Annotated in this window: 171 protein-coding genes, 9 tRNA genes, 1 rRNA gene, 4 pseudogenes and 1 riboswitch (1 of these 186 running past the window's edge); of the genes and pseudogenes, 145 read left to right on the top strand and 40 right to left on the bottom strand. The window is 47.0% G+C overall.

Annotation, left to right across the window (positions count from 1 at the left end; translation table 11 throughout):
• The 18 genes from rrf to yajC all read left to right on the top strand — a co-directional run.
• Positions 1-92 (top strand): 5S ribosomal RNA (gene rrf / locus BMY78_RS24725); the annotation flags it as partial.
• Between the two features lie 84 nt (positions 93-176).
• A tRNA-Asn gene (locus tag BMY78_RS24720) sits at positions 177-252 on the top strand.
• A 4-nt stretch (positions 253-256) separates the two neighbouring features.
• Positions 257-328: transfer RNA gene (locus BMY78_RS24715), tRNA-Glu, on the top strand.
• A gap of 8 nt (positions 329-336) precedes the next feature.
• Positions 337-412, top strand: a tRNA-Val gene (locus BMY78_RS24710).
• A 20-nt stretch (positions 413-432) separates the two neighbouring features.
• A tRNA-Met gene (locus tag BMY78_RS24705) sits at positions 433-506 on the top strand.
• A gap of 27 nt (positions 507-533) precedes the next feature.
• A tRNA-Asp gene (locus tag BMY78_RS24700) sits at positions 534-611 on the top strand.
• 21 nt (positions 612-632) lie between these two features.
• Positions 633-707 (top strand) — tRNA-Gly (locus BMY78_RS24695).
• 9 nt (positions 708-716) lie between these two features.
• Positions 717-793 (top strand) — tRNA-Arg (locus BMY78_RS24690).
• Positions 794-807: 14 nt separating this feature from the next.
• A tRNA-Leu gene (locus BMY78_RS24685) sits at positions 808-886 on the top strand.
• Between the two features lie 7 nt (positions 887-893).
• Positions 894-967 (top strand) — tRNA-Pro (locus tag BMY78_RS24680).
• Between the two features lie 219 nt (positions 968-1186).
• Positions 1187-1879, top strand: a complete 693-nt coding sequence (locus BMY78_RS24675) for a BofC C-terminal domain-containing protein (protein ID WP_090903982.1) — start codon at positions 1187-1189, stop codon at positions 1877-1879.
• A gap of 291 nt (positions 1880-2170) precedes the next feature.
• A complete protein-coding gene (gene ruvC / locus BMY78_RS24670) occupies positions 2171-2674 on the top strand; it encodes a crossover junction endodeoxyribonuclease RuvC (RefSeq protein ID WP_053779097.1) in 504 nt (167 codons plus the stop codon).
• Positions 2671-3285 (top strand): Holliday junction branch migration protein RuvA, encoded by a 615-nt coding sequence (gene ruvA, locus BMY78_RS24665; protein WP_090903981.1) that lies wholly within the window; start codon positions 2671-2673, stop codon positions 3283-3285. Before ruvC ends, ruvA begins: the two co-directional genes overlap by 4 nt.
• 55 nt (positions 3286-3340) lie before the next feature.
• The gene (gene ruvB / locus BMY78_RS24660) at positions 3341-4351 is read left to right on the top strand and encodes a Holliday junction branch migration DNA helicase RuvB (protein WP_053779099.1); all 1011 of its coding nucleotides are present in this window, start codon (positions 3341-3343) and stop codon (positions 4349-4351) included.
• 70 nt (positions 4352-4421) lie between these two features.
• Positions 4422-6509, top strand: a complete 2088-nt coding sequence (locus tag BMY78_RS24655) for a SpoIID/LytB domain-containing protein (RefSeq protein ID WP_177185863.1) — start codon at positions 4422-4424, stop codon at positions 6507-6509.
• Between the two features lie 7 nt (positions 6510-6516).
• Positions 6517-7545, top strand: coding sequence for a tRNA preQ1(34) S-adenosylmethionine ribosyltransferase-isomerase QueA (gene queA / locus BMY78_RS24650; RefSeq protein WP_090903980.1), 1029 nt, complete (start codon positions 6517-6519; stop codon positions 7543-7545).
• 45 nt (positions 7546-7590) lie between these two features.
• Complete coding sequence (gene tgt / locus BMY78_RS24645; protein ID WP_062325081.1) at positions 7591-8727, top strand: tRNA guanosine(34) transglycosylase Tgt; 1137 nt, start codon at positions 7591-7593, stop codon at positions 8725-8727.
• A 66-nt stretch (positions 8728-8793) separates the two neighbouring features.
• On the top strand, positions 8794-9105 hold the full coding sequence (yajC, locus tag BMY78_RS24640) for a preprotein translocase subunit YajC (protein WP_090903979.1): 312 nt from the start codon (positions 8794-8796) through the stop codon (positions 9103-9105).
• A gap of 135 nt (positions 9106-9240) precedes the next feature.
• Here yajC and BMY78_RS24635 read toward each other — a convergent pair whose 3' ends face one another.
• Positions 9241-9633, bottom strand: a complete 393-nt coding sequence (locus BMY78_RS24635; protein ID WP_076287744.1) for a TIGR04086 family membrane protein — start codon at positions 9631-9633, stop codon at positions 9241-9243.
• Between the two features lie 228 nt (positions 9634-9861).
• On the opposite strand from BMY78_RS24635, the gene BMY78_RS24630 reads away from it, so the two are divergent.
• A complete protein-coding gene (locus tag BMY78_RS24630; RefSeq protein ID WP_090904029.1) occupies positions 9862-10578 on the top strand; it encodes a YetF domain-containing protein in 717 nt (238 codons plus the stop codon).
• A 3-nt stretch (positions 10579-10581) separates the two neighbouring features.
• Here the strand turns inward: BMY78_RS24630 and spoVB are convergent, their stop codons facing one another.
• Entirely contained in the window at positions 10582-12183 is a 1602-nt protein-coding gene (gene spoVB, locus BMY78_RS24625; RefSeq protein WP_090903978.1) for a stage V sporulation protein B, read from the bottom strand.
• A 223-nt stretch (positions 12184-12406) separates the two neighbouring features.
• Here spoVB and BMY78_RS24620 point away from each other — a divergent pair, with 223 nt between their 5' ends.
• From BMY78_RS24620 to BMY78_RS24595, 6 genes are all read left to right on the top strand, one after another.
• Positions 12407-12646 carry a post-transcriptional regulator gene (locus tag BMY78_RS24620; protein ID WP_175383441.1) on the top strand — a complete coding sequence of 80 codons (240 nt, stop codon included), beginning with the start codon at positions 12407-12409 and terminating at the stop codon, positions 12644-12646.
• 90 nt (positions 12647-12736) lie between these two features.
• Positions 12737-13987 carry a protein translocase subunit SecD gene (gene secD, locus BMY78_RS24615; protein WP_090903977.1) on the top strand — a complete coding sequence of 417 codons (1251 nt, stop codon included), beginning with the start codon at positions 12737-12739 and terminating at the stop codon, positions 13985-13987.
• Positions 13977-14885, top strand: a complete 909-nt coding sequence (gene secF, locus BMY78_RS24610) for a protein translocase subunit SecF (protein WP_090903976.1) — start codon at positions 13977-13979, stop codon at positions 14883-14885. The genes secD and secF overlap by 11 nt, the downstream gene beginning before the upstream one ends.
• A 74-nt stretch (positions 14886-14959) precedes the next feature.
• Positions 14960-15925: a cation diffusion facilitator family transporter gene (locus tag BMY78_RS24605; protein WP_090903975.1), complete on the top strand. Its 966-nt coding sequence runs from the start codon at positions 14960-14962 to the stop codon at positions 15923-15925.
• 39 nt (positions 15926-15964) lie between these two features.
• On the top strand, positions 15965-18373 hold the full coding sequence (gene recJ / locus BMY78_RS24600) for a single-stranded-DNA-specific exonuclease RecJ (protein ID WP_090903974.1): 2409 nt from the start codon (positions 15965-15967) through the stop codon (positions 18371-18373).
• 37 nt (positions 18374-18410) lie between these two features.
• Positions 18411-18923 carry an adenine phosphoribosyltransferase gene (locus BMY78_RS24595; RefSeq protein WP_024633046.1) on the top strand — a complete coding sequence of 171 codons (513 nt, stop codon included), beginning with the start codon at positions 18411-18413 and terminating at the stop codon, positions 18921-18923.
• Between the two features lie 194 nt (positions 18924-19117).
• Here the strand turns inward: BMY78_RS24595 and uraA are convergent, their stop codons facing one another.
• The gene (gene uraA, locus BMY78_RS24590) at positions 19118-20434 is read right to left on the bottom strand and encodes a uracil permease (protein WP_090903973.1); all 1317 of its coding nucleotides are present in this window, start codon (positions 20432-20434) and stop codon (positions 19118-19120) included.
• Positions 20435-20809: 375 nt separating this feature from the next.
• Between uraA and BMY78_RS24585 the strand changes: the two genes are divergently transcribed.
• The 12 genes from BMY78_RS24585 to BMY78_RS24535 all read left to right on the top strand — a co-directional run bounded on the left by BMY78_RS24585 (position 20810) and on the right by BMY78_RS24535 (position 37409).
• Entirely contained in the window at positions 20810-22987 is a 2178-nt protein-coding gene (locus tag BMY78_RS24585; RefSeq protein ID WP_024633048.1) for a RelA/SpoT family protein, read from the top strand.
• A 12-nt stretch (positions 22988-22999) separates the two neighbouring features.
• Positions 23000-23461: a D-aminoacyl-tRNA deacylase gene (gene dtd / locus BMY78_RS24580; protein WP_090903972.1), complete on the top strand. Its 462-nt coding sequence runs from the start codon at positions 23000-23002 to the stop codon at positions 23459-23461.
• 77 nt (positions 23462-23538) lie between these two features.
• Positions 23539-23706, top strand: a complete 168-nt coding sequence (locus BMY78_RS32965; RefSeq protein WP_177185862.1) for a hypothetical protein — start codon at positions 23539-23541, stop codon at positions 23704-23706.
• 284 nt (positions 23707-23990) lie between these two features.
• Positions 23991-24497 carry a type 1 glutamine amidotransferase domain-containing protein gene (locus BMY78_RS24575; RefSeq protein WP_053779112.1) on the top strand — a complete coding sequence of 169 codons (507 nt, stop codon included), beginning with the start codon at positions 23991-23993 and terminating at the stop codon, positions 24495-24497.
• 114 nt (positions 24498-24611) lie between these two features.
• On the top strand, positions 24612-25058 hold the full coding sequence (locus BMY78_RS24570) for a hypothetical protein (RefSeq protein ID WP_090903971.1): 447 nt from the start codon (positions 24612-24614) through the stop codon (positions 25056-25058).
• 616 nt (positions 25059-25674) lie between these two features.
• Positions 25675-26943 (top strand): SEC-C metal-binding domain-containing protein, encoded by a 1269-nt coding sequence (locus BMY78_RS24565; RefSeq protein ID WP_090903970.1) that lies wholly within the window; start codon positions 25675-25677, stop codon positions 26941-26943.
• Positions 26944-27540: 597 nt separating this feature from the next.
• Complete coding sequence (gene hisS, locus BMY78_RS24560) at positions 27541-28794, top strand: histidine--tRNA ligase (RefSeq protein ID WP_090903969.1); 1254 nt, start codon at positions 27541-27543, stop codon at positions 28792-28794.
• A 202-nt stretch (positions 28795-28996) separates the two neighbouring features.
• Positions 28997-30775 (top strand): aspartate--tRNA ligase, encoded by a 1779-nt coding sequence (gene aspS, locus BMY78_RS24555; RefSeq protein WP_063567716.1) that lies wholly within the window; start codon positions 28997-28999, stop codon positions 30773-30775.
• A gap of 18 nt (positions 30776-30793) precedes the next feature.
• The gene (locus BMY78_RS24550) at positions 30794-31552 is read left to right on the top strand and encodes a tRNA threonylcarbamoyladenosine dehydratase (protein WP_076287755.1); all 759 of its coding nucleotides are present in this window, start codon (positions 30794-30796) and stop codon (positions 31550-31552) included.
• 333 nt (positions 31553-31885) lie between these two features.
• Positions 31886-33184 (top strand): NCS2 family permease, encoded by a 1299-nt coding sequence (locus tag BMY78_RS24545; protein WP_090903968.1) that lies wholly within the window; start codon positions 31886-31888, stop codon positions 33182-33184.
• 70 nt (positions 33185-33254) lie between these two features.
• Positions 33255-35048: an ABC transporter ATP-binding protein gene (locus BMY78_RS24540; protein WP_090903967.1), complete on the top strand. Its 1794-nt coding sequence runs from the start codon at positions 33255-33257 to the stop codon at positions 35046-35048.
• Positions 35049-35222: 174 nt separating this feature from the next.
• Entirely contained in the window at positions 35223-37409 is a 2187-nt protein-coding gene (locus BMY78_RS24535) for a HelD family protein (RefSeq protein WP_090903966.1), read from the top strand.
• Between the two features lie 133 nt (positions 37410-37542).
• On the opposite strand, the gene BMY78_RS24530 is transcribed toward BMY78_RS24535, so the two are convergent.
• Complete coding sequence (locus tag BMY78_RS24530; RefSeq protein WP_090903965.1) at positions 37543-38445, bottom strand: DMT family transporter; 903 nt, start codon at positions 38443-38445, stop codon at positions 37543-37545.
• Positions 38446-38473: 28 nt separating this feature from the next.
• Positions 38474-39214: pseudogene (locus tag BMY78_RS24525) on the bottom strand (SDR family NAD(P)-dependent oxidoreductase).
• Positions 39215-39377: 163 nt separating this feature from the next.
• Between BMY78_RS24525 and BMY78_RS24520 the strand changes: the two are divergent.
• The 3 genes from BMY78_RS24520 to BMY78_RS33525 are packed head-to-tail and all read left to right on the top strand — an operon-like array spanning position 39378 to position 41793.
• Complete coding sequence (locus BMY78_RS24520; protein WP_090903964.1) at positions 39378-40256, top strand: LysR family transcriptional regulator; 879 nt, start codon at positions 39378-39380, stop codon at positions 40254-40256.
• 53 nt (positions 40257-40309) lie between these two features.
• Positions 40310-41617: a replication-associated recombination protein A gene (locus BMY78_RS24515; RefSeq protein WP_090903963.1), complete on the top strand. Its 1308-nt coding sequence runs from the start codon at positions 40310-40312 to the stop codon at positions 41615-41617.
• A 41-nt stretch (positions 41618-41658) separates the two neighbouring features.
• A complete protein-coding gene (locus BMY78_RS33525) occupies positions 41659-41793 on the top strand; it encodes a hypothetical protein (protein WP_256222378.1) in 135 nt (44 codons plus the stop codon).
• Between the two features lie 537 nt (positions 41794-42330).
• On the opposite strand, the pseudogene BMY78_RS33520 reads toward BMY78_RS33525, so the two are convergent.
• Together BMY78_RS33520 and BMY78_RS33515 are read right to left on the bottom strand one after the other, a co-directional pair.
• Positions 42331-43092: pseudogene (locus BMY78_RS33520) on the bottom strand (hypothetical protein); the annotation flags it as partial.
• Positions 43093-43161: 69 nt separating this feature from the next.
• A pseudogene (locus tag BMY78_RS33515) lies at positions 43162-43266 on the bottom strand (hypothetical protein); the annotation flags it as partial.
• Positions 43267-43478: 212 nt separating this feature from the next.
• Between BMY78_RS33515 and BMY78_RS24500 the strand changes: the two are divergent.
• On the top strand, positions 43479-43892 hold the full coding sequence (locus BMY78_RS24500; RefSeq protein WP_090904028.1) for a C40 family peptidase: 414 nt from the start codon (positions 43479-43481) through the stop codon (positions 43890-43892).
• On the opposite strand, the gene BMY78_RS24495 is transcribed toward BMY78_RS24500, so the two are convergent.
• The gene (locus tag BMY78_RS24495; RefSeq protein ID WP_256222376.1) at positions 43816-44058 is read right to left on the bottom strand and encodes a helix-turn-helix domain-containing protein; all 243 of its coding nucleotides are present in this window, start codon (positions 44056-44058) and stop codon (positions 43816-43818) included. The two genes, BMY78_RS24500 and BMY78_RS24495, sit on opposite strands and share 77 nt — an antisense overlap.
• A 214-nt stretch (positions 44059-44272) precedes the next feature.
• Between BMY78_RS24495 and crcB (BMY78_RS24490) the strand changes: the two genes are divergently transcribed.
• Both crcB (BMY78_RS24490) and crcB (BMY78_RS24485) read left to right on the top strand, forming a co-directional pair.
• Positions 44273-44674 carry a fluoride efflux transporter CrcB gene (gene crcB, locus BMY78_RS24490; RefSeq protein WP_090903960.1) on the top strand — a complete coding sequence of 134 codons (402 nt, stop codon included), beginning with the start codon at positions 44273-44275 and terminating at the stop codon, positions 44672-44674.
• Entirely contained in the window at positions 44671-45030 is a 360-nt protein-coding gene (gene crcB / locus BMY78_RS24485; RefSeq protein WP_090903959.1) for a fluoride efflux transporter CrcB, read from the top strand. The genes crcB (BMY78_RS24490) and crcB (BMY78_RS24485) overlap by 4 nt, the downstream gene beginning before the upstream one ends.
• Before the next feature lie 144 nt (positions 45031-45174).
• Here crcB (BMY78_RS24485) and mnmA read toward each other — a convergent pair whose 3' ends face one another.
• Positions 45175-46296 carry a tRNA 2-thiouridine(34) synthase MnmA gene (gene mnmA / locus BMY78_RS24480; RefSeq protein WP_076287764.1) on the bottom strand — a complete coding sequence of 374 codons (1122 nt, stop codon included), beginning with the start codon at positions 46294-46296 and terminating at the stop codon, positions 45175-45177.
• 322 nt (positions 46297-46618) lie between these two features.
• Between mnmA and cymR the strand changes: the two genes are divergently transcribed.
• On the top strand, positions 46619-47038 hold the full coding sequence (cymR, locus tag BMY78_RS24475) for a cysteine metabolism transcriptional regulator CymR (RefSeq protein ID WP_076287765.1): 420 nt from the start codon (positions 46619-46621) through the stop codon (positions 47036-47038).
• Between the two features lie 196 nt (positions 47039-47234).
• On the opposite strand, the gene BMY78_RS24470 is transcribed toward cymR, so the two are convergent.
• Positions 47235-47714: a hypothetical protein gene (locus tag BMY78_RS24470; RefSeq protein ID WP_090903958.1), complete on the bottom strand. Its 480-nt coding sequence runs from the start codon at positions 47712-47714 to the stop codon at positions 47235-47237.
• A 127-nt stretch (positions 47715-47841) separates the two neighbouring features.
• Here BMY78_RS24470 and BMY78_RS24465 point away from each other — a divergent pair, with 127 nt between their 5' ends.
• From BMY78_RS24465 to BMY78_RS24400, 14 genes are all read left to right on the top strand, one after another.
• On the top strand, positions 47842-48993 hold the full coding sequence (locus BMY78_RS24465; RefSeq protein ID WP_090903957.1) for a cysteine desulfurase family protein: 1152 nt from the start codon (positions 47842-47844) through the stop codon (positions 48991-48993).
• 164 nt (positions 48994-49157) lie between these two features.
• Positions 49158-49679, top strand: a complete 522-nt coding sequence (locus BMY78_RS24460) for a PRC-barrel domain-containing protein (RefSeq protein ID WP_024633069.1) — start codon at positions 49158-49160, stop codon at positions 49677-49679.
• A 10-nt stretch (positions 49680-49689) separates the two neighbouring features.
• On the top strand, positions 49690-49899 hold the full coding sequence (locus BMY78_RS24455; RefSeq protein ID WP_024633070.1) for a hypothetical protein: 210 nt from the start codon (positions 49690-49692) through the stop codon (positions 49897-49899).
• 251 nt (positions 49900-50150) lie between these two features.
• Positions 50151-51218, top strand: coding sequence for an AI-2E family transporter (locus BMY78_RS24450; RefSeq protein WP_090903956.1), 1068 nt, complete (start codon positions 50151-50153; stop codon positions 51216-51218).
• A gap of 428 nt (positions 51219-51646) precedes the next feature.
• Positions 51647-54277 (top strand): alanine--tRNA ligase, encoded by a 2631-nt coding sequence (gene alaS / locus BMY78_RS24445; protein ID WP_090903955.1) that lies wholly within the window; start codon positions 51647-51649, stop codon positions 54275-54277.
• A 277-nt stretch (positions 54278-54554) separates the two neighbouring features.
• Positions 54555-54815, top strand: a complete 261-nt coding sequence (locus BMY78_RS24440; RefSeq protein ID WP_024633073.1) for an IreB family regulatory phosphoprotein — start codon at positions 54555-54557, stop codon at positions 54813-54815.
• A 125-nt stretch (positions 54816-54940) separates the two neighbouring features.
• On the top strand, positions 54941-55357 hold the full coding sequence (gene ruvX / locus BMY78_RS24435; protein WP_076287768.1) for a Holliday junction resolvase RuvX: 417 nt from the start codon (positions 54941-54943) through the stop codon (positions 55355-55357).
• A gap of 12 nt (positions 55358-55369) precedes the next feature.
• Complete coding sequence (locus BMY78_RS24430; RefSeq protein WP_024633075.1) at positions 55370-55669, top strand: DUF1292 domain-containing protein; 300 nt, start codon at positions 55370-55372, stop codon at positions 55667-55669.
• Positions 55670-55984: a DUF1292 domain-containing protein gene (locus BMY78_RS24425; protein WP_024633076.1), complete on the top strand. Its 315-nt coding sequence runs from the start codon at positions 55670-55672 to the stop codon at positions 55982-55984.
• A 79-nt stretch (positions 55985-56063) separates the two neighbouring features.
• Positions 56064-57104 (top strand): endolytic transglycosylase MltG, encoded by a 1041-nt coding sequence (gene mltG / locus BMY78_RS24420; RefSeq protein ID WP_256222370.1) that lies wholly within the window; start codon positions 56064-56066, stop codon positions 57102-57104.
• 15 nt (positions 57105-57119) lie between these two features.
• Positions 57120-58049: a peptidase U32 family protein gene (locus BMY78_RS24415; RefSeq protein WP_090903954.1), complete on the top strand. Its 930-nt coding sequence runs from the start codon at positions 57120-57122 to the stop codon at positions 58047-58049.
• 17 nt (positions 58050-58066) lie between these two features.
• Positions 58067-59395, top strand: coding sequence for a peptidase U32 family protein (locus BMY78_RS24410; RefSeq protein ID WP_090903953.1), 1329 nt, complete (start codon positions 58067-58069; stop codon positions 59393-59395).
• A 235-nt stretch (positions 59396-59630) separates the two neighbouring features.
• Positions 59631-61913, top strand: a complete 2283-nt coding sequence (locus tag BMY78_RS24405; protein WP_090903952.1) for a methyl-accepting chemotaxis protein — start codon at positions 59631-59633, stop codon at positions 61911-61913.
• A 123-nt stretch (positions 61914-62036) separates the two neighbouring features.
• Positions 62037-63839, top strand: coding sequence for a peptidoglycan D,D-transpeptidase FtsI family protein (locus BMY78_RS24400; RefSeq protein ID WP_256222369.1), 1803 nt, complete (start codon positions 62037-62039; stop codon positions 63837-63839).
• Here the strand turns inward: BMY78_RS24400 and BMY78_RS24395 are convergent.
• The gene (locus BMY78_RS24395) at positions 63818-65014 is read right to left on the bottom strand and encodes an AI-2E family transporter (RefSeq protein ID WP_090903951.1); all 1197 of its coding nucleotides are present in this window, start codon (positions 65012-65014) and stop codon (positions 63818-63820) included. The two genes, BMY78_RS24400 and BMY78_RS24395, sit on opposite strands and share 22 nt — an antisense overlap.
• A gap of 186 nt (positions 65015-65200) precedes the next feature.
• On the opposite strand from BMY78_RS24395, the gene BMY78_RS24390 reads away from it, so the two are divergent.
• Positions 65201-66601: a polysaccharide deacetylase family protein gene (locus tag BMY78_RS24390; RefSeq protein ID WP_090903950.1), complete on the top strand. Its 1401-nt coding sequence runs from the start codon at positions 65201-65203 to the stop codon at positions 66599-66601.
• A gap of 108 nt (positions 66602-66709) precedes the next feature.
• Here BMY78_RS24390 and ilvD read toward each other — a convergent pair whose 3' ends face one another.
• The 3 genes and pseudogenes from ilvD to BMY78_RS24375 form a co-directional block, all read right to left on the bottom strand.
• Positions 66710-68395, bottom strand: a complete 1686-nt coding sequence (ilvD, locus tag BMY78_RS24385; protein ID WP_090903949.1) for a dihydroxy-acid dehydratase — start codon at positions 68393-68395, stop codon at positions 66710-66712.
• Positions 68396-68710: 315 nt separating this feature from the next.
• Positions 68711-68959 (bottom strand): annotated as a pseudogene (locus tag BMY78_RS24380) (KGG domain-containing protein); the annotation flags it as partial.
• Between the two features lie 112 nt (positions 68960-69071).
• On the bottom strand, positions 69072-70124 hold the full coding sequence (locus BMY78_RS24375) for an acyltransferase family protein (RefSeq protein WP_090903948.1): 1053 nt from the start codon (positions 70122-70124) through the stop codon (positions 69072-69074).
• 221 nt (positions 70125-70345) lie between these two features.
• On the opposite strand from BMY78_RS24375, the gene BMY78_RS24370 reads away from it, so the two are divergent.
• The 6 genes from BMY78_RS24370 (at position 70346) to mgrA (ending at position 75622) form a co-directional block, all read left to right on the top strand.
• Positions 70346-71311 carry a sugar kinase gene (locus BMY78_RS24370; protein ID WP_090903947.1) on the top strand — a complete coding sequence of 322 codons (966 nt, stop codon included), beginning with the start codon at positions 70346-70348 and terminating at the stop codon, positions 71309-71311.
• An 85-nt stretch (positions 71312-71396) separates the two neighbouring features.
• Positions 71397-72062 carry a bifunctional 2-keto-4-hydroxyglutarate aldolase/2-keto-3-deoxy-6-phosphogluconate aldolase gene (locus BMY78_RS24365; RefSeq protein ID WP_024633088.1) on the top strand — a complete coding sequence of 222 codons (666 nt, stop codon included), beginning with the start codon at positions 71397-71399 and terminating at the stop codon, positions 72060-72062.
• 90 nt (positions 72063-72152) lie between these two features.
• Positions 72153-72917, top strand: coding sequence for an alpha/beta fold hydrolase (locus tag BMY78_RS24360; RefSeq protein WP_090903946.1), 765 nt, complete (start codon positions 72153-72155; stop codon positions 72915-72917).
• A gap of 61 nt (positions 72918-72978) precedes the next feature.
• Positions 72979-73764 (top strand): HAD family hydrolase, encoded by a 786-nt coding sequence (locus BMY78_RS24355; RefSeq protein ID WP_090903945.1) that lies wholly within the window; start codon positions 72979-72981, stop codon positions 73762-73764.
• Between the two features lie 21 nt (positions 73765-73785).
• Complete coding sequence (locus BMY78_RS24350) at positions 73786-74526, top strand: NAD-dependent protein deacylase (RefSeq protein WP_090903944.1); 741 nt, start codon at positions 73786-73788, stop codon at positions 74524-74526.
• Positions 74527-74614: 88 nt separating this feature from the next.
• Complete coding sequence (gene mgrA, locus BMY78_RS24345; RefSeq protein WP_090903943.1) at positions 74615-75622, top strand: L-glyceraldehyde 3-phosphate reductase; 1008 nt, start codon at positions 74615-74617, stop codon at positions 75620-75622.
• Between the two features lie 103 nt (positions 75623-75725).
• On the opposite strand, the gene BMY78_RS24340 is transcribed toward mgrA, so the two are convergent.
• A complete protein-coding gene (locus BMY78_RS24340) occupies positions 75726-76697 on the bottom strand; it encodes an AraC family transcriptional regulator (RefSeq protein ID WP_090903942.1) in 972 nt (323 codons plus the stop codon).
• 156 nt (positions 76698-76853) lie between these two features.
• Between BMY78_RS24340 and BMY78_RS24335 the strand changes: the two genes are divergently transcribed.
• From BMY78_RS24335 to ptsP, 11 genes are all read left to right on the top strand, one after another.
• Complete coding sequence (locus tag BMY78_RS24335) at positions 76854-78035, top strand: galactokinase (protein WP_090903941.1); 1182 nt, start codon at positions 76854-76856, stop codon at positions 78033-78035.
• A gap of 1 nt (position 78036) precedes the next feature.
• Entirely contained in the window at positions 78037-79026 is a 990-nt protein-coding gene (gene galE / locus BMY78_RS24330; protein WP_090903940.1) for a UDP-glucose 4-epimerase GalE, read from the top strand.
• Positions 79027-79041: 15 nt separating this feature from the next.
• Positions 79042-80640, top strand: a complete 1599-nt coding sequence (locus BMY78_RS24325; protein ID WP_090903939.1) for a UDP-glucose--hexose-1-phosphate uridylyltransferase — start codon at positions 79042-79044, stop codon at positions 80638-80640.
• Between the two features lie 131 nt (positions 80641-80771).
• A complete protein-coding gene (locus BMY78_RS24320) occupies positions 80772-81359 on the top strand; it encodes an MSMEG_1061 family FMN-dependent PPOX-type flavoprotein (protein WP_090903938.1) in 588 nt (195 codons plus the stop codon).
• A gap of 92 nt (positions 81360-81451) precedes the next feature.
• Positions 81452-82615, top strand: coding sequence for an iron-containing alcohol dehydrogenase (locus BMY78_RS24315; protein ID WP_090903937.1), 1164 nt, complete (start codon positions 81452-81454; stop codon positions 82613-82615).
• Positions 82616-82876: 261 nt separating this feature from the next.
• Positions 82877-83413: an NfeD family membrane protein gene (locus tag BMY78_RS24310; RefSeq protein ID WP_090903936.1), complete on the top strand. Its 537-nt coding sequence runs from the start codon at positions 82877-82879 to the stop codon at positions 83411-83413.
• A gap of 58 nt (positions 83414-83471) precedes the next feature.
• Positions 83472-85025 (top strand): flotillin family protein, encoded by a 1554-nt coding sequence (locus tag BMY78_RS24305; RefSeq protein ID WP_090903935.1) that lies wholly within the window; start codon positions 83472-83474, stop codon positions 85023-85025.
• 166 nt (positions 85026-85191) lie between these two features.
• Positions 85192-86046, top strand: coding sequence for a glucose PTS transporter transcription antiterminator GlcT (glcT, locus tag BMY78_RS24300; RefSeq protein WP_090903934.1), 855 nt, complete (start codon positions 85192-85194; stop codon positions 86044-86046).
• Positions 86047-86334: 288 nt separating this feature from the next.
• Entirely contained in the window at positions 86335-88386 is a 2052-nt protein-coding gene (gene ptsG, locus BMY78_RS24295) for a glucose-specific PTS transporter subunit IIBC (RefSeq protein WP_090903933.1), read from the top strand.
• A gap of 78 nt (positions 88387-88464) precedes the next feature.
• Positions 88465-88740 (top strand): HPr family phosphocarrier protein, encoded by a 276-nt coding sequence (locus BMY78_RS24290; RefSeq protein WP_036617010.1) that lies wholly within the window; start codon positions 88465-88467, stop codon positions 88738-88740.
• Positions 88733-90445: a phosphoenolpyruvate--protein phosphotransferase gene (gene ptsP, locus BMY78_RS24285; protein WP_090903932.1), complete on the top strand. Its 1713-nt coding sequence runs from the start codon at positions 88733-88735 to the stop codon at positions 90443-90445. The genes BMY78_RS24290 and ptsP overlap by 8 nt, the downstream gene beginning before the upstream one ends.
• Before the next feature lie 259 nt (positions 90446-90704).
• On the opposite strand, the gene gcvPB is transcribed toward ptsP, so the two are convergent.
• The 3 genes from gcvPB to gcvT form a co-directional block, all read right to left on the bottom strand.
• The gene (gene gcvPB, locus BMY78_RS24280) at positions 90705-92192 is read right to left on the bottom strand and encodes an aminomethyl-transferring glycine dehydrogenase subunit GcvPB (protein WP_090904024.1); all 1488 of its coding nucleotides are present in this window, start codon (positions 92190-92192) and stop codon (positions 90705-90707) included.
• Positions 92193-92284: 92 nt separating this feature from the next.
• On the bottom strand, positions 92285-93640 hold the full coding sequence (gcvPA, locus tag BMY78_RS24275) for an aminomethyl-transferring glycine dehydrogenase subunit GcvPA (protein ID WP_090903931.1): 1356 nt from the start codon (positions 93638-93640) through the stop codon (positions 92285-92287).
• Positions 93637-94773: a glycine cleavage system aminomethyltransferase GcvT gene (gcvT, locus tag BMY78_RS24270; protein WP_090903930.1), complete on the bottom strand. Its 1137-nt coding sequence runs from the start codon at positions 94771-94773 to the stop codon at positions 93637-93639. Before gcvT ends, gcvPA begins: the two co-directional genes overlap by 4 nt.
• Before the next feature lie 301 nt (positions 94774-95074).
• Positions 95075-95197, bottom strand: a riboswitch (glycine riboswitch).
• 347 nt (positions 95198-95544) lie between these two features.
• On the opposite strand from gcvT, the gene gcvH reads away from it, so the two are divergent.
• The 5 genes from gcvH to BMY78_RS24245 all read left to right on the top strand — a co-directional run bounded on the left by gcvH (position 95545) and on the right by BMY78_RS24245 (position 101653).
• The gene (gene gcvH, locus BMY78_RS24265; RefSeq protein WP_062324957.1) at positions 95545-95934 is read left to right on the top strand and encodes a glycine cleavage system protein GcvH; all 390 of its coding nucleotides are present in this window, start codon (positions 95545-95547) and stop codon (positions 95932-95934) included.
• A 568-nt stretch (positions 95935-96502) separates the two neighbouring features.
• Positions 96503-97969 carry a PTS mannitol transporter subunit IIBC gene (locus BMY78_RS24260; RefSeq protein ID WP_090903929.1) on the top strand — a complete coding sequence of 489 codons (1467 nt, stop codon included), beginning with the start codon at positions 96503-96505 and terminating at the stop codon, positions 97967-97969.
• The gene (locus BMY78_RS24255; RefSeq protein WP_090903928.1) at positions 97969-100074 is read left to right on the top strand and encodes a BglG family transcription antiterminator; all 2106 of its coding nucleotides are present in this window, start codon (positions 97969-97971) and stop codon (positions 100072-100074) included. The genes BMY78_RS24260 and BMY78_RS24255 overlap by 1 nt, the downstream gene beginning before the upstream one ends.
• On the top strand, positions 100071-100505 hold the full coding sequence (locus BMY78_RS24250; RefSeq protein ID WP_024633110.1) for a PTS mannitol transporter subunit IIA: 435 nt from the start codon (positions 100071-100073) through the stop codon (positions 100503-100505). Before BMY78_RS24255 ends, BMY78_RS24250 begins: the two co-directional genes overlap by 4 nt.
• The gene (locus BMY78_RS24245; RefSeq protein WP_090903927.1) at positions 100502-101653 is read left to right on the top strand and encodes a mannitol-1-phosphate 5-dehydrogenase; all 1152 of its coding nucleotides are present in this window, start codon (positions 100502-100504) and stop codon (positions 101651-101653) included. Before BMY78_RS24250 ends, BMY78_RS24245 begins: the two co-directional genes overlap by 4 nt.
• A gap of 52 nt (positions 101654-101705) precedes the next feature.
• Here the strand turns inward: BMY78_RS24245 and BMY78_RS24240 are convergent, their stop codons facing one another.
• Complete coding sequence (locus tag BMY78_RS24240; protein ID WP_090903926.1) at positions 101706-101954, bottom strand: cysteine-rich CWC family protein; 249 nt, start codon at positions 101952-101954, stop codon at positions 101706-101708.
• Between the two features lie 92 nt (positions 101955-102046).
• Positions 102047-104059: an endonuclease MutS2 gene (locus BMY78_RS24235; RefSeq protein ID WP_090903925.1), complete on the bottom strand. Its 2013-nt coding sequence runs from the start codon at positions 104057-104059 to the stop codon at positions 102047-102049.
• Positions 104060-104633: 574 nt separating this feature from the next.
• On the opposite strand from BMY78_RS24235, the gene BMY78_RS24230 reads away from it, so the two are divergent.
• The 12 genes from BMY78_RS24230 (at position 104634) to BMY78_RS24175 (ending at position 122386) form a co-directional block, all read left to right on the top strand.
• On the top strand, positions 104634-106970 hold the full coding sequence (locus tag BMY78_RS24230; protein ID WP_177185861.1) for a helix-turn-helix domain-containing protein: 2337 nt from the start codon (positions 104634-104636) through the stop codon (positions 106968-106970).
• A 283-nt stretch (positions 106971-107253) separates the two neighbouring features.
• On the top strand, positions 107254-108207 hold the full coding sequence (locus BMY78_RS24225) for an ABC transporter permease (protein ID WP_063566889.1): 954 nt from the start codon (positions 107254-107256) through the stop codon (positions 108205-108207).
• Between the two features lie 45 nt (positions 108208-108252).
• A complete protein-coding gene (locus tag BMY78_RS24220; protein ID WP_090903923.1) occupies positions 108253-109125 on the top strand; it encodes a carbohydrate ABC transporter permease in 873 nt (290 codons plus the stop codon).
• 64 nt (positions 109126-109189) lie between these two features.
• Entirely contained in the window at positions 109190-110689 is a 1500-nt protein-coding gene (locus tag BMY78_RS24215; RefSeq protein WP_090903922.1) for an extracellular solute-binding protein, read from the top strand.
• Between the two features lie 23 nt (positions 110690-110712).
• Positions 110713-111825: a glycoside hydrolase family 88/105 protein gene (locus BMY78_RS24210; protein WP_090903921.1), complete on the top strand. Its 1113-nt coding sequence runs from the start codon at positions 110713-110715 to the stop codon at positions 111823-111825.
• Positions 111826-112044: 219 nt separating this feature from the next.
• Positions 112045-113556, top strand: coding sequence for an extracellular solute-binding protein (locus BMY78_RS24205; protein ID WP_090903920.1), 1512 nt, complete (start codon positions 112045-112047; stop codon positions 113554-113556).
• Between the two features lie 164 nt (positions 113557-113720).
• Positions 113721-115772: a type I pullulanase gene (gene pulA, locus BMY78_RS24200; RefSeq protein WP_090903919.1), complete on the top strand. Its 2052-nt coding sequence runs from the start codon at positions 113721-113723 to the stop codon at positions 115770-115772.
• A 359-nt stretch (positions 115773-116131) separates the two neighbouring features.
• A complete protein-coding gene (gene pulA, locus BMY78_RS24195) occupies positions 116132-119011 on the top strand; it encodes a type I pullulanase (RefSeq protein WP_090903918.1) in 2880 nt (959 codons plus the stop codon).
• Between the two features lie 271 nt (positions 119012-119282).
• Positions 119283-119915 (top strand): 50S ribosomal protein L25, encoded by a 633-nt coding sequence (locus BMY78_RS24190; protein WP_090903917.1) that lies wholly within the window; start codon positions 119283-119285, stop codon positions 119913-119915.
• 308 nt (positions 119916-120223) lie between these two features.
• A complete protein-coding gene (locus BMY78_RS24185) occupies positions 120224-120742 on the top strand; it encodes a hypothetical protein (protein ID WP_090903916.1) in 519 nt (172 codons plus the stop codon).
• A gap of 271 nt (positions 120743-121013) precedes the next feature.
• Positions 121014-121979 carry a helix-turn-helix transcriptional regulator gene (locus BMY78_RS24180; RefSeq protein ID WP_090903915.1) on the top strand — a complete coding sequence of 322 codons (966 nt, stop codon included), beginning with the start codon at positions 121014-121016 and terminating at the stop codon, positions 121977-121979.
• A gap of 44 nt (positions 121980-122023) precedes the next feature.
• Positions 122024-122386, top strand: a complete 363-nt coding sequence (locus BMY78_RS24175) for an HIRAN domain-containing protein (RefSeq protein ID WP_090903914.1) — start codon at positions 122024-122026, stop codon at positions 122384-122386.
• 23 nt (positions 122387-122409) lie between these two features.
• Here the strand turns inward: BMY78_RS24175 and BMY78_RS24170 are convergent, their stop codons facing one another.
• Positions 122410-123510, bottom strand: coding sequence for a glycosyltransferase family 4 protein (locus BMY78_RS24170; RefSeq protein WP_090903913.1), 1101 nt, complete (start codon positions 123508-123510; stop codon positions 122410-122412).
• 174 nt (positions 123511-123684) lie between these two features.
• On the opposite strand from BMY78_RS24170, the gene BMY78_RS24165 reads away from it, so the two are divergent.
• The 6 genes from BMY78_RS24165 (at position 123685) to msrA (ending at position 129937) form a co-directional block, all read left to right on the top strand.
• Positions 123685-123999, top strand: coding sequence for a DUF3817 domain-containing protein (locus tag BMY78_RS24165; protein WP_064635903.1), 315 nt, complete (start codon positions 123685-123687; stop codon positions 123997-123999).
• Between the two features lie 279 nt (positions 124000-124278).
• Positions 124279-125097 (top strand): TerC family protein, encoded by an 819-nt coding sequence (locus BMY78_RS24160; protein ID WP_090903911.1) that lies wholly within the window; start codon positions 124279-124281, stop codon positions 125095-125097.
• 605 nt (positions 125098-125702) lie between these two features.
• On the top strand, positions 125703-127166 hold the full coding sequence (locus BMY78_RS24150) for an RtcB family protein (RefSeq protein WP_177185860.1): 1464 nt from the start codon (positions 125703-125705) through the stop codon (positions 127164-127166).
• On the top strand, positions 127166-128470 hold the full coding sequence (locus BMY78_RS24145) for an AAA family ATPase (protein ID WP_090903909.1): 1305 nt from the start codon (positions 127166-127168) through the stop codon (positions 128468-128470). The genes BMY78_RS24150 and BMY78_RS24145 overlap by 1 nt, the downstream gene beginning before the upstream one ends.
• 525 nt (positions 128471-128995) lie before the next feature.
• Entirely contained in the window at positions 128996-129253 is a 258-nt protein-coding gene (locus BMY78_RS24140; protein WP_017686880.1) for a GlsB/YeaQ/YmgE family stress response membrane protein, read from the top strand.
• A 165-nt stretch (positions 129254-129418) separates the two neighbouring features.
• The gene (gene msrA / locus BMY78_RS24135; RefSeq protein ID WP_090903908.1) at positions 129419-129937 is read left to right on the top strand and encodes a peptide-methionine (S)-S-oxide reductase MsrA; all 519 of its coding nucleotides are present in this window, start codon (positions 129419-129421) and stop codon (positions 129935-129937) included.
• Between the two features lie 128 nt (positions 129938-130065).
• On the opposite strand, the gene BMY78_RS24130 is transcribed toward msrA, so the two are convergent.
• Together BMY78_RS24130 and BMY78_RS24125 are read right to left on the bottom strand one after the other, a co-directional pair.
• Complete coding sequence (locus BMY78_RS24130; protein ID WP_177185859.1) at positions 130066-130932, bottom strand: putative RNA methyltransferase; 867 nt, start codon at positions 130930-130932, stop codon at positions 130066-130068.
• Between the two features lie 298 nt (positions 130933-131230).
• Positions 131231-132505 carry a hypothetical protein gene (locus BMY78_RS24125; RefSeq protein WP_090903906.1) on the bottom strand — a complete coding sequence of 425 codons (1275 nt, stop codon included), beginning with the start codon at positions 132503-132505 and terminating at the stop codon, positions 131231-131233.
• 256 nt (positions 132506-132761) lie between these two features.
• On the opposite strand from BMY78_RS24125, the gene BMY78_RS24120 reads away from it, so the two are divergent.
• The 3 genes from BMY78_RS24120 to BMY78_RS24110 all read left to right on the top strand — a co-directional run bounded on the left by BMY78_RS24120 (position 132762) and on the right by BMY78_RS24110 (position 135043).
• Entirely contained in the window at positions 132762-133358 is a 597-nt protein-coding gene (locus BMY78_RS24120) for a restriction endonuclease (protein ID WP_090903905.1), read from the top strand.
• Between the two features lie 70 nt (positions 133359-133428).
• Positions 133429-133653, top strand: coding sequence for a hypothetical protein (locus BMY78_RS24115; protein WP_090903904.1), 225 nt, complete (start codon positions 133429-133431; stop codon positions 133651-133653).
• Between the two features lie 139 nt (positions 133654-133792).
• Positions 133793-135043 carry a DNA glycosylase AlkZ-like family protein gene (locus tag BMY78_RS24110; protein WP_090903903.1) on the top strand — a complete coding sequence of 417 codons (1251 nt, stop codon included), beginning with the start codon at positions 133793-133795 and terminating at the stop codon, positions 135041-135043.
• A gap of 105 nt (positions 135044-135148) precedes the next feature.
• Here BMY78_RS24110 and fabV read toward each other — a convergent pair whose 3' ends face one another.
• Positions 135149-136339: an enoyl-ACP reductase FabV gene (fabV, locus tag BMY78_RS24105; RefSeq protein ID WP_090903902.1), complete on the bottom strand. Its 1191-nt coding sequence runs from the start codon at positions 136337-136339 to the stop codon at positions 135149-135151.
• 198 nt (positions 136340-136537) lie between these two features.
• Here fabV and BMY78_RS24100 point away from each other — a divergent pair, with 198 nt between their 5' ends.
• From BMY78_RS24100 to BMY78_RS24090, 3 genes are all read left to right on the top strand, one after another.
• On the top strand, positions 136538-137818 hold the full coding sequence (locus BMY78_RS24100; protein WP_090903901.1) for a transcriptional regulator: 1281 nt from the start codon (positions 136538-136540) through the stop codon (positions 137816-137818).
• Between the two features lie 277 nt (positions 137819-138095).
• Positions 138096-138512: a hypothetical protein gene (locus tag BMY78_RS24095; protein ID WP_090903900.1), complete on the top strand. Its 417-nt coding sequence runs from the start codon at positions 138096-138098 to the stop codon at positions 138510-138512.
• 86 nt (positions 138513-138598) lie between these two features.
• Positions 138599-139393: a hypothetical protein gene (locus BMY78_RS24090; protein ID WP_090903899.1), complete on the top strand. Its 795-nt coding sequence runs from the start codon at positions 138599-138601 to the stop codon at positions 139391-139393.
• 102 nt (positions 139394-139495) lie between these two features.
• On the opposite strand, the gene BMY78_RS24085 is transcribed toward BMY78_RS24090, so the two are convergent.
• Positions 139496-140311: a class I SAM-dependent methyltransferase gene (locus tag BMY78_RS24085; RefSeq protein WP_090903898.1), complete on the bottom strand. Its 816-nt coding sequence runs from the start codon at positions 140309-140311 to the stop codon at positions 139496-139498.
• Positions 140312-140383: 72 nt separating this feature from the next.
• A complete protein-coding gene (locus tag BMY78_RS24080; RefSeq protein ID WP_256222359.1) occupies positions 140384-141325 on the bottom strand; it encodes a helix-turn-helix transcriptional regulator in 942 nt (313 codons plus the stop codon).
• A gap of 71 nt (positions 141326-141396) precedes the next feature.
• On the opposite strand from BMY78_RS24080, the gene BMY78_RS24075 reads away from it, so the two are divergent.
• Positions 141397-142848, top strand: coding sequence for a glycoside hydrolase family 1 protein (locus BMY78_RS24075; protein WP_371129192.1), 1452 nt, complete (start codon positions 141397-141399; stop codon positions 142846-142848).
• Between the two features lie 197 nt (positions 142849-143045).
• Here BMY78_RS24075 and BMY78_RS24070 read toward each other — a convergent pair whose 3' ends face one another.
• A complete protein-coding gene (locus BMY78_RS24070; RefSeq protein ID WP_090903896.1) occupies positions 143046-143714 on the bottom strand; it encodes a phosphatase PAP2 family protein in 669 nt (222 codons plus the stop codon).
• Between the two features lie 122 nt (positions 143715-143836).
• On the opposite strand from BMY78_RS24070, the gene BMY78_RS24065 reads away from it, so the two are divergent.
• Positions 143837-144412 (top strand): undecaprenyl-diphosphatase, encoded by a 576-nt coding sequence (locus BMY78_RS24065; RefSeq protein WP_090903895.1) that lies wholly within the window; start codon positions 143837-143839, stop codon positions 144410-144412.
• A gap of 121 nt (positions 144413-144533) precedes the next feature.
• Here the strand turns inward: BMY78_RS24065 and BMY78_RS24060 are convergent, their stop codons facing one another.
• Positions 144534-145943, bottom strand: a complete 1410-nt coding sequence (locus tag BMY78_RS24060; protein WP_256222357.1) for a HAMP domain-containing sensor histidine kinase — start codon at positions 145941-145943, stop codon at positions 144534-144536.
• A complete protein-coding gene (locus BMY78_RS24055; protein WP_090903893.1) occupies positions 145940-146611 on the bottom strand; it encodes a response regulator transcription factor in 672 nt (223 codons plus the stop codon). Before BMY78_RS24055 ends, BMY78_RS24060 begins: the two co-directional genes overlap by 4 nt.
• Positions 146612-146793: 182 nt before the next feature.
• On the opposite strand from BMY78_RS24055, the gene BMY78_RS24050 reads away from it, so the two are divergent.
• Both BMY78_RS24050 and BMY78_RS24045 read left to right on the top strand, forming a co-directional pair.
• On the top strand, positions 146794-147615 hold the full coding sequence (locus BMY78_RS24050) for a hypothetical protein (protein WP_090903892.1): 822 nt from the start codon (positions 146794-146796) through the stop codon (positions 147613-147615).
• Between the two features lie 131 nt (positions 147616-147746).
• Positions 147747-148313 (top strand): hypothetical protein, encoded by a 567-nt coding sequence (locus BMY78_RS24045; RefSeq protein WP_177185858.1) that lies wholly within the window; start codon positions 147747-147749, stop codon positions 148311-148313.
• Between the two features lie 136 nt (positions 148314-148449).
• On the opposite strand, the gene BMY78_RS24040 is transcribed toward BMY78_RS24045, so the two are convergent.
• Complete coding sequence (locus BMY78_RS24040; RefSeq protein ID WP_090903890.1) at positions 148450-149226, bottom strand: AraC family transcriptional regulator; 777 nt, start codon at positions 149224-149226, stop codon at positions 148450-148452.
• Between the two features lie 21 nt (positions 149227-149247).
• On the bottom strand, positions 149248-149829 hold the full coding sequence (locus BMY78_RS24035; RefSeq protein ID WP_090903889.1) for a LysE family translocator: 582 nt from the start codon (positions 149827-149829) through the stop codon (positions 149248-149250).
• Positions 149830-150025: 196 nt separating this feature from the next.
• Between BMY78_RS24035 and BMY78_RS24030 the strand changes: the two genes are divergently transcribed.
• From BMY78_RS24030 to mmsB, 6 genes are all read left to right on the top strand, one after another.
• On the top strand, positions 150026-151033 hold the full coding sequence (locus BMY78_RS24030; protein WP_090903888.1) for a substrate-binding domain-containing protein: 1008 nt from the start codon (positions 150026-150028) through the stop codon (positions 151031-151033).
• An 85-nt stretch (positions 151034-151118) separates the two neighbouring features.
• Positions 151119-153038, top strand: a complete 1920-nt coding sequence (locus BMY78_RS24025) for a cache domain-containing sensor histidine kinase (protein WP_256222392.1) — start codon at positions 151119-151121, stop codon at positions 153036-153038.
• A gap of 1 nt (position 153039) precedes the next feature.
• Positions 153040-154305 carry a response regulator transcription factor gene (locus tag BMY78_RS24020; RefSeq protein ID WP_256222391.1) on the top strand — a complete coding sequence of 422 codons (1266 nt, stop codon included), beginning with the start codon at positions 153040-153042 and terminating at the stop codon, positions 154303-154305.
• A 315-nt stretch (positions 154306-154620) separates the two neighbouring features.
• Complete coding sequence (gene chvE, locus BMY78_RS24015; protein WP_090903886.1) at positions 154621-155706, top strand: multiple monosaccharide ABC transporter substrate-binding protein; 1086 nt, start codon at positions 154621-154623, stop codon at positions 155704-155706.
• 21 nt (positions 155707-155727) lie between these two features.
• Entirely contained in the window at positions 155728-157278 is a 1551-nt protein-coding gene (gene mmsA, locus BMY78_RS24010; protein ID WP_090903885.1) for a multiple monosaccharide ABC transporter ATP-binding protein, read from the top strand.
• Positions 157262-158425 carry a multiple monosaccharide ABC transporter permease gene (mmsB, locus tag BMY78_RS24005; protein WP_090903884.1) on the top strand — a complete coding sequence of 388 codons (1164 nt, stop codon included), beginning with the start codon at positions 157262-157264 and terminating at the stop codon, positions 158423-158425. Before mmsA ends, mmsB begins: the two co-directional genes overlap by 17 nt.
• Before the next feature lie 145 nt (positions 158426-158570).
• Here the strand turns inward: mmsB and mgtE are convergent, their stop codons facing one another.
• Positions 158571-159938: a magnesium transporter gene (gene mgtE, locus BMY78_RS24000; RefSeq protein WP_090903883.1), complete on the bottom strand. Its 1368-nt coding sequence runs from the start codon at positions 159936-159938 to the stop codon at positions 158571-158573.
• 367 nt (positions 159939-160305) lie between these two features.
• Here mgtE and BMY78_RS23995 point away from each other — a divergent pair, with 367 nt between their 5' ends.
• The 11 genes from BMY78_RS23995 (at position 160306) to BMY78_RS23945 (ending at position 167724) form a co-directional block, all read left to right on the top strand.
• The gene (locus BMY78_RS23995) at positions 160306-161010 is read left to right on the top strand and encodes a DNA alkylation repair protein (RefSeq protein WP_090903882.1); all 705 of its coding nucleotides are present in this window, start codon (positions 160306-160308) and stop codon (positions 161008-161010) included.
• A 63-nt stretch (positions 161011-161073) separates the two neighbouring features.
• Positions 161074-161628, top strand: a complete 555-nt coding sequence (locus tag BMY78_RS23990) for a methylated-DNA--[protein]-cysteine S-methyltransferase (RefSeq protein WP_090903881.1) — start codon at positions 161074-161076, stop codon at positions 161626-161628.
• A 580-nt stretch (positions 161629-162208) separates the two neighbouring features.
• The gene (locus BMY78_RS23985; protein ID WP_143067079.1) at positions 162209-162910 is read left to right on the top strand and encodes a DUF1361 domain-containing protein; all 702 of its coding nucleotides are present in this window, start codon (positions 162209-162211) and stop codon (positions 162908-162910) included.
• Between the two features lie 123 nt (positions 162911-163033).
• Positions 163034-164257 carry an amidohydrolase family protein gene (locus BMY78_RS23980; RefSeq protein ID WP_090903879.1) on the top strand — a complete coding sequence of 408 codons (1224 nt, stop codon included), beginning with the start codon at positions 163034-163036 and terminating at the stop codon, positions 164255-164257.
• Between the two features lie 113 nt (positions 164258-164370).
• The gene (locus BMY78_RS23975; RefSeq protein ID WP_090903878.1) at positions 164371-164775 is read left to right on the top strand and encodes a GNAT family N-acetyltransferase; all 405 of its coding nucleotides are present in this window, start codon (positions 164371-164373) and stop codon (positions 164773-164775) included.
• 29 nt (positions 164776-164804) lie between these two features.
• Positions 164805-165260, top strand: coding sequence for a GNAT family N-acetyltransferase (locus BMY78_RS23970; protein WP_090903877.1), 456 nt, complete (start codon positions 164805-164807; stop codon positions 165258-165260).
• A gap of 13 nt (positions 165261-165273) precedes the next feature.
• The gene (locus BMY78_RS23965) at positions 165274-165702 is read left to right on the top strand and encodes a GNAT family N-acetyltransferase (protein WP_177185857.1); all 429 of its coding nucleotides are present in this window, start codon (positions 165274-165276) and stop codon (positions 165700-165702) included.
• A gap of 65 nt (positions 165703-165767) precedes the next feature.
• Positions 165768-166178 carry a DUF6157 family protein gene (locus BMY78_RS23960; protein ID WP_090903875.1) on the top strand — a complete coding sequence of 137 codons (411 nt, stop codon included), beginning with the start codon at positions 165768-165770 and terminating at the stop codon, positions 166176-166178.
• A gap of 64 nt (positions 166179-166242) precedes the next feature.
• The gene (locus BMY78_RS23955) at positions 166243-166734 is read left to right on the top strand and encodes a GNAT family N-acetyltransferase (RefSeq protein ID WP_090903874.1); all 492 of its coding nucleotides are present in this window, start codon (positions 166243-166245) and stop codon (positions 166732-166734) included.
• A gap of 27 nt (positions 166735-166761) precedes the next feature.
• Positions 166762-167235 (top strand): NUDIX hydrolase, encoded by a 474-nt coding sequence (locus BMY78_RS23950; RefSeq protein WP_090903873.1) that lies wholly within the window; start codon positions 166762-166764, stop codon positions 167233-167235.
• Between the two features lie 27 nt (positions 167236-167262).
• Positions 167263-167724: a DUF6896 domain-containing protein gene (locus BMY78_RS23945; protein ID WP_090903872.1), complete on the top strand. Its 462-nt coding sequence runs from the start codon at positions 167263-167265 to the stop codon at positions 167722-167724.
• 82 nt (positions 167725-167806) lie between these two features.
• Here BMY78_RS23945 and BMY78_RS23940 read toward each other — a convergent pair whose 3' ends face one another.
• Positions 167807-168709, bottom strand: a complete 903-nt coding sequence (locus BMY78_RS23940; protein ID WP_090903871.1) for an ArsR/SmtB family transcription factor — start codon at positions 168707-168709, stop codon at positions 167807-167809.
• A 177-nt stretch (positions 168710-168886) separates the two neighbouring features.
• Between BMY78_RS23940 and BMY78_RS23935 the strand changes: the two genes are divergently transcribed.
• The 10 genes from BMY78_RS23935 to BMY78_RS23885 all read left to right on the top strand — a co-directional run bounded on the left by BMY78_RS23935 (position 168887) and on the right by BMY78_RS23885 (position 176768).
• Positions 168887-170377, top strand: coding sequence for a glycoside hydrolase family 43 protein (locus tag BMY78_RS23935; protein WP_090903870.1), 1491 nt, complete (start codon positions 168887-168889; stop codon positions 170375-170377).
• A 183-nt stretch (positions 170378-170560) separates the two neighbouring features.
• Positions 170561-171130, top strand: coding sequence for a hypothetical protein (locus tag BMY78_RS23930; protein ID WP_143067078.1), 570 nt, complete (start codon positions 170561-170563; stop codon positions 171128-171130).
• A 112-nt stretch (positions 171131-171242) separates the two neighbouring features.
• On the top strand, positions 171243-171788 hold the full coding sequence (locus BMY78_RS23925) for a GrpB family protein (RefSeq protein ID WP_090903868.1): 546 nt from the start codon (positions 171243-171245) through the stop codon (positions 171786-171788).
• A 41-nt stretch (positions 171789-171829) separates the two neighbouring features.
• Entirely contained in the window at positions 171830-172252 is a 423-nt protein-coding gene (locus BMY78_RS23920) for a hypothetical protein (RefSeq protein ID WP_090903867.1), read from the top strand.
• Positions 172253-172297: 45 nt separating this feature from the next.
• A complete protein-coding gene (locus BMY78_RS23915) occupies positions 172298-172825 on the top strand; it encodes a cysteine hydrolase family protein (RefSeq protein ID WP_090903866.1) in 528 nt (175 codons plus the stop codon).
• A gap of 373 nt (positions 172826-173198) precedes the next feature.
• Complete coding sequence (locus BMY78_RS23905; RefSeq protein ID WP_090903864.1) at positions 173199-173750, top strand: GNAT family N-acetyltransferase; 552 nt, start codon at positions 173199-173201, stop codon at positions 173748-173750.
• 204 nt (positions 173751-173954) lie between these two features.
• Positions 173955-174437, top strand: coding sequence for a DinB family protein (locus tag BMY78_RS23900; protein ID WP_090903863.1), 483 nt, complete (start codon positions 173955-173957; stop codon positions 174435-174437).
• A gap of 57 nt (positions 174438-174494) precedes the next feature.
• Complete coding sequence (locus tag BMY78_RS23895; protein ID WP_256222353.1) at positions 174495-175358, top strand: aminoglycoside phosphotransferase family protein; 864 nt, start codon at positions 174495-174497, stop codon at positions 175356-175358.
• A 47-nt stretch (positions 175359-175405) separates the two neighbouring features.
• Complete coding sequence (locus BMY78_RS23890) at positions 175406-175759, top strand: hypothetical protein (protein ID WP_090903862.1); 354 nt, start codon at positions 175406-175408, stop codon at positions 175757-175759.
• Between the two features lie 460 nt (positions 175760-176219).
• A complete protein-coding gene (locus tag BMY78_RS23885; protein WP_090903861.1) occupies positions 176220-176768 on the top strand; it encodes a hypothetical protein in 549 nt (182 codons plus the stop codon).
• A gap of 78 nt (positions 176769-176846) precedes the next feature.
• Here the strand turns inward: BMY78_RS23885 and sdaAA are convergent, their stop codons facing one another.
• The 4 genes from sdaAA to BMY78_RS23865 all read right to left on the bottom strand — a co-directional run bounded on the left by sdaAA (position 176847) and on the right by BMY78_RS23865 (position 181246).
• Positions 176847-177722, bottom strand: a complete 876-nt coding sequence (sdaAA, locus tag BMY78_RS23880; protein ID WP_090903860.1) for an L-serine ammonia-lyase, iron-sulfur-dependent, subunit alpha — start codon at positions 177720-177722, stop codon at positions 176847-176849.
• A gap of 66 nt (positions 177723-177788) precedes the next feature.
• Positions 177789-178457, bottom strand: coding sequence for an L-serine ammonia-lyase, iron-sulfur-dependent subunit beta (gene sdaAB / locus BMY78_RS23875; protein WP_090903859.1), 669 nt, complete (start codon positions 178455-178457; stop codon positions 177789-177791).
• Between the two features lie 4 nt (positions 178458-178461).
• On the bottom strand, positions 178462-179904 hold the full coding sequence (locus tag BMY78_RS23870; protein WP_090903858.1) for a M20 family metallopeptidase: 1443 nt from the start codon (positions 179902-179904) through the stop codon (positions 178462-178464).
• 94 nt (positions 179905-179998) lie between these two features.
• The gene (locus BMY78_RS23865) at positions 179999-181246 is read right to left on the bottom strand and encodes an MFS transporter (RefSeq protein ID WP_256222352.1); all 1248 of its coding nucleotides are present in this window, start codon (positions 181244-181246) and stop codon (positions 179999-180001) included.
• A gap of 143 nt (positions 181247-181389) precedes the next feature.
• Here BMY78_RS23865 and BMY78_RS23860 point away from each other — a divergent pair, with 143 nt between their 5' ends.
• Positions 181390-183459, top strand: coding sequence for a helix-turn-helix domain-containing protein (locus tag BMY78_RS23860; RefSeq protein ID WP_090903857.1), 2070 nt, complete (start codon positions 181390-181392; stop codon positions 183457-183459).
• 13 nt (positions 183460-183472) lie between these two features.
• Here BMY78_RS23860 and BMY78_RS23855 read toward each other — a convergent pair whose 3' ends face one another.
• Both BMY78_RS23855 and BMY78_RS23850 read right to left on the bottom strand, forming a co-directional pair.
• A complete protein-coding gene (locus BMY78_RS23855; RefSeq protein WP_177185855.1) occupies positions 183473-184540 on the bottom strand; it encodes an ABC transporter substrate-binding protein in 1068 nt (355 codons plus the stop codon).
• An 88-nt stretch (positions 184541-184628) separates the two neighbouring features.
• Positions 184629-186197 carry a helix-turn-helix domain-containing protein gene (locus tag BMY78_RS23850; protein ID WP_177185854.1) on the bottom strand — a complete coding sequence of 523 codons (1569 nt, stop codon included), beginning with the start codon at positions 186195-186197 and terminating at the stop codon, positions 184629-184631.
• Between the two features lie 411 nt (positions 186198-186608).
• Between BMY78_RS23850 and BMY78_RS23845 the strand changes: the two genes are divergently transcribed.
• Positions 186609-187733, top strand: coding sequence for an MFS transporter (locus BMY78_RS23845; RefSeq protein WP_090904018.1), 1125 nt, complete (start codon positions 186609-186611; stop codon positions 187731-187733).
• A gap of 12 nt (positions 187734-187745) precedes the next feature.
• Here BMY78_RS23845 and BMY78_RS23840 read toward each other — a convergent pair whose 3' ends face one another.
• Complete coding sequence (locus BMY78_RS23840) at positions 187746-188186, bottom strand: Lrp/AsnC family transcriptional regulator (protein ID WP_090903854.1); 441 nt, start codon at positions 188184-188186, stop codon at positions 187746-187748.
• A 170-nt stretch (positions 188187-188356) separates the two neighbouring features.
• On the opposite strand from BMY78_RS23840, the gene BMY78_RS23835 reads away from it, so the two are divergent.
• The 7 genes from BMY78_RS23835 to BMY78_RS23805 all read left to right on the top strand — a co-directional run.
• Positions 188357-189532, top strand: coding sequence for a serine hydrolase domain-containing protein (locus BMY78_RS23835; RefSeq protein WP_090903853.1), 1176 nt, complete (start codon positions 188357-188359; stop codon positions 189530-189532).
• 90 nt (positions 189533-189622) lie between these two features.
• Positions 189623-189799, top strand: coding sequence for a hypothetical protein (locus BMY78_RS32955; RefSeq protein WP_177185853.1), 177 nt, complete (start codon positions 189623-189625; stop codon positions 189797-189799).
• Between the two features lie 264 nt (positions 189800-190063).
• Positions 190064-190882, top strand: coding sequence for a purine-nucleoside phosphorylase (locus BMY78_RS23830; protein WP_079697326.1), 819 nt, complete (start codon positions 190064-190066; stop codon positions 190880-190882).
• A 285-nt stretch (positions 190883-191167) separates the two neighbouring features.
• On the top strand, positions 191168-191707 hold the full coding sequence (locus BMY78_RS23820; RefSeq protein WP_090903851.1) for an SMI1/KNR4 family protein: 540 nt from the start codon (positions 191168-191170) through the stop codon (positions 191705-191707).
• Positions 191708-191752: 45 nt separating this feature from the next.
• The gene (locus BMY78_RS23815) at positions 191753-192193 is read left to right on the top strand and encodes a GNAT family N-acetyltransferase (RefSeq protein ID WP_090903850.1); all 441 of its coding nucleotides are present in this window, start codon (positions 191753-191755) and stop codon (positions 192191-192193) included.
• A 141-nt stretch (positions 192194-192334) separates the two neighbouring features.
• Positions 192335-193582, top strand: a complete 1248-nt coding sequence (locus BMY78_RS23810) for an MFS transporter (RefSeq protein ID WP_256222351.1) — start codon at positions 192335-192337, stop codon at positions 193580-193582.
• 82 nt (positions 193583-193664) lie between these two features.
• Positions 193665-194192, top strand: the beginning of a protein-coding gene (locus tag BMY78_RS23805) for an LLM class flavin-dependent oxidoreductase (RefSeq protein WP_090903849.1). 795 nt of this gene lie beyond the right edge of the window; 528 of the gene's 1323 nt are visible here — the first part of the coding sequence; its start codon is at positions 193665-193667; the stop codon falls past the right edge of the window.

Raw genomic sequence — 194192 nt, 5'->3', positions numbered from 1 at the left:
CACACGTACCCATCCCGAACACGACCGTTAAGCCCTCTAGCGCCGATGGTACTTGGACCGCAGGGTCCTGGGAGAGTAGGACGCCGCCAAGCGAACTCTTTCATCTTACATAGAAAACAGGCTCTGCATGTTAGCGTTGTATGATGAATTGCATTTGCACTGCAGATGCTTAGTATTCCCTGATAGCTCAGTTGGTAGAGCACTCGACTGTTAATCGAGTTGTCACAGGTTCGAGCCCTGTTCGGGGAGCCATTAAGGCCCGTTGGTCAAGGGGTTAAGACACCTCCCTTTCACGGAGGTAACAGGGGTTCGAATCCCCTACGGGTCATATATTATGGAGGCTTAGCTCAGCTGGGAGAGCATCTGCCTTACAAGCAGAGGGTCGGGGGTTCGATCCCCTCAGCCTCCACCATATAGTTTTCTGAATAACGACGCGGGGTGGAGCAGCCCGGTAGCTCGTCGGGCTCATAACCCGAAGGCCGCAGGTTCAAATCCTGCCCCCGCAATTAATCTTTCTTTGAAGAAAGTGATCTGGAACCGTGGTGTAGTTGGCCTAACATGCCTGCCTGTCACGCAGGAGATCGCGGGTTCGAATCCCGTCGGTTCCGCCATTTTTATCTTAATTACCGCTTGCGGACGTGGCTCAGCGGTAGAGCATCGCCTTGCCAAGGCGAGGGTCGCGGGTTCGATTCCCGTCGTCCGCTCCAATATTATTTGCGCCCTTAGCTCAGCTGGATAGAGCGTTTGACTACGAATCAAAAGGCCGGGAGTTCGAATCTCTCAGGGCGCGCCATTATAACTTCATACGCCGGCGTGGCGGAATGGCAGACGCGCTCGACTCAAAATCGAGTGGGAAACCGTGGAGGTTCGAGTCCTCTCGCCGGTATAGATAACGGGATGTAGCTCAGCTTGGTAGAGCACCTGGTTTGGGACCAGGGGGTCGCATGTTCAAATCGTGTCATCCCGATCTCAAAAAATACGGACTATCTATTCATAGATAGTCCGTATTTTTATTTTGTTTAAAAGTAATTGTATTCTAAGCATCACAACCTCTTAATAAGGAATAATAATAGCTTCATCTTATTAGTGCTCAGACTCAGCGCATTGTGGTTGCTTTAGGTTAATTTTGCATAAACCCCAGTCCTTTCGGTCACAATAGGTTTAAAAAGTGATAGAAGGGGTTCATGTGAACACGTTTAACTTCAAAAAACAATTCAAGAGACGCTGGCGTCGGTGGAAACGAACAGTGTGGATGACTGCATCATTGATTGCCGTAGCCATACTGGCTTACAGTGGTTTGCCGATTTCTTCTGCGATCGAGCGTTTATTAACAACCAATTTTAGTGAGGCTGTATCTGTAATGGGACCTGCTACGAGTGAGCAAAGGTCTGAGCAAGAAATTCAGACTTTGATGGAACAACTCAATTCTGATCCGGACCATTTAACGAGTGTTGTATTGGAGACGCAATATATTTGTGGGGTAGAAACGGAACAATTGGGTAAGATGGCGATTCCTCAATTGAAGATGCTGCTCGTACAACATCCGGATTGGGATGCTCAGGTTGAATCGGCAGAAGTGTTACGCATTAAGCAACATGTGGATGATCTTTCTCCATTATGTAAAGAGCAGGCATATATTAGCATAGATGCTGTGGGTAATCTCAATCTTTACGAAGGACGGCCTACAGAAGAGAAAGTCATTCGTACTTTTTTTCAAATGGACGTAGGCACGTTGGAGACATCATTGCCTGAAGGTGTGTTGGAGCAGTTGCAGCAGGGTATCCGTATCCAGGACAAGGATGAGTACGACAGCGTAATCTCTACGTTCAGCGATTATGCAGTGGATGAGGCCAATAAAGAAATCCGTAATGGCGGATAACAGACAGGCTGATCTGCATTAAATGTATTCTTAACATCGCGTAGAAGAGAAGTGCCTTGTCGAAGGACATTCAGAGTCTATACAACATACGAAGTGAACCGAAGGACATCGAAAGATGTCCTTTTTGTCGTTCCATGACAGATACAACGGAATATGGGAGATAACGACTTAGGTTATTCACGAATTGAGGCGAGTATATGGAAGGACAAAGTTTTTCCTGCCGTAGGGTCTATCTTTTGTTATAATGAAATGAACGATACATATGTTCGCTTTTGTAAGGGAGAGATGGATTTGCGTTTTTTGGGAATTGACCCGGGGATTGCGATTGTCGGTTTTGGTTTTGTGGATAAAATCGGCAGTAAGGTGACACCTGTACAATACGGCTGTATTCAGACAGAAGCTCATACCCCTGAAGAGGAACGGCTGCTTCATGTTTATGAGGGCATGGTACAGCTGATTGATAAATATAAACCGGACGCGGTAGCGCTGGAGAAACTTTTTTTCAATCGTAACGTCACAACAGCGATGTCTGTAAGTCAGGCTAGAGGTGTCATGGTACTGGCTGCTGCCCAGAAGGGACTGCCTATTGCCGAATATACGCCGATGCAGATTAAGCAGGCGATTGTGGGATACGGAAAAGCAGAGAAGCGGCAAGTGCAGGAGATGGTCAAAATGTTTTTGCGTTTACAGGTGATTCCGAAGCCGGATGACGTAGCTGATGCTTTGGCTGTAGCAGTGTGTCATGCACACTCATATACATTAAATTCCAAGTTGAATGAGGTATTGCGAAAATGATTGATTTCCTAAGAGGACAGTTCGTACATCTGGAGAATGAATATATTGTGCTTGATGTTCATGGCGTTGGTTATCGTGTATTCTGTCCGAATCCTTTTGCATTTGCGAAGCAAGAAGGCCAAATTATGGTGTATACCCATCACCATGTACGTGAAGATGCGATGTTGCTGTTTGGCTTTGCTACTCGTGAGGAACAGAAGTTATTTCGCAAGCTGATCGAGGTATCAGGTATTGGACCTAAAGTTGCTCTGGGTATACTCGCTGGCGGTACGCCGGACCATGTCGTGACTGCAATTTATCAAGAGAATCTGACGTTCCTGACCAAACTGCCGGGGATTGGCAAGAAAACAGCGCAGCGCATGATACTGGACCTTAAGGACAAATTGGATGGTTTCGGTGCTGCCACGTATGCAACAGGTTTGTTTGCCCCTCCTTCGGAAGAAGCAGGAAGCGGCTCTGCCTGGGATGAGGCTCGTGAAGGGCTTAAAGCGCTGGGGTATACCGACAGTGAACTGGATAAAGTCTGGCTCAAACTGAAGAAAGATGTTACTTCGGCCGATTCTGTTGATGTGTTGATGAAACGGGCACTGCAAATGCTGTTTACGGGATAATTAATTTTGCCTCTATAATAGAGCAGTAAGCCGCATAAAAAAGGTAGGGATGAACATGGATGACCGGATTATTTCCGCGAACCTGATGATGGAGGATCAAGCTGTCGAGCTCAGTCTTCGTCCCCGGTATTTGAATGAATATATCGGGCAGAACCAGGTCAAGGAGAATTTGAAAATATACATTGAAGCGGCCAAGATGCGCAATGAGGCGCTAGATCATGTGTTGTTATATGGCCCGCCTGGACTTGGTAAAACAACACTTGCCAATATCATTGCCAATGAATTGGGTGTTAACTTGCGCACAACATCGGGACCCGCGATTGAACGCCCAGGTGATCTGGCTGCGTTGCTCACAAACCTGCAAGAAGGGGATGTCCTGTTTATTGACGAGATTCATCGCCTTCATCGTACGGTAGAAGAAGTGATGTATCCCGCCATGGAAGACTTTGCGCTGGATATCATGATTGGAAAAGGGCCAAGTGCCCGCTCCGTACGTCTTGATCTGCCATCTTTTACGCTGATTGGTGCTACAACCCGTGCAGGCTTGCTGTCTGCGCCTCTCAGAGACCGGTTTGGTGTTATCAGTCGGCTGGAGTTCTACACGGTGGATGAGCTGGCCTACATCGTCTCACGGGCCTCAGAGATTCTAGGAGTGGAGATTGTTGGTAATGCCGCAGAAGAGATAGCATTGCGCTCCCGTGGGACACCGAGGATTGCCAACCGTCTGTTGAAAAGAGTGCGTGACTTTGCCCAGGTACGGGGGGATGGTATCATCACACAGGCTCTGGCGGAAGAAGCGCTGCAACGTCTTCAGATTGATCCGCGCGGTCTGGACGAAATCGATCACAAGATGCTCAAATCAATGATTAACAGTTTCCGGGGAGGCCCGGTGGGTCTGGATACGATTGCCGCTACGATTGGTGAGGAGAGTCAGACCATTGAGGATGTCTACGAGCCTTATTTATTGCAGATTGGTATGCTTCAACGTACACCGAGGGGCAGAATTGTAACAGACCTGGCCTATCATCATCTGGGTTTGCCAGTTCCACCGAGAGACGCCAAATAATTTGTGATCATATATCAATGAGATTCATCTTAATATACAACTTGGGACAAACAGAGAGAGGAGACTGATCGTGGGGAAAGTAATACAAACAAAGAAGTGGAGTCGGCGTTTGAAGGTATTGGCCGCAGCTCTGTTGACGGTAGGATGCCTGCAAGTGCCGGTTTATGCCGCTGAAAGTGATGGGCAGATGATCCGGGTAGCCATGTTTGCGAACCTGGGAAGTACGTATAAATCGACTACCCCTCTGATTACGCTTGAGTCGAGTGGAAAATGGAATATCGGTTCGGAAAGCGGGGCAAGTATAACTCTTCCAGCAGGACAAATCCGTTTCAGTGCGGATGGATTCCGCGTCAAAGTGTTGGAAACAGGGGATTTCAAAACGGCAGCCGCCGCCGCAAAATTGTTGCAGGCCACTAGTGATAAGCCGTTGTTGTTTACAACTTCTCTGAATGGTAAAGCGACCTATCAACTATACACCGGAAACTATGCAACAGAGGCGTTGGCTGGACAAGCGGTTGCACGTGTACAAAAAGTGGCTGCAGCCCAGTTGGGTGGACAACAACCAGTGGTGACGGGCAGCAAGCGTTTATCTACAGGAGTCTACAGTTCGCTCCAAGAGGCAGAAGCGGTACAAGCATCTCTTTCATCGGCAGGAGTTAGTTCTTATACCGTTCTTCAACTGGATGGAGGGAGTCAAGGGTATACCGTATGGGTGGGTGAAGCCTCATCAGATGCTGATCTGTCTGCATTCAAAAAGAGTGTGGAAGCCAGTGTTCCAGGAGTAAACCTGTCTCCGGTAAACAGTAATAGTGCTGCGCTTATTATCCGGCAGGATGCCGGGTTAAGCACTGATGCACTTAAAACAGCCCCGCATTACACCATTGCCGGCAGTGAAGCCAAAGCCTTTGTACAAGGAGACGGCAGTGGAATCAAAGTCGTGGAACGTTCCGGGCGGACATATCGCGGTGACATGGAAATTAGCATTGTAAGCGGCGATTTGGCTTTGGTTAATGTAGTTCCACTGGAGCAATATTTATACTCTGTTGTCGGTGCAGAAGTGTATTCATCCTGGCCAGCAGAAGCGCTGAAAGTACAGGCTGTCGCTGCACGCTCTTATGCGCTTCAACAGGGAGACCGTTTCAAAATTGCCAATGTCGTGGATACCACCCTTAGTCAGGCATACAACGGAATGGGTTCAGAGAATGATAAAGTCTCCAGCGCGGTTGATGCCACCTCTGGAGAAGTTATCAAGAGCGGTGGTAAAATCGTAGAAGCTGTATTCTCATCCAATGCGGGGGGACAGACTGCACATCCATCCGAAGTATGGAACGGAGGCGGGGATGTGTTCAGTAATGTGGATAGCCATGGAGATACATCGGCTCAAGCTGGATTGCAAACCTGGTATCATGTGCTGTTGAGTACAGGAGTCAGCGGCTATCTCCGCGAGGATAATGTAAAAGAATTAACAACCAAAACGGATGCGGGTTTAGCCAAAGTAACGGTTACTGCCCAAAATACCAATGTGCGTCCCGTTCCGTTAATTCAATCCAATGTTGATCCGGTAGCGAAAATGAATCCAGGCAACGAAGCTGTTGTCCTGGCCAAAGTGCCGCAGTCCAATGATTATGCCTGGGTAAGAGGACCATTCACGTCAGCCCAGTTGGTTAAAACCCTACAGGGTAAAACGACTTCTGCTGTTCCATCCTCAATCTCAACGCTCGAAGTGACCAAGCGCGGGCCATCAGGAAGAGCACTTGAAGTTACAGCCAACGGCCAGCCCATGACGGTAAAATATGCAGATACATACCGCTCTGCTCTAGGTGGATTACCAAGTACTTTATTTGATATTGCAGGGACCGGAAGTTATACTGTATTAGGCGCTGACGGCAAAACAGCAAGCAAAACCGGCTCACAGGGGGCTGCTGTTCTATCTGCCTCGGGCACAGGGACTTCATCCAGTAATGCTCTTGTGGTTATGAGTGGTGATGGTCAAGCCCGAGCTGTAACTCAGAGCCAAAGCTTCATGTTCATCGGTCAGGGTAACGGGCACGGATTGGGTTTATCCCAATGGGGTGCCAAAGGCATGGCAGATGAAGGGTATGATTACCAGACAATATTGAAACACTATTATCAAAATGCGACTATTGTTAAGGAATGATTTGAATATGAATGTGAACTTATATGATTTTGAATTGCCGGAGCAATTGATTGCACAGACGCCACTGCTTGACCGCACGGCATCCCGGTTGCTTACCTTAAACAAGGAGAGCGGTGAAGTTAACCATCACACGTTCCCTGATATTATCGACTTTCTTCAGCCTGGGGATACACTGGTATTGAATGATACACGTGTTCTTCCAGCCCGTTTGTTTGGAACCAAAGAGGACACTGGAGCAAAGGCGGAAGTGCTCCTGCTCAAAAACGTGGAGGGCGATCGCTGGGAAGCTCTGGTCAAACCAGGCAAGAAGCTGAAAGCAGGGTCAGTTATCGTTTTTAGTGACGAGCTCAGGGCCGTCATTGACGAGGAAGGCGAAATGGGTGCGCGTTTGCTTACATTCTCCTATGATGGAATCTTTCAGGAGATTCTGGATCGTTTGGGTGAAATGCCTTTGCCTCCGTATATTAGAGAAACACTGGATGACCGGGAAAGGTATCAAACGGTGTATGCAAAACACGAAGGATCGGCCGCTGCACCGACAGCAGGATTACATTTTACAGAAGAACTGTTGAATCGGATTCGGGATAAAGGGGTTAATGTTGCTTTCATCACGCTTCACGTGGGACTTGGAACATTTCGGCCGATGTCGGTTGACAATGTTGAAGAACATGTCATGCATGAGGAATACTACTCCTTGTCTCAAGAGACGGCGGATCTAATTAATGAAACGAAAAAACGTGGCAACCGTATATTTGCAGTAGGAACGACGAGTTGTCGAACACTTGAAACGGTAGGCAGCAAGTTTGAAGACGGGCAGTTGCAAGAGAGCAGCGGCTGGACCAAGATCTTTATCTATCCGGGATATACGTTCAAAGTGATCGACGGGATGCTTACGAATTTCCATCTCCCCAAATCCACATTGGTCATGCTGGTCAGTGCGCTTGCGGGAAGAGAACAAATCATGCATGCGTATGAGGAAGCGATTAAAGAACGATACCGTTTCTTCAGCTTTGGCGATGCCATGTTGATTTATTAAGATATGAAGGTATTACGATTAATTTTTAGAGGATGATTAAAACCAATGGCAGCAATTACGTACGAACATATCAAAACCTGTAAACAATCCGGAGCCCGTTTGGGACGTGTACATACACCTCACGGTATTATTGAGACACCAACCTTCATGCCTGTAGGAACACAGGCCACAGTGAAGACGATGAGTCCCGAAGAGCTGAAAGAGATGGATGCACAGATTATTCTGAGCAATACGTATCATCTGTTCCTTAGACCCGGGCATGAAATTATTCGTCAGGCAGGCGGCCTGCACAAATTCATGAACTGGGATCGTCCGATTTTGACGGATAGCGGAGGCTTCCAGGTGTTTTCTCTTAGTGAGATGCGCAAAATTACGGAGGAAGGCGTTAACTTCCGCTCCCATCTAAATGGAGATAAAAAATTCCTTTCCCCTGAAGTGGCAATGGAAATCCAGAATGCACTGGGCTCCGATATTATGATGGCATTTGATGAATGCCCGCCGTATCCGGCTGAATATGAATATGTGAAAAAATCACTTGAAAGAACGAGCCGCTGGGCAGAACGTTGTCTGGAAAGTCATGCTCGTCCAAATGATCAAGGACTGTTTGCCATCGTACAGGGAGGCATGCATGAAGATCTTCGTCGCCAGAGCGCGGCAGATTTGACTTCCATGGATTTCCCGGGTTATGCTATTGGTGGACTGAGTGTTGGAGAACCGAAACATTTGATGTATGGGGTATTGGATTACACGGTTCCTTTGTTGCCATCCAATAAACCACGCTATTTAATGGGTGTAGGTTCACCCGATGCATTGATTGAGGGATCGATTCGCGGAGTGGACATGTTCGATTGTGTTCTGCCTACCCGAATTGCCCGTAACGGAACAACGATGACCAGCCAAGGACGTCTGGTAGTTCGTAATGCCAAGTTTGCAACCGATTTTGGGCCACTAGACCCTGAATGTGATTGCTACACTTGTCGTAACTATTCAAGAGCCTATTTGCGTCATTTAATCAAAGCGGATGAAACGTTTGGCTTACGTTTGACGACCATCCACAATCTTCATTTCTTGCAGAATTTGATGCGCAATGTGCGTAAAGCCATAATGGAAGATCGTTTGCTTGATTTCCGGGATGAATTTTTCGATCAATATGGTCTTCATGACAATGACAAAGGTTTCTGATCAGGTTTTTGCGGAACCGAGGTAACAAGCATTATCTGTATGTATAGTCGATAAGGGGGAGTTTAAATGTTCCAAGCATTACCAGCTGCATCCGCTAATGCGGGTGGAGGAATTGTATCTTTGATTGTACCTTTGGTACTCATGGTTGCAATTTTTTACTTCTTGATGATTCGTCCACAGAACAAAAAACAAAAGCAACGTAATTCTATGCTAAGTCAATTGAAAAAAGGCGATAAAATTGTTACAATCGGTGGTCTTCACGGAACAATTGCTGAAATCACGGATGATGTAGTTGTATTGCGTGTAAACGATGTTACTAAACTGACATTCGATCGTAATGCGATTAGCAGTGCAGTTGCTCGTGAAACGGCTGAATAAATTATAAAAATTCAAAAAGCCTGTAAGGCTATGAGTACGTTTGCAGCGTATTCTTCATTATCAGAGAACTGGATCTCCCTGGAGACCCGGTTCTCTTTTTCTTTTTTGCTCAAATAACCGTTACTCCCCAATCTTCTATGATCTTCGTGTATTGACTCCAAATATACCGCCTAGTGCAGAAATCAGGAATGCACTTGCAAGCTGCAGACTGTCTTTCCAATTGAATGAGGCATCGAGTGCCAGAAATCCGATGAGCAATACGATTAATCCGTAAACGATTCCGGTAATACCTCCGTGGTACCAGCCTCGCTCACCTGACCTCTTGCCAGATACAAATCCACCAACCAGCAAAGACAAGCCATGGACAACGTACGTATACAGGGAAAGATCCTGTTCCCGCATTCCGGTCATCCAGAGAAAGAAGGATAGAATCAGTGCGCCTAACATCATCCATACAAAAGCATGACAGAGGCCCGAAAGAACCGGGTTAGACATTCGAAATGAAACCATTCGGCGAATCAACTGCATGAAGCAACCCCCTTGTACAAGTTTGAAATTAATACAGTGTATGGTCAAGCCTTCGGACTTATGAACTGAATTTTCCATTAAATGAACAGTTTATATTTGCATGAGCATGTAAGCTTCAGGTCAAAATAGGGATTACGCTTCAGGTACCTGTATAAAATTCAGATCCGAAGGAGGAACCCTGTTGTGAATTTCTCAGATGTCGGAGCACATATTTTTCGAACCATACTCATGTATTTTATTGTTTATGCTTCTATCCGGATTATGGGCAAACGTGAGATTGGGAAGCTGTCCATGTTTGATCTGGTCGTATCCATCATGCTTGCAGAAATTGCGGCATTTGTCATTGAAGATATCAATAAGCCGTTATTCCATGGTATTGTACCGATGCTAACGGTCCTGGTCGTGCAGATTGCCATAGCTTTTCTCAGTCTCAAGAGCCGGAAGCTGCGGCTGATGATTGATGGCAAGCCGACCGTGTTAATTTCCAAAGGTAAATTGCATCGAGATGAGATGCGCAAGCAGCGTTATAATCTCGACGATTTGCTACAGCAACTTCGTGAACAGAATATAGACAGCATTGGTGAAGTTGACTTCGCCATATTGGAGACTACAGGCAAGCTGACTGTTTTTCCAAAAGTTCAGAGTTCTTCAGGCGGTAACAGCGGTTCATCAGGTTCTGGTTCGACAGGATTTAATTCCAAACAAAATAGACGGAAAAATAAAATAGATGGATTTGAAAACATCAAATATGAAGGCCTACCATTGCCATTGATCATGGATGGCAAAGTTCAGGATCAGAACCTTGAACTGATTCAGAAAACCAGATTTTGGCTTAAAAATCAGATTCAGCAGAAAGGGATTATGGACTTCAAAGATGTGTTTATCTGTTCCATTGATCATAACGAGAAAGTTTATGTAAGTTCCAAAGATAATAAAGATAACTGACGTCTAAGAACGGCGTTTAAACCAGGAACCAATAATGGGGGCACGGGAAAGATCGTGAAAATCGATCATTTTGGTCCAGCCCATAACCATGAAATAAACAATTAGACCAACAAGGGGAGCAAGAAGCATTCTGATCCAAAACGGAAGCAAAGATGCGGTCTGCTCATAAATGACCAGAGTAGCGGCGCCCATGATGACCATACCCGTACCTGTTTTGACCCAATCCATCAGCTTGAAACGGAACTGCAAAAGGTTGCGCACACTTCTTGCATGTAGAAGGGTAACGACCGTTGAATTCACACATATGGCAATCACCGCACCAAATATGCCGTATTCCGGTCGGGAGGCGAGTACCAAAATCAATGTAATTTTGATGACAGCACCAATAAATGTATTGAGCAGTGCTTTTCCCGGACGATCAAGTGCTTGAAGAGCAGCTTGAAGAGGAGCTTGAATGTAGATAAACAAAGCAAAAGGAGCCATAAGCTTAAGCATGCTTCCAATCGATGCATCATTATACAGGACAAGACACATCGGTTCGGCAAGCACATACATAAATACAGAAAATGGGGCTCCTGTTACGAGTGCTAACCGCAAAGCCTGATGCATCCGTTTATGTATGAGCGCACGATCACCTTGAGCCGAGGCCTCAGACAATGAAGGGACAAGGGACGTTGCTAATGAGGACGTTAATGCTCCGGGCAGAAGAAGTAGCGGGATAATCATGCCTTGTAGTGCTCCATACTGGGCCGTGGCGAGCCCTTTGGAGATGCCTGCAATTGCCAGGCTCTGTGCGGTTACAATGGTCTCAGCAAGATAGGATAGGGAGCCAACTAATCGTCCGGCAGTTACGGGTACGGAAATCGCAAGTAAACGACGAAGGAGTCCAGGCTCTGATCCGGTTGAGTTTTTTAAAACAGCAGGTTTGGTTTCGATTGAAGATTCGAGTATGGGCTGATGTTGATCGATATATTTCTTCTGTCTAGCATAGTTCCACAGTAATACAAGCATGCCGACGAATTCACCGACAAGCGCCCCCAGCATGGCCCCTGCTGCAGCTTGTGCAATTCCTCGGGGCAAGAGGAGCCAGGAAAACCAGATTACACATATAATACGAATGACCGTTTCTACGATTGATGAAACAGCCGTAGGCATCATGTTTTGCTTTCCCTGGAAATAACCTCTGTAGACTGCAGATACGGCGATAATGGCAATCATAGGGCTCATGCTGACAAACGTGTGATAGACCCTCTCATCGGTCAGAACATAACGGGTGACCCATGGAGCGAAGATTATGCACAGAAACATAAACACAACGCCAAGGGTCAATGTGAAGCTCAGGCTGATTTGCAGAATCCGTTGGGGTGAGTAACGGTTGGCACCTGTATCCGCCTCGGCTACGAGTTTGGCTACAGCCAATGGAATACCGCCAGTGATTAAGGTGACGAGTACGATGAAAAAGGGATAGCTCAGTTGGTAGATGCCAACACCTTCTGCACCGATAACCCGTGGCAGCGCAATGCGCGGGATGAACCCGAGAATCCGATTAATGATGCCTGCGGCGAGCAGGATCATGGCTCCCTGGATAAATGTCTGTTTCTTCAAGACTACCCCTCTTTCCCGGTTGGAGTACAGATATTCATAAACGGGACAATGCCGTCGTTCTTCATCCTATGCCAGTCCAATATCTTCTCATGACAACTTGGACACGATTAACAAAAAGATCCATCAACAGCAAGAAGGAATATGATCGGGTAAAGTCGAATGATGTAATATTGATGCCGCATAAAGGCTTGGATGTATGAAGGGAGGCTCCCCGTTGGAAGAAATGAATGATGTGGAGTTGGAACAGTCTATAGAGATGCTCTGCCGTAGCAAAGCAGAGGAACTAAGGCTTGTCGGTTACGAATATGTCACCAGCAAAGATGTCTGGAATTGCATCAGTCATAAATATGAAAAGCAGGGCATTCCACCGCTTCACCAACTGGTGAACGACATATTGTCACTGAAAGCAACAAGCTTTATGAACTTTATGACCGTGTCTGCATACCGGGGGTCCTCTTTCTAGCGAAAGGGATCTTTTTTGTTGGAAATTGACTGCTTTTTACGGCATCGCTATAATAGGAATATTGAGAACGAAAGGGGATCTAGGAACGGCATGAAAAGAATCGTCAGTTTCATTTTGGTCGTGCTTGTGACCGCAGGAGTAATGTTGGGCACAAGTCCAGGGCTGCTCAAAAATATACGCTTGGGCCTCGATTTAAAAGGAGGCTACGAGATCTTATATGAAGCAGAGCCGCTGGAACAAGGACAACAAGTCACCAAAGCATCTTTGGTGCAAACAGCAAAAAGTCTGGAGAGCCGTGCCAATGCGCTCGGAACAAGCGAGCCGGAAGTAACAACTGAAGGAACGAACCGGATCCGTTTGAAGCTGGCCGGGGTTACCGACGAGGCTGAAGTCAGAGCCAAAATGAAAGAACCTGCTGTCATGACCTTCCGCAGTAAAGCTGAGAATGACAAAGAAGGCGAATATACCAAAATCGAGCTTCGGGGAAATGAGTTCGTGGAGAATGGTGCCAAAGTGGTATTTAACCAGTTGAACGCACCGATGATCGATATCCAGGTTAAAGACAAAGCGAAGTTTGCTGAAATCACCAAACGTTTGATTGGACAACCTTTGGCTATCTATCTGGATGATCAACTGTTATCCGCTCCAACCGTGCAGCAGCAGCTGAGTGACGGCTCTGCGCAAATCACGGGTAACTACTCACGTGAGGAAGCCAATCAGCTTCGCGATACCATTAATTTGGGTGCGTTGCCGCTGAAACTGACAGAGAAGTACTCTCAAAGTGTTGGTGCAACGCTTGGTAAACTATCTCTGGACCAGACGATTAAAGCGGGATTAATTGGTTCCGTAATTATTCTGGTGTTCATGATTGGCCTGTACCGTATTCCGGGGATTATTGCGAGCTTTGCCCTGATTACACATACGTGGCTTGTACTTGCAATCTTCTATATGGGAGAATTCGTACTTACCCTTCCGGGGATCGCGGCATTTATCCTGGGTATAGGGATGGCCGTGGATGCCAACATCATCACGTATGAGCGGATCAAGGAAGAAATGCGCAGTGGTAAGTCGATATTGTCTTCGGTAAGAGCTGGTGGTAAAAGTTCATTCCGTACGATTATTGACTCTAACATCACAACCATCATTGCTGCCGCCGTTATGTTCTTCATGGGTACAGGTGCGGTTAAAGGTTTCGCACTGGTACTGATTTTTGATATCGTGACCAGCATTATTACGAATATTTTCTTCTCCCGCTTCCTGTTGACCCTGCTTGTGCGGGCTAACGTATTGAAGAAGCCTAAGTACTTCGGAGTGAAGGAGAGTGAAATTCGTGCGCTTTAATTGGAATTTTGATTATGTTAAAGGCAGTAAAATTGCCTATGCCTTTTCCATCATTTTGACGATTGCAGGTATCATCAGCATTTTGGCTCTGGGATTGAATTATGCGGTTGATTTCCGTTCAGGTTCAAATGTGGATATTACGGTGTCTAAAGCAATCACAACAGAACAAATTAAGCCCATCGTTAGTGACCTTGGTGTTGACACAAAAGATGTTCATATTACACCTGGTGCTGATCGGGTTAACGTTCGTTTCTCGAACGTACTGGATGAAAATCAGGAAAGCAAGTTTAAGCAAGAGTTCACCAAGCTGGATTCAACCGCTTCTTATGAAGTCAATACGGTGGACCCGGAGATGGCTAAAGAACTTGAACGCAATGCCATATACGCGGTTCTCATCGCTAGTATCGGGATTATGATCTATGTAGCGATCCGATTTGAATGGCGGTTTGGCTTGGCTGCTGTCATTGCGCTCTTCCATGATGCATTTGTAGTGATTAGTGTGTTCTCGATTTTCCGACTGGAAGTGAATTTGACCTTCATTACGGCGGTACTGACCATTGTCGGATTCTCGATCAATGATACCATCGTTATCTTCGACCGGATTCGTGAGAATATGCGTTTTGCTAAAAAGACTACCAAAGCCGATTTGCGTGAAGTAGTCAACCGCAGTTTGGCACAAACGATGACACGTTCCCTGAATACAACATTCACCGTGTTTGTCGCTTCGCTCTGCTTGTTTATTTTTGGTGGAGAATCCATTCGCATGTTCTCACTTGCTATGGTCATCGGAACATTGTTCGGTGCATATTCTTCGATCTACATCGCCGCTCCATTGTGGCTGGCGCTCAAAGGTAAACAAACAGAGAAACCTAAAGCAGCTGTCAAAGCATCCAACTAAACATTGTATTGTCAAGCCGCGTCTGCCAGGCGCGGTTTTGCAACTTTAGGTACAGTATTAAGGGGGGCATCGCCATGACCAGAGAACGTTTCCCTTCTGTTCACGCTGCCACGTGGAGCGGGATCGCCGGGAATTTGACACTTGCAGTAATTAAGGCTGGGTTCGGTTATATGGCAAACAGCAAATCGTTGCTTGCAGACGGCCTGCACTCTGCTTCAGAAGCTGCTTCTTCATTGTCCGGCCTCTTTCCCTCGAAGTCTGTACAAACAAAAACAAAGGCTCGTAGGGAGCAGTCAAAGGAACATTCACGTATCGCTAGACCTGGAATTTCGGTATTATTATCTGTGCTCATCCTTATGGGAGGTTTGCAGATTGCCATCTCCGCTTTGGGTAGTTTGTCTGGAGAGGAACCAGAATCGTTAGAAAAGTATACCCATGCACTTGTAGTAGCTTTTGCAGCACTGGCTGTGAAGGAAGCGATCTTTCAATATCAATACCGGTATTTTCGTAAACGAAATCAATCGCAGGCTCTGGCTTATGCACAGCAACATCGTCGGGCACTCTACTGTTCACTTATCGTTTTGGTCGGCATTGTAGGTTCCATGACAGGAGAAACGATGGGGTGGAGTATTCTTCGATATATGGACCCCGCAGCTGCATTGATAGCTTCCTGTTTTGTGCTGCACAAAGGGTACAGAATGATTGTGGATACCGTATATGGTTCACTTGTTCAGGAATTGGAACAGGAAGAAGCAATTGACTTCAAAGAAACGGTACAGCGTGTATATGGCATTATTACGATCGAACATCTGGTAGCACGTGAACAGGAACATGATGTTACGATTGAACTGGTCATAAGTGTAAACCCTAGAATTTCTGTGCTCGAGGCACAGGAGATTGCGAATCGGGCGAAGACACTTCTCTTAACTCGTTTCAGTCATGTGAAAGAAGTACAGATCCAGGCTGTACCTTATGATCCTGGGTATCCTTATAAATCCAATCATGAACTGCCAGATCCTGAAGCGACATTAATTCAGTAATGAAGCTTGGTCCAGTAGATCAGGAAAGGAGCGTTATCATTGCTTTATTCGCAATACCGGTGGAACACACCGAATATCGATCTGGAGGCGGCTGCGGGACTCTCGCAGGCGCTTTCCGTTTCATCACTTGTTGGACGTTTGCTGGTTAGTCGGGGGGTTCATAATGAAACAGAGGCAGAACAATTTCTGCATCCTGATCTGAATCAGATGCATGATCCTTATCTGCTTCTAGGTATGAAAGAAGCTGTGCCCCGAATCCAGCAGGCCATTGAGCGTGAAGAACATATTTTAATATATGGGGACTACGACGCGGACGGCGTATCCAGTACATCCCTGATGATCCATCTGATGCGTTATCTCGGGGCTTCCTACGATATCTATATTCCTCATCGTTCCAATGAAGGCTACGGATTACACAATCATGCCTTGGATTGGGCTCATCAACAAGGAGTCACGCTGGTGATTACGGTAGATACCGGAATCAGTGCGGTAGAGCAGATTGCTTATGCTGCAACACTGGGAATGGAAGTCATTGTGACGGATCACCATGAGCCACCTGAAGTTTTGCCTGAGGCCTATACGCTCATCAATCCTAAGCTTCCGGACTGTCCATACCCTTTTAAAGGGTTAGCTGGTGCGGGTGTAGCGTTGAAGCTGGCCCAGGCATTGATCGGAGAAGTGCCTGGAGAATGGATGGAAATTGCCGCTATTGGTACGGTTGCCGATTTGATGCCTTTGGAAGGCGAGAACCGGGTTATCGTCAGTTATGGTGTTGAGTCCATGCGTGGTACACGTCTGCCCGGTGTAAGTGCTCTACTTGAAATTAGTGGTGTGGATCAAAGTCAGGTCACTTCAATCAATATTGCCTTTGCCATGGCTCCCCGTATTAATGCAAGCGGACGTCTGGATCATGCCGGCAGAGCCGTATCGCTGCTTACAACCGAGGATCTGGATGAGGCACATACTCTGGCAGGTCAACTGGATTTGCTGAATCGTGAAAGGCAACAGGTTGTTGAGGGTATACTTCTGGAAGCGACAGCCCAATTGGAGCAGAAAATCCAGCTTAATTCCGGAGCAGTGCCGGACGTCATCGTTTTAGCGGGAGAAGGCTGGAATGTTGGAGTTGTAGGTATCGTGGCTTCCAAGTTACTTGAACGGTATTATCGGCCAACGCTTATCCTGGGCATTGACCCGGAGAGCGGCGCTTGTAAAGGCTCAGCACGCTCCATAGAGGGGCTGGACATCTATGAGGCATTAACGGCTTGCAAACACACGATGGACCATTATGGTGGTCACCCGGCTGCAGCAGGCATGAGCCTGCATCGTGATCAGCTAAAAGAGCTGGAAGCCGGATTGAATGAGTTTGCGGCATCCGTGCTGACGGAGGAGGACTTTGTTCCCCATCGTCTTGCGGATGATGAGTGTAGAATCAGTGATGTGCCCCTGCAGGTCATTCAAGAGATCGACAGACTCCAGCCATTTGGCATGAGCAATCCTTCTCCTCGTTTTGTGCTGCGCAATGTGACTGTAAAAGAAACACGGACGATGGGACGTGAAAAACGTCATCTGAAATTGGTGTTGGAGCAGGATGGCCAGCAACTGGAAACGGTCGCTTTTGGCAAAGGAGCATTGGCGGAGTTTCTTCCTCCAGGCTCTATCATTGATGTTATGGGCGAGTTGTCTGTTAATGAGTGGAACGGGATGAGGAAACCACAATTGATGCTGCAGGACATTCAGGTCCCACATGCGCAAGTGTTTGATTTGCGAGGCAGTACGGAGCCTCTGAACGCGATGAAGCAGTTCCTGAGTTCGCTTGAAATACATTTACGATACAAGTCAGGCTCTATTGGTGCCATCGTTCGGAAAGAAACGAATGTTTCCGAGGGAAATTCATTGTATGAACCGTGCCTTTGGGTATATGATAGAAAGGTCGGGTTATTTCCGTGTAATGCTGCTGCGCAGCATTATGGGCAGGAACAGGTCCGGACGTTATTTGTGTTTGATACGCCGGAAACCCCGGAACAACTTGATGCAATGCTGGCTTTATTCAGCGGAGCCGAGAATATCATCCTTCTGCACGGATCAGGCAACCGCCGAGATCGCCTTCAGATGCCCTCCAGAGAACTCTTCAAGCGTATTTATATGCTGGTGTCCAAATGGAGAGCTGAACCCGTGGAGGAACAAGAGATCACTCCTGTGCTCAGTCGTCAGTGTGGCTGCTCGCCGCGCATGATTACCATGATGTTGGATGTTTTTGAGGAGTTATCGTTCATTACCCGAGAAGATGGAAAGATTGTGTTTGTGGATAACCCACCCAAGCGTGAGCTAACCGCTTCGCGTCATTATCAGGCGTTGGAGAGCATGGCCGAGACAGAGCAGGTGATGCTGGATGCATCGACCCCTCAACTGACACAATGGATGATATCCCGGATGAAGGGCGTATCTTAGATAGAAGTTGTGCTATTTATTTTAGGAGGAGATTATTTTGGATTTTAAAGATTATATTCGTGTCATTCCTGACTTTCCACAACCGGGAATCAGCTTCAAAGACATTACGACATTGTTGAAGGATGGAGAAATGTACCGCAAGGCGATCAATGAGCTGAAAGTAATGGTTTCAGATCTCAAAATTGACGTTATTGCCGGACCTGAAGCACGTGGATTCGTTGTGGGCGCTCCTCTGGCGTACGCTCTGGGTGTCGGTTTTGCTCCGATCCGTAAAAGCGGAAAATTGCCTGGAGAGACGATCGAAGTCGGTTATGATCTTGAATATGGCAAGGATACGCTTGCTATGCATACAGATGCGATCGAAAAAGGACAAAATGTTCTGATTGCGGATGATCTGCTGGCGACAGGCGGAACTATTGCTACCTCCATTAACCTGATTGAACAATTGGGTGGCAAGATTGTAGGTGCAGCATTCCTGATTGAGCTGTCTGATTTGAATGGACGTGCAAAATTGCCGGGAATTGATGTATTTACATTGATGAACTACTAGAATTCCGGCATTTATTGCTGTTAAATCACGTGAACTGGATCTCCCGTTTCCCGGGAAATAATATACAGCATTAACTATTTGCAAAAAAAGCCTGTCCCTCAACCCGTTAAGGTTGGAGAGCAGGCTTTTTGCATTGTACGATGTATAAGATGAAGAATGAATAAACATTGTTCGTTCGAAATAGTCGCAAAAAATCAATCCGGAGTTTTCTCCGTTAAAGGCTGTTTCTCCGTTTGATCATTCGACCAACCCAGTACTTCAAATAACTTAAACAACAAGCTCAGCAGAATTCCGACGATGGTTGCCAGAGCCATTCCCTTGAGATGAATACCATAAAACGTGATCTCCGTACCACTGAGTCCGATGACGAGTACAAGGGTCGTTAGCAGCAAGTTGGTCGGTTTGGCAAAATCCACTTTCTGTTCGACCAGAATACGCAAACCGGATGCCGCAATTACTCCGAACAGAAGCAAAGATACACCACCCATAACCGGAACGGGAATGTTAGCTATAAGTGCCGAGAACGTACCTGAGAACGAAAGCATGATCGCGATAACGGCAGCGCCGCCAATAACATACGTCGAGTAAACCCGGGTCAGAGCCATGACACCAATATTCTCACCATAAGTTGTATTCGGTGTGGAACCTACAAAACCGGAAAGAATGGTTGAAACGCCGTTCCCAAGCAGGGAGCGATGTAGACCTGGGTCCTTGGACAGATCTTTGCCCACAATGCTGCTCGTTACAAGCAGATGTCCGATGTGCTCAACAATGACAACAAGTGCGACAGGCAAAATGGTGAAGATGACAGACCAGTCAAATGTCGGTGTTGTTACGGTAGGCAGCGAGATAAAGTCAGCGTTCGCTATATTCTCGGTTTTTACCTCACCCATAAAGTATCCAAGCACGTAACCGGATACAATCCCGATCAGAATATGAATGATCTTGGGGAACCCACGGAAGGTTACTGCACCAATAACAGTGATACCAAGTGTAACCATGGATAAAATAATTGGTTTGGCCTGAGGAACCCAGTTGGGGTTCTCAGCAGGGGTCGAATTGATTAGACCAGCCATTCCGGCTGCTACTGGTACAAGCTCGAGACCGATTAGGGCAACAATAGCACCCATAACCGCTGGCGGGAAAACAACGTTAATCCAGCCTGTCCCCGCATACTTGATGATAAGAGCTACAATACAGAAAACAGCTCCCGTTACGATGAACGCTCCAAGTGCCATGGAGTATCCGTTATCAGGGTGTGCGAGTAACACCGAAGAAACAGGTGCGATAAAAGCAAAGCTTGACCCAAGATAGGCCGGAATCTTTCCTTTACACATAAGTATGTACAACAATGTTCCAATACCGTTCATAAGCAGGATCATACTTGGATCGACACCGAACAGGTTTGGCACAAGTACCGTGCTGCCAAACATGGCGAACAAATGCTGGAGACTCAGCAGCGAGCCTGAGCCAAGCGGCATTTTTTGATTAACCTGAATTTCACGTTGCAATGAATGTTCATCTCCTTTTTCCGAAACACAAATCTTCAATATAGTACAGAGTTTCTCTTCATTTAGCAATAACATTTTTCCTTTAAGCATGACGAATCCATTTTTATTTCGCGAATTGATACTTCTATTTCGGCAAATAACGGTAATAATACATAATAAATGAGGATGAATTCCACCTACTGTTGAATATCGGGCAACATCTTTGAGGAAAGACACATTACGTATAAAAAAATTGGATATGTGCTCTTATTCGTCAGTAGTTGACGGGAAACGGGCGAAGCGTCATAATTATAGGAAATTACTTTTACGGGGAACCTGTGTTGATATCATGTCACGGGTTCCATTTTGTATAGAAAGGACACGGAACAGATCAGAATGGGCATAGAGCAATTACTCGAGAAGGCCGGGGCATATATCAAAGAACCCGATCTGGTGCGCATACGTGAAGCTTACGAATTTGCTGATCAGGCCCACCATGGACAGACGCGAAAATCGGGAGAACCGTATATTCTGCATCCGCTTGCGGTTGCCGATATTGTTGTAAACATGCAGATGGACACCATCTCCATAATTGCAGCGCTTCTTCATGATGTAGTAGAAGATACTACGGTTTCACTTGAAGAAATCCGCAATCATTTCGGCAATACGTGTGCCATGCTTGTTGACGGCTTGACGAAGCTGGAACGTATTCAGTTCCGCTCCAAGGAAGAACAGCAGAACGAGAACTACCGCAAAATGTTCATCGCCATGGCGCAGGACATCCGTGTCATCGTGATCAAATTGGCTGACCGTCTGCATAATATGCGGACACTCAAGTTTCAGTCGGAAGAAAGCCAACGCCGGATTTCATACGAAACGTTGGAGATTTTCTGTCCGATTGCAAACCGTTTGGGTATCTCTGCAATCAAATGGGAAATGGAGGACATCGCCCTCCGTTATTTGAATCCGCAGCAATATTACCGAATTGCAAACTTGATGCACAAAAAGCGTGCAGAACGTGAGCAATATATTGATACGGTTATGGACGGTATTACCAGCAAGCTGGATGAGATGGGAATTCAGGCAGATCTGTCAGGACGTCCTAAGCACATCTACAGCGTGTTCAAAAAAATGACAACGAAAAACAAACAGTTTAACGAGATTTATGATCTGCTTGCGATTCGTATTATTGTGGATAACATCAAGGATTGTTATGCTACCCTCGGCATTATACACACGTTATGGAAACCGATGCCTGGACGTTTCAAGGACTATATCGCGATGCCGAAGGCGAACATGTATCAATCGCTGCATACCACGGTCGTAGGTCCGAATGGTGAACCGACCGAAGTCCAAATCCGGACGTGGGATATGCACCGCACTGCTGAATTCGGGATTGCTGCCCACTGGGCCTACAAGGAAGGCGCTGCGAACGGAAATAATTTTGAAGATAAAATTACGTTCTTCCGCGAGATCCTTGAACTTCAAAATGAAGCGCAGGATGCGTCTGAGTTTGTAGAATCGCTTAAAATGGATTTCTTCTCGGATCTGGTGTTTGTATTTACGCCAAAAGGTGAAGTTATCGAATTGCCGACTGGATCTGTTCCATTGGATTTTGCATATAGAATCCATACAGAGGTGGGTAATCGGACGATTGGTGCCAAAGTGAATGGTCGTATCGTTCCGCTCGATTATCATCTCAAGACGGGCGATATCATCGAAATTTTGACGTCCAAACATTCTTACGGACCGAGCCAGGACTGGCTTAAAATTGCTAAATCCTCTCACGCAAGAGCGAAGATCAAGCAATGGTTCAAGAAGGAACGGCGCGAAGAAAACGTTGAAAAAGGACGCGACAGTTGTGAACGTGAGCTCAAGCGTATGGGACTTGATCCATCTGCCTGGATGACGGACGACAAGTTGCAGGAAGCAGCCAAAAAGTATGCCTTCAATGATATTGAGGATATGCTCGCAGCTGTTGGATTCGGGGGCATTACGGCTGCACAGATCGTGACCAAAGCAACGGAGAAACTTCGCAAGGAGCAGGAAGAATCCAGCTTGCTTGAACTGAACTCCGAGATGCGTGAGCTGAAGCCAGCACCTGAACGCAAAAACCGCCCAACCAATGGCATTCGTGTCAAAGGTATAGACAATTTGCTTGTTCGTTTTGCACGCTGCTGTAACCCTGTACCAGGGGATGCTATTATCGGGTATGTTACACGTGGACGCGGGGTTTCGGTGCATCGCAGTGACTGTCCGAATATTCCGTCCAGTACGGATGGGGAAGAAGCAGCTCGCGTCATTGAAGTCGAGTGGGAAGAGAATATTGAAGCCAACTACAGCGTGGATATTGAGATTACGGGCCATGATCGCAATGGCTTGCTCAATGAAGTGCTTCAGGCTGTTTCGGAAAGTAAAACCAATATATCTGCCGTCACCGGACGTACAGATAAAAATAAATTAGCATTGGTGCACGTCACAATTCTGATTCGCAATACGGAGCATCTGCATTCGGTTGTGGAACGGATCAAACGGGTGAAAGATGTCTATTCTGTGCATCGGATTATGCAGTAAGGAGCCTGTAAGATGAGGGTGCTTGTACAACGCTGTAAAGAGGCTCAGGTGACCGTTGGAGACGAGCTGACTGGGAGAATTGAATCCGGTTTGATGTTGCTCGTGGGAATTACACATGAGGACACGGAGAAGGATGCCATCTATTTGGCAGACAAAATCGCTGGACTTCGAATCTTTGAGGATGAGCAGGAAAAGATGAATCTCAGTTTGATGGATGTGGGCGGGGCTGTATTATCTGTCTCACAATTTACATTGTACGGAGATTGTCGTAAAGGAAAACGCCCAAGCTTTGCAGCTGCAGCCAGACCTGAAGCGGCAGAATTGTTGTACGAAACGTTTAATCAGCTGTTACGTGATAAAGGGATTCTGGTGGAAACCGGACGTTTCGGAGCGATGATGGATGTGACTTTCACGAATTGGGGACCGGTGACTTTAATGCTCGAAAGCCCTATTCGTCAAGAAACGCATGCATAATTGGTTGGGGAATAGGCCATAATGAGGGATAATTCGGCTCATTAACATAAGATGATCAAAGGAGTATCCCACCCATTATGCGCCAATCCGTCAAGGAAACACGTTCCCGACTAGAACCTCTGCTTCTGCCTGGAAACCTGTATGAGTCCCTGAAGCTTGCCCGCGCTGCTGCCGAGTGTGCAACAACGATTTGGGCCCTTCAGGATTTGGACAAAAGGGAGCAGAGCCGTCTTCCGCGTGACTGAGTGCTGACCATTTGGAATGAATGAAAAGTCTTGATTCGATCATCGAATCAAGACTTTTTTGTTATGGAGCTTATCTGGTGCTGAATCGGATCGTCTGATCAAAGTCAAAATAATACAGACTCGTCATGTTATAAACGGCTCTGGTTAGGGTAATAACAGAACGAGGCACGATGGCGTGCCAGGTTCAGTATTTATTACGGGCAATGAACAAGAAATGTACACCAACAATTTCTGCGAATACCCGATTTCAAGAAATTTCGAACACGGAAAGGAGAACATACGTTATGAGTAAAGTTGCTTTTTTATTGGCGAATGATTTTGAAGATTCGGAAATGCAGGTTCCATATGATGAGGTGAAAAAAGCCGGACACGACGTGGAAATTATCGGCTTGAAAGCAGGAGAGACGCTGAAAGGTAAAGGTGGTAAAGCCTCCTATACTTCGGACAAAGCGATCGCTGAGGTTTCGGCTTCAGATTACGACGCAGTTGTCATTCCAGGTGGATCTTCTCCTGAAAATTTGCGTACAGACGCACATATCCTGAAATTCGTAACGGAGATCAATAGTGCGAAGAAACCAATCGCTGCGATCTGTCACGGCCCGCAAATTCTGGCAAGTGCGAATTTGTTGAAAGGCCGTACGATTACATCCTATCCACCGCTCAAGGATGATATGGTGAACGCAGGGGCAGAATTCAAGGATCATGAAGCTGTAGTAGATGGAAATTATATTACATCCCGTACGCCTGCCGATGAACCGGCATTTGTCCGCGAGTTGTTAAAAGTCATTTAATGACTTGGGACGGGCCGTACGTGTTAATGAGATTAGGTTGAAGTTCGAAAGTCGAAGCTCAAAGCTTCTAAGTTTTCATTACCAAGCATTTATTCCGATAAAGGAGGGTTTGACATGACAAAACATATTCAGGCGTATTTTCGGACCGAGGACGAGGCGGAGGGAGCAAGAACCTCACTTCAGACGTTCCGTACAGAGCATTTGGAAGTAGGACAACTGGACAGTGCGGTTGGCAGAGACAAACGGATTATGGTGCCTCTGGTGCCTTATAACACAGCAGGTGGCGTAGGAACCAATGGAGCCATGGGTGTGGGTGCTGCCCCTGGGGTTCCTGCCAGTGAAAATGTAATCCCGGTCGTCAGCAATGTGGATCGCGATACCGAGCGAGGTTCACGAGATAATGTCAATGAGGATGGCGATCTACTGGATGCTGCGGATGTGTCCTCGGCTGACTATGACGATCTGCGTTATGTTTTGTCTGCCAAAGTAAGGGATGAGGATTATGAGGAAATCGTTCATAAACTTCGTTCCAACCAAGCTTATGTGGAAGAATTGAATTAATATGTAGAATCAAGCCCTTGCAGTGCCTGACTTTCATGTCAGGAACGTCTGCAGGGGCTTTTGTGATGTAGAAAATAATAAATTATAAAGCGCTATCATTTTTGTAATATTACTGTAATATTAGTTACATAAGCCTTTAACATAGCCCGTTTATAATAACACACATGACCCCCTTTTTTTATATATCCTTTGAGCCTGCACACCGTGTGCAGGTTTTTTTTTTTGAGATGAGAATGTATATCTTTTGGGCGAAACTTACCCCGTATTTAAATTTTTGCTAGAATAGAGAAATGGACTTGAATATTTTAAAGCGAATTGTTTTCATAGTTGGGCTACATTGGACGGTAAATCAAGCTTCCAGTGATTGGACTCAGGCGAATCCAATCCTATGATAAAGAGTGTGAGGAATTCATAGCCAGAGTGATCGTCATATTCCAGATGAACATATACTCGCTGAACGACCCCGCCCTTATATAAGAGCGGGGCAACCGTTTCTGCTTGATGCTGGAAATTGTAAATTATATAGAATGCCTTGTAGGAGAAATGACACCTATAATGCTAAAGCAACAGTGTTCTCATGCAAATGGCTAGTGACAGATTTAAGGGGGAATTAGTTTTGAGTAAGGTTGGAAGAAATGATTTATGCCCGTGCGGAAGCGGGAAAAAATATAAGAAATGCTGTCTGGGCAAGGAGCCTTCTGCGGTAGAATCCATACTGGGGCTGATATCAACGGGGCAGCATGCCCAGGAAGCCTCGATTCAGCCTGAGAGCAAACTGACCTTGACCAAACTGAAAAAGATGGTGGAGCGCGAACTGAAATGGGAGCATCAGGCTCACGAACAGCTGGCCCTGCAGCTTATTGAGAACATGAGGGACCATTACGAGCGGGAGCTGATATTGGAAGCTCTGGTGCTATGGAATGGCTATTCTCGTCAGACCCGCCCTACTGTGAAGAAGACAGGCTCGTTCTGTGCCGCCATCGAGTATTTGCTGTCTGAGGAATACGGCTTCAATGTTTCGAAGGCTGAGCTGTCAGGTAAATATGAGGTAACGACATCAACGATTTCCCGAAAAGTTAAGGAGATGTTCGAGTACATCGAAGAATACGGCATGGGTGGCGAAACGGACGAGCTGATGATTCTGAACAGCCCAGGTACATCGAAGGACAAAGCGCAGGCTCTGCTACATAAGGCGATGGAAGCCAGTTCTTCCAAACGCAGAATACAGCTGGCGAAAATGGCACTGGAGATGTATTCTGACAGCTCTGATGCATATCGTATTCTGGCTGAGGAGTCGGACAATGAGCTTGATGCACGATCTTACCTCAAGGCCGGAATCGCTGCTGGCAAACGCGAACTGGGCGAACTGTTTTTTGAGAAGAACAAAGGGGACTTCTGGGGGCTTCATGAGACTCGTCCATATATCCGGATATGCAAAAGCTACGCCGAATCCTGCTGGTTTGGTGGAGATACCAAAGAAGCGGCACAAATCCTGGAGCATATTTTGGAGCTTAATACGGAAGACAATACCGGAGCGCGTTACCTGCTCGCTGCTGTGTATTTGTACAGCAACCAATTGGAGCAGGCAGAGCAACTGATGGAGAAGTATGGGAAAGGTGACGCCACAGCCGCCTTTGCCTATGACAAGATCATTCTGGAGTATAAGAGGAACGGAATCACCTCCCAGCTCAAAAGGCTGTACCGTGTGGCCCAGGGTGTGAACAAACATGTGCCTGATTATCTGCTGGGTTTGAAGCGGCTGCCACATAACCTCCCTGATTTTGTCGGAATGGGCAATTCCGACGAAGCGGTTGAATATGTCATTATACACTCCCGTCTATGGGCGAATGTGCCGGATCTGCTGAAGTGGATGCTGAAACAATAGAGAGATAAGAAAGCAATAGAAGTTGGAATTCATTGATGAATCCAGCTTCTATTAGCTTTGATTTCTATGGACTCCGCCTCCCGTACGGCGTGTGAATTTTTTTTTCTAATGCTATCTTTTTGTGTTAACCCTTGACTTTAGCACTGCGGTTCATTACAATCAGAAAATAAATTAACTTTAAACGTTATATAATAACATGTAATCATATAACTTGATGATTTGATGACGGGACCAAGTACTCCGTGCCCACATGAACAGAGAGGAATCCCCTGGCTGTAAGGATTCTCTTGATGAGCGGACGAATGACTTCCCCGAGAACAGACAGCGAACACATTAGATTTACATCTGATGGTCATTAGCTGGCCTGCGCAGGGCGTGCGTTATACGTAGAGCGGAATGATCTGTTTGATCGGATTGCCTGGAGCAATCTTAGATCATCACCTGAACGGCGAAAGTGTCAGGGATTCCGGAATGTGGGTGGTACCACGGGTGAATGTGTAAACACAATCCCTCGTCCCTTTGTTTGCTGTGTATACAGCGACAGGGCGAGGGATTTTTTTGTTATACAGAGAAAAATAGATGCTGGAGGGATGAAAGATGGCTTTTCAAAAACCGACTGGAACGCAGGACTTGCTGCCTGGTGTTGTGGAAAAGTGGCAGTTCGTAGAGGAAAAAGCGCGTGATCTGTGCCGCCGTTTTAATTACCGCGAGATTCGCACACCGATCTTCGAACAGACTTCTTTATTTGTACGAGGCGTTGGGGAAACAACCGATATTGTTGAAAAAGAAATGTACACCTTCAATGATAAAGGGGACCGCAGCATGACCCTTCGTCCGGAGGGTACAGCGGGTGTTGTCCGCGCTTATGTGGAAAATAAAATCTATGGCGAACCAGATGTGAGCAAGCTCTATTACATCGGTCCGATGTTCCGGTACGAACGTCCGCAAGCAGGTCGCCAGCGGCAGTTCCACCAGTTCGGCGTAGAAGCTATCGGAGCCCTTGATCCAGCCATCGATGCTGAAGTCATTGCACTTGGGTATCAGCTGTGCGTAGAACTGGGACTGAAAGATGTCAAAGTCGAGATCAACTCGGTAGGTAACCCAACCAGCCGTGCAGAATATCGCGAAAAATTGCTTGGATTCCTAAGACCGATGAAGGACAGCCTGTGCAAGGACTGCCAATCCCGGATGGAACGTAATCCGCTGCGTGTGCTCGACTGCAAAGTCGATCAGGACAAATTCGTAGGGGCACCGTCCATACTGGATAGTCTGGATGAAGAATCATTGAACCACTTTGCCAAGCTGAAAGAGTATCTGGATGATTTTGGCGTAGATTACGCGGTGAACAATCGTCTGGTACGCGGCTTGGATTACTACACATTGACTGCTTTTGAACTGAAAGCCCAAGGTATTGGCGCAATTGATACAGTCGGCGGTGGCGGCAGATACAACGGCCTCGTTGGAGATATCGGTGGACCGGATCAGCCTGGTATTGGTTTCGGTATCGGTCTGGAGCGTATTCAACTGATTCTGGAGCACCAAAATATTGAGGTTACTACACTGGCTCCATTGGATGTGTACTTTGTTGCTTTGGGAGATGCTGCTGATCGTGAAGTGAACCGACTGTTGTTCAAACTCCGTCAATCCGGCCTGTCCGGTGAACGCGATTATCTCGGTCGCAAGATGAAAGCCCAGATGAAATCTGCTGACCGATTCAAAGCCCGTTACACTGCCATTCTGGGTGATGATGAACTGGAGCGCGGGGAAATTGCCCTGAAGTCCATGGATACAGGTGAACAACAAACCGTGAAGCTCGATGATCTGGTGTCAGCTGTACGCGGAAGTAAATAAGCACGAGTCTGAAACTGTAAAATAGCAACAATGGATCCGGCAAGATTACTGAGGTTCACCAATGTTTCCGATTAATCGGAAGTTGACGAGTCAGAGGTAACATGCCTTTTCGAAATAAAATCGTCTTCACGCAACCGCACTGTTGAAAAGCGGGCTCTGCCCGCCCATACAGAACGGAAATTCACATAAGAGGAGTTTGGTTATGAAAAGAAGTCATCATTGCGGCGCATTAACACCCGCACACATCGGTGAGACCGTAACATTGAACGGCTGGGTACAGACCCGCCGTGACCTGGGGGGCGTACTGTTTATCGATCTGCGTGACCGCAGCGGAATTGTACAAGTTGTTTTCAACCCGGCTTACTCTGGCGAAGCATTGCAAATCGCTGACAGAGTGCGGAGCGAGTATGTTATCGCGGTAACAGGTAAAGTCGTTAAACGTGACGAAGAGACTGTAAACAAAAACCTGCCTACAGGCGAAATCGAAGTGCAAATTACCGAGATTGAAGTACTGAACGCGGCCAAAACTCCTCCATTCTTCATCGAAGATGGTGTGGAAGTCGACGAGTCGCTTCGCTTGAAATATCGTTACCTGGACCTGCGTCGTCCGGAAATGTTTGAAACCTTGAAATTGCGTTCCAAAGCATCCAAAGTGTTCCGTGATTATCTGGATGGAGAAGAATTCGTTGAAGTAGAAACACCAATCCTGACCAAGAGCTCCCCGGAAGGTGCGCGTGATTATCTCGTACCAAGCCGTGTGCATGAAGGTGAATTCTTCGCCCTGCCGCAATCCCCGCAAATTTACAAACAATTGCTGATGGTCGGCGGACTTGAGCGTTACTATCAGATCGCTCGTTGTTTCCGTGATGAAGATTTGCGTGCGGACCGTCAACCGGAATTCACCCAAGTCGACATCGAGACTTCCTTCCTGCAACAGGATGACCTGCTGCCAATGATGGAAGAACTGATGGCCAAATTGCTGCGTGAAACGAAAGGCATTGAGCTGGAACTGCCTTTCCAACGGATTACGTATGCAGATGCAATGGGTAAATACGGTTCAGACAAACCGGATCTGCGTTTTGGCATGGAACTGGTTGAAATGAACGATATCGTAGCAAACAGTGGTGTGAAAGTATTTGCTTCTGTCATCGAAAAAGGTGGAGAAGTGAAAGTGCTGAACGCCAAAGGCTGTGGTACATGGAGCCGTAAAGAAATCGATGACCTCGGACCATTTGCTGCACGTTACGGTGCAAAAGGATTGGCGTGGATTCAAGTAAAAGATGGCGAGTTCAAAGGGCCAATCGTGAAGTTCTTTACGCCGGAAGAGATCGAAGCAGTCAAAGAACGTACTGGCGCTGAAGAAGGCGACTTGTTGCTCTTCTCTGCTGACACCAAAAAAGTGGTTGCAGATGTACTGGGCGCATTGCGTCTGAAAATCGGTCGTCAACTGGGCTTGATCGATGACAGCAAATTCAAATTTGCATGGGTTGTGGACTTCCCATTGCTCGGGTACGATGAAGATGCGAAACGTTATGTCGCAGAACACCATCCGTTCACACGTCCTAAAGATGAAGATGTACATCTTTTTGATACAGATCCGGGTGCCATTCGCGCTCAAGCCTATGACCTTGTTCTGAATGGTTATGAAGTAGGCGGCGGTTCGATGCGTATTTACAAACGTGATGTTCAGGAAAAAATGTTCGCTGCTCTGGGACTCTCTCCAGAAGTAGCCAACGAGAAATTCGGATATCTGCTCGAAGCGTTCGAATACGGAACGCCACCACACGGCGGAATCGCCTTTGGTCTCGACCGTCTAGTAATGCTGCTGGCAGGCCGCACGAATCTGCGTGAAACGATTGCCTTCCCGAAAACGGCAAGTGCAACGGATCTGCTCATGAATGCACCTTCTGAAGTGGATAACTCCCAATTGGAACAACTTCACATCCGCGTAGCCCGTAAACCGGTGGCGGAAAAGAAATAAAGGAGGCATCGATTCTCAATGCTCCATCAATTTTCAAGAACAGAACTGGCAATCGGACCTGAAGGTCTGAACGCTTTGAAAAATAGTACAGTAGCTGTGCTCGGCATCGGCGGCGTGGGCGGTATTGCAGTGGAAGCTCTCGCCCGTAGTGGTGTTGGGCGTATCATTCTGATTGATAAAGACGTGGTGGACATCACCAACATCAATCGTCAGATTCATGCTTTGACTACGACCGTTGGTCAGAAAAAAGCAGATCTGATGGTAGAGCGGGTGAAGCTCATCAATCCGGAGTGCGACGCGATTGCACTGAATATGTTTTACACGGAAGAAACGTATGAGGAATTGTTCAAATATGAGCTGGATTATGTGCTGGATGCTTCCGACACGATCATTTACAAAATCCATCTCATTAAGGAATGTTTGAAACGGAAGATTCCGGTCATTTCCAGCATGGGTGCGGCAAACAAAATGGACCCTACGAAATTCCAGGTTGCGGATATTTCGAAAACGACCATGGACCCGATTGCCCGAGTTGTCCGCACAAAACTGCGGAAAGAAGGCATCAAAAAAGGTGTGAAAGTGGTCTTCTCCACCGAAGAACCATTGAAACCTCGCGCAGATGTGACGCAAAAAATCGTTCCTGAGAATGCGCCGGAAATTCGCAAGGCGAAACAGCCACCAGCGAGTAACGCCTTTGTTCCTCCGGTAGCCGGACTGATCATGGTCAGTGTGGCCGTCAAGGAACTGATCGAAATTGCAGAGAACAAGCAGCAGTAATCTGCTGTGAATGGAAAAGCGTAGGTACCGACTAGGTACCTGCGCTTTTTTGCATGCGCGAAACCTTAACAAATGTCAGGGTTACGTGATGTACTTCAATCCCAAAACCGTGTATGATATGTGGTGCTGCGCGAAATGATGGTAAATACATAGAGAAATCGCAGCTATATAAGATTTACACAAGAACGAAGAGGACAGAAAAAACCTGGAGAAGCGAAGCGTGCGCCTAAAAGCTTTCTGAAAGAAAGCTACATCGGAAGGTTGTTCTGTCCGCGCAGTGGTAGAGTGTAAATACATTTGTTCGGCTTACATAGAGAGAGGGGAACGGAACGAATGAAACAAGGATGGATGACCAGACGTCTTGGCCTGGAGCCGGGGGACCAGTGGAAGAAAGAAATTGTGGCGGGGGCCATTTCTTATTTTGCCGTGGTCTATATCATAATGGTCAATGCAACAATTCTGGCCGATGCCGGAATGCCGCTGCAGGCGGCTATGGTGGGTACACTGCTGACGTCCATTGCAGGGTGTTTGCTGATGGCATTTGGCGGTAAGTCGCCGATTATCGTTGTACCTGGCATGGGCATCAATGCATTTTTCACGTATACACTCGTACATTCGATGAAATTGAGCTGGCAGGAAGCCTTGGCGGTTGTATCCGTCACCGGTGTGCTGTTTGCGGTCGTAGCCTTTACATCGTTATATAAAATAATTAGTGAGGCCATTCCGAAAAACCTGCAGCATGGCATTACGGTGGGGATTGGTTTGTTTCTGACGTTTATCGGTTTGCAAAAAAGCGGAATCGTCATCGCACACCAGACCACGTTTGTAGCGATCGGACATTTTAATGATCCTGGAGTGATCACTGCCTGTGTTACTCTTGTGATCGCCTTGATTTTATTTATACGCAATGTACAAGGCGGGCTCCTGATTAGTATTCTGGCGGGAACAGGACTAGCTTATGTGCTTGGTGCGGTAAAACCGGGTGATCCGGTGTCTGCCACAGCAGCATTGCATCAATACGGCGGTTTGTTTGCCCAGCTGTCCTTCGCAAATCTGGTGGATCTATCGTTCTGGATTGCTGTATTTTTGTTGTTGCTGATCGTTGTATTTGAAAACATCGGCCTGATCACAGCCCAAACCCATCTGATTGGTCGCCCCCAAAGATTTAAGGGCAGTTTGCGGGCGCTGTCGATCTCGAATATTTTTGCCGGAATTTTTGGCAGCAGTCCTACTGTAGCTGCGGCCGAGACAACAGCGGGCATAGCAGCAGGTGGACGTACAGGCTTGACTCCACTAGTTACCGCAGTGCTGTTTGGTGCAACGTTCTTCTTTATTCCACTATTGGGTTATATTCCGGACAGTGCTATTGCACCGATTTTGATCATTATTGGCGGCTTGATGGTACAAAGTGTGAAGGACATGGATTTCAGTGATTTCACGGAAGCTTTTCCGGCTTTTCTGATCATGGTCATGATTCCATTTACGTACAGCATCGTGGACGGGATGGCATTTGGATTCATTGCGTATCCGGTGGCGAAGCTGGCGGCGGGCCAGGGCAAACAGGTGCCTAAAGTCATGTATGGCATTGCCATCCTGTTTTTGGCCAATTTTGTGCTGCATGGGATATTGTAAAAGACAGGAAACGTAGTGTAAGTTCATACGTATGATCTCTGGTGAACAAGGGGAGAACGGGGGAACGGTAATGGAAGAGCAACAACAGGCAGGTCAAGCTGAATCGAAAATAGGAAAAAAAGGATTCAAGGATTTTGTGAAGCTGATTGCTGCGACAAATCCACCAAAGCTAATTCTGATCATTGCGTTGATCCTGACACTTATTCAGACGACAGCCGGACTGATTGTGCCATTGATGACCAAAGGCCTGATTGATGGGCTTACAATGTCTGCGCTGAACAAGTCCGTTATTTTCCTGCTGCTGGGGGCATTTGTTATTCAGGCCATCGCTTCAGGCATCAGCATCTATATGTTGAACTATACAGGTCAACGGGTGGTTGCGACATTGCGAACGAAGCTGTGGAACAAGGTATTATCCCTACCGATGCCATATTTCGACCGGAATCGTACAGGGGATACGATGAGTCGAATTACGAATGATACAAGTCAGATTATGACGCTAATTGCGGATTATCTCGTCTCTTTTGTGTCCAATATCGTTGCGGTTGTGGGCGGGGTAGCGTTGCTTTTCTATCTGGATTGGGTTATGTCACTCATCATTTTGAGCCTAGTGCCGCTAACGCTGCTGATCCTGCTGCCTGTTGGTCGTAAAATGTACAAAATCTCCAAAAAGCAGCAGGACGAAATGGCAGGTCTTACTTCGGTGCTCAGCCAAGTCATTGGCGAGATTCGTTTGGTGAAAGCTTATGGAACGGAGAAACAGGAGGCGGAAGCAGGCGATTCCCGTATTGGGAAGATGTTTGCTTTTGGATTACAGGAAGCTCGGATTTTGGCGTTGATCGGTCCACTCTTTACGTTTGTCATGACGGCTGTGCTGGTTGTTATACTGGGTGTTGGCGGCATGCGGGTAGCTTCTGGATTGCTGTCTCCGGGTGAACTGGTTGCCTTCATTCTGTTGTTGTTCCAGGTGATTATGCCGATGGGACAATTTACGACACTGTATTCACGTCTGCAAAAGGTTGTCGGTGCGACAGAACGCATTCAGGCTATTCTGGCACATGAAGAAGAACCGCGCCATAGCACAGCAATTGCTCCCAAGGGCAATGAGACGATTACATTTAACAATCTCCATTTCTCATATGTAACAGGGGAAGAGGTACTGCATGGAATTAATCTGACCGTTCCTGCCCGTAAAGTGACCGCCATTGTGGGGCCAAGCGGCAGCGGGAAATCAACGCTGTTCTCCCTCTTGGAGCAGTTCTATCTTCCAGAGTCGGGCAGTATATCATATGGTGGACAAGCCATAACCGATTATTCATTAGCCTCTTGGCGAAGCAAGATTGGATATGTATCACAGGAGAGCCCTCTGATGGCGGGCACAATTAAGGAAAACATGACATACGGGCTGGGCCGTGAGGCGAGTATGGATGAAATTAGACAGGCGGCAGAAATGGCGTATTCCTCCGCTTTTATTGATAAACTGCCTCAGGGCTACGACACGGAAGTGGGAGAACGCGGGATCAAGCTCTCCGGTGGTCAACGCCAACGGATTGCCATTGCTCGTGCCCTGCTGCGCAGCCCGGATATTCTGTTGCTGGATGAAGCGACGTCCAGTCTGGACAGCACCTCCGAACATGAAGTGCAGCAAGCCCTGTCCAATCTGATGGAAGGACGAACAACGGTTGTTATTGCACACCGATTGTCCACCGTCGTCGACTCTGATCAGATTGTTGTTCTGGAACAGGGACATGTGACGGGAACGGGAACACATGCGGAGCTAATTAGCAACCACCCGGTATACCGTGAACTGGCACAGAAACAGTTTGTGGCACAGGATGGAAAGCCGGATTCGGAACCGGAATGATGTAAAAGGAAAACCGTTGTTCATCTGTTCTTTGCGAACAGGAACAGCGGTTTCTTTCATTTGGCTATCCAGGTTACTGTAGCTTTTTGTACATCAATATGATATAGTGGGTATCCTTTTGTGTCGTCAGTGTTGACTATGCAGAAAAACATATTCTTAGGAGGTAACTGAAACATGTCAGACAGCTTTCAAAGTGCCTATCAAGAAGAAGAGTACAGGTTAGAGCGAACGATGAAGGAAGTGGACAGTCAGCTGGAACGGCTGCGGAATATTCCGGTGTATACCGGCCACGACTTCACAGAGCAAGTGCTGGAGGCCGGACGTGAAGAGCGCCGCACCGCCTTGTCCAAGAGCGCGCAGCAACCCTATTTCGGACGCTTGGATTTCGAAGAACAGGGCAGTGGTGCACGGAAACCGCTGTATATTGGCAAAATCGGCGTAGACCGCGAAGAGGTGGGAGAGCATCCGCTCGTCATCGATTGGCGTGCTCCTGTCGCAAGCCTGTTTTACTCATTTACCGGAGGGGAAGCCTCCGCAACGTATGAAGCCCCGGAAGGACTCATTGAGGGCCTGGTTTATCTGAAACGAAACGTTGTCATTCGGCAGCGTATATTGGAACGTGTGGCAGATACGTACAATCGGGACAGTGACCAGCCAGCCGTATCGGATGAATTCCTCGTGTATCGATTGGGTGAGAACAAAGACAACAAACTCCGTGATATCGTATCTACCATTCAGGCGGAGCAGGATCAGATCATTCGTGCGGCGAGAAACACCGCATTGATCATTCAGGGTGTGGCCGGTTCGGGTAAAACAACCGTCGCGCTGCATCGCCTCGCCTTTTTACTCTATCAGTATAAGGAGCAGGTATCTGCGGAGAAAATGGTTATTTTCGCACCCAACCATATGTTCCTGGATTACATATCGGATGTACTCCCGGAGCTCGGTGTAGGGGATATTCAGCAGCGTACATTCCCGGATTGGGCGATGAACCTGCTGGGGCTGGACCTACCTTTGGCAGACACGTCGGAGACATTGTACACCTGGTTTGAAACGCCGGATGCACGTCCTGAACTTAATGATGATGTACCAGGGCGCTACAAAGGCTCGATCCGCTTCATGGAACTGATCCGGGAGTGGTTATCCGGAATGGAAGAAGAATCCGTACCTGATATGGACTTTAGTCCATGGGATGGTGCAGTGCTCAGCAAAGCGGAGATTGAGAACTGGTTTGGGGAAGAGTACAAACATTATCCGCTGGCAAAACGCAAAGAGCGGGTGATGGCGCGTATTCACCGCTGGATTGAGATGGAACTCAAGAAACCTTGCCCGGAAGCCGTTCGCAAAGAGCGTAAAAAGAAAGCGGCAACCCGTGAGAAGGCTTACGCCAAAAAATGGCCTCAATATGAACCACTTACGCTGTACAAACAGCTGTTCAAGGTTGTTAAAGGCGGTTCGGTTCCTGCCTCGCTCAGTGGGTTAATTCCCAAATTGGTGATGAAACAAACGGCAGCAGATCTGAAGCAGGATATCATCCGTGAAGAGGATTTGCCTGCATTGGTGTACGTTCATACCTTGGTTCACGATATTGAAGGCTCCGAGCGCTTCGATCACGTCGTCATTGATGAAGCGCAGGACTTTTCTCCTTTTCATGTGGCGTTATTGGATCAGTTTGTCAAAGGGCATTCCTTCACCATACTCGGGGATCTGTCCCAAGGTATTCATGAGTACCGTGGTGTTCATACGTGGGAAGAGATGAGTTCGCTGTTTCCTGAGGAACAGAATGCATACTTTGCATTGACGCGAAGTTATCGCTCAACGATGGAAATTATCGATTATGCCAATACGATTCTGGAGCGGGGTGTCAAGAGCGGCATTACGGCGATTCCTGTATTCCGGAGTGGTGATCCTGTACGGACGTTAGCTTACGGTGGTAAAGGCCGCACAGCAAGCCTCGAACAGGCCCTGAAGCTGTTAACAGTCAAAGATTATCGCACAGTCTCCATTCTGACCCGTACACTGCATGAAGCAAAGGAGCTTCACCGTGAACTTCAGGCAGCAGGCTGGGATCTGAACTTGATTGACGGCGGCAAAAAACAGTACACAGGCGGTCACTCCGTTTTACCTGTCTATTTGTCGAAAGGGTTGGAGTTTGATGCAGTGATCGTAGCGGACGCGGATGAGAAACACTATTTGCCCAATGCGGGTGATGCGAAGCTGTTATACGTTGGCTGTACAAGGGCGCTGCACGAACTGTGGTTATTCCACGACGGCCCATTGCCAGACTATGCTGCTGCAACCCACAATCCGGAAGGCGAGTCTGTTGCCATTCAGGGTTGGCCTGACAGCGAGGCAGAGTGAATCCTTGTTGTTGAACATAGCATTAATATAGAAAGGGCATGGCGCTGTTAAAACGCCATGCTCTTTCTGCGTTCTCATATGAGTTTTATTTTCGAGTGGCTCACCTCAAGTTTCGCTGTTGTTCTTCTACTGGTCAACTTGCAGGTGTGTGTTGGGGCGACCCCGGTTTATCCAAAACTGACTTATGACTGGCGGGATGGCGGTTAACCAGGAAAATGCCCAGACAGATCATTACCCCGCCTGCACCCACAATCCAGCCGACATGCTCTTCCAACAAGACGAAGCTCGACAGTAGTCCAAACAGCGGCGCCAGAAAAAGAAAGGAACTGGTTTTGGCCGGATCGGTGTTCTGCAGCAAATAAAACCAGAGGGTGAATTGAATGATGGAACAGAAAGTGGTCAGCCATACCAGGACAACGATGGATGTTGTATTTACGATAAAATGAGGCTGCTCTGTAAACACACTTAGTAGAAGCAGTACTGCCCCTCCAGCGAGCATTTGGTAAGCGGTAAGTACAAATGTATCATGAGCAGCTCCCCAACGTTTAATGAGCAACGTAGATACAGCAAAAGAGACAGCGCCGCCGAAGCCAATCCACGTTCCAGGACTCATACTCAGATGGAATCCAAAGGTTAACGCCACTCCGACCAATCCGAGCACCACACCGGTCCACTGGCTAAAACGATAGGACACTCCATATAGAGCAGCACTCAGGATGATGACAAGCAACGGATTCGTAAAGGTGATAATAGCAGACTCTCCCGAACTGATCCAGTTCATGCTGTAGTAGGCACAGCCCATCACTCCTGCCGACTGGAACAGACCGATTACGGCGACTTGCATCCACTGTTTCCACCCCACAGGCATGGGACGTTTTCTAATGATCCACGCTAGTAATGCTCCTGCCAATATATAGCGAAGTCCCATTAACAAAAAGGGAGGAGCATACATCATGCCGATTTTGCCTACGGGAAACGAGGTTCCCATGATAAGAGTTGTAACAAGGATCAGGAGTGTATATTTTAAAGGCTTCATCAGAATTCCTCCTTTTCGCTTCCCATGCTCATAACATCTGACCGCTATCTACTGTAATCAGTTGCCCGGTCATGGATGGTTGCTCCAACGCGGCGCATATCATATGTGCAATGTCTTCGCTTGCCGCTATTCGCTGCAACAATAATTCACCACCTAGACGATGCATCTGTTATTCCTTTCCTGCCCACCAACGGGTCGCGACTGCACCCGGAATGATGGCGTTAACCCGAATATCAGGGGATAAAGCATGTGCCAAAGACTTCGTCAAACCGTGTACTGCTGCTTTGGATACTGCGTAAGGAAGGGAGGACCCGGATCCTGTGCTGCCAGCTATGCTGCCGAGGTTAACGATTGCGCCTTGACCTGCCTGCTGCATTCCTTTCGCTACAGCTCGTGCGCAGTAAAACATGCCTTTAACATTGACATCATATAGTTCATTCCATATGTCATCCGTTACGGCTTCCAGATCCTTCATTGGGATATGATGCGTAATGCTGGCGTTGTTTACGAGTGCTGTCACAGGGCCAACTTGATCAGTGATAGAGGCTATCATTTGACGAACCTCGACATCGGAAGCAACATTGGCCTGAACTGCAAAAGCATGACCTCCCGCATTCAAAATTTGTTGTACAGTCTCTTCGGCCTCATCCTGGGAACGGGAGTAATTGACGGCAACGGTTGCTCTACGACTAGCGAGCAGTATACTGGTAGCTCGGCCTATACCCGTACCGCCTCCGGTTACCAAAGCTACAGTGTTGGTCCAGTTCATCATCGTGAACACTCCTTAATTGAACTCAGCGAACAGGGAGTTGCTGTGTTCTGATCTACCCCGATTGTAGCTCGAAGCAGCTATACTGTATAATGATTGTTAATAGATTGGATATCATTTTAAATGATGCCTGGATGGATATAGCATAGTTGGGAGGTTTACAATGGAGAGCGGGGATTTAAGGATATTTCAATGTGTCGCACAAGAAGGGAATCTGACCCGAGCTGCGGAGCGCCTTGGTTACGTGCAGTCCAATGTGACAGCAAGGATACGACATCTGGAATCCGAAGTAGGGACACTGTTGTTTATCCGTCATAATCGGGGGATGACATTATCTCCAGCAGGGGAGATGCTGCTGACGTATGCGGATAAAATTGTAGGCCTGCTCGATGAGGCGGGTAAGGCGTTGAGTTCTACAAATGAACCTTCTGGACCACTGCGCATAGGCTCCACGCAAACTGCCGCAGCGGTACGTTTACCTGAGCTTTTTGCGAAATATTATAAACAGCATCCGGCTGTCTCCTTATCTTTGACTACAGGTAACTCCCAAGTGCTTATGGATCAGGTTATTGGGTATGAATTGGAAGGGGCATTTATCGGTTGTTCATGTGACCACCCCGACATTGCTGCTACTCCTGTATTCGACGAAGAACTATTCGTTGTCTCCTCCGGTATGGGACCGGAAGACGAGGAACTCACCAGTAAACCGATTCTGGTCTACAGCATGGGATGTTCGTATCGTCAGATTTTGGAGGAATGGTTATCGGTTAGCGGTGTAACCCGTCCGGTCATTATGGAATTTGGAACTCTTGAAGCGATTATTAGCGGGGTCACATCCGGCATGGGCATTTCATTGTTACCCGAGATCGTCATTCGGAACCAGATTGAAAATGGATTACTGCGAAAGCACACACTCCCGGTAGGCATGAATCGGATGATGACTCATTTTATTACGCGCAAGGATGCCTTTGTCAGCAGTGCGCTTGGCGCATTTATGGGTATGCTGCCGCGGGAGTATGATATGATAGAGAATAGCGATTAATCAGAAATTTATCAGGAACAAGTAAAGGCAATCCGTTAAGGAAGTGATGAGCAATGGATTTATTTTCGTTTCAGCAGGATTCAGTACCTCAAGCAAGACTGCTCGCTGACCGTCTGCGGCCAGAGCGGCTTGATGAATATATTGGGCAAGAGCATATTATTGGACCTGGAAAATTGCTTCGGCGCGCGATTGAAGCGGATCAGATCTCGTCCATCTTGCTTTACGGTCCTCCGGGATGTGGCAAGACGACACTGGCACATATTATTTCCCAGCATACCCAAGGACAGTTCGTTCGTCTGAATGCGGTGGATGCTTCCGTCAAAGATGTACGTGAAGTCATCGAGCAGGCGCAAACGAACAAGCAGTTGTATGGAACAAAAACCATTTTGTTCCTCGATGAAGTACACCGTTTTAATAGTTCACGTCAGGATGCACTGCTGCCCGCAGTAGAGAAGGGCACGATCATTTTTATTGGCGCAACGACAGAGAATCCCTTTCATTATGTGAATGGGGCCTTGATGAGCCGTTCGACGCTGTTTCAGCTGGAGTCTTTGAACAAAGAACATTCTCTGATTGCGATGCGCCGAGCGCTGGCGGATGCGGATAAAGGTTTGGGATTCATGGACCTGCAGGCAGATGATGAGGCATTGGAGCATATTGCAACGATGGCAAATGGCGATATTCGGCGTGCGCTGAACGCCTTGGAACTTGGTGCACTGACTACACCGCCAGAGAAGGATGGTTCGATTCACATTACGCTCGATGTAGCGGAAGAATCTATACGTCGTCCGATTGTGAAGGCAGATGAATCGACACAATATGATGTATTGTCAGCATTTCATAAAAGCATTCGGGGTTCCAGTGATGCGGCATTGTTCTGGTTTTTGTATGCGGTAGAGAAGCTGGGCATGGACCCGATGACGTTTATACGTCGTCTAATTGCAGCGAGCAGTGAAGATATTGGACTTGCGAATCCGCAAGCGATGACCCAGGCCATTGGGGCATTGGATGCTTATCGCAATAATGGCTGGCCTGAAGCCAAGCTGAACATTGCCCAAGCGATCCTGTTTGCTGTTGAAAGTCCGAAGTCCAATGCGGTGTACACTGCGATCTCAAAAGCGATGAATGCCATTGATGAGGTGAAATCGGCCGAGGTCCCTCTTCATCTGCGGGATACCCATTATTCCGGTGCAGTGAAGCTCGGACATGAAGGCTACCAATACCCGCATAATTATCCGGGCCATTATGTGAAACAGGAATATTTACCGAAACAGCTCTCACGCCGCATTTTCTATGAAGCAACGGAACAAGGCAATGAATCCAAGATTCGTCTAAACCAGCAGCGGCGCAGAGAACTGTAAGATCGATACCCGGTCCTAAATCAAACACGGCATATACAGCTTTGGACAGGGCTTGGGGAGACGTCCGCAAGGGGATCACCGGCGATGTGCCTGATCATCTTAAAGATGCCCATTACGTTTCCATAACCCTTTTTCAAAACGCATTTTTTAATATTTTAGCAAATGAAGTATGTTAATTTATCGATGTTGTGAAGGGATATTCTTAACTGAATTTAGTTTAATAAAAGTTCCATATTAAAAGGAATCGCGGTTGGCGATTCCTAAGATTATTATTTATTTGCTGCGTTTATGGTACTAAGTGAATTGTTAAGTGCTGTTTTACACTTGTTTACATCAGGATTTGATGAACGAACTGCTGCTAATACAACATCTATTGTTCCATCAATTTTCGTCCATGTAGTGCTATCCATTTTTCGAAGCTTAGGTTCTTGTGTATCCCATTGATGTTCCAAATTATCAGCGCCTTTTTTTGCTGTAGCAAAGTCGTTTTTATTTATAGCGTTTAGCATATCATTTTCATTATTAACAAAATCGTTTAATTCACCTCCTAACGAAGCTTGCTCAGCAGCACCTTGTGATGCAATATAATTACTGCGCCAGTTATAACCACCTATACCAACAACTAAGAAAATTACGAGTACAACAATCGTTTGTGTTAGCACATGTTTCTTATTTGCATTACTTTGATTTGTTCCCGCTTTATCACTTTTAGCATTTGTATCAATTTTTGAAACGGCAAGGAAAACGATGATCGCTAAAATAGCGATAAGAAAAATGACACTCGTAACGGTTGTCCCGAGTCCTAATCCGCCATTTACTTTTGGTTGAGATAGGTAATCTCCAAGTGACGCTCCAAGCGGACGAGTTAAAATATATGCAATCCAGAAAGCTAATACCCCGTCAAGTTTCAAAAATTTATAAGCTAAGAACACAAGAGCAATAATAATAACAACGCCTATTCCTGTGTTAAGATAACCAAAACCAAGTTGTTCTGAATATAAGTCGCCGACTGCAGTTCCAAGTGCAAAGGTGAAAAGGATCGTAAGCCAGTAGAAAACTTCTCTTTTTTTAGTGAAAATCGAGTGGATCGATAGTGTTTTTTCACTAAGATACCAAAATAGAAAAGTCAGTCCTAGTAGCACCGAGAAAACAGTTGTACTAACCTCAAGTGGTATGCTTATATTATCTGTCAAATTATCCGTTACCAGTGTTCCAAATACACTTATAAGAACAACGGTTACCCAGTAAATGGCTGGAACATACTTGTTTGCTTTAAGTTGAAAAAACAATGCAATAAAGAATGCAACTCCCATAGTAATGGTAGTAAGAGTTAAACCAAGTCCAATGTTGAAATTGATGAAGTCAGCAAATGTTTCACCAACAGTAGTACATAAAATTTTGATGATCCAAAAGAAAATTGTCACTTGGGGCACTTTGTTAAGTAAAATTATCATTTTATTTTGGTTTTCTTGCATATATAATTTCCTTTCTTTAAAGTGGTTTCCCACAACTTTGTTATATTTCATTCTCTCTAAATAAAATATTCATCCAGATCCAAGTTTAAGGAAGTCTTCGTTGTTTCTCCCACATTGGTTCAGCAGGTCCGCTGCCGTATCCCCAACGGTCGTTGCCAAGATTTTAATGGTCCAAAAAAATGGTGACTTGCAGGACTTTGTTTAACATCCATCTTCCCGGGCTCATGAGCGGCTGGATCAAGCCCTCCTAATTATACGTATACTGTTCCATTTGCCCATCCTCCTTTACCGTCATAGAAACCACCGGCATCAACTGCTCATACTGTCCATGTTGATTCGGTTTTGTTCATGAGTGTAACAGCTAAAAATGAGAATTTTCTGTGAAAATGACCCAGATCGGCTTGTGTCTCTCCATTGCTTTTTCCAGAAGCATGATGCTGCCGACCCATCCGGTTCACGCGGCTTCCGTACCCGGCAGCTCCGTGGCGGATCGGGTCATCTCGACAGGGAAACAATTTTTAGGCGTTCGCTACCAGTTTGGTGCACCTTCCGGAAGAACGGACGAATTCGATTGTTCCTCATTCACGCAGTATGTCTTCAAGCAAAACGGCTTCGATCTGCCCCGCTCATCAAGACAGAAATCGCAGGTAGGTACGCTGGTGTCCAATGATCAGTTGCAGAAGGGAGACTTGGTTTTCTCCGATACGAATCACGACGGCGTCATCAATCATGTCGTATGGCTTCGGACCATTTACCAAGTGAGATCGAAGCTTTACGACGCTCCTCATAAGCGCTTTTAGCCTGCTCTGCATGATAGGGTTTCGATGAAGTAGCAGGATCCAATTCACGACAAATCGTCGAAGGATGCCTTCCTAATTCTTTTGCGATGGCTCTTGAAATTTGACATTGTCGACGGAGGATTTCTAGCTTGCTGCGCTCAATTATGCTAAGATGTGTGTAGCTCATGGTGGATTCTCCTTGTGTGAATGTGGTGTAGGAACCTCATTCTACACGATCCGGCTATGGGCCCTTTTTTATTTATTTCCAGTAGGTGTCGCACTTCATATTACAATCCGCATTTTCTATGAAGCAACGGAACAAGGCAATGAATCCAAGATTCGTCTAAACCAGCAGCGGCACAGAGTGCTTTAAGATCGATAACCCGGGAGATGCTTGAACAATGAAAGAAATATTCTATATTGGAATCGGCGGAATTTTGGGTACATTATGCCGATATGGGATACAGTTATGGATGCCAGCAGCCAATGAAGGCTTTCCTTGGGCAGTGCTGCTGATCAACGCCATCGGGAGCCTGTTTTTGGGTTGGTTTTTCACCATAGCTGTTCCAGGTAAAATAACGCCTCAACTTCGTCTTGCGATTGGAACGGGGTTTACCGGGGCCTTCACCACCTTCTCCACCTTTACTCTCGATGTGGTCCGTTTATCTGAAGGAGGAATGTGGGGGAAGGCTGTTATATACCTCGTTGTGAGTATACTCGCAGGGTTATTACTGTGTGTATTGGGGATTAAGGTTGGTCAGCGAATGCTGGGTAAACCGACGCAGGACGGTGTTGCACCTTGATCATCTGGATTGGTCTTGCAGGAATGCTGGGTGCGGTGCTTCGCTACAGTTTGGGTCGATGCATATCCGGTTCACTCGGAACGGCCTTCCCATGGGGGACATGGGTCATTAATATCAGTGGTTCTCTGTTACTTGGACTGCTCTATGGCTGGCATCAGTCAGCTTCAATCCCGGACGCAGTCTGGGTGATAGTGGGTACTGGATTTTGCGGAGCGTATACCACATTCTCTACGTTTGGATATGAAACCCTTGGTCTGCTTGGGCAGGAACGTTACTCAAGAGCAGTTATATACGTCACCAGTTCGGTACTGCTGGGGGTTGCGGCCTCTTTTGCAGGAGTGTGGCTGGCTGCATAAGTGAAGATAATTATTTTTTTTGCAGGAAAAAGAAGGAAAAAAGCCATCCGTCATGGTATACATGAAAGATGGCTTTTGTTATAGGAATACAGGGTATTGTGCAAAATCCATATGGGGATGGATTCATTTCTGTCATTGAATCTATTACAGCGCCGGTACAGGCACTTTTTGAACCTGATCAATCGTGCCCCCGCCGAGACACACATCTCCATCATAAAACACAACGGCTTGACCAGGCGTGATCGCTTTTTGCTGTTGGTCAAACTGTACATCCACGCTGCCATCTTCCTGCCATGTCAAGGTTACACCCTGATCCGGCTGACGATAGCGGAATTTGGCGGTACAACGGAATGGTACGTTAGGCATGTGTGCTGCACCTGCGATCCAGTTTACACCTGTTGCAGTCAGACCGGTTGAATACAGGCTTGCATGTGCATCGCCTTGAACGACAAGCAGTTGATTTTTCTCCAGATCCTTGTCTGCCACGAACCAGGGTTCACCATTACCGGAACCGCCAATGCCGAGACCCTGACGCTGTCCAAGCGTATAGTACATCAGACCATCATGACGGCCCTTCACTTCTCCGGTTGCAATATCAACCATGTCTCCGCCTTTGGCAGGGAGATAGTTGCTCAGGAACTCTTTGAAGTTGCGCTCGCCGATGAAGCACACACCTGTGCTATCTTTTTTCTTCGCGGTGTACAGGCCAGCCGCTTCTGCAATCTTGCGCACTTCCGGTTTAGGCAGATGACCAATCGGGAACATGGCTTTGGACAGCTGGTTCTGATTCAGTGCATTGAGGAAGTATGTTTGGTCTTTGTTACTGTCCACACCGCGCAGCAGTTTGAACGTTCCATCTTCTTCAATGAGGCGAGCATAGTGGCCTGTAGCCACATAGTCAGCGCCGAGATCCAGTGCTTTGTTCAGGAATTCGCCGAATTTGATCTCACGATTACACATGACATCCGGATTCGGAGTTCGACCCGACTTATATTCATCAAGGAAATAGGAAAATACTTTATCAAAGTATTCTTTCTCGAAGTTGACAGTGTAGTAAGGAATGCCGATCTGTTCGCAAACCCGGCGTACGTCCTCTGAATCTTCTTCAGCGGTACAGTGGCCGAACTCGTCCGTGTCATCCCAGTTTTTCATGAAAATGCCGATGACATCGTAACCCTGCTCCTTTAGCAGCAGTGCGGTGACGGAAGAATCGACACCCCCGGACATGCCAACGACGACCCGTGTATTTTCAATTGTTTTGGACATCGTTATCACCATTTCTCTATATAAATGTGTTTCGTTTCTATTCTAGCATAACCGGACTCAAGTTACGATACACCCGGCCAATTTTGGATAGTGTCCACCACAGGCGCACATTTTGGAATTTCGTCAATCTTTCTTTTCCATAAAGCATGCAGATATGTTAACATTAGCTGAGGGTTATGATCGGAATACGGAGGATTAGCAGGACTAGGCCTGTATTTTTCATATCCCGCTGTGGCGGATCCTGGAAAGATGGTCTTGGACCACATCCTGTTATTTTATGTTTCACAACTTGTTTTTTCGAAAATGGAAAGAGGTGACTCCTTTGAAAATATCGACAAAGGGCCGTTATGGGCTCACAATCATGATGGAGCTGGCAGCCAGAACAGGCGAAGGCCCGACATCTTTGAAAAGTATTGCCGAGCGCAACCAGCTCTCGGAGCATTATCTGGAGCAATTGATCGCTCCCCTGCGTAATGCAGGACTGGTCAAAAGTATCCGTGGCGCCTACGGCGGTTACATTCTGGCAGGCGATCCTGCTACCGTAACGGCAGGGGATGTGATTCGTGTACTGGAAGGTCCAATCTCCCCAGTAGATTTCACGGAGGAAGATGATCCGGCGAAGCGCGACTTGTGGTTGCGCATCCGTGATAGCATTGCAGAAGTACTGGATTCAACAACGCTGAAGGATCTGATTACATTCCAGGATCAGGAACAAAAAGACAGCTATATGTTCTATATCTAACATAGTTGATGATGAACATCTCAGATGACACACTAAAGCCCCCATATTGGGGGCTTTAGCCGTGCAACAAGCTACATTGTGATTCTTCTAATTCTAGAATAGCCTGTGATGAACAGGATTTATGTAATCATGTGCTGAAGAAGAAACCGTTTTGGAGGTTTCCCTTCCGGAATAATGTAGTCAGAAATTCGAGAATCTAGCGACGCTTGAGTGCTTCTATATCTGCTTCCATACGCAATTGACGACGGTTCAAAATATCAATGCTGTGCTGATGGGTGTTCAATTCGGCATTTACTTTACGTTCAAACGTGATCTGTGAAGCTTCAAGACGTTTGGTAACTTCCAGTGTCTCCAGAACGGTCTGCTGGAGCAGAGGAATGGTTTTGGTTTGTTCCTCGATGGCGTCAAGTCTGCCATCTATGGTATCCAGCCTGCGATCCATGGTACCAAGCCTGCTATCCATGGTATCCAGCCTGCCATCCATGGTATCCAGCCTGCCATCCATGGTATCCAGCCTGCCATCCATGGTATCCAGCCTGCCATCCATGGTATCAAGTCTGCCATCCACGGTATCAAGCCTGTCTTCAATCTTTTCAAGCCGTCCATCGATGTTGTCAAAACGCTTGTCCATTTGTTGAAGCTGATTCAGAATTTGACTGAGAACCTGGTCACTCATGCCGATCTCTCCTTTTTGAATGGATATTAAACATTATACACGAAGATGCGACACAATAGCATTGGTTTAAATTTTCAATTACACAACATGAAAAGATGGAAGTCCAACATATAACGGGGTGAAATCAATGAAAAGAATATATTTGGATCACGCCGCATCGACACCTATGCACCCACAAGTCGCGGAAGCGATGATGAAAGTGATGACAGGGCAATACGGCAATGCATCAAGTATTCATGCCTTTGGGCGTGAAGCCAAACGTACCGTCAGTGGAGCAAGGGATGTCATTGCGGCGTCTTTGGATTGCTTCCCAGATGAACTCGTCTTTACCGGAGGCGGCACGGAAAGTGACAATCTGGCGATATTTGGCGCAGTTTCAGCGAGAAAAGAACGGGGACGGCACATCATTACAACATCTGTTGAACATCATGCGGTACTGCATACTTGTCAGGAACTGGAGCGGCAAGGCTATGACGTGACCTATTTGCCTGTAGATGAATACGGAAGAATACGTCTGGAAGAGCTGAAAGATGCTATCCGGCCAGATACAGTGCTGATCACCATGATGTACGCTAATAATGAAGTTGGCACGATTCAGCCCATCCGCGAAATTGGTGAGTTGGCTCGTCAACATGATATTTTGTTCCATACCGATGCAGTTCAGGCTCTTGGCACTCAGGAAATTTCCTGCAAGGAACTGCCTGTGGATATGATCAGCTTCTCTGCTCATAAAATTAATGGTCCTCAAGGCGTGGGTGCACTCTACGTACGGCGCGGAATTGTGTTGGAAGCGAGATCTCATGGTGGCCTTCAGGAACGGCAAAGACGTGCAGGTACCGAGAATATTGCGGGGATCACTGGCTTTGCGGAGGCGTTGAAAATATCAGGAGAACAGGCGGAGGCGCGCCGTGAACATGACCTGGCATTGCGATCATTACTTCTGGAACAACTGGAGCAGCATGTAGGGTCGGAGCATTTTCACGTCAACGGACATCCGGAATTTACGTTGCCTAATATCTTGAACATCAGCTTTCCGGAAGTATCCACAGAGACGATGCTCATGAATCTGGATATGGAAGGCATCGCAGTTGCGAGTGGTTCGGCCTGTACTTCCGGTTCCCTCGAAGTATCCCATGTGCTCAAAGCGATGAAGCTGTCCGAGACATTTTTGGATTCCGCGATTCGTTTTAGCTGGGGGTTGGGTAATACTACGGAAGAAATCATGATAACCGCCGAAAAAATTGGAACCATTCTGGGGCGACTGCGTAATAGAGCCTAAGGGGCTCTTTGCACATGGAACAGAAGGAGGGAAGAAGTTCCATTTCATCGGTTGGATAGAAGCGGTTTTGATGGTCGGCGTCTGATTGCCACTCATCAACTTTGGGCATACCTAGCAATAGCGCCGCGACTATTTAATGATAAGAAGATGAGGGGGACCCTGCGATGAAGCTTCAGGAAATGATCGGACTTGCCGTTTTTGACGTTGAGGATGGGAAGCAGGTCGGTAAAATCCAGGATTTCATTGTGAATGACGATTGGAAAATTGAAGGCATTGAACTTGAAAACAAAGGCCTGTTTACCAGTCATGTCAAAATCGTGCAGTGGCAAGATATCGTTGCCTACGGCGAAGATGCCGTCATGATCCGTAATCAACAGGCTGTCCGCAAAACGGGAGCCGACGACATAAAACACACGTACCTCCTCGGCCAGTCTAAATTGAAGGAGATGTCCGTGCTCACCGAAGAAGGTTTGCTGCTTGGACGTGTCTCTGATGTTTATTTTGACCAGGAGTTGGGAAATACAATAATAGGGATTGAAATTACGGACGGTTTTGTGTCCGATTTGATTGAGGGCCGCAAATGGCTGCCATGTACAAGCGATATGTCTATTGGGGAAAGTGCCATTATGGTGCCGCCGCTGAGTGAACAGCGCTTGGAAAATGCCATTCATTCTGTTAATGGATAGGTGAATGAATATGAAATGTCCAAACTGTAGTTCCAAAGATATTGGGAAAATTGGTTCCCACCAGTTTTATTGCTGGGGATGCTTTATCGAATTAACAGTGAACGGTGAGAAAATGTCTGTATACCAAGTGGAAGAAGACGGCACGCTCAGTTCCCTCGATGATCTGTTCTTCGGGGAAGAGCTGCCGCAAGACTTCCCTCATCTTCATGCTTCTTCTTAATAAGCAGCATAACTTCTTCTATATGCGGTTTCATGACAAAGACTGTCATTGAATGCTGTCATAAAATGATGACAGTTGTATATAGCTGCGGTTACATAGTGGTTCAAGGGAACTTGTATGAATATATGCTAACCCGGATCACAAGATGCGTCTCCTTCATCATGAAGGGGGCGCTTTTTTTGTACGTTAATAAATATTCCCTTCCTTACATATACTGACTTTCAGAGCCAGTCCAAAAGGGAGAGATGCAAGTGGAGCAATTAACCAAAAACAAGCTGTTCCGTTATGCCATCTGGCTGCTACTCGGATTGATTATTCTGTACTTTATCTGGCTGCTGCGGCCATTGCTGCTTCATATATATGGATTTTTGAAAACAGTGCTGGCACCATTTATCGTGGCCCTCATCATATCCTATGTGCTCAATCCGATTGTAAGCATGCTGGGAGGGCGCAAAGTCCCTCGAACCATTGCCGTGCTGTTAATCTATGCTTTTTTCCTCACCTGCATCGCAGTCATCCTGATGAATGTCATTCCGGTGTTGATTGAACAGTTGGAGGAACTCAACGAGCATATGCCTGAGCTGTCGATGCGTGCCCAGAGTCTGATGAACAATATGGATCACAAATTAATGCCGCCAAGTGTGCGCACAGGTATGAACAGCTGGTTTTTCCAGATGGAGGATCGGCTGACCCAAGGCATCACGAAGCTGATGGATAATATCGGGACAACCATTAATGTATTGTTCAACGTGTTTATCGTGCCATTTCTCATTTTCTATATGTTAAAAGATTTTGAGGTATTCGAGCGTACGATTGTGGCGTACCTGCCCCGCTCACGGCGTAAGGCCATTGTTTCGGTGATGAAAGAGATAGATACGGCCTTGGGAAACTATATTCGCGGACAATTTATCGTCTGTGTGATTGTGGGCATCTTTGCGTATATCGGTTACATCGTCATTGATATGCCTTATGCACTGCTGCTCGCCAGCATTGTCGCTGTATTTAACATCGTGCCTTATCTTGGCCCGTTTCTGGGAGCAGCTCCTGCGGTGGTGATGGCTTCTACGGTATCGTTCAAAATGGTGCTCATCGTTGTCATTGTGAACACACTGTGCCAGGTCCTGGAGAGCAACGTCATCTCCCCTCAGGTGGTAGGGCGGACGCTGCATTTGCATCCGTTGTCGATTATCTTCGCGCTCCTAGTGGGAGGCGAACTGGCGGGCATAGTAGGTCTTATTCTTGCGGTGCCGGTTTTTGCTGTTCTGAAAGTCATTGTGCAGCACTTTTTTGCCTATTACATCAAACGAAGAACGGACTGATCACAGCAACAGTCTGATCCAAAAGGGTGCGTTGACACCATATAGGCATATCGATATAATGGAGGGGTATGTTTAGAACAAGAAATCGATGATGAAATGAAGTACGCCGAGGGTTCCTTTCCTCAGAGAATAGACTTCTTCGGATCAGATGTAATCTGAGCCCGATGGCTGGAAGAGTCTTGAAAGTTGAAGCGGCGGAAAGCTGATTTCGGAGTGCAGGACAACCCTGCCGGGAGCGACCGTTATTTCGCATCAACGAGGAGATTGTTTGTTTATCTGCGGATGAACAGCAATAACCAGGGTGGTACCGCGATAACATCGTCCCTGATTATTCAGGGGCGTTTTTTGTGTTTCTTTTTACAAAAACAATGTTGACCAACCGGAGCGAATACGCAACGGACTATTATAATTTAATGGGGGCATCCAGTATGAAAGCCAGTGAAATCCGGTCCAAGTGGATAGAGTTTTTTGCAAGTAAAGGTCACAAAATCGAGCCAAGCGCATCGCTTGTACCTCATAATGATCCATCCCTTCTTTGGATCAATGCAGGTATGGCGCCGTTGAAACCGTATTTTGACGGTCGGGAGAAACCGGAGAACCCGCGTCTCGCCAACTCCCAAAAATGTATTCGTACAAATGATATTGAAAATGTCGGTAAAACGCGTCGTCACCATACGTTCTTCGAAATGCTCGGCAACTTCTCTATTGGAGATTACTTCAAGGAAGAGACCGTAACATGGGCGTGGGAATTCTTGACCAGCAAAGAGTGGATCGGATTCGATCCGGAGCGCCTGTCCGTTACGGTATATCCGGAAGATGAGGAAGCATTCAAACTGTGGAACGAAAAAGTGGGACTACCTGCTGAGCGTATCATTAAATTGGATGAAAACTTCTGGGATATCGGCGAAGGCCCGTGTGGACCTTGTACCGAGATCTTCTATGACCGCGGCGAAGCTTATGGAAACGACATGAGTGATCCTGAAATGTATCCAGGTGGGGAAAACGAACGTTATCTGGAAGTATGGAATCTGGTATTCTCCCAGTTCAACCATAACAAGGACGGTAGCTACACACCGCTTCCTAATAAAAATATTGATACAGGTGCAGGTTTGGAGCGTTTTGCTTCCATTCTGCAAAATGTGGATTCCAACTTCGACACAGACCTGTTTCAACCAATGATTCAGAGAACAGCCGCTCTTGCGGGTGTGAAATATAACGACAGCGTAGAGATTGACGTTGCACTGAAAGTCATTGCCGATCATATCCGTACCGTTGCTTTTGCTGTAGGTGATGGCGTTCTGCCAAGCAATGAAGGACGCGGATATGTCATTCGCCGTTTGCTCCGTCGTGCCGTACGTTACGGAAAAGTACTGGGACTTGACCGTCCATTCCTGTATGAACTGACAACGACTGTTGGTGAAGTGATGGGGATGTACTACCCGGAAGTCGTGGACAAACAGGAGTTTATCGCCAAAGTGATCAAAACCGAGGAAGAACGTTTCCACGAAACACTCACAGATGGTCTGGCTATTCTTGCGGATATCAGCGGCACAGCCAAGTCCGAAGGACGTACGGTTATTAGCGGGCCTGAAGCGTTCAAACTGTATGATACGTACGGTTTCCCGTTTGACCTGACAGAAGATTATGCAGCAGAGCATGGTCTGACGGTAGATCGCGAAGGTTTTGATGCTTCCATGCAGAAGCAGCGTGAGCTAGGACGTGCAGGGCGTCAAGAGAACGAGAGCATGAAAGTTCAAGGTGGACCACTTGCTGATCTGGAGGTTAAAAGCGAGTTTGTTGGTTATAATGACCTGTTGACGGAAGCAAAAGTGGTAGCCATCGTTGCTGGTGACGCATTGGTAGACTCCGTAAGCGAAGGACAGACATGCCAGGTCATCCTTGACAAGACTCCGTTCTATGCAGAAAGTGGCGGACAAGTGAGTGATCAGGGCTTGCTGCGCGGAGCCAGTGTAACGGCGAAAGTGCAGGGCCTGTTCAAAGCTCCGCTGGGACAGCATGTACATCTGGTGACGGTAGAGTCCGGTGAACTGCGTGTAGGTGATGTGATTAAAGCTGAAGTGGATGCATCCAAACGTGGCGATATTATCAAAAACCATACCGCAACCCATTTGCTGCACAAAGCGCTCAAAGATGTGCTCGGAACGCATGTCAATCAGGCAGGATCACTCGTAGAGCCTCAACGTCTGCGCTTTGACTTCTCGCACTTCGGCAGCATTACGCCGGAAGAATTAACGGAGATCGAGCGTCAGGTGAACGAACAGATCTGGAATCGTCTGAACGTAAACATTGAACTGAAAGCTATTGATGAAGCCAAAGAAATGGGCGCAATGGCACTGTTCGGTGAAAAATACGGGGATATCGTACGTGTAGTACAAGTCGGAGACTATAGTTTGGAACTTTGTGGCGGCTGTCACGTAAACAATACATCAGAGATCGGTATCTTCAAGCTGGTGAGCGAGAGCGGAATCGGCTCCGGCGTACGTCGGATCGAAGCTGTGACTGGCCGTGGCGCGTATCTTTATGTGGAAAGCCAGTTGGAACTGCTCAAGCAATCAGCAGCACTGCTCAAAGCAAATGTGGCTGATGTACCTAAACGGATTGAAGGTCTGAACCTGCAACTGAAAGAAGCGGCCAGAGAGACTGAATCCTTACAAAGTAAGCTGAGTGCCATGGAAGCTGGTCAATTGACTGATCAAGTAGTACAAGCAGGAAATACACAATTGCTGGCAGCGCGCGTAGATGCTCCGAACATGGATGCACTGCGTACAGTGGCAGATGAGTTGAAAGTAAAATTGCCTAACGCGGTACTCGTATTGGGTGCTCCAGCGGACGGCAAAGTGAATTTCGTTGTAGCTGTACCTGCTGAACAAGTAAAACAAGGGCTGCATGCAGGTAAAATCGTCAAGGAAGTTGCGGCAGTATGCGGCGGCGGAGGTGGCGGACGTCCTGATATGGCGCAAGCCGGAGGCAAGGACGCAAGCAAGCTGGATGAAGCGTTGAAACTGGCGGTTTCATTGGTTAGCGGGCATACTGCATAAATCGAACGAGTGGCTTTCAAACGCCAAAATATAGTTCGAAATGGTTCTGTTCGTTTATATGGAGGTTGGATCGGGAGGCTTCTTCCCGTCCAACTTTTGTACCCGAGAGCGAGTGGAACTGAATGATGCAATATGCTGAAGCCAGTAAAGGACAAGCAAAAAACACAATTGGCTTATCCTTTGTTTACTTGTGGCAGTCAGAATATGTTATTATATAAGCAGAAATCAATTCGGCAGGACATGGTCCCCATGTTCATGCAGGAGCGAGGTGTCATCAATGGACTCCATGGATAAGACGGTTAAATTTAATGTGAAAGCCGACGAGCAGGAAGCATCCTCCAAAGAGATTCTTCTCACGGTATATGATGCACTGGTGGATAAGGAGTATAATCCTATTAACCAGATTGTCGGGTATCTGATTTCTGGAGACCCCGCATACATCCCTCGTCACAACAATGCACGCAGTCTGGTCCGTAAAAAAGAGCGCGATGAGCTGATTGAAGAGCTTGTTCGTTCTTATCTGGCCAATCACCGGTAATGTACATCGCTTCCGCTGTGATGCAGCTATGCAGGCAGCGGGAAATGAACCGACAGAAGACAGCCTGAAGCTTGAGAAGGCGAATATGGTTCGACCTGAGCAGGCTTGAGGATGGGAGAGCATGGATGAAAATATTAGGTTTGGATTATGGGGACCGAAGAATCGGAGTTGCCGCTAGTGACGCCTTCGGTTGGACTGCCCAGGGATTGGAAGTACTTGAACGCCGCCGGGATGAAGGTGAGTTCGCTCGGATTGCGGAGCTTGTGCGTGAGCATGAGATCGGCGAGATTGTTGTCGGACTTCCCAAAAACATGAACGGCACCGTAGGGCCGCGTGGTGAAATATGCATCGCTTTTGCCGAACGCCTGCGGGGCGAACTGAATTTACCTGTTCACCTTTGGGATGAACGACTGACAACCATGGCAGCAGAACGAACGTTGCTTGAAGCGGATGTCAGTCGCAAAAAACGCAAGCAGGTTGTGGACAAAATGGCCGCAAGCTTGATTTTGCAAAATTATTTGGATGCCAATAGTAAAAGGTGAGGGGGATCAACAATGGCTGAAGATCAACTGGGTATGGAAGAAGAATCGGAGATTATTTACATTGCGGATGACGAGGGTAATGAAGAGGAATTCGAAGTCATCATGAAATTCGAAGTGGACGGTTCGGAGGCCAAGTACATGATGGTTGCTCCGGTTGAACCCGAAGATGGAGAGACGGATGTCTATGCATTCCGTTATGAAGAAGAGGGCGACGATATTAAACTTTTCGTCATCCAAGATGATGCCGAATGGGATATCGTCGAGGAGACGTTTAATACATTTCTTGCAGAAGATGAAGAGGAAGCGAACTAAATGACAGAATACAGCCGCGAAGACTTGAAATGGACAGATTCGCTGCGTCTGGCTTTTGGTGCTCACGTTGAGCTGGAAGAAGAGAACGGTAAATCGCATCCGTATGACCTGCTGGCTGAGTTTGAAGTGAAGGGCCAGCAGTATGCGGTGCTCCGCAGTTCATTACGTCCTTATGACGAAGTTGAACTTTTGCGGGTTTTACCGGGAAGTGAAGGCCAGATCATGCCGGAATTAGTTACGATTGACGATGATGATGAGTGGGAGAACATCTCAGAATTGTATGATGAGTGTACACTCCCCATTGACGAAGATTGATGAATCAGCTTCAAATTGAAGAAACCGGAAGGGCGGAGAAGTCCGCTCTTTTTGGTTGTGTAAAGGAGTTGTGTCTTTTTTGAAAGGAAAAGCGATACTAATCTTTCTGCTTATCATCGTGGTGGTTGCCGGAGGCGCAGGCGTATATGTCTGGAACATGATGCGTCCGGTACAAGCATCCACAGAACCGATCGTTTTCGAGATCAAGAGCGGGTCAGGGACTTCCAAAATTGCGGACCAGTTGGAGCAGGAAGGTCTGATTCGGAGTGGTTTAGCTTTTAAGGGATACCTGAAATGGAAGAAACAGGGATCGAATTTTATGGCAGGTACATATTCCTTAAATCCAGGTGTGTCATACGATGAGATTATTACTAAGCTGAGTAACGGTGAAGTTGTGCCTGAATCCATGGTCAAGTTTACGATTCCTGAGGGATATACAGTATTACAAATGGCAGACAAACTATCTGCTGAAGGAATTGTAGATCGTGAGGAATTTATCAAGCTTGCGAATGATCCATCTGCTTTTGATATCGACATTATCAAGGACATTCCAGTGGATGAAGAACTGCGATATGTGCTGGAGGGGTACCTGTTCCCGGAGACGTATGAGCTCAAAGAGGGAAGTTCTACTCAAGAGGTCATGCAGCGAATGCTTGAGGAATTCCAGACCAAGGTTGATTCTATCCCTGATTTGGCGTCCAAACTCAAGGAGAGAAACCTGTCTTTGCATGAAGTATTAACGATCGCATCGCTTGTCGAGAGAGAAGTCGTGGTAGATCAGGAACGGGCGCTTGTTGCAGGTGTGATCTATAATCGGATCAAGCAGAATATGAAACTGGAGATCGACGCGACAGTACAGTATTTATTGGATAAGCCGAAGGCCAGATTGCTTTTCAAGGATCTGAAGGTACAGAGCCCCTATAATACGTATCTGAACAAAGGGCTGCCACCAGGACCGATTGCTAGTCCAAGTCTGGCATCCATTGAGGCAGCGTTGGAACCGGAAGCTTCGGATTACCTGTTCTATGTGACCAAGAAGGACGGTACTTTTGGACATCTGTTTGCCAAAACGTATAAGGAACATCAGCAAAATATAGCCAAAAGTAAGGCTGCGCAATAAGCGGAGGGGATGTATATGAGTACGAAACATGAACTGCTCGTTACGGCGGCAAATGTGAAAGAAGCAGAGGTGCTGCTCCGAGCAGGAGCAGATGCTTTGTTAATTGGGGATGATCGCTTCGGCATGCGTCTTCCCGGAAGCTTCAGTTTAGATGAAACAGCAGAGGTCGCTGCCATTGCAGCGAAACATCAGGCTCGTGTATACGTGTCCATGAACAATCTGATGTCCAACGAGCTGCTAAAGGAATTACCTGAATATGTTCAAGCATTGGGTAAAATCGGTGTGCATGGGGTGGAGTTCAACGACCCATCTGTGCTCGCCGCTATTAAGGAGTTTGCTCCCCATATCCAGCTGCACTGGAACGCTGAGATGACATCGACCAACTATGCAACAGCCAACTACTGGGGAACCAAAGGCGCGAGTCGAGTTGTGCTTGCTCGGGAGCTGAATATGGACGAGCTGACAGAGATGGTTCCATTTCTGAAGGTGGAAGCTCAGGTGCAGGTACATGGCATGACGAACATTTATCATTCCAAACGGAGTCTGGTGCAAAGTTATATGTCCCATCAGGGGCGCCCAGTAGAAGGGCATTTGGGTAAAGAGCGTGGTTTATTTCTGATTGAGGCCGAACGGCGGGATGAGAAATTCCCGATCTATGAAGATGTGAACGGAACTCACATCATGAGCTCGGAGGATATCTGTATTCTTGAGGATCTTCATCTGTTGATGGAGGCTGGTGTACACAGCTTCAAAATCGAAGGCATATTAAAACCGCTTGCGTATAACGAAGCTGTTGTACGTGCATACCGTATAGCTCTGGACAGTTATGCAGCTGATGCCGATGCTTATGCATTTTGTGAAGAATGGCTGGACGAGGTTCGTCAATTGCAGGACCCTGAGCGGGAATTGTCGTTTGGATTTTTCTATAAAGAACAGGTGTATTAATAGACGAGGTGAACAACATGGAAACAGTGGCGGTACAGCGGAAGTTCTCGGGTAAACGTAACCGTCTGGACAAACCGGAGCTACTTGCTCCGGCGGGCAATCTGGAAAAGCTTAAATTTGCTATCCATTATGGTGCAGATGCTGTGTATATCGGTGGACAGGCATACGGATTGCGTTCCAACGCGGATAACTTTAGCTTTGAGGAAATGCGTGAAGGTGTGGAATTTGCCAAAAAATATGGAGCCAAGGTTTTCGTGGCAACCAATATTTATGCGCATAATGAGGATATCGAAGGCATTCAAGCATATTTGCAAAACTTGTATGATGCAGGAATTGCAGCGATTATCGTAGCAGATCCCGCAATTATTGAAGTGGCTCAGCGTGCCGTACCGGGGCTGGAAGTGCATTTGAGCACACAACAATCCACTCTGAACTGGCAAGCTGTGAAGTTCTGGAAGGATGAAGGGCTCCCACGCGTCGTTCTCGGACGTGAGACCAGCTTTGAAGAAATTGAAGAAATCAAGGCCAATGTGGATATCGAGATCGAAGCTTTTATTCATGGAGCGATGTGCTCGTCATATTCCGGACGTTGTGTGTTGTCCAACCATTTTACGGATCGGGACTCCAACCGGGGTGGCTGCTGCCAATCCTGCCGCTGGAAGTATGATCTGTTTGAAGATGCCCGCGAAGATACCGTGTGGGTCAGCGAAGAAGAAATGCAAATGCAGGCACCTGCACCATTCAAATTGGGAGAGAACCAGCTGCCCCTATTCCAGGAACAGGACAATTCTTTTTCCATGGGTTCGAAGGATCTGTGCATGATTGGGCATATTCCTGAGCTGATTGATGTCGGTGTGGATAGTTTCAAAATCGAGGGACGCATGAAGTCCATTCACTATGTGGCTACCGTGGTTAACGTATATCGTCAAGCCATCGATTCTTATATGGCTGACCCGGAGAACTATGTATTGAAGCCTGAGTGGGTAGAGGAAATGAACAAGGCAGCGAATCGTCCACTGAATACCGGATTTTTCTATGATACACCGGATCATGAGGATCACATCTATGAACCGGAAGAAAAAGCGGTACCTTTCGACTTTGCCGGATTGGTTATGGACTATGATGCGACTACAGGAATGGCGACCATTCAACAGCGCAATCATTTCAAGCCAGGACAGGAAATCGAATTTTTCGGTCCGGGCGGCCACTTTTTCAAACAGGTAGTTGGGGAATTGCAGGATGAAGACGGCAACGTGATCGATGCAGCCCGTCACCCGTTACAGCGTGTAAAAATGAAGGTGAATCAACCTGTTTCCTACTTTGATATGATGAGAAAAAAGAAATAGGTTCAAATGCCTAGTTTTCAACAAAATAATGCTATGATTTAACAATATAGTGTTATAAAATTTACAAATTCGACCTCCGTATATCGGTATATGGGGGTCTTTTTTTTATAGAAAAATAGGAAAAAAGTTGTAATAAATTTCGAAAAAATGAGAGGGGAAAGGAGAAAGCTGTCGAATACTACATATTTATAGGGGAGAGAAAGAAAAATCCAACAAGTAAATTACTGGCAGGTGAATGGGATTGGTTCAAAAGAAGCAGAATGACAGTGGGGAAGAATTGACAAAACCCGAGAAGGTTAAGCCCGAGAAGGTTCAGAAAGTGAAGAAAGAAAAAGGTGTTAAGAGTAAGACAGGGGATACTCCAGGCCAAAAGCCCTTTAAATTGGACGGGAGTAAGCTGAAGTCGGGATGGAACAAAACGAAAACCCAATTGAAAAAGCAGGACTGGAAAAATATTGGGGGAACAACGTTTACACAGATTAAGAAGGCTAATCCCGTTAAATCGGTAGGCGTTAAGCTGTTTTTGATCTTTTTTGCGGGCATCATGATCTTTGTCGTTAGTTTGGGTCTATTATCCTATGCGAAAGCCAAGGATACGATTGAGAAGAATGCATCCCGATCAAATCAGGAAACGATTGAACAAACCAAGCAAAAAATGGACATTATTCTGGAGCGGTTTGTAGATACATCCACTCAAATTTTCTTCGATCCGGAAATGCAGTCCTTGCTTCAGAAAATGTCTGATAAGAATTTGTCGGCATATGATACGTTTGTGAATTCAAGCTCCATCAACAAACAATTGTCGAATATTGCTTTTACGAATAAATCTATGGAAGCGATTTATCTTGTGCCGACAGACGAAACAAAATCGATAATGGGTACAGGAAGCAACAGCTCTGCCATGGGCGACATCCGTAAAGAAGGTTGGTATGATGAATTGGTTCAGGCGGGTGGATATCGCTGGCTGCCAACAGAAGCCAAAGAGGATGGCAGCACACCCACGTTCCGCATTGCCCGTTCGATGAAAAACCTGCAAGGGACTACCCAGTCCTATGTGTTAATCATTGAATTGAAATTGGAGGTTCTGGAGCAGCAATTGAAATCTCTTGACTTGGGTGAAGGCTCAGTTCTTCAACTCATTGCTCCGGACAACAAGGTTGTAGCTTCAACGATTGCTGATCGTACAGGGAAAGATACGGATTTGACTTTTGTTAAAGAGTTGAAAGAAAAATCCGGCAGCACGAATACGGAGTATACGGTGGATGGAAATTCAACCAATATGCTGGCTTCATATAGCACCATGGATTCATCCGATTGGAAACTGATCGGGATGGTTCCAACATCTATTCTGGTGAAAGATGCTAAGGGTATTCTGACGTTGACCCTGTGGATGGCATTGGTTGATGCGGCTATTGCGATTCTGATCGGTATTTGGATGGTTCGTATGATTGCCCGTCCAATGGGTAAATTGAAAGATCTGATGCAAGAAGGGGCAAAAGGGAACCTCAAGGTGCGTACACCTTATAGCTCCCAGGATGAAATTGGTCAATTATCGGCTGCATTCAATCTGATGATGGAGCAAATTACGAAACTCGTGGAGCAAACCAACCGTTCTGCACAGGAAGTATTGGATACGGCTTCTGAGCTGAGCAGTGCGTCCAAGAAAACAGCAGTCTCTGCTTCCGAGATTGCCGTAGCCACTGAAGAAATTGCAGGTGGAGCAAGTAGTCTGGCAACAGAAGCAGAGCGTGGAAATGAATTGACCGACAATATCTCCCGTCAGATGGAGAGTGTGGTTGCCGCGAATGAACAAATGGGTGATTCAGCCCGTCATGTAGAGAAATCTAGTCAGACAGGTACACAGCATCTGAATCAGTTGATGACCAAAACGCAGAAGACAGAAGAAATGATCGGTGCGTTGGTAAACAAGGTGGATTCCTTGAAAGACAGTACGTCCTCTGTTCTGAAGGTGCTTGACGTCATGCAAAATATTACCAAGCAAACGAACATTCTTTCCTTGAATGCAACCATTGAAGCCGCTCGTGCCGGTACAGCTGGACGTGGATTCATGGTGGTCGCGAATGAGGTTCGCCAGTTGGCTGAACAATCCAGACAGTCCATTGATATGGTCGGCGACATTACCGACAAGATTATGACCGAAATGAATGAGACAGTGGATCAATTGTCTGCAGCGTATCCGTTATTCAAGGAACAGATGGATGCCGTAAAAGATACTAATGTAATATTTGCTTCAGTGCAGCAACAAATGGGTGCGTTTGTTGAGAGTCTGAGCATGGTCACTGGCTCAATCGGAGATTTGAATCAATCTCAAGGAACGTTGTCCGAAGCGATGAGTAATGTCAGCGCAGTAGCTGAACAATCATCTGCAACATCCCAGGAAGTTGCCTCCTTGAGCAGTGAACAACAAAATATCAGCAACCAACTGGTGAATTTGTCAGCAAAACTGGAGAATGTATCAACAGAATTGAAAGATACATTGTCTCGCTTTACAGTCTAATTCGAACCTGTTTGCTTCATTTGAGAAGCCTGTCCCTAATAAGGGACAGGTTTTCTTGTTGTTACCGGATAATTCCATTCCGAATGAAGAATACTATGCCAAAACGCTGAACGGGGTGGTCTGATGCAAGTACAACTGAAGCGGCGCATTTATATTGCATGTATTCTTTTTACGGGTTTATTTTCTTTGCTGATGATTCGTTTGGCTTGGGTTCAAGTCGTTCAAATCAATCGCACGATGCCAGGATTTCAACGTACCGTTCGTGAGATGTCCGTATTGCAGCGAGAGCGTGGAGTGGTATTGGATACGGGACGAGGACAGTTTATCGATTACAAAGGGCGGCCCCTAACAGGTAAGCTGGAATGGGGGTTGGTCCTTTTTCCGCATCCAGATCAAACAAGTCATTCATACCCATCCACAAAATCGGAAGTTAAGGAATTGGCGGCTCTCTTACATACTGATGTGAATTCGTTACAAAAGGAATGGAATCAAGGGAACGCACCCCACTTCTGGACTGCAGGTGCCAACCAGCCGAACCCATTGACTGAGTCTCAGGTTGCCCGACTACGTGAATTGAAGACAGACGGAGCGAGTGTGTATCCTCTTATGACACGTTATGGACAAGCCGCTACAGGCATGCAATGGTTGGGTTATCTTGCTGAACAGCCTGAATTCCCGAACGCACAGTCGCGTCATAAAAATGAGGTGAAGCAGCCTTTTGCCATGAAATCTGGAGCAGCTGGGCTGGAAAGAACAATGGAACCTTTATTGATGGGCATTGGACCTACCCTGTTAACACGCATGGTTACAGGTTCAGGAGAGGTTATTCCGGATATCCAGCCACGCGTGATTGCACCCGCGAATACACACTATCCATTGCGTGCGGAGACGACGATAAATATCGATTTGCAGCAAGGGATAGAGCAGATGGTGAGGAAGTCCGGTATGAAGGAAGGGGCTATCGTTGTGCTGGATGCGGCGAATGCAGACGTACGTGCGATGGTTTCGGCTCCGTTCTATAATCCCCAGCATGTGGACCCCAAACAAACGGCTTGGGCAAATCGTGCCGTGCAGGGGGCTGTGCCTGGTTCCATATTCAAAATCGTTACAGCCGCCGCCGCGTTGGAATATCACGCTGTATCCAAAGGGGAGACTTTCCATTGTGGTGGCGAATGGGGAAAATATGGTCTGTCCTGCTGGAAGGAGCATGGGCATGGGACATTGAATCTGGAGCAAGGGTTTGCCGAGTCCTGCAATATTGTATTTGCTGAAACTGCCCGTCGGCTCAGTATAGAGCAGATGGAACGTACGGCGGATGCTTTGGGATTGGCACGTGCAATTGGGTGGGAGGGAAAGCAGGTTGCAGGTATGCCGGTACTGCAGCATTTTGATCATGAGGATGCAGGAAGAGTGAGACTGCCATCTGTCTCGCCACAGGATGAAGGAGCAAAGGTACAGACGGCTATCGGTCAACGGGACGTTCTGGTGACCCCGTTACAAGCGGCCAATCTGATCGTCACGCTCTTGCATGATGGCAAGGTAAGTGCTCCACGCCTCGTTCAACGTATCCGATATGCCGATGGCGATACGATGCTGGATATGCCGATGCATGATTCACCATCTTCAGCAGGACGAATCTCCCCAGCTACGGCGCATCAGCTGTTATCCTGGATGAAGAAGGTTGTTAGGGACGGAACGGGAAAATCCCTGCAACATGCACGGTGGCAAGTGGCAGGGAAATCAGGTACAGCACAGGTACAGCAGCACGGAGAGAAGCGTAACCATCAATGGTTCATTGGGTACGGACCTACGGACCAACCCAAATATGCCGTAGCTGTCCTTGTCCAAAACGTTGCTCCAAGCAGCCGTCACCAAGCAACGGCGATGTTCAGAAAAGTGATGGACTATTTGGCCGAATCCTCATGATTCCCATGAGGAGCAGGTTCTTGCACCGAAGGCTCAGCATTCATACCAGGTGCGGCTCCACCCGGTGTGTCCATCACGAATGGTGAAGATTCAAATTCATCCTTCGGCAAGTGAATCCATTGCTGGAGATATCCTTGTTGCAGCAGTTCTTTGAGCAGAATTAGCAGCACCGGAGACAATACCACACCAGCCAGGCCAAAGACGGAGAGCGAGATCAGCATAAAAGAAAGCATCAAGTAAGCGGAAGAGACCCCGATTGAATTACCCGATATTTTCGGCTCCAGCAGTTGGCGTGTCAGCATGGTTACAGCAAGGACTACAATTAAGCCAATCGCAAGGCTGCTATTGCCCACTATGAACAGATACACAATCCACGGAATGAATATAACTGGAACTCCCAGCAAAGGCACAAGGTCAAAAACGGTGCAGATGGCTGCGATAGTGAAGGCATTAGCAGTTCCAAGAATCAACAAGCCTGCATAAATCAATACAAAAGTGATCAGCATCATAATCATCTGGGCCTTCAAATACGAACGGATCGTCTTGAACACATGATTACGCATAAATTCAAGAGCCAGCTTCAACGTTTTTGGTGTTTTGGCCCGGGCAAATTTCCGCCAGGATTCAATCTCGATACTGAGAAAGAATGCGAGAATAATGGCAATGCCAAAATTGGTAATAAAGGAAGAAAACGAACTGAGAAAACCGATGACGATTTGTGCACCGCTGGTCACCCATTTGGACAGGAATCCGGTCAGTGTAGCAAAATAGTCATTAACCTTCTCGGTTATTCCGTCAGGTAAAGCATCCGACTTGTCCTGAATGAAATAAACCAGATTGGTGAATTCACGCTGAATCATCTCAATATAATAAGGAAAATTATCCTGCAAATTAGAAATTTGGGATACGATAATTAATCCCAATCCAAAAAAGGCAGCGACAATAACCCCAAGAAACAATAACACCGAAATGGCGGCGCCCAGGGTTTTGGGCAACCCTTTGCGATGTAGAAATCTTGCCAGAGGTTCGATCATCCAATACACTATAAATGAAAGAAAAACTGGCGCAGCCAATTGATATAATCGGCTGAATCCGTACATGATAAAGTACACGGTTAAAACGAGCAGCGCAATGTCAAAGACGGTGCGCCCGTATTTTTTGTAAAGCGGCAGCATGGGCAGGGCTCCTTTGTACGTCATTAAGGTAAAAATTAGGATGCATTAATTGTACACGATAGCTATCTTTTTGGGAAAAGAGGATTTAAGAAAAGGCTGAATTATGATAAAATTAAAGGCGGTTTATTTTAGTTAGTGCTATATTATGGCACGGTAATTCAGCATGAGAAGCGGGGAGTTTGTAGCATGACAAATTTACTTCAGAGCATATTACTGTGGTTATTGTACATTTCATCGTTTTACGCCTTTATTCCGAGTTTAGTTAGCAGACTTTTCGGTTTTCGTGTGTTCAGGCGCGGGAGAAGTGAGACGGAGTTTTCTTTAACTTTTGATGATGGGCCGGACCCGAAATACACACCCAGATTGCTTGATTTACTGCGTCAGTATGAAGCAAAGGCAACGTTTTTTGTAGTCGGGGAGCATGCAGCCCGTCATCCTGAGCTCATCCAGCGCATACATGAGGAAGGTCACCTTCTCGGAATTCATAATTATATTCATAAAACCAATTGGTTGATGCGGCCTCGTACGGTTCGAGATCAGATTCAACGAACAGGTCAGATTATTCAGGAGGTTACGGGGGTAAGAACTTGTTATTATCGTCCACCATGGGGCATTATGAATCTGTTTGATTTTTTCAGTAAAAAAGATCGCCGGATTATCCTGTGGTCGTCCATGTTTGAGGACTGGAGAAGCAGTGTGGGCGTTGAAAAATTGACGGAACGAATGTTGAAGGAGCTAAGGGGCGGAGAGGTCATGTTGCTGCATGATCGAGGGACTACCCTCGGCGCTGATGCACACGCGCCGGAGCAGATGCTCCAGGCGCTCGAAGTCGTATTGCAGGAAGCAAACAGGCAGCAGTTGCACAGTGTACGCATCGATACGTTGATGGGAGGCGTTACGGTGAGCGAATCTAAAACTACAAGTCAACCACAAACACATTTATCACCCTGGAAACGGATGGTTGTTGCGTTATGGCTAGGTTGGGAGAAGTTGTTTCATTGGGTATACCATTTGCATACAGCGTCACCGGAGGACCCATTGCTGCATTACCGCTCCCGCGTATATCATGGAGCATTGGTCGAAATGGATGATGGTCATGTGATTCGTAACGGGGATCCAGTTATTGAACTTCATTTTGATAATAAAAAGCTTTTCGATCTAGGTATGACTTCACGCTCAAGTATGCATCTGGCCATTCGCATGATTCGGGCCATGGAACAGCAACTTCCTGATTTGGCTCGGCAGGTCGCCCTTCAACCTGAACTCCGTTCGGCTAAGGCTCTATACGGTGTGAGCATGATTAACCGGGGACCGGAGAAATTCGGGTTTACGGTTCGGGAACTGGCTCCTGGTCCGTTCAGTTCTGCATCCAAAGTGTATTTGAAACTTCTGCTAAGCGTCATTCATCCGGCAGGAACGAAACGTCTGAAGCAACGATCCGAACAATTGGTTCCAAAAATGATTGCTATGCCGCTTGACGTGCTGTTGGATCGATATGGTCAGCACGCACTGGTAGCAGCGACGGCGGAACATTCCTCTGAGCATTTGTTGGTTTCCGAACAGGATCTTGTACCTGAACGAAACTAATCACGAAATGAATAAAGAAAAGGGTTGCCCTCCGCCGCATTTGGCAGAAGAGCAACCCTTTATTTATGTTTCCGATAAAAGAAATTCATCGGATATCTTGTACATGAATTAGATACTCAGTACGCCACCGTTGCTTGCATTCGTTACAAGTTTGGAATAACGAGCGAGGTAACCGGTTTTTACTTTCGGTTCAAAGCCTTTCCAACCTGCGCGACGACGTTCGAATTCTTCGTCACTGATATGCAATTCGATGATGCGGTTGTTCAGATCAAGTTCAATGATGTCTCCTTCTTCAACAAAAGCGATTGGACCGCCTTCAGCGGCTTCCGGAGAGATATGTCCGATACTGATTCCGCGGGATGCGCCAGAGAAGCGTCCGTCGGTGATCAGACCTACTTTGGCACCAAGGCCCATACCTACGATCTGGGAAGTAGGAGCGAGCATTTCAGGCATACCTGGTCCGCCTTTTGGTCCTTCATAACGGATAACAACAACATGTCCTTCTTTTACTTTGCCGTTCGCAATACCTTCGAGCGCTTGTTCCTGGGAATCGAAGCAAATAGCAGGACCTTTGTGATATCCACCAACCGAAGCGTCAACAGCACCAACCTTGATGATGGCGCCTTGTGGTGCAAGGTTACCAAACAATACAGCCAAGCCGCCTTTTTCGGAATGCGGGTTATCCAGGTGGTGGATGACATTTGTATCTTGGATTTCCTGACCTTCAACGTTCTCACGGATCGTTTTACCTGTTACCGTGATACAGTCGCCATGAATTGCACCTGGTTTCTTGAGCAATTCGTTCAGAACAGCACTTACGCCACCTGCATTGTGCACGTCTTCGATGTGAAGATCGGAAGCAGGTGCCAATTTTGCCAAGTGAGGAACGCGGTTAGCAACTTCATTGATTCGCTCGATTGGATACTCGATGCCTGCTTCATGAGCCAGTGCCAGTGTATGAAGTACCGTATTCGTGGAACCACCCATAGCCATATCCAGTGCAAAAGCGTTGTCGATGGCTTCTACAGTAACGATATCGCGTGGTTTCAGATCCATTTTGATGAGTTCCATCAGTTGTTTAGCGGATTGTTTAACAAACTCACGACGCTCAGGAGCAACAGCCAGGATGGTTCCGTTACCTGGCATAGCCAGTCCCATCGCTTCAGCCAGACAGTTCATGGAGTTCGCAGTGAACATACCGGAGCATGATCCACATGTTGGACAGCCGAACTGTTCAAGTTCAAGCAAGCTCTTGTCATCGATTTTACCAGCTTGATAAGCACCTACGCCTTCAAATACGGAAGTCAGGGACAGAGCTTTACCATTGCTGTCACGACCTGCCTTCATTGGACCGCCGCTGACAAACACAGTAGGGATATTACAGCGGAGTGCACCCATCATCATGCCGGGTGTAATTTTATCACAGTTCGGGATACATACCATGCCGTCGAACCAGTGTGCAGATACAACGGTTTCCACGGAATCCGCGATAATGTCACGGCTTGGCAGCGAGTAACGCATACCAATGTGTCCCATGGCAATTCCGTCGTCAACTCCGATGGTGTTGAATTCGAATGGAACGCCACCGGCTTCACGAATAGCTTCCTTAACAATTTTACCGAATTCCTGCAGGTGAACATGTCCGGGCACGATATCAATGTATGAGTTACATACGGCAATAAATGGTTTGCCAAAGTCCTCTTCTTTAACGCCCGCTGCGCGGAGCAAACTGCGGTGCGGTGCACGGTCAAAACCCTTTTTGATCATATCGGAACGCATCTTCTTGGCTGACATGGTGTATTTCCCCCCAAATTTATAATATTGAGCAACATGAATGGAAATATAAATGGCAGTGCATCTGTCGTTTAATTTCATCCGTACTCTAAAAAAATTGACCAGTGATACTGGTTTCGAGCTTCCCGTAGTTTGTGAAAGTCTTTGCTGCTTTAAACCCGTGAACAACCCGGTTTTTCTATAGAGTCTATCACAACCGTCATCATATTTCTACAATTCAATAGAAAGAAGCTTCAATCCATTAGTGGAATGAAGCTTTCTTAATTTGCTGCACAATATCAGTCTATCTTTCACCATTGCTATGGGGATAGGCTAACTGCTCCCGCCTTTGCGGCCAATCTCCCGATAGAATTCTTTATTATGAGTTTCGGAAGTTGCTTCTCCACCCTTGCGGCCAATTTCCTTATAGAACTGAGAATCGTGCGCATCTGAAGTCGCTTCTCCACCTTTTTTACCTATCATTTGGTAGAAGCTCCGATCATGCTTTTTGGATGTGGCCTTGCCACCTAATCTACCCGCTTCCTCGCGACTCATTTTGTGTTCAGACGTCTGTGGACGTGCCATTACAAATCACTCCTTATATCATAAGTAGATTGTTGTAGCGCGTAATGCTACTTACCACAACATTTCCAGCCTGAAACAAGGCAATTCTAATGGAAAGGAGCAGGATTTCAGTTCATCTGAACCAGGAGGCTGGACGTTTTAATCCCCCCTGACGATTGAAGTGAACGCGGGAAATGTCGGGCTCAATGAGCGGCCGAAAGGCATGACGGACGGCTGGGTGGGCCAGCGTTATAGCGAACAGTAATGCAATGGAAACAATCACCGGAATGTACAAGCTGGTCTCTATATAATTGTAAACCCCGGACCAGACCGCCAGGCGAACGAGAAATCCATGTAAAAGGAATACATAAAGAGTACGTCTTCCCAGATCGGTCAATCTGGATGTTAATGAAGGGACCCAGGCGAGAAATAAAGCTCCCGATCCGATTTCAAGCGCATAGATGCCGAGTCTGTATATTCCTGCAAACCACTCATGGTGTCCAAGCTCTGCGTAAGTCATGCTCCCCAGTAACCAGCCTGGTGAAATGTTGAACGCTCCGAGTCCAATCCAACCAAGAAGAGCAGCAGACAACGTAGCAGCAATTCTACGGCCCCATCCGGATCGTAAACGGGAGCGGATAGATGCTCCGTAGTCATACCCGATAACAAAGAAAGGTAGAAATACAAATGTTCGACTGAAGCTCAGCCAGAAACCATCCATAGGTAAATATCCTGCACATACTCCCAGCATCACGGCAACGAGTAGTCTGTATAGCGGTTTCCAAGAGAGGGTAAGACGAAGCAGCAGCCGCCAGCAGAAATGACTTGCCAGAAACCAGAGCAATAAATAAGGTGCAAAGAAAGACAAACGCATATGCGGTGTGTGGAATACGGTGAAATCCATTATTGCATACAAAGACTGAAACAGAAGGTACTGTAGTGCAATCTGTATAAGCACATTACGGCCAGATGCACCTTTGAGTGTATGTCTGGCAAAGTAGCCGGTTACCCATACAAACAGCGGCATGTGAAACGTATATATCCACAGAAACAGAGCCTCTGCTCCTGCAAAACGTGTAATGATTGGTTCGAGAGCATTGCCCGCGAGTACACAGACAATGAGCATAAAGCGCAAGTTGTAAAAAAAGGAATCCTGATCTTCGTGAATGATGGCCGGTTTGGTCATGTTGTAGCCCCCCTGATAACCCTTGGCGATTGCAATCTGGTTCTGTAATAAGGGTAATATGGATGTGTATCATTCATTGTGATATATTTCACAATAGAAAGCGCTATCCTTTCTCAAAGCTGTGACAACAAAATGAACGCTCCGGGATTGACAACGGTTGCATAGAGGCTGACAATGGGGAAAGAAGATGAGAAATTGTAAATATAAGGAGGGGAGAATTCATGTCGACGAATACCCGCCGAAGCCCTGAAATTGTTACGTTTGGCGAAAGCATGGGTTTGCTGACAGCAAAGGATACAAGAGGTCTCGAATATGCCGCGACATTAGACAAATCATTTGGTGGCGCAGAGAGTAATCTGGCGATTGGTGTATCCCGGCTTGGACATACCAGCGGCTGGTTTGGCCGTCTGGGTAATGATCCGATCGGTAACATGATCTTGAAGGCTATTCGTGGTGAAGGTGTAGATGTATCCAGAGCAAGGATGAGCGACAAAGAACCTACCGGTTTGATGATTCGTGAGAACGCTTCCGGGAAAGCCTCGGTGCATTATTATAGGAAGCTGTCCGCTGCAAGTGCGATTACTCCTGAGGATCTGGATACAGATTATATCGCGGGTGCGCAGATCCTTCACGTTACAGGCATCACCGCAGCAATAAGCGCGTCGGGACTTGCTACTGTTGAAGCTGCTATACATATAGCCAAGCAGGCTGGTGTGAAAGTGAGTTTTGATCCGAATCTGCGTCTTAAGCTGTGGTCGGCTGAAGAAGCGCGTCCTGTTCTGCTTCGTCTGGCTGAGCAAGCCGATTATTTCTTGCCGGGTCTGGACGAGATGAAACTTCTGTATAACGAAGAAGATGATCAAAAAGTACTTGAGCGTTTGTCCGCCATGAATGCAGTCTGTATCGTGAAGGGCGGCCCTGATTTGACCTACGTATTGGTGAATGGTACCCTAACGGAAGTTCCGTACTTCAAGGCAGATCATGTCCTGGATACGGTTGGGGCAGGAGATGGATTCTGTGCGGGCTTTCTGTCCGGCCTTCTTAAAGGATATTCCCCGCAGGAGGCGACCCGCCTGGGGAATTTGACCGGTTCCATGGTTATACAGGCTGTTGGCGATTGGGAGGCGCTTCCGACGTGGGAGCAGGTCGAGGCCAAGCTGAACAATGTAGCTCATGTTGAGCGCTAGTCGCTGCTGATATCATAATGTCTCATCTTCGTTCATTAATGTAAGGCTTGTAATACACAACCACATTGACAAGGGAGAGAATGAAATGAAGAAGCTTCAGCTGCTGCAAAAAATAACGGACAGTGGGGTTGTAGCGGTTCTGCGTGCAGATTCTGCTGATCAGGTTATCGCCATGGCCGAGCAAGCCATCGCGGGTGGCATCAAGATTATCGAGATTACGATGACGGTGCCTAGTGCCCTCAAAGCTATCGAGAAATTAAGCCGTGTATACCATTGGAACACACAAGATCCAGAGAAATTTGCCATTATTGGAGCTGGAACAGTGCTCGAACCCCAGACAGCGCGTGCCGCAATTATGTCAGGGGCGGAGTTTGTTGTGGGTCCTTCCCTGAACCCGGACACTGTGAAAATTTGCAACCTATACCGGATTCCGATTCTCCCAGGTGTGATGACCATTGCGGATGTACAACGTGCACTGGAACTTGGCGTGGATATTGTGAAGTTGTTCCCGGGTAATCTCTACGATCCGTCCATAATCAAAACGATGAAGGGACCTATGCCACAAGCGAATTTCATGCCGACTGGTGGGGTTTCCTTGTCCAATCTGGGTGACTGGATCAAGGGAGGCGCCGTTGCTGTAGGTATCGGTTCTGACCTTACAACGGAAGCAGTGAAGACGGGGGACTTGAGTCATGTTCGCCGCAAAGCAGAACAATATATGGATGCTTACCGCAAGGCCAAGGCCGAATAGCAATGAATGATGGAGAAGGGGAGCCTCAGGAATGAAGGCTCCCGTTCTGCAAGCCGCGGAACCTGCGGAAGTGCAGAAAGGTGATGAACGTTGAGAAACCGATATAATACAGGGCGCAAGAAGAGGGGCATAGGGAAATTCCTGCTCGTTCTTCTGGCGCTCATTGTCATTGGGTGTGGGTTTGTGGCCTGGAAGCTGTTTACGCCTTATGGACCACAGGAGATGGCTCAGACAGCTATGGAAACTGCAAATCAGGTGACAGTAACTGAAAAAGACAGCTGGATTGATTTTGTGCCGGACAAATCTGCTGGGGTGAGTGTTATTTTTTATCCAGGCGGATTGGTTAAACCGGAAAGTTATGCACCTCTTGCCCATGAACTTGCGGCAGCAGGACATCATACCATTATTGCGAAAATGCCGGTAAATCTGGCGGTACTCAAGCAGAATCTCGCAGATGACATTATTAAAGCCTATCCGGATGAACCATTTGTTATGGGAGGGCATTCTCTTGGTGGATCGATGGCGGCACGTTATGCGGCTTCCCATCCAGATGCACTTCAGGGCATCTTTTTCCTCGCATCCTATCCGGATGAAAAAGGCAGTGTGAAGTCACTGGGAATACCCGCGTTATCCATCCTGGGGACTAATGATGAAGTTGTGAATGCCACGAAGTATCAGAATGGTCGGGCATATTTGCCAGAAGATACGGTGTATTACACCATCGAAGGTGGTAACCATTCGCAGTTCGGTGACTATGGCCACCAGAGCGGTGACGGCGAAGCTGGGGTCAGTGAAGAGGAGCAGCTGTCCCAAACGGTTAAAACGACTGTAGGTTGGCTGGATACCATTAAGTAAGCTGCAAGTTCATTGGTGAATGTCACCAATCCATAGCAGACGGGAAGTGGAGGTGATACGTATGTCCATGCTTCAAATCCGTGGTAAGCAAGTTACGTGCCGAGGCATTCTATTTGATAAGGATGGTACGCTGCTGGATTTCTTACAGCTATGGGGGCCGTGGGCGGAGTCTTTGCTGAATCAGCTGGAGTCACAACTGTCAGAGCTTGGGGCCTCGTTCACGGTGGAGCGTGAGCAAGTTCTCGGTACGGTCCGCAATCGCGAAGGTCATCTGATCGGATATGATCTTCAAGGGCCATTGGCTATTGCCACGGTGGACGAGAGCAATGGTTTGCTTGCTGGGCAGTTGTATGCAGCAGGCATGCCTTGGAATGAAGCAATCACTACGATCCGCCATTTTTCCAGTGTCGCCATGGGTGAGGTAAGGCAGAGAAAAATGGCAGAATCGCTGCCTGGACTAAATGCATTCTTGCAGAGCTGCAAGGAAGCATCGATTCCCATGGCAGTCGTCACTTCGGACAACACAGCTGCTGCCGAGGAGCATATGGAGTGGATGGGAATCCGGTCGTATTTTACATCGATTGTTGGCAGTGACCGGGTGACTCGGGGCAAACCGGATGGAGAGGCTGCGGTTCTGGCTTGCCGGGAATTACATATTCTTCCTGAGGAGGCTGTTGTGATCGGTGACAGCAATGGGGATATGCAGATGGGACGCAACGCAGGGGTGTCCTATAGGATTGGTTTCTGTCCAGAAGTCGAGGGAAGCCACTATTTATATGACGCCGATGCCATTATCCAAAATTATGATGAGTTAAAAATCATCTCTGAACGTTCCTCACAGGGGTGATCTCGTAAAGGAGGAGAGAGGATGAACGCAACAGAACAACTGGCTGCCTGGATTAAGGAAAGTTCAAATATTGTTTTTTTCGGAGGGGCCGGAACTTCAACGGAAAGCGGGATTCCCGACTTCCGCTCTGCCGCTGGCTTATACCAGACAGAGCAGCATTCACCTTATCCACCCGAAGAGCTGCTGAGCCGACATTTTTTTGACCAGCATGCTGATATTTTTTATGATTTTTATCGAGGCAAAATGCTTCATCCCGATGCGATGCCCAACGGCTGCCATCGACTGCTCGCCAGATTGGAGCAGGAAGGAAAACTTCAGGCGGTTATCACACAAAATATCGACGGGTTGCACCAGAAGGCTGGCAGCAGCAATGTCCTGGAGCTTCATGGTTCGATCCATCGAAACGCCTGTATGGATTGCAAGAGGTTTTACGGGTTGGATGACATTATTACGGCAAAAGATACGGTTCCTCGCTGCACTGCGTGTGGTGGCGTGATCAAGCCGGATGTCGTACTGTATGAAGAGGAGCTGGACCAGACGATTTTATATCGTTCGGTTGATGCACTGTCCTCGGCGGATTTGCTGCTGGTAGGTGGAACTTCATTAACGGTGTATCCTGCCGCTCAATTGATTACGTATTTTCAAGGGAAACACACGGTCTTGCTGAATGCTACACCTACGGCTTACGACAGGCAGGCTGATTTGCTGATTACAGACCCTATTGGTGAGGTAATGAATAAGATGGACCAGCTTCTTGGTTAAATGTAAGTCAACATTGTCCGAATAACCGCATTCTCCGGCATACGGACCGGGTACTAGAGGCGGAACCTGGGGAAAGAAGGGATTCATGATGGTCTACGTAGCCAGCGATGCACGCTACGAAACAATGAAATACAACCGCGTTGGACGTTCAGGATTGAAACTGCCAGCGATTTCACTTGGGTTATGGCATAATTTTGGTGGCATTAATAATGCGGAGAACGGCCGAAATATGATCACCCGTTCGTTTGATCTGGGCATTACGCATTTTGACCTTGCCAACAATTATGGTCCGCCAGCAGGTTCTGCTGAGCAGTTATTCGGTCAGGTATTGGCGCAGGATCTGAAGCCATATCGAGATGAACTTGTCATCTCCACCAAAGCCGGGTACTATATGTGGCCTGGACCTTACGGTGAGTGGGGTTCTCGTAAAAACCTGGTTTCCAGTCTCAATCAGAGCTTGAAGCGCATGGGTCTCGATTACGTAGACATCTTTTATTCTCATCGTTATGATCCCGAAACACCTCTGGAAGAAACGATGATGGCGCTGGACCATACTGTTCGTTCCGGCAAAGCATTGTACGTCGGCATCTCCAACTATCCTGCTGAACAGACGAAGCAGGCGGCCGAGATTCTCAAAGGGCTGGGTACACCTCTGTTGATTCATCAACCCAAATATTCCATGCTGGATCGCTGGATTGAAGGTGGGTTGCAGGATGTACTTGATGAGTATGGAACAGGCAGCATTGCCTTTTGTCCATTGGCACAAGGCGTGCTCACCAACAAATATCTGAATGGTATTCCAGAAGATTCACGTGCCAAGGGCCCGTCTGTATTCTTGAATGAAAACAACATCTCACCAGAGACATTACGCAAAGTACGTGCTTTGAACCAGATTGCAGCATCGCGTGGTCAGAGTCTGGCCCAATTTGCGCTCGCCTGGGTATTGCGTGATGGCAAGGTAACTTCTGCACTAATTGGTGCAAGTCGCCCTTCGCAGATTGAAGAGAATGTGGCTGCTCTCAGCCAGTTGGAATTCTCCTCAGAGGAATTGGAGCGTATTGAATCGATTCTCCGTCCGGAACCGGATCATAAATAAAGTTCAAAAGGTGCATCTTAGCCATAATGGCTGGATGCACCTTTTTTGTCTCTTATTATTTAAGCTGATCTACGGGATAGAAGATCCTGCTTTTGATTACAGGTTATCGCTGGTTCGGTGGTACTTGGCGTGTCGTTTGATGCATGGCCCTGTTAAGAATGTTCTCCCGGTACAGACTAGGAGCTTCCCCATGGAATCGCTTGAACTGTTTGGAGAAATACAGCGCATCTGGCAACCCCACGGAGGCCGATACCTGTTCAATGGACAGATCCGGACGTTCACGCAGCAGTTGGCGCGATTTGTCGATCCTTAGTTTCAGCAGGTAGGTAACTGGGGATAGCCCGGTTTCCTGTTTGAAAATGCGGGACAGGTACGCGCGGTTATAGCCAAGACTGGCTGACATTTGCTCAATTGAGACAGGGTAGGCATATTGGGTAGACATGTATTGAATCATCTGTTTCACAGTTCGTCGTATTGAAGATTCACCTGGTATTAAGGTTTGCCCCTGAGAAAGGTGATTTTGTGCCTCGGCTAGAATCATATATAACGTACCCAATGATGTAAAATGAGAGCTTTCTTTCCGCTCGGCAAAAGCCGTCTGCATCACGGATAACCAGTCGGAAATACCGCACGAAGGACCGGCATGAAAGACGGATTTCTCCGGACGGAAGCCTGCTTCCTCTATATGCTTTGCAGCCTGGCTGCCGGTAAAGGCCATCCAGCGGTATTGCCAGGGATTCCGGGTATGGGATTGGTAGCTTACAAGCTGCCCTGGTTGAATAAGGAAACAATCTCCTGCGGATAGTTCGTAGGTATGTAGTTCAGTACGGAATGTACCGGCTCCTTTTTCTACATAGTGCAATAGATAATAATCGTATAGCTTCGGTCCAAGGGCGTGACCGGGAAGGGTCTGGCTTGCGCCTGCAAAGAGGACATGCAATGCCCCTTTTTCATAATAAACAGGATTGGAGGCAACCGAGTAGCTGAGTGCTCCACTTTTGCCAGAGGTTTCCGGAATATGTTTTATCGGATCTACCGAAGCCCCCATTGGACCTTCCTTACGTTGTTCAGTCATGATGACATTCCTTTCCTTCCTGGATGTTCCATTCATTATACGTCGAAAGGTCACATTTATCCATATGGAACACACATGGTTGCATTTCAAGGGGAACCGCCTTCTTGTATAATAACATTAAGAAAACCAACAACATTGAGATGGGGTGCAGCAGCAATGAACATAAATGAATTGAAACAAAAGTTTATTGACAAGTACGGAGAGAGTGGAGCGGACATCCGTGTGTTCCATGCCCCTGGGCGTGTGAATCTGATCGGTGAGCACATTGACTATAACGGGGGATATGTGCTTCCGGCAGCGCTTGAATTCGGTACCACTTTGATTATCCGTGAGCGTGAGGACAACAAGTTGCAGTTGGCTTCCACAAATATGTCCTATGAAGGAACGCTGGATACGTCTTCGATTGGCAAAGAGAAAACAGGGGAATGGACGGATTACCCGGTTGGCGTCATGGTTGAACTGCAAGGCAAAGGCGTAAAAGTAACCAAAGGTTATGATTTCCTCTATCATGGAGAAATTCCAAATGGCGCAGGACTTTCCTCTTCCGCATCGCTGGAGGTACTTACTGGGTATGCCATCCAGTCGCTTGAAGGTGTGAAGGATATTGACACGGTTCAACTGGCGCTGCTGTCCCAAAAGGCAGAGAACGAATTCGTCGGCGTCAACTGTGGCATCATGGATCAGTTCGCTGTAGCCAATGGAGCAGAGGATCATGCGATCCTGCTGATGTGTGACACTCTTGAATATGAAAAAGTGCCTTTCCGTACCGGCGCCTACAAGCTGGTCATTGGTAACACGAACAAACGTCGAGGGTTGGTGGACTCGGCTTACAATGAACGTCGCTCCCAATGTGAGCAGGCACTTGCCATTTTGAAAGAACAACTGCCTGCACTGAACTATCTGGCGCAACTTACACCTGAACAATTCGTTACACTGCAGGATCACATCAAGGATGAGAAGGTAAGACAGCGTGCCCAGCACGTCGTGGAAGAAAATGCACGTGTGCTTGCATCAGTGGATGCACTGCGTGATAACGATCTGGAAACTTTCGGCAAGCTGATGAATGCTTCTCATGAATCCCTTCGTTATCTATATGAAGTGAGCTGCGAAGAACTGGACGTGATGGTTGAAGAGGCTCAACGTATTCCAGGCACTCTGGGTGCTCGGATGACTGGTGCGGGATTTGGTGGATGTACGGTATCTCTTGTGCATGAAGACGATGTAGAGCGTTTTGTAAGTGAAGTTGGAGCGGCATATGAAGCACGTACCAGTCTCAAAGGCGAGTTCTATGTATGCGGAGTAGGCGACGGCGTTAAAGAATTGAAGGAGGCGAAGTAAGATGGCGATTTTGGTGACAGGTGGAGCAGGATATATTGGTTCTCATACGGTAGCGGCTTTGTTGGAGCGAGGCGAAGAGGTCGTTGTACTGGATAACTTGCAGACAGGGCATCGTGAAGCTCTGCTGGGCGGAAAATTGTATGAAGGTGATCTGCGTGACAAGGAACTTCTGGCGAAGCTGTTCGCTGAGAACTCCATTGATGCAGTCATCCACTTTGCAGCTAACTCACTGGTTGGCGAGAGCATGAAAGATCCTGTTAAATACTATGACAACAACGTATTTGGCACACTCTGTCTGTTGGAAGCGATGAATGCAGCGAATGTACGTCGCATCGTCTTCTCCTCCACAGCTGCGACTTACGGCGAGCCGGAGAAAGTGCCGATTGAAGAGAGCGACCGCACAGAGCCTACGAATGTATATGGTGAAACCAAGCTGATGATGGAACGCATGATGTCCTGGTTCGATAAAGTACAGGAAATCAAATACGTCTCCCTTCGTTACTTTAACGCAGCCGGAGCCCATGAGAGCGGCAAAATCGGTGAAGATCACCAGCCTGAGAGCCATCTCATTCCACTCGTACTGCAAACCGCACTGAAACAACGTCCGCACATCGCCGTGTTCGGTGACGACTACGCAACAGAAGATGGAACCTGTGTACGTGATTACATCCACGTAAGTGATCTGGCGGATGCGCATCTGCGGGCCGTAGATTATCTTCGTAAAGGGGAGAACAGCAACGTGTTCAACCTGGGCAACGGTCAAGGCTTCTCTGTTAAACAGGTTATTGAGACGGCTAAGAAAGTAACCGGACTGGACATTCCAGTTGTACAGGAACCACGTCGTGCGGGTGATCCGGCTGTACTGGTGGCTTCATCTGCCAAAGCAAGATCCGTACTGGGCTGGAATCCGAAATGGACGAATCTCGAAGATGTTATTCAAAGCGCATGGAGCTGGCATCAGTCTCACCCTGACGGCTACGGAAAAAACTAGGAGGCGAACATCGATATGTCACAGACTCATATTGCAGCAGGCGCCACAGAGCGGACACCGGAGCAGCAGGAAGCACTGCATGCCATTGAACGTCTGGTAGCATTTGCCTTGCAGAACAAATTGATTGAAGAAGCGGATCGGGATTACAGCCGTAATCTTCTGCTGGAACAGTTCGGGTTCTCCGAGCCGTATGCTGGAGTATTGAACGAGACGGTGTTGGATGGACCCCAACCATTGCTGGACACGCTGATTGATTATGGATTCGAAATTGGACTTATACCTGAAAATACCGACACGTACCGTGATTTGCTCGATGCGAAAATTATGGGTCAATTGATGGCCCGTCCATCCGAGGTGGTGCGCGCATTCCGTTATACCGAGCAGACCGAAGGCATCGAAGCGGCTACCTCGCAATTCTATGAGCTTTCGATTCATTCCAACTACATTCGGATGGACCGCATTTCCAAGAATGTGTATTGGACACAGCATACAGCTTATGGAGATATGGAGATTACGATCAACCTCTCCAAGCCGGAGAAAAGTCCGAAGGAAATCGCGATGGCCAAGCTGCTTCCGCCTCCGGTATATCCGAAATGCCAACTCTGTCGTGAAAATGTGGGCTATGCCGGTCGGGTCAACCACCCGGCACGTCAAAACCTGCGTGTCATTCCATTGGAATTGAACGGCGAACCTTGGTTTTTCCAATACTCGCCATATGTGTACTACAACGAGCACTGCATTATTTTCCATCACGATCATGTGCCGATGAAATTGACCAAAGATACGCTGCGCAGGCTGCTGGCCTTCGTGGGAGAGTATCCGCATTACTTTATCGGTTCCAATGCCGATCTGCCCATCGTTGGCGGCTCCATCCTGACGCATGACCATTTCCAGGGTGGACGTCATACCTTTGCCATTCAAAATGCGAAGCCAGAGGCGGTATTCCGCCACGCTGGTTCACCGGGACTTACGCTCAGTCTTGTAAAATGGCCAATGTCCGTACTGCGGCTGGCCTCACAGGATCCGGCTGAGTTGCTGGAAGCGGGGAATGCCGTTTATGAAGCGTGGAAGGTATACAGTGATTCTACGGTGGAGATCGAAGCATTCAGTGAGGTTGATGGAGAGCGGATTCCACACAATACAGTGACTCCAATCGTTCGTCGCAGTGCGGACGGAGGATATGAGATGGACCTCGTTCTGCGGAACAATCGCACGAATGATGAACATCCTGAAGGGATTTTCCACCCGCATCGCGAAATGCATCATCTGAAAAAAGAGAACATTGGACTCATCGAAGTGATGGGGCTTGCAATTCTGCCAGGTCGTTTGAAAGAAGAGCTGGACAGCATCGCGGATATTCTTGCTGGGGATACCCAACTTGCTGAGGCGGCCAAAGCCTCCGAACATGTGTTGAATAAACATCTGGGCTGGGCAGAAGAATTGATCGAACGTTTCGGTCCCAACCTGAACAAGGAGCAAGCTGTTGCGCTTGTGCAACAGGAAGTCGGCTTGAAATTCGCCGAGATTCTGGAGCATGCGGGTGTTTACAAATATGATGAGGCAGGACGTCAAGCATTCCGTCGTTTTGTAAGCAGCATGGGATACACCGAATAAACATGATAACGAGGAACACCAGCCCATATAAGGGCTGGTGTTTTTGGTACTTCTTTTCTATGCACACATGCATAATCTTAGAAGAAAAGTCATGGACACTCCTTATCATTTGAAGAAAAGGGGATACGAAAATGGAAAAAAAGGTTTTGAATTTACCATTAGTTACCGATGCAGAGGAATTGCAGACCATGGTAGGAGAACCAAGCGAACAAGTACTCAACAAGGTGATTTCCTTTGTGGACACACATGTACAGCACTTTCTGTCCATGTCGCCATTATTCTTCCTGTCCACTTCAGACAGTTTAAGTAAAAGGGATGTATCCCCTCGCGGCGATGAGGCAGGCTTTGTGAAAGTGTTGGATCAATATCGGCTTGTCTATCCCGAACGTCCGGGTAATCGCCGTATCGATTCGTTGCTGAACATCCTGTCCAACCCTGGAGTTGGCATGATTTTTCTAATTCCGGGTATGAATGAAGTGCTGCGGATCAATGGGAGGGCCTCAATTACGAAGGATGAGGAATTTATCGCGAGCATGGGGTGGAGCGGCAAAACCATCGGGGCTGCTGTCATTGTGGATGTGGAAGAATGTTTCATTCATTGTCCAAGAGCGTTTAAACAGGCGGGAATATGGTCTTCTGAGACATGGGTGGATAAGGAAAGTCTGCCTTCAACCAGTGAAATGTTCCGTGCACACTTGCAAATTAATGGATTGCTATAAAGTGAGTGGCTATCGATTTGTTTTTGTATAATCGGGGTACTATAATTGGAGTTGCACTAAAAATTCTAAACTCCATTGGAGGCGACATAGATATGAGATCTTTTCAATTTTATAATCCAACCCGATTGATTTTCGGTAAAGGTCAGCTGGAAGCACTGAAAACCGAAGTACCGAAATACGGTAAACGGGTTCTGCTTGTATATGGTGGCGGCAGTATCAAACGCAGCGGTTTGTACGAGCAGGTGATCGGACTGCTGAAGGAAGTTGGAGCTGAGGTTACAGAGCTGGCTGGTGTAGAACCGAACCCGCGTCTTTCGACTGTTCACAAAGGCGTAGACCTCTGCAAAACGAACAACATTGACCTGGTCCTCGCTGTAGGCGGCGGCAGTGTACTGGATTGTGCCAAAGCGATTGCCGTAGGTGCCAAGTATGATGGCGATATGTGGGATTTTGCTCAGCGTAAAGCCGTTGCACAGGATGCTCTTCCGCTCGGAACCGTGCTGACAATGGCTGCAACGGGCTCGGAAATGAACTCTGGATCGGTTATCACCAATCAGGATACACAGGAGAAGTTGGGCTGGGGCAGCGCGTATTCGTTCCCTGCGTTCTCGATCCTTGATCCGGTAAATACATATACCGTTCCTTTGGACCAAACGGTTTATGGCATGGTTGATATGATGTCCCACGTACTGGAGCATTACTTCCATCTGGATGCCAACACACCGGTTCAGCTCGGATTCTGTGAGACGATTCTGCGCACAGTTATGGATGCAGCCCCTCGTCTGGTTGAAGACCTGGAGAACTATGAACTGCGTGAAACGATTCTGTACTGCGGAACGATGGCATTGAACGGCGTACTGAACATGGGTCTCGCGGGTGACTGGGCTACTCACAATATCGAACACGCGGTATCCGCAGTGTATGACATTCCGCATGGCGGAGGGCTCGCGATTCTGTTCCCGCACTGGATGAAGCATAATGTGGACGTCAATGTGGATCGGTTCAAACGTCTCGCGATCAATGTGTTTGAAGTTAACCCTGAAGGTAAATCGGACAAACAGATTGCTGAAGAAGGAATTGAAGCGTTGAGCAAATTCTGGACATCCATTGGTGCGCCTAACCGTCTGGCTGATTATGATATCGATGACAGCCAAATCGAAGTTATGGCTGATAAAGCCATGCTCTTCGGCCCATTTGGTAACTTCAAAAAATTGCAACGTGAAGATGTTGTATCCATCTACAAGGCTTCTCTGTAAAAACAAAACGCAAAAGGCACAGCAATGTGTTCTGGAACCGCACGTCTCCTTTAACGGAGATTTGCGGTTTTTTGTTGTGAATAAGAGCCAATCGGAGATTGTTCCAGCAACGGGGCCATATTGCGAGGAGAATAACCATTATCGGGTCTGGAAACCAAATGAGGAAAGATTTTGAAACATAACGGCACCTTGCTACGTATTTATTTACATGAGGAATGCCCAGTTGGATGGAATTGCGGCAGAAGAGAGGAGGAACGGGGAATGGAGTCAATCTATTGGGGGTGTCTAATTGGAGGAGCCATATTTGCAGTTGTCAGCCTTGTACTAGGTGACTTGATTGATGGCTTGCTGGACGGGGCCTTTGAATTGCCAGGCCTTGATTTTTTCAAACCTGTTGTGCTGGCCGGTTCCATAACAACCTTTGGCGGAGCCGGTATTATGCTGACACGTTATAGCTCGTTAAGTGCAATTTCGGCATTGATACTATCCCTGCTTATAGGTATTGCTGCAGCCATGCTGGTATTCTTTGCATATATCAAGCCGATGCGTAACAGTGACGTTTCCATTGCGTTTTCCATGAAAGAGCTATCCGGGAAAATTGGAGAAATTACCATTCCGGTACCGGAAAAAGGTTTTGGTGAAGTCATGATCAAAATTGCTGCCGGTAATACGGTGCACACGGCATCCAGCTTTGAACATCGTCCCATTGCGGCGGGAGCGCGTGTTGTAGTTGTGGATGTAACCGAAGGTGTCCTGCGAGTATCGGAATGGGATGAAGATGTACTTAAAAATGTTTAAGGTAGTTTAACCGTTAGCAGTGTAAGAAGTCATGTATGAATAAGGGGAGAGATGTGGAATGGATTTGAATTTGGATTGGGATGTATTGTTGATTCCTGCAGTTGTGGTAGGTGTTATTCTGATTCTTGGTTTGGCGTTCTGGGCGAGGTACAAAACGGTTGGGCCGGATGAAGCCATGATCGTTACGGGTTCATTCCTGGGAAGTAAAAATATATCCGACGATGACTCCGGACGAAAAATTAAAATTGTTCGTGGAGGCGGCGCATTTATCTTGCCAGTGTTCCAGCAGTCAGAGTTTATCTCGCTGTTGTCCCACAAGCTGGACGTTTCCACGCCGGAAGTATACACGGAACAAGGGGTACCGGTCATTGCCGATGGTGTCGCCATTATCAAGGTCGGAAGCTCTGTAGAAGACGTGGCTACTGCAGCCGAGCAATTTATCGGTAAGCCGGTAGAATCGTTAAGAGGTGAAGCGCAGGAAGTTCTGGAAGGGCATTTGCGGGCCATCCTCGGAACGATGACGGTGGAAGAAGTATACCGTAACCGCGATCGCTTCGCGCAAGAGGTTCAAGGTGTAGCTGCCAGGGATCTGAAAAAAATGGGACTGCAAATTGTCTCTTTTACCATCAAAGATGTTCGTGACAAACAAGGTTATCTGGATGCCCTCGGTAAACCGAGGATAGCAGCCGTCAAGCGGGATGCTGAAATTGCGGAAGCGGAAGCGATGCGGGATGCACGTATTCAGAAGGCTAATGCGGAAGAGCAGGGGCAAAAAGCCGAGTTGCTGCGTGATACGAATATCGCTGAAGCTGCAAAAGAGAAGGAACTGAAAGTAGCGACATTTAAGCGGGATCAGGATACAGCTAAAGCCGAAGCGGATCAGGCGTACCATATCCACGAAGCACGTGCGAGACAAACCGTGGTGGAAGAAGAGATGAAGGTTGAGCTCGTTCGTAAAGAACGTGAGATCGATCTGCAAGAGAAAGAAATTATCGTACGTGAGAAGCAATATGATGCTGAAGTGAAGAAAAAGGCAGAAGCAGACCGTTATGCGGTGGAGCAGGCTGCCGAAGCGGATAAAGCCAAAAGAATGCGTGAAGCCGATGCGGTACAGTACTCCATTGAAACGCATGCAAAAGCTACTGCCGAGCAGAAGCGTCTCGAAGGTCAGGCGATGGCAGATGCTGAACGCGCTAAAGGTACAGCAGATGCAGAGGTTATTCGCCTCCGGGGTCTGGCGGAAGCAGAAGCGAAGGAAAAACTGGCCGAGGCGTTCCAAAAGTTCGGTGAAGCTGCCGTGCTCGATATCATCGTCAAAATGCTGCCTGAACTTGCTGGTAAAATTGCGGAGCCGATCTCCTCGATTGATAAGCTGACTGTTGTGGACACAGGTAAAGGTGAAGGCGCCACTCGTGTAAGTAATTATGTAACTGAGCTCATGGCGACGGCTCCTGAGATGCTCAAAAGTGTCTCCGGCATTGATGTGGAGCAGTTAATTAAAGGTCTCACCAAACCTAAAACAACAGCACCGGTTGCTATTCAACAGAGTGAACCTGTTACAACCCCATCGATAATCGATAAGATTGTGGAAAAAGCTGGAGTTGAAGATTAAGACAACGAATCATAACGCACTCATGCTCTATTGACCTTAAGGCAAATTTTTGTTACTTTTTAAGCGAGACGTCCGGCGCGGTTTGCCCGCTTCCGGATGTCTTTTCTTACTTAATAGGGTGTGACTGAATCACACCTAAGATGGTGTGAAAAAAGAGGTGCAAACATTGAGTAGCCTGCAAGTAGCCAAAGCGCTAAATAATAATGTAATTATTGCACAGCATCCTGAGCATGGAGAAGTTGTCGTGATTGGTAAAGGCATCGGCTTCAATCGGAAGACGAAAGACATTATTCCACTGATGGCTGTGGAGAAGATGTTCATTTTGAGAAACCAGCAGGAGCAGGAGCAGTATAAACAGCTTCTTCCACAAGTTGATGAAGCATTGATCGAAATTATTAACGAAGTCATTACGTATATTGCAGAACATACAGACGTTCCTTTAAATGAACATATTCATATCGCATTGACCGACCATATTTCTTTTGCATTAAAACGAAAAGAACAAGGGATTGTCATTCAGAATCCTTTTCTATATGAGACCCGTGAAATCTATCCTGACGAATATCGCATGGGCGAATATGCAGTTCGTTTGATTAAAGAAAAACTGGGCGTAGATCTGGGAATGGATGAAATCGGTTTTATTGCGCTCCACATCTACAGTGCGATGACCAACCAAAATATTTCTCAAGTTCGCGAGCATTCCCAACTGATTACCGATTTGGTGAGTCTGGTGTCCACCCAACTGGATTATTCGTTTGAGACGCAGTCACTGGATTACTCCCGGTTACTGACTCATCTTCGGTTTGCCTTGGAACGAGTCCGTCGGGGAGATAAAGTGGAAGAAATCCACAAATTGGATTCCCTATTGAAGTTAGAATATCCTGAAATGTACTCGCTTGCATGGAAGCTGACGAAGGTGATGGAAAAAAGGTTGAATCTTCCAGTGTATCCTGCTGAAGTAGGGTATCTGACCATCCATTTGCAGCGACTGAATCAAAGGAAAGAAGAAGACAACCAGTGAATTTTTTCCACAAGTGGAATTGCAGTTTGAGAAATTTCTTGTAAAGGCTTGCATCGTTTTTGAAGTGATGCTACAATGGTCTCCGTAATCAAGCAACTGAATAAACACAAACGACGTGTTACTGATTCGATCAGGCATGAGTTATCTAGAGCGTGATTGTTCTTACCTTATACCGGGTATGCTATACCCGAAGGTTGGACCAATTTAGCTTTGTTAACTCGTGCCTTTTTTGTTTTCCCTTGCTTGCATCACAACATAAAAATTTAAGAGAAAGGTGGATACGACGCAATGTTTAAAAAGCTTTTTGGTGTATTGCAAAGAGTAGGTAAAGCTCTTATGCTTCCTGTAGCGATCTTGCCAGCGGCAGGTTTATTGTTAGGGATCGGTAACATGCTTGTGAATCCGGATTTCTTGCAGTATGCAACAGTGCTAGATACCCCATGGGTAAGCTCAATCGCGACCATTATGATGAATGCGGGTCAGATCGTATTTGATAATCTGGCATTGCTGTTCGCTGTCGGTGTAGCCGTCGGGCTGGCCGGAGGCGAAGGTGTCGCAGGTCTTGCGGCCATCATCGGTTACTTGGTCATGAACGTGACTCTAGGTACGGCTGTTGGTGTTACACCAGCCATGATCGGTGAAGTACCAGGTTATGCGAGCATCTTGGGTATTCCTACATTGAGTACAGGCGTGTTCGGGGGTATCATCATTGGTATTACCGCCGCGCTATGTTACAATCGATTTTTCAAAATCGAACTGCCGTCTTACCTCGGTTTCTTTGCAGGTAAACGATTTGTTCCCATTGTCACTTCAGTCGTTTCCCTCTTAATCGGGTTGCTTCTGGTGATCATCTGGCCTCCAATTCAAAATGGGCTGAATGCTGTATCTCACTTCATGGTAGATACAAGTCCGACATTATCGGCATTCATATTTGGAGTGGTAGAACGGTCACTTATTCCGTTCGGACTGCATCACATTTTCTATTCACCATTCTGGTTTGAATTCGGTGAATATGTGAACAAAGCTGGAGATGTCATTCGTGGTGACCAGCAAATCTTCTTCAATCAACTGCGTGATGGCGTGAACCTTACAGCGGGAACGTTCCAAGTTGGTAAATTCCCGTTCATGATGTTCGGTTTGCCAGCTGCGGCGCTTGCGATGTACCATGAAGCAAGACCGGAGCACAAAAAGTATGTTGCAGGGATCATGGGATCAGCTGCGCTGACTTCGTTCCTCACAGGGATTACAGAACCGCTTGAGTTCTCATTCCTGTTTGTAGCGCCAATCCTGTTTGCAGTACACTGTATCTTTGCAGGTTTGTCTTTCATGACAATGCAAATTCTTGGAGTCAAAATCGGGATGACATTCTCCGGTGGATTCATTGACTTCCTGATCTTCGGGATTATCCCGAACCGCACGCCTTGGTGGGATGTTATCATCGTAGGTTTGATTCTTGCAGTGATCTACTATTTCGGATTCCGCTTGATCATTCGCAAATTCAACCTCAAAACACCAGGTCGTGAAGAGGCGACACCTGAAACAACTTCGGGCGGTGGAGGCTCAGGTTCAACAGATGATCTGCCTCACAACATTCTTGCTGCATTCGGCGGACAAGAGAATATCAAACATCTGGATGCCTGCATTACTCGTTTGCGGATTGAAGTAAATGAGAAATCCAGTGTAAATAAAGATCGTTTGAAACAATTGGGTGCATCTGGCGTACTTGAAGTGGGTAATAATGTACAGGCCATCTTCGGTACACGTTCAGATACGATTAAATCCCAAATGCAGGATATCATTGCAGGACGGACACCGGCACCAGCAGCTGTGGCTAAGCCAGCTCCTGAACAGGAAAAGGCGCAAGGTGAAGAAGGCGAACGTATTATTGCGGAAGACATCGTTATGCCAGTTAACGGCGAATTGATGGATATCACAAACGTTCCTGATCCGGTCTTTGCTGAGAAAATGACAGGTGATGGCTTTGCTGTTCTGCCTCATGATGGCAAGATCACTTCTCCTGTATATGGTAAGGTGTTTAACGTATTTCCAAGCAAACATGCCGTGGGCATTATGTCTGACGGAGGCAAGGAAGTGCTTGTTCATATAGGTGTCAACACGGTGAAGCTGAAAGGACAGGGCTTCAACGTGCTCGTGCAGGAAGGCGACCTGGTATCTGCAGGACAGCCGATTATGGAAGTGGATCTGGAGTATGTGAAAGCTAATGCTCCGTCAATCATCTCTCCGATCATTTTCACCAACCTGCCAGAAGGCTCGACAGTAACGCTAACGAAAAGTGGGTTACTGAAAATTGGCGATCAGCCGATTATTGAGATAAAATAAGAAGTGTTACAACAATGGCAAGCAAGTGTAAATATATGCAATGCCTAAAACTAAATTATTGAAAGTGAGATGATTGTAATGCAACAAACATTCAGAATTACAGATGAAGATGGTATCCACGCACGTCCGGCGACAGCCCTGGTTAATACAGCAAACAAATTCAAAGGTGCAGAATCCTTTGCAGAAGCTAACGGTAAAAAAGTAACGTTGAAATCCATCCTGGGCGTACTTTCCCTTGGTCTGGAACAAGGCGACACTATCAGCATCATCGTTGAAGGCGAAGGAGAAGCTGAAGCTCTTCAAGCTCTGACAGACGTTATGGTTAACGAAGGGCTGGGCGAAATTAATGCTTAATGTTTCTGGGATCGCGGCTTCGGCGGGTATTGCTATCGCCAAGGCGTTTATCTTGGAGCATCCCAATTACTCTGTAGAAAAACGCGAAATCAACGACGTTGACGCAGAGATCGCGAAACTCGACTCAGCACTGGGCAAGTCCCAGGCTGAGCTTGAGGCGATCAAAGAGCGTACTTTACAAGAGCTTGGCGAGAAAAAAGCTGAGATTTTTGCTTCGCATTTGCTCATTCTGAATGACCCGGAACTGATTGATCCGGTTAAAGCGAAAATTGCAGATGATAAGGTTAATGCAGAATTCGCATTGAACGAAACAGCAACGCAATTTATCGAAATGTTCGAAAACATGAAGAGTGCTTACCTGCAGGAACGTGCTGCGGATATGCGTGATGTAACCAAACGTGTGCTAAATCACTTGCTTGGTATCGAATTCATGAGTCCGGCGGAGATCAGTGAAGAAGTGATCGTGCTTGCGGAGGATCTTACGCCTTCCGACACGGCTCAACTGAACCGTCAATATGTTAAAGGTTTCGCAACCAATATTGGTGGACGTACTTCTCACTCCGCGATCATGGCTCGTTCACTTGAAATTCCGGCTGTCGTTGGAACCAAGGACATTCTGGCTCAAGCGAAACAAGGTGATATGATTATCGTTGACGGTTTGGACGGTCACGTACTGGTTAATCCAACGGATGATGTGATTGCTGAGTATCGCTCCAAACAGGAACAGTACGATGCACAACGTGCCGAGTGGAGAAAACTGCGTGACGAGCCAACGGTAACGGTGGACAACGTTCATGTGGAACTGGCAGCCAACATTGGTACACCGAATGATGTTGCCGGTGTTCTGGAGAATGGCGGCGAGGCTGTAGGCCTGTACCGTACCGAGTTCCTGTACATGGGCAGAGACAAGCTTCCTTCTGAGGACATTCAGTATAATGCTTATAAGGCTGTACTGGAAAAAATGGAAGGCAAACCTGTTGTTGTTCGTACACTCGACATCGGTGGAGACAAAGAGCTTCCATATCTGGATCTGCCAAAAGAAATGAATCCATTCCTCGGTTTCCGCGCAGTTCGTCTGTGTCTGGACCGTTTGGACATTTTCCGTACTCAATTGCGTGCATTGCTGCGTGCAAGTGTACATGGTAATCTGCGTGTTATGTTCCCAATGATCGCAACACTGGGTGAATTCCGTGAAGCCAAAGCTGTCCTGCTCGAAGAGAAGGAAAAGCTGGTTGCTGAAGGTATTGCTGTTTCAGACAGCATCCAACTGGGAATCATGGTCGAAATTCCTTCGACTGCGGTTCTGGCAGATCAATTTGCCAAAGAAGTGGATTTCTTCAGTATCGGAACGAACGATCTGATTCAATACACCATGGCTGCTGACCGTATGAACGAGCGTGTGTCGTATCTGTATCAACCATACAACCCTGCTATCTTGCGTTTGGTTAAAATGGTAATTGATGCAGCGCACCGTGAAGGCAAATGGGTTGGCATGTGTGGAGAGATGGCCGGAGACGAAACAGCAATTCCATTGCTGCTCGGTCTCGGACTGGATGAGTTCAGCATGAGCGCAACATCCATTCTGCCAGCTCGCAGTCAGATCACCAAGCTGTCCCGTGCAGACATGCAAGAACTTGCTGCCAAAGCACTGGATATGCAAACGGCTGAACAAGTCGTTGAATTGGTTCAAAGCATTCAAGCGTAATGTAATTTTACGGGGTTTCCACCCGATTTTAAGGGTTTCTTTTTCCGATAAAAAAGCTGCAGTCGTGCAGCGATTTTGCCGGTATCTGTTGTTATAGCAGATACCGGCTTTTTTTGTTCTGAGCCGGTATTTCTATTGTAAGGTTTGTCTTAAGCAGACGGAATCAATAAAAGAAGACACAGCAACAGCGGCTTAGAGCTAGGCTGTTACTGTGTCTATATGTGCCGATATCGGAATTGCGTTTTTTTGTCAGACTGTTTTAACTGCAAGCGCAGTTCAATACAGGTTTACGGGCTGCTGTTGTTTCATCCAGACGGGTAACCGGTGTGCTATAAGGGGCATTGAGTACCAGTTCAGGTGTCTCTTCTGCTTCCTTGGCAATACGAATCATCGTATCGATGAACCCATCAAGGGTTTCTTTGCTCTCGGTTTCCGTTGGTTCAATCATGATGCACTCCTCCACGTTCAGTGGGAAGTACACGGTTGGCGGGTGATACCCAAAATCAAGCAATCGTTTGGCAACATCCAGTGTACGTACACCGTACTGCTTCAACCCCCGGCCAGACATAACAAATTCATGTTTGCATACGCCTGGATACGGAATCTCGTAGTAAGGTGCGAGACGAGCCATCATGTAGTTGGCATTGAGCACCGCACATTCAGATACCCGACGTAAGCCTTCAGGTCCATAAGTACGAATGTAGGCATAGGCGCGGACCAGAATACCGAAGTTACCATAGTACGCTTTGACCCGGCCAATGGATTGATCACCTTCACGATCCAATGCATATATACCCTCATCATTTTTGATGACCATCGGTTTCGGCAGAAATGGAATCAAGCGGCTCTTCACGCCAACCGGGCCGGCACCAGGTCCACCTCCGCCGTGCGGAGTACTCATTGTTTTGTGCAAATTCAGATGCACCACATCGAAGCCCATATCGCCAGGCCGAGTGATGCCCATAATGGCATTGGAGTTGGCTCCATCGTAGTACAGCAGGCCACCTGCCTGGTGCACAATGGAGGCAATCTCCTGAATGTCTTTTTCAAAAAGGCCGAGTGTGTTCGGGTTAGTCAGCATGAGCGCTGCGGTGTCCGAACCAACAGCTGCGCGAAGTGCGTCCAGATCCACCAGCCCGTCTGCGCGGGAAGGGATCGTTACCGTTTCGAAACCTGCTACGGTTGCACTTGCCGGGTTGGTCCCGTGAGAAGAGTCCGGTACGATAACTTTTGTACGCTGTTCACCACGGCCTTCGTGGTAGGCGCGGATCATCATGAGCCCGGTCCATTCGCCATGTGCACCAGCGGCAGGTTGCAGCGTAACGGCGTCCATACCGGTTAGTCCGGCAAGGTCATTTTGCAACGTGTAGAGCAGCTCAAGTGCACCTTGAATGCTGGATTCGTGCTGATAGGGGTGAATTTTGGCGAACCCGTTGTAACGGGCCACATCCTCATTAATCTTCGGATTATATTTCATCGTACAAGAACCCAGTGGATAGAATCCGTTATCTACCCCGAAATTACGACGAGACAGGGCAGTGTAGTGGCGAATGACGTCAACTTCAAAAACCTCAGGCAATGCTGCTGCTTCAGACCGGAGCAATTCCCGGGGAATCAGGGAATCCACAGCTTGACGGGGAACGTCGCATTCAGGCAAGGAATAAGCGACCCGACCCGGACTGCTGAGTTCGAAAATCAACGATTGCTCCGGTGCTGGAGAGGCAGTCTGATTAGTGACTGTTGTGATAGTTTCAGGTTGGCCCGAAGTGGAGATAGAGGTTACCGTTTCAGATTGTCCTTGTGCCGATGTTGTCGTTGTCTTTGTTGTCGTTTCCTGAGTCACAGCGATCCCTCCAATACACGTGCGAATTCATCGATCTCTTCCTTACTGCGTCGTTCCGTAACCGCAATCAGCATATGTCCGGCGAGCTCTGGATAATCACGTCCAAGTTCATACCCGCCAATGAAACCTGCATCGAGCAATTTCAGTTGCAGTGGTTCCACGTTTGTTCCTTGAGGCAGTTGGATCACAAACTCATTGAATGTAGGGGCGGTAAATGTAAGAGAGACGCCTGGAATTGCGGTAAGCGTGTTAAGGGCATAATGGCTCTTTTGCAAATTCAGATCAGCGACGTCGATCATGCCTTGTTTACCCATAATAGACATATAGACAGAGGCGCTCAGCGCGAGTAACGCCTGGTTGGAACAGATGTTGGACGTCGCCTTTTCCCGGCGGATATGCTGTTCCCGTGCTTGCAGCGTGAGTACAAAACCACGCTTGCCGTTGCGGTCCGTTGTCTGGCCTACAATTCGGCCAGGAATCCGACGCATATGAGCCTGGGATACGGCGAAGTATCCGCATGTTGGGCCGCCGAGTGAAGCGGCGATACCAAGGGGCTGTGCATCGCCAACAACGATGTCAGCACCCAGCTTGCCTGGGGCTTCCAGCAGACCCAGCGATAGCGGGTTGGCGCTGACCACGAGCAGGCTCTTGTGCGCATGCGCAAGGTCTGCGGCCTGTTTTACATTTTCCACGGCGCCGAAGAAGTTCGGGCTCTGGATCATGACGGCTGCGGTGTCATCGGAAACGGCGGCTTGCAGGGCATCCCAGTCTGTTACTCCATTTTGATATCCAATCTCAACAATCTCCAGATTGAGGCCGTGTGCGTAAGCTTGCAATACCTGACGGGACTCAGGGTGCACGGTACGTGACACAATCAGCTGTTTGCGGCGGGTTGCTGCTGCGGCCAGATTGCCTGCTTCCGCAAATGCAGTTGCACCATCGTACATGCTGGCATTGGCTACGGCCATGCCTGTTAACTCACAAATGTAAGATTGAAACTCGAAAATCGCCTGCAATTCTCCTTGGCTGATCTCGGGTTGATAGGGTGTATAGGCAGTGTAGAACTCGGAACGGGAGATGACATGATTAATGACAGAGGGAACGTGGTGATCGTAAATGCCTGCGCCCAGGAAGCTGGCGTGTGTCTCGAAGTTGGCATTGGCTCCCGCCTGCTTCGACATATGACGTGTCAGTGCATATTCATCCAGTTTGGAGGAAACGGGCAGTTCACCCTGATAGCGAATCTCCTGTGGAATGTCATGGAACAGATCCTCAATCGTTTCCACACCGATGGTTGCCAACATGGCACTCTGATCCTGCTCGGTCATGGGAATGTAGCGATGCTTGCTCATGCTTGATCAGCTCCTTGAGTAGGTGTCTTTGATTCACGTGTCCGTTTATGAAAAGGGGTCTTCACGACCTCGGCTTTTAGTTTCTTGCCACGAATCTCAATCTCCAGCGGGGTACCCAATGCAGCATATTTGCTGTCAATCAAGGCCAGCCCCAGATTACGTTTCAACGTAGGCGACTGGGTGCCTGTGGTCACTTCACCAATCTGCACGCCTTCGGCGTAAATGGGATAATGAGGGCGAGGGATGCCGCGCTCCAGTACTTCGATGCCGACCAGCTTGCGGGCAGGCCCATCATTTTTTTGCTGCAACAAGGCTTCATGTCCGATAAACGGGCCTGCATTTAGCTTCACAAACATGCCAACGCCAGCCTCCAGCGGTGAGATGGTTGCAGACAATTCCTGTCCATACAGAGGAAGCTTGGCTTCAAAGCGCAGCGTATCCCGAGCTCCTAGTCCAGTCGGAACGAGTCCGTGACCTTCTCCGGCTTGCATCAATCCGTTCCAGACCTCAGCGGCTTGTTCTGCAGGAACGTATAGCTCAAAGCCATCTTCACCCGTGTATCCGGTGCGGGATAACAGCAATGTAACGCCACATACCTTCGCATTTGCCACAAAGCGGAAAGGCTCAATCGATGACACATCGGTGTCTGTCACCGTTCTGAGAATATCCACTGCCAGCGGACCTTGCAGAGCAAGCAGCGCCGTTTGATCCGAATCATTGGTCATCGTTACGCCTGGCGTCATGTGCTGTTGCAGCCAAGCCCAGTCCTTGTCGATGTTGGAGGCGTTAACGACCAGCATATAATGCTGGTCTTTCAGTTTATAGATCAGCAGATCATCGACCACGCCGCCATCCGGATAACACATTAACGTGTATTGGACCTGACCGGGAACGAGTGTTGTTACATCATTGGTGGTCATGTGCTGTAAAAAAGCTTCCGCGTGTTCACCTTGGACGGTGAATTCGCCCATGTGGGATACATCAAATAATCCGGCACGTTCTCGCACCGCTTCATGCTCTTTCTGAATTCCACTGAATTGTACCGGGAGCTCCCAACCGCCAAAATCAATGCATCGTACGCCTTCATATTGCTGATAGAGTGGAAAGAGTGGGGTTCTAAGCAAATCGGACATCCAATCACCTCGTCATGGGCCGTCAACCGGCCGAGTGTATAACCGTGGATCAATGAATCTGGCATCACATTTTATTATAAAAGTAAGGCAAGGACGCTATAGGCAGCGCCGCTCTATAACCTGTTTTCGTTTTTTTGGGAAAAAGGAAAAGGACAGGCCAAAGAACCGGCATGCCAGAAGCACGCTGTATTCTTAGGCTCTGTCCTTGGTACCTGAGAGTTACCCCGCCGCCTGATGCAGCAGGTTTCCCCTTGGGTGATCATAACGCCCGCACAGGGCGAATAGATGCTCTCCAGAGTTGCGTCCCGTAAAAGTCCTTTTGCCTGAGAGATTCACCTCCGCTTGTCGGTGGTTTACTCCTTCGGCGTTACCGCATGTACACCCTGATTCGGGTGTCAAGGGTAATCTCTCCCTTTACATTCATCCGCGGGTATTGCATAGACCAATTAAACACATTGACTACTCTCATTAAAGCCTGAATCGTCTATTGATGTCAAGAACGATATCATAGAAATGAATAAAAAAACCGAATGATATTTTTATTTTATTTCTTAATGTTCGTCTATTTATAAAGATCGCGCTTACTTTTCTAATATTCACCATTATATGTAGGGAGGGCCCATTTGAGTTACAGGTATATAAGGAAGAAAATCAAATAAATTGTGAGGTATCTTGACATTTGAATCGAAAATATCATACGCTATGTTCTGGGAAAAAGGTTAAGGTCAAAGAAACGCATGCACTCATTAATGAAAAGCGAGGCGGATATCGATGAGCGAATTGAAAAGTGATTTCCTGTACAGTGAAGAGCACGAATGGGTGCAGACCGTTGGGGAGGATACCGTACGTATTGGCATTACCGAGTTCGCGCAGCATCAGCTGGGTGACATTGTGTTTGTAGAATTGCCTGACCTGGAATCGGATGTAAAAGCGGAAGACAGTATTGGAACGATTGAATCCGTCAAAACCGTTTCAGATTTGTTTTCTCCTGTCAGTGGAACGATTATTGCTGTGAATGATGCATTGCAGGATTCCCCGGAGCTGGTTAACAACTCTCCTTATGAGGAAGGCTGGATGATCGAGATTCGTGTTGAGGGCGACCTGACAGCAGCACTATCCACATTGATGAATGCGGATGCGTATCGTAAACATACGGAGTAATATGAAGGTATAATTCACCGGTTGGATCGAGAGCTATAGCTTGATGTAAAAGTCCGTTTAGCGTGAAAAAAATGAAATGATTGTTTATAGATCCGGATGGTGATACTGCTTATTCGGAGAATACTTGGGCGCAATGGCTTCACCTGGGAGAGGGTGAGGTGATTGCGCTTTTTTGCCGTTGTTAAATGATGAATGGGATGGAATGTTTATCACTCTAATGTGATCCAATATCATTTCTAAATTAAATAGAAATGGCTCGTTTAAATAGAATATATTTACCATTTTATTTGTCATTAAAATGGGCTAATTCGTGGGTATGATACATGAAAGGGAATAACAGGTTCCATTCCATATACAAGGTCAAACGTTAGAAAATCCTTTAAATTTAAATCTTGTCATCAACGTTCATGACGGAAGTAGGTTTTCATTTCGTTGTAGAAGATACCGTTTTCATTTACGATATGGTTGTAAATTAAGATTTATTGCAGATTTGTACCTTTGTTCGTCTGGATCATCGTTGTCAAAATTCAGTGGAATTAAGGTTTAATATGTTGAGGAGGTTTTCAGTATGAGTTCAGTGGACGCAAAGTCCGAGAAAAGCGGAGGAATACGGGTCGGCGTTCAGAAGTTTGGACGTTTCCTGAGTGGTATGGTTATGCCAAACATGGGTGCATTTATCGCCTGGGGTCTAATTACGGCATTGTTCATTCCAAAAGGATGGTTCCCTAACGCAGATTTTGCATTGCTGGTTGATCCAATGATCAAATATTTGCTGCCTTTGCTTATCGGTTACACAGGCGGTACCATGGTACACGGCCAACGTGGTGGTGTAGTCGGTGCAATTATGACCATCGGGGTTATTGTCGGCAGTGACATTCCAATGTTCCTTGGAGCCATGATAGCCGGACCATTGGGAGCCTGGGTCATTAAAAAATTTGACAAGGCTGTTGATGGCAAAATCAAATCAGGGTTTGAGATGCTGGTTAACAACTTCTCCGCTGGTATTATTGGTGGGATTTTGGCCCTTCTAGCCCTTAAAGGCATCGGGCCTTTTGTTGAAGCAATTAGCAAGGTGTTATCGGCCGGGGTAGAAGCTTTGATGAATGCTGGACTTCTCCCGCTGGTCAATTTGATCATTGAGCCAGGAAAAGTATTATTCCTGAACAATGCGATCAACCATGGGATTTTGACGCCAATTGGTACGGATCAAGCAAGAGAACTGGGTCAATCCGTATTATTCATGCTTGAATCCAATCCAGGACCTGGACTCGGCATTTTGCTGGCATACTGCTTCTTCGGTCGCGGATCAGCCAAATCTTCCGCTCCAGGTGCTGTAATCATCCATTTCTTTGGCGGGATTCACGAGATTTATTTCCCTTACATTCTGATGAGACCGATACTGATTCTGGCTGCAATGGCTGGTGGTGTAGCGGGTACATTGACCTTCATGCTGACTGGAGCTGGTTTGGTGTCAGCACCGTCACCGGGAAGCATCATTGCATACTCGTTGTTAACACCTAAGGGTGGATATCTTGGCATGTTTGCAGGGGTAGCCGTAGCTGCAATCATCTCGTTCCTCGTAGCATCTATACTGCTCAAAACAGGTAAACAGAAGGACGACGAAGATCTGGACAGTGCGTCCAACCGCATGAAGGATATGAAAAATCAGGGCAAAACAGGCAACCTCACTGTTGATAAAGACAATCGGGAAGCTGACCGTGCAGCCGATATTGCTTCTTCGGCAGTAAAAACGGATATCAATAAAATTGTATTCTCCTGTGATGCAGGGATGGGTTCGAGTGCCATGGGGGCCTCCATTCTGCGCAAGAAAATGAAGGCAGCCGGTGTGGATGTTGCTGTAACCAATACGGCGATCAGTGAGATTCCACAAGATGCCGACATCGTCATCACACAGAAAACATTGACTGACCGGGCCAAATCCGTGGCTCCAAATGCAGAGCATATTTCCATCGATAACTTCCTGAAGAGTCCTGAATATGAGGCACTGGTGGAGCGCCTCAAATCCGACTCCTGATGAGTAATATTACAAGGAGACAGCGTGAAATCGTGGAGTTCCTGCTGGAGCATCCGCATGAGGTAACTGCTGGCGATATAGCTGTTGCGGTCAAAGTAAGCACTCGTACCGTACATCGGGAGTTGCAGATGATTGAACAATGGCTTGAGCCCCTTGGTATGAGATTGGAAAAAAAATCGGGAACCGGGGTTCGAATTGATCCCGGTTCCGATGATTTGGCCGTATTGCGTCAACAACTTGAGCTTAACGAATATGTGGAGTTTACGCCCGAAGAGCGTAAACTCTTCATGCTTTGTATTTTGCTGGATGAAGCCGAGCCTGTGAAGCTGCTTGCGCTGGCCTCAGATCTGAAGGTAACCGTGTCGACGGCAAGCAATGATCTGGACGATCTGGAGCCGCGCATTCAGCTGGCTGGCTTGAAGTTGGTTCGCAGGCGTGGATACGGGGTCAAAATCAATGGAAGCGAGCTGGCTCATCGCATGGCTATTTCCGCGCTTGCTCTTGAATATCTGGATGAATCCGATTTGTTCGGTAGACAAGCGGAGCATGGAGTTTCCAAAGTAAACAGCAAGCTTCTGGAAATGATAGGGCATGAGGATGTACTTACGGTCGAAAATGCATTATGGCAGCCGGATATTGAGTGGTTGGAAAATATACCGGAGCGTCAATACATGAAGCTGCTGATCCAATTGTCTGTAGCGGTTGTGCGGATTCGCAAAGGCTTTGGCATAGGTCGGGGTACTCAACAGGACAAAAAAGACGTTGGAATGCCTCTACATGGTGAGCAGAAGGTGCCGGAATATTTAGCTTCCAGACTGTGCGGTGTTCTATCTGCCCAACTTGGGCTGGAGTTTGTGAGCGAGGAGCAGGCTTATTTTCACAGGCTGCTGATTGAAATCGCGCAATCGATTCATTCCTCGCGTCTGCTGCCCGTAGACGATCTGGTCTTACTTGACATGGTTCGTTCCCTCACAGATCGGATGCAGCAGAAAACTCATTATTCGTTCCATGAGGATCGTATGCTCCGTGAAGGTCTGATTGCCCATATGGAGCCGGTGCTGGAACGAATGGATGGGCGGCAGCTCATCCGTAATCCGCTGCTTCAACAGATCCGCAAGGATTATGAATCACTGTTTGAGGATGTAAAGTTAGCGGTGCGAGAGGCTTGGCCCCATACGGATGTGCCGGACGAGGAGATCGGATTTTTGGTGATGCACTTCGGTGCTTCCATTGAACGGCTGCGTGTGCTGAAACGTGAGATCAGAGCAGTCGTCGTCTGTACGAGTGGGATCGGATCTTCACGGATGTTATCGAGCCGTCTGTCCAAGGAAATTCCCGAGATTCGGATTGTGGACAGTGTGTCCTGGTATGAAGCCGCACGTATACCGAAGACGGAATATGATCTGGTTCTCTCTACTGTGGATCTGCCGATGGATAAACATCAATACTACAAGGTGAGTCCACTGCTGACGGCAGAAGAAAGTGAACGTTTAAGGCACTTCATCAGGACAACGACGCTTCAGCGGGAACATAGCCCCCCACCTGAAGCTGAGTTAAGGACAATAGGACGAATTGCCGATCCAGTTGGACTGGAAGCAACCCTGATTGAAATCGTACAGATTATCGGCAAGTTTCAGGTGTTCCCGTTGGATAATCAGGAGATCGGATTTTTTGACACGGCCTACGCGATGTGCAGTGTTTTACATCAATCCGGTGTGTTAAATAATCCAGAAGAGATTGCCAGGCTGCTGGAGGAGCGTGAAGCGATTGGAAGCCAGAAAATTCCTGGGACTTCCCTCGCTTTGTTTCATACACGCAGTGATGGCATTCACAGTCCATCCATTACACTGTTCCAACTGACAGAGCCGCTTCTACGCACGACGGAAGACCCGACAGGTGTCAGCCATGTGCTCTTGATGCTAGGACCCAGACAGTTATCGAAGGAAAGCTTGGAGGTACTGAGTGAGATCAGTGCACTATTGTTGCAGGAAGAAATGATCACTTTACTTGAAAAAGGCAACCGGGATGATCTTATTCATTACTTGTCCCAAGAACTTGCGGGATTTTACCGCAGCAAAACCGAAATTGGAGGTATTCAAACATGAGTGTGTTAACTAAAGATAAAGTCATCATGAATGCAACGGCTCAGGACAAATACGAAGCGATTCGTATGGCAGGTCAAATTTTGAAAGATGCGGGACATATCACCGCTGAATACATTGACAAAATGCTGGAGCGTGAAGAGATTGTCTCCACGTATGTCGGCAACGGACTTGCAATTCCACATGGCACGAAGGAATCCAAATCATTCATTTTGTCCACAGGTATATCGGTGATTCAGTTCCCGCAAGGTGTTGATTTTGGGGAAGAGAAAGCGTATATGGTCATTGGTATCGCCGCTCAAGGTGGAGAACATATGGAGATCCTGACCAGCATCGCAGTCATCTGTGCCGAGGAAGAGAACATGGAAGCTTTGCGTCATGCTCAAACCGCTGAAGAAGTCATCACTATTTTGGAAAGCGAAATGGAACTATGAAGGCCCTTCACTTTGGAGCAGGTAATATTGGACGTGGCTTTATCGGGTTGATTCTGTCCCGTGCAGGCTACAATGTCGTTTTCTCGGACGTTAACCAGGAGCTGGTTAAGGCTCTAGAGCAGCGTGGAGAGTATACGGTTGAACTGGCTAACGAGGCCAAGGATCTGGAGACAGTTACCGGTGTGAGTGCAATCGATGGAACCAATCTGGATACCGTTGCTCAGAACGTTGCAGAAGCTGAACTGATCACAACCGCTGTGGGTGTGAACATTCTGAAACATATTGCTCCGGGTATTGCAAAAGGACTTACGTCCAGACTGGGAACGGGTGATGTCTTCCAGCCGCTTCACATTATTGCCTGTGAAAATGCAATTGGAGCCAGCACGCAGTTGAAAGAACATGTATATGGTCTACTTGATGAGCGTACTCGCCAGCTTGCGGATCAGTACGTGTATTTCCCGGACTCTGCCGTGGATCGGATTGTGCCGATTCAGCATCATGAAGATCCATTGCATGTACAGGTAGAGCCTTTCTATGAATGGGTTGTTGACCGTTCACAAATGGCCCCTGCATTCAAACCGGTTGAGGGTGTAATGTATGTGGATGATCTGGAGCCTTATATCGAACGGAAGCTGTTTACCGTAAACACCGGACACTGTATTGCTGCCTATATTGGATATGTGAACGGGTATGATACGATTCAGAAGGCTATTGCCGATGAAAAAGTCAAATCCATCGTATATGGTGCCTTGCAGGAAACCGGAGCTGTTTTGGTGAAGCGTTTTGGATTCAATGCCGACGATCATCAGTTGTACATTGCCAAAATATTGGAACGGTTCGTTAACCCGCATCTGACGGACGAAGTAACTCGTGTAGGACGTTCGCCGCTGCGGAAACTGTCCCCGAATGATCGTCTGGTTCGCCCGGCTCTCCAGGCTTACGAGTATGGAACGGAGACAACACATTTGGCAATGGGTATGGCGGCTGCTTGCAAGTTTGACATTTCCGAAGACCCAGAAGCAGTGGAACTCCAGACTACGATCCAGCAAAAAGGGATTGAAGCAGCACTCAGCCAGTATACGTCCATGGATGAGAGTCATCCTGTACTGAAGCAGGCTGTAGCGCATTATCAACAAATGCAGAAGTAACGGTCTGTATTTCAATACAAAATCATATCGATAGAAGAAGAGCCTCACAGGGTTAACTGTGGGGCTCTTTATTTTGCTCTTTCTTCTTTTTATACGTATCCAGACATGCCTCGCAGATGCAGGACTTCCTGCGCTGTTCTGCCGGAATGGGGTCAAATACCCCTTCTGGGAACACAGCCCGGTTACACCAGCATTCTGAATGAGGACGACCAGCGGCATAGGAGCAACCATTGGCCTCACCGCATAAAGGACATACAAGAACTTCTGGAGTGACTTTCTTTGTATCCTGCTCAACAGACATACGAGTCTTCCTTCCCCGATAAATTTCTAACCACGAACGATCGACAGGTTTATTCAAGTATAGCAACTCAATCCATTATATCAATCCTGTGGTTATTCTTCAGGGGGCAATTCAATCTTCAATCCTTCCACATGCTTGCGACTCATCAGTTTGCGTTTTTTGCGGTTCTCTTTGGTCTCCAGCACGATGTCGAGGTCATAGTCGTCGCCCGGATAAAGTTCCTGTGCAGAAATATGCAAAGTCAGGCGTTTCTTGTGAATTTTGACTTTACGTCCACGCAGCATGACTCCGATATTTCCGCGACTGTCCTCCACATCACAGACGATGCCTGACTGGTTCAGATAAGCTGCATAGACGCGATCCCCTTTTCGGAATGCTTTAACAGGGGCGGTGGGTTCTAATGTTTCAGGCCGATCAGCAAATTTCTTTTTTGTTCCAGTCTGTACGGGCGGACTGACAGGTTTCATCATGTTCCTTGTTTCATTCAATCGTTCTTGTTCAACCGTGCTGTTTGTTTGTGATGACGTTGAACTTACATTAGGCACGGATGGAGAGGAGATGGAAGAGACACTTTGCGGGACACCCTGATCTGAGATGAGCTTGGATCGCTCAATAATGCGCTGTGGCATACCCAATTTCAGTGCAATGGAGTAGGCATAGCTGTCCCCGGCTTCTCCGATCCGCAATCGATAAAGAGGTTGAAGAGAGACCGTATCGAATTCCATTCTTGCATTCTCAAATCCAGGCGTGGCTGCAGCAAAATGTTTGATTTCCCCAAAATGGGTTGTAGCGATAACGGTAGCTCCACGGCTGTGCAGCTCCTCCAGCATGGCGATCGAGAGTCCCACTCCCTCACCGGGATCGGTACCGGAGGCCATCTCGTCAATAAGCACAAGCGTCGATGAATCGGCTTGCTCCAGGATGCCAATCATGTTGCGAATATGTGCAGAAAAGGTACTAAGTGCTTGCTCCAGGCTCTGTCCATCACCGATATCCACAGCAATTTCATGATACACGGCCATCTCGCCATCTTCAGCGACAGGCACAAGCAGACCGGATTGCATCATCAATGTCAGCAGACCCAATGTTTTGAGTGCAACCGTTTTGCCACCCGTATTCGGCCCTGTAATGATTAGTGAGGAATACGTCTGACCAATTGCAAAATCAAGCGGAACCATGGATGCGCCCATAAACGGATGGCGGGCATGATGAAGCCGAACCCGTCCATTGGCATTGACACGTACAGTCCGTCCGTCCATGGTCGCCGCATATTTCGCTTTGGCGAACAGGAAATCCAGAATTCCTACCGTTTCCGTGTTTAGTGAGATTTCTCGATTATAAGACTCTGCAAGAGAGGTTAAGTCACCGAGTATTTTCATCTCCTCCCGTGATTCCTCGGCTTGCAGTGAAGCCAGCTCCATTTGCAGACCTACTAATTCAGCAGGTTCAATATATACGGTTTGGCCACTTCCCGATTCATCCAGCACACTGCCTTTAACGTGTTTGCGGAATTCTTTCTTAATGGGCAGCACTGTTCTTCCACCACGCTGACTAATCACATTTTCCTGCATGATGGAGCGGTGTTTGCTTATTAGCGAATCCAGCTTGCGCTTCATTCGTTCCTCGTTCACCGTCATTTTTTTACGAATACGTATCAGCTCCTTGCTCGCCTGATCCTGAATGCGTCCACTATGGATACAGCGTTCAATCTCGCTCAGCAGGGATTCCATCCATATCATGGATGAAGCGTAGCGACTTACTGTGGGTGCCACTTCGGATTTGCCTTCCATGTATTTCATCAGCTGTGCACAGCTGCGCAGAAACTGGGCAAGATGGCTGAAATCACGTTCCGTAAATAAATAACCGGTACCTAGCAGATCCATAATGGTCTCCATGCCATCCAGTGATGGAATGGGCACACTGGCGCCGTTACGAATCAAAGCAGCCGCTTCAGCGGTCTCTTCCAGACGCATTTGAATCAGAGGAGCGTCCACCATTGGCTTCATGTCTCTTGCGTAACGTTTGCCTAAATAGGATAGGGCACAGGCGGCAACGTTTTTTTGAATTTGGGGATAACCCAGACTGGTTAACGTTTTTTCATTCATGCTTGATCTCTCCTTGGATATAAAATGGAATTTCGGTTAAAGCGATGGAACATATTCCTGGAAAACGCAAAAAGGGCGGAGAATGAACAAACGTCATTCTCCGCCCTTAACGTACGGGAAAGTAGGGCCCGTTATAGGTCTATACAAAAAAATCCACGCTGAACACAGCGCGGAAATAGACCCGGACAAGTACAATCCCGGAGGCGATTTATGATATCCGCTGTTCTTAACTAAGTACAGGGTAATGGCGCATCATGAAACACACGTATGCCACAAGGCACAAGTGAATCGAAGGCCAAACTCCTGAATATGAAACTTGTTAGTTAAGAACGCTCACCGACATCAAAATCTCTCCTTTGATTGAGGAATATGCATTCAATATAAACTGGAAATTGCCTTGAAGTCAACCTTCAAGAATAAATAGTGGACTTGAATAACAATGGGTTTTAAAATAACAATAGTAAATTAATCCAATGAAAGCGATATTATACATACGTTTTGCATTCGATCGGGAAGTGATTTCGAAATCGTTCTCGTTCAAATCACGCAAAATGCACAAAGGAGGATGCTCTATTTGCCTAAATACCTGCTGCGTTTGCTCTGTTTTACGATGATTCTCGGAGCCCTTCCGGTCATTGTTATTGGTTCAGTCTCCTATTCGATTGCTTCACGTGACATTGAGCAGAAGGTGCGGGAGAGTAATTTGCAGATTCTGCATCAGACCCAAATGCGGGTAGAACAAGTGTTGCGCAGCCTGCAATTATCGTCCATCCAATATGTGAATTCTCCCTTGGTATTACAAGCGATGAAAAAACCGCTGGACAGCAGCGAATTTCAGGAAATTCGTGATCTGACTTCCGGATTTAATAATCTGCAATCGGTTACAAATATCGATCAGGCCTACCTTGTGAATCTGGATGAAGACTGGGTTGTTTCGATGCGATCCTTTGGAAAATTGGATGATTTCAGTATTCGGGACCGGATAGGCTCTTATTTGAAATATACAAACAGCCTGTTCTGGGTAACGCAAAATGTGAGTTCAACCAAAGAAAGTGTGGCGGGATCGGCGGAAGTTGGTGAAGCGACACCAGAACACTCGCCTACCCTTATTTCATCCGACAACGTGGTCAGCATGGTATTCAAGATTCCGATGATACCAACGAATGTGAAACCCAAGGGATTTCTGGTTATAGACATAGCCGATACAGAGCTAAGTACATTTCTAAGCCGAAATCCGAATTCAGGGGATATGTACGTCCTTGATCGGGAGCAGAAATATTTTCTCAACGATACAGAACAAGATGGGAAATACGACACGCTGAATCAGGAAATCCACGAAAAGGTACAAACGACGGGACAGTCGGAGGGTTTCTTCAGCGCAGAGGTGGAAGGAAGCCAGGTGGCGGTTAGCTACAGGCAGTCCCCACTTAATGGCTGGTTGTATGTATCTGTTGTATCGCTGAGTCAGATAACCGCCCAGTCGCAGAAAATTGCATTGGTTACAGGTGTGGCTACGCTGGTCATGTTATGTTTAACGGGACTAGTAGCCTTTTATGGCAGTCGCAAGATGTACTCTCCCATTTCCAGACTTCTGCAGTTTACGAAAGGACTGGATTCTCCTATGGCTCCGTCGGGACGCCGCCAGGATGAATTTATATACATTGAAGAGCGATTATCGACCTTGTTCAGCTCGGAGAAAACGATGCGTGAGCAGATGAAGGGCCAACATGTTCATTTGCAGGAATTTTTTATGACCAAACTGCTTACAGGCAAAATATCGGAAGATGACTTCAGATATCAGGGTCAGTTATACGATTTTCCAACCTCATGGTCTAGACTTGGGGTACTTACACTTCAGATTGATACTCTTGAAGGGACAAGATATGAAGAGCAGGACCGGGATCTGCTGCTGTTCGCGTTAAACAATATGGTCGGTGAGCTGCTGCCCTCTGAGATTCGTTTCGCACCTGTCATGATTGATGACGCCCAGGTTACGGTATTGGCATCCGTGTTGGATGATGAAGTACAACTAAAAGAGTGGATGCACACTCAAGCGGAATTGATTCGTGAGCGGGTCGTGACCTATCTGAATCTGCCTGTAAGTATCGGTATTAGTCGCTACTATTCTGCAATAGGTGATTCACCAAGGGCTTACCAGGAGAGTCGTGAGGCGCTGCAAGGCAGGGTAAGTCTGGGCAGCCGTATTATTTTGCATTATGAGGATATTCAGCCGCGCGGTCAGACGGAGGCAGCGTTATATACACAGCTCAGGATGATTGAAGACCAGTTGGCTTCTGCACTCAAGCAAGGGGACGAGGAGAAAACCGATGCGTACTTTAAGCAATACCTCGGTCTGCTCGCAGACAAGAAGCTGCACTTCAGCGAATACCCCGTTATCATGGTTCAGCTGTTGTCCCGTGTGTATCAGCTTGTTCAGGAGCAGGGTGGGAATGTTGCGGAAGTGTTGGGCGAAAAGGCCTCTATGGCTCGACTGCTGAAGTTGTCCACATTGGATGAAATGACGAACTGGTTCCGCAAATGTTTATTTCAACCCGTCATTCGATTCTGGCGCGAACAGGAAGAGTCTCAATATTTGAATATTGCCCGGCGCATGATTCGGCTGATCGAAGAGCGATATGATCGCGAATTGTCGCTGGAAGCTTGCGCAGAAGAACTGAATTTTCATCCGGTTTATTTGAGCCGTGTGTTCAAGAAGGAGGCTGGTGTGAACTTTACGGAATACCTTGCCGAATACCGGATGGAAAAAGCCAAAACCTGGCTGCAGACGACCAATCTGAAAATATCGGAAATTGCCGAGAAACTCAATTACACCAACCCTACCGCTTTTATCCGTACATTTCGTAAAATTACGGGAACCACCCCCGGAAAATACCGGGAGCAGCAGCGATAAAAGAAACCTGCTCTGCCTGCCATGGCAGGCAGGTTTTTCTTTGTTTCAGGGTCAGCCTTTATTCTGCGTTTGAAGCAGAGTTAAGACAGGAATATCGGAGGTTAAAAGTGGTTCATTCAGGGGAGCAGCCCAGAATTACAAATGCCTTAAACCCTTGCTGCATAAGGGAAAACAAGAAGCTAAAACGAGACGATAGCCAGTTACCCGTTTATCCTCCACAATGAAGACATGAATTCAGGAAGTGATATTTTGTAATCGTTTCCAATGTGGGGAGGAAGACACTATGAAAGCCGAAACGGCGGCTCGGACACGACCCGCTACCCGCAGTGACAAAAACCTGCTGTGGAGGGACATCATCAAAAACCGGTGGCTCTATATTATGTTGATACCGGGCGTGCTTTACTTTGTTATTTTCAAATACATACCCATGTACGGCATTACGATGGCTTTTCAGGATTACACGCCTTACAAGGGCATTCTGGGCAGCGACTGGGTAGGGTTCAAGCACTTCCAGCGTTTCTTCGGGGAACCGCAGTTCTGGACTTTATTCCGGAATACGTTTTTGTTAGCGATTTATAATATGGTGTTCTTCTTCCCGCTGCCAATTGTATTGGCACTCATGATGAATGAAGTTCGCCGTGAAAGGTTCAAACGCTTTGTTCAGACGCTGGTATATGTTCCGCACTTTGTTTCCTGGGTTGTTGTGGTTGGTGTGTTCTACATGCTCTTCACAACCGAGGGTGGAGCTATTAACGAATTACTTTATAACCTGACGGGACAAAAAGTAGCTTTTCTGCTTGAGCCCGGCTGGTTTCGAACCATGATTGTTGGACAATCCATCTGGAAAGAGGTAGGCTGGGGCACGATTATTTTCCTGGCGGCACTCTCCGGTGTAGATACACAGCTCTATGAAGCTGCACGGATGGATGGTGCCAATCGCTGGCGTCAGACATGGCATATTACGCTGCCTGCCATACGCAGTACAATCATTATTTTGCTCATTCTGCGTCTAGGTAACTTCCTGGATACAGGCTTTGAACAGATCTTCCTGATGCTCACGCCGACGAACCGGGATGTGGGTGAGGTATTCGATACCTACGTCTACACCAAAGGTCTCACACAAGCACAGTACAGTTATAGTGCTGCTGTCGGTTTGTTCAAGTCGGTGGTCGGACTGGCGCTTGTATTGGGTGCCAACACGATGGCCAAAAAATTCGGGGAGGAAGGCGTCTACTAACACTTGACAGCAGACGTTCTTCACCAGACAGGAGTGAACATTAAGATGCAACAGGATAAAACGTGGGGCAATCGGATCTTTGATATCCTCAATCATGGCTTGCTGTTATTGATCGGAATCGTGACCGTTATCCCGTTCATTTATATTTTGGCCGTCTCGTTTACTAGTCCTCATGAAGTGGCCAAGGGAGGATTCATTCTTTTCCCAAAAGAATTCTCCCTCGCTGCTTACCGTTACATCTTCTCTACAGACACATTGATTCGCAGTCTGGGTGTATCCATTTATATCACCGTAATAGGAACACTGCTTAACCTGTTGTTCACGTCGCTGATGGCGTATCCGCTCTCCAGAAGATACTTGCGTGGACGTCAGCCGATCTTGCTGGGTGTACTGTTCACCATGTTGTTCAGCGGCGGGATGATCCCAACCTACTTTGTCGTAAAATCATTGCACCTGACGGATACATTATGGTCTTTGATGCTGCCTACCGCCATTAGTGCGTTCAACCTGATCGTACTTAAGAACTTCTTCCAAGCCATTCCGGACGAACTGGAGGATGCTGCCAAAATCGATGGATGTAACGATGTGGGCGTATTGTTCCGTATTGTTCTGCCTTTGTCGATGCCAGCAATGGCTACATTCTCTCTCTTTTACGCGGTGGCTCATTGGAACAGCTTCTTCAACGCTGTCATTTATATCAACGATAGTGAAAAGTGGCCCGTACAGGTATGGTTGCGGGAAATTGTCATCCTGGCTCAGAGCCGCATCGGGGACACCAGTATCGAAGAGACTGAGATTCAGCCGCTCACTATTCGCATGGCCGTTATTGTGTTCTCCACGATTCCAATCATGCTGGTGTATCCGTTCCTGCAAAAGCACTTTGCCAAAGGAGTGATGCTGGGATCGGTAAAAGGTTGAAATTGCACCAGGTTGAACATCAGAACGGGTTATCGACTGTATAAAAAGGGGAGGTTTTCGTTTAATGAAAGCAACAAAAAAGAAAGCCGTAGCTGTCTTGAGCACACTGGCATTGGTAACAGGCCTGCTGGCAGGATGCGGATCGGATGAAGGTCAGGCTGCCGAGGGCGGCGTGCAGAATGTGTCCATTGCAATAGCACAGGTGGGCGACGTACCGAGCAAAGGCAATGAGGTCCAGCAAAAGATCGAGGCGTATACGAACACCAAGCTGGACATTCAGTGGATTCCGGCTTCGGCTTACAATGACAAAATTAATGTCATGATTGCATCCAGCGATATGCCCAAAATTGTGAAAGTGCAGTATAACCCGACCGTAACCAGTGCGATGCGTAACGATGTATTCTGGGAAGTTGGACCTTTGCTGAAGGATTATAAAAATCTGTCTGCACAGAACGAGCGTTTCTTTGACAATATCAAGGTGGAAGGCAAAATCTACGGGGTACCCGTATTCTCTGATATTGCTCGTGCAACGGTGATTTACCGTAAAGACTGGTTTGATAAGCTGAATCTCAAAGTACCAACGACACCGGATGAATGGTATGAAACGATCAAAACGCTGGCGACCTCCGATCCGGATGGAGACGGTCAGGATAATACGTTTGGACTAATGCTTTTCAAAAAGTATAACGAGGATCAATATTCCTTCACTACACGCCTTGGCGTAAGTTTTGGTGCACCAAACAAGTGGAAGGTAGAAGATGACGGCAGTTTTACGCCGGAATTCATGACACCGGAATATATGCAGGTGCTGGATTTACTGAAACGTTTGTATAGCGAGAAACTGCTGAATCAGGACTTTGCTGTATTTGACTCCACAGAAGCGGAGAAGAAATATGATACTGGGGTTGTCGGTATGCGTATCGGTGTCGCCCAGAACGGAAAGAGCCAGCAAGAGCGTTTGTCCAAGAATGACCCGGATGGCGTAGTAGACATTGCCGGTTTGCTTGGCGTGAGTGGTGACCGTGTGGCGGGGCAGACGGGTAACTCCGGTATACTGGCCTTTCCGAAAGCGACGGTGAAATCGGAAGAAGAGTTGAAAAACCTATTGTCTTTCCTGGATAAATTGATGGACCCGGAGATGGCGACGCTGCTAATGCGTGGTATTGAAGACAAACATTACAAGAAGGCTGGCGAAGAACAGGTAGAGATGAGCGACTTCGATGCATTCCAGCGGGAAGTGAAGCCATATCGCGATAACTTGCCTTACGTGGAAGGATACAATGTGCCGAAATTGAAAGATACCGAACTGGGTGAGAAGGGGACGGAACTTGCCAAAGAATTGGCGGAACATGCTGTGCCAAACCCTGCATTAACTTTGTATTCGCCTACTTATGGCGATCGTGGGGCAGATCTGGATCAGATGATTGCAGATGCGCAGACCAAATATATTATGGGCAAGATCGATGAAAATGGCTGGAAACAGGAGATCGAGAATTGGGGCAATGCGGGCGGTACCAAAATTCGTGAGGAATATGCCGAAGACTACAAAAAACAGGCTGAATAAAAAGCCGGAAGCGGAGGAACATCATGAAAGAAACACTGCAATTCACACCGGTACGGATGGCCGAACAGTTCATGGAAAGTTATCGCAATCATGAGTTGTATCCGACCTGGCATTATGAAAATGGTTGTCTGCTGAAAGCGCTGGAAGAGCTGTACATCCATACTGGAGAACAGAAATATTTCGACTACATCCGTGAACTGATGGATAACTTCATTCAGGAAGATGGCTCGATTCGCTTGTATGCGGTCGAGGAATATAACCTGGACCAGATTAACCAGGGGAAATCGCTGTTCCTGTTGCTGGACAAAACGGGTGAAGAGAAATACCGTAAAGCCGCGGATTTGCTCATGGTACAGCTTAAGGGACAGCCCCGGACGAGTGAAGGCGGATTCTGGCACAAGAAAATCTATCCGTTCCAGATGTGGCTGGATGGGCTGTATATGGCCACGCCGTTTCTAACGCAGTATGGTGCGTTTACTGGCGAGGAGAAGTGGTTTGACAAGGCGGCATTACAGCTGCTGCTGGTGGAGAAACGTACACGTGATTCACGCAGCGGTCTGCTGTACCATGCCTGGGATGAGAGCAAGGAACAGCGCTGGAGCTCGGGAGAAACCGGGTGTTCTCCGCATGTATGGAGCCGGGCGATGGGCTGGTATGTGATGGCAGTAGTGGATACACTGGATCATCTGCCTGTAGATCATGAGCAGCGGGGTCAGATCGTAGGGATTTTCGAACGTGTAGCGAATGCGCTTGTACATGTACAGGACCAACAGTCCGGGTTATGGCCTCATTTGCTCGATCAGCCAGGGCGTGAGCGTAATTATTTGGAGGCTTCGGGAACGTCAATGTTTGTGTATGCACTGGCGAAGGGCGTACGTAAGGGGTATCTGAGTGGCAAGTTCAAAGCGATCGCAGAAAAGGGTTATCAGGGTTTGCTGCTGCATCTGCTGCAAACGGACCGTGAAGGTGTATTGTCCCTGACGCAGTGTAACGGCGGGGCAGGGTTGGGCGGTACCCCGTATCGTGACGGGTCATACGAGTATTATGTGACGGAATCCATTCGGATTAATGATCCGAAATCGGTAGCTCCATTTATTTTGGCAGGAGTGGAGATGGAACTTTACAAGCCCAACTAACATGTACATGAGAACGGAGAGGACAGAAATAACCTGAGGAAGCGAAGCGTTCGCCTAAAAGCTTTCTGAAAGAAAGCTGCATCGGAAGCATACGCTTATCACCGGATTTTCCCTTCTGAAGAAGGGAATCAAAAAAATCTGGGGATAACAGCGATCAGAAGGTTGTTCTGTCATCGGAGTGCTTATGTACATAACCTTTATCCAAAGGAGAGATGGTTCATGAGTCCAAAAGGTCGGATGTCTCGGTTAGGCGGATTGGTCGTGGTTGGTGCAATGTCCGCCGGACTGCTTGCAGGCTGTGGGGGAGAGAAAGCACCTGCGGCAGGGGAAGGCAAGCTTCCTATTTCGATCTCTTTGATGCAGGTAGGTGATGTGCCAGCCAAGGAGAACGGAATTGAACAAAAGATTGAGGAATATACGAATACGGATGTCAGCGTACAGTGGATTCCGCAGTCTGCTTTTGATGATAAAGTGAATGTCATGGTTGCTTCGGGCGAGATGCCGACCATTATGCGCGTGAATTATGTACCCACAACATTCAACGCAGCCAAAACAGGGCTGTTCTGGGAAATTGGACCCTACCTGAAGGATTATAAAAACCTGTCTGCTCAATCCGAGGCTTATTTTGACAACATCAAGATCGAAGGAAAGGTCTACGGGGTACCCAACTTTCGCGATATCGGGCGTACAGCCATCGTGTACCGCAAGGACTGGTTCGACAAGCTGAAGCTGGATGTACCAAAAACGCTGGATGACTGGTACGAAGTGATGCGCTCCATTCGCAAGGATGATCCTGATGGTAACGGTAAGGAAGATACGTATGGAACGGTACTGTTCAAAAAGTACAATGAAGGCGTATCCTCTCCGCTGACACGAATCGCCGTAAGTATTGGTGGGGTGAACAAGTGGGGTGTGAACGATGCGGGTAAACTTACCCCTGAATTCCTGACCACAGAATATGTGGATACGATGAAGCTGTTCAAGCGTCTGTTCAGTGAGGGATTGATCAACAGTGACTTCCCAGCGCTGGACCCTTCCGATGCGGACAAAAAAATCGACTCTGGTCTCGTAGCCATGAAGCTGAACGGTGTTGCTCAGAACGGAAAGTCGTTCCAGCAGCGGCTGACACCAAATGTGCCTGATGGCGAGATTGATGTGGCCCCGTTCCAAGGACCGGATGGCATTCGAATTGCCGGGGAACCGGGAAACTACGGCATGCTTGTTATTCCTAAAGCTTCCGTACCGGACGAAGAACAGTTAAAACAGGTGCTGACGTTCCTGGATCAACTGATGGACGAACCACTGAGTACGCTTCAGCTGCGTGGTCTGGAAGATGTGCACTATACGAAGACTGCGGATGGCAAAACCGAGTTCAAGGACTTCGATGGATACCAGCGTGAAGTGAAGCCTTATCGTGACAATCTGCTAAGCGTTGAAGGTTATAATGTGCCTGAGCTTGTCGATGTACCAATCGGTATGAAGGGCACGAAGATGGCACGTGAGAATGAGCAGTATGCCATTCCAAATCCGGCGCTGACCTTGTCTTCTGCCATTTATACTGAGCGTGGCCAGGAGCTGGACCAGATGATCTGGGATGCACAGACCAAATATATTATGGGCAAAATCGATGATGCTGGATGGGAGCAGGAAGTGGCGAACTGGAGAAAATCCGGTGGCGACCAGCTCATTTCCGAATTTGAAGCGTCTTATGCCCAGCTAAACGGAAAGTAATTTGAAGAACAAGCTATGTTTTACGTGAAATGACGTGAAGCATGGCTTGTTTTTTATGGTCTTTTTCATTCCCGAGATTATGGTTAGGTGACAGAAGGGGTATAAAAGGTAAGGAGCATTTGTTCACATCCATTTTATTGCTCATCGAGAGGGGAATATACAGCATGATTGATGACCATCACAAGCTGGACGTATTGAATGTAGTGGATACATACCAAGGAAGAGATCTGGGTGTCACGATGGAACCACAAGCCTGTAGTTTCAAAGTGTGGGCGCCTGCTGCAACGCAGGTGGATGTGCTGTTATACCCGCCTTCAACAGGGGGAAGTCCCAATGAACAGAAGAATCAGGATGTACAGAAAGAAATACCTATGAACCAACAGGACCAGGGCATCTGGTCCCTGAAGCTCGAAGGCGAGTGGAACGGTTATCGTTATATGTACAGAGCCACCTTTGAGGACGGACGACAGGAGATTGCGGTTGATCCCTATGCACATGCTGTGACCATGAATGGAGAAATGGGAGTCATCGTCAGGCTGGAACAGACCCACCCGAATGGCTGGAATGAGGATATTCGTCCAGAACTGACGAGCCCCGTAGATGCGGTCTTATATGAGCTGCATGTGCGCGATTTCTCGATCCATGAGTCATCCGGCATGAGGCACAAAGGAAAGTATCTGGCTTTTACCGAGACAGGTCTGCGTGATTCAAACGGGAATACACTGGGAATCGATCATTTGACTGAGCTGGGAATCACTCATGTACATCTGCTACCGGTTTTTGATTTTGCGACAGTGGACGAATCGAAGACAGATGACGGGACCTCCGATTGCTCACGTTATAACTGGGGTTATGATCCGCTCCACTACAACGTTCCAGAAGGTTCCTATGCATCCCGTGCAGATGAGCCGGAGACAAGAATTCGTGAGTTCAAATCTATGGTACTCGCTCTTCATAAGAAGGGAATCGGAGTCATTATGGATGTGGTGTACAATCATACGTTTGACACGGCAGCCAGTTCATTTGAAAAGCTTGTTCCAGGATATTACTACCGTCAGAATCCGGATGGCACGTACAGCAATGGCTCAGGTACAGGCAATGAAGTGGCTACGGAGCGCCCGATGGTGCGCAAGTTCATTATCGACTCCGTACGGTACTGGGCAGAGGAATACCATATGGACGGGTTTCGATTTGACCTGATGGGGCTGATTGACACGGCAACGATGAAAGAACTCGCAGCAGAACTGCATGACAAAGTTTCTTCGTCCATCCTCTTATACGGTGAACCCTGGGGAGCGCTGGAATCACCACTTGGGGATCAAATGACCCTTAAGGGAGCACAACGTGAAGCCGGATTTGCTGTATTTAACGATAACCTCCGTGGAACGATTAAAGGCGATAGTGATGGAACGGGAACCGGATTTGCTACAGGAGCGGAGGAAAAAGAAGACGATATTTGGACAGGTGTACGGGGAGCCATTACCGATTTTACCGCTGGCCCATCTGAAACGATTAATTATGTAACTGTACATGATAATCTCAACCTGTGGGACAAAGTCGCCCAGACACAAGGATTGCACGATACACTGGGATTTATCACCTATAGCGAGGATGGTCGTGTGAAAGGCAGCGCCAACGTGGAAGAGGCTGTACAGCAGGCGAAGCCCTATTTGCTCGTTGACCCGAATCGCATACTGGAGAACGAAACGGTCCGGCGCTGTCTGCTTGCTAATGGTATCGTGTTGACTTCCCAGGGGGTTCCCTTGCTTGCGGCTGGGGATGAATTTCTGCGAAGTAAATATGGTGATGCCAACAGTCATGAGAGTGGAGATTCGGTTAATGCCATTCGGTGGGAGCAAAAGCAGCAGTTTAAGCCGGTTTATGATTATTATCGTGGCCTGATCCGTCTTCGGCGCGAGCATCCTGCTTTTCGTCTTCGCACCCGGGAAGAGATTGAGAAGTATGTTCGATTGCTTGAAAAAGGAAAAGGGCTGTTGGCCTATGAACTGTCAGGAACGGCTGTGGGAGATTCATGGGGACGGATGATCATTATCTACAATGCTTCCAAAGAACCCCGTACAACCTCCGTTCCTTCAGGTACATGGAATGTGGTTGTAGAGCAGGGGCAGGCTGGCACCGAGACGCTGCGTACAGCCAAAGACGGTCAGGTCAGCGTTCCCGCTATATCCATGACGGTGATGTATTCAGGTGAATGACGTTCACACCACTTGCTAAACCTCAACAGGCATCAAGGTACCTTGCCGACCTAACCCAAATTAGTTGTTTAAAAACAGTAATGTTGCACCCTTCTCCATTCTGGAGTGAGGGTGTTTTGCTTTTCTCCATCTTTTTTTCATCAGGACAGGTACAAATGCTGTCAATCTATGGCGCTTGTTTACATATGCTGTATCTTGAAAGCGATTGCTGTGTAGATTTGCATCACATTCAATATGCTAATTGAAAGCCTCTGCTCAACCGATATGTTGAGTACAGACAACCCCGGGTTGACAAATGACGTCTCGCTCCGTAACATCGGGACAACACGAAATCAATGGATATAAAGGCGGTGGGAACGATGCCGGAATGGACATCTTTTCGTTATGAAGGCAACGATCTTGGCTTAACATATACGCATACAGCAAGCACATTCAAGCTGTGGGCACCTACAGCACAGCAGGTTTCCCTACTCATTTTTGATAATGAGGGACATTACGATGCAAATGGTAGAGTAACCGAACATGATGACGGACAGAAACGGTCGATGACCCGTGACCCGGATGGAATATGGAGTATACAGCTTGAAGGGGATTGGGCCGGACATTATTATATGTATCACATTACGCATGATGATCAGCATATTGCGGTGGCACCCGATCCTTACGCTCGTGCTGTATCGGTGAATGGACAGCGAACAGCCATTATTGACCTGGATACAACCAATCCAGTGGATTGGGAAGAGGATGTGAAGCCCGTATTTTTGCGTCCGGCAGATGCAGTTCTATACGAATTACATGTGCGCGACTTCTCCTCTGACCCCCATGCCGATATTCCGTATAAGGGCAAATATTTGGCATTTACAGCTTCCGGGTTGACGGACAGAGGTGGCAATTCTATCGGAGTAGATCATCTTGTCGAACTTGGCATCACGCATGTGCACCTTCTGCCTGTAGCGGATTATCAGACGGTGGATGAATTGGCAGTGACAACGGACGTTGGCTCAAATGCCAAACTGCCATACAACTGGGGATATGATCCGCAGCACTATAACGTGCCGGAAGGTTCCTATGCCACCAATCCACGTGATCCTGCGGTTCGAATCCGGGAGTTCAAGGCTCTCGTTCATTCCTTGCACCGACAAGGCATTCGTGTCGTGCTTGATGTGGTGTATAACCATACGTATAGCGTGGATGATGGACCTTTTGAACGGATTGTACCGGGTTACTATTATCGTTACCGTGAAGACGGCACATTAAGCAATGGCTCGGGTGTGGGCAATGAACTGGCTACAGAACGCCCGATGGTGCGGAAATATATTTTGGACTCTCTCCTGTACTGGGCAGAGGAATATCATGTGGACGGATTTCGCTTCGACCTCATGGGTCTGATTGATACGGACACGATGAACGAAGTGACTCGCGAGCTAAGAGAACAGATTGATCCGGCTTTTCTGATCTACGGGGAGCCGTGGACAGGTGGAGAATCACCTCTGGAGCGGAAAACGTTAAAAGGGACACAACGTGGTCAGGGATTTGCCGTATTCAACGATCATTTCCGCAGTGCCATCAAAGGGGATAGTGATGGCATCGGGAAAGGTTTTGTTACCGGAGCAGACGGTAGGGAGTACGAAATTGCCATGGGTGTAGCCGGAGCGCTGGATGATTTCACATCTTCACCTGTGGAATCCGTCAATTATGTGACGGCACATGATAATCTCAACCTGTGGGACAAAATCGCAACAACGATGTACCTCAGGCATGATCTCGGTTACGCGGTATGGAGGGACGGACAGCCTGTGGAAGGAGGCAGTGCGGAGTCAGCGGTTAAAGCGGCGGACCCTTATCGGTATGTCGATGCGGATGATGTACTTGATCATGAGATGGTTCGTCGTTCCTTGCTCTCAACAGGAATTTTGCTTACCTCACAGGGAATTCCATTTCTCCATGCAGGGGATGAGATGCTGAGATCCAAAGCAGGAGATCACAATAGTTATCGCAGCGGGGACGCCGTGAATACGATCACTTGGGCTAACAAAGCTCGATTCAGACCTGTGTTTGATTATTATCGCGGCCTGATTCATATGCGCCGCACACATCCGGCCTTTCGCATGATTAACGCCGAGCAGGTACGGAATCATCTTCGCATGATGCGTGCAGAAGGCAATGTGGTTGCATTTACACTGGATCACGGAGCAAATCAGGATACCTGGAATCAGATCGTGGTGATCTACAACGGAACGAGTCAGCAGCAGCAAGTGGGTCTGCCGGAGGGTGACTGGCATATTGTTGTGAATGATCACCAGGCAGGTACAGATGTCATTGAGACGGTGAGCGGAACCGCAGTGGTAGAACGATGGTCATTGATGGTACTGTACGACACAGAGTATGCTGGCGGTGCTGAACCGGCTGTGATTGAGATTCATTCGCCGCGTCTTGTGTACAGTGCCGGAGAGGTTGCCAGTTTGCGAGCATCGGTCAGAGACCGTTTTGGTAATGTGGTGGAGAATGCATCTGTGACCTGGAGCTCTTCGAACCCACATATTATTGCCATTCAATCCGATGGAACAATTCATACGGGGCAGACCGGAGAAGCAACGATCAGCGTCCAATGTGGCACGATTACCACAGAGTGTACGCTGCAGGTTGATTACCTCCATCCGGAACGAATTGAGATTATCGGGGAAGCCGTGATGTACACGACACGTGTCAGTCGATTCCGCGCCTTGGTTCTGGATCAATTCGGCCAGCCTTTGCAAGGTATGAATATACGGTGGAGCTCGTCTCATCTGGAGCATGCAGCGGTCAGTACAGCAGGAATCGTACGTGCTCTGGCGCCAGGGTCCACCCAGATTATCGCGGAGGCTGGAGGGATTCAGGCATCGCTGAATATCAAAATCCACAAACCTATTTCGCGAACTGTGACTCTCCGATATGAACGGGAAGATCAGCATTATGAGGGATGGGATGTCTGGGTATGGGGCACAGGCATGGAGGATGGAGCTGTCCCCTTTGAGCGAGTGGGCAATGCAGCTGAAGCCCGTTTTCGGGTGGCTGCAGGACTGCATCATCTGGGTTTCATCATTCGGCTGAATGAATGGGAAGCGAAAGATACCTGCGGAGATCGTTATGTTGATATCGGTCCTGAAGACGGAGATGTGCACATTATCGTTCACAGTGGGACGGATCAGATGCAGGTTATCCGTGAAAGTGATGACGAGGATGATCTTAACAGCGCATAGCTGGCCAGGTTATAACTTCATAAAATATGTAGGCTTAACAAGCGGTCGGAAGGGATTCCGGCTGCTTTTTTGTTCATCAGAAAGAACCATTTTCACCCGAAAAATAAAAAAAAGGTACATGTCAGTGTTTGAGATGGTCTTTCATTGGGGTAAATATAGATATGGCCCCAGATTCGGCCACGCTTGAAAAGGCCATTCTGGTCTAAGAGAGAAGCTTTATGGCTTCCTAACAAATATGAAGTAAGGATCCCTTGAAGGAGGATGTTCAATCATGAAATCCAACGGAAAAATGGCTCAACTTACGGCAACACCAAGAACTGAAAAGAAAGGTGCAGCATTGCGCCTGTTAAGACAAGGCGGACGTGTTCCGGCTGTCGTTTATGGTCCGGGATTAGAAGGTGCCGCGATACATGTAGATGAAAAAGAAATGCTGAAAGTAGCACGTACAGGTCGCTCCGAAATGTTCAACCTCAATCTTGAGGGTGGCAAAACGGTTCCAGTGCTGATCAAGGATCAGCAGGAGCGCAACGGGCGTCTGCTGCACGTGGACTTCCTGCAAATTTCGAAGAACAAGCCGATCAGCGTTAGTGTTTCCATCGACTTCCAAGGTACCGCAGCCGGCTCCAAGGCAGGCGGTGTGTTCCAGACACAGGAAACTCAACTGGAGGTCGAAGGACTTCCGGCTGATCTGCCAACCTCTATTGAGGTGGATGTCAGCGGACTGGAAATTGGCGATCGTTTGACAGCTGCAGATGTTAAGCTTGATAAAGGTCTGACTCTGGTGACGTCAGGTGATTCCATCATCGCTTCCGTGATGCCGCCACAAGCGGCTGAGGAAGAGCCTACGGCTTCTGCTGATGAAGCAGCACCGGCAGCATCGGAAGAACCAGCTAAAGAAGAATAAGCAGGCAGAATATGTATTATTCTGTACCTCAACCAAGCCCGGTCGTAATGACCGGGTTTTTTTATGTTGGGAAGGACCCAAGTGGAGTTTCGGAAGAGGCGTTGTATCGAATGCCGTCCAGACTGGTGTAGATTGCCGTATAGTCTCGTTATTCGGTATGATGGCGGGCATCTGTTTGCGTGAAACAGCATTACAGTATACTATGATTCGGAGCAGCAACAATTCTCTTCGGCAGAAATGGCAGCATGATTTGCCATGGAAAAGCGAAGCAAACGGAATAATTTGCACAAGAAAGCAGGTTTCGCAACATGTTTGATCCGACGATTTATGACAATTTGAAAGTAGGCTTCGAAAATCACCTGTATGATCTCGATAATTTGGATGAACTTATTTCCATAACAGATCGGAAGGATCAGCTTGAGATGGCACGTATGTCCAGAGAGTTCGTGCTGCAATTCTGTCTGAGAGCTTGCCCTGAAGTAACAGGTGAAGTGGTACTGAGTACATCGCTTGAGGATCTCGCGGCTGAGATTCTGGAGACGCCAGGTAGTCCATCAGGTTGCCGTTTGCGATTGCGTTTCAGGATGGTTATTAAGGAGCCTGAGACTCAATGTCCGGCGATTAGCACCATATTACAACAGAGCTGGCCAGAACAACGAAAGTTGCAGCATATTCATTATATATTTGAAGATCAGCCAGCAACTTACGCTGCCACCGCTGAAGTACATTTTGACCGCACTGTGAATGAAGATCAGATGGGAGATATCCCTGATCTGTGCGACCATATGGTCAATGTGCTGACTAAATTATTGCAATTGCACAAATAAACAAGCGAAAAAGTCTTGTCTCTGGTCAAAGAGGCAAGACTTTTTTATTTTTTTTTGAATTCCTAATAGGCTATCAGGCGTAGGTATAAGGACTTGAGGTTAATATTTTACGCAAGCAAGTAAGAGAATGTATATTTAATAAGCTGAATAAGTGCGATTGAACTATATACATAAGGTGAAATTGCGAAAAAAAGTTTGGGACTAAAGATTTAGTACCGGACTAAAGGAACTAGTTTTCCTTGCCGATAAAATATCGAAGGGGAGAAACTACATGACAGAGAAATTAATTCGTCTTCTGCGTATACTTCAGGCTATACAAGCGAATCCCGGAATTTCCGCCAAAGAATTGGCGTTGAAATGCGGTACAACTGTGCGCACGATTTATCGCGATCTCCGAATTTTGGACAGGGTTGCCCCTATCATGAATGAAGGTTATGGCAAAGGGTATCGATTCATTGGTGAATTTGCCATGTATCCTCTGGATTTTACCGAACAGGAAGCGATGGTGTTCTCCATGCTTCCATCCGTGGTGGATACTTCGCAGCTCCCGGCTGAATTCGATTCAGCCTTTGACAAGGTAATGACAGCCCATACCAAAATGAAATCGAGAAACAGTGACATTGTAGAAAATATCGCAGGTATTATTCGTATGGGCACACCTGCATACCGGGAAGAAGGGAAGTATCCCAATTTGCTTATTCCAGTGATTGAAGCCATTCTGGATCAACAAACGATTAGAACTCAATATCACACGCTTACGAAAAATGAAATAACGGTTCGGGACATTGACCCCTATTACCTCATTCCGCGCGATCAGCGTTTCTACTTGATTGGTTATTGTCACTTGCTGAAGAAAGTCCGTTTGTTTCGGATCAGTCGCTTTCTGGACGTTATACAGACCAATACCCGTTTTGTTATGGGTGATTTCAACATAACGCAATTCATGAAAAACACATGGTCCATTGATCGTGGGGATCAACTTATCCATTTCAAAGTAAGATTCACTGAGAAAGTGGCCCCCTACATAAAAGAAGAAGAGATGTTTGTTCGCCCACGAATGACGGATTTGCCTGATGGCGGATTGTTATTTGAAGTAACGCTGAACAGTAGTCGTGAATTCCTGAAATGGTTATATCAATTTGGCCCCGAAGCGGAGGTCCTTGAACCCCGCGAATATCGTAAAGAAATTCGTAAACAACTCATAGAGTGGATGAAGCATTATGAGGAAGATCAATAATTCAACCCATCTAAATTTAAAAAAATGTAAAAGGAGCTTTTTCGATGAGTACCAAATTATTTGCAGCCATGTATGGAATGGAACATTATCATGGTGTAGAAGCTTTAAACGTAGGTGATATCCTGTTTCTGGTCAAAGACCCTGACAATCGGGTGGACCCCCGAGCCATTAAGGTAGTGGTTCCCCCCATTGGGACGGTTGGATATATTGTTAATAATCCGCTGCTCGCTCCTCACGGCTGCTGGACAGGCTCGGGAATTTATGATGCTTTCCGCCAACAGACCTGTGCTAAGGTGAGATTTGCCATGAAGGATATGATTATTGTGGAGTTAATTGAAATGATGTATGTTCCTGTTCCGTATATGGATCGCTTTATTGCAGACTGGCAGTCACGTGAAAAAGCCTGACGAAAGCTAGGTTGGGATAAGATTTATCCACGGATGAGTCTTGTATAGGCTGCTTCAAGATGCATGGCTGTTCGGGCCCAACTGAACTTTTCAACTGCACTGGCACGACCAGCTTCTCCAAGCGAACGAGCGAGAGAAGGATTGTCTGCCAGTTTATACAGGCAAGCAGCGAAACTTCGGGGGTTCTGATATTGTCTCACAAGGTAGCCGCTACTCCCCGATACAATGATTTCACGAATGCCTCCATTGTCTGAAGCAATGACGGGTAGTCCTGAAGCCATAGCTTCAACATTAACCAGCCCGAAGGCCTCATGCTGTTGGGAAGGGCATACCAGGCAGTCTACAGCCCTGTACAAAAGGTCAATGCGTTCATGGGGGATTTGACCTCGGAAGGCAGCATCAACCTTTAATTTTCGGGCAAGCTGTCGCAGCTTGCGGACGTAAACAGGAGGTCCTTTACCTGCAATGATCAGTTGCACCGATACCTGCTGCTGAATAAGAGATACGGCACGAATTAGCACATCCACACCTTTGCCGGGGATCAGTCGGCCTACATACAGAATGGAGAATGGCCCTGAAATACCGAACTGCTTCCGAAGAAGCTGCTGTTCTCCTTTAGTTGCAGGCAAAAAACGGCTTAGGTCCACACCAAGTGGCACAACACCCATCCGTCGTTTCAAGGATGGGAATCGACGACCGAGCCTTTGTCTGAGGGATTGACTGTTGACGGCAATCCAGTTCGCTTTTTTTAACAGCGCTAATCTTGCGGGCCCTGGTTGTGCAAAGGTTAATGAGTGAAGATAGAGCACCACAGGCAACGAAGGGAAGGCACGTTTAATTGCTGCCATACTATGTGGTCTGTTGTCTACCTGGATCAGATCGAAGGGTTGAATTTTTAGAAAACGGATTACTGCCCTTGTGTACTCGCTGGGACTGGCTGCTGGCACACGACGGATCGTAATGCCATCTATTTGCTCTGTGATGGCAAGACCGGGCATCTGACGGCTTATGATCGTCACCTGGTGACGGAGAGCAAGTTCGCGAGCAATGCCGAGGATGCAGATTTCGACTGATCCGTTACCTGGGACTGGCAATTTTTCCGGTGCGATCAGGGCTATTTTCATCAACAGGCTCCTCCTTGTCCATATTCACAACAATCTATCTTGGTCATATATCCTATGTGCATTGGATGGATTTGGCTCCTGTGGAACTGTGCGTGAGGGGAAATTTCGTTTTTGTGATATACTGAACAGGATGCAATGAATTCGTTGCGCGTATTTAGAAGCAGGAGGAAAAAAATGTTACATTCAACACTCAGCCGCTTTCGACTGCTATTGTGGTTGCAGGGGCTTTCTTATGTGCTGTTGTTATTTGTTGCTTTTCCATTGCGGGAATCGGGGATTATGCCTCAGGCAGTCACGTGGTTTGGCAACATCTATGGCTTTTTATTTCTGATGTATTTATTATTTATGGTGAGTCTTTATACCACGCAAAAATGGCGTTTGCGTCGTCCAATTGCTTTATTTTTTGTCTCGTTTATCCCGCTGGGCAATTTCATCTATGATTTGCTGGTGTTTCGCAAGCTGGACCGCAGTCAGTCAAATAAAGCTTGACTTTGCTTATCGTTATGAATATGATGAGAACAGATTATTGAACCTGTTTCAACTTAAAACTAAATATTCCTGATGTTAAAGGGGAGTAGCTTTCACAGTAAAGTCGTCAGTTCGGGATCATATCCCCGGCTTTATTGGCAGCAATTTTGTTGTTAGCGAGACCTTTACCAAGTTTTCATACTGGGTAAAGGTCTCTTTTTGTGAATAAAAAGGACCTTACCAGCAATGGTAAAGGTCCTTTTTTTTGTACATCATAAGGATACTAAGGAGGAGTCAATTTTGGATTTGTCATTATTATTGGAGTATGGGTGGGTTCTCGTCGTATTAGTAGTCCTGGAGGGATTACTTGCAGCGGATAATGCATTGGTTCTTGCCATTATGGTTAAGCATTTACCTGATGATAAACGCAAAAAGGCGTTGTTTTATGGTTTAATGGGAGCGTTCATTTTCCGATTGGGTTCATTGTTCCTGATCTCATTCCTGGTGGACGTGTGGCAGGTTCAAGCGATTGGTGCCCTGTACCTCTTGTACATCTCGATTAACCACATTATCAAGAAGGTTATGGGTAGCCGAAACAAAACAGATGAAGCGGCAGACTCCACTCCCAAAAAACCAAAAAAACAATCTGGTTTCTGGATGACTGTATTCAAGGTAGAAGTGGCGGATATTGCGTTCGCGGTCGATTCCATTCTCGCAGCTGTGGCGCTGGCTGTTGCCTTGCCGCCAAGTGGTCTGCCTCCGATCGGTGGACTTGACGGTGGACAGTTTATCGTTATCTTCCTCGGCGGATTTATTGGTCTTGTCATCATGAGATTTGCGGCTTCCTTCTTCGTTAAGCTGCTTCATTCGCGTCCAGGGCTTGAAGTTGCAGCCTTCGTTATCGTTGGTTGGGTAGGGGTTAAGTTGGCTGTTATAACACTTGCTCACCCTTCACTAGGGGTTTTGGATGAACATTTCCCGGAAAATAAAATTTGGAAATTTGGATTCTACATTGTCCTGATTACGATTGCCGTATGCGGCTGGTTCCTTTCTTCCAAAGTTCCTGAAAAAGAAGATGAAAATCCTGTGGAAGAACTGGAAAAACAAGCTGGGAAATGATAAGAGTCAAAGTCGAATCTGTCAAAACATGTACCAGCAATAATCGATATCTAATCTCATGATATGCTTGAGTAAGCAAGGTCTGTTCCTTACAGACCCTGCTTTTTTTTATGTGAATTATTCGCACAAAGTTACAGCTAATGCATATGCAAAATAGGGGATTTTCCAAGAAAAGGGTTGACACATTGAAACGAGTCCGCTTAATATAAACATATTATTGATGAAAGGAGGCCGAGAGAGATGATGGTTGGTTATGATTTGAAATTCACGAAGACACTACGAAGCACAGACACAATTGTATATCCAGTTCATCGTCTCTTTGGCCTCATACGGGCGACATAGGGGAAGATGCATATCGTTTATCCTGGGAACGTTATTAATCGATATGCTACTCTCGGCGTATATTGCAATGGAGAACAGATGCGGCATGTTCATGCTGCTTTTGTTATCTGTTATTGTCATAAAGAAGTCACGGGCGAACTGTCCGTGGCTTCTTTTTTTGTTGTACTGAATATGGATATGGATATGAATTCGGAATAACATTAGGTTCAATTTTTGAAATGAACCGAATTAACGGAACGTACAGGAAGGAATAATAAACATTTATGAATACACAACCTCATTTATTTACAAGTCAAAATGAACTCACAGGTGGCTACCGACATGAAGTCAAATTGCCAGCCGGGGACTTAACGGTATATGCGGCACAACAACTATTCTCGTCATTGGACTATAAGGTTTTCGAGATGGCGAACAACAATCTTCAAATCCCGGGTATTTCCTATATGAGCTATACGCCTGACGTACATGTCGGTGTAGGTACCTGCATCGGCACAACGGCGGTATGGGATGCCAAGAGTGGTTATGTATCTCCATCCATTGTAGGCAGTGATATCGGTTGTGGCATGCGGGTGCATATGACCAATTTGCATAAGGACGATCTCAAAGATGTAAAGCTGCGCCGTAAACTCGTGAAGGCCATTGAGAAAGTGCTGCCGATGGAGGCAAATCAGCGCGGTCATTACTCGGACATTCGTTTGGAACATATTGTGCGCAAGGGTCTGCATGGCTTACCCAAAAAATATATCCCGGACAGCTATACACCGAAAAAATCAACATCGATTACTCATGTGGAGAGCAGCAAATTTGCCTTTAATGAGGACGTGTTGAATCTGGTACCGGATATGACCTGGCATCGGGCTCATCGCCAGTTGGGAACTTTGGGTGGAGGCAATCATTTTGCCGAGATTCAAGCGATTGAGATTGCCGAGGAAAATCGGGAGATTGCGGAAGCCTGGGGTCTGTACGATGGACAAATTGTTGTTATGATTCATTCCGGCTCCCGTGCCTGGGGCGGGTATGTAAGCCAAACCAGTTCGTCGGCGATTGCGAAAGTGATGCAGCGGAATGGTTTGGGAACATCCGATCCAAGACTGGTTTTTGCTCCGCTTGAACATGCGGAAGGGCGCCATTATGTCAATATGATGTATTCTGCGCTGAATTATGCCGTTGTGAATCGCCATCTGATTGCTTATGCTATTCGCGAAGCTTTTCGGGATGTATTTGGTCCAAAATGCGAGTTCCGTACCCTCTATGATCTGATGCACAACTATGCATGGGAGGAATCGCACTCGGATCAAGGTTCCGTTTTTGTACACCGCAAAGGAGCTACACGTGCATTACCTGCCGGTCATCCGGATAATCCGAAGCCATATCTGGCAACAGGTCATCCCGCGCTTATACCCGGTTCAATGGGGACTGCTTCGTATATCATGGTAGGTCAACCCGAGGGGAAGAATAACTATTATTCGATTTGTCATGGGGCAGGTCGCATACGTTCGCGTACAGCAACGAAGCGCCTGGTTACCGTGGAGGATTTTGCCTCGGCGCTGGGCGTGGGAACTGAAGATGAGATTGTGGTGAATCAGCGTTCACTTGAATCCATTATTGATGAATCACCGCAAGCGTATAAAAATGTCGATGAAATTATAGATAGTGTTACCGGCGCAGGTCTGGCTCAAGTTGTAGCCAAATGTAAACCACTTGCCGCTGTGAAGGGAGCTAAGTAATGACGATAGAGAAAGAACAATTGAATCATAATACAGTTATTTATTCCTATGAAGAGCAACAAGACAGTCAAATCCGAAACGAAGGTTATGCCATATATGCTCGCTTGATTCGCGGCATCATTGAAGCGCTTGGCAATCGATACGGCGTTCGTTATGAACTCTATGCCAGCGATGATCCAAACAGTGAATACTGGGATTTGCTAAAAGAAGATCTGCAAAGCAACAGCACGGAAGTGGAATTGGTTGCCCGGATTTTCGAAGATCTGGAGCTACGTACTCTGCATTATGAGGATGATGGAGATGCACCAACTTATGGGGTGCATGATTCGATTCGCAACAATGTATTTGCCTATCCTCAGTGGGGCGTAGCTCTCGTCCGCATTCCTTTCTTCCGGGAGAATGGGATATACAATGAGGATTTTGTTTTTGCTACAGGAGAAGAGGAATTGAAGCAATTTCTGGGCAGTGTAAGGGAACGGGAACGGCAGCAAAATATGAAAAAGGTCACGGTGTACACAGATGCCCGCAATGGCAGTGACCGTCATGTGGAATCCATTACCCGCGCTGTGGGGAGAGATGAGGTCGTGCTTTCTCCGCAAATTAAACAGGATATTTTCCGTTCGCTGGACCAGTTTTTCGAGGCGGATCGCTCTTTTTATAGAGACTATGATATTCCGTACAAACGCGGCATCCTGCTGTATGGTCATCCTGGAAACGGCAAGACGACTCTCGTCAAATCCATTGCAGGTAGCATTCCGGGGCCTGCGGCATACTGGCAAATTACCGAATACACAAACAGTGAATCGGTACGTGAAGTCTTCGAAGCAGCCAAACGTTTGGCACCCATGGTATTAATTATTGAAGATATCGATTCCATGCCGGATGAAGTTCGTTCCTTTTTCCTGAATACACTGGATGGGGCAACGTCCAAAGAGGGTATCTTTCTGATTGGTACCACGAATTACCCGGAGAAAATAGACCCGGGGCTCATGAACCGTGCCGGACGGTTCGATCGGGCATATGAAATACCACTACCGGACGAAGGGCTGCGCCTGCAATATTTGAATCAACGTGGCTTTGCGGTCTTTGCAGGGGAAGAAGGTACGCTGGAAGCTGCACGATTGACGGATACCTTTTCTCTTGCCCAGCTTGGAGAGCTGTATGTCAGCGCAGCGCTGGAATGGCACCAGAACGGCCGGACGGACATTGTGCAGATCATTCAGTCGATGCGAGGAGAGCTGGACAAGAGTCATAAGCATAACTGGCTAACCCAGCCAGGTAAAGGCCGCGCAGGATTTTATTAATATCTAAATATTTTGGAGATCTTAAAAATTCTTGTACAGATGAGGACGATGTAGTGGAGGTTACGAAATCTTCTGAAGAAGCGAAGCTAAAAGATTTCTGCAAGAAAGCTACTTCGTAAGCATGATCTTGCCTTTATCAACGGATCTTCCCTTCTATAAAGGGAATGCAAAAAATCCGGGGATAACAGCGATCGGAAGAACGATTCGTAACCGGAACGGCTGCTAATCTGTACGCTAACTTTTTAAAATAGACCAAAAATATTCTTACCTCAATTGGTTATACTAAGGCTGTCTGAACCAACATACAATGACTTTCGGGAGGTACATAACACAGTCCTGAACTGTGTAAAATGCCGGACAGTAAGTCGATATGTTCAAAAAGCCGTGTTAGATGATGCTAAACAGAGAAAAGAGCATATGAACAAAAGGTAATATACAACAATTTTCATGCCAGTTGTTTAAATGCTTCTGTAGCGGTTAATAGTAGACAGACAACAACAAAAACTTTAATTAGAGGTGAATGATATGGGTTGGTTATGGTCATTAATTATCGGTGGTATCATTGGATGGTTGGCAGGTCTGATTGTTGGTCGTGACATTCCCGGCGGCGTTATCGGTAACATCATTGCCGGTTTTATCGGCGGATGGTTAGGTGGAGTAATCCTGGGAGACATGGGTCCAGAAATGGGCGGATTCTATATCGTACCGGCATTAATAGGTGCCATTGTACTTGTAGCGATCGTGAGCTTGATCTTCCGTTCTATGGGTCGCAGCCGCGGGTAACGAATTCAAGATCTCTTGAATTACAGCGAGTTGGCAACAAGCAGTTTGAATAACTGTTGATATAACAGATGCTTCTGAAGAGGTTGATGGAAGTCCACTGCGGTGGCTTTCCATCAACCTCTTTTTGTTTTAAGATATAGGTACAACAGAAAGGGATGAGTGCGCATGGAAAAGGCTACATTTGCCGGCGGATGCTTCTGGTGTATGGTTACACCATTTGAAGAGCAACCAGGTATTCATGGTATTGTATCTGGCTATACCGGCGGTCACGTCGATAATCCAACATATGAGCAGGTCAAAACCGGGGAAACCGGTCATGTTGAGGTCGTTGAAATTACATTTGATCCAGAGGTATTTCCGTATGAACGTCTGCTGGAGCTGTATTGGCCCCAGACGGACCCAACCGATGACGGAGGGCAATTTCAGGATCGTGGAAGTCAGTACCGGACAGCGATCTTTGTCCATAATGAGCGTCAGCGTGAGCTCGCAGAACAGTCCAAGCAGGAGCTTGCAGCAAGCGGGCGATTCAATCAACCGATTGTGACGGAGATTCGGGATGCAGTTGTGTTCTATCCAGCAGAAGATTACCATCAGGATTACCACAAGAAAAATGAGAAACATTATAAAGAAGACCGTGCGATATCCGGACGGGATGAATTTATTGAAGAAAACTGGAATAATTAATTCCATTTATATTAGACCAATTTGTATCAGAACTTATTGAAAAAGCCGGGAGAGTTCCAACAGGAACTTCACCGGCTTTTTTTGATTGTTCAATGATCAAGAGGATGTTATCTCAATGGCTACATAACTTATCTCCGTTTTCCCACCAGTATTTCTAAATCAATCGTAATCTGGGATAAGGATTCTTGAACTCTGGCTATAGCTGATTCTGTCCCATGCCAGGAGAGTGGTGTCATATGAATGAGTGAATTTTTCCTGACTTCCGTAACGGGCAGAGTGTATGTCACCGGAATGCTCTCTATGAGATGATGATGCTTGGTAAATCGGTCCAATACATACTCTCTGCCGTCTAGTTGATGAGATTGGTCCGGAAACAAAAGCTCTCTCATTTCCATTAGATATCGGTCACGGGGAATCACTTTGATGATCCAGCCATCCTTTTTCATCACTCGCCCGAACTCTTCATAATTCGAAGGGGAAAGGATATTCAGGATCACGTCTAGCTGCCCCTCTGCAAAGGGACTATAAGCAAGATCACCAACAAACCAGATTTGCTGGTCGTAGGTAGAAGAAGCCATGGCAATACCCTCTTTGGCGATGTCGATCCCCCAGCCCACAGCTGGAGTATTCTGTGTAATCTGCTGCAAAAGAGATCCTTCTCCTGCACCTGCATCTAGAATATGCAAGGGCTGACTGCTGCCACTGGAGTAATCTTCAATACAATAGCGAATGATATCGATCAGAGGTGTATAGATTGCAGTTTGAGATAAAATATTCCTTTTGGCCGTAAATAAACGTTTGTCATAGCTGCCTTTGAAAAAACGTGTCATGAAATTGATATAGCCTTGTCGTGCCAAATCAAAGGTATGTCTGGAACTACATTGAATATTGTCCCGACTAATCGTTGTCATTGTGTGATGACAGATGGGACATTTAAGCATATGGATGTATGGATAAATAAGCGCAGCACTACATTCTCTGCGTTGGATTGACATGGAATAGCACCCCATTCATTCAGATCTGGATAACTGAAGAAAAGGGCATAACAAATAAACCTCTATCGAACCTTTTGAAAAAAGAGGTTTATGTTATGCCCTAAGTTATCTGTATCGAATGAATTGAATAATCATGGGAGGGCTACGCTCCTTGCCAATCAAGAGTAGGGTGAAAAAGTGAACGGTACTATTATACCAGTTTGCGCAGAGAGGATAAAAGGGAGGGTATTCTCATCGTTGTGTGAAATAACAGAGCGCCCTGTTAACCGTCAGTCGGTCAACCAGAGCGCTCGATTTATTATTTTGCTGAGGCTGTCTTCAATACATACTTGGATAAGGCATCGTCATTGATCTGATAAATAATATGATTATTGTACGTTGAATATCCATCGAGCAATCCAGGAGAGGATGCGAACTCATATTCATGTACCGTATCCAATGTTTGCGGATCAAGAATATAACCTTTTTTGGCGAAATCAAGTTTGTACTGTCCGTCCTGTGTACGATCAACCTGCATGAGAATAGGCTGCTCTTCCTTAAATGTACGTTCAGTCACTTGGCCTTTCATGGTGTACAGCTCCAGCTTTTGGCCTGTAAACAGAGTGTAACTGTTGCCTGCGGTCTGAACATAGGCATCACCGGCAATAGCACGGCCCCAGGCGAGTTTGCCGTCGGTGCCAAAGCCCATCAGCTTGTTGCCCGTGTTCGCAAAATTGGCGCGCATAATCACGGAGCCATCTTCCAGAATGGCCAGCGATTCACCGCCGCCGTCTCCCAGAGTGTTGGCATTGCTCGGGAACTGGTAGAAGGAAAGACGATTCATCGTACGATCGTAAATCTCGACTTTGGGATTAGCGGCCGGCTGCCAGAAGCTGCCGACTTTAGTTTGTTTGCTGGCATCGACTACAATTCGATCACTGCCTGCTTTGAGCACAGAACCGTTGATTGTTTTTTCTGTAATCAGTTTTCCCTTTTTGTCATACAGCGAGATGGCTGAACGGACGGAACCGTTCGATTGAACACCAGGGCTCGAAGCGATCAATAACGTATCGTCGTCCAGAAGGTACATGGAAGATGAATTACTCACGTTTTTGACCCAGTTGGTTTTGCCGGAAGTGTTGAACGAGTATACCTTTTTGGTTCCATCCGAATATTCCATATATACATAAGCTGTGCCGTTGCTGGTATATAGTGAATTGGAGTAGGTTGTATAAGGCCCACTTTTCTCATGGAAAATAACGTTCCATTTCAATTGTCCGGTTGTGGCATCCAGCGCCTGAAGCGAATCCAGCTGCCAATCCAGCTTCGTATTGCTGCTTGTTTTTGTCACGGGCTGGGAAGAATGCACATACACCAGATTTTTCGCAGGTACTGCGTTCACTTCGTTGACGATAACGTCTTTCTCCGTATTCACTTGTGTGAGTGACAGAGAAGATGAGGTCCATGAAGGCTTAGGCAATGGTGCATTTTGTTCTGCGGCCGCGTAGCTTGGTGTATGCAGGCCGAAGAGGAGCGTGCCACTGAGAAGAAGCGCAGCCCATGTTTTGGACTTTCGTTTGTTGGATGTATGCAAGTTATAAACCACCTTTCTTCGATTCAAAATAGAACCGATTGTTGAATTCTACCATTTCATACCTATGAAATTCAACCTGAGTGTCTGTAACCTTTTATGATAGAGGTATAATATTATTGTTGTTTGGAGAAGTTCGAGGGTTACAGGGAATTCATCTTCTTTCTGTTACGAGAGAAGTCTGCTATATTTAGTCGGGTGACGAGGGCTAATAGGGGTACAAGCCTGCCAGATTAGAGGAACGACAAGGAGAACAGACATGAATTGGAATGAAAATATGACCACTGTGGGTATAGGCATTATTGTCCTTTTACTGCTCATTGCCTGGATCATTCGTCGTGTAATTCGGCGAGGGCAGCGCATACGAAGTGAGGCCAATCCGCGTAAGATTACGATTAAGGATATCGATAAAATGCAGGATGGGTCGGAATTTGAATTGTACCTGTATCATTTATTCCAACAACTCGGTTATGCCGAAGTACATAAGACGACAAGCAGCCGAGATTTTGGTGCGGACCTTGTATTTGTGGATAGAGCAGGCAGACGTAATGTCATTCAGGCCAAACGTTACGGAGCGAATCATCCGGTTGGGCTCAGCGCGGTGCAGGAGATTTACACGTCCATGCGATATTATGAAGCAGATCGATCCATCGTGCTCACCTCAGCCAGATATACGGAAGCATGCCGGACGCTGGCCGCGGTCAACGGGGTGAAGCTGCTGGACCGGGAAGATCTATTGGACCTGATCACGCTGTTTAAATCCAGAAGAATGGAAGAGGCACTGGAATTGATTGAGGAGGATGATCAGGAGCCTGTGGAAACTTGGCAATCACGGCGGAAAAGAGTTCCACGTTAATCACCTTCACTTGTCTGCCTGCACATGATATATTGAGTGCATACCAATCAAGGGAGTGTGTTCAATTATCATGGCACGTACACAAACGCAAAAAGCATTGCGCAAAGCAGAGCGGTCAGGACAATGGTGTCCGGAGCAAAGTCGGAGAGTAAACGGAGATTATGGAGCGTTATCCCAGCATGTTCGGCTCATGCCTACCAAACAGGAAAAATTGCAAAAGGTCAAACACAAGAAGCGGACCCAGGATGGTGGTGCTTCTTTTTATTTTGTCTATGGTGTGCGGAGAGCTGTGTGAGGCATCAACATTTTTATAAAAAGCTCTTCCTTCGATTGGAATGACATCCCTTGGATTGTTAAAATCAATATATCTCTTTTGAATTGGATCATTATAGCTATACATCCTCCTATCTTCGATGAAGGGAAGAATTGTACATATGACAACAGCGCTTCGCATGAATAAGAAAATCGTTCGGCGTTTTTTGCTGCAAACACAATCTTTGTTGGGACGTTGGCCCGCAGCTACCTTGCCTTCGGGTCCTGAACAGGTGATGCAGCTGATTCGCACCCTTGGCTGCGTACAGATTGATCCTGTTGCTGCTGTAACCGGAAATCAGCATTTGGTGCTGGGCGCTCGTGATCCGGGCTATACTTCCGAATATTTACATACCTTGCTAAGTGATCATAGAGTGTTCGAATATTTTGCCAATGCCGCCTGTGTCATTCCGATGGAGGATTATGCTCTGTTCGAACCTGTACGTGCCCGATTACGGGAGCGTCTGGCTCCTTCCCTGCAAGGGCTGGAGAATACGGTGCAGCATGTGCTGAAGCGTTTGGAAGAAGAGGGACCACTCCCGTCAAGAGCTTTTCGTGCGGTGGAACGGGTGAGTGGATATTGGGACAGTGCAGATGTGCCTAAAACGAAGGACACCTCGTTAGCGTTGAACTTGCTGCTGGATTCGGCTGCCATTCGTGTCGTGGCAAGGCAGGGCAATGAGCGTTATTTTCATATTACGGAATCCGGACTGCTGGAGCAGGGCCAATCCATGACAGCGGAGATCGATCTTTTGACTCAAAGGCAGGCTCTCATGGACAAGTACATATATGCTTATCGGGTCGTGGACGTGCGAGATCCACGATTGGGCTGGATGAAATCCACCGCTGCTGAACGTCGGAATGAGATGGCAGCACGAGTCGCAGATGGTCGCATGATCCCGCTGGAGGTTGAGGACGTAGCGACGCCTTATTACATCCGTGCAGAAGATGAGGGTTTGTTGCGTGAGTTGGAAAGGGAAGAGCCGCATTATGATCCATCAGGTCCGGTACGATTCTTGCCCCCGCTGGACAACCTGCTGTGGAGACGTGAACGGATTGTAGATTTATTTGATTTCCATTATAAGTGGGAGATATACACACCAGAGGTGAAACGAACTTACGGCTATTACGCCATGCCCATTCTCCACGGCGATCGGCTGATTGGACGCATGGACCCGCGACTCGATCGCAAAACGGGCGTACTAACGGTTCGGTTGTTATCGATGGAAGAGACTGCTCCGCCTGTGGAGGAATGGATCGCGGATTTTCGGGAGGGACTTCGTTTCTTTGCAACGATGCATGGAGCGCGATCCATCACGGTAGAGAAGACCGTACCAAAGGGGTTGAAAAAACAGCTTAAGTCGATTTTATAGAATCGGTAGACGTCAATAAAGGGAGCGAAAGCTCGCTCCCCTAAGGCTGAATCTGGACCTGTAATAAGCTTGTTACTCCAGTCTCACAGCAAATTTAGTTTTCAATTAACGCAGATGTGGGACTTCAACATTTGGATCAACATCTGCTTCATAATCCACGCCGTCGGTTTCGAAACCAAACAGTTGGAAGAACTCCTGACGGTATCCTGCCAAATCGGACAGATCGTAGATGTTTTCAGTGGTCAGCTCGTTCCAGAGCTTCGCCACTTCTTCCTGAACGTCTGCTCTCATCTCCCAATCATCAATACGAATACGCCCTGCTTCATCGGTCGGAACTTCTCCTCCCGCATACAGGCGATCAGCGAACAAACGTTGCAATTGCTCGATGCAGCCTTCATGCAAGCCTTTTTCCTTCATGACTTTGTACAATGCGGAGATATACAACGGCACCACTGGAATTGCGGAGCTTGATTGGGTGACCAGCGCTTTGGCTACGGTCAGGTAAGCACGTCCGCCCTTTGCACTCAGACGATCATTCAACTTATGGGCTGTCGCTTCCAGATGGTTTTTGGCCTGACCGATGGAACCATCACGATAGATCGCATGCGTAAGTTCAGGACCGATGTAAGAAAAGGCAATGGTTGTTGCGTTGTCTGCGAGTACGCCACCCTGTTGCAAGGCATCCATCCACAGTTCCCAATCATCTCCGCCCATCACGGCTACCGTCTGACGGATTTCTTCATCGGATGCCGGATCAATCGTAACGGAAGTCACTTCACCCGTATGGAAATTGACGGTTTTGTTGGTGTACGATTGTCCAATCGGTTTGAGCACGGAGTTGAATACTTCACCAGTATTCGGATCGGTACGGCGTGCCGACGCTACGCTGTAGACCACCAGATCAACCTGACCGAGTTCACTGCGAATCAGTTCAACGGTCTTTTCTCTTGTTTCGTTGGCAAAGGCATCGCCTGTGATGCTGTATGATTTCAGTCCTGCTTCTTCCGCAGCTTTTTCAAATGCAGCGGAGTTGTACCAGCCAGCTGAAGCCGTACGTTTATCAGTGGCGCTGCTTGGGCGGTAAATGCCGATGGTGTTGGCTCCGGCACCGAATGCGGATACGACGCGCGATGCAAGTCCATATCCAGTGGAAGCTCCGATAACGAGTACGTTCCGCGGTCCGTTCAATTGCGGTTGGGATTTTACATAATCAATTTGCTCCTGCACTTGTGCAGCACAGCCTACAGGATGGGAAGTTGTACAAATAAAACCACGTGTTCTTGGTTTAATAATCATTCATTTGCATCCTTTCATATTCAACTCTTGTTCTTCATTGTTGGATAATGCTCTTGTACATACCACCTTATTGTAAAACAATTGCCTCCGAAACGGAAACCGTTTCGATGGATTTGGCTAAAAGACGGTATCCGGCTTCGTACCCTGGATGATATTATATAGTAGATTCACAGGATCCAAACGAAAGGAAGACTAGTCATGCTGAAGGAACGGATTGAATTTCTGAGCAAAAGAAAGCAAATTTCTCGCAAAGACCTCGTGGAAGGTCTGGTTACGCAGGCTCACTTTGCCAATATTCTGGCCGATCGGTATCCACTCCCTGAAGATCTGGCAGAGGCTATTGCGTCACGTCTTGGCGTTACGACTTCCTATCTGTTAAATGCTGCTGCACAGGACAAAGAAACCCTGGCGCGGGCAGAGGCTGTTTTTGAACAAATGTCAGTTCCAGCTTCCGCCATCTCCGAAGAAACGGTCCATGCACTTGAAGATCGGGATGATGCGCTGACAGTTGAGCTGACCACGGCCTTGATGAAGGCGGTCTATTACCAACAATTAAATGATGCATCGGCTCATGAATATATACATATGTCCTATCTGAATTTTTATCTGGAGAAATACGGCCGTCCTGACGATGTAGATCTGCCACGTCCGTTAGCGAAGGCATTATTATTTTACAAAGTGCAGTACTATCGTTCCAAGCTTGCTTATGTGGATGTGTTAACGCACGCAACCAGGCTAAGTGAATTGGCCCTTCCTGGCAGTGAATTCTGGCTGTCTGTGCAGAATATCAAGATGGAAGCCTACATTCAGGTCAAACAGTACGAAGAGGCCAAGCAGGTGTTTGAGCTTACGATGCGGCATGTCTATGATCAGCGGCTGTTTCATCGGTTGTCCGGTTTATATGTGGCGTATAGCGGATATTGCTTTGCGATGGGACTGGTACAGGAGGCGCTCTCGGCATTGACCATGGCAGAGGCGAATCTGGTGTATGCCGGTAATCAGGGCGATCTGGTCACCGCAATTGCGAATAATCGGATTGTCATGTTAACCATGACGGGTGAACTGGATCAGGCGCAGTCGGAGATCGAGCGATTCGAATCCCTGTTGCAGCAGGAACCGGAAGAAACCCAGCAGGCCATGAAGCCATTAGTGAGTGTGTATCGCTGTGAAGTGGCACTGGCACGAAAGAACTGGGGGGTACTCGCGCAGAGTGTGGATCAACTGTTGAATAGTGCAACGACTCAGGATCAGCAGATGAGTGCAACCTTCTACCAAAGCCATCTGGCCCTTGCACATGGAGATCGTGAAGTGTTCATGGAGCGTGCGCTCGCGTGTCTGCCTTATTTTGAGTCCGTGCAGCATGTCATGCGTCTTGAACCTCTATATGAGGGAATGGCCGTGGTGTCCGAGGATCAGCGAAAATATAAGGAAGCCGCCATGTATTATCGGAAGCTGGTCTACCTGTTACGCAAAAAATAGATCGAAAATCGGCGTGGAACCGCCGTTTTTTTGCAAGATTTTGTTCAATATCAGTGCGATAGGCACAAAATATGCCTCACAACCTTTCATTTAAGAGTCGTTTTACGGCTCTTTTTTTGCGAAATCAACCAAAAAGCATGTTAAAGAAACGAAAATCCAGTGGTTCAATTGCCGGAAGTTTCGTTTCTTTTGTATACGGCCAGAAGGGTATTCAAGGACAAGCCGTCCTGTTTATACTTTAACTATAACCAAAAACAAAAAAAACGAGGTGTTCATTATGGGATGGTTTGGTAAAAAGAACAAGCAGGAAGATGTGATTGCGAAGGCAGATAAAATGATGAATAAAGGACTTACCGGCATGATGATGAAAGGTTTTGTATCAAAGGAGCATCGGGAAGCCATCAACCAGAGTCTGGATTCAGCGAAGCAGGCACAACTGGCGGCAAGTGGTTCCCTTCCCTTAACCGCAACAGCCACGGTAATCACGATCACCGATACGGGCAAGCTGATCAATTTTGATCCAATTGTTGTGCTTGTGCTGGATGTAACAGAGACGAATGGCAATCAGTATCAGCGAACATTGGAAACACTGGTGTCCAAGATGCAGATTCCACGAGTAGGAGATCGAGTGGGTCTGGGGCAAAATCCAGCGAATCCGACAGAGTTGATCTACATGGGGCTGTTGTCCGTCTAGAAGGTGTTCGAACTGCAAAAGGGCAGGTTATTATGTATTGAATACAACTAACAACGAATAATAGAGATATAGAGAGGGTGGGGCAGATGGTAGGTTTCCTGAGATTGGTCGGTGTGTTGACTGTATTTGGGGTGGGATTCTCCCCATTTCTGGCACAGCAGCTGTGGAATGATCCTTTTATCATGATGCAGGCATGGTGGTATACACCAGCGATTTTTGCCGGATTTGGGTTGATCTTTATTCCCTCCATTTTGGCTAATATCTTCGGTGTTGGGAGAGTGAAGTCAGGATTACCAGCGGTTGGTGTCATTAAAAGCATCCAGCAGACGGGTACGTATATTAATGAGCAGCCGGAAGTTCGACTGGGCCTGACCGTCTCGCGTAAAGGACGTGAGAAATACGATACCGAGTTGAGAACGATCATACCGTTGACTTCAATGTCTCAATTCCAGCCGGGCAGCTTAATTCCCTTAGTGGTCTCTGTGAAGGATGAACACAAGGTAGGGCTTGATCTGAAGGGGAGGCTATCGCAGGAAGATATACAGCAATTGCTGGATGAGAAGATGGTGCAGCATGGCGTGGCACCTGAGATGATGGATATTGCACGAACGGGCGAGAAAGCGATGGCCAAAATTTTGGATGTTACTCCACTTGGAAGCGGAGGTAATGGCAAAATCAAACTTCAGCTAACGCTTAGTGTAACGAAGTCAAATGGAGAGACGTTTAAGGTGACACTACCGAAGGAAATTTATCCATCTGTCCTACCTCAGGTTCAGCAAGGTCATATTATTAACGTGATCTATTCGAAGCAGGACCCGTCAAAGTTGATGCTGGCACTGAGTGTACAGGAAGAACAACTAAGCAATTTGTTCTCATCCTGATGCTGTTTGAACAAAAAACCTGTACCATCACGATTCAAGTGATGGGCAGGTTTCTTTTGTGTATTTTATTTTAGGGGAAATCTGGATGAGCTTAGCTTAAGATCAGACGATACCCAGGCGCATCCGATATGAGAATAGAACTTGTCTCGATTTTCCGGCAAAAATGCGAGCAGCCAGCTGTCTGAATTCGTCAGCTACCTCAAGCAGATCAGTGGCACCGAGTTTCACTGCCGTTTGCAGGCCGCCTTGGCTCAGTGCCAGATTGACATATCGGTCCGCATCGAATGTTTCCCGGTGGTGAAACACAATTTCACGCGAATAACGGAACAAGCCTGACTGCTGAATCTGCTGCAAATGACTGTCTTTATTCCATTTATGTGCCTGATTTTCCTGGGGAGCCAGGCTGGCAGCTCGATGATCTGCCTCCGTATTCAACTGCATATAGGCTTGTTCCAGCTGCCAATCGACCACGGGTGGCCAGTCACAGTCGTAGGCAGCAAATATGCCGCCTGGACGCAGTACACGCGCAAATTCGCGCAGTGTGGACTGGGGCTCCATCCAGTGGAACGACTGTGAGCAGGTCACAACATCTACACTGCCATCAGGCAGTCCCAGTTCGTGGGACAGGCCGGAGACAAAGCGAAGATGGTCCGGTTTGCCTGCCGCTTCCCATTTGGACTCTGCGACAGCTCTCATATCATCGCTTGGCTCGAAGCCAATAACACGTTCTGCCTCATTTAGCCAAATCCATGAGGATAAGCCGGTACCGCAGCCAACATCCGCGACCATGCGAGGTTTGCTGCCCAAATAATTCGTCAGAATATCTACGACCTCGGTGGGCGCAGCAGGCCGGTTCTGGTCATATAACGTACCGAAACCCTTGAATCGTTCCACATTGTTACGTCTAATGTCTTGCATGGATAAACCTCCTTCAGGAAATGGATCGATAGCCAAGCAAAAGAATCAAGAGATGATCAGAGCTCAATTATATCATTCATTCTTCAACCTATTGTTAACGACCTGTTGCAAATGCTCTACCGCTTTAATATGTCGTCTGAGCAGTTCCTGTCCGATGTGTGGAGGTTTGATTACGGTCAGGTCAGATCCAAACGACATCAGGAAGGAGTACAGCCATTCTCCCTCATTCAGTTCTAGGGCAACGCGCAGCCTGCCATCGGGCTCTTTTTCGATGCGGGAAGGTTCAAAAAAATCATATACCCTATACGCTATAGAGTTGGAGAACGACAATTCCAGAGCGATTTGGTTGATGGTGACGTGATTTTCATTTTCCGGTGATTCGATGTGTATGTTGTTCATGGAAACCTTGGGCAGAAATTTCAACTGGGTAATTCGTTTCATTTTGAACGTCTGAAATTCGTTTCGGTCGGGCTCGTCGTGGATGTATCCTTTGAAATACCAGGTACTGTTCTTAAACAAAAGTTTGAGCGGCTCAACCGTCGGCACACTCTTCTCACCATCCGAATTGACATAGTGAAACGTAATCCATTGATTGGTGAAGATCGCTTGTTTGACCTGGTTGAACAGTTCCCTCTCCTGCTGTGGAATGCTGCCCCATGGTGAAAAGTCGAACTCGATCCAATCCAGCTTATGATCAAACAGAGCGGTTAAACGTTTGAGCATATGGGCAGTGTTAAGGTGAGGGATGGCGCTGACGCTATATAATCCAAGCAAAATTTCATTCTGATCATCTTCGGACAACAGGGATTTGTCCATGACAAAGTTGTCCATGAGATGGATTCCGCCATGCTTTCCGGTTGTCGTGTACACAGGAATACCTGCCGCACTCAGTCTGTCGATATCACGATACACGGTGCGTACGGATATCTCGAACAAACGCGCAAGCTCGGGGGCGGTAGCTTTCTTTTTCTCCAATAACAGCAATAGCATTCTGAATAATCGGTTATTTTCCATGCCTGTATTATACCATGACAATAGGTGTCAGGGTATGGGTGGTACACTGGATGTACAGTGTTACGAAGAGCATGAAGGAGGAATTAATGATGGCGATGAAAGAAGGATTTTTCTGGGGTGGCGCAACGGCTGCCAATCAGTTTGAAGGTGGATGGGACAAGGGAGGGAAAGGCCCAAGTACTTCCGATATGATGACAGGTGGAACGCACACGACACCGCGGCGGATTACGCCTGTACTGGAAGAGGGCACGTATTATCCGAGCCATGAAGCGGTTGATTTTTATGGTCATTACAAAGAGGATATTGCCCTGATGGCCGAAATGGGCTTCAAAATGTTCCGCATGTCCATCAACTGGTCCCGAATCTACCCGAACGGGTATGATCTGGAGCCAAACGAAGAGGGATTGCAGTTCTATGACAACGTCTTTGCCGAGTTGAAAAAGTACAACATTGAACCGCTCGTGACCATTTCTCACTACGAGACGCCATTTGGTCTGACCCAGAAATATAACGGCTGGGCTTCCCGCGAAGTGATTGATTGTTATATCCGATATTGTACAACCCTCTTTACCCGATACAAAGATCAGGTGAAATACTGGCTGACCTTCAATGAGATTAACTGTTTGACGATGCCAATGGGGGCTTATATGGCTGCAGGTATCCTGTTTGAAGGTAAAGAGACACTGATCGATGGCGTTGATGATCCACAGACCCGCTTCCAGGCGCTGCATCACCAATTTGTTGCAAGCGCAAAAGCGGTGAAGCTGGGACATGAAATCAATCCTGATTTCCAAATCGGCTGTATGGTCGCATTCATGACAACATATCCGAATACATGCAACCCGGACGATATTCTGCTCGCGCAGAAGAAGGACCAGCTGTCCAACATGATCTGTGGAGACGTACAGGTACGTGGAGCATACCCTGGATTCGCCAAACGTTTCTTCGCCGAAGAAGGCATCCAGATCGAGATGCAGCCGGAAGATGCACAGACTTTGCGTGAAGGCTGCGTAGACTTCTATTCCTTCAGCTATTACATGTCCTTGGTCGAGAGTGCGGATGAGTCGTTGGATAGAGCAGAGGGAAATCTGCTGGGCGGCATCAAAAATCCGTATCTGGAAGCTTCCGACTGGGGCTGGCAGATCGATCCGAAAGGATTGCGTTACACCCTGAACCACCTGTATGATCGTTACCAGATTCCATTGATGGTTGTGGAGAACGGATTGGGTGCAGTGGATGTTGTGGAGGAAGATGGCTCCATTCAGGATGACTATCGGATTGATTATTTGAGAGGTCACATTGAACAAATGAAAGAAGCCGTCGCCGACGGTGTAGATCTTATCGCTTACACGATGTGGGGATGTATCGACTTGGTCAGCGCATCCACGGGCGAGATGAAGAAACGTTATGGCTTCATTCATGTGAACAAGGACAATGATGGCAATGGTGATCTGAGCAGAACACCGAAGAAGAGCTTCCACTGGTACAAAAAAGTCATTGAATCCAATGGTGAAGATCTCTAAGTTTCCACTGTAAAATAGATTCCTAATGACGTAAAAGAACCTCACTGGCGCAGGATGGCGCACGTGAGGTTCTTTCATGTATTCAGCGATGGCTCCGGCAGGACTAAGCAGGCTTGTTCGTACGGCTGGTCATCGCAATGTGCTATGCACATGATGTGAAGTTGTGAATGCACATTCTGGTAAATCTTACAGCTTGCTCAAGTCAGAGGTTTAGACTGTAGAAGGGAGATTCGCTCCAGATAGCGTTGGTAGAACCATATGCATGTTGCCAGCCAGCATCCGCTCAAAAAGTAACCTCCAACTACATCACTGGGATAATGCACGCCCAGATAGATGCGGCTCATGCCAATGGTAAGGATGAAGGCTGCGCTTACAACTATTATCGCTATTCGTCCGACTGTTGTAGGTACATGCTTCCAGATCAGGAAGGCCAGTCCGCCGTACAGGCTGAACGCTGCCATGGAGTGTCCGCTGGGGAAGCTGTACCCGGTCGCTTCAATGATCCGGTGTATGGTGGGGCGCGCACGCTGAAACACGAGCTTCAGCAGGGTGTTTAGTATTGCAGAGCCTGCGATGACACAGCCAAAAAAAAGAAGCTCCCGTCGGTGTCCTAAAAAGACATACAAAACGATCATCGAAATAAGGGTAATAGCGACGACGGGCAAGCCGCTGCCAATCCAGGTGAACAGCTCCATCCACCGGGTCATGCTAGGGGATTCCATGCCCTGAATCCAGGTTATTAGGGTGTCGTCAAATCGGTGAATCTGATTATCACTGATGGACAGAGCGATGATTGCAAATATAGCAAGGCTTAGCGCTGCGGTGAGCAGCGGAATGGAAATATTTTTTTTCAAATTTTGCTTCAATGGTTATGTTCCTCCAGGGTGTCTTTTTTCTTATCGTTTTCTAATTTACCCTTAAAGCTGCTCCCAGAATAATGGGCTATGATTAGATCTAGGTTCATTAAATTGGGAAAAGGGGATTACTTATGTCTTTTATACGATTGGATTACCAGCTTTTTCATTGGATTAATCAACAGGCGATGCACCTCTCGTATTTGGATGGCATCATGATATTTTTTGCGAAATATGCCCTTTTTATGTATCCTGCGGGAATGTTTGTGTATTGGATATCGAAGAGTCAAAAAAAACGCATGATTGTGCTGCAAGCCATATTGGCAGCATGTGCGGGGACTGCTATCAGCTTTGTTATAGGTCACTTGCTGCACAGAGACCGGCCCTTTGTGACCCATTCGGTGATTCAATTAATCAGCCATAGCGCTGATGCATCCTTTCCAAGTGACCATGCGACGGTTGCCTTTGCATGTGCCGCTGCATTTTGGCTGGGTCGCGTCAGGTATCGGTGGGGTTGGGTTCTCATCGCCACCTTCATTATGATTGGCCGTGTATGGTCTGGCGTACACTATCCCTCCGATGTAGCTGCCGGGGCTCTCATTGGTATGGCAAGCGCCTGGGGAATCGGGCGTATTTTCATCCGTATGAAACTTCCAGCCCTGTTCATCCCTCATCAGGCCAGAACACTTCATTCTGAAGACAGCAAGTGAGCGGTTGTTCACCCGAAGCTGTGAATCCGCTATTCTGCCGGAAGTAAGGACGCCACACTGGTGAATAAAGAGGGCTGTAGTGCTACCCTCTTTATTATTGTCTGGTGTTGGTGTCCGACTTTCAGAATGCAGATGTGGGAAGCAGGACAGTTACGGTCGTTCCTTCATCCACACGGCTATCGATGAATATTAGCCCGTTGTATCGTTTAACGAGGCGTTCTGCAATGGCGAGTCCCAAGCCGGTCCCCCCTTGTTCGCGAATACGTGCCTTATCAACACGGTAGAAGCGGTCAAAAACATACGGCAAATCCTCTGCCGGAATGCCCATGCCTTTATCAGTAACCTGAATACATACATCGTTGTCACGTCGTATTCCTTGAACCCGAATCTCTTTGGTAACCGGTGAATATTTAACGGCATTATCAACCAAAATCCTTAGAATCTGCTCCATGTGCTGAGGAAGTATCTTCACTTCAATACCGGATATGAATTCCATATGAATGTCAAAGGCAGCATCCGGGTGCAGCTGCACAACATTGGCAAGCGCATGCTGTACCGTCTGGCGAAGATCGACAGCAGCTTCCATTGCAATGTGTCCAGACTCGGCCTGACTAAGTAATAACAGTTCATTCACTATCGTTTTTAACCGGGTAAGCTCCTGAGCCGAAACATCCAGGGATTCATTCAAAATATCCGGGTCATGCTTGCCCCAACGTTTCAACAGGTTAATATGTCCTTCAATGATGGCCACTGGTGTACGCAACTCGTGCGAGGCATCTTCCACAAACTGCTTTTGTTGCTGAAACGAAAGCTCCAGCTCATCCATTAGGCGGTTAAACATTCGAGCGAGGTTGGTCAACTCATCATGCTGATCCGGCACATCCACGCGTTTATGAAGTCCCTTCTGCTGAATCTGGATCATCGTTGCATTCATGGTCGTAATAGGCTTCACGAACTGTCGTGAAAGGACACTTGCGCCCAGAATGCTTAAACCGACAGCAGCAATTCCCCCGCCAAACATGACCAGCAGCAGCATATCGCTTAGTTTATCGGTATTTTCCAGATTGGTTACCATCTCAATCGTTCCGCTAAAATTCGTGGTGATGAGTGGTGATCTCATAATGAGCAGATGATCTTCGTAATGCCAGGCATTAATCAGAACGCGTTTTTGCACTGCTTGCGGCTCCACCCACTGTTCAGGAAGACGATCGGTTACTTTAAGAAGCACCGTTCCTTCCTGATCCAGAATGCGGATCATCTGATTCTCCTGATTGAACTTTGTCATAAAAGAACGGTAATCTGCAATTTCTGCTGCTGACACATCTTTTTCTAGCAGGTAGATTTCCATCTCATTCATGCTTTTTTCCATACTTTTCTGTTCCTGATCAATGAGCCATTTATTAATTACAAAGTATTGAACGATGTTATACACAATAAACAGCGTGATCAGCAGCAGTGAAATCCAGATCGTCAATTTCCAGCGGATAGACCAATGGGAGCGGGGAAGGAATGTTCGAATCCAGCGCATCATTTCTGAATTCCATAACCCAAGCCTCGTATCGTTTGCACAAAGCTGTTGGAGCCCACACCATCGATTTTACTGCGCAAATAACTGATATAGACATCAACCACATTGGTCTCCACGTCAGCATCGTATCCCCACACCAGATCCAGAAGCATCTCCCGGGTCATGACTCGGCCTATATTTTGCATGAGGATGACGAGCAGGTCGAATTCACGCCGGGTTAATTCAACAGCCTCTCCGTCTTTCTTGAACATGCGCGCCTCCAGGTCCAGCTGCAATCCATGATGAATCAGTACGGAATGCTCGCTGCCGCTGTTGGAACGGCGAAACAAGGACCTCATCCGTGCCAGAAGCTCTTCAATGGCAAAGGGCTTAGGAATATAATCATCGGCTCCGCTGTCGAGTCCCATGACCCGATCCATGACACCATCCCGAGCCGTAATCATAATAATGGGTGTTTGTTTGATATTGCGTATTCTTCTGCACACCTCTACGCCGTTAAGGCCGGGCAGCATCAGATCGAGCAGGATCAGATCCCACTCCTGTTCCAGTGCCAGTTCAAGTCCGCTTCTTCCATCGTAGGCTACACTGACCGTGTAGGCTTCATGTTGCAATTCCAGTTCTATAAAACGAGCCAGATTTTTCTCATCTTCAATCAGCAATATATTTCTCATCAGAATCGGTCCTTCCTTAAATTTGGAAGCATCAGATCGAGCTTACAGGTTAAGCTTACCAAGTCCAGTGTACAACATTCAAATTGGAAAACATTAAAAAAAGTAATGTAGTTTTCTTATCAAATTTTAATGAAAAATGTCTAGACTGGACTTAACCCCAGTACGAGAGAGAAGTGGTCATAATGAGCCAGTCCAATATCAAGCCTGAACAAGCTAAGAGTGCATCCAAAACTTCAAGAAAGAAAAAATCATCCGGGATGGGGTGGCTTATTGCCCTGATCTGCATTGGCGCTGCAGGAGCAGCGGCATTTTTCCTGATTCCTTCGGTCAAGGACACTGTGCTGCATACCGTAGAGAATGCAGCTGGAGTCCATGCCACATTGCCTGCTGTATCTGCCAAACCAGTCAGTCAAGCTCAGAAAACGCTACCCGGAGCTTCGTCGAAAGCACAGCAATCCGTTCAGTCACAGGCTACAGCTTCCATAACCTCGACGCTGCCAACTGTACCTTCAACAGATCATATTGCGGCAGCTAAGGACATCGCCAGAACTTATGCCGATATGCCTCCAAGCAAGGCTGCAGCGGCACTTGCACCATTGACCGATCTGGAGATTGTGTATGCCATGACCGAGATGTCCACAGAACAGCGAGCGAAAATATGGAGTAAAATGGACCCGGATCGAGTTGGCATCCTTTCGGTGCAAATGAAACCTCGTTCGGTGGTTACGGATCATGAGCTCGCGCTCATTCAGCGTAAAATCAATAAGCAAAACAGCGACATCGCCAGTCAATCAGTCCAGGAACTAGTACATACCTTCTCAAAAATGCCTTCCCCACGAGCCGCCAAGCTGATCCAAAAATTATTTCAGACCGATGCCGTCAAAACGATAGATATTCTGAAGAAGATGAATGTAAATACGCGAGCGAGTATTTTAACCGTGATGTCCGGTGACTCGGTTATGACAGAAACGGCAAAACAGATTTCTCAGTCATTTCTTAAATAATGAAAAGGCTGGTGGATCACCAACCAAGTGATAGATCGGAAAAATCCCCATAAAGGGGATTTTTTGGTGTGTTATACTATTCCATAATGATAGCGAGTGACGTTCAATTCAAAACCAGAAGGGGAAAAGTAATGAAGCGTATAATGATCGTAGCGTTCGTTCTGCTGTTTATTACAGCCGGATTGGCGTTGGTACCGGATGGCCGAGCTTATGCCTGCAGCTGTGTAGAAGCGAATGCCCAAGAGAAACTGAAGACGTCCACGGCGGTTTTTACAGGTAAAGTGGTAAAGAAGGGCGGTACACAAATATTCAGCCCTGACCGGTTGAGAGCATATACCTTTGACGTGGATACCGCTTGGAAGGGAGTTTCATCTAAACGAATGACCGTTATGGGAAATGATGCCGGTTCGGAATCTTGTGGGATTCAATTGGAGAAAGACCAGTCCTATCTGATCTTTGCTTATCAGAATAAAATGGACAATAAACTGCATACGAATCTTTGCAGTGGCAATATTTCCGTAAATCAAGCTGGAGATGCGTTGAAGCTGCTGGGAGCAGGAAAAGCAGTGAGTCAGGATGATTTTGGAGAAGCCGATTATGGAAGAAGTTGGTCATTTTATTTCATAATATATGGTGGGGTTATTCTAATGCTTATATTGGTAAGTGGCTGGATCTGGAGAAGGAAGAAGCGCGCCTGAAGTTAAGATCTGATTCAAGGGGAAATGGTATAACGGGAACGAACGAAAAAATAAATCCCCGTGTGGAACGTTTGAGATAAGCTCGCGTTCCATGCGGGGATTTTATACATTTGGTCGGATAATCGTACCGATTCAATTAGTTTAACTGCAGCATATATTCATAAGCCGTGATCCCGAATACTCGTTTAAAGTGTCTGTTCAGATGAGTCAGATCAACAAAACCACATTCGGCTACAGCGGAGTAAACATCCTTGTGCGTTTCAATGGACTGTCTGGCACGCTCCACTTTGCAATTCAGAAAAAACTGGTAAGGCGAAATGCCGGCATGGGACTTGAACTCGCGGATAAATTGAAACTTGGACATGTTGAATTCTGAACACAGGTCGTCCAGCTTCAGCACATCTTCTATACTGCAAAACATCATTTCTTTCGCTTTTCGCACCAGATTGTCCTGAGGCCGCCATAGCTTGGTGTCCATTTCCGACTGGGACAGCAGTTGCAACAGGTCAAAGAGCAGTTCACTGCACTTGGCTTCATCCTGTCCGTTTTGAACGGCATCATTCAGCATCAGGATGCTTCGTGCAAGCACAGGGTCATAGACAATCGGGCTATTAAAACGCAATTCCTTTTTCCCTAGAACCTCTTCGACCAAATCGGGCTTCAGATAAAGCATGACATAGTCTATGCCAGCCTTGTCATAGGAGCTTCCATCATGGGACTGTTCCCGGTTGAATAACATCACGCCGTTTTTGTGGGAGGCCTGATAGTGTCCGTCCAGATGGTATTGCTGAATACCGCGAAGCGTTACTCCAACCGCATATTCCTCGTGACAATGTTTTTTATAGGTGAAATCCGTAAAGCTGGCGGATAGAGCCAAGACGTCCTGTGATTTCTTATAGTTAAACAATTCCATGCTGTACACACCTCCCGCGCGTTAGATGATTCCCGAGACCATAATGGCTGAGTATATCAAAAAAAGAGCCATAAGGATACTCACTGCTTTTTGATGACGATTGAGTAACGTTCTGAAGACGGAGCCAAACACGACCCAACTGGAATAGGCGAAGAAGCCGATGATGGTAATGATGATTACGAACAGAAACGTTGACATGGTGCTGTCGTAGTACGGCAGCACATAGCTGGGAATAACTGTGAACGTGAACAGAACTACTTTTGGATTCACAAACTGCATGATTAAACCGTTCAGAAAACCCGTAACTTGCTTTGATGCCGTCTCGGTGGAACCCATTTTATAGACTTGATAAGCCAGATATATCATATAAACACTACCCACGATCTGCATCACTTGGAGAATGCCAGGCAATATCTCAGCGAGAAGGTGATTGAGAAGAGCAGAAGCAGCAAGTAACATGCCAAATGCAACGGTGGCTCCCCACACATACTCCATCGTTTTCCGAGGACCCACCTGCCCGACGGAAGTGAGAATCACAATATTGCTGGGGCCAGGTGTAAACGTAACGACAATACAATAGATGAAAAAAGCTGTAAGATTCATAGGGCCTCCCCGAGTTGTAGTTACATGATCATACTGCGGGGAGGCATTGGCTTATAGTACATTATTGCAGCAGAGTGCACATGAGCAGGAAAAGAAAGATGAATTCCGAATATGAAGGGCTGTTTCCTTTTTACATGATTGCGTTTACAATTTAAGCAGAATGTTGACTGCGACACCACTTGAGGAAGTGAATGGAATGAAAAAAATGCTGCTGGTTTATATTTTGCTAATCTCGGCGTTTGTATTGTATGTACTTCGGTTCGAATATTCCAGTCAGGTGAATGGCTCCTGGGAAGACCGGGGGCTGCGCGGGGATATCGGCGAAACGTACATCATGATTACATTCCAGTCCGGCCTGGAATATTGGAAGAGTCCCTTGAAAGGTTTCGAGGATGCCGGGGATGCGCTTGGCGTAACCGTAGAATACCGTGGAGCGACCCGGTATGATGCGAAGGAGCAGACAACGGTGATTGAGCAGGCCATTGCACGCAAGCCCGCGGGAATCGCCATATCTGCCATCGACCCGCAATCGCTGATCCCGGCCATTACTAAAGCACTGGACGCGGATATACCGGTGGTGCTGTTTGATGCCGATGCACCGGGAAGCCGGGCGTATTCTTTTCTCGGAACGGACAATTACAGGGCGGGTGTGACGGCTGCTGATAAAATGGCCGAGCTGATGGCCCGTGAAGGTGAAGTCGCCGTGCTGACCCTGCCGGGGCAGCAGAATCATGAGGAACGGACCAAGGGGTTCCGCGATACGATTGAGCAGCGGTATCCCTCAATGAAGGTGGTTGAAGTCGCGGATGGACACGGAGATACGATCGTATCGAGAGACGAGACGCTTAGAATGATGAAGGCTCATCCGAAGCTGGCAGGGATTTTTGTGACCGAGGCGACCGGAGGGGCAGGTGCAGGTGAAGCTGTCCAAAATTCAAGCGAAGGTCGTTCGCTCAAAATTATATCCTTTGATACCAACAAGGCCACGCTGGATATGATTAAGAGCGGCACAATTTCGGCTACAATTGCGCAGGGAACCTGGAACATGGGATACTGGTCGCTTCAATATTTGTTCCATCTGCATCATCAGCTAACCGTACCTGCGCCATCCTCCTCCGGTGAGAATGCACCGCTGCCAGTGACGGTGGACACCGGAATTTCCGTGGTGACAAGCGTGAATGTGGATGATTATTATGCCAAATAAACAGAATCAACAGAATAGTTCCTTGATACGGGCACCCATTCGCCTCTGGATGAAGAGGAGCCTGTACCGTTTGCGCTTACGCAATATGCAGCTGCGTTATCAGCTGATGCTGCTCTTTTTGTTATTTGCCATCGTACCTTCCGTAGGTCTGGGATTGTTAGTGAACTGGACGGTGGAACGGATTGTTGAGCGACAGGTGGAGGGTCATACAATGCAGCTCATTGGCAAAGTGAATGAAGCACTCGACAGCAAGATGGAGAACCTGCAAAACATGACGTATCTGATTGCCTTTGATCCGGATATTATCGCTTTTATGCAAGGAAAAACAACATCGGATAACGATCCAGGTACCGGCACCGGCACCGGCACCGGCACAATTGCTTCCAAGAAGGAACGAAATGTGTCTGATCAGGATCAGCTGTATGGAATTAAGCAAACCTTGCAGGGCTTCACGACGTTGTATCCTGAGATTGCCGGAATCGTTCTTGCTAATGGACGCGGTGACTATATCAGTAATGAGATGTACCCCCGTGGGAGGCAAAGCCTGACCCGGGAGGACTGGTACAGGAGGGCTGCGGCGAATCCGGGCATTTTTACAGTGCTGGGTCAGCCGCTGGATCGCAATATTACAACACACGTACAGTATAAGGATAATGAGATCGTATCCGTTGCCCGTTCCATAACGGATGAAGCCTCGGGACGTGTACTGGGCGTCATTATGATTGACCTCAAGCTGAGAACCGTCTCTCAGGCTGCAAGGAATGTCACTTTGGGGAAATCCGGTTATGTGATGGTGACGGATGCAGAAGGACGGAGCGTCTATATGCCGGAGCATCCGTTGGTGGAACAGATTCCCGCAGAATGGTTTCCATCCGGTGACAGCGGGACGTTTAATGCTGAAGCGGATGGGAGGGAGCTGTTATTCCTCTATCAGTCCTCCGCGTTTACGGGGTGGAGAACGGTAGGCGTATTTCCTGCACGGGAATCGACCACGGAGGTGCGTCAGATTCAGTTTTATGTGGTCAGCTTTGTGTTTGTGGTGTGTTTATTCGGTCTGAGCGCCTCCTTGTGGTTCTCGCGTTCCATTGCGCAGCCCATTTTCCGGCTTATGTCTTATATGCGCAGAGCGGAGACGGGCAATCTCATGGCGGGCCGCTGGAGCGACCGCGCCGATGAGATCGGTATGCTGGGCAGAAGCTTTAACCGAATGCTGGTTCAGATCCGGCAGCTTATATCCCTGAATGAACTGAAGGAACGGCAGAAAAGGGAGGCCGAAATGCGCAGCCTGCAGGAGCATATCAAACCTCATTTTTTATACAATACATTGGATACGATCCATTGGATGGCTCGCAAAGAAGGCGCGGACGATGTATCCGAGATGGTTGGCGCTCTCTCCAGACTGTTTCGCATCGGCCTTAGCAAAGGCAATGACTTCATCCCTTTGCATGCCGAGCTTGAGCATATAACCAGTTACTTGCAAATTCAACAGACCCGATACCGTGATCGTCTACAGTACGAATTGATCGTACCGGAGGATATGCGTGAGTTGTTTGTGCTCAAGCTGCTGCTCCAACCCCTCGTGGAAAATGCCATCTATCATGGAATCAAAGGCAGACGAGGGCCAGGCAAAATCCGGGTGGAGGCCAAAACAGAAAACGGAAAACTGGTGCTATTGGTTCAGGACGATGGAGCGGGCATGTCCGGTGAACGGCTTGCGGAGATGGAGCAGCTGCTAGCAGCGCCTTTGGAAAGTATGGAAACCGCGTCGTCGTCCGGGAAGGCTGGCAAGAGCTATGGCATGTTGAACGTACAGGCCCGTCTGCGGCTTTCCTTTGGTGAAGAATATGGCATTATGCTGGGCAGCAGAGAAGGAGAAGGCACCAGTGTGACGATCATTCACCCGCTGCTGCGGCAGCTTCCGCCAGCGGGTTCACTGGACAGGGAAGAGGGGAGGAGAGCGAATGAAAAAGTTCAATCCACAGACAACATGGACGTCAGCGGATGAGATGACAGCTTTGGCTGCGACAGAGACAGGGAATTTGGAGAAGCGTTACCGGGTGCTGATTGCCGATGACGAGCCCATTATTCGGGAGGGCATTCGGGATTCAACCGACTGGACAGCACTGGGCATGGAGGTTGCCGGAGAAGCAGAGGATGGCGAGGAAGCGCTGGAACTGGCTACAGCTCTGGGTGTGGATATCATCTTGGTTGATATGAACATGCCCTTTCTGAACGGGATCGATCTGATTCGCCGTCTTCAGGTCGACTGTCCGAACTGCCGCTGTGTGATCGTGTCCGGGCATGATGAATTCGCTTATGCCCAGGAGGCGGTTCGGCTAGGGGTAGAGGATTATATTTTGAAGCCTGTACAGGCAGAACAGCTATATTCGGCGCTTGCACGTCTGCGTCAGCGGTTGGATGAAGAACGGAAGCGTACGGCGTATGTGAGACAGGCTGCGGATCAGATTGAACGCAATATCCCACTGCTGCGCCAACGCTTTTGTCTGGAGTGGCTGGAAGGACAAGCGGAGGAAAAGAAGCTGATCGAGCAGCTCTCGTTTTTGCGTCTGCCCTCTGCGCCGCCAGTGCAGATCGGAATCGTGCGTTGGCCTGCGGCAGAAGCGAGACAGACCATTATGCGGGAAAATGATCGTCAATTGTTCCTTTTTGCTGTGGAAAATATTATCAGTGAACTGCTGAGGGACCTGTCGTATGTACTGTTCAGGGAACCGAACGGGTTAATTGGTATATGTCTGTGGCAGGCGGCCTCTGCAGATATGGAGTCCACAATTGAACAGTCCGTCAGCTCCTGTCTGAATATTGCCGTTCACGTCCATATGGAGACGCACATGGGTACGTTGGAGGAAGCGCCGGCTACCTATCGCGAGTGTCGTGAAGTTATATATGGACAAGCCCGTTTGTCCCCGCTGGTTCGCCGGGCACGCCAGCTTATTCAAGAGGACTATACGGATCGGAATCTGACGCTGGAGTCGCTCGCTTCCCGCCTGCAAGTATCTGCTGTGTATTTGAGCCGGGTGCTCAAGAAAGAGCTGAACGACTCCTTCGTGACACTTGTCACGCATGCCCGCATCCGTAAGGCTGTGCAGCTGCTGGACTCTACGTCATTGCCTGTCCACCGGATTGCAGAGCATGTAGGGTACGATACGCAGCATTATTTTAGTACCGCGTTCAAAAAAACGATGGGCATCTCGCCTGTACAGTATCGCAAAGGCGGTGGTACAAGAGAGGGCGTCTCATCGGAGTGTGAATAGGCTGGTTTCAAAAGGGTTTCTCATCAAGGGATTTGTTCTGCTTGTACCAAGCGGAGCGGGTCCTTTTTTGTTGTTAGCTGAAGTCTAAATGATTTATTCCGTACAACAGGCCTGTTCTTCACCTGATCCTTGAACCCGTTGGTTACAAAAGTTAAAAATTTATAAAAAAGGTTCAAATGCAGCAAAGACCTTCCTGTTCCGTGATGATAAGATGGGTCTCAGACAGGAACAACAGCTTGTATGTATCGGATGCATTGTAAGCGTTATCTTATCATTCATTCAAGTCCGTATGATTTGAGGAAAGGGGAAGTTCATATGAAAAAAGGAGCACTGATCATCTGGCTGCTGGTGATGACCTTGATGCTCTCTGCCTGCAACCTGGCTGAGAGTGAAACTGGCAGCAAGGAAAAAGGGTATGTCGGCATCTCGATGCCAACGAAATCTTCCGAACGCTGGGTTGGCGACGGGGAGAACATGGTTCGTCTTTTCCAGGAGCAGGGGTATAAAACCGATTTGCAGTACGCAGAGGACGTGGTGGAGAATCAAATCTCACAGATTGAGAACATGATCACCAAGGGTGTGGACGTGATGGTGATTGCGTCTGTTGACGGCAATACGCTGACGGATGTCATCAAGAAGGCGCATGACCAGGGCATACAGGTCATTTCGTATGACCGCCTGATACGCAACACTCCCTATTTGACGTATTACGCGACCTTTGACAATTTCAAAGTTGGCGTGCTCCAGGCATCCTACATTGAACAAAAGCTGGGGCTTAAAGAGGGCAAAGGTCCTTATAACATTGAGCTGTTTGGCGGTTCTCCAGATGACAACAACGCCTACTTCTTTTTCGACGGCGCGATGTCGGTCCTGAAGCCATACATGGATTCCGGCAAGCTGATTGTACGAAGCAAGCAGACCACGATGGCCCAGATTGCGACGCTGCGCTGGGATGGCGCCTTGGCCCAATCGCGAATGGATAATTTGCTCAGTGCCTATTATTCGGCAGATAACCTGGATGCGGTGTTATCCCCGTATGACGGGATCAGTATCGGGATCATTTCATCGTTAAAAGGGGTTGGCTACGGGAAAGCGAACAAGCCTCTGCCGGTGATTACCGGTCAGGATGCCGAACTGGCTTCGATCAAGTCCATTGTGGCCGGGGAACAGACTCAGACCATATTCAAGGACACCCGCAAGCTGGCGGAGAAGACGGTAGAGATGGCCAACAGCATATTACAGGGAAAAACGGCGGAAGTGAATGATGAAAAATCATATAACAACGGGATAAAGGTGATTCCTGCCTTTTTGCTTGACCCCATTTCTGTGGATCGCACCAACGTGGAGAAGGATATTGTGGGCAGTCAATATTACACGAAAGAAGAAATCGGACTGAAATAAAAAGTGAAAGGAGCACATCCCATGACCGGAATAATTCTGGAAATGAAGGGCATCACCAAAACATTTCCCGGTGTAAAAGCGCTGGAAAATGTCAATTTCAAGGTCAGAGAAGGCGAGATTCATGCGTTATGCGGTGAGAATGGCGCAGGCAAATCCACGCTGATGAAGGTGCTTAGCGGTGTATACCCGCACGGAACGTATGAAGGGGATATTTTATTTCAGGGCAAAACGTGTGAGTTCAAGGACATCAAGCAAAGCGAGGATCTGGGAATTGTCATCATCCATCAGGAGCTGGCGCTGATTCCCTACCTTTCAATTGCGGAAAATATCTATCTGGGCAATGAGCGTACTAGCAAAGGCATTATCAACTGGAAAGAAACGTTTGTAGGCACAAGGGAATTACTCGGCAAGGTGGGCCTGAATGAAAATCCGAACACCCTGGTTTCCAGCATCGGTGTGGGTAAGCAGCAGCTGGTTGAAATTGGGAAAGCGCTCTCCAAAAAGGTGCGACTGCTCATTCTGGATGAGCCTACCGCGGCGTTGAACGAGGATGACAGTGAAAATCTGCTTCAGCTGATGCTGGAATTCAAGAAGCAGGGCATCGCCTGTATTCTCATTTCGCACAAGCTGAACGAGGTGTCGAAGGTGTCGGATTCGGTGACCATACTGCGGGACGGCAAGACAATCGAGACACTGGATATGAAAAAGGACAAAGTGACTGAAGACCGGATTATTAGCGGGATGGTAGGGCGTGATCTGACCAGCCGTTATCCAGAGCGTCATGCGAGCATCGGTGAAGTCATCCTGGAAGTGAAGGATTGGACCGTATATCACGAGCATCATGCCGACCGGAAGGTGCTGGATCAGATCAATATGAACATCAGACGAGGCGAGATTGTAGGCATTGCCGGTTTGATGGGAGCAGGGCGCACGGAGCTTGCGATGAGCATATTTGGCAAATCCTATGGTCGCAGCATATCGGGCCAGCTCATCAAAGAGGGCAAGCCCATTCAGAACAACAGCGTCACGGAGGCGATTCAGAACGGCTTCGCTTACGTGACAGAGGACCGCAAGGAATATGGTCTGATTCTGATGGACGATATCAAGCGGAACATTTCCCTGACGGGTCTTGGCAAGCTGACCAAAAATGCGGTGGTGAATGAACGGGAGGAAGTGCTGGTAGCCGAGGATATGAAAAAAAGCATGAATATCAAGGCACCTAGCATTTTGCAGAAAACCGGCAATCTGAGCGGCGGGAACCAGCAGAAGGTGGTGCTGAGCAAATGGATTTTTGCCGGACCGGATATTCTCATTCTGGATGAACCGACACGCGGCATCGATGTCGGAGCCAAATTCGAAATCTATACCATTATTCATCGGCTGGCCGCTGAGGGCAAGGGTGTGCTGGTGATCTCATCCGAGCTTCCGGAGGTACTGGGCCTGTGTGACCGAATCTATGTGATGAATGCCGGACGAATCACGGGAGAAGTCAGCCGGGAAGAAGCATCGCAGGAAACGTTGATGAGATATATGACCAAGTCAGGAGGCGGGAAGCATGGAAATGTTAACTAGACTGTTCAAAAACAATATACGGCAATACGGCATGATTATCGCGCTGGTTGTCATTATGCTGCTGTTTGAGGTACTGACCGGGGGGCTGCTGCTCAAGCCGATCAACATTACGAATCTGATCTTGCAAAACAGTTACATTCTTGTACTTGCCATCGGTATGGTGCTTGTCATCATTACCGGACATATTGATCTCTCGGTAGGTTCGATTGCTGCTTTTGTAGGGGCGGTTGCCGCCATTATGATGGTCGATTGGCAGCTTCCGGCCTGGCTGGCGGTCATTGCTGCTTTGGTGGTCGGTGCATTAATTGGAGCGTGGCAGGGCTTCTGGATTGCATATGTACGGATTCCGGCATTTATCGTTACCCTGGCCGGCATGCTGCTCTTCCGTGGTTTGACAATGATTGTGCTGGAGGGCCAGTCAATCTCTCCTTTTCCAGGAGGGTTTCAGAAAATAAGCTCCGGCTTCCTGCCTGATATTCAAATATCTGGCCTCGGTCTGGTGTCGATCATTGTTGGTCTTGTTCTCACGGTCTGGTATATCGTAAATGAACTGCGGGAGCGCCGTTCCCAGCGAAAATACGGTTTCCAGGTTGTATCTCAGGGGCTCTTCCTGCTCAAGCTGCTGGTCGTGGCTGTAGTGACGAATTTGTTCACTTTCATGCTTGCGAGCTATGCAGGCATTCCGAATATTCTGATTCTGCTGTTTGTATTAATTGTTGTCTACTCCTTCATCATGAACCGCACCGTGATGGGGCGCCATGTATATGCACTGGGAGGCAATGAAAAGGCTGCCGGTCTGTCCGGGGTCAAAACGAAAAAAGTGACCTTCTGGGTATTTGTCAACATGGGTGTAATGGCCGCCATTTCCGGCCTGATCTTCGCGGCGCGGCTGAATGCGGCTACGCCAAGAGCCGGTACCAACTTTGAGCTGGATGCCATTGCAGCCTGCTTTATCGGCGGAGCTTCCGCTTCCGGAGGAATAGGGACCGTATTCGGTGCCATCATCGGTGGTTTGGTCATGGGGGTTCTGAACAACGGGATGTCCCTGATCGGGTTGGGTATTGACTGGCAGCAGGGCATCAAGGGTTTGGTACTGTTGCTGGCGGTAGCCTTCGATATTTATAATAAAAACAAACGATCTGCGTAGTTCTGTGTTGAAATGCAGTTTTGAAGCGGACGCCTCTAGCCTCTAGGATAGATGGAAAGGTATATCGAAATACAGAAACAGACCGTGATCCGCTGGATCGTGGTCTGTTTTCTCTGTGCACTTCTTCGTGTATGAAACAGAATATTTACATTAAGGCATCCAGAAAACGAGTTGCGATACCGAAATAGATAAACAACGATAAAATATCATTCAACGTTGTGATTAATGGGCCGGAGGCAACCGCAGGGTCTACTTTGAAACGACTGAGCAGAAGAGGAATACAAGTACCGGTCAGTGTTCCAATAACTAGGGTGAAGAATAGTGATACTCCAATAATCGCTCCGAGCAGCCAGTCACCTTGCCAGAAATAGGCGATGACCGTGATCAGCAAACCGCATACAAGTCCAATCATTGTGCCTACTTTAATCTCCCGGCCAATAAGCGCGAGCACTGTGGCCTTGTCCAGCTTGCGTCCAATCAAGCCACGTACAACCACTGCAAGGGATTGTGTACCCGTATTCCCCGTCATACCGGCTATCATGGGCATGAAGAACGCCAGTGCCACAACCTGATTCAGCGTGTCCTCGAAAAAATCCACGATACTGCCCGAGATCAGTCCGATAAATAACAATAAAATCAGCCATGGAAGGCGACGTCTGACGGCAACTAACGGTTTGGTATCAAAATCAATGTCTTTACTGCCGCCACCCATCTTGGCGATGTCTTCACTGGCTTCGTCCATAATAATATCAATGACATCATCCATTTGGATAACACCGCATAGTCTACGGTTCTCATCCACGACAGGTAGAGCCATAAACTCATAACGCTGCAGCAGCTGTGCAGCTTCTTCCTGGTCCATATCAACTGTTGCATGGATGACACGCCGGGTCATCAGCTCTTCTACTTTGGTCTTATCATCTGCCTGGGCAAGGGTTTGATAGCTCACGACTCCAACCAGTTTACCTTCATCGTCGGTGACATACAGATAACTGGTTGCAGGAATCAGCGTAGCCTGTGGTTCTCTCAGCGCTTCCTTTGCAGTTTCATGCGATAACAGGGTACGATAGCGATCGGTCATAATTCGTCCTGCCGTCTCCGGTGGATAGTTCAGCACGGAGCGGATAATTGAAGAGTGATCCAGATTCATCGTAGATAGCAGTTCTTCTCTGCGTTTGAGAGGCAGATCATGCATGAAGCGAATCAGATCACTTTTGTCCATTTGCTGCATGACTTCAAGGGTGCGTTCCGGGCCTAACTGTTCGAATAGATGTACCTGTTCGTGAAGCGTGAGCGCTTCTGCCATGTCGGCGAGAACGTCCGGTTTGAATAAGAGTAAGAATCGTTTTGTCTCTTGTTCAGGGAACTTTTTATATACGAGAGAAAGGTCGTAGGGATGCAGTTCTTTGGCCCATTTGTAAAACTCGGTCAAGTTTTGGGTTTGCACGAATTGCACAAGGAGCTCCGTAATCTCTTCAACCGAAAAATCTTTTTTGGGATGGGATCGATTCATATGTAGTCTCCTTTCTAGATGGGTTCAACAAATGAATATTTACACTGGCACTCCGATGACAGAACAACCTTCCGATCGCTGTTATCCCCAGATTTCTTTGATTCCTTTCTGAAAAGGGAAAATCCGGGGATAAAGGCGAACGCTTCGCTTCTTCAGGTTATTTCTGTCCTCTCCGTTATTGTGTAAATGTTTGGTTGAACATATTTCAAATGGGTTCAACTCCGTATTCTTAAACGAAATGGAATGAAAGTTAAACAGTGACCACCGGAAAAGGATATTGTAATCTTGCTAAAACATTCGATATGGGCTTACAAATGGATGCTGCCGGGATATACTTGATCTAGAAAACCCGATGAGGAGGAGACATGTGGAATCGGTTGTAAGAACACAATTGTTATCTCTGGTCGAACCGGAATATCAGAAATTCTCGGCTGCGCTCATTCCGAATATCACGAATCTGCTAGGTGTGAGACTGCCTGAAATACGCAAGATGGCGAAACAAATCGTCAAAGAGGACTGGCGTGCCTATCTGAAAACAGCTGATGATGATTATTTTGAAGAAGTGATGTTGCAAGCGATGGTTATCGGTCATGCCCAAGCGGATATTGAGGAACTTCTGCAGCATATTGCCTGGTTTGTTCCCAAAATAGATAACTGGTCGGTATGTGACAGCTTCTGCGGTGGTTTGAAATATACAAAGACACATCTGGATGAGGTATGGCATTTCTTGCAGCCCTATCTGGTATCCAACCAGGAGTATGACATTCGCTTCGGGGTTGTGATGCTGTTGAACTTTTATATGGAAGAAAAATATATCAGCAGAGTGCTTGCTTCATTAGATACCATTCATCACGAAGGGTACTATGTGAAAATGGCAGTGGCCTGGGCAATTTCCATCGCTTATGTGAAACAGCCAGCAGCCACGATGCGTTATTTGCAGGACAACACATTGGACGATTTTACGTATAATAAGGCTCTTCAGAAAATAACGGAGTCCTATCGTGTTGATCCGGAGACGAAGCAGATCATCCGCAGCATGAAACGAAAAGTGAAAAAAACGGTTCGTGTGTAGTATGTGTGCATAACGAAAAAAAGAAACCAGATAAAAACCTGCAGGGGAAAGGACGATAAACGTATGAGAAAGAGCATCATGTGGACCAAAATGGAATTAGACGGTCGTCCGTGGGTATTGCTTGCCACCGAAAAAGGGTTATGCCGGGTCATTATGCCCAATGAAACGCTGGAAGATTGGAGCAGCTGGATTGGACGAATTGCTCCTGGAGTGGAGCTCGAAGAGAACGAATCAGCGTTGAAGCAGACAGGCATGATGGATTGGCTGCAATCCTATTTTGCCGGAGACAAAGTGGCTTTTACAGATACAATCCCGCTCGATCTGATTGGAACGGCATTCCAACAGCAGGTATGGACAGAGTTGGGGAATGTTCCTTATGGTGAGACAAGAACCTATGGCGACATTGCGGCTGCGGTGGGAAGACCTTCAGCGGTGCGAGCTGTTGGGGCAGCCAATGGAGCCAACCCCGTTCCGGTACTGCTGCCGTGTCATCGCATAATCGGTGCCAACCGCAAGCTGACCGGTTTTCGCGGAGGACTGGAGATGAAGCGAAGACTGCTGGACATTGAACAGATCGAAGGCGTGACCAATGGCGGGCATGCGCGGTTTAATTTCTGATCATCATATTTTCATATAAAAAAGAAGCAGTGAACTATCGCTAAGTGCTTCGCTCGGTTCTCATATGTACAGGCACTCCCTAGTGCCTGTTTTTTTGCATTCTCTACGGTTAACGGTTAGAAGAAAGGATGCTGAACGGAACTATCGCGGAAGTTTTCTTTTCCTTCTGGGTCACAACCTGAGTCACGACGCTACCGAATCTCCTACACCTTATTGTGAGCAATAGCGTGATATGCAAAAGCTAACGAACGTCAGGCGCCTTATTCCATTAAAAACCAGCATATTGATGTGGTAAGACTCACAAAGCAAGGGAATAAGCTGTCTATGGTTCATTACGATGATTGATCCGTGGAATTTCGCTAAATAGGGTGTTCTGGATTCGTTAAAATAATAATGATTGTCTGAGAGCTGTCACTGTAAATGGCTTAAACGATCCTAAGATTTTCGTATATACCACATTTTGGGTTATGATGGACGTGGATTACTAGGAGACGTAGTCACGATTCGTTTATGAATCGATGATCAGGTGATCGGGATTACACACGCATACCACCAAGGAAAGGAAAATGGAAGCGAAGAAATGAACAATCATAAAAATACATTTTATTTAAAATTGAGTAGTGTTTTAATCGTTGCTACTATAGGCTGTCTGCTGGTTGCTGTCTACTTGCGTACCAAATCAAACACAAACATGTATCAATTTTTGACGTGGGATATGTTCTTGGCATGGGTTCCATTCATCATTTCATCAACGATTAGTTATGTAAGCAATAAGAAACTTTCAAAAACGAGTATCGCATTGGTCGGGGTGATGTGTGCAGGCTGGTTGTTCTTGCTACCGAATTCGGCATATCTTTTCACAGAAATTCTGCATGCATTCAGATACTTTGATTCTCAAGAGGAAACTAAATTCTGGGTTAATATTGATTTTTGGTATAGCCTCAGCCTAACGTTTGTCGTAGCTATACTGGGTTTAGTTCTGTCCATTTGCTCGATACATCAAATCCACAGATTGTTAACTAAACGATTAAACCCATTTAGCAGCATGGTAGTTGTAGGCGTTATTTTACTCCTGAGCAGTCTAGGAGTATACATCGGGAGATTTAATCGGTGGAATAGTTGGGATGTCTTGAAGCAGCCTGGACTCATTTTGAAGGATATCATGAATGATTTAAGTGCAGGCAACAGCATTCTGGTTGAGTTTGTGGCTTTGGTATTTGTGATTCAAGCTTTGGGATATATCACACTTCGTATACTAACGGGGAGGTCCAATAATATCTAAACGATAATCGTATGGAACACCAACGTTTTAACTATTTTTGCTGAATGAAGTCCTATGGTACCATTGACCACAGATGAATCGGTACTCGATGCACGATAGACCGAGTGGAAAGAGGGAGTGACCATGTTGAAGCAGGAATACTGGTTAACCAACGTATTATTGGAGCAAAGTTATGTAATGGAAGACGGGCAGGTAACGGGCACCCGGACAAGCCTTGGTCATCTGCGGATTGAAGATGGAGTCATTGCAGCTATTGTGGATGGGGATATGGAATTAACAAGCGAGTTGCCACAGGTTGATGGTAAAGGACTGCTGCTGTTGCCTTCGTTCGAGGAAGGACATATTCATTTGGATAAAACGTATTACGACGGACCATGGAAAGCGGTGCGACGCATCTCCAGCATTTTCGAACGGATCGAAGAAGAGGAAGTATTGCTGCCCAAGCTGTTACCCCATGCCAAACGTCAGGCGGAGAGCATTCTGAGCCTGATTCAAGGGTATGGGTCGACTCATGTGCGCAGTCATTGCAATATTGAACCGGTTAGCGGGTTGAAACGGCTGGAAGCGACGAAGCAGGCATTGGAGACATTTTCGGGCAAAATATCCGCTGAAATCGTCGCTTTCCCGCAGCATGGACTTCTCCGCTCTAAATCGGTTGAACTCATGCGTCAAGCCATGGCGGAAGGGGCCACTCATGTAGGTGGACTTGATCCTCACACTGTGGACGAGCATATCGAGAAATCGCTAAATGCAATGGTCGAACTGGCTGTTCAGTATCAGGCAGGCATCGATATTCATTTGCATGAATCCGGAGAACCGGGTAAACAAACATTGCTGCGGTTGGCTGATTTGACTGAAGAAGCGGGACTTCAGGGCAAAGTTACCGTAAGCCATGCGTTCTGGTTCGCCCGCGCGGAACAGCAGGAAACGGAAGATATGGCCAAACGAATGGCCTCCCTTGGTATGAGCGTTGCTTCGACCGTGCCTATCGGTAAAATGATGATGCCCCTTCCGATGCTCCATCGACATGGGGTGAACGTGAAGCTGGCGACAGATAGCTTGACGGATCATTGGTCTCCGTTTGGCAATGGAGATCAACTGGAGAAAGCGGGACGTTTCGCCGAACTGTACGGGTTTAACGATGAGCTGTCCTTGTCTCAGTCGCTTGCATTTGTCACAGGTGGGATGACAACGTTAGATTCTAAGGGACAACAGGTGTGGCCGAAGGTAGGGGACACGGCTAGCTTTATATTAGTTCACGCAAGTTGTTCTGCGGAAGCTGTTGCCAGAAGATCTGCACGACAGGCGGTATGGTACAGAGGGCAGTTGGTGAGCGGATCTTTGTAGGTCATAGGGAAATGGTACCGACATATGAAACCACGAATATTCGTGGTTTTTTGTGTTGCGTATTCCACATTTTGGGTTATGATGGACGTAGTTTAATGGGAGGAGCAATGACAATGAAAATTATACATGCTGATGAAACCGATTACAGTTATATTCTTGAACGAGATCGACATATCCATCCTTCGCTTGTGGAGACAAAGATCAAAGAGAACGAAATCCTGATGATATGGGAGCAAGAATCAAGAATTGGATGGATGAGGTACGGGTATTTTTGGGATAACATTCCTTTCATGAATATGATCTGGATCGACGAGCCCTATCGGAGTGGAGGGATTGGCAGAGCCGTCGTACAGCACTGGGAGCACCTGATGAAGCAAAAAGGGTTTGATACGGTAATGACTTCTACACAGTCAGATGAACATGCACAACACTTTTATAGAAAATTGGGGTATGTTGATGCAGGCTCTCTATTGCTGGAAACGCAGCCTTTGGAGATTATTTTGATCAAAAAAATCTAGTGATTTAATTCAAGGGGAAATATGTGAATATGAATGAAAAGCAAGTAACACTACAACGTATAACCAAGGAAAACAAATTAGCGTGCATTCAGCTTCAACCGCGCGAAGACCAACTAAATTTGGTAGCAAGCAATGCAGATTCCTTAATACATGCGACGAAGGAGATCACCTCGAAGCCATATGGAATTTTTGCAGAGGACCGTATGGTAGGCTTTATTTTATTTGATAATGAGATATATAATGATGGATATTATTGGATACTTCGATTCATGATTGATGAGAAATACCAGGGGAAAGGATACGCCAAACTGGCGATCAAGGAAGTCATTCATAAGTTAAAAGAGAGAACCGATTGCAAGCAAATCAGGGTATCTCATGTGCCGCACAACAAGGTGGCAAACGCTTTATATAAGAAATCCGGGTTTCAGGAGACGGGTGAATTCGAGGAAAATGGTGACATCATATTAAGTTATTATATAAGTTGAGGAGTGGAACCTGATGATCAGAGAGGCCGAAGCAAGGGATGTCGAGGTTATTGAAAGGTTGTACAAAGAATTATTACCGAACAACCTGAATACGAAGGTACTGGCAGAGCGGATAGAAGAAGTAAGGAATAATCCCAACAGTTTCTTATTTGTTTACGAAGTCGGTGATCAGGTTATTGGGACTGCGCATTTACATATTTGTCTGGATGCCTTGGTGGAAAATAGACCGTTTGGCGTGGTGGAGCGAGTTATCATTACGGGGCATGTGCAGAGCAAGGGATATGGATCTGAACTTATGAAGTATATAGAGGATGTATGCATACAGAAAAATTGTATAAAAGTGTTTCTAACCAGCGGTTCATCCAGATACGAGGCACATGGCTTTTACACGAAGTTAGGATATGATGGGGAATCCAGCAAGGCTTTTAAGAAATATTTATAAAACAGCTCAAGCTTGATCGTATATTCGTATCCTTTAATTTTCTGAATTGATGGGAGGATATATAGATGAAAGACATGAACTATTATGAAACTTTTATTGCAGTAGCAGAAGATTGTCCTGTTAAAGTGGCAGAGATCCCCAAAGCCAAAAACGGCGGCAAAACCGTTCCAGTTATACAGTATGAAATGATAACAAACCATCCTTATCAATATACGCAAGAGGATGTCATGTTTGAAGTATTCGCGCAGCGCAATGATATTCCAGATGAACAAAGATCCATAGAGAGAACCAAGTTTTTCTCTAAGGGACAACCCTGTCTTCGCACTTCTTCGTTGGGTAAACGTTACGGTTGGGGCATTCATCATAATTCACAAGGAAAAGTGGCGATCTACGCCGTTGAATCCGAAGCATATAAAGAGTTCTTAAACGATAGTAGTTTAAAACATGTAAAGGCGATGCGTTCGAGCCGTCAATAGCTCTATTTGTTGGAGCACCAATGCTAAGCAGTCAGAATTTAAAAGAGAACTATAGGGAGGCAGTATGATAGTAGACCTCACTCCAGTAACATTGGCAGAGAAAAGTATGTTATCGAATCTGTATCAACTGTACCATTATGATTTCAGCGAATATACAAGCGAGGATATCAATCAAGAAGGTAAATACGATGTGAATATTGACTTCATTTGGGAAGGGGATAAAAGGTGGAGGCCATATTTCATTATGATTTCTGGCACTATAGCCGGCTTTGTGATTGTACTACTTGAAAATTTAGATACCGATCCAGATCCTACACATGTAATCTATGACTTTATGATCCTGAAGAAGTTTAGAAGAAGTGGGGTTGGATATGCTGCTGCGATGCAGATATTTGAGTTATACAAAGCCAATTGGGCACTTGCTCAGATGGAGAGTAATACTCCTGCAATAGCGTTCTGGCAAAAGGTGTTAAAAGATTATACAAATGATCATTATACGGAAACATTCAGAGACGATGCCAGAAAGTATATTCAGACATTTAGTACGAAGGAATAAAAACAAACATAGGTTAAGGAGAAAAAAATGAATATTCGTTCTGTCTCACTAGCTATTTTGAGGAAAGAAGACCGCATTTTGGTTCAGGAAATTAACTTCCCGGATATTTCAACTACTTTCTACAGGCCTATTGGTGGAACGATAGAGTTCGGTGAGAACAGTAAGAAAACTCTGATCAGGGAGCTCAAAGAAGAGTTGGATCAAGAGATCGAAGAGCCTCGATTAATTTCCGTTATTGAAAATATTTTTGGAATAGAAGATGAATTAGGTCATGAAATTGATTTTATCTATGAAGCATCATTTATAGATAAATCTCAATATAATCAGGAAGAATTTGTTGGATTAGAAGGTTCTATTCGCTATAAGGCATGTTGGAAACCGATCACTTATTTTTCAACAACAATGGATGATGTAAAGCTGGTACCTGATGGATTGCTGGATTTGTTATTGGAAAAAGAACTGGAAAATGGGTCTATGGTAAGGCATATAAGAACCAAGTAAGGGTGAGAAGAAGGCAGGAGGCAAGAGATGCACGCTTTAACCAAAGAAATAACAGATACATTATTGGAAGCGATGGACACGTACAAAAGAATTGCACAAGAACTGATCGACAAATTGATCTCGGAAACCAGCCAGGCTGAAAAGGAAGAGATCATCAATGGAGCGTACTACTTGCTATCCAATGAAGAAGTAGTAAACGGTGAAGAATATTTGAGTGGAAAATGGCATTTCGATGTTCATGGAGAGCATTGCATGTTCGAGAATGCAGAAACAGGGCAAACGTTGGAGGTTTCCCTCGGCAGTATAGATGATGTGGGTAACATGGACCCTTATTTTTTTTATAACTATTTGAAATCCACTGCAAATTATGAACACCTGATTGCCTATTTCGAAAATCCCTTTGGGGATATGTTGGATTTTTTTGAAAGGTTGGCAGCCCAGAACGTGTTGATTCATGTTCATGGTGTTGAATATAGAAAGCTTCTTTAACTGCGTACAGCAGTATCCCGTTCATTCAAGGGAATGCGTTTGAAGAGAAGAACGGGATTAATCGTTACTACATAAAGAAAGATTAGCGTTGTACGCGTATGACAATATCTTGGTCATGATTGCCGAACCCGGAACCATAGAGTGTTAATCCCCCGACGTTAGTCCCCTCCTCGTCAACCGTGAAACGAAGTGTCCAGCAGGGTTGCTCCAGTTGGGTATCCTCAATCTTCACGTCTGACATCCACTCTCCATCCATATACGTACCCGAGCTATCAACACGAATTGTCTTTAATAATCCATATTGATTCACATTACGATGCCACCATGTTGGCGTATATTTGCCTCGAGCAGCTCTTCCGAAGTCAGCTGGGCTTGTCCACGTTCCTAGCGAAATACCGTTAAACGTAAATCGGATATCGGATGGCCAATGATCTCTTAAACCCGGGGCTTCAGAAGCCAGTTCCACTGAAATCTCAATGGCGCTAGCAGTCTCATCAGGAAGCATATAGTTAGGCGTTTTGTATTCGACATAACCTCTTCCGAACCAGAGGATGGCAGCGTGAACCCGCTCAGGATCAAGAAAGTAGCGTGGGTCGTCCCAGACTCCAATTTCTTTCTCGTGCGTCCCAAGACCACAGGTAGGATGAACTTCAAATGCAGTATAGTGCCCCACTGAAATGGTCTGTTCTCTAATTCTTGCTGTCCGACTGGCGGAGGGCAGTTCGATCTCGATGTTATTTTGTTTGAGGAAACATAATTTGTGCGTGCCTCCATTCAGGCGTATCCTACGGCTATCGATCAGTCCAGCTTGCTCAAGCTTTCGTATGTGCATCGTGACGATGGAGGGGCTAAGTTCTAACGCAGCCGCAATATCCTTCACATTCATTTCGCTATCTGCAATCATATCCATGATTCTCCATCTAACCTCGCTTGCCAGCGCTTCGTATAACGGTATGAATTTTGGATCTCCGTTCGCTTTGATCATCCTTAACCATCTCCTAACCCGATCTATTGAAATCATATATATATTAATTTAACGAAATTAACTTGACCCTTCAACTCTAACGCATTGAAAGAATGATTGCGATAGTGTTTAATTTTCTTATCTGCTTATGAAGTTGGATTCTTAAATATGTGAATTAGAGAAAAAGAGGTGCCTCAAATGAAATACAATAATCCGGTCATTAAAGGGTTTTATCCAGATCCAAGCATCTGCAAGGTGGATGACACTTATTATCTGGTGTGCAGTTCCTTTCAATACTTTCCGGGGGTTCCGCTTTTTGAAAGCAAAGATTTATTGAACTGGACGCAAATTGGCCATTGTTTAACCCGAAAAAGCCAGATTGATTTGGAGACGGTAAGCAGCTCCGGTGGAGTCTTCGCCCCTACAATTCGATACAATAACGGGCGATTCTATATGACCACGACGAACGACACGACGCGTCAGAATTTCTATATATGGACTGATGATATATACGGGGAGTGGTCAGAACCGATTATGGTGGATCAAGGGGGAATCGATCCGGATTTGTATTTTGAAGACGGTAAGGCCTTCTTTATGAGCAACGGAACCGACGATGAAGGAATTGGGGGAATCATTCAGTGTGAAATTGACATTGAAACAGGTCACAAAAAGACCCCAAGTCGCTCAGTATGGCAAGGATCAGGCGGACGTTATCTGGAAAGCCCACATTTGTATAAAATGAATGGTTACTATTACCTCATGGCATCTGAAGGCGGAACCGAATACGGTCATATGGTCACATATGCGAGGGGAGATTCTCCTTCCGGTCCTTTCGAGCCTTATGCCAAGAATCCTGTTCTGACCAACCGTAATCTAGGTGGTTATGAACTGCAGGGGGTTGGCCATGGCGACCTGATTCAGGACGAGGCAGGCAACTGGTGGATTTTCCATTTGGGATTCCGTCAGAGTGGACAGTGGCTAACCTATCATCATCTGGGCCGGGAAGTATTCCTTACGCCAGTTACCTTTGACGAGGAAGGCTGGTTTACGGCAGGACATAAAGGTACAACGCTTATGAGTTTTGACACTGATCGTATTTCCGACATAGTCATTCAACAAGAGAAGAAAAGCTATACGTTTGAGAACACGGATTGGAATCTGGACTGGTGTTTTCTTCGTCATCCCAATACAGAAAATTATTTGTTAGAGCAAGGCAACATAAAGTTAAAAGGAACCGAAGTGACATTGGATGTTCCAGCATCCCCGACATTCATTGGGCTACGTCAAAAAGACTTTGACGCGACTATCTCTGTTGACGTTAGGCTTACGAATGGCGAGGCAGGCATCACCATCTACATGGATGAACAGCACCATTATGACTTGGCCATTCGCAAAGAACAGGGCGTGTATAAGGTAATTGAGCGTCTGAATATTGGGGATATCAAATCAGTCGAAAATGAAGTGGAATTGGGAAATGATCACCAGGCCACATTAATGATACAGGCAAGCCATGAGCGCTACAGCTTCCTGATTCATGCGGATGGCAAGGACAACCTCCTAGGGACAGCGCAGACGAAATACCTTTCCTCAGAAGTTGCCGGGGGATTTACAGGGGTGCTAATTGGTCTATACGCGAGTGGCGAAGGTTCTGTGGCTGAGTTTTCTAAATTTAAGTGTGATTATCTTTGAAAAGGTAAGGGGAGGGACTTTTGTTCCTTCTCTTTTTTTACTTGCGTTAATATATAGAATAGGAAAGGTATTAGTTGTAAAAAGAGAAGCGTAATGATAGCGATGTGGGTCTTGCCTAAATATAATCAAAGAATCTTCGATAGACTCGCACATCGTTATGATATCAGGAAGAGGTGTTTAAACGTGATAATAAAATATGAAATGCCTGAATCATTAGTAGACATCGTCCGAATAGATAAGGAACTACGTGAACGACATGATAGAACCTTACAGGATTATGTGGGTTTTTATATTTGTTTTAATAATGATGATGATAGGTACTACTGTACCCCAGATGATGCCATCGTATTTGGAAAAACAGGGGTAGATGGTGATCACTTTGCTTTTTTAACGTTTAACGGATCAATTAGCGATCTGGAAAAAGCTCCTATTATTTTTATTCAGCCAATGGCATCGGGTAATCAAGTAACTTTAGTAGCCAGAAATCTCAAGGATTTTTTAGCTGTATTCATTAATCTCAAGGAAATTTATGTTTTGGAACGATTTCGATTTTATAAGAACAAATTAGATTTTATTAATGACTATAATGATAACTACTTAAAAGATATAAGGTTGAGAGAGAATGATAGTAATTTTATCAATGATCTATTAAGGAGGAATGTCAAAGGTATAGTAAATATTGATGATGTATACGAATACATTACTGAGTTAAAGAAACAAATAAAACTAGAAATATATGATGATGATTTTTAGTTTTCGGATGACAGGTGTAGTCTAGTGGATTTAATAATTTAAATTGCGACAAAAGTATTGAAAGACTTGTTGTTCCTTATATAGCTGGATTAGATAATTAAGGGAGGACTGCATGGAAGATCAATGGAGAATTGCAACGTATGATCCTTCTTGGAGGCACATGTTCCTTGATACCGGGATAAAATTAAGAGAGGCGTTGGGTGAAAAGGTTGTGCGGATTGACCATGTTGGATCAACTTCCGTCTTCGGCATGGATGCCAAGCCAATCATAGATATACAAATTTCCGTATCTGATTATGATGGTTTGCTTAACTACAAAAACGAAATTGAAGCGGTCGGTTTCATATTCAGAGAAGAAAATTCGGATAAAACCAAGCGATATTTTCGTGAAGTACCCGGAAGCAGGAGAACACATATACACGTAAGGAAAGCTGGGAGTTTCTCTGAGCAGATGAACTTGCTTTTTAGAGATTATTTGAGGGAACATCCAGCGGATCGATTGAAATATGCGGAAGAGAAGCACAGGCTTATGGCATTATACAAGGACCAGCGGCCAAAATACGTGGAAGGCAAAGGACCGATGGTGTGGAGCATATTAGAGAAAGCTCATCTATGGTCCCAAGAAATCGGGTGGCAACCGGGAGAATCTGACGCATAGGAACATTCATTGTATATGGATAACCTTACGGGAGTGGTGAGATGAACATTGGAAGAAAGCTGCTGACGACCGTTCTAACCATCATTAGTTTTACTTTAATTGCAAGTATAATATCCATGAATCAATCTTACAGCTTTGATTTTTATATTCTTGTTTATCTTGTATATGCGACTCCCCTGATCACATTGATCGGGCTACCGTTATCCTTATTGGTGGATTATCTGTTGAGCAGATCTCGTTTCGGAAATTATGTCATTTATCTAAGTTTGAGAATACTGGGTTACGCATGTGCTGGAGTCTTAGGTATGTATATCTATTATTTGCTCATGGGCGCGGGAGAAGAAATTATAAATTTTAAAGAGTCGATAGTATTGACCTTATTTGGCGTTCTAGCTGCTATACTATTTGTGTTGATCGATCTGGGATTGGAAGGTTTGTTAACGGTGCGAAAACGCAAGACGTAGTCATACAATTGCTGATTTAATATTATTTTTCAGGAGGAATATAAGATGCCAACCCACTGTGCAATTCTTGTTATCGATGTTCAGGTAGCCATGTTCGATGAATCAGATCCCGTATATCAGGGGGACGTATTGCTTCAGAAAATACAACACGTCATTTCCAAGGCTCGGGGAAAAGGTCACTCCGTTATCTACATTCAGCATAGTGAAGGAGCAGGCAGTCCCCTTGAGCGTGGAACGGCAGGTTGGGCGATTCATCCGTCCATTGCGCCAATCACGGGTGACCTTGTTATTGAAAAGCAAACACCGGATTCGTTTCACGAAACAGATCTTAATCTGAAATTGCAAGAAAACGGAGTGACGGATCTTATTCTGACTGGCATGCAGACGGAGATATGCGTGGATACGACTTGTCGTAGAGCAAGTAGCCTTGGCTATGCACTAACCTTGGTTCGTGATGCTCACAGCACATGGAATTCCAACATTCTTCAGGCTGAACAGATTATAGAACATCACAATTCGGTTCTGAGCATGTTTGCGAATGTGGTGGATACCGAAAATATACTGAATGGATGAGATGAATTGACGTTTAATAAAAGAATATTTAATCTTTCGGCTTGGATTGCCGTGTTAGCTGTGATCTGTATTCCAGGAACAGCCTATACGGAGGGGACTTTACGAACAGAGTATGGTTTTCCTTTGCGGTTCTTTACTGATTATCATTATAAGAAACCGGATGATACAATCTGGTTTCTTTCCACTATAAATGTGAATGCTCTTCTTTATCTGTTTAATGTCCTGTTTATATACGCTGGAATTCACGTTTTACTCTATGTAAAGAAGAGGATGACGAAGCCAAAAGAGTAGGGAGCTGCGACAATCGCGGCTCTTTTATTTTTACCATATCATGGGTTATGATAGAAGGCACGAAGAGATTGGGGATGATAATATGAAACAGATTCCAACGGCATGGAATTCAGAGCGACTTTTCATTTCCGATTTGAAAGAAGCTGAGATTTTCGATATCCAATCCATTGTTGATACGAGTAACTATGTACAGGAATGGGACGGACGAGATCATGAGCCGGATTATGTGAGAACGTGCTTTGAAGAAGGCAATCTGCCTCCTGGGGGAAAGCTGGAGAACTACCGAATTCAGACTATTCGTACGAATGAGGAAAACAAAAGTATAGGTGTGTTGAGCCTGTACCATGGCTACCCCATGGAGGATTCGGTTTATCTCGAATTTTTGTATATCCATAGTGAAATCCAGAAGCAGGGTTATGGACAAGAAATGATGCAAGCGTTAAACCGATTGTTTTCCGAGCTTGGTTATAAGGAAATCAGAATCAATGTGGCGCTCAAAAATTGGCCTGCATTACGATTTTGGACCAAATCGGGATTTGATCAGATTAGCGGAATTTACGGAGACCGTGAACATTCGGACAATACTTTTGCCAAAATGGGACTGATCAAAACATTTAAAAAGCATGATGTATAAATTGAACTAAACATTTACACGAGAACGTAGAGGACAGAAATAACCTGAAAAAGCGGAGCGTTCGCCTTTATCCCCGGATTTTACCCTTTGAAAAAGGAATTTCAAAAAATCTGGGGATAACAGCGATTGGAAGGTTGTTCTGTCAACGGAGTGGCAAGTGTAAATATCTTTAGTTCAATTTATATAGAAAAGGAGAATGGTTAAATGGAATCTTTCTTTCGTTATAACTGGATCGTGCGTGAGCAATGGTTTCAGTGGTGTGAGGATGTACCGCTGGAAGAGCTGCTTCGGCCTCGAACAGGTGGAGTAGGCAATATATTGCAAACGTTTTTTCATATCATTGATGTAGAGTGGAGCTGGCTCCAAGTATTGCAGGGCAAACCGGATGGTATGGAGGATTTTGATAACTATAAAACACTGGAAGCCGTACGACAATTCGATCGCAAGATGCGACCTGATGTGGAAGCATTTGTTCTATCCTGGGATCCTAGCATGGAAAAGAGACCTTACATCGATCCCGAATTGGATAGCTCCGTCGCCGAGGAATCGTGGGGAGAAGTGATGCGTCACGTGATTGCTCATGAGATTCACCATATGGGGCAATTATCGGTATGGTCCAGAGAACTGGACAAGAAGCCCGTGTCTGCGAATTTCATTGGTAAAGGACTTATTACACCTGACAACTAGAGTGAAAAGGAGACAGAAAGATCCAAATTCTAATTTCACAGAGAAGGGTTGGGCAAAATGAGGTTAACGCTGGAAAGTATCCGCTGGGTCGAGTTGAGCGAAGAAATTCGCTGCCTGCTTGAAAAACCATACAAGATGCTTCCCCTCTCACCAGGCTTGGAAGCGGACGTTGTGAAGATAGAATGCGTTGATCACTCTTATGTGTTAAAGATATGGAACAAGGACTCCAAACCCAATATTTGCAACCAGTATGAACTATTATCTCAACTATACGAGAGTGGAATACAAGTCTCCCAACCCTACGGTTGGGGCGTGGATGTGAATTCTAATCAAGTCCTGTTGACAAGTTATGACGGGGAGCCTATAGCCAAGTTAAGCAAAATCAAGCTGGAGCAATTGGCTCAAAAGTTAATTCAGGTCCATGGTTATGATGTAAAGGATACAGGTAACGCGGCTGCAAATTACATACCACAATATGATTTCGTTGGATATTTTTTTCCCTCCATTGAACTGCATGAGGATATGCATCAGATTCTGACGACCCTTCTTCAACGGACTGAGTTGAGGCAAGATCATTTGATCCATGGTGATTATAACCTGGGAAATGTTCTGGAGGCAGGTGATCAATATACGATCATCGATTGGACAAATGGGCAGCGCGGTGATCCGAGGTACGATATGGCGTGGTCCATTTTTTTGATGACTGTTTATACAGGGGAACGAAACGGTAAGATGTACAGTGCTCTATTCAAGAGTCTGACAGAATACACACCAGACGATGCGGAGATTTTTGAAGCGATGGCTTGTTTGCGCTGGATTCTATTAAAGCGAGTGTCTAATGTTCCTATGGGCCCGGGTGTGATGCAGCGGATCAAAAAGATTATTGGCAATAATTCATATTTAAATGATGAACTGCTGTAGTTGTCCTAAACTCTCCTTCGTTGCATACCTATGTATAGAGGAGCGTGATGGGTATGGAACAGAAGGTGCAAACCTATTTTGAATTAAAAAAGCAGCAAAAAGAAATTGAACAGCGTCTATCTGTGTTACGAGATGAGATTGTCGGGTATTGTGAGGAGCAGGGCGTCTATGAGACGCAAGTTGGTGGATACGCCGTGAAAACGGTGCTTCAGCACCGCAAGGAATATGATGATCAGAAGCTGTACGCATCTCTTCCTGATCCAGACATCTGGCGACTGCTATCCAAGGTGGACAGTCATAAGCTGAAAAGCCTGATCAAACTGAACATACTGACTGAGGAGCAGATTAGTCCAGCTTGTACGGTGAAGCCAGTAACATTATTACAGGTGGACAAGTTGTAACCGGACAATTTCATAGGTACATGAAGCAAAAGCTGGCTTTTTGTGTTCGATCAGCAGTTACAGCCGAAGGAGCCTTCTGGACTATCATTAAGGAGTAGCAATCATAATTTCTTTCATTCGCACATATATCCAACGCTCCCCCAGGAGCGAATTGAATCGGTCACGAGGTGGCCGGTTTTTTTTGTTAGGCAATATGTAGTACAAATTCCAGTCGAGAGTTTTGAAACATCTGTAAGCATAGGCCTGATTCAGTGCCGGAATAAAGAACAAACGGAATACTTTGAAAAAGTTATGCGAGTAGTTTATATGTTATAATTTGTAATTAATTCATGTGCCATCTTTGATAGGGAGGGGAGAAAATGAAGACTTTCCCATCCCTGTCCATATTCAATGGAATGAAGTTCAGGAAGAGACTGTATATCTTCAAGAGTTGTAGACCGATAAATTGAGGAGATGGGCCATGAAGAAAAAAATCATTTCGATCGTGCTTGCCATCTGGGTATTGATGATTGTGATCAGTGTGGTTCTTTTGTTTCTGCCCAGAACGATCCATCTTGATGGTGTGGCTGTAAAATATCGGCTGGGAGAAGACAACAGGGAACCGGAGCAAAAGGTTCATATCAACATGGATGGCAAGCGTTATCTAACGACCTCGGGTGATTACATATTCAGAGGAACTATTGATATTGAAGGTGAGTCTTTCCCTGTACCCGAAGATCAAAAGGGGCTCGAAATTCGTTTTCATAAAGGATACGGATTGATGGAATACATCATTGATGAAAATGAGAAAACGGATATCTTCGTGTACGGAACACTATTCGTAGATCGTGCATTCACCAAACTCACCATCGCCATTTCGGAGGAGGATTCAAGCGGAGAGCAGCGCAGTAGAAGCTGGAGCTCCGAAGATGGGCTTATGCTCTCCATGCCCGCAACGAATCGTTCCGAAGCTATTCAGCTCTCTAATGAACTGATGGAAACCTATCTCGGGGGCTATACATTAAAATGAGAAATTATAAACATAAACAGGCATGCATTTACCTTGAGGGCCTTCCTTCTACCTCCATGTAAACCACATGCCTGTTTTTTATTTATGCTGCAAATCTCTAGTAATTTTGCGTCCTGTCGGGGTCTGGGCGAGACCGCCACCTGCCGTTTCTCGTAAGGATTCCGGCATCGCCGATCCAACTTCCAGCATGACTTGAACGACTTCATCCGAAGGAATAATACTGCGGACTCCCGCAAGAGCCATATCTGCTGCTCCCAGAGCGGTAATTGCGCCGAAGCCGTTGCGAACGATACATGGAATCTCAACCAATCCTGCTACCGGGTCACAGATCAGGCCAAGCGTATTTTTCAGGGCTAACCCCACGGCATGAATCGCCTGGGAAGGGGAGCCACCCCGAATATCTACCAGCGCACCGGCTGCCATGCCGATCGCAGATCCCACTTCGGCCTGACACCCCCCTTCCGCACCGGAGATAAATGAATTGTTGGCTATGACATAACCGATCGCTCCGGATGCAAACAAACCATAGACCATCTGCTCATCTGTCCAGCCAAAACGTTCCTGACTGCTGATGAATACGCCGGGGATAATACCGCAGGAGCCTGCTGTCGGCGTAGCTATGATCCGCCCCATCGAAGCATTTACCTCCGACACTGCCAGCGCGTAACTCATGGATAGGCTGGCATGATCACCAAGCAAGGACTGTCCATCCGAACGGTATGTCATTAACTTCCGGGCATCGCCTCCGGTGAGTCCGCTTTTGGATGTCGTATCGGTGTGCAGCCCCTGATGGACGGCGCTTTTCATAATAGTATAGTATTCCTGCATCTGCTCGAACACGACGCCCATATCTTCGCCCGACTCCTGACACTGTTCCTCCAGCATAAGCTGGCCGAGGGAAAGCTCGCGGCTCTCTGCCAATTCGGCAAGTTGTTTTAACGTTCGGAAGTTCATCGATGTGTGCTCCTTTTATTAAAATTCAGTACAGACGAATTCGTACTTGGTTATCTGTAACTGAAGCTACAGACAGAGCAGGTTAACCTCCTGTACTTCAGGGATGGACTCAATCCCCTTGATCACGGCAGGATCTATTCTGCCATCACACTCCATTACCATCATCGCTTCGCCGCGCCGGTTTTTTCGATCAACCGACATATGACCAATATTGATGTGATTGTCCACCAGTAATCTTGTGACGACTGCAATTACACCCGGCTCGTCGCTGTGACGAATGATGAGTGTGGGATAGAGGGCAGTCAGCTTCAGGTTGTACCCGTTGATGCGCACAATCTCAATATTTCCTCCACCAATGGAGGTACCCACGATATCCAATGTGCGTTCTCCTGCGGCATTAGTCAGAACAAGCTCGGCTGTGTTCGGATGTGGATACAGACCTTTACCCGGACGAATGATGATTTCCATCCCAGCGGTTTCTGCGTGAGCGAATGCTTCAGGCAATCCGGGATCATCGGTGTCCATATCGAGAAGGCCGCCAACAATCGCGGTGTCTGTTCCATGTCCTTTATAGGTAGCGGCAAAGGAACCGAACATGATAATCTCCGCATGGGAGGGACATTCTCCGAATAATTGTCGCGCCGTGCGTCCGATGCGAGCTGCTCCTGCGGTGTGGGAGCTTGAAGGTCCAACCATGGCTGGACCGATAATGGAAAAAACGTCTTTGAACCTCACCTGCTCATTCTCCTCGCTGCGGAGGATGTACATCTGTCGGAACAAGACAGTCGTAGACTTCACCACCGAGTCTGTCCTGCAACTCCTGTTTCGCCTCTTTCACGATCTCCGGGTGAAGAATGGATTCGATGGCCGTAGCTGCCATTGCTTTCGCCGCTAGAAGCATACCTTTATGTGCATAAGTGCTCTTACCTTGAGCTACGGTCTGCCAGGCGTGTAGCGGCGTGCCAAAGGCCATCGTGGACGTGATGCACTGCGCAGTCGGTACATTCCAGCTTACATCCGCTACATCTGTTGAGCCACCCATGAATGTCTCCTTTTCATCTGAATAGGGAGCGATAAAGTTAGGCAGTGGCCGCTCAGCCAGAAGAGGGGCAAGCTCAGGTCCCACCATTGCTCCGGCTTCCTGCTGATTTTGCAGGGGCAGCGTGTCATAGATGGCTTTGGCATAGCTGTATTCTTTCTCTTCATATTCGGGTGCGCCGCAGGCAACGAGATGCCGATGCATTACTTTCTCAAGCGTACTATTCGGAATCAGATTGGCGCATGCCCCTTCATATTTAAAGTCCATTGCTGTTTCTGTCATCAGGGCGGCCCCTTCGGCCACTTTCACCAGACGTTCAAACAAACTGCGGACCTGTGCAGTTTTGGGAGCACGAACAAGATAGGTGACCTCCGCTTCAGCCTGAACGACATTAGGGGCAAAACCGCCTGAATTGGTAATCGCGTAATGGATTCTCGCCTGATCAATCATGTGCTCCCGCATATAATTTGAACCAATGTTCATCAGTTCCACAGCATCAAGAGCACTTCGTCCCAGATGAGGAGCCGCGGCGGCATGAGCACTAATGCCTTTGAAGGTGAACGTTCCGTGAATGACGGCATTGGAGCTTCCGTGCATCACTGCATTCAAGGAATGAGGGTGCCACGAGAGTGCTGCATCCACATCTTTGAAATAACCTTCGCGAGCCAGATACGTTTTGCCATATCCGCTTTCCTCTGCAGGACAACCGTAAAAACGAATCGTTCCTTGTGTCTCCGGGTGCTCAACCAGATAATCCTTGACCGCCACCGCCGCAGCCAAAGCACCAATCCCGAGCAGATTGTGCCCGCAGCCATGACCATTTCCGCGGGGCTGAACCGGATGATAGGTACTGATTCCAGCTTCCTGGCTAAGGTCGGCCAGTGCATCATATTCACCTAATAGAGCAATAACAGGCAGGCCTGTACCATAGGAGGCGATAAATCCAGTCTCTAGACCGGCTACCCCACGCTCAATCGTGAAACCTTCGGATTCCAATAGCTCCATAAGCAGTTCTGCCGATTGAAACTCATCGAAACGTGTCTCTGCGAATTCCCAGATACGATCACTGGCATCGGTAAACAGTGCACTTTTTCCTTCAATAACATTGGATATATATTGGGTTAAATTTAGGGTTGTAGTCATAAGAATGGGCACCTCTTTTTTGTATAGTTGTTGTGTTGTTGATATAAGCGACAGACGATTGACGAAGCGACATTATAGCGCTATACCCGTATCTCTAAACGGCTGTGGCCTGCACCTCTGGCGTGGTATCTTGATCCGAATTAGTACGACGGGAGAACATCAGGGTGATGGAACAGATCAAGGCAAAGCCAATCAGCATGATGAAGGCTGTAGCATAAGATCCTCCGGAAGCCTGAACCAGAAATCCGATCAACATGGGGGTCAGAAAACCTGCAAGCTGAGCACCTGTGTTAATGAATCCATTGGCGGTAGCGACCACGGATTCGGGCATCGTTTTGAGCGACTTCGAAATGATCAGTGTGGAGATGAATCCAGCCATAACTGTGACGATGGTCATGTACGTAATGAAGGTTGTAATCGTACCGGAATGACTCATGAGATAAAGGAACACCGCAACCAGTACACCGAATACGGAAGCAATGATGCGATCTTTGCCTGCCGGAATTCGGTCAAGCACGTATCCACTGAGGAGCATGGTGAAAATGCTGACCAAAGCCGGAATGGCGGCGAGCACGCCCATCTGCGTCATATCCAGGCCTCTGACATTGACCATATAGGTCGGCATCCAGGATTGAAGTCCCCAGTTCACCGCATAGATACTGAAATAGCTGATGAACAGATTCCAGATCATGGGCGTTTTTAGGACGGCTTTTAGCGACATTTTAGGTTGTTGGCCTGAGGTTCCATCCGCAAGCTTGGATTTGACAGCAGGCTCTTTTAACAGGAAGAACATCAGAGCTGTAATGAAAATGCCCACAGCACCAATGATATAGAACAAGTTTCGCCAGCCAATAGAGACAAGCGCGGGCCCGGTAACAAGTGGAGTGACTACGCCCATAATGGCTCCGGATGCCAGCATGATGGACATGGCTCCACTCCTTTGATTGACGGGAAAGTTGGTCGCGATGGCTTTGGAGCCGGATGGAAAGAAGCTGCCTTCGCCAATACCAAAGAGAAAACGTACAAAGATGAGAGAGAACAAGGACCAGGCGGAGCCGGTCAGAATGGTGAACACAGACCAGGAGAACAGGGAGACGAGAATGACTTTCCGATAGCCAAAACGGTCAGCAAGTGCTCCGCCTGGAATTTGCATGATGGCATACCCGAGAAAAAAGCTACTAAGGATGACCCCTTGTGCAGAAGCGCTCAGCCCCAGGTCTTGCGTAATACCAACGATGGCATAGTTAATCACGAAACGATCCAGATTGCCGAGGCACCAGCCAAGAAACAAGAGAACGAGAACAATGTACTTGAAGTGTTTGCTTTGCATGATTTTGGACATTGTGTTACCTTCTTTCTCATTGATTGTCATATAAAATTCTTTGTTGGTTTAAAGTTACAGGATGAAGGGTTTCAACACAATGTATATCTCTGTATAATTATCCGTATGATGATGTGAAAACCTACATTGACTTGGGGGCGGCAATGTTGAATGGAATCTTACATGAAATTTTGCGAGAACGTTTGGGAGACTGCGATTATGAGGTATGGAGCAGCAGTAATTGGGCGGATTGGGTTCTGATTGAGGTAGTGGGTAGCAGGGAAAGTACACCGCCAAGATTCACTGAAATCCTGCCACTTCAACATCCTAAGGTAGATCAAGAATCAAAAGACGGTATGTTAGTTTTTCTTCCATATAACAACAATATATGTGTGGCTATTCGCTTGTTTAAGAGTTGGGAATATTCTGCGGAAGATTTAGTTACACTGTCGTCTCTGTTATACCCGTACTATTCGGAGGCTGTGGCGAGCAAGCATGAACGAGCATTGAATGAAATTATGAACAGCATTCGGGATGTGACTCAACTGCTCGATTTGAATGAGTTGCTGGGCCGGATTCTTGTAAGTGCTCTATCGGTTATTCCTTATGAATGCATTGGTGTTCTATGGAGATATGATCCTGCGATCGATGCGTTAACGGTCAAGGCCAGAGCAGGGGAGATGGGCGAGGGTATGCTGAGAATGAAGCTGAAGCCGGGTGAAGGGATTATCGGGAGCACGTTCAAACGAGGTACACCCAAGCTCTACAACAGTCTTTCCAACGTGGAAGACGACTTTGGTAACATGACATTGGAGAATAAATATCATCTGAATTCAGCGTACGATTTTCAAAATATAGGTTCGATCATCTCAGTCCCCATCAAGGTGGAAGGTCAGCCGGATTGTGTTCTCATCGTATATCAAAAAGGGAAAGTACCTATATTCACCGAGTCGGATGTAAGGCTCCTGCAAAGCTTTGCCGATCAGGTTTCGATCGCGATTACGAATGCCAAGCTGTACGAGAGCCTGAGCAGACAAAATGAGACACTTATCAAGCGGGACGAAATCCATTCCTCACTCATGCGCCTGTCACTGCAAAATAAGGGAGCCGTCTCCATCGTAAGTGAATTGACTCGTGTCATTGGCGTGGCGCTTACCTTTGTGGATTTTATTGACAATGAATGGACCCCGAAACGGGGCAAGGTTATCCATGGCTGGAGTGTTGAAAAGCTGCGCAGCTTGTACGAATCGTTGCAGCACCCGGACTATCTAACATGGATCAAGGGTGAGGACGAGCAGGCCCATCAATATTTATATCCAATCGCTTCGGCCAATCAATGTCTCGGTTATCTCATCATTCAGATGAATACTTTACTGGAACCTTTGCAACTCGTCGCACTGGAACAGGGGAGCTCCATACTGGCACTTGAATTGATGCGCAAGCAGTCGTTAGCCGAGTTTTATTTCAAGAAAACCCAGCAGTTGTTCAACGACTTGAGACTTAGTCAGGCTTCAGAGGATTATTGGAATAAATCTGGAGAGATCGGGATAGGTCCTTCAACATCCATTGTCGTGGGTTTGATGGAGTTCGCGGATCAGGTCAATCCTTCGACGCTTAGTGTGTTATCTGTTCAACTGATTTCGTACTTGAGGGAGAAAATGCCCACGGGAACGCTGCCTATTGCCTTTGGCAACGAGAGAAGGGTTACCGTGCTGCTTATGATAAATGAATCGAACAAGCCGGGCATGCTGGAACAACAGCTGAGCTCTTTTTTACCTGGTTGGGAGAGTCGAAACCACGTAAAACTGTTTGGAGGATTAAGTTCTGTAAGGTCTGGAGTGGATGCAATTAATACGGGCTATCAGGAAGCGGATAAGGCACTTGCGTATCAGAAGACCAGGGGAGAAAAGGGTATGATCCGTTATACAGACATCGGCGTAAATCGTCTGTTTATTCGGCAATCTGCTGAGGATCTGAGTGCTTTTATCGCGGAGGTATTTGAGCCGCTGAGGCCTGCCAAAGGGCAGGCCGGCGGACTTGAGGAAACACTGATGACGTACATGGCTTGCGGAGGATCGGCAGTTCAGGCTGCAACCGCCCTTCATATTCACATCAATACACTATATCAGCGGATTCATAAAATCGAAGAGATTCTAGGCATGTCCCTGAATAACCAGGAGCATATGCTCCATTTGCAGCTGGCTTGTTATCTCCGACAGACCTATCGTACTTAAAAGTAAAATAAAATTAGTTTCCAAGCAAAGCTTGTTCTACTTCATCCAGAACCTGACCGTAGGCAATCGGTCCAAATCCAGCTACCCAGACCGTGTTGTCCACCAGGTAAACCTGGTTTCTCTTCACAGCCTTCAAGCCTTTCCAGACCGCATTGTCACGCAGCTTGGTGAGCGCTTGTTCGTTATCTGCTTCACTGCCGGAGATGATCATGAAAATACGATCCGGATTCAGTTCGGGCAGCAATTCGAGCGACACATTTTCAATAACTTCATTCATTACGATGCCTGCTTTGGCAAGATCAGGTGCATGGAGTCCGGCGATATCGTACAGCAGGTTCGGAGAATAGAAGGCATCGGGTGATTTGTCACTTGGGGCAAATACCTGAATCTGCTTATCAGTCAAACGAAAAATCAGAATGGTATCATCTGCGGCATCGCTGGCAGCAACCTTGGTGCCCAGATCCTTCGCCTTTTGATACAGCTGACTCACGATTTCGTCTGCCTCTTTTTCTTTGCCTAATACTTTGGCTGTGTCCTTGAACCATTCAAGCGAATTGCTGAAGTAACTGCTCATATAGACCGGTCCAATGGCACTGATCGCGTCGTATTCATCAACAAGTACCTCATTGGACAGAATGAGATCCGGCTCTGTGTCCAGAAGTGCTTCCTTGTTGAATTCATTGACAGAACCAAGCGGTACGACGCCTTCGAGCTTGTCCTTCAGATAGGCAGGCATCTCCTGACCGACTTGGGTCACCATGGCATATGGTTTCATGCCCAATGCCACGAGGTGATCGGCATACGCATAGGTCAAGCCAGCGATCCGCTTGGGTTCAGCAGGAATATCAACAGGACCTTTAATACCTTCAACGGTGCGTGTCACCGTACTGGTTGCTTCACTATCCGACGATGGAGTACTACTGCTGCTCTCTGTAGACTCACTGGCTGCGGAAGTGGATTCTCCCGTAGAGGTCTGTTCGGCCTTGGCGCACCCGGCGACCAGAATAAGCAGCAGCATTAGTAGGATGCCTGCCTTCAAATGGGGTTTAAATCCTCGTTGGTTACTTCGATCTGTATTCATTATGTGCATGTTCCCCTTTACTGATTATCATTCTCAATTACTAGTATAGGAGAGAAGATTCCGTGCGTCGAGGCACAAAAGGAACCATTCACATGCATGATTGTGACCGAAGGCGCGCGGGAATTTCCCGTAATAACAGATCATGCGAGAAGGCATTATAGCTGCCGAGTACATAATTCATCTGATCCAAATAAACCCGCCCCCTCTTCACCGCTTCTCGCCCTTTCCACCAGGGTGAGTTCAACCATCTCTGCCGCTCGGCCTCACTGACCGAAGGGTGGAACACCAGCATGATGTAATCGGCGTCCAGATCGTCCATCTTCCAATCCTCAGCAATATAATGGCTCTGCTGTTCATGGATCAGGGAGGGAGTGCACAATTGCAGATCCTGATACAGGACCGCACCCATATGGCGGTAGCCGGCCACAAAACAATCCTGACTTCGAACGAGTAATGACACGATGGAAGCAGAACCGATCTGCTGACGAAGATGGGCTGCAGCCTGATGGGATTTCTCATCATATTCATCCAGCCAGCTGTAAGCTTGTTGATTTTGTCCGGTAGCCTCGGCAATCTCAAGAAACTGACTGCGCCAGTCCTGGGATTGAAAAGCAATCGTCCGTGTAGGCGCTATCTGGTGCAGCTGCTGAACATGTGTATCGTGTGTATATTCACTGGTCAGAATCAGATCCGGTTCAGCCCGGAACAGTGTAGTTGAATCGGGCGCTTCACCTTCATAGGCCTTCATAAAAAGGGTATCATCCAGCAATGAGGTTACCGCTTTGAAAGAAGGACCCGTTGCGGCGCAAGGCTCAAGTCCCAGTGCCAGCAGATGCCCTGTATATTGATTATTCAGAGCGGCCACCCTGAACTGACGTGGATTCGAATGAATATAGACGGTGGGCGAGAGGCCCACGGTTTTTTTGAATATGCGACTGAAGTATAACGGGTTGTTATAACCCACTTGGGCGGCTACATCCTGTATGGAGCTTTGTTGCCTTGTGAGTAGCCGTTTGGCGTGATGCATTCGAATGTCGGTCAGATATTCCTGCGGACTTTTACCCACGTTTTTCTTGAAAAAACGGGAGTAGTACCCCTCGGAGAAACCTGCCCGTTCAGCAAGCTGTTGGCGAGTAATCTGCGTCGGATAGTTCTGCTCCATGTAACGCAGCGCGTCCAGTACAAGACTGGCCGAGTCATAATCGGAGGTGGCTTCAAGCCGCTCTCCTACATCTGCGACCCATTGCAGAAATTGTCCTTGGATACGAATCCGCTGCCAATGATTATGGTCCTGCCAGAGAATATGCAGCTCTTTTATTAACTCGCGTTCATGGGATTGGAGAATACCCACACGGTTATGCTCAAAAAGGGGAGGCAGAACAAGAGTCTCTTCGGCCTCCTCTACATGCGAGATTTGCCCCTCGATCTCCAACGCGATAATGCGTAATGGATCTGCGGAAGTCTGCCGCATCTGCAGCTGCCTGCCATCCTGGAGAAAAATAAAATATCCTGCCTTAAGATCGCGATGCTGACGATTCACAGTCAGACAGATCTCTCCATCCTCCAGCAGCAACAATAGTTGTCCTTCGGTATGAGTGAACGGGTTGCCGTTAGAGGGCAGCCTGGTGTGGTGCTCAATGGATGTAAGATTGTACATTGGCATATCCCTCTCTATGTAGCCGATTGGAGTGTGTGTTTAAAGGCATTGGAGTCAAAGCCTATGTATTATCTTATCATTCTAGCGAGTAACAGAAATGCTATCAATCATCTTCGATGTTCCCTTCGTTATTCTTCCATCCTCTTTCATGATCCAGCATGCGATGATAACTGTTTAATAGCGTTTACATTGAAATTCGAAGTGAAACACCGAAATTAAATGGATTATCCTCCTATAACGATTGATCTGCCGTTGATTATGTATGCCAAATGTGGGTCCGATTTTATAAGCTTATTTTGTAGGCCACACCCTTTTGGACTATACCAAATTAAAGGATAAAGGAGAGTCTTCGTGAACCAGAACACATTGGCAAAAGAACGCCTCCCCTGGTCAGCTCTGCTCGCTTTGGCCATGGCGGGATTTATATGCATTCTTACAGAAAGCCTGCCGGCGGGGCTGCTGCCGCAGATAGCACAAGATCTGGAGATCGGGGAAGGTTTGGCTGGACAGCTCGTCACTTTATATGCGGTGGGATCTCTTCTGGCGGCAATTCCCCTGACGACAGCAACTCGTGGATGGAGACGCAGGCCGCTGCTGCTATTATGCATCTTCGGTTTTCTAATTTTCAACACGATTACGGCCGTATCCTCGGTATATGGTTTGACCCTTGCTGCACGCTTCATGGCGGGCGTATCTGCTGGAGTGTTGTGGGGAATGACTGCGGGTTATGCGCGCCGGATGGTTTCAGACTCGTTAAAGGGAAAAGCGATGGCTGTCGCTATGGTAGGCACACCGCTCGCGCTTGCATTGGGCGTTCCCTTGGGTACCTTTTTGGGCAATTACGCAGGATGGCGTCTTATTTTTGGAACAGTCTCATTATTGACGGTAGTGCTTGTATTGTGGGTGCTCTGGAAAGTACCTGACTATGAGGGAGAGCCTGCACGTCATCAGATTGCGCTTCATCGGATTTTTGTTATACCAGGGGTTCGTCCCATATTGTTTGTTGTTCTGACCTGGGTACTGGCCCATAACATTCTGTACACGTATATCTCACCTTATCTGGGCGAGACGATGCTGTCCGAACGGGTAGATCTGGTTCTGATGATCTTTGGAGTGACTTCGGTAATTGGTATTTGGATTATTGGGCTGTTGATTGATCGTTACATGAGATTATTGATTCTGGTTAGCCTTGTTCTATTTGCGCTGGCCTCGCTGGCGATGGGGATCTTTATCCATCAACCGATGATGATCATTCTGGGAGTAGTGGCCTGGGGGCTTACATTTGGAGGGGCGGCTACGTTATTACAGACTGCAATTGCGCAGGCGGGCGGCCAAAGTGCCGATGTTGCCCAATCCATGCTGGTGACAGCATGGAACCTGGGGATCGGAGGGGGAGGGATCGTCGGAGCCATCCTTCTGAACCAGACAGGCGCTCGTTTCCTGCCGATTTCCCTGATCCTGTTGATCGTTATGGCCTTACTCGTCGCCTGGTCCGCCAGTAAACATGGTTTCCCAAGGCAGGTTAAGGACCGATGATCGATGAAACATTTACACCGGATTCGTTCCTTCGATGAGATTTTTGGTTGCAATAGGTGAGGACATCGCGACGAGGGTGGTGTAAGTACCGTATTGATCGCATCGGTCCCCAAATGCTTCAAGACCAGCAATCGAATCCGTCATGATTTTCAACAGGTAATTATGTTCTCCACTGACGCGATGGCATTCGACCACTTCGGGTGACGAACGGCAGAAATCAAGAAAGGCATGACAATCCCGTGTGCGAAAAAGAACATAGGAAGTGCTCGATCTCCCTATTTTCTGCGGGGAAATGATGGTACGGTACTCCTCGATTACGCCGCTTTCTTCCAAGCGCTTCACGCGTTCCGTTACGGCGGGTTGAGATAAACCGACCAGCTTACCCAGTTCCGTCATGGACAGCCTTGCCTGATTTTGCAAATGAAAGAGGATATTAGTATCGGTTTGGTCCATAAGATGGCCTCCTTTTAAATTATAGGAAATGTTTTGTAAATGCCTTTATATTCATCGCAGATTAAAGCGGATAACTTGGTTGTCTTATGTAATACAGATGAGATCATTTATATAATAAGCACACTTACTTTAAATAATCAAGCACGTGACATATGGAGGAGAAGAGTGAAATGAGAGACAAAGATATGAGGTTTAACCCTGCATTTGTGGAAGAAGTGATTCACCGTACGTTGGCAGAAAAAAGAATTGTAGGTTCCGTTGTTCAGATTGCGTGGAAAGGGGAGGTGGTCTATACCAGCGCAGATGGGCTCGCCGATCGGGAACAGAACAGACGCATGCAAGAAAATGCACTGTTCAGGTATGCTTCTGTAACCAAGCCGATTGTATCCACCGCCGCCATGGTATTGATATCTCAGGGTAAATTAAAGCTGGATGACCCGGTTATGAAATGGCTGCCAGAATTCCGTCCCAAACAGCCAAATGGGGAAGTTGCCTCTATGACGGTTCATCATCTGATGACACATACGGCGGGGTTAACGTATCGTTTTTTTCAGGAGAACGGGGGAACATACGAACTTGCCAGAGTATCAGATGGAATGGATATCGCTGGCATTACGCTGGAAGAGAATTTGCAGAGGATTGCTTCTGCTCCACTGCTGTATGAGCCCGGGAAGATGTGGAGATATTCGATTGCAACTGATGTACTCGGTGCAGTTATTGAGAAAGTGACCGGGCTGACACTGCGAGAGGCAGTACAACTGCTCGTGACTCATCCACTAGGCATGAAGGATACGGATTTTGTCGCTGTGGATTCGATGAGAATGACGGCTGCCTATGCGGACAGTTCCGACAGTTCGGGGCAACCTCGTCGCTTGCGTGATGAAGACCAGGTTCCTTTTATTGAAGGAACGGCGGGCTTCCAACTCGCTCCAGATAGATACCTTGATCCATCGGCCTACCTTTCGGGTGGTGCGGGCATGATAGGAAGTGCGGGAGACTTTCTGGTATTGCTCGAAACGCTGCGTCAAGGTGGAGGTTCGCTGCTTCCTAAAGCGCTGGTCACCGAAATGATGACTAATCAGATTGGCGATCTGGATATGCCTTATTGGCCAGGCAGAGGATTTGGTCTGGGATTCACGGTGCTGAAAGATCCGGTAGAAGCAGGTACACCGGAGTCTGCTGGAACGTGGCGTATGGGAGGAACCTATGGTCACTCGTGGTTTGTTGATCCAACAGAAGAACTGAGCGTTGTCGCGTTTACCAATACAGCTCTGGAGGGCATGTCGGGCAGGTTCACAACGGAACTTTGCGAGGCTGTCTATGAGGGGATTGAGCGAGAAAGATAAGTGGTGTTATGGATTAATATGGAATAATGTGATAGAGTAAAGCAGCAGATATAGTGAATTCTAAATTTGATTCCGAAATGAGATGAGAAGATGGATCGCATCCGCAATTACCTGTTTGTCTTCGCAGGCAATTTTCTAGCTGCCTATATAATCTTTCCAGAAAGAACTATTGGTAAATCCGTGATGTTTGCTTCACTGATGCTGCTGCTGAGCATGGGAATGGATTTCATGAAAAGCAAAAATCAGCATTCGCTGGAGCAGCAGTAAGCCAGCATATCATTACATGTCATTCGGAATACCTTATCCGTATTTTAATAGTAGAACCGATTCTCGACAGAGGATCGGTTTTTTGTGTACAGTTGAAGCATGAATAGCTTGAATATTGATTGAGTCAGAAGGTGGGGGAGCTTTTCGTGATCCGAAACGAATATCTCTTTATCCGGCTCCCATTTACATGATCGCTATTGTTCATTACACTTGGTTTATAGTACTTATTTAATCCAAACTCAGATATTCAGGGGGAATATATTTATGCATCAATCCGCACATATTCAGGAAGCCAGAGATTACATATTAAACCGTATTAATGACAAACCTGTCGTGGGCATGATTCTCGGATCAGGGCTGGGAGCGCTCGCGGACGAGATCGAGAATGCTACCGTCATTCCATATACGGACATTCCTTATTTTGCTCAATCCGAGGCGATTGGTCATGCCAACGAATTGGTCATCGGAGAGCTGATGGGCAAGACTGTCGTAGCGATGAAAGGACGTCTTCATTATTATGAAGGGTTTACGCTGGATGAAGTCACGTTCCCTGTCCGGATTATGAAAGCACTGGGTGTCGAGCAGTTGATCATCACCAATGCTTGTGGAGCAATTAATACCAGCTTTGAACCCGGACAGCTTATGTTGATTACCGATCATATCAATCTGGTAGGCAATAATCCGCTGATGGGGCCGAATAATGCTGAGCTGGGTGTGCGTTTCCCGGACGTATCACAGGTATATAATCGCGAACTTCGCAGTATCGCCCTGAAGGTAGCGGAGGAGCAGAATGTTGGTTTGCAGCAAGGGGTGTATGCATGGTGGAGTGGTCCGGCGTATGAGACTCCAGCCGAGATTCGTATGATTCGTACAATGGGTGCAGATGCTGTGGGGATGTCGACGGTACCTGAAGCGATTGTAGCCATTCATGGCGGCATGAAGGTGCTGGGCATTTCCTGTCTGACCAATATGGCTTGCGGCATACTGGATCAGCCGTTAAGTCATGATGAAGTCATTGAAGTCGCGGCAAAAGTGAAAACAACCTTCATTGGGCTGGTCAAAGGTATTCTGAAAGAGATGTAATCCGTAATCGAGAAGGATGTTTCCTTTCAAAGCACAACTATATTGAGCATTGTCCAAGACGGAGTGATCCGTTGGGCAGTGCTTTTTTTTCTTTGGTGGACAAGGCTATTTGGCAAGATGGGCATAAGCTCCCTTGTATTTTTCAGACCTCTTATCGTACTGTTGAAAGATAAGGATTATCATGATTATCAGCGCATCATCTATATCTGGGGAGAAGCGTGAAGTATAGACTTTCTGTATGAACGGATGAGGCGACTATAAAGCGCACAAGAAGGAGGATGTAGAATGATCAAGCAAGCAGAGCTGCTGTGGCAACGTATTATTGAAAAAGGGACGGGTGCAAATGCAGACGTTGAAGCAGCGCTCAATCTTCAACCTGGTGTGAGCGATGAAGATTTTCGATCCGTAGAAAACGAACTTGGTGTGACCTTGCCTGAGGAGATGAAGGCTCTCTATCGTGTGCATAACGGACAAGCCTGGAATGTTGGCGTAGATTCCTTTGTTCGTAACCTGACGTTGTCACCTCTGGATCAGGTGAAGGAGAACTGGGCCTTTTTGCAGGAAGAATTCGACCCGGACGAGATGGAGCCCGAGATTGAGGATGATGCCATTAAGCCAGTACTGTGGAGTAGCAAATGGATTCCGATCGCGGAAAATGGTGGTGGGGATTATCTATGTCTGGACACTGACCCATCCAGTGCGGGAACGGTAGGACAGGTGTTGTACTTTTGGCATGATTGGGGACATCGTTCGGTTGAGGCTAAGGGATTATTTGAATTTATTCAGAAATGTATAGAAGAAAAGGATGAGGAAGATAGAACGTAGGAGCACGAGTTCAGAATAAATTAATGCATAAAAGGAGCCTTTACAATGATCCAAATAACCATGCGTCAAGCCAAGCAGGCAGATCAGGAGCACCTTGCAGAGCTGCGTGCCCTGGTTCTATATGATGATCTACACAGGTTGGGAAGGTACGACGAGGTGAAGGTACGTGAACGTTTCCGTCATACATTCGACCCAGTCCACACGTGGATGATCGAAGTCGACGGTGCACGGGTGGGGTGTGTAGCGTTGAAGCCCAAGTTGGAGGAGATGCTGCTGGAACATTTCTACATACATCCCGATTATCAAGGTCAGAAAATAGGGACCCAAGTGCTGGATATGCTGTTGAAACGGGATGACGTCCGGGGCAAACGTGTTATTTTAAATGTGTTGCAGGGCAGTCCGGCTCGGCGATTGTATGAACGCTTTGGGTTTGTTTTGGACAGTGAAGATGAGGTGGATGTATTCATGTCCGTTCAAGTGCAGTAATCGTTACTGTCAAAAAAGCAGCATATAACAGATCCATTCATTTAATTCTTGAATGGGTCTATTGAACTTTTCTATTATACTTTCCAGTTACGGTATCCTAATATGGATAATAACCTACTTTTTATATAGGAATTATATAGTATGGAGAATGCCAAGATGCCGCATTGGAAGCGAAATCTATATATTCTGTGGTTTGGCCTATTTTTCAATCATATGGCTTACACCTTGTCTGTGCCGTTCTTTCCGCTGTTTCTGCAAAATGATCTCGGTATTCAGAGTGGATTGGAAGTCTGGTCCGGCATTTCGATCTCGATTAGCTTTCTGATTAGCGGACTATGTGCTCCCTTCTGGGGATCGCTGGCTGACAGATACGGCAGCAAACTGATGCTGATTCGTTCAGGCGTTGGTCTCGCCATTGCTCACCTGGCTAACTATTTCGTTTATGATCCTTACACGTTTATCGCTGTGCGGATATTTCAGGGACTCATGGCCGGCTTCAATCCTGCATCCATTACGTTGGTTGGCACCAATACTCCGGAAAAGCATGTAGGTTATGCGCTTGGTGTCATCTCCACATCCACGGCTGCCGGAGGAATTCTGGGACCACTTGTGGGTGGAGTACTAAGCCATTGGATCGGGCTGCGCGGATGCTTTATCGCCTCGGGAATCATTACGCTGCTCTCGGCTGTGATGGTGATATGGGTAAAAGAAGCCCGCGGTCCCCGCACTGTGGTTCGCACAAGTATTCTGGGTGATCTAAAAAAAGCAGCCTCCACTCCGGGATTAATGCGGATCTATGGTTTGATTTTGCTCGTTTCAACTTCCGTGCTCATTATTGAACCTGTACTGACGCTTTATGTGGTCCAGATTGGTGGAGATGTCAATACTGCAACACTTAGTGCAGGAATCGTTTTCTCGGCCATCGGCGTGGCAACGGTAATCATGGGGCCGCGCTGGGGAAGAATTGGCGGAAAAATTGGATACGAGAAAACGCTGTTTATCGGCCTGCTGGGCGGTGGCATTGGCAGTTTACTGCAACTAACGGCGGTTAACCTCATTTATTTTGGAAGTCTGCGATTTGTCTATGGCCTGTTCTTTGCTGCCGTGTATCCGGCCTTGAATGCGTTAATCATCCAATATGCTGACCGGGATTTCCGGGGGAGGGCTGTCAGTCTGAGTCAGACTGCGAATCAATTCGGTATTGTACTCGGCCCGTTACTCGGCGGTTTTCTCGGCGGATGGACGGGGATTCCTTTTGTTTTTCTCCTGACAGGCATTGTCCTTCTGGGAGCAGCCTGGACAGTCCGGGCAAGCGAAAGGAACCAGGCGAATAAACCGGGATTGGGTATGGCAGCAGCAGATGCAGGCGCAAAAAGCATAACGAAATGAGGAATGAAGAAACGGCTCTCAGAGAAAAAAGGTACTCGGACTGAATTAATTGTTCATCACCACACCATAGGGAGGAATTCATATGTCACAACGACGATTGAGATTGGGAGCAAACTTGAATGGAGTCGGAAATAGCATTTCTTTTTGGCGACACCCGGATATTCCGATCAATGCCAGCGTAAATCTGGATTTCTACAAGAAGCAGGCGATTAAGGCGGAGGAAGGGAAATTCGATCTGCTCTTTATTGCAGATGGTCTCTTTATCAACGAGAAGTCCAATCCTCATTTTCTCAATCGCTTCGAACCTCTGACGCTTCTATCCGCACTCGCTGGGGCAACTTCCCACATTGGGTTGGTTGCTACATTGTCTACTTCCTATAGTGAACCATTCACAGTGGCAAGACAATTTGCCTCGTTGGATCAATTAAGCGGAGGGAGAGCCGGATGGAATGTGGTTACTTCACCTCTGGAAGGCTCGGCGCTGAACTTTGGCAAAGGTGAACATCCGAACCACGCGCTGCGCTACGAAATTGCAGAAGAACATCTGAATGTGGTTAAAGGGCTGTGGGATTCCTGGGAGGATGACGCGTTTATCGGGGATAAAGAGAAC

It is taken from the genome of Paenibacillus sp. OK076, from assembly GCF_900110055.1.
GTDB lineage: Bacteria > Bacillota > Bacilli > Paenibacillales > Paenibacillaceae > Paenibacillus.
This window is presented reverse-complemented; position numbering and strand designations above follow the sequence as displayed.

What these genes read in the sequence shown, in the direction of transcription:
- chvE (WP_090903886.1), top strand. Translation starts at nt 154,621, where the DNA reads ATGAAAAAAGGAGCACTGATCATCTGGCTGCTGGTGATGACCTTGATG.
- BMY78_RS24375 (WP_090903948.1), bottom strand. Translation starts at nt 70,124, where the DNA reads ATGACCAAACCGGCCATCATTCACGAAGATCAGGATTCCTTTTTTTAC.
- ruvB (WP_053779099.1), top strand. Translation starts at nt 3,341, where the DNA reads ATGGATGACCGGATTATTTCCGCGAACCTGATGATGGAGGATCAAGCT.
- gcvPA (WP_090903931.1), bottom strand. Translation starts at nt 93,640, where the DNA reads ATGAGCAAGCATCGCTACATTCCCATGACCGAGCAGGATCAGAGTGCC.
- BMY78_RS24370 (WP_090903947.1), top strand. Translation starts at nt 70,346, where the DNA reads ATGTCGACGAATACCCGCCGAAGCCCTGAAATTGTTACGTTTGGCGAA.
- BMY78_RS23865 (WP_256222352.1), bottom strand. Translation starts at nt 181,246, where the DNA reads ATGTCCAAAATCATGCAAAGCAAACACTTCAAGTACATTGTTCTCGTT.
- BMY78_RS24495 (WP_256222376.1), bottom strand. Translation starts at nt 44,058, where the DNA reads ATGAGCTACACACATCTTAGCATAATTGAGCGCAGCAAGCTAGAAATC.
- BMY78_RS24620 (WP_175383441.1), top strand. Translation starts at nt 12,407, where the DNA reads ATGAATGATGTGGAGTTGGAACAGTCTATAGAGATGCTCTGCCGTAGC.
- BMY78_RS24425 (WP_024633076.1), top strand. Translation starts at nt 55,670, where the DNA reads ATGACAGAATACAGCCGCGAAGACTTGAAATGGACAGATTCGCTGCGT.
- BMY78_RS24320 (WP_090903938.1), top strand. Translation starts at nt 80,772, where the DNA reads ATGGAAAAAAAGGTTTTGAATTTACCATTAGTTACCGATGCAGAGGAA.
- BMY78_RS24500 (WP_090904028.1), top strand. Translation starts at nt 43,479, where the DNA reads ATGACCCAGATCGGCTTGTGTCTCTCCATTGCTTTTTCCAGAAGCATG.
- BMY78_RS24515 (WP_090903963.1), top strand. Translation starts at nt 40,310, where the DNA reads ATGGATTTATTTTCGTTTCAGCAGGATTCAGTACCTCAAGCAAGACTG.
- mgtE (WP_090903883.1), bottom strand. Translation starts at nt 159,938, where the DNA reads ATGAATCGATCCCATCCCAAAAAAGATTTTTCGGTTGAAGAGATTACG.
- BMY78_RS24130 (WP_177185859.1), bottom strand. Translation starts at nt 130,932, where the DNA reads ATGTCAATCCAACGCAGAGAATGTAGTGCTGCGCTTATTTATCCATAC.
- BMY78_RS32955 (WP_177185853.1), top strand. Translation starts at nt 189,623, where the DNA reads ATGGATCGCATCCGCAATTACCTGTTTGTCTTCGCAGGCAATTTTCTA.
- BMY78_RS24175 (WP_090903914.1), top strand. Translation starts at nt 122,024, where the DNA reads ATGAGTACCAAATTATTTGCAGCCATGTATGGAATGGAACATTATCAT.
- sdaAA (WP_090903860.1), bottom strand. Translation starts at nt 177,722, where the DNA reads ATGAACTTCCGAACGTTAAAACAACTTGCCGAATTGGCAGAGAGCCGC.
- BMY78_RS24535 (WP_090903966.1), top strand. Translation starts at nt 35,223, where the DNA reads ATGTCAGACAGCTTTCAAAGTGCCTATCAAGAAGAAGAGTACAGGTTA.
- mgrA (WP_090903943.1), top strand. Translation starts at nt 74,615, where the DNA reads ATGGTCTACGTAGCCAGCGATGCACGCTACGAAACAATGAAATACAAC.
- BMY78_RS24460 (WP_024633069.1), top strand. Translation starts at nt 49,158, where the DNA reads ATGAAGCTTCAGGAAATGATCGGACTTGCCGTTTTTGACGTTGAGGAT.
- BMY78_RS23940 (WP_090903871.1), bottom strand. Translation starts at nt 168,709, where the DNA reads ATGATCAAAGCGAACGGAGATCCAAAATTCATACCGTTATACGAAGCG.
- BMY78_RS24080 (WP_256222359.1), bottom strand. Translation starts at nt 141,325, where the DNA reads ATGGAAAATAACCGATTATTCAGAATGCTATTGCTGTTATTGGAGAAA.
- BMY78_RS23945 (WP_090903872.1), top strand. Translation starts at nt 167,263, where the DNA reads ATGCACGCTTTAACCAAAGAAATAACAGATACATTATTGGAAGCGATG.
- tgt (WP_062325081.1), top strand. Translation starts at nt 7,591, where the DNA reads ATGGCAGCAATTACGTACGAACATATCAAAACCTGTAAACAATCCGGA.
- BMY78_RS24430 (WP_024633075.1), top strand. Translation starts at nt 55,370, where the DNA reads ATGGCTGAAGATCAACTGGGTATGGAAGAAGAATCGGAGATTATTTAC.
- BMY78_RS23960 (WP_090903875.1), top strand. Translation starts at nt 165,768, where the DNA reads ATGAAAGACATGAACTATTATGAAACTTTTATTGCAGTAGCAGAAGAT.
- BMY78_RS24390 (WP_090903950.1), top strand. Translation starts at nt 65,201, where the DNA reads ATGACAAATTTACTTCAGAGCATATTACTGTGGTTATTGTACATTTCA.
- BMY78_RS24025 (WP_256222392.1), top strand. Translation starts at nt 151,119, where the DNA reads ATGCAGCTGCGTTATCAGCTGATGCTGCTCTTTTTGTTATTTGCCATC.
- BMY78_RS23920 (WP_090903867.1), top strand. Translation starts at nt 171,830, where the DNA reads ATGAACATTGGAAGAAAGCTGCTGACGACCGTTCTAACCATCATTAGT.
- BMY78_RS24020 (WP_256222391.1), top strand. Translation starts at nt 153,040, where the DNA reads ATGACAGCTTTGGCTGCGACAGAGACAGGGAATTTGGAGAAGCGTTAC.
- BMY78_RS24165 (WP_064635903.1), top strand. Translation starts at nt 123,685, where the DNA reads ATGTTACATTCAACACTCAGCCGCTTTCGACTGCTATTGTGGTTGCAG.
- ruvA (WP_090903981.1), top strand. Translation starts at nt 2,671, where the DNA reads ATGATTGATTTCCTAAGAGGACAGTTCGTACATCTGGAGAATGAATAT.
- BMY78_RS23840 (WP_090903854.1), bottom strand. Translation starts at nt 188,186, where the DNA reads ATGGACCAAACCGATACTAATATCCTCTTTCATTTGCAAAATCAGGCA.
- BMY78_RS23890 (WP_090903862.1), top strand. Translation starts at nt 175,406, where the DNA reads ATGGGTATGGAACAGAAGGTGCAAACCTATTTTGAATTAAAAAAGCAG.
- BMY78_RS24530 (WP_090903965.1), bottom strand. Translation starts at nt 38,445, where the DNA reads ATGAAGCCTTTAAAATATACACTCCTGATCCTTGTTACAACTCTTATC.
- BMY78_RS32965 (WP_177185862.1), top strand. Translation starts at nt 23,539, where the DNA reads ATGCGCCAATCCGTCAAGGAAACACGTTCCCGACTAGAACCTCTGCTT.
- BMY78_RS24225 (WP_063566889.1), top strand. Translation starts at nt 107,254, where the DNA reads ATGAAAGCCGAAACGGCGGCTCGGACACGACCCGCTACCCGCAGTGAC.
- BMY78_RS24260 (WP_090903929.1), top strand. Translation starts at nt 96,503, where the DNA reads ATGAGTTCAGTGGACGCAAAGTCCGAGAAAAGCGGAGGAATACGGGTC.
- aspS (WP_063567716.1), top strand. Translation starts at nt 28,997, where the DNA reads ATGAAAAGAAGTCATCATTGCGGCGCATTAACACCCGCACACATCGGT.
- BMY78_RS24440 (WP_024633073.1), top strand. Translation starts at nt 54,555, where the DNA reads ATGGACTCCATGGATAAGACGGTTAAATTTAATGTGAAAGCCGACGAG.
- BMY78_RS24400 (WP_256222369.1), top strand. Translation starts at nt 62,037, where the DNA reads ATGCAAGTACAACTGAAGCGGCGCATTTATATTGCATGTATTCTTTTT.
- BMY78_RS23835 (WP_090903853.1), top strand. Translation starts at nt 188,357, where the DNA reads ATGAGAGACAAAGATATGAGGTTTAACCCTGCATTTGTGGAAGAAGTG.
- crcB (WP_090903960.1), top strand. Translation starts at nt 44,273, where the DNA reads ATGAAAGAAATATTCTATATTGGAATCGGCGGAATTTTGGGTACATTA.
- BMY78_RS23950 (WP_090903873.1), top strand. Translation starts at nt 166,762, where the DNA reads ATGAATATTCGTTCTGTCTCACTAGCTATTTTGAGGAAAGAAGACCGC.
- BMY78_RS24415 (WP_090903954.1), top strand. Translation starts at nt 57,120, where the DNA reads ATGAGTACGAAACATGAACTGCTCGTTACGGCGGCAAATGTGAAAGAA.
- ptsG (WP_090903933.1), top strand. Translation starts at nt 86,335, where the DNA reads ATGTTTAAAAAGCTTTTTGGTGTATTGCAAAGAGTAGGTAAAGCTCTT.
- BMY78_RS24220 (WP_090903923.1), top strand. Translation starts at nt 108,253, where the DNA reads ATGCAACAGGATAAAACGTGGGGCAATCGGATCTTTGATATCCTCAAT.
- BMY78_RS24325 (WP_090903939.1), top strand. Translation starts at nt 79,042, where the DNA reads ATGTCACAGACTCATATTGCAGCAGGCGCCACAGAGCGGACACCGGAG.
- BMY78_RS23815 (WP_090903850.1), top strand. Translation starts at nt 191,753, where the DNA reads ATGATCCAAATAACCATGCGTCAAGCCAAGCAGGCAGATCAGGAGCAC.
- BMY78_RS23855 (WP_177185855.1), bottom strand. Translation starts at nt 184,540, where the DNA reads ATGAATACAGATCGAAGTAACCAACGAGGATTTAAACCCCATTTGAAG.
- BMY78_RS24335 (WP_090903941.1), top strand. Translation starts at nt 76,854, where the DNA reads ATGAACATAAATGAATTGAAACAAAAGTTTATTGACAAGTACGGAGAG.
- BMY78_RS24180 (WP_090903915.1), top strand. Translation starts at nt 121,014, where the DNA reads ATGACAGAGAAATTAATTCGTCTTCTGCGTATACTTCAGGCTATACAA.
- dtd (WP_090903972.1), top strand. Translation starts at nt 23,000, where the DNA reads ATGAGGGTGCTTGTACAACGCTGTAAAGAGGCTCAGGTGACCGTTGGA.
- secD (WP_090903977.1), top strand. Translation starts at nt 12,737, where the DNA reads ATGAAAAGAATCGTCAGTTTCATTTTGGTCGTGCTTGTGACCGCAGGA.
- BMY78_RS23820 (WP_090903851.1), top strand. Translation starts at nt 191,168, where the DNA reads ATGATCAAGCAAGCAGAGCTGCTGTGGCAACGTATTATTGAAAAAGGG.
- BMY78_RS23810 (WP_256222351.1), top strand. Translation starts at nt 192,335, where the DNA reads ATGGAGAATGCCAAGATGCCGCATTGGAAGCGAAATCTATATATTCTG.
- BMY78_RS23990 (WP_090903881.1), top strand. Translation starts at nt 161,074, where the DNA reads ATGAGAAAGAGCATCATGTGGACCAAAATGGAATTAGACGGTCGTCCG.
- BMY78_RS24290 (WP_036617010.1), top strand. Translation starts at nt 88,465, where the DNA reads ATGCAACAAACATTCAGAATTACAGATGAAGATGGTATCCACGCACGT.
- BMY78_RS23845 (WP_090904018.1), top strand. Translation starts at nt 186,609, where the DNA reads ATGGCGGGATTTATATGCATTCTTACAGAAAGCCTGCCGGCGGGGCTG.
- BMY78_RS24575 (WP_053779112.1), top strand. Translation starts at nt 23,991, where the DNA reads ATGAGTAAAGTTGCTTTTTTATTGGCGAATGATTTTGAAGATTCGGAA.
- BMY78_RS24235 (WP_090903925.1), bottom strand. Translation starts at nt 104,059, where the DNA reads ATGAATGAAAAAACGTTAACCAGTCTGGGTTATCCCCAAATTCAAAAA.
- BMY78_RS24090 (WP_090903899.1), top strand. Translation starts at nt 138,599, where the DNA reads ATGGTAGGTTTCCTGAGATTGGTCGGTGTGTTGACTGTATTTGGGGTG.
- BMY78_RS24455 (WP_024633070.1), top strand. Translation starts at nt 49,690, where the DNA reads ATGAAATGTCCAAACTGTAGTTCCAAAGATATTGGGAAAATTGGTTCC.
- mmsB (WP_090903884.1), top strand. Translation starts at nt 157,262, where the DNA reads ATGGAAATGTTAACTAGACTGTTCAAAAACAATATACGGCAATACGGC.
- BMY78_RS24045 (WP_177185858.1), top strand. Translation starts at nt 147,747, where the DNA reads ATGAAGCGTATAATGATCGTAGCGTTCGTTCTGCTGTTTATTACAGCC.
- ruvX (WP_076287768.1), top strand. Translation starts at nt 54,941, where the DNA reads ATGAAAATATTAGGTTTGGATTATGGGGACCGAAGAATCGGAGTTGCC.
- ptsP (WP_090903932.1), top strand. Translation starts at nt 88,733, where the DNA reads ATGCTTAATGTTTCTGGGATCGCGGCTTCGGCGGGTATTGCTATCGCC.
- BMY78_RS24150 (WP_177185860.1), top strand. Translation starts at nt 125,703, where the DNA reads ATGAATACACAACCTCATTTATTTACAAGTCAAAATGAACTCACAGGT.
- BMY78_RS23955 (WP_090903874.1), top strand. Translation starts at nt 166,243, where the DNA reads ATGATAGTAGACCTCACTCCAGTAACATTGGCAGAGAAAAGTATGTTA.
- BMY78_RS24540 (WP_090903967.1), top strand. Translation starts at nt 33,255, where the DNA reads ATGGAAGAGCAACAACAGGCAGGTCAAGCTGAATCGAAAATAGGAAAA.
- BMY78_RS24095 (WP_090903900.1), top strand. Translation starts at nt 138,096, where the DNA reads ATGGGATGGTTTGGTAAAAAGAACAAGCAGGAAGATGTGATTGCGAAG.
- BMY78_RS24405 (WP_090903952.1), top strand. Translation starts at nt 59,631, where the DNA reads ATGGGATTGGTTCAAAAGAAGCAGAATGACAGTGGGGAAGAATTGACA.
- BMY78_RS23980 (WP_090903879.1), top strand. Translation starts at nt 163,034, where the DNA reads ATGTTGAAGCAGGAATACTGGTTAACCAACGTATTATTGGAGCAAAGT.
- gcvT (WP_090903930.1), bottom strand. Translation starts at nt 94,773, where the DNA reads ATGTCCGATTTGCTTAGAACCCCACTCTTTCCACTCTATCAGCAATAT.
- BMY78_RS24570 (WP_090903971.1), top strand. Translation starts at nt 24,612, where the DNA reads ATGACAAAACATATTCAGGCGTATTTTCGGACCGAGGACGAGGCGGAG.
- BMY78_RS23860 (WP_090903857.1), top strand. Translation starts at nt 181,390, where the DNA reads ATGTTGAATGGAATCTTACATGAAATTTTGCGAGAACGTTTGGGAGAC.
- BMY78_RS24120 (WP_090903905.1), top strand. Translation starts at nt 132,762, where the DNA reads ATGAATTGGAATGAAAATATGACCACTGTGGGTATAGGCATTATTGTC.
- BMY78_RS24085 (WP_090903898.1), bottom strand. Translation starts at nt 140,311, where the DNA reads ATGCAAGACATTAGACGTAACAATGTGGAACGATTCAAGGGTTTCGGT.
- BMY78_RS23895 (WP_256222353.1), top strand. Translation starts at nt 174,495, where the DNA reads ATGAGGTTAACGCTGGAAAGTATCCGCTGGGTCGAGTTGAGCGAAGAA.
- BMY78_RS24245 (WP_090903927.1), top strand. Translation starts at nt 100,502, where the DNA reads ATGAAGGCCCTTCACTTTGGAGCAGGTAATATTGGACGTGGCTTTATC.
- BMY78_RS24030 (WP_090903888.1), top strand. Translation starts at nt 150,026, where the DNA reads ATGAAAAAAATGCTGCTGGTTTATATTTTGCTAATCTCGGCGTTTGTA.
- BMY78_RS23925 (WP_090903868.1), top strand. Translation starts at nt 171,243, where the DNA reads ATGGAAGATCAATGGAGAATTGCAACGTATGATCCTTCTTGGAGGCAC.
- galE (WP_090903940.1), top strand. Translation starts at nt 78,037, where the DNA reads ATGGCGATTTTGGTGACAGGTGGAGCAGGATATATTGGTTCTCATACG.
- hisS (WP_090903969.1), top strand. Translation starts at nt 27,541, where the DNA reads ATGGCTTTTCAAAAACCGACTGGAACGCAGGACTTGCTGCCTGGTGTT.
- BMY78_RS24240 (WP_090903926.1), bottom strand. Translation starts at nt 101,954, where the DNA reads ATGTCTGTTGAGCAGGATACAAAGAAAGTCACTCCAGAAGTTCTTGTA.
- BMY78_RS24585 (WP_024633048.1), top strand. Translation starts at nt 20,810, where the DNA reads ATGGGCATAGAGCAATTACTCGAGAAGGCCGGGGCATATATCAAAGAA.
- BMY78_RS24350 (WP_090903944.1), top strand. Translation starts at nt 73,786, where the DNA reads ATGAACGCAACAGAACAACTGGCTGCCTGGATTAAGGAAAGTTCAAAT.
- BMY78_RS23830 (WP_079697326.1), top strand. Translation starts at nt 190,064, where the DNA reads ATGCATCAATCCGCACATATTCAGGAAGCCAGAGATTACATATTAAAC.
- BMY78_RS23900 (WP_090903863.1), top strand. Translation starts at nt 173,955, where the DNA reads ATGGAATCTTTCTTTCGTTATAACTGGATCGTGCGTGAGCAATGGTTT.
- BMY78_RS24145 (WP_090903909.1), top strand. Translation starts at nt 127,166, where the DNA reads ATGACGATAGAGAAAGAACAATTGAATCATAATACAGTTATTTATTCC.
- BMY78_RS24040 (WP_090903890.1), bottom strand. Translation starts at nt 149,226, where the DNA reads ATGGAATTGTTTAACTATAAGAAATCACAGGACGTCTTGGCTCTATCC.
- BMY78_RS23885 (WP_090903861.1), top strand. Translation starts at nt 176,220, where the DNA reads ATGAAGAAAAAAATCATTTCGATCGTGCTTGCCATCTGGGTATTGATG.
- BMY78_RS24075 (WP_371129192.1), top strand. Translation starts at nt 141,397, where the DNA reads ATGAAGGAGGAATTAATGATGGCGATGAAAGAAGGATTTTTCTGGGGT.
- queA (WP_090903980.1), top strand. Translation starts at nt 6,517, where the DNA reads ATGAATGTGAACTTATATGATTTTGAATTGCCGGAGCAATTGATTGCA.
- alaS (WP_090903955.1), top strand. Translation starts at nt 51,647, where the DNA reads ATGAAAGCCAGTGAAATCCGGTCCAAGTGGATAGAGTTTTTTGCAAGT.
- BMY78_RS24190 (WP_090903917.1), top strand. Translation starts at nt 119,283, where the DNA reads ATGAAATCCAACGGAAAAATGGCTCAACTTACGGCAACACCAAGAACT.
- BMY78_RS23935 (WP_090903870.1), top strand. Translation starts at nt 168,887, where the DNA reads ATGAAATACAATAATCCGGTCATTAAAGGGTTTTATCCAGATCCAAGC.
- gcvH (WP_062324957.1), top strand. Translation starts at nt 95,545, where the DNA reads ATGAGCGAATTGAAAAGTGATTTCCTGTACAGTGAAGAGCACGAATGG.
- BMY78_RS24185 (WP_090903916.1), top strand. Translation starts at nt 120,224, where the DNA reads ATGTTTGATCCGACGATTTATGACAATTTGAAAGTAGGCTTCGAAAAT.
- msrA (WP_090903908.1), top strand. Translation starts at nt 129,419, where the DNA reads ATGGAAAAGGCTACATTTGCCGGCGGATGCTTCTGGTGTATGGTTACA.
- BMY78_RS24035 (WP_090903889.1), bottom strand. Translation starts at nt 149,829, where the DNA reads ATGAATCTTACAGCTTTTTTCATCTATTGTATTGTCGTTACGTTTACA.
- BMY78_RS24355 (WP_090903945.1), top strand. Translation starts at nt 72,979, where the DNA reads ATGTCCATGCTTCAAATCCGTGGTAAGCAAGTTACGTGCCGAGGCATT.
- BMY78_RS24065 (WP_090903895.1), top strand. Translation starts at nt 143,837, where the DNA reads ATGTCTTTTATACGATTGGATTACCAGCTTTTTCATTGGATTAATCAA.
- BMY78_RS24410 (WP_090903953.1), top strand. Translation starts at nt 58,067, where the DNA reads ATGGAAACAGTGGCGGTACAGCGGAAGTTCTCGGGTAAACGTAACCGT.
- fabV (WP_090903902.1), bottom strand. Translation starts at nt 136,339, where the DNA reads ATGATTATTAAACCAAGAACACGTGGTTTTATTTGTACAACTTCCCAT.
- BMY78_RS24340 (WP_090903942.1), bottom strand. Translation starts at nt 76,697, where the DNA reads ATGACTGAACAACGTAAGGAAGGTCCAATGGGGGCTTCGGTAGATCCG.
- BMY78_RS24050 (WP_090903892.1), top strand. Translation starts at nt 146,794, where the DNA reads ATGAGCCAGTCCAATATCAAGCCTGAACAAGCTAAGAGTGCATCCAAA.
- BMY78_RS24115 (WP_090903904.1), top strand. Translation starts at nt 133,429, where the DNA reads ATGGCACGTACACAAACGCAAAAAGCATTGCGCAAAGCAGAGCGGTCA.
- pulA (WP_090903919.1), top strand. Translation starts at nt 113,721, where the DNA reads ATGATTGATGACCATCACAAGCTGGACGTATTGAATGTAGTGGATACA.
- BMY78_RS24630 (WP_090904029.1), top strand. Translation starts at nt 9,862, where the DNA reads ATGTATTTTATTGTTTATGCTTCTATCCGGATTATGGGCAAACGTGAG.
- BMY78_RS23850 (WP_177185854.1), bottom strand. Translation starts at nt 186,197, where the DNA reads ATGTACAATCTTACATCCATTGAGCACCACACCAGGCTGCCCTCTAAC.
- BMY78_RS24605 (WP_090903975.1), top strand. Translation starts at nt 14,960, where the DNA reads ATGACCAGAGAACGTTTCCCTTCTGTTCACGCTGCCACGTGGAGCGGG.
- yajC (WP_090903979.1), top strand. Translation starts at nt 8,794, where the DNA reads ATGTTCCAAGCATTACCAGCTGCATCCGCTAATGCGGGTGGAGGAATT.
- mnmA (WP_076287764.1), bottom strand. Translation starts at nt 46,296, where the DNA reads ATGTCCAAAACAATTGAAAATACACGGGTCGTCGTTGGCATGTCCGGG.
- BMY78_RS24395 (WP_090903951.1), bottom strand. Translation starts at nt 65,014, where the DNA reads ATGCTGCCGCTTTACAAAAAATACGGGCGCACCGTCTTTGACATTGCG.
- BMY78_RS24470 (WP_090903958.1), bottom strand. Translation starts at nt 47,714, where the DNA reads ATGAGTGACCAGGTTCTCAGTCAAATTCTGAATCAGCTTCAACAAATG.
- BMY78_RS24310 (WP_090903936.1), top strand. Translation starts at nt 82,877, where the DNA reads ATGGAGTCAATCTATTGGGGGTGTCTAATTGGAGGAGCCATATTTGCA.
- BMY78_RS23985 (WP_143067079.1), top strand. Translation starts at nt 162,209, where the DNA reads ATGAACAATCATAAAAATACATTTTATTTAAAATTGAGTAGTGTTTTA.
- BMY78_RS23975 (WP_090903878.1), top strand. Translation starts at nt 164,371, where the DNA reads ATGAAAATTATACATGCTGATGAAACCGATTACAGTTATATTCTTGAA.
- BMY78_RS23870 (WP_090903858.1), bottom strand. Translation starts at nt 179,904, where the DNA reads ATGACTACAACCCTAAATTTAACCCAATATATATCCAATGTTATTGAA.
- BMY78_RS24365 (WP_024633088.1), top strand. Translation starts at nt 71,397, where the DNA reads ATGAAGAAGCTTCAGCTGCTGCAAAAAATAACGGACAGTGGGGTTGTA.
- BMY78_RS24545 (WP_090903968.1), top strand. Translation starts at nt 31,886, where the DNA reads ATGAAACAAGGATGGATGACCAGACGTCTTGGCCTGGAGCCGGGGGAC.
- BMY78_RS23905 (WP_090903864.1), top strand. Translation starts at nt 173,199, where the DNA reads ATGAAACAGATTCCAACGGCATGGAATTCAGAGCGACTTTTCATTTCC.
- BMY78_RS24140 (WP_017686880.1), top strand. Translation starts at nt 128,996, where the DNA reads ATGGGTTGGTTATGGTCATTAATTATCGGTGGTATCATTGGATGGTTG.
- BMY78_RS24170 (WP_090903913.1), bottom strand. Translation starts at nt 123,510, where the DNA reads ATGAAAATAGCCCTGATCGCACCGGAAAAATTGCCAGTCCCAGGTAAC.
- BMY78_RS24210 (WP_090903921.1), top strand. Translation starts at nt 110,713, where the DNA reads ATGAAAGAAACACTGCAATTCACACCGGTACGGATGGCCGAACAGTTC.
- BMY78_RS24205 (WP_090903920.1), top strand. Translation starts at nt 112,045, where the DNA reads ATGAGTCCAAAAGGTCGGATGTCTCGGTTAGGCGGATTGGTCGTGGTT.
- BMY78_RS24255 (WP_090903928.1), top strand. Translation starts at nt 97,969, where the DNA reads ATGAGTAATATTACAAGGAGACAGCGTGAAATCGTGGAGTTCCTGCTG.
- BMY78_RS24100 (WP_090903901.1), top strand. Translation starts at nt 136,538, where the DNA reads ATGCTGAAGGAACGGATTGAATTTCTGAGCAAAAGAAAGCAAATTTCT.
- BMY78_RS24055 (WP_090903893.1), bottom strand. Translation starts at nt 146,611, where the DNA reads ATGAGAAATATATTGCTGATTGAAGATGAGAAAAATCTGGCTCGTTTT.
- BMY78_RS24315 (WP_090903937.1), top strand. Translation starts at nt 81,452, where the DNA reads ATGAGATCTTTTCAATTTTATAATCCAACCCGATTGATTTTCGGTAAA.
- BMY78_RS24465 (WP_090903957.1), top strand. Translation starts at nt 47,842, where the DNA reads ATGAAAAGAATATATTTGGATCACGCCGCATCGACACCTATGCACCCA.
- ilvD (WP_090903949.1), bottom strand. Translation starts at nt 68,395, where the DNA reads ATGTCAGCCAAGAAGATGCGTTCCGATATGATCAAAAAGGGTTTTGAC.
- pulA (WP_090903918.1), top strand. Translation starts at nt 116,132, where the DNA reads ATGCCGGAATGGACATCTTTTCGTTATGAAGGCAACGATCTTGGCTTA.
- BMY78_RS24550 (WP_076287755.1), top strand. Translation starts at nt 30,794, where the DNA reads ATGCTCCATCAATTTTCAAGAACAGAACTGGCAATCGGACCTGAAGGT.
- BMY78_RS24635 (WP_076287744.1), bottom strand. Translation starts at nt 9,633, where the DNA reads ATGCAGTTGATTCGCCGAATGGTTTCATTTCGAATGTCTAACCCGGTT.
- BMY78_RS24305 (WP_090903935.1), top strand. Translation starts at nt 83,472, where the DNA reads ATGGATTTGAATTTGGATTGGGATGTATTGTTGATTCCTGCAGTTGTG.
- BMY78_RS23970 (WP_090903877.1), top strand. Translation starts at nt 164,805, where the DNA reads ATGAATGAAAAGCAAGTAACACTACAACGTATAACCAAGGAAAACAAA.
- BMY78_RS24060 (WP_256222357.1), bottom strand. Translation starts at nt 145,943, where the DNA reads ATGATGCGCTGGATTCGAACATTCCTTCCCCGCTCCCATTGGTCTATC.
- BMY78_RS24215 (WP_090903922.1), top strand. Translation starts at nt 109,190, where the DNA reads ATGAAAGCAACAAAAAAGAAAGCCGTAGCTGTCTTGAGCACACTGGCA.
- BMY78_RS24520 (WP_090903964.1), top strand. Translation starts at nt 39,378, where the DNA reads ATGGAGAGCGGGGATTTAAGGATATTTCAATGTGTCGCACAAGAAGGG.
- BMY78_RS23965 (WP_177185857.1), top strand. Translation starts at nt 165,274, where the DNA reads ATGATCAGAGAGGCCGAAGCAAGGGATGTCGAGGTTATTGAAAGGTTG.
- mmsA (WP_090903885.1), top strand. Translation starts at nt 155,728, where the DNA reads ATGACCGGAATAATTCTGGAAATGAAGGGCATCACCAAAACATTTCCC.
- BMY78_RS24110 (WP_090903903.1), top strand. Translation starts at nt 133,793, where the DNA reads ATGACAACAGCGCTTCGCATGAATAAGAAAATCGTTCGGCGTTTTTTG.
- BMY78_RS24250 (WP_024633110.1), top strand. Translation starts at nt 100,071, where the DNA reads ATGAGTGTGTTAACTAAAGATAAAGTCATCATGAATGCAACGGCTCAG.
- BMY78_RS23915 (WP_090903866.1), top strand. Translation starts at nt 172,298, where the DNA reads ATGCCAACCCACTGTGCAATTCTTGTTATCGATGTTCAGGTAGCCATG.